Annotated in this window: 214 protein-coding genes, 7 tRNA genes, 1 pseudogene and 1 riboswitch (1 of these 223 cut by a window edge); of the genes and pseudogenes, 123 read left to right on the forward strand and 99 right to left on the reverse strand. The window is 64.3% G+C overall.

The features are described from left to right. Positions 1-45: 45 nt before the first annotated feature. The 6 genes from HMPREF0307_RS05885 to leuA form a co-directional block, all read right to left on the reverse strand. Positions 46-786 carry a type 1 glutamine amidotransferase gene (locus HMPREF0307_RS05885; protein ID WP_066489261.1) on the reverse strand — a complete coding sequence of 247 codons (741 nt, stop codon included), beginning with the start codon at positions 784-786 and terminating at the stop codon, positions 46-48. After that, entirely contained in the window at positions 779-2,053 is a 1,275-nt protein-coding gene (locus HMPREF0307_RS05890; RefSeq protein WP_066489270.1) for a Mur ligase family protein, read from the reverse strand. The genes HMPREF0307_RS05885 and HMPREF0307_RS05890 overlap by 8 nt, the downstream gene beginning before the upstream one ends. Further along, entirely contained in the window at positions 2,054-3,241 is a 1,188-nt protein-coding gene (locus HMPREF0307_RS05895; protein WP_066489276.1) for a hypothetical protein, read from the reverse strand. It lies immediately after the preceding gene. A 58-nt stretch (positions 3,242-3,299) separates the two neighbouring features. Then, positions 3,300-5,864 carry a hypothetical protein gene (locus tag HMPREF0307_RS05900; RefSeq protein ID WP_156435908.1) on the reverse strand — a complete coding sequence of 855 codons (2,565 nt, stop codon included), beginning with the start codon at positions 5,862-5,864 and terminating at the stop codon, positions 3,300-3,302. A 135-nt stretch (positions 5,865-5,999) separates the two neighbouring features. Beyond that, positions 6,000-6,857, reverse strand: coding sequence for a hypothetical protein (locus HMPREF0307_RS05905; protein ID WP_066489286.1), 858 nt, complete (start codon positions 6,855-6,857; stop codon positions 6,000-6,002). Between the two features lie 53 nt (positions 6,858-6,910). Next, entirely contained in the window at positions 6,911-8,728 is a 1,818-nt protein-coding gene (gene leuA / locus HMPREF0307_RS05910; RefSeq protein ID WP_066489290.1) for a 2-isopropylmalate synthase, read from the reverse strand. 216 nt (positions 8,729-8,944) lie between these two features. On the opposite strand from leuA, the gene HMPREF0307_RS05915 reads away from it, so the two are divergent. Continuing rightward, complete coding sequence (locus tag HMPREF0307_RS05915; protein ID WP_231725072.1) at positions 8,945-10,024, forward strand: mannosyltransferase family protein; 1,080 nt, start codon at positions 8,945-8,947, stop codon at positions 10,022-10,024. Here the strand turns inward: HMPREF0307_RS05915 and HMPREF0307_RS05920 are convergent. Continuing rightward, on the reverse strand, positions 10,017-10,877 hold the full coding sequence (locus tag HMPREF0307_RS05920) for a DMT family transporter (RefSeq protein WP_066489294.1): 861 nt from the start codon (positions 10,875-10,877) through the stop codon (positions 10,017-10,019). The two genes, HMPREF0307_RS05915 and HMPREF0307_RS05920, sit on opposite strands and share 8 nt — an antisense overlap. Positions 10,878-11,058: 181 nt before the next feature. Between HMPREF0307_RS05920 and HMPREF0307_RS05925 the strand changes: the two genes are divergently transcribed. Beyond that, positions 11,059-12,324, forward strand: a complete 1,266-nt coding sequence (locus HMPREF0307_RS05925) for an aspartate kinase (RefSeq protein WP_066489297.1) — start codon at positions 11,059-11,061, stop codon at positions 12,322-12,324. A gap of 81 nt (positions 12,325-12,405) precedes the next feature. Further along, a complete protein-coding gene (locus HMPREF0307_RS05930) occupies positions 12,406-13,437 on the forward strand; it encodes an aspartate-semialdehyde dehydrogenase (protein ID WP_066489301.1) in 1,032 nt (343 codons plus the stop codon). Positions 13,438-13,503: 66 nt separating this feature from the next. Here the strand turns inward: HMPREF0307_RS05930 and HMPREF0307_RS05935 are convergent, their stop codons facing one another. Further along, positions 13,504-14,922: a YkvI family membrane protein gene (locus HMPREF0307_RS05935; protein WP_231725073.1), complete on the reverse strand. Its 1,419-nt coding sequence runs from the start codon at positions 14,920-14,922 to the stop codon at positions 13,504-13,506. A gap of 246 nt (positions 14,923-15,168) precedes the next feature. Then, positions 15,169-15,720 (reverse strand): RNA polymerase sigma factor, encoded by a 552-nt coding sequence (locus HMPREF0307_RS05940; RefSeq protein WP_066489307.1) that lies wholly within the window; start codon positions 15,718-15,720, stop codon positions 15,169-15,171. A gap of 151 nt (positions 15,721-15,871) precedes the next feature. Here HMPREF0307_RS05940 and HMPREF0307_RS05945 point away from each other — a divergent pair, with 151 nt between their 5' ends. The 4 genes from HMPREF0307_RS05945 (at position 15,872) to HMPREF0307_RS13315 (ending at position 19,554) form a co-directional block, all read left to right on the forward strand. Then, complete coding sequence (locus HMPREF0307_RS05945) at positions 15,872-17,419, forward strand: catalase (RefSeq protein WP_066489310.1); 1,548 nt, start codon at positions 15,872-15,874, stop codon at positions 17,417-17,419. A 48-nt stretch (positions 17,420-17,467) separates the two neighbouring features. Further along, positions 17,468-18,871 (forward strand): hypothetical protein, encoded by a 1,404-nt coding sequence (locus tag HMPREF0307_RS05950; RefSeq protein WP_066489316.1) that lies wholly within the window; start codon positions 17,468-17,470, stop codon positions 18,869-18,871. A gap of 206 nt (positions 18,872-19,077) precedes the next feature. Further along, complete coding sequence (locus HMPREF0307_RS13310; RefSeq protein ID WP_168164063.1) at positions 19,078-19,239, forward strand: hypothetical protein; 162 nt, start codon at positions 19,078-19,080, stop codon at positions 19,237-19,239. 30 nt (positions 19,240-19,269) lie between these two features. Continuing rightward, positions 19,270-19,554 carry a DUF1801 domain-containing protein gene (locus tag HMPREF0307_RS13315; RefSeq protein ID WP_066489324.1) on the forward strand — a complete coding sequence of 95 codons (285 nt, stop codon included), beginning with the start codon at positions 19,270-19,272 and terminating at the stop codon, positions 19,552-19,554. A gap of 33 nt (positions 19,555-19,587) precedes the next feature. Here HMPREF0307_RS13315 and HMPREF0307_RS05960 read toward each other — a convergent pair. Both HMPREF0307_RS05960 and HMPREF0307_RS05965 read right to left on the reverse strand, forming a co-directional pair. Beyond that, positions 19,588-19,664 (reverse strand) — tRNA-Pro (locus HMPREF0307_RS05960). Between the two features lie 66 nt (positions 19,665-19,730). Next, a complete protein-coding gene (locus tag HMPREF0307_RS05965) occupies positions 19,731-20,627 on the reverse strand; it encodes a metallophosphoesterase (RefSeq protein WP_231725103.1) in 897 nt (298 codons plus the stop codon). A gap of 60 nt (positions 20,628-20,687) precedes the next feature. Here HMPREF0307_RS05965 and HMPREF0307_RS05970 point away from each other — a divergent pair, with 60 nt between their 5' ends. Continuing rightward, a complete protein-coding gene (locus HMPREF0307_RS05970) occupies positions 20,688-21,155 on the forward strand; it encodes a GatB/YqeY domain-containing protein (protein ID WP_066489328.1) in 468 nt (155 codons plus the stop codon). Here the strand turns inward: HMPREF0307_RS05970 and HMPREF0307_RS05975 are convergent. Then, a complete protein-coding gene (locus tag HMPREF0307_RS05975; RefSeq protein ID WP_156435909.1) occupies positions 21,152-21,316 on the reverse strand; it encodes a hypothetical protein in 165 nt (54 codons plus the stop codon). The two genes, HMPREF0307_RS05970 and HMPREF0307_RS05975, sit on opposite strands and share 4 nt — an antisense overlap. Before the next feature lie 90 nt (positions 21,317-21,406). Continuing rightward, positions 21,407-23,833: a transglycosylase domain-containing protein gene (locus HMPREF0307_RS05980; RefSeq protein WP_197418391.1), complete on the reverse strand. Its 2,427-nt coding sequence runs from the start codon at positions 23,831-23,833 to the stop codon at positions 21,407-21,409. A gap of 203 nt (positions 23,834-24,036) precedes the next feature. Here HMPREF0307_RS05980 and HMPREF0307_RS05985 point away from each other — a divergent pair, with 203 nt between their 5' ends. The 4 genes from HMPREF0307_RS05985 to HMPREF0307_RS05995 are packed head-to-tail and all read left to right on the forward strand — an operon-like array spanning position 24,037 to position 25,850. Beyond that, the gene (locus HMPREF0307_RS05985; protein ID WP_066489344.1) at positions 24,037-24,354 is read left to right on the forward strand and encodes a WhiB family transcriptional regulator; all 318 of its coding nucleotides are present in this window, start codon (positions 24,037-24,039) and stop codon (positions 24,352-24,354) included. Between the two features lie 38 nt (positions 24,355-24,392). After that, a complete protein-coding gene (locus HMPREF0307_RS12920) occupies positions 24,393-24,554 on the forward strand; it encodes a DUF4177 domain-containing protein (RefSeq protein ID WP_181734563.1) in 162 nt (53 codons plus the stop codon). Beyond that, positions 24,555-25,013 (forward strand): RidA family protein, encoded by a 459-nt coding sequence (locus HMPREF0307_RS05990; RefSeq protein ID WP_066489347.1) that lies wholly within the window; start codon positions 24,555-24,557, stop codon positions 25,011-25,013. It begins immediately after the preceding gene. A gap of 30 nt (positions 25,014-25,043) precedes the next feature. Next, complete coding sequence (locus tag HMPREF0307_RS05995) at positions 25,044-25,850, forward strand: MBL fold metallo-hydrolase (protein ID WP_066489350.1); 807 nt, start codon at positions 25,044-25,046, stop codon at positions 25,848-25,850. Positions 25,851-26,022: 172 nt separating this feature from the next. On the opposite strand, the gene glxR is transcribed toward HMPREF0307_RS05995, so the two are convergent. After that, positions 26,023-26,706, reverse strand: coding sequence for a CRP-like cAMP-activated global transcriptional regulator GlxR (glxR, locus tag HMPREF0307_RS06000; protein ID WP_066489355.1), 684 nt, complete (start codon positions 26,704-26,706; stop codon positions 26,023-26,025). 373 nt (positions 26,707-27,079) lie between these two features. Between glxR and nth the strand changes: the two genes are divergently transcribed. Genes nth through HMPREF0307_RS06020 form a run of 4 tightly spaced genes read left to right on the forward strand, consistent with a single transcriptional unit; the run spans position 27,080 to position 30,208 of the window. Continuing rightward, positions 27,080-27,736 (forward strand): endonuclease III, encoded by a 657-nt coding sequence (nth, locus tag HMPREF0307_RS06005; protein ID WP_066489361.1) that lies wholly within the window; start codon positions 27,080-27,082, stop codon positions 27,734-27,736. Next, positions 27,729-28,316, forward strand: a complete 588-nt coding sequence (locus HMPREF0307_RS06010; RefSeq protein ID WP_066489371.1) for a TlpA family protein disulfide reductase — start codon at positions 27,729-27,731, stop codon at positions 28,314-28,316. Before nth ends, HMPREF0307_RS06010 begins: the two co-directional genes overlap by 8 nt. Then, the gene (locus HMPREF0307_RS06015) at positions 28,313-28,978 is read left to right on the forward strand and encodes an NUDIX hydrolase (protein ID WP_066489377.1); all 666 of its coding nucleotides are present in this window, start codon (positions 28,313-28,315) and stop codon (positions 28,976-28,978) included. The genes HMPREF0307_RS06010 and HMPREF0307_RS06015 overlap by 4 nt, the downstream gene beginning before the upstream one ends. A gap of 36 nt (positions 28,979-29,014) precedes the next feature. Beyond that, a complete protein-coding gene (locus tag HMPREF0307_RS06020; protein WP_066489382.1) occupies positions 29,015-30,208 on the forward strand; it encodes a MarP family serine protease in 1,194 nt (397 codons plus the stop codon). A 39-nt stretch (positions 30,209-30,247) separates the two neighbouring features. On the opposite strand, the gene HMPREF0307_RS06025 is transcribed toward HMPREF0307_RS06020, so the two are convergent. The 3 genes from HMPREF0307_RS06025 to HMPREF0307_RS06035 all read right to left on the reverse strand — a co-directional run bounded on the left by HMPREF0307_RS06025 (position 30,248) and on the right by HMPREF0307_RS06035 (position 32,697). After that, positions 30,248-31,147: an alpha/beta fold hydrolase gene (locus HMPREF0307_RS06025; protein ID WP_066489387.1), complete on the reverse strand. Its 900-nt coding sequence runs from the start codon at positions 31,145-31,147 to the stop codon at positions 30,248-30,250. Between the two features lie 79 nt (positions 31,148-31,226). Next, positions 31,227-31,727, reverse strand: a complete 501-nt coding sequence (locus tag HMPREF0307_RS06030; protein WP_066489390.1) for a phage holin family protein — start codon at positions 31,725-31,727, stop codon at positions 31,227-31,229. A gap of 133 nt (positions 31,728-31,860) precedes the next feature. Further along, positions 31,861-32,697 (reverse strand): HAD family hydrolase, encoded by an 837-nt coding sequence (locus HMPREF0307_RS06035; protein WP_066489393.1) that lies wholly within the window; start codon positions 32,695-32,697, stop codon positions 31,861-31,863. A 244-nt stretch (positions 32,698-32,941) separates the two neighbouring features. Here HMPREF0307_RS06035 and ssd point away from each other — a divergent pair, with 244 nt between their 5' ends. Genes ssd through HMPREF0307_RS06070 form a run of 7 tightly spaced genes read left to right on the forward strand, consistent with a single transcriptional unit; the run spans position 32,942 to position 37,493 of the window. Then, positions 32,942-34,018 (forward strand): septum site-determining protein Ssd, encoded by a 1,077-nt coding sequence (gene ssd / locus HMPREF0307_RS06040; protein ID WP_066489396.1) that lies wholly within the window; start codon positions 32,942-32,944, stop codon positions 34,016-34,018. A 59-nt stretch (positions 34,019-34,077) separates the two neighbouring features. After that, the gene (locus tag HMPREF0307_RS06045) at positions 34,078-35,241 is read left to right on the forward strand and encodes a TadA family conjugal transfer-associated ATPase (RefSeq protein WP_066490359.1); all 1,164 of its coding nucleotides are present in this window, start codon (positions 34,078-34,080) and stop codon (positions 35,239-35,241) included. Next, positions 35,238-36,014, forward strand: a complete 777-nt coding sequence (locus HMPREF0307_RS06050; protein WP_066489398.1) for a type II secretion system F family protein — start codon at positions 35,238-35,240, stop codon at positions 36,012-36,014. The genes HMPREF0307_RS06045 and HMPREF0307_RS06050 overlap by 4 nt, the downstream gene beginning before the upstream one ends. Then, positions 36,011-36,574, forward strand: coding sequence for a type II secretion system F family protein (locus tag HMPREF0307_RS06055; protein ID WP_070539261.1), 564 nt, complete (start codon positions 36,011-36,013; stop codon positions 36,572-36,574). Before HMPREF0307_RS06050 ends, HMPREF0307_RS06055 begins: the two co-directional genes overlap by 4 nt. A 45-nt stretch (positions 36,575-36,619) precedes the next feature. Beyond that, positions 36,620-36,835, forward strand: coding sequence for a DUF4244 domain-containing protein (locus tag HMPREF0307_RS06060; RefSeq protein WP_066489406.1), 216 nt, complete (start codon positions 36,620-36,622; stop codon positions 36,833-36,835). Next, on the forward strand, positions 36,835-37,167 hold the full coding sequence (locus HMPREF0307_RS06065; RefSeq protein ID WP_066489411.1) for a hypothetical protein: 333 nt from the start codon (positions 36,835-36,837) through the stop codon (positions 37,165-37,167). The genes HMPREF0307_RS06060 and HMPREF0307_RS06065 overlap by 1 nt, the downstream gene beginning before the upstream one ends. Then, positions 37,164-37,493, forward strand: coding sequence for an Rv3654c family TadE-like protein (locus tag HMPREF0307_RS06070; protein WP_066489413.1), 330 nt, complete (start codon positions 37,164-37,166; stop codon positions 37,491-37,493). The genes HMPREF0307_RS06065 and HMPREF0307_RS06070 overlap by 4 nt, the downstream gene beginning before the upstream one ends. Before the next feature lie 15 nt (positions 37,494-37,508). On the opposite strand, the gene HMPREF0307_RS06075 is transcribed toward HMPREF0307_RS06070, so the two are convergent. Beyond that, positions 37,509-39,914 (reverse strand): DEAD/DEAH box helicase, encoded by a 2,406-nt coding sequence (locus HMPREF0307_RS06075; protein ID WP_066489416.1) that lies wholly within the window; start codon positions 39,912-39,914, stop codon positions 37,509-37,511. A gap of 202 nt (positions 39,915-40,116) precedes the next feature. Here HMPREF0307_RS06075 and HMPREF0307_RS06080 point away from each other — a divergent pair, with 202 nt between their 5' ends. After that, a complete protein-coding gene (locus tag HMPREF0307_RS06080) occupies positions 40,117-40,320 on the forward strand; it encodes a transcription antiterminator/RNA stability regulator CspE (RefSeq protein WP_066489419.1) in 204 nt (67 codons plus the stop codon). Between the two features lie 50 nt (positions 40,321-40,370). Here HMPREF0307_RS06080 and HMPREF0307_RS06085 read toward each other — a convergent pair whose 3' ends face one another. After that, positions 40,371-41,000, reverse strand: coding sequence for a DedA family protein (locus tag HMPREF0307_RS06085; RefSeq protein WP_066489423.1), 630 nt, complete (start codon positions 40,998-41,000; stop codon positions 40,371-40,373). Here HMPREF0307_RS06085 and HMPREF0307_RS06090 point away from each other — a divergent pair. The 4 genes from HMPREF0307_RS06090 (at position 40,984) to HMPREF0307_RS12550 (ending at position 45,844) form a co-directional block, all read left to right on the forward strand. Beyond that, entirely contained in the window at positions 40,984-41,472 is a 489-nt protein-coding gene (locus tag HMPREF0307_RS06090) for a trypsin-like serine protease (protein WP_181734564.1), read from the forward strand. The two genes, HMPREF0307_RS06085 and HMPREF0307_RS06090, sit on opposite strands and share 17 nt — an antisense overlap. A gap of 124 nt (positions 41,473-41,596) precedes the next feature. Beyond that, complete coding sequence (gene topA, locus HMPREF0307_RS06095; RefSeq protein ID WP_066489428.1) at positions 41,597-44,569, forward strand: type I DNA topoisomerase; 2,973 nt, start codon at positions 41,597-41,599, stop codon at positions 44,567-44,569. A 33-nt stretch (positions 44,570-44,602) separates the two neighbouring features. After that, a complete protein-coding gene (locus HMPREF0307_RS06100) occupies positions 44,603-44,875 on the forward strand; it encodes a hypothetical protein (RefSeq protein ID WP_197418392.1) in 273 nt (90 codons plus the stop codon). Positions 44,876-45,118: 243 nt separating this feature from the next. Further along, the gene (locus HMPREF0307_RS12550; protein ID WP_082723256.1) at positions 45,119-45,844 is read left to right on the forward strand and encodes a hypothetical protein; all 726 of its coding nucleotides are present in this window, start codon (positions 45,119-45,121) and stop codon (positions 45,842-45,844) included. On the opposite strand, the gene HMPREF0307_RS06105 is transcribed toward HMPREF0307_RS12550, so the two are convergent. Both HMPREF0307_RS06105 and HMPREF0307_RS06110 read right to left on the reverse strand, forming a co-directional pair. After that, positions 45,822-47,054: a DUF418 domain-containing protein gene (locus HMPREF0307_RS06105; protein WP_156435910.1), complete on the reverse strand. Its 1,233-nt coding sequence runs from the start codon at positions 47,052-47,054 to the stop codon at positions 45,822-45,824. The two genes, HMPREF0307_RS12550 and HMPREF0307_RS06105, sit on opposite strands and share 23 nt — an antisense overlap. A 104-nt stretch (positions 47,055-47,158) precedes the next feature. Further along, positions 47,159-48,673: an adenylate/guanylate cyclase domain-containing protein gene (locus tag HMPREF0307_RS06110; protein WP_066489434.1), complete on the reverse strand. Its 1,515-nt coding sequence runs from the start codon at positions 48,671-48,673 to the stop codon at positions 47,159-47,161. A gap of 28 nt (positions 48,674-48,701) precedes the next feature. On the opposite strand from HMPREF0307_RS06110, the gene HMPREF0307_RS06115 reads away from it, so the two are divergent. Together HMPREF0307_RS06115 and HMPREF0307_RS06120 are read left to right on the forward strand one after the other, a co-directional pair. Next, on the forward strand, positions 48,702-49,919 hold the full coding sequence (locus tag HMPREF0307_RS06115) for a DNA polymerase III subunit delta' (RefSeq protein ID WP_231725074.1): 1,218 nt from the start codon (positions 48,702-48,704) through the stop codon (positions 49,917-49,919). A gap of 64 nt (positions 49,920-49,983) precedes the next feature. Continuing rightward, positions 49,984-50,059 (forward strand) — tRNA-Thr (locus HMPREF0307_RS06120). Positions 50,060-50,190: 131 nt separating this feature from the next. Here the strand turns inward: HMPREF0307_RS06120 and HMPREF0307_RS06125 are convergent. After that, a complete protein-coding gene (locus HMPREF0307_RS06125; RefSeq protein ID WP_066489438.1) occupies positions 50,191-51,834 on the reverse strand; it encodes an AMP-binding protein in 1,644 nt (547 codons plus the stop codon). Positions 51,835-52,012: 178 nt separating this feature from the next. Here HMPREF0307_RS06125 and HMPREF0307_RS06130 point away from each other — a divergent pair, with 178 nt between their 5' ends. Then, entirely contained in the window at positions 52,013-52,843 is an 831-nt protein-coding gene (locus HMPREF0307_RS06130; protein ID WP_066489441.1) for a GDSL-type esterase/lipase family protein, read from the forward strand. Between the two features lie 157 nt (positions 52,844-53,000). Here the strand turns inward: HMPREF0307_RS06130 and rfbA are convergent, their stop codons facing one another. Continuing rightward, the gene (rfbA, locus tag HMPREF0307_RS06135) at positions 53,001-53,867 is read right to left on the reverse strand and encodes a glucose-1-phosphate thymidylyltransferase RfbA (protein ID WP_066489445.1); all 867 of its coding nucleotides are present in this window, start codon (positions 53,865-53,867) and stop codon (positions 53,001-53,003) included. A 103-nt stretch (positions 53,868-53,970) separates the two neighbouring features. Here rfbA and HMPREF0307_RS06140 point away from each other — a divergent pair, with 103 nt between their 5' ends. Beyond that, on the forward strand, positions 53,971-55,065 hold the full coding sequence (locus HMPREF0307_RS06140) for an S-(hydroxymethyl)mycothiol dehydrogenase (RefSeq protein WP_066489448.1): 1,095 nt from the start codon (positions 53,971-53,973) through the stop codon (positions 55,063-55,065). A 45-nt stretch (positions 55,066-55,110) separates the two neighbouring features. Continuing rightward, a complete protein-coding gene (locus HMPREF0307_RS06145; protein WP_066489452.1) occupies positions 55,111-55,731 on the forward strand; it encodes an MBL fold metallo-hydrolase in 621 nt (206 codons plus the stop codon). Between the two features lie 298 nt (positions 55,732-56,029). On the opposite strand, the gene rfbD is transcribed toward HMPREF0307_RS06145, so the two are convergent. Both rfbD and rfbB read right to left on the reverse strand, forming a co-directional pair. Then, on the reverse strand, positions 56,030-57,403 hold the full coding sequence (gene rfbD, locus HMPREF0307_RS06150; protein ID WP_066489457.1) for a dTDP-4-dehydrorhamnose reductase: 1,374 nt from the start codon (positions 57,401-57,403) through the stop codon (positions 56,030-56,032). Beyond that, a complete protein-coding gene (gene rfbB, locus HMPREF0307_RS06155) occupies positions 57,404-58,405 on the reverse strand; it encodes a dTDP-glucose 4,6-dehydratase (protein WP_066489466.1) in 1,002 nt (333 codons plus the stop codon). Positions 58,406-58,585: 180 nt separating this feature from the next. On the opposite strand from rfbB, the gene HMPREF0307_RS06160 reads away from it, so the two are divergent. The 3 genes from HMPREF0307_RS06160 (at position 58,586) to HMPREF0307_RS06170 (ending at position 61,200) form a co-directional block, all read left to right on the forward strand. Beyond that, positions 58,586-59,809 carry a glycosyltransferase gene (locus HMPREF0307_RS06160; protein ID WP_066489468.1) on the forward strand — a complete coding sequence of 408 codons (1,224 nt, stop codon included), beginning with the start codon at positions 58,586-58,588 and terminating at the stop codon, positions 59,807-59,809. Between the two features lie 705 nt (positions 59,810-60,514). Next, positions 60,515-60,721, forward strand: coding sequence for a helix-turn-helix transcriptional regulator (locus tag HMPREF0307_RS06165; protein WP_066490372.1), 207 nt, complete (start codon positions 60,515-60,517; stop codon positions 60,719-60,721). Further along, a complete protein-coding gene (locus tag HMPREF0307_RS06170) occupies positions 60,721-61,200 on the forward strand; it encodes a hypothetical protein (RefSeq protein ID WP_066489472.1) in 480 nt (159 codons plus the stop codon). The genes HMPREF0307_RS06165 and HMPREF0307_RS06170 overlap by 1 nt, the downstream gene beginning before the upstream one ends. Before the next feature lie 98 nt (positions 61,201-61,298). Here HMPREF0307_RS06170 and HMPREF0307_RS06175 read toward each other — a convergent pair whose 3' ends face one another. The 4 genes from HMPREF0307_RS06175 to HMPREF0307_RS06190 all read right to left on the reverse strand — a co-directional run bounded on the left by HMPREF0307_RS06175 (position 61,299) and on the right by HMPREF0307_RS06190 (position 67,030). Continuing rightward, on the reverse strand, positions 61,299-62,822 hold the full coding sequence (locus tag HMPREF0307_RS06175) for a cellulase family glycosylhydrolase (protein WP_066489483.1): 1,524 nt from the start codon (positions 62,820-62,822) through the stop codon (positions 61,299-61,301). A gap of 40 nt (positions 62,823-62,862) precedes the next feature. Continuing rightward, positions 62,863-64,215 (reverse strand): M1 family metallopeptidase, encoded by a 1,353-nt coding sequence (locus tag HMPREF0307_RS06180; RefSeq protein ID WP_066489485.1) that lies wholly within the window; start codon positions 64,213-64,215, stop codon positions 62,863-62,865. Positions 64,216-64,277: 62 nt separating this feature from the next. After that, complete coding sequence (locus HMPREF0307_RS06185) at positions 64,278-65,366, reverse strand: alpha/beta hydrolase (RefSeq protein ID WP_066489491.1); 1,089 nt, start codon at positions 65,364-65,366, stop codon at positions 64,278-64,280. Positions 65,367-65,395: 29 nt separating this feature from the next. Next, complete coding sequence (locus HMPREF0307_RS06190) at positions 65,396-67,030, reverse strand: alpha/beta hydrolase (protein ID WP_066489497.1); 1,635 nt, start codon at positions 67,028-67,030, stop codon at positions 65,396-65,398. A gap of 332 nt (positions 67,031-67,362) precedes the next feature. Here HMPREF0307_RS06190 and HMPREF0307_RS12925 point away from each other — a divergent pair, with 332 nt between their 5' ends. Both HMPREF0307_RS12925 and lpdA read left to right on the forward strand, forming a co-directional pair. Continuing rightward, entirely contained in the window at positions 67,363-67,521 is a 159-nt protein-coding gene (locus tag HMPREF0307_RS12925) for a hypothetical protein (RefSeq protein ID WP_154666887.1), read from the forward strand. A 280-nt stretch (positions 67,522-67,801) separates the two neighbouring features. Continuing rightward, positions 67,802-69,214: a dihydrolipoyl dehydrogenase gene (gene lpdA / locus HMPREF0307_RS06195; protein ID WP_066489500.1), complete on the forward strand. Its 1,413-nt coding sequence runs from the start codon at positions 67,802-67,804 to the stop codon at positions 69,212-69,214. A 162-nt stretch (positions 69,215-69,376) separates the two neighbouring features. Here the strand turns inward: lpdA and ramB are convergent, their stop codons facing one another. Further along, the gene (gene ramB / locus HMPREF0307_RS06200; protein WP_066489509.1) at positions 69,377-70,783 is read right to left on the reverse strand and encodes an acetate metabolism transcriptional regulator RamB; all 1,407 of its coding nucleotides are present in this window, start codon (positions 70,781-70,783) and stop codon (positions 69,377-69,379) included. A gap of 369 nt (positions 70,784-71,152) precedes the next feature. Between ramB and HMPREF0307_RS06205 the strand changes: the two genes are divergently transcribed. From HMPREF0307_RS06205 to HMPREF0307_RS06240, 8 genes are all read left to right on the forward strand, one after another. Beyond that, a complete protein-coding gene (locus tag HMPREF0307_RS06205) occupies positions 71,153-71,908 on the forward strand; it encodes a succinate dehydrogenase cytochrome b subunit (protein ID WP_066489516.1) in 756 nt (251 codons plus the stop codon). A gap of 17 nt (positions 71,909-71,925) precedes the next feature. After that, entirely contained in the window at positions 71,926-73,941 is a 2,016-nt protein-coding gene (locus tag HMPREF0307_RS06210) for a fumarate reductase/succinate dehydrogenase flavoprotein subunit (protein WP_066489523.1), read from the forward strand. Continuing rightward, the gene (locus HMPREF0307_RS06215; protein ID WP_066489533.1) at positions 73,941-74,690 is read left to right on the forward strand and encodes a succinate dehydrogenase/fumarate reductase iron-sulfur subunit; all 750 of its coding nucleotides are present in this window, start codon (positions 73,941-73,943) and stop codon (positions 74,688-74,690) included. Before HMPREF0307_RS06210 ends, HMPREF0307_RS06215 begins: the two co-directional genes overlap by 1 nt. Positions 74,691-74,775: 85 nt before the next feature. Further along, on the forward strand, positions 74,776-75,150 hold the full coding sequence (locus tag HMPREF0307_RS06220; protein WP_066489539.1) for a hypothetical protein: 375 nt from the start codon (positions 74,776-74,778) through the stop codon (positions 75,148-75,150). A gap of 129 nt (positions 75,151-75,279) precedes the next feature. Beyond that, positions 75,280-76,587, forward strand: coding sequence for a DUF445 domain-containing protein (locus HMPREF0307_RS06225; protein WP_066489541.1), 1,308 nt, complete (start codon positions 75,280-75,282; stop codon positions 76,585-76,587). An 84-nt stretch (positions 76,588-76,671) separates the two neighbouring features. Then, a complete protein-coding gene (locus HMPREF0307_RS06230; protein ID WP_066489551.1) occupies positions 76,672-77,067 on the forward strand; it encodes a hypothetical protein in 396 nt (131 codons plus the stop codon). Between the two features lie 25 nt (positions 77,068-77,092). Further along, a complete protein-coding gene (locus HMPREF0307_RS06235) occupies positions 77,093-77,404 on the forward strand; it encodes a DUF2516 family protein (RefSeq protein WP_068801377.1) in 312 nt (103 codons plus the stop codon). Then, positions 77,398-77,937: a deoxyribose-phosphate aldolase gene (locus HMPREF0307_RS06240; protein ID WP_141628512.1), complete on the forward strand. Its 540-nt coding sequence runs from the start codon at positions 77,398-77,400 to the stop codon at positions 77,935-77,937. The genes HMPREF0307_RS06235 and HMPREF0307_RS06240 overlap by 7 nt, the downstream gene beginning before the upstream one ends. Here HMPREF0307_RS06240 and HMPREF0307_RS06245 read toward each other — a convergent pair. Genes HMPREF0307_RS06245 through HMPREF0307_RS06255 form a run of 3 tightly spaced genes read right to left on the reverse strand, consistent with a single transcriptional unit; the run spans position 77,934 to position 80,107 of the window. After that, positions 77,934-78,746 (reverse strand): LmeA family phospholipid-binding protein, encoded by an 813-nt coding sequence (locus HMPREF0307_RS06245; RefSeq protein WP_068801376.1) that lies wholly within the window; start codon positions 78,744-78,746, stop codon positions 77,934-77,936. The two genes, HMPREF0307_RS06240 and HMPREF0307_RS06245, sit on opposite strands and share 4 nt — an antisense overlap. Before the next feature lie 20 nt (positions 78,747-78,766). After that, positions 78,767-79,597: a class I SAM-dependent methyltransferase gene (locus HMPREF0307_RS06250; RefSeq protein ID WP_066489554.1), complete on the reverse strand. Its 831-nt coding sequence runs from the start codon at positions 79,595-79,597 to the stop codon at positions 78,767-78,769. A 15-nt stretch (positions 79,598-79,612) separates the two neighbouring features. Further along, entirely contained in the window at positions 79,613-80,107 is a 495-nt protein-coding gene (locus tag HMPREF0307_RS06255; RefSeq protein WP_066489565.1) for a DUF2505 domain-containing protein, read from the reverse strand. A 24-nt stretch (positions 80,108-80,131) separates the two neighbouring features. On the opposite strand from HMPREF0307_RS06255, the gene HMPREF0307_RS06260 reads away from it, so the two are divergent. Further along, positions 80,132-81,247 (forward strand): UDP-N-acetylmuramate dehydrogenase, encoded by a 1,116-nt coding sequence (locus tag HMPREF0307_RS06260; RefSeq protein WP_066489569.1) that lies wholly within the window; start codon positions 80,132-80,134, stop codon positions 81,245-81,247. A 104-nt stretch (positions 81,248-81,351) separates the two neighbouring features. On the opposite strand, the gene HMPREF0307_RS06265 is transcribed toward HMPREF0307_RS06260, so the two are convergent. Together HMPREF0307_RS06265 and HMPREF0307_RS06270 are read right to left on the reverse strand one after the other, a co-directional pair. Next, positions 81,352-81,810: an S-ribosylhomocysteine lyase gene (locus HMPREF0307_RS06265; protein WP_066489573.1), complete on the reverse strand. Its 459-nt coding sequence runs from the start codon at positions 81,808-81,810 to the stop codon at positions 81,352-81,354. Between the two features lie 38 nt (positions 81,811-81,848). Beyond that, on the reverse strand, positions 81,849-82,931 hold the full coding sequence (locus HMPREF0307_RS06270; protein WP_066489576.1) for an alpha/beta hydrolase: 1,083 nt from the start codon (positions 82,929-82,931) through the stop codon (positions 81,849-81,851). Between the two features lie 154 nt (positions 82,932-83,085). Here HMPREF0307_RS06270 and HMPREF0307_RS06275 point away from each other — a divergent pair, with 154 nt between their 5' ends. Then, positions 83,086-84,300, forward strand: coding sequence for an ATP-binding protein (locus tag HMPREF0307_RS06275; protein ID WP_066489584.1), 1,215 nt, complete (start codon positions 83,086-83,088; stop codon positions 84,298-84,300). Here HMPREF0307_RS06275 and HMPREF0307_RS06280 read toward each other — a convergent pair. Both HMPREF0307_RS06280 and HMPREF0307_RS06285 read right to left on the reverse strand, forming a co-directional pair. Further along, a complete protein-coding gene (locus HMPREF0307_RS06280) occupies positions 84,297-87,551 on the reverse strand; it encodes a DEAD/DEAH box helicase (protein ID WP_168166311.1) in 3,255 nt (1,084 codons plus the stop codon). The two genes, HMPREF0307_RS06275 and HMPREF0307_RS06280, sit on opposite strands and share 4 nt — an antisense overlap. Before the next feature lie 55 nt (positions 87,552-87,606). Beyond that, positions 87,607-87,993 (reverse strand): hypothetical protein, encoded by a 387-nt coding sequence (locus HMPREF0307_RS06285; RefSeq protein WP_066489590.1) that lies wholly within the window; start codon positions 87,991-87,993, stop codon positions 87,607-87,609. A gap of 74 nt (positions 87,994-88,067) precedes the next feature. Here HMPREF0307_RS06285 and HMPREF0307_RS06290 point away from each other — a divergent pair, with 74 nt between their 5' ends. Both HMPREF0307_RS06290 and HMPREF0307_RS06295 read left to right on the forward strand, forming a co-directional pair. Then, positions 88,068-88,376, forward strand: coding sequence for an SDR family oxidoreductase (locus HMPREF0307_RS06290; RefSeq protein ID WP_066489599.1), 309 nt, complete (start codon positions 88,068-88,070; stop codon positions 88,374-88,376). Positions 88,377-88,784: 408 nt separating this feature from the next. Further along, on the forward strand, positions 88,785-89,945 hold the full coding sequence (locus tag HMPREF0307_RS06295; protein ID WP_066489601.1) for an RtcB family protein: 1,161 nt from the start codon (positions 88,785-88,787) through the stop codon (positions 89,943-89,945). A gap of 445 nt (positions 89,946-90,390) precedes the next feature. Here HMPREF0307_RS06295 and HMPREF0307_RS06300 read toward each other — a convergent pair whose 3' ends face one another. After that, positions 90,391-99,384 (reverse strand): type I polyketide synthase, encoded by an 8,994-nt coding sequence (locus HMPREF0307_RS06300; RefSeq protein ID WP_066489603.1) that lies wholly within the window; start codon positions 99,382-99,384, stop codon positions 90,391-90,393. Between the two features lie 268 nt (positions 99,385-99,652). Between HMPREF0307_RS06300 and HMPREF0307_RS06305 the strand changes: the two genes are divergently transcribed. After that, positions 99,653-100,192, forward strand: coding sequence for an NADPH-dependent FMN reductase (locus HMPREF0307_RS06305; protein ID WP_066489606.1), 540 nt, complete (start codon positions 99,653-99,655; stop codon positions 100,190-100,192). A gap of 285 nt (positions 100,193-100,477) precedes the next feature. Here the strand turns inward: HMPREF0307_RS06305 and HMPREF0307_RS06310 are convergent, their stop codons facing one another. The 3 genes from HMPREF0307_RS06310 to HMPREF0307_RS06320 all read right to left on the reverse strand — a co-directional run bounded on the left by HMPREF0307_RS06310 (position 100,478) and on the right by HMPREF0307_RS06320 (position 105,740). Then, positions 100,478-101,992, reverse strand: coding sequence for an AMP-binding protein (locus tag HMPREF0307_RS06310; protein ID WP_066489612.1), 1,515 nt, complete (start codon positions 101,990-101,992; stop codon positions 100,478-100,480). A 207-nt stretch (positions 101,993-102,199) separates the two neighbouring features. After that, positions 102,200-103,915, reverse strand: a complete 1,716-nt coding sequence (locus HMPREF0307_RS06315) for a long-chain-fatty-acid--CoA ligase (RefSeq protein WP_066489614.1) — start codon at positions 103,913-103,915, stop codon at positions 102,200-102,202. Positions 103,916-104,030: 115 nt separating this feature from the next. Next, on the reverse strand, positions 104,031-105,740 hold the full coding sequence (locus HMPREF0307_RS06320) for a long-chain-fatty-acid--CoA ligase (RefSeq protein ID WP_066489616.1): 1,710 nt from the start codon (positions 105,738-105,740) through the stop codon (positions 104,031-104,033). An 87-nt stretch (positions 105,741-105,827) separates the two neighbouring features. Here HMPREF0307_RS06320 and mshA point away from each other — a divergent pair, with 87 nt between their 5' ends. Beyond that, positions 105,828-107,093, forward strand: coding sequence for a D-inositol-3-phosphate glycosyltransferase (mshA, locus tag HMPREF0307_RS06325; RefSeq protein ID WP_066489618.1), 1,266 nt, complete (start codon positions 105,828-105,830; stop codon positions 107,091-107,093). 87 nt (positions 107,094-107,180) lie between these two features. On the opposite strand, the gene HMPREF0307_RS06330 is transcribed toward mshA, so the two are convergent. Both HMPREF0307_RS06330 and HMPREF0307_RS13440 read right to left on the reverse strand, forming a co-directional pair. Continuing rightward, positions 107,181-107,567, reverse strand: a complete 387-nt coding sequence (locus HMPREF0307_RS06330) for a hypothetical protein (protein ID WP_066489627.1) — start codon at positions 107,565-107,567, stop codon at positions 107,181-107,183. Between the two features lie 24 nt (positions 107,568-107,591). Next, positions 107,592-107,720 (reverse strand): hypothetical protein, encoded by a 129-nt coding sequence (locus tag HMPREF0307_RS13440; RefSeq protein WP_255356869.1) that lies wholly within the window; start codon positions 107,718-107,720, stop codon positions 107,592-107,594. Positions 107,721-107,822: 102 nt separating this feature from the next. On the opposite strand from HMPREF0307_RS13440, the gene HMPREF0307_RS06335 reads away from it, so the two are divergent. From HMPREF0307_RS06335 to HMPREF0307_RS06345, 3 genes are all read left to right on the forward strand, one after another. Next, positions 107,823-108,569 carry a phosphoglyceromutase gene (locus HMPREF0307_RS06335; RefSeq protein WP_066490385.1) on the forward strand — a complete coding sequence of 249 codons (747 nt, stop codon included), beginning with the start codon at positions 107,823-107,825 and terminating at the stop codon, positions 108,567-108,569. A gap of 110 nt (positions 108,570-108,679) precedes the next feature. Then, a complete protein-coding gene (locus HMPREF0307_RS06340) occupies positions 108,680-109,912 on the forward strand; it encodes a sensor histidine kinase (RefSeq protein WP_369799429.1) in 1,233 nt (410 codons plus the stop codon). A gap of 12 nt (positions 109,913-109,924) precedes the next feature. Continuing rightward, complete coding sequence (locus tag HMPREF0307_RS06345; RefSeq protein WP_066489632.1) at positions 109,925-110,620, forward strand: response regulator transcription factor; 696 nt, start codon at positions 109,925-109,927, stop codon at positions 110,618-110,620. Here the strand turns inward: HMPREF0307_RS06345 and HMPREF0307_RS06350 are convergent. Further along, positions 110,617-111,507, reverse strand: a complete 891-nt coding sequence (locus HMPREF0307_RS06350) for a DUF3109 family protein (RefSeq protein ID WP_141628522.1) — start codon at positions 111,505-111,507, stop codon at positions 110,617-110,619. The two genes, HMPREF0307_RS06345 and HMPREF0307_RS06350, sit on opposite strands and share 4 nt — an antisense overlap. A 33-nt stretch (positions 111,508-111,540) precedes the next feature. Between HMPREF0307_RS06350 and HMPREF0307_RS06355 the strand changes: the two genes are divergently transcribed. The 5 genes from HMPREF0307_RS06355 to HMPREF0307_RS12555 all read left to right on the forward strand — a co-directional run bounded on the left by HMPREF0307_RS06355 (position 111,541) and on the right by HMPREF0307_RS12555 (position 115,125). After that, a complete protein-coding gene (locus HMPREF0307_RS06355; protein WP_077210017.1) occupies positions 111,541-112,494 on the forward strand; it encodes a Ppx/GppA family phosphatase in 954 nt (317 codons plus the stop codon). A 6-nt stretch (positions 112,495-112,500) separates the two neighbouring features. Further along, a complete protein-coding gene (locus tag HMPREF0307_RS06360; protein WP_066489640.1) occupies positions 112,501-113,391 on the forward strand; it encodes a hypothetical protein in 891 nt (296 codons plus the stop codon). An 86-nt stretch (positions 113,392-113,477) separates the two neighbouring features. Then, positions 113,478-114,293, forward strand: a complete 816-nt coding sequence (gene proC, locus HMPREF0307_RS06365; RefSeq protein WP_066489642.1) for a pyrroline-5-carboxylate reductase — start codon at positions 113,478-113,480, stop codon at positions 114,291-114,293. Between the two features lie 220 nt (positions 114,294-114,513). Continuing rightward, a complete protein-coding gene (locus HMPREF0307_RS06370; protein WP_005527601.1) occupies positions 114,514-114,702 on the forward strand; it encodes a helix-turn-helix domain-containing protein in 189 nt (62 codons plus the stop codon). 321 nt (positions 114,703-115,023) lie between these two features. Beyond that, the gene (locus tag HMPREF0307_RS12555; RefSeq protein WP_003855542.1) at positions 115,024-115,125 is read left to right on the forward strand and encodes a 30S ribosomal protein bS22; all 102 of its coding nucleotides are present in this window, start codon (positions 115,024-115,026) and stop codon (positions 115,123-115,125) included. Positions 115,126-115,224: 99 nt separating this feature from the next. Here HMPREF0307_RS12555 and HMPREF0307_RS06375 read toward each other — a convergent pair whose 3' ends face one another. Next, positions 115,225-116,238, reverse strand: coding sequence for an HAD family hydrolase (locus HMPREF0307_RS06375; RefSeq protein ID WP_066489644.1), 1,014 nt, complete (start codon positions 116,236-116,238; stop codon positions 115,225-115,227). 99 nt (positions 116,239-116,337) lie between these two features. Here HMPREF0307_RS06375 and HMPREF0307_RS06380 point away from each other — a divergent pair, with 99 nt between their 5' ends. The 9 genes from HMPREF0307_RS06380 to HMPREF0307_RS06420 all read left to right on the forward strand — a co-directional run bounded on the left by HMPREF0307_RS06380 (position 116,338) and on the right by HMPREF0307_RS06420 (position 125,270). Further along, positions 116,338-116,577, forward strand: coding sequence for a glutaredoxin family protein (locus HMPREF0307_RS06380; RefSeq protein ID WP_066489646.1), 240 nt, complete (start codon positions 116,338-116,340; stop codon positions 116,575-116,577). Between the two features lie 85 nt (positions 116,578-116,662). Then, a complete protein-coding gene (locus HMPREF0307_RS06385) occupies positions 116,663-117,979 on the forward strand; it encodes a glutamyl-tRNA reductase (RefSeq protein ID WP_066489649.1) in 1,317 nt (438 codons plus the stop codon). A gap of 12 nt (positions 117,980-117,991) precedes the next feature. Next, positions 117,992-118,870 carry a hydroxymethylbilane synthase gene (hemC, locus tag HMPREF0307_RS06390; RefSeq protein ID WP_066489653.1) on the forward strand — a complete coding sequence of 293 codons (879 nt, stop codon included), beginning with the start codon at positions 117,992-117,994 and terminating at the stop codon, positions 118,868-118,870. A gap of 139 nt (positions 118,871-119,009) precedes the next feature. Next, on the forward strand, positions 119,010-120,680 hold the full coding sequence (locus tag HMPREF0307_RS06395) for a bifunctional uroporphyrinogen-III C-methyltransferase/uroporphyrinogen-III synthase (RefSeq protein ID WP_231725093.1): 1,671 nt from the start codon (positions 119,010-119,012) through the stop codon (positions 120,678-120,680). 35 nt (positions 120,681-120,715) lie between these two features. After that, positions 120,716-121,702, forward strand: a complete 987-nt coding sequence (gene hemB / locus HMPREF0307_RS06400; protein WP_066489668.1) for a porphobilinogen synthase — start codon at positions 120,716-120,718, stop codon at positions 121,700-121,702. Between the two features lie 4 nt (positions 121,703-121,706). After that, positions 121,707-122,366, forward strand: coding sequence for a hypothetical protein (locus HMPREF0307_RS06405; RefSeq protein WP_066489676.1), 660 nt, complete (start codon positions 121,707-121,709; stop codon positions 122,364-122,366). Next, a complete protein-coding gene (locus HMPREF0307_RS06410; protein WP_066489686.1) occupies positions 122,363-122,839 on the forward strand; it encodes a hypothetical protein in 477 nt (158 codons plus the stop codon). The genes HMPREF0307_RS06405 and HMPREF0307_RS06410 overlap by 4 nt, the downstream gene beginning before the upstream one ends. Positions 122,840-122,867: 28 nt before the next feature. Next, entirely contained in the window at positions 122,868-123,890 is a 1,023-nt protein-coding gene (gene hemE / locus HMPREF0307_RS06415) for a uroporphyrinogen decarboxylase (protein WP_066489692.1), read from the forward strand. Between the two features lie 15 nt (positions 123,891-123,905). Then, positions 123,906-125,270 carry a protoporphyrinogen oxidase gene (locus HMPREF0307_RS06420; protein ID WP_066489696.1) on the forward strand — a complete coding sequence of 455 codons (1,365 nt, stop codon included), beginning with the start codon at positions 123,906-123,908 and terminating at the stop codon, positions 125,268-125,270. Here the strand turns inward: HMPREF0307_RS06420 and HMPREF0307_RS12560 are convergent. Further along, positions 125,227-125,391, reverse strand: coding sequence for a DUF5808 domain-containing protein (locus tag HMPREF0307_RS12560; RefSeq protein WP_196131259.1), 165 nt, complete (start codon positions 125,389-125,391; stop codon positions 125,227-125,229). The genes HMPREF0307_RS06420 and HMPREF0307_RS12560 overlap by 44 nt on opposite strands. Positions 125,392-125,455: 64 nt before the next feature. Further along, the gene (locus HMPREF0307_RS06425) at positions 125,456-126,289 is read right to left on the reverse strand and encodes an NAD(P)-dependent oxidoreductase (protein WP_066489699.1); all 834 of its coding nucleotides are present in this window, start codon (positions 126,287-126,289) and stop codon (positions 125,456-125,458) included. Between the two features lie 25 nt (positions 126,290-126,314). Continuing rightward, positions 126,315-126,381, forward strand: a riboswitch (guanidine-III (ykkC-III) riboswitch). A 9-nt stretch (positions 126,382-126,390) separates the two neighbouring features. On the opposite strand from HMPREF0307_RS06425, the gene HMPREF0307_RS06430 reads away from it, so the two are divergent. Then, positions 126,391-126,705 carry a DMT family transporter gene (locus HMPREF0307_RS06430; protein WP_066489701.1) on the forward strand — a complete coding sequence of 105 codons (315 nt, stop codon included), beginning with the start codon at positions 126,391-126,393 and terminating at the stop codon, positions 126,703-126,705. A 6-nt stretch (positions 126,706-126,711) separates the two neighbouring features. Here HMPREF0307_RS06430 and HMPREF0307_RS06435 read toward each other — a convergent pair whose 3' ends face one another. Then, the gene (locus tag HMPREF0307_RS06435; RefSeq protein ID WP_066489704.1) at positions 126,712-127,950 is read right to left on the reverse strand and encodes an HNH endonuclease signature motif containing protein; all 1,239 of its coding nucleotides are present in this window, start codon (positions 127,948-127,950) and stop codon (positions 126,712-126,714) included. A 713-nt stretch (positions 127,951-128,663) separates the two neighbouring features. On the opposite strand from HMPREF0307_RS06435, the gene hemL reads away from it, so the two are divergent. The 7 genes from hemL (at position 128,664) to HMPREF0307_RS06475 (ending at position 134,976) form a co-directional block, all read left to right on the forward strand. Beyond that, entirely contained in the window at positions 128,664-129,974 is a 1,311-nt protein-coding gene (hemL, locus tag HMPREF0307_RS06445) for a glutamate-1-semialdehyde 2,1-aminomutase (RefSeq protein ID WP_369799430.1), read from the forward strand. A gap of 14 nt (positions 129,975-129,988) precedes the next feature. After that, positions 129,989-130,597 (forward strand): histidine phosphatase family protein, encoded by a 609-nt coding sequence (locus tag HMPREF0307_RS06450; RefSeq protein ID WP_066489722.1) that lies wholly within the window; start codon positions 129,989-129,991, stop codon positions 130,595-130,597. Further along, complete coding sequence (locus HMPREF0307_RS06455) at positions 130,587-131,174, forward strand: TlpA disulfide reductase family protein (protein WP_066489734.1); 588 nt, start codon at positions 130,587-130,589, stop codon at positions 131,172-131,174. Before HMPREF0307_RS06450 ends, HMPREF0307_RS06455 begins: the two co-directional genes overlap by 11 nt. Beyond that, positions 131,175-131,954, forward strand: coding sequence for a cytochrome c biogenesis CcdA family protein (locus HMPREF0307_RS06460; RefSeq protein ID WP_066489737.1), 780 nt, complete (start codon positions 131,175-131,177; stop codon positions 131,952-131,954). 26 nt (positions 131,955-131,980) lie between these two features. Continuing rightward, positions 131,981-133,612, forward strand: coding sequence for a cytochrome c biogenesis protein ResB (locus HMPREF0307_RS06465; protein WP_066489740.1), 1,632 nt, complete (start codon positions 131,981-131,983; stop codon positions 133,610-133,612). 90 nt (positions 133,613-133,702) lie between these two features. Continuing rightward, positions 133,703-134,689, forward strand: a complete 987-nt coding sequence (gene ccsB, locus HMPREF0307_RS06470; RefSeq protein ID WP_066489743.1) for a c-type cytochrome biogenesis protein CcsB — start codon at positions 133,703-133,705, stop codon at positions 134,687-134,689. Positions 134,690-134,712: 23 nt separating this feature from the next. Then, positions 134,713-134,976 carry a helix-turn-helix domain-containing protein gene (locus HMPREF0307_RS06475; RefSeq protein ID WP_066489756.1) on the forward strand — a complete coding sequence of 88 codons (264 nt, stop codon included), beginning with the start codon at positions 134,713-134,715 and terminating at the stop codon, positions 134,974-134,976. 9 nt (positions 134,977-134,985) lie between these two features. On the opposite strand, the gene HMPREF0307_RS06480 is transcribed toward HMPREF0307_RS06475, so the two are convergent. Next, positions 134,986-135,216: a hypothetical protein gene (locus HMPREF0307_RS06480; RefSeq protein WP_066489764.1), complete on the reverse strand. Its 231-nt coding sequence runs from the start codon at positions 135,214-135,216 to the stop codon at positions 134,986-134,988. A 52-nt stretch (positions 135,217-135,268) separates the two neighbouring features. Here HMPREF0307_RS06480 and HMPREF0307_RS06485 point away from each other — a divergent pair, with 52 nt between their 5' ends. Further along, positions 135,269-135,592, forward strand: a complete 324-nt coding sequence (locus HMPREF0307_RS06485) for a DUF4229 domain-containing protein (protein ID WP_066489773.1) — start codon at positions 135,269-135,271, stop codon at positions 135,590-135,592. 135 nt (positions 135,593-135,727) lie between these two features. On the opposite strand, the gene HMPREF0307_RS06490 is transcribed toward HMPREF0307_RS06485, so the two are convergent. Next, positions 135,728-136,627, reverse strand: coding sequence for an AEC family transporter (locus tag HMPREF0307_RS06490; protein WP_066489783.1), 900 nt, complete (start codon positions 136,625-136,627; stop codon positions 135,728-135,730). 3 nt (positions 136,628-136,630) lie between these two features. Then, positions 136,631-137,527, reverse strand: coding sequence for a 1,4-dihydroxy-2-naphthoate polyprenyltransferase (locus HMPREF0307_RS06495; protein WP_066489790.1), 897 nt, complete (start codon positions 137,525-137,527; stop codon positions 136,631-136,633). A 61-nt stretch (positions 137,528-137,588) separates the two neighbouring features. Here HMPREF0307_RS06495 and HMPREF0307_RS06500 point away from each other — a divergent pair, with 61 nt between their 5' ends. Further along, on the forward strand, positions 137,589-138,266 hold the full coding sequence (locus HMPREF0307_RS06500; protein ID WP_066489795.1) for a metal-dependent transcriptional regulator: 678 nt from the start codon (positions 137,589-137,591) through the stop codon (positions 138,264-138,266). 153 nt (positions 138,267-138,419) lie between these two features. After that, the gene (locus tag HMPREF0307_RS06505) at positions 138,420-139,745 is read left to right on the forward strand and encodes a PepSY-associated TM helix domain-containing protein (protein ID WP_255356870.1); all 1,326 of its coding nucleotides are present in this window, start codon (positions 138,420-138,422) and stop codon (positions 139,743-139,745) included. Here HMPREF0307_RS06505 and HMPREF0307_RS06510 read toward each other — a convergent pair. The 12 genes from HMPREF0307_RS06510 to dcuC all read right to left on the reverse strand — a co-directional run bounded on the left by HMPREF0307_RS06510 (position 139,660) and on the right by dcuC (position 149,172). After that, entirely contained in the window at positions 139,660-140,451 is a 792-nt protein-coding gene (locus HMPREF0307_RS06510) for a CE1 family esterase (RefSeq protein ID WP_231725096.1), read from the reverse strand. The genes HMPREF0307_RS06505 and HMPREF0307_RS06510 overlap by 86 nt on opposite strands. Positions 140,452-140,544: 93 nt before the next feature. Next, complete coding sequence (locus HMPREF0307_RS12930; protein ID WP_156435911.1) at positions 140,545-140,700, reverse strand: hypothetical protein; 156 nt, start codon at positions 140,698-140,700, stop codon at positions 140,545-140,547. A 33-nt stretch (positions 140,701-140,733) separates the two neighbouring features. Then, a complete protein-coding gene (gene menE, locus HMPREF0307_RS06515) occupies positions 140,734-141,867 on the reverse strand; it encodes an o-succinylbenzoate--CoA ligase (protein ID WP_066489806.1) in 1,134 nt (377 codons plus the stop codon). Between the two features lie 30 nt (positions 141,868-141,897). Continuing rightward, complete coding sequence (locus HMPREF0307_RS06520; protein ID WP_082723259.1) at positions 141,898-142,341, reverse strand: DoxX family protein; 444 nt, start codon at positions 142,339-142,341, stop codon at positions 141,898-141,900. A gap of 84 nt (positions 142,342-142,425) precedes the next feature. Then, positions 142,426-142,575 (reverse strand): hypothetical protein, encoded by a 150-nt coding sequence (locus tag HMPREF0307_RS13160; RefSeq protein WP_168164068.1) that lies wholly within the window; start codon positions 142,573-142,575, stop codon positions 142,426-142,428. Positions 142,576-142,594: 19 nt separating this feature from the next. Continuing rightward, positions 142,595-143,542 (reverse strand): 1,4-dihydroxy-2-naphthoyl-CoA synthase, encoded by a 948-nt coding sequence (locus HMPREF0307_RS06525; protein ID WP_066489817.1) that lies wholly within the window; start codon positions 143,540-143,542, stop codon positions 142,595-142,597. Continuing rightward, positions 143,484-144,368, reverse strand: a complete 885-nt coding sequence (locus HMPREF0307_RS06530) for a metal ABC transporter permease (RefSeq protein ID WP_066489825.1) — start codon at positions 144,366-144,368, stop codon at positions 143,484-143,486. The genes HMPREF0307_RS06525 and HMPREF0307_RS06530 overlap by 59 nt, the downstream gene beginning before the upstream one ends. Then, entirely contained in the window at positions 144,365-145,228 is an 864-nt protein-coding gene (locus HMPREF0307_RS06535; RefSeq protein WP_066489827.1) for a metal ABC transporter permease, read from the reverse strand. The genes HMPREF0307_RS06530 and HMPREF0307_RS06535 overlap by 4 nt, the downstream gene beginning before the upstream one ends. Next, the gene (locus tag HMPREF0307_RS06540) at positions 145,225-145,905 is read right to left on the reverse strand and encodes a metal ABC transporter ATP-binding protein (protein ID WP_066489834.1); all 681 of its coding nucleotides are present in this window, start codon (positions 145,903-145,905) and stop codon (positions 145,225-145,227) included. Before HMPREF0307_RS06540 ends, HMPREF0307_RS06535 begins: the two co-directional genes overlap by 4 nt. Then, on the reverse strand, positions 145,902-146,828 hold the full coding sequence (locus HMPREF0307_RS06545) for a metal ABC transporter substrate-binding protein (RefSeq protein WP_066489839.1): 927 nt from the start codon (positions 146,826-146,828) through the stop codon (positions 145,902-145,904). The genes HMPREF0307_RS06540 and HMPREF0307_RS06545 overlap by 4 nt, the downstream gene beginning before the upstream one ends. Positions 146,829-147,239: 411 nt before the next feature. Continuing rightward, on the reverse strand, positions 147,240-147,695 hold the full coding sequence (locus tag HMPREF0307_RS06550; protein ID WP_066489845.1) for a DIP1984 family protein: 456 nt from the start codon (positions 147,693-147,695) through the stop codon (positions 147,240-147,242). Positions 147,696-147,756: 61 nt separating this feature from the next. Beyond that, on the reverse strand, positions 147,757-149,172 hold the full coding sequence (gene dcuC / locus HMPREF0307_RS06555; protein WP_066489849.1) for a C4-dicarboxylate transporter DcuC: 1,416 nt from the start codon (positions 149,170-149,172) through the stop codon (positions 147,757-147,759). 171 nt (positions 149,173-149,343) lie between these two features. Here dcuC and HMPREF0307_RS06560 point away from each other — a divergent pair, with 171 nt between their 5' ends. Continuing rightward, on the forward strand, positions 149,344-150,360 hold the full coding sequence (locus HMPREF0307_RS06560) for an o-succinylbenzoate synthase (protein WP_066490401.1): 1,017 nt from the start codon (positions 149,344-149,346) through the stop codon (positions 150,358-150,360). Here the strand turns inward: HMPREF0307_RS06560 and HMPREF0307_RS06565 are convergent. Beyond that, entirely contained in the window at positions 150,357-151,247 is an 891-nt protein-coding gene (locus HMPREF0307_RS06565; protein WP_066489852.1) for a hypothetical protein, read from the reverse strand. The genes HMPREF0307_RS06560 and HMPREF0307_RS06565 overlap by 4 nt on opposite strands. Positions 151,248-151,649: 402 nt before the next feature. Between HMPREF0307_RS06565 and HMPREF0307_RS06570 the strand changes: the two genes are divergently transcribed. The 5 genes from HMPREF0307_RS06570 to HMPREF0307_RS06590 are packed head-to-tail and all read left to right on the forward strand — an operon-like array spanning position 151,650 to position 156,179. Continuing rightward, positions 151,650-152,162, forward strand: a complete 513-nt coding sequence (locus HMPREF0307_RS06570; protein ID WP_066489855.1) for a hypothetical protein — start codon at positions 151,650-151,652, stop codon at positions 152,160-152,162. A gap of 23 nt (positions 152,163-152,185) precedes the next feature. Then, a complete protein-coding gene (menD, locus tag HMPREF0307_RS06575) occupies positions 152,186-153,826 on the forward strand; it encodes a 2-succinyl-5-enolpyruvyl-6-hydroxy-3-cyclohexene-1-carboxylic-acid synthase (RefSeq protein WP_066489877.1) in 1,641 nt (546 codons plus the stop codon). Further along, positions 153,795-154,220 (forward strand): hypothetical protein, encoded by a 426-nt coding sequence (locus HMPREF0307_RS06580; RefSeq protein WP_066489884.1) that lies wholly within the window; start codon positions 153,795-153,797, stop codon positions 154,218-154,220. Before menD ends, HMPREF0307_RS06580 begins: the two co-directional genes overlap by 32 nt. 46 nt (positions 154,221-154,266) lie before the next feature. Next, positions 154,267-155,466: a glycosyltransferase family 4 protein gene (locus tag HMPREF0307_RS06585; protein WP_066489894.1), complete on the forward strand. Its 1,200-nt coding sequence runs from the start codon at positions 154,267-154,269 to the stop codon at positions 155,464-155,466. Positions 155,467-155,477: 11 nt separating this feature from the next. Next, on the forward strand, positions 155,478-156,179 hold the full coding sequence (locus HMPREF0307_RS06590; protein WP_255356871.1) for a demethylmenaquinone methyltransferase: 702 nt from the start codon (positions 155,478-155,480) through the stop codon (positions 156,177-156,179). A gap of 70 nt (positions 156,180-156,249) precedes the next feature. Here the strand turns inward: HMPREF0307_RS06590 and HMPREF0307_RS06595 are convergent, their stop codons facing one another. After that, complete coding sequence (locus tag HMPREF0307_RS06595; protein ID WP_082723270.1) at positions 156,250-157,485, reverse strand: geranylgeranyl reductase family protein; 1,236 nt, start codon at positions 157,483-157,485, stop codon at positions 156,250-156,252. 112 nt (positions 157,486-157,597) lie between these two features. Here HMPREF0307_RS06595 and HMPREF0307_RS06600 point away from each other — a divergent pair, with 112 nt between their 5' ends. Together HMPREF0307_RS06600 and HMPREF0307_RS06605 are read left to right on the forward strand one after the other, a co-directional pair. Continuing rightward, the gene (locus HMPREF0307_RS06600; RefSeq protein WP_066489904.1) at positions 157,598-158,593 is read left to right on the forward strand and encodes a polyprenyl synthetase family protein; all 996 of its coding nucleotides are present in this window, start codon (positions 157,598-157,600) and stop codon (positions 158,591-158,593) included. A gap of 104 nt (positions 158,594-158,697) precedes the next feature. Then, positions 158,698-158,779 (forward strand) — tRNA-Tyr (locus HMPREF0307_RS06605). 53 nt (positions 158,780-158,832) lie between these two features. On the opposite strand, the gene HMPREF0307_RS06610 is transcribed toward HMPREF0307_RS06605, so the two are convergent. The 6 genes from HMPREF0307_RS06610 to HMPREF0307_RS06635 all read right to left on the reverse strand — a co-directional run bounded on the left by HMPREF0307_RS06610 (position 158,833) and on the right by HMPREF0307_RS06635 (position 165,266). After that, positions 158,833-159,534 (reverse strand): DUF1648 domain-containing protein, encoded by a 702-nt coding sequence (locus tag HMPREF0307_RS06610; RefSeq protein WP_082723261.1) that lies wholly within the window; start codon positions 159,532-159,534, stop codon positions 158,833-158,835. Positions 159,535-159,848: 314 nt separating this feature from the next. Continuing rightward, positions 159,849-161,438: a phospho-sugar mutase gene (locus HMPREF0307_RS06615; RefSeq protein WP_066489915.1), complete on the reverse strand. Its 1,590-nt coding sequence runs from the start codon at positions 161,436-161,438 to the stop codon at positions 159,849-159,851. A gap of 1 nt (position 161,439) precedes the next feature. After that, complete coding sequence (gene deoC, locus HMPREF0307_RS06620) at positions 161,440-162,105, reverse strand: deoxyribose-phosphate aldolase (protein ID WP_066489917.1); 666 nt, start codon at positions 162,103-162,105, stop codon at positions 161,440-161,442. Further along, positions 162,098-163,456 (reverse strand): MFS transporter, encoded by a 1,359-nt coding sequence (locus tag HMPREF0307_RS06625; RefSeq protein ID WP_066489918.1) that lies wholly within the window; start codon positions 163,454-163,456, stop codon positions 162,098-162,100. The genes deoC and HMPREF0307_RS06625 overlap by 8 nt, the downstream gene beginning before the upstream one ends. A 23-nt stretch (positions 163,457-163,479) precedes the next feature. After that, entirely contained in the window at positions 163,480-164,217 is a 738-nt protein-coding gene (gene deoD / locus HMPREF0307_RS06630) for a purine-nucleoside phosphorylase (RefSeq protein WP_066489921.1), read from the reverse strand. A gap of 116 nt (positions 164,218-164,333) precedes the next feature. Further along, positions 164,334-165,266: a sugar-binding transcriptional regulator gene (locus HMPREF0307_RS06635; protein ID WP_066489924.1), complete on the reverse strand. Its 933-nt coding sequence runs from the start codon at positions 165,264-165,266 to the stop codon at positions 164,334-164,336. A gap of 154 nt (positions 165,267-165,420) precedes the next feature. Here HMPREF0307_RS06635 and HMPREF0307_RS06640 point away from each other — a divergent pair. The 7 genes from HMPREF0307_RS06640 to rplA all read left to right on the forward strand — a co-directional run bounded on the left by HMPREF0307_RS06640 (position 165,421) and on the right by rplA (position 168,689). After that, positions 165,421-165,496 (forward strand) — tRNA-Thr (locus tag HMPREF0307_RS06640). A 51-nt stretch (positions 165,497-165,547) separates the two neighbouring features. Next, positions 165,548-165,619, forward strand: a tRNA-Met gene (locus HMPREF0307_RS06645). Positions 165,620-165,688: 69 nt separating this feature from the next. After that, positions 165,689-165,761, forward strand: a tRNA-Trp gene (locus HMPREF0307_RS06650). 133 nt (positions 165,762-165,894) lie between these two features. Further along, entirely contained in the window at positions 165,895-166,224 is a 330-nt protein-coding gene (secE, locus tag HMPREF0307_RS06655; protein WP_066489927.1) for a preprotein translocase subunit SecE, read from the forward strand. Between the two features lie 108 nt (positions 166,225-166,332). Further along, positions 166,333-167,229, forward strand: coding sequence for a transcription termination/antitermination protein NusG (nusG, locus tag HMPREF0307_RS06660; protein WP_066489928.1), 897 nt, complete (start codon positions 166,333-166,335; stop codon positions 167,227-167,229). 222 nt (positions 167,230-167,451) lie between these two features. Continuing rightward, positions 167,452-167,904, forward strand: coding sequence for a 50S ribosomal protein L11 (gene rplK, locus HMPREF0307_RS06665; RefSeq protein ID WP_066489931.1), 453 nt, complete (start codon positions 167,452-167,454; stop codon positions 167,902-167,904). Positions 167,905-167,984: 80 nt separating this feature from the next. Next, positions 167,985-168,689, forward strand: a complete 705-nt coding sequence (gene rplA, locus HMPREF0307_RS06670; RefSeq protein ID WP_066489940.1) for a 50S ribosomal protein L1 — start codon at positions 167,985-167,987, stop codon at positions 168,687-168,689. Positions 168,690-168,851: 162 nt separating this feature from the next. Here the strand turns inward: rplA and HMPREF0307_RS06675 are convergent, their stop codons facing one another. Beyond that, positions 168,852-170,624, reverse strand: coding sequence for an RNA-binding domain-containing protein (locus tag HMPREF0307_RS06675; protein WP_066489943.1), 1,773 nt, complete (start codon positions 170,622-170,624; stop codon positions 168,852-168,854). A 476-nt stretch (positions 170,625-171,100) separates the two neighbouring features. Here HMPREF0307_RS06675 and HMPREF0307_RS13545 point away from each other — a divergent pair, with 476 nt between their 5' ends. Together HMPREF0307_RS13545 and HMPREF0307_RS06680 are read left to right on the forward strand one after the other, a co-directional pair. Continuing rightward, complete coding sequence (locus HMPREF0307_RS13545; protein ID WP_353935760.1) at positions 171,101-171,385, forward strand: type I restriction-modification enzyme R subunit C-terminal domain-containing protein; 285 nt, start codon at positions 171,101-171,103, stop codon at positions 171,383-171,385. 80 nt (positions 171,386-171,465) lie between these two features. Beyond that, entirely contained in the window at positions 171,466-171,987 is a 522-nt protein-coding gene (locus HMPREF0307_RS06680) for a DUF1990 domain-containing protein (RefSeq protein WP_230384086.1), read from the forward strand. Between the two features lie 27 nt (positions 171,988-172,014). Here the strand turns inward: HMPREF0307_RS06680 and HMPREF0307_RS12935 are convergent, their stop codons facing one another. From HMPREF0307_RS12935 to HMPREF0307_RS06705, 5 genes are all read right to left on the reverse strand, one after another. Then, positions 172,015-172,353, reverse strand: a complete 339-nt coding sequence (locus HMPREF0307_RS12935) for a hypothetical protein (protein ID WP_141628538.1) — start codon at positions 172,351-172,353, stop codon at positions 172,015-172,017. 12 nt (positions 172,354-172,365) lie between these two features. Next, positions 172,366-172,833, reverse strand: a complete 468-nt coding sequence (locus HMPREF0307_RS06690) for a hypothetical protein (RefSeq protein WP_141628539.1) — start codon at positions 172,831-172,833, stop codon at positions 172,366-172,368. Positions 172,834-172,908: 75 nt separating this feature from the next. After that, positions 172,909-173,154, reverse strand: a complete 246-nt coding sequence (locus HMPREF0307_RS06695; protein ID WP_066489961.1) for a hypothetical protein — start codon at positions 173,152-173,154, stop codon at positions 172,909-172,911. Between the two features lie 28 nt (positions 173,155-173,182). Then, positions 173,183-173,410, reverse strand: a complete 228-nt coding sequence (locus tag HMPREF0307_RS06700) for a YgaP family membrane protein (RefSeq protein WP_231725098.1) — start codon at positions 173,408-173,410, stop codon at positions 173,183-173,185. Positions 173,411-173,587: 177 nt separating this feature from the next. After that, positions 173,588-173,872 carry a hypothetical protein gene (locus HMPREF0307_RS06705; RefSeq protein ID WP_066489964.1) on the reverse strand — a complete coding sequence of 95 codons (285 nt, stop codon included), beginning with the start codon at positions 173,870-173,872 and terminating at the stop codon, positions 173,588-173,590. Positions 173,873-174,247: 375 nt separating this feature from the next. On the opposite strand from HMPREF0307_RS06705, the gene rplJ reads away from it, so the two are divergent. After that, the gene (gene rplJ, locus HMPREF0307_RS06710; protein ID WP_066489965.1) at positions 174,248-174,769 is read left to right on the forward strand and encodes a 50S ribosomal protein L10; all 522 of its coding nucleotides are present in this window, start codon (positions 174,248-174,250) and stop codon (positions 174,767-174,769) included. Between the two features lie 79 nt (positions 174,770-174,848). Further along, complete coding sequence (rplL, locus tag HMPREF0307_RS06715) at positions 174,849-175,235, forward strand: 50S ribosomal protein L7/L12 (RefSeq protein ID WP_066490407.1); 387 nt, start codon at positions 174,849-174,851, stop codon at positions 175,233-175,235. Between the two features lie 249 nt (positions 175,236-175,484). On the opposite strand, the gene HMPREF0307_RS06720 is transcribed toward rplL, so the two are convergent. From HMPREF0307_RS06720 to HMPREF0307_RS06730, 3 genes are read right to left on the reverse strand one after another with little or no spacing between them, the layout of a single operon-like run. Further along, the gene (locus HMPREF0307_RS06720) at positions 175,485-176,027 is read right to left on the reverse strand and encodes a GNAT family N-acetyltransferase (RefSeq protein WP_066489968.1); all 543 of its coding nucleotides are present in this window, start codon (positions 176,025-176,027) and stop codon (positions 175,485-175,487) included. A 4-nt stretch (positions 176,028-176,031) separates the two neighbouring features. Then, positions 176,032-177,345, reverse strand: a complete 1,314-nt coding sequence (locus HMPREF0307_RS06725; protein WP_066489969.1) for a C1 family peptidase — start codon at positions 177,343-177,345, stop codon at positions 176,032-176,034. A gap of 12 nt (positions 177,346-177,357) precedes the next feature. After that, positions 177,358-178,686: a C1 family peptidase gene (locus HMPREF0307_RS06730; protein ID WP_066489972.1), complete on the reverse strand. Its 1,329-nt coding sequence runs from the start codon at positions 178,684-178,686 to the stop codon at positions 177,358-177,360. Between the two features lie 32 nt (positions 178,687-178,718). On the opposite strand from HMPREF0307_RS06730, the gene HMPREF0307_RS06735 reads away from it, so the two are divergent. Next, positions 178,719-179,144, forward strand: coding sequence for an OsmC family protein (locus HMPREF0307_RS06735; protein ID WP_066489974.1), 426 nt, complete (start codon positions 178,719-178,721; stop codon positions 179,142-179,144). A 3-nt stretch (positions 179,145-179,147) separates the two neighbouring features. After that, positions 179,148-180,038 (forward strand): DMT family transporter, encoded by an 891-nt coding sequence (locus HMPREF0307_RS06740; RefSeq protein WP_066489999.1) that lies wholly within the window; start codon positions 179,148-179,150, stop codon positions 180,036-180,038. Between the two features lie 137 nt (positions 180,039-180,175). Here HMPREF0307_RS06740 and HMPREF0307_RS06745 read toward each other — a convergent pair whose 3' ends face one another. Next, positions 180,176-182,272: a PhoX family protein gene (locus tag HMPREF0307_RS06745; RefSeq protein ID WP_066490009.1), complete on the reverse strand. Its 2,097-nt coding sequence runs from the start codon at positions 182,270-182,272 to the stop codon at positions 180,176-180,178. 382 nt (positions 182,273-182,654) lie between these two features. Between HMPREF0307_RS06745 and lysS the strand changes: the two genes are divergently transcribed. The 6 genes and pseudogenes from lysS (at position 182,655) to HMPREF0307_RS06775 (ending at position 191,089) form a co-directional block, all read left to right on the forward strand. Further along, positions 182,655-184,250 (forward strand): lysine--tRNA ligase, encoded by a 1,596-nt coding sequence (gene lysS / locus HMPREF0307_RS06750; protein WP_066490021.1) that lies wholly within the window; start codon positions 182,655-182,657, stop codon positions 184,248-184,250. A 109-nt stretch (positions 184,251-184,359) separates the two neighbouring features. Further along, positions 184,360-184,557: pseudogene (locus HMPREF0307_RS06755) on the forward strand (hypothetical protein); the annotation flags it as partial. Next, positions 184,554-185,450, forward strand: a complete 897-nt coding sequence (locus tag HMPREF0307_RS06760; RefSeq protein ID WP_066490036.1) for a hypothetical protein — start codon at positions 184,554-184,556, stop codon at positions 185,448-185,450. The pseudogene HMPREF0307_RS06755 and the gene HMPREF0307_RS06760, both read left to right, overlap by 4 nt. 371 nt (positions 185,451-185,821) lie before the next feature. Next, positions 185,822-187,228, forward strand: a complete 1,407-nt coding sequence (locus tag HMPREF0307_RS06765; protein WP_066490040.1) for an MDR family MFS transporter — start codon at positions 185,822-185,824, stop codon at positions 187,226-187,228. A gap of 372 nt (positions 187,229-187,600) precedes the next feature. After that, the gene (locus HMPREF0307_RS06770; RefSeq protein ID WP_066490411.1) at positions 187,601-190,306 is read left to right on the forward strand and encodes an ATP-dependent Clp protease ATP-binding subunit; all 2,706 of its coding nucleotides are present in this window, start codon (positions 187,601-187,603) and stop codon (positions 190,304-190,306) included. A 165-nt stretch (positions 190,307-190,471) separates the two neighbouring features. Then, the gene (locus tag HMPREF0307_RS06775; protein WP_066490041.1) at positions 190,472-191,089 is read left to right on the forward strand and encodes a hypothetical protein; all 618 of its coding nucleotides are present in this window, start codon (positions 190,472-190,474) and stop codon (positions 191,087-191,089) included. 54 nt (positions 191,090-191,143) lie between these two features. Here the strand turns inward: HMPREF0307_RS06775 and HMPREF0307_RS12940 are convergent, their stop codons facing one another. The 3 genes from HMPREF0307_RS12940 to HMPREF0307_RS06785 are packed head-to-tail and all read right to left on the reverse strand — an operon-like array spanning position 191,144 to position 193,944. Further along, positions 191,144-191,302: a hypothetical protein gene (locus tag HMPREF0307_RS12940; RefSeq protein WP_154666885.1), complete on the reverse strand. Its 159-nt coding sequence runs from the start codon at positions 191,300-191,302 to the stop codon at positions 191,144-191,146. A 59-nt stretch (positions 191,303-191,361) separates the two neighbouring features. Then, positions 191,362-192,675, reverse strand: coding sequence for a lipase family protein (locus HMPREF0307_RS06780; protein ID WP_066490043.1), 1,314 nt, complete (start codon positions 192,673-192,675; stop codon positions 191,362-191,364). 48 nt (positions 192,676-192,723) lie between these two features. After that, complete coding sequence (locus HMPREF0307_RS06785) at positions 192,724-193,944, reverse strand: lipase family protein (protein ID WP_066490046.1); 1,221 nt, start codon at positions 193,942-193,944, stop codon at positions 192,724-192,726. Between the two features lie 39 nt (positions 193,945-193,983). Between HMPREF0307_RS06785 and HMPREF0307_RS12945 the strand changes: the two genes are divergently transcribed. After that, a complete protein-coding gene (locus HMPREF0307_RS12945) occupies positions 193,984-194,154 on the forward strand; it encodes a DUF4236 domain-containing protein (RefSeq protein ID WP_077210016.1) in 171 nt (56 codons plus the stop codon). A gap of 77 nt (positions 194,155-194,231) precedes the next feature. After that, positions 194,232-195,509: a threonine/serine exporter family protein gene (locus tag HMPREF0307_RS06790; protein ID WP_141759230.1), complete on the forward strand. Its 1,278-nt coding sequence runs from the start codon at positions 194,232-194,234 to the stop codon at positions 195,507-195,509. Here the strand turns inward: HMPREF0307_RS06790 and HMPREF0307_RS06795 are convergent. Further along, complete coding sequence (locus HMPREF0307_RS06795; protein WP_066490417.1) at positions 195,506-196,375, reverse strand: HhH-GPD family protein; 870 nt, start codon at positions 196,373-196,375, stop codon at positions 195,506-195,508. The genes HMPREF0307_RS06790 and HMPREF0307_RS06795 overlap by 4 nt on opposite strands. A gap of 25 nt (positions 196,376-196,400) precedes the next feature. On the opposite strand from HMPREF0307_RS06795, the gene HMPREF0307_RS06800 reads away from it, so the two are divergent. Together HMPREF0307_RS06800 and HMPREF0307_RS06805 are read left to right on the forward strand one after the other, a co-directional pair. Then, positions 196,401-197,027, forward strand: coding sequence for a carbonic anhydrase (locus tag HMPREF0307_RS06800; RefSeq protein WP_066490053.1), 627 nt, complete (start codon positions 196,401-196,403; stop codon positions 197,025-197,027). Positions 197,028-197,081: 54 nt separating this feature from the next. Then, positions 197,082-197,804 carry a hypothetical protein gene (locus HMPREF0307_RS06805; protein ID WP_066490059.1) on the forward strand — a complete coding sequence of 241 codons (723 nt, stop codon included), beginning with the start codon at positions 197,082-197,084 and terminating at the stop codon, positions 197,802-197,804. Between the two features lie 84 nt (positions 197,805-197,888). Here the strand turns inward: HMPREF0307_RS06805 and radA are convergent, their stop codons facing one another. Then, positions 197,889-199,292 carry a DNA repair protein RadA gene (gene radA, locus HMPREF0307_RS06810; RefSeq protein ID WP_066490069.1) on the reverse strand — a complete coding sequence of 468 codons (1,404 nt, stop codon included), beginning with the start codon at positions 199,290-199,292 and terminating at the stop codon, positions 197,889-197,891. Between the two features lie 112 nt (positions 199,293-199,404). Beyond that, positions 199,405-199,998, reverse strand: a complete 594-nt coding sequence (locus HMPREF0307_RS06815; RefSeq protein WP_066490073.1) for a hypothetical protein — start codon at positions 199,996-199,998, stop codon at positions 199,405-199,407. A gap of 247 nt (positions 199,999-200,245) precedes the next feature. Between HMPREF0307_RS06815 and HMPREF0307_RS06820 the strand changes: the two genes are divergently transcribed. The 7 genes from HMPREF0307_RS06820 to HMPREF0307_RS06850 all read left to right on the forward strand — a co-directional run bounded on the left by HMPREF0307_RS06820 (position 200,246) and on the right by HMPREF0307_RS06850 (position 206,060). Further along, positions 200,246-200,836 (forward strand): CarD family transcriptional regulator, encoded by a 591-nt coding sequence (locus tag HMPREF0307_RS06820; RefSeq protein ID WP_066490076.1) that lies wholly within the window; start codon positions 200,246-200,248, stop codon positions 200,834-200,836. Between the two features lie 3 nt (positions 200,837-200,839). Next, positions 200,840-201,616, forward strand: a complete 777-nt coding sequence (ispD, locus tag HMPREF0307_RS06825; RefSeq protein ID WP_066490079.1) for a 2-C-methyl-D-erythritol 4-phosphate cytidylyltransferase — start codon at positions 200,840-200,842, stop codon at positions 201,614-201,616. A gap of 14 nt (positions 201,617-201,630) precedes the next feature. Beyond that, positions 201,631-202,119, forward strand: coding sequence for a 2-C-methyl-D-erythritol 2,4-cyclodiphosphate synthase (gene ispF, locus HMPREF0307_RS06830; protein ID WP_066490082.1), 489 nt, complete (start codon positions 201,631-201,633; stop codon positions 202,117-202,119). A 98-nt stretch (positions 202,120-202,217) separates the two neighbouring features. Then, on the forward strand, positions 202,218-203,678 hold the full coding sequence (cysS, locus tag HMPREF0307_RS06835; RefSeq protein WP_066490085.1) for a cysteine--tRNA ligase: 1,461 nt from the start codon (positions 202,218-202,220) through the stop codon (positions 203,676-203,678). Positions 203,679-203,715: 37 nt separating this feature from the next. Then, positions 203,716-204,666 carry a 23S rRNA (guanosine(2251)-2'-O)-methyltransferase RlmB gene (gene rlmB / locus HMPREF0307_RS06840; protein ID WP_066490093.1) on the forward strand — a complete coding sequence of 317 codons (951 nt, stop codon included), beginning with the start codon at positions 203,716-203,718 and terminating at the stop codon, positions 204,664-204,666. 18 nt (positions 204,667-204,684) lie between these two features. Next, the gene (locus tag HMPREF0307_RS06845) at positions 204,685-205,419 is read left to right on the forward strand and encodes an AAA family ATPase (protein WP_066490103.1); all 735 of its coding nucleotides are present in this window, start codon (positions 204,685-204,687) and stop codon (positions 205,417-205,419) included. Next, on the forward strand, positions 205,416-206,060 hold the full coding sequence (locus HMPREF0307_RS06850) for an AAA family ATPase (RefSeq protein WP_066490112.1): 645 nt from the start codon (positions 205,416-205,418) through the stop codon (positions 206,058-206,060). Before HMPREF0307_RS06845 ends, HMPREF0307_RS06850 begins: the two co-directional genes overlap by 4 nt. Here HMPREF0307_RS06850 and HMPREF0307_RS06855 read toward each other — a convergent pair. Genes HMPREF0307_RS06855 through HMPREF0307_RS06870 form a run of 4 tightly spaced genes read right to left on the reverse strand, consistent with a single transcriptional unit; the run spans position 206,057 to position 209,488 of the window. Continuing rightward, a complete protein-coding gene (locus HMPREF0307_RS06855; RefSeq protein ID WP_066490116.1) occupies positions 206,057-206,893 on the reverse strand; it encodes a CE1 family esterase in 837 nt (278 codons plus the stop codon). The two genes, HMPREF0307_RS06850 and HMPREF0307_RS06855, sit on opposite strands and share 4 nt — an antisense overlap. 9 nt (positions 206,894-206,902) lie before the next feature. Next, positions 206,903-207,850, reverse strand: coding sequence for a metal ABC transporter permease (locus HMPREF0307_RS06860; RefSeq protein ID WP_066490119.1), 948 nt, complete (start codon positions 207,848-207,850; stop codon positions 206,903-206,905). Between the two features lie 14 nt (positions 207,851-207,864). Next, positions 207,865-208,578, reverse strand: coding sequence for a metal ABC transporter ATP-binding protein (locus tag HMPREF0307_RS06865; protein WP_066490127.1), 714 nt, complete (start codon positions 208,576-208,578; stop codon positions 207,865-207,867). Continuing rightward, positions 208,568-209,488 (reverse strand): metal ABC transporter solute-binding protein, Zn/Mn family, encoded by a 921-nt coding sequence (locus HMPREF0307_RS06870; RefSeq protein WP_066490134.1) that lies wholly within the window; start codon positions 209,486-209,488, stop codon positions 208,568-208,570. Before HMPREF0307_RS06870 ends, HMPREF0307_RS06865 begins: the two co-directional genes overlap by 11 nt. Positions 209,489-209,584: 96 nt before the next feature. On the opposite strand from HMPREF0307_RS06870, the gene HMPREF0307_RS06875 reads away from it, so the two are divergent. Further along, positions 209,585-210,676 (forward strand): LacI family DNA-binding transcriptional regulator, encoded by a 1,092-nt coding sequence (locus HMPREF0307_RS06875; protein ID WP_066490138.1) that lies wholly within the window; start codon positions 209,585-209,587, stop codon positions 210,674-210,676. A gap of 74 nt (positions 210,677-210,750) precedes the next feature. Here the strand turns inward: HMPREF0307_RS06875 and otsB are convergent, their stop codons facing one another. The 5 genes from otsB to HMPREF0307_RS06900 form a co-directional block, all read right to left on the reverse strand. Then, positions 210,751-211,521: a trehalose-phosphatase gene (gene otsB / locus HMPREF0307_RS06880; protein WP_066490143.1), complete on the reverse strand. Its 771-nt coding sequence runs from the start codon at positions 211,519-211,521 to the stop codon at positions 210,751-210,753. A 21-nt stretch (positions 211,522-211,542) separates the two neighbouring features. Continuing rightward, a complete protein-coding gene (locus HMPREF0307_RS06885) occupies positions 211,543-212,034 on the reverse strand; it encodes an META domain-containing protein (protein ID WP_066490145.1) in 492 nt (163 codons plus the stop codon). Then, a complete protein-coding gene (locus HMPREF0307_RS06890) occupies positions 212,031-213,446 on the reverse strand; it encodes an alpha,alpha-trehalose-phosphate synthase (UDP-forming) (protein WP_066490148.1) in 1,416 nt (471 codons plus the stop codon). Before HMPREF0307_RS06890 ends, HMPREF0307_RS06885 begins: the two co-directional genes overlap by 4 nt. A gap of 9 nt (positions 213,447-213,455) precedes the next feature. Further along, positions 213,456-213,791 (reverse strand): hypothetical protein, encoded by a 336-nt coding sequence (locus HMPREF0307_RS06895; RefSeq protein WP_066490152.1) that lies wholly within the window; start codon positions 213,789-213,791, stop codon positions 213,456-213,458. A gap of 68 nt (positions 213,792-213,859) precedes the next feature. Next, positions 213,860-215,617 carry a threonine/serine exporter ThrE gene (locus tag HMPREF0307_RS06900; RefSeq protein ID WP_231725105.1) on the reverse strand — a complete coding sequence of 586 codons (1,758 nt, stop codon included), beginning with the start codon at positions 215,615-215,617 and terminating at the stop codon, positions 213,860-213,862. Positions 215,618-215,909: 292 nt separating this feature from the next. On the opposite strand from HMPREF0307_RS06900, the gene HMPREF0307_RS06905 reads away from it, so the two are divergent. Beyond that, positions 215,910-215,985, forward strand: a tRNA-Thr gene (locus tag HMPREF0307_RS06905). A gap of 192 nt (positions 215,986-216,177) precedes the next feature. Here the strand turns inward: HMPREF0307_RS06905 and HMPREF0307_RS06910 are convergent. Continuing rightward, positions 216,178-216,723, reverse strand: coding sequence for a TetR/AcrR family transcriptional regulator (locus tag HMPREF0307_RS06910; protein ID WP_066490155.1), 546 nt, complete (start codon positions 216,721-216,723; stop codon positions 216,178-216,180). Next, a complete protein-coding gene (locus HMPREF0307_RS06915; RefSeq protein WP_255356872.1) occupies positions 216,707-218,275 on the reverse strand; it encodes an MFS transporter in 1,569 nt (522 codons plus the stop codon). Before HMPREF0307_RS06915 ends, HMPREF0307_RS06910 begins: the two co-directional genes overlap by 17 nt. Positions 218,276-218,458: 183 nt before the next feature. Between HMPREF0307_RS06915 and HMPREF0307_RS06920 the strand changes: the two genes are divergently transcribed. Beyond that, the gene (locus HMPREF0307_RS06920) at positions 218,459-220,195 is read left to right on the forward strand and encodes a pyruvate dehydrogenase (protein ID WP_066490158.1); all 1,737 of its coding nucleotides are present in this window, start codon (positions 218,459-218,461) and stop codon (positions 220,193-220,195) included. Positions 220,196-220,233: 38 nt separating this feature from the next. Here the strand turns inward: HMPREF0307_RS06920 and HMPREF0307_RS06925 are convergent, their stop codons facing one another. After that, entirely contained in the window at positions 220,234-221,583 is a 1,350-nt protein-coding gene (locus HMPREF0307_RS06925; RefSeq protein WP_066490165.1) for an MFS transporter, read from the reverse strand. 183 nt (positions 221,584-221,766) lie between these two features. Between HMPREF0307_RS06925 and HMPREF0307_RS06930 the strand changes: the two genes are divergently transcribed. Continuing rightward, the gene (locus HMPREF0307_RS06930; protein ID WP_066490173.1) at positions 221,767-222,477 is read left to right on the forward strand and encodes a response regulator transcription factor; all 711 of its coding nucleotides are present in this window, start codon (positions 221,767-221,769) and stop codon (positions 222,475-222,477) included. A 21-nt stretch (positions 222,478-222,498) separates the two neighbouring features. Continuing rightward, on the forward strand, positions 222,499-223,477 hold the 5' portion of the coding sequence (locus tag HMPREF0307_RS06935) for a sensor histidine kinase (protein ID WP_070593616.1). Its footprint extends 638 nt past the window's final position; only the first 979 of its 1,617 coding nucleotides appear in the window; it begins with the start codon at positions 222,499-222,501; its stop codon lies off the right edge, out of view.

Below are 223,477 nucleotides of genomic sequence, written 5' to 3' on the forward strand. Positions count from 1 at the left end.
ACCACGAAAACCCGCCCCGAGGGGCGGGCGATTCGGCATGCCGTTTTACGCCAGGCGCTCAGAACGCAGGCGATCGACGGCCGGAATGTCGAGTGGGCCGAGCTTCTCGACGGTCGTGTCCATCGCGCGCGCCAAAAGCAGGTCCGCGAGCTGCGGGTTGCGCGCGAGCGCGGGGCCGTGCATGTACGTCGCGATGACGGAGCCCTGGACTGCGCCCTCGGTGCCGACCTGGTCGGCAGAAGCACCGGCGGCGGTTGCCGCGGTGGAGTCCGTGTTACCGTTGCCGCGCGTCACGCGCGCCAGCGGGGTCGCGTCGGGGCCGAGGATGGTCGCGCCGAGGTGATTCTCAAAGCCGGTGAGCGTATCGGTGAGGCCGGGCACGGTGCCGGTGGGCCTCGAGACGACCTCGCCGATGGCGCGCTTGGCCAGGCCGGCGGTGGTGGCATCGATAAGCCCGAGGCCGTCGACCATGCGGCCGGACGCGCGGAAGGAAGTGCCCAGCACCTGCAGGCCCGCGCAGATCGCGAGGATGGGGCGCCCAGCGTTCGCGGCGCGGGTGAGGCCGCCGTCTTTGATGAAGTGCTCTGCCGCGAGAATCTGCGCGGTATCCTCGCCGCCACCGAGCGTGTACACGTCGAGCGTCGACGGGATGGGCTCGCCGAGCAGCACGCGGTGAATCTCTGCGTCGATACCGCGCATGCGGGCGCGCTGGCGCAGGACGAGCGCGTTGCCGTCGTCGCCGTAGGTGCCGAGGACGTCGGGAAGAATGAGTCCGATATTAAGCATTGTTGTCCTCCTGGTTCGCCGCGCGGAGCAAGGCCTTGCGGAGATCACGGAACGCCGTGTAGTTGGCGAGCACCTCCACGCGGCCGGGCGGGCAGGCGCGGATAGCGTCGAGCGGGTCGGGGATGAGTTCGTGCGAGATATCGGCGTAGACGAGGCGCACGGCCAGGTCGGTGCCGCGCTCGCCGGCGGCCTTGACGGCAATCCGGTCGAAGTCCTCGAATTTTACGTCCCATAGCCAGGACAGGTCGACGCCGTCGGCGACTTGGCCGTTGACGGCGATGACCACGCCGTCGGCGGTGCGGTCGACCATGGACAGCGCTTCCTGCCAGCCGGCGGGGTTCTTCGCGAGCAGCAGGCGAATCTCGTGGTCGTCGAGGCGCACGGTGGAGTAGCGGCCGGCGACGTCGTCGACGGTCTCGCACGCGCGGGTAGCGTCAGCCTGCGGGATGTCGAAGGCCTCGACGGCGGCGGCGATGGCCTGCGCCGCGTTACCGCGGTTCGCACGGCCCGGAAGCGCCAGCTCCAGCTTGCCGATGCCCCCGTTCGCCTCCAGGCCCGCGTCCGTCACCGTGTAGCTCGGCGTCGGGCGGCGGAAGTCGCGGCCGTCTTCCAGCTTCTTCACGGCGTACCAGTCGTCCGCGGTGCGCACGACGTGGCCGCCGGTGCGCGGGCAGGTGACGGAATCGCCGAGCCAGCCGGCGCCGGCGGAGACCCAGATGACGTTCTTCGCGTCGTAGGCGACGGAGGTCATGAGGACGTCGTCGCAGTTGGCGATGATGAGCATGTCTGGGTGGGCCTCGACGGCGCCGCGTAGCGCGCGCTCGATCTTATTGATTTCGCCGACGCGGTCGAGCTGGTCGCGTGAGAGGTTGAGCAGCACGAGCGCCTGCGGAGTGATGTTGTCTGCGACGTGGGGGACGTGGAGCTCGTCGACCTCGAGCACGATGTGCGAGGCGTCCGGGCTCGCCAGGAGCGCGGAGATGATGCCGGCGTCCATGTTGTCGCCGCCGTCGTTCGTCGCCACGGTGTAGCGGGTGCGCAAGGCCGCGGCGAGCATGCGGGTCGTCGTAGACTTGCCGTTCGTGCCAGTGACGAGGACGGACGGGCGTCCGCCGGCGAGTTCGCCCATGATGTGCGGGTCGATGGCTCCGGCGATGAGGCCGCCGATCATGCCGCCCGCGCCGCGACCGGTCGCACGCGAGGCGTACGTCGCGGCCTTGGCTGCGGTCTTCGCGACCGCGGTGCGCGCCTTTCCTAGGACACCCATTTAGCTCTCCTTCTTCTGGCTGTCGTTGCCGCCATGGTTCTTATTCCGGTTGTTGCTGCCGCGTCCGCGACGCCGGCGATTGCCACCGCGCGAGCCGCGGCGGCGCTTGCCGCCGGACTTGCCGCCCTGCGCATTGCGGGACCGCGATCGGTTATTCGCATTGGGGATGGGGTGTTGGGACGGCGCTGCGGGCTCGGGGGCATCGGCAGGCTCGGCGACGTCCTGGAGGAGTTCGAGGAACTCCTCGTCCGTGACGAGCTCGATGTCCTTGCGGTGCGCGTGCATGGCCTTGCCCACGAGGTCGTGGCGGCGGTTGCACACGACGAGCGAGGTCTCGCGCGAGAGTTTTTCCACGTAGTTGAGCTCCGCGGTGACGCCGGCGGCGATGAGCTCGTCCGGGTCGATGCGGGTCTCGGGCGCGACGACGAACTCCATGCCCTTGCGGACCTGTTCGCCGCGGCGCCAGAAGCCTGAGTTGTGATGCAGGCGCGGGGCCTGGGCGGCGTCGACGCGGACCTCGGAGCGCTGCAGGCCAAAGCGGTCGGCGCGCAGGTCGTCCGGGGCGTAGCTCGAGTGCTCGTCCTGGGAACGGTAGAGCTCGATGAGCATCTGGGTCGCGGCGCGGGAGGTCTCGGCCTCGGGCTGGGCTGCGCGCTCGGTGGTCGCGGCGGCGTCGTGACCGGCGACGGCGGCGAGACGGATGTCGGTGAAGTCCTGCTCGGCGCGGCGAGCGGTGGCGAGCGTGTCGATGATGCGCTCGGGCGTGGGAACGTGGCCTACGCGCTGGCGGCGGCGGCGATTGCGGCCGCGGGAACGGTTGGCGCGGGCGGCGGCGGTCATGGCGCGGCGGGCCTCGGCGACGAGGAACCCCCACGTGTACGGGGTGTCGTGGACGATGAGGGTGCGTCCGTCGATGAGCCGATCGAGCGGCTTGAGGATTTTGGAGAACTGCTGGCCCTCGGCGTCGGCTTCGAGGCCGTGCTGGTGGCGGGGGCCGCGGTCGGTGTCGGGGTTGAGGACCGCGTGGAAGTCGCGGCCGGTCTCGCCGGCGTCGTTGAAGGTCAGGGCGTCGAGGGTGAGCAGGCGCCCGGTCGACGGATGGATGCCGGTGGTTTGGATGGTCACCGCGACATACGGGTAGTCCGCGATATCAGTGAGCCGGTCGTGCTCGCGCGGGGAATCTGTCATTGTTCCGAGTTTAACGGACGCGGACTCGAATCCCGCGCGCTACTCGCCCAGAGGAGGGTTAGGAGACGGTCTCGGTCGGGGTTTCGACGGCGAGTTCCTGCGGGGTGTCTTCGACTGCGGGCGTCGGTTCGAGCGGCGTCGGTTCGAGCACTGTGGGGGACTTCGTGGCGGGGTCCTCGATGACCTCGAACGTGGTGGCCTCAGCGGTGGGTTCATCCGTGGTGGTTGCCGCGTCGGCGCCGCGGAAGAACGGAATGATGATGCAGTTGACGATGGTGGTGAACCAGAAGCCCGTGCCGCATTCCTTCGTGCCGGCGTTCCTGTCCGCGGTGTCGGCGGCCGTGGTGGTCGTCGTGGCGGGCGTGGTCTCCGTCGTGGGCTGTGCGCTCGTGGCGGGGGCCGTGGTGGACGGCTGCGCACTCGTGGTGGCGGTCGTCTTCGTCGAGGTAGTGGGGTCGTTGTCGCGGAACGAGTAGCTGACGGTCGTCGGGGTCGCCTTTGCCGTGGTGGGCGTGGTGGGTGCAATTGCGGTGACGGTGGTGGTCGGCGTGACGGCCGAGGTCGGGGCGGCGGTGGTCGTGGATTCGACAGGGGACGTCGCGGGGGCGTCCGTCAGCTCGGCTGTCGTCGTAGTCGTGGTTGCCGTCGCGGTGGCCGAGGTGGTCGTGGCAGTCGTGGTTGCCGTCGCGGTGGCCGGCGCAGCACTGGCGGTCGGCGTGACGGCCGAGGTCTGGGCGGCGGTGGTCGTGGCCTCGGCAGGCGACGTCGCGGTAGAGGATGTCGCGGCGGGGGCCGTCGTGGTCGTTGTGGCGTCCGTCGGCTCGGCCACGGTCGTCATCGTGGTTGTCGCGGGCGTGACGACGTCGAAAGCCCACTCGCCGTTGTCGTCGCTGATGATGACGTCGCCGGAGTCGATCGTGGTGTCTTCGATCTGCGCGGTGGAGGTGGGCGTGGGGGCAGCGAGAGCCTTGTCGGTGGGGGCCACAGCGATGGTGCTGGGCAGCGGGGACGCGGTCGTGGGGGCGGAGGCCGCAGTCGTTGTGGTGGTCGGGCTGGCTGCCGCGGTGGTGGACGGGGCGTCCTGGGCGAGGATGAGGTTGCCGTCGCGCGTGAGGCGGCGCAGTTCGTCCAGCGAGATGCCGGAGTTCGTGTCGGGGCGGGCGTCCTGGTTGGACACGCTCGGGTTGACGGCGGCTGGTGCGGTGCCGCGGGGGGCGGTGCCGGTCGTGGTGGTGCCCGTGGCGGTGGCGCCGGTGGCTGAGCGCTGGGCGGTCTCAGCGTCGCCCTGGCGTGAGGCGTCGTTCGCCGCGGCGGAGCGTGCTGCGCGCGTGGTGGCCTCGCGTGTGGAACCCTGGCCTGCGGTGCGATCGCCGTTCGTGCGGGCCGAGGAGTCGGAGTCCGTGAAGTTTGTGCTTGTGGAGTCGGCAGACGAGTCTGCGCGGGAGGACGCGGAGGCCTGTGCGTCGGTGTTTACGTCGCCGTTGGGGTCGCTCGCGGAGCCGGCGGTGGAGGGGCCGGACGCGACGGTGAGGGGGGCATCGGAAGGCTGGTTGCTGACGATGTTGTTCGTCGCGACGCCCAGGCCACCCACGGTGAGGATGGCGGTCGAGGCGGCGGCGATGGCCTGGAGGCTCACGCCCGAGGCGGCGGCCGTGGTCGCGGCGGTCGTCGTGGCAGTTGTCGCGGCTGCGGAGGTGGTGGCGGCGGATGCGCCAGCGGTGGAGGTCGCGGACGTCGAACCCGTGGCGGATGACCCCAGCGAGGTCACGGAAGCAAGCGTGGCGCCGGCGGAGGCACCGGTTGCGGCGGTGCCAGCGCCGCCGGTGAAGAAGCCCGTCATGGGGACGGCGGCCTCGGCGCGCGCGGCAGCGGCGGCGGAGAGAACCATGCCGGTCGTGGCGGCGGTGCCTGCGACGGCGGCGAAGTGCTTGCGGGCGGGCGCCTCTGCGTCGGCGTAGATGGTCAGGGTTGGGTGACCCTCGTTGTACTTGTAGTAGCCGCGCGCGACGGAGACGAGACCGGAGTAGTGGTAGGAAATGATGGTATCGGCAAGCTGGAGTGCGTCCTCGCGCGCGAGGGTGCCGATGAAAGCGCCGTCGACGTAGGCCGACACGGAACGATGGCCGAGGAAGCGGCGGGCGCGCAGCGTGACGAGGAAGTGCTGGGGCTCGCGCGGGTAGGACGCCAGCGACGTGGGAATGCCCTGGACGGGAATGCCGACGCCGCCATCGAGCATGGCCCAGCGCACGGCGGGCGGGTTGTTCGCCGGCACGCACAGACCGGGAGCGGGCAGGACGACGGAGGCGAGCGGCCAGCCGTTGTCGTCGAGAGTCAGGCGCGCGGAGACCTCGGGGGACAGTCCGGCGCCGAGGATCCAGTCGAGTTCGGTGTACTCGGCAGAGTCGTGGGCGTCGATGGTGCCGATCTGGACGCCGTCGTGGCGGACGGTAAGCCCCACGGTGTCATCCGCAGACGCGGAGGGGGTGCCCAAAATAACGGAGATGGTTCGCACGTCTGCGGAGCCGAGAAGATTAGCGAAAACCTCGGCGTCGATGCCGTTGATGGGCAGCGTGCGGGCAGCACCAAAGCCGTGGTCAGGGACCACATACGGAGTATGACTCATAACTAACTGCCTTTGGGTTGGTGCGTAGACGACGCGGGAGAGAGGAACCACATCTTATCTTTTGAGACTTTACGCCAATTTTTGGGTATTTTCTAATCTTTCTCAGGCTTGAAAAGTGGAAAGAACAGCTGGGTGTTATACGTAATACCACGCGACGCCGGCGAAAACCAAGAGCAGTATAAGTGCGGCAACGAGCCACCAGATCCACGTGCGTGACGTGTCCGCGGTGGGAGTACCGAGGTCCGCGTTGCGGGGGCCTTGCGCGGCGAGGAAGGTGGTGGTCTCAAACGAGCTCGCCGCGTCCTGGTGTGGGGAGGCAGGCGAGACGTGCGTGGGGTCGAACTCCGCGGGCGCGGCGTAGAGGGTGAGTGTGCGCTCGTCGCGGCGCGGGGCGTAGTAGGCGCGGGCGACGGCGATGACGCCGTGCTCGCGGTGCGCCACGATGGTGGGGTGTAGGCGCGCGGCCGCTGCAGCGGGCAAGCGCCCCGCGAGGTGATTGCCCAGGTAGACCTCGACGCCGCCATCAGGCAGTGCGCGCAGGCGGGTGAGCAGCTGCAGGCGCGAGCGCTTGTCGATGCCGATATCGTCCGGGAGGTCCATGAGCGTCACGGCGTCCGCAGGCGAGCCGGGTGGCAGGAGCGTCCACGCCTGGGCCGGCGGGTTGTTTGCGGGCAGAAGAAGACCTGGGCGGGGCAAGCGCAACGCGGCGGAAGAGGCGAGGCCGTCGACCGTGATGCGGGCGGTGACCTCCGGGGTAAAGCCCTGTTCCAGGAGCCAATCGAGTTCGGGGTATTCGGCGCGGTCGGCGGCGGGGAGGAGGCCTAAGGGGGCATCGGCAAGCTGGGCTCGGAGCGCGTGGGGCGTGGCGTGGAGGGTGACCGGCAGGTCTTGGGTGCCGGTGAGCCGCGCGAGGGTAGGGCCATGGAGCTCGTGGAGAGCGATGGACCGGATGGCCCCCAGCCCCGTCGCGGGAATTGTGTACGTGTCCGCCATGGCGCCCCTTTCCTTTTATGCCAGGATAACCGGGGCGCTAGGCGGGGCGGAAATTACGCGAGGGCGCGGTTGACGGCGGACGTCATGGCGCGCAGCGACGCGGTGGTAGTGGACCCGGCGATGCCGACGCCCCAGATTTTGGAGCCGTTGACATCGGCGGCGACGTAGCAGGCAGCCTCGGCGTCGTCGCCGGCGGTGCGGGCCTGCTGGGAGTACTCGATGACCTCGAAGTCGATGCCGAGGGACTCCAGCGCGTTCGCGTAGGCGGCGATGGGGCCGTTGCCGGTGCCGGTAATGGACTTCTTCTCACCGTTGTAGATGACGTCGACGTTGAGCGTGGTGTCCGCGTCCGGGGTCTCCGCGTTCTTGATGGAGGCGGAGACCTGCTCGAGCGGGGTGGTGCGATCCAGGTACTCGGTCGCGAAGATGTCCCACATGTTCTTGGAGTTGACCTCGCCGCCCTCGGAATCCGTGACTTCCTGGACGACGGCGGAGAACTCGCCCTGCATGGCGCGCGGCATGTTGATGCCGTGGTCCGTCTTCATGATGTAGGCGACGCCGCCCTTGCCGGACTGGGAGTTGACGCGAATGACGGCCTCGTAGTCGCGGCCCACGTCCTTCGGGTCGATGGGCAGGTACGGGACCTCCCACGTGGTCTCGCGCAGCTCGTCCCAGGAGACCTCGGTGTTGATGGCGCCGGGGCGGACCTCGTTGGCCAGGGCGTCGAGGCCCTTGTTGATGGCGTCCTGGTGGGAGCCGGAGAAGGCGGTGAAGACGAGGTCGCCGCCGTAGGGGTGGCGCTCGGGCACGCGCAGCTGGTTGCAGTACTCGACGGTTTCGCGGATGGTGGGCAGGTCGGAGAAGTCGATCTGCGGGTCGACGCCCTGGGTGAGCATGTTGAGGCCCAGGGTGACCAGATCGACGTTGCCGGTGCGCTCGCCGTTGCCGAACAGGCAGCCTTCGATGCGGTCCGCGCCGGCCAGGTAGGCCAGTTCGGCGGAGGCGACGCCGGTGCCGCGGTCGTTGTGCGGGTGCAGCGAGAGGATGATGGAGTCGCGCTTTTCCAGGTTGCGGTGCATCCACTCGATGGAGTCCGCGTAGATGTTGGGCGTGATCATCTCGACCGTGGACGGCAGGTTGATGATCATGGGGTGCTCGGGCGTGGCGTCCATGATGTCTACGACGGCGTCGCAGACCTCCTTGGCGAAAGACAGCTCGGTGCCGGTGTAGGACTCCGGGGAGTACTCCCAGCGCCAGTTGGTGTCCGGGTAGTCCGCGGCGATGGTCTTAATCAGCGTTGCGGCGTCCGTGGCCAGCTTCTTAATGGCCGCCTTGTCCTTGCGGAAGACGACGCGACGCTGCAGCTTGGACGTCGAATTGTAGAAGTGCACGATGACGTTCTTCGCGCCCGCGCAGGCCTCGAAGGTGCGGCGGATGAGGTGCTCGCGGGCCTGAACGAGGACCTGGATGGTGACGTCGTCCGGAATCTTGTTCTGCTCGATGATCTCGCGCACGAAGTTGAAGTCCGTCTGGGACGCGGACGGGAAGCCGACCTCGATCTCCTTGTAACCCATCTTGAGCAGCAGGTCGAACATGCGGTGCTTGCGCTGCGGGCTCATCGGGTCGATGAGTGCCTGGTTGCCGTCACGCAGGTCGACCGCGCACCACTGCGGGGCGTGGGTGATTTTCTTCGACGGCCAGGTGCGGTCTGGCAGGTCGACGACCTCTACTTCCTGCTCGAAGGGCAGGTAGCGGTGAAACGGCATGGAGGAGCCGCGCTGCTTATTCCAGGCGGGCTGGCCGTCGCGCGCCGGGCCGGCCGGGGTCGTGATTTCGCGGGGTGCAGAGATGTATGCGTCATTCGGGGACATGGCTTAAATCCTATCGGTTGAAAGGTGTGGGGGAGGCCGGCGCGGCGAAATATCCGCGACGGGCGCCGGCCCCACAAGGATTAAGGGCCTAAATCCCGCCGCGGCCGATAAGGAGAAGGCGCGCGATCGTCATGTGACGCAGACTACCCTACGTTTCACGTCGTGGCAAGAAATCTCACGTAGTGAGATGATCGAGAAGCGGGTAAAGTGCCTGGGGTGACGATCGAGGCGACAGGAACCCACGGGGGCATCGGCAAGCGCGGCTGGATGGATGCGGCGGCGCTGGCTGGTGTGCTGACGGTGCTGCGCGTGGCCGTGCTTGCGGTGCTCGCGGCGGCGAATGGCAAGCCGCTGGGGGAGCAGCTCGTGGCGTGGGACGCGCAGCACTACCTGCGGATTGCCTCCGAAGGCTACGCGCAAGAGGAATCCTTCGCCTTCTTCCCGGCGTTCCCGCTGCTGCTGCGGGTGTTGGGTGGCTCGGCGGCGGCGGGCATCGCGCTCAACGTCGTGTTGACGGTGGTGATGACCGCGGGCGTTATGGCGCTCGCGCAACGCAGGGGCGCCGGGCGCGCCGGGCAGCTGGCCGCCGCGGCGGTCGTGACGAGCGCGCCCCTGTCCATCGTGTTCACCATGCCGTATACGGAGGCACTCTTTGGGGCTTTAGCGTTCTGGGCGCTCGCGGCGCTCGTCGACCGGCGGTGGCTGACCGCCGGCGCGATGGTCTGCGCGCTGGGCCTCGTGCGACTCACGGCGGTACCACTCGTGGCGGCGTTCTTCGTCTACGTCGTGTGGGCCGCGCGCCGGGAGTGGCGCGCCTGGGTGGGCGTCGCGGTCTCCCCGTTGGGCCTGCTGGGGTTCCTCATCTGGGCCAACGCGCACCTGCCGCGCGGCTACTTCGCGCTGCAGCGGGAGAATTGGCATTCCGAGTTCGACATGGGGTTGGCCACGGCACGCTGGGTCTGGAACACGCTCACCGCGGGCGAAAACGTGGGCTATCTGCTTGCTACGTGCGTCATTATCGCAGCGCCCGTGTGCCTGGCGCTCGCGTGGCGGCGCCTGGATCCGCCCGTGTGGCTCTTCGCAGCGGCGCTCGAGGCCAATATTGTGCTTTCCGATGGCCTCATGCACTCGCGCCCGCGCCTGCTGCTGCCCGCCGCCCTCGTGCTCATGCCGTGGGCTGTGTGCGCGGTGCGTTCTCTGCGCCCAGCGGTGGCCTGGACTCTGGTGGGTGCGTGGGCACTTCTCGGGGCGTGGGTGAGCGCCTACATGCTGGTGGTTTTCGAGTGGGCTATTTAACTGGGCTCTGAGCTGGCCTAGGCCCGACTGGCACGCGCGCGAGCACGATGGTCGCGAGAATCATCACCGCGAGCGCGGTGGCCATGACGGCCCAGCCCGCGGCGGAGGACACGGAGAATTTCTCGCCGAGCACCCAGTAGCTCATGCCGAAGGCGAGGATGGGCTCCGCGATGGTCATCGCGGGCAGCGAGTGCGTGAGCGGCCCGGCGTGGAAGGAATACTGCTGAACCACCGTGCCGGTGCCCGCGAGCGCGATGAGTGCGTAGAGTTGCCACGAGGTGAGCAGGCTGCCGATGCCCCCGTGGGTGAGCTCGGTTGTCGCCCCCTTCGCCAGCAACGCGACGTAGCCATAGATGATGCCGCAGGCGGTGCCGAAGGCCAGCGCCCGGTATTTGTGCCACTGCACGCCCGCGATGGCTAAGCCGATGAGCAGGACCGCGCCGACGAGGAGGGCTGGCCACCAGTCCGACCACGTGGGATTATCCTCGCCAGCCTGGGGGCGACCGTAGAGGACGAGGATGCCCACGGCGAGGGTGAGTGCCACGCACCAGAAAATCTCGTGGCCCGGCATGCGGCGCTTGGAGTACCACGCGGACAGGGGCAGCGTGAACATGAGGGAGAGCACGAGCACGGGCTGCACGACGAGGAGGGTACCGAACGCGAGCGCGATGAGTTGGAGGGCATAGGCAAGCACGGCAGCGCCGGTGCCTACCCACCACAACGGATTGCCCATGGCGGTGCGCATGACCGCCCCGGAGGCCTCGAGTGCGATACGGTGGCGGATGACGGTGCCCCATGCGACGACGATCGCCGACGCCAAGGCGAAGAATACGGCGATAACGTTGTGTAACACCCGCCCCACGCTACCCGATCCGCAGACCGCGTCCGGTGTGACGCATTTATATGCACGTCATGTTTCTAATCGCGCGGGAAAACGTTAGTCTGGAGAAGTTGACTACTAGGCAACAGGTATTCGTGGCGCTCACGCGCCGCGGACGCGAGGAATTCGAGTTAGGAAGGCGGCAGGAGTTTCAGTGGCCCTGATCGTACAGAAATACGGTGGTTCGTCCCTCGAGAGCGCCGAGCGCATTCGCGCCGTCGCGGAGCGCATCGTGGCGACGAAAAAGCAGGGCCACGACGTCGTCGTGGTCTGCTCCGCCATGGGTGATACCACCGATGACCTGCTGGACCTCGCGGCGCAGGTCAACCCCGTCCCGCCGCAGCGCGAGATGGACATGCTGCTCACTGCCGGCGAGCGCATCTCCAACGCGCTCGTCGCCATGGCCGTCGAGTCTCTCGGCGCGCACGCGCAGTCGTTCACTGGCTCGCAGGCGGGCGTGCTCACCACCGAGCGTCACGGCAACGCGCGCATTGTGGACGTGACGCCGGGCCGTATTACGGAAGCCCTCGAAGCGGGCCAGATCTGCATCGTCGCCGGCTTCCAGGGCGTCAACAAGGACACGCGCGACGTCACGACGCTGGGCCGTGGCGGTTCCGATACCACCGCGGTCGCGCTGGCCGCCGCCCTAAACGCCGACGTCTGCGAGATCTACTCCGACGTCGATGGCGTGTACACGGCCGACCCGCGCATCGTGCCCAACGCCCGCAAGCTGGAGAAGCTCTCCTTCGAGGAGATGCTCGAGATGGCGGCCGTCGGTTCCAAGATTCTCGTCCTGCGCAGCGTCGAGTACGCCCGCGCATTCAACGTTCCCTTGCGAGTTCGCTCGTCTTATTCAAATGACCCCGGCACGCTCATTGCCGGTTCGATGGAGGATATTCCCGTGGAAGAAGCAGTACTGACTGGTGTCGCTACCGATAACTCTGAGGCTAAGGTGACGGTGCTGGGCATCCCGGACCGCCCGGGCGAGGCCGCCAAGGTCTTCCGCGCCGTCGCGGATGCCGAGATCAACATCGACATGGTGCTCCAGAACGTCTCCTCCCTGGAGAACGGCACCACGGACATCACCTTTACCTGCCCACGCGCTGACGGCCCGCGCGCGATGGAGCTGCTTACCAAGCTCAAGGCCGAGGGCGGCTGGACCAACATCCTGTACGACGACCAGGTGGGCAAGGTCTCCCTCGTCGGCGCCGGCATGAAGTCCCACCCGGGTGTCACCGCAGACTTCACCGAGGCCCTGCGCGACGTGGACGTCAACATGGAGCTCATCTCCACCTCGGAGATCCGCATTTCTGTGCTCACCCGCGAGTCCGACCTCGACAAGGCCGCCCAGGCCCTGCACGAGAAGTTCCAGCTCGGCAGCGACGAGGTTGCCACTGTCTACGCCGGTACCGGCCGCTAAAGGACGAATAATTCTCCGGTGCGCGACGTCGTACCGGATACACCCCGGGTCTACGACCCACCTCAAAGGAGACTTTTTACCATGACCACTGTTGCAGTTGTAGGCGCCACCGGCCAGGTCGGCCGCGTCATGCGTTCCATCCTCGAAGAGCGTAATTTCCCGGCAGACAAGGTCCGCTTCTTCGCCTCCTCGCGCTCGGCGGGCCAGGAGCTTGAGTTCCGCGGCGAGAAGATCGTTGTGGAAGACCTCGCCCAGGTGACCGAGAAGTCCGTCGCGGACGTCGACATCGCGCTCTTCTCCGCGGGCGGCGCCACCTCCAAGCAGTGGTCCCCGGTCTTCGCGGCCGCCGGCGCAACTGTCGTGGATAACTCCTCTGCGTTCCGTAAGGATCCGGACGTCCCGCTTATCGTCTCCGAGGTCAACCCGCAGGACGCGCAGAACCCGCCGAAGGGGATTATCGCGAACCCGAACTGCACGACCATGGCTGCCATGCCGGTGCTCAAGGTGCTTGATGATGCCGCCGGGCTGCAGCGCCTGCACATCTCCTCCTACCAGGCAGTCTCCGGTTCCGGACTGGCCGGCGTGGAGACGCTGGCCAAGCAGGTCGCCGAGGTCGGTGACCGCAACGTCGAGCTCGCCCACGACGGCTCCGTGCTCGCCCCGGAGGAGCTCGGCCCCTACGTCGCGCCCATCGCGTACAACGCGCTGCCGTTCGCGGGCAACCTCGTCGATGACGGCTCCGAGGAGACCGACGAGGAGCAGAAGCTGCGCAACGAGTCCCGCAAGATCTTGGGCCATCCGGAGCTGAAGGTCGCGGGCACCTGCGTGCGCATTCCGGTCTTTACCGGCCACACGCTCACCATCCACGCCGAGTTCGACAAGGCGATTACCCCGGACCAGGCTCGCGAGCTGCTTGCCGATGCCCCTGGCGTCAAGGTCGTCGACGTCCCCACCCCGCTCGCTGCCGCCGGCATCGACGAGTCTCTGGTCGGCCGCATTCGCCAGGACCAGTCCGTGGACAACAACAAGGGGCTCGTCCTCGTTGTCGCGGGCGACAACCTGCGCAAGGGCGCTGCACTCAACACGATTCAGATTGCGGAGCTGCTCGTCTAAGCGTGCATATCGAATGGCGAAGGCCGCGGTCCCTGTGGGGACCGCGGCCTTTGCTATAGGGGGTGATTAGTGAGTGGCAGGTTTGTTGCCGTGCGCAGCGCCGAAGTCGAGGTCATCGGACGTGACTGAATTGGAGCTGGCGGTGGAGGGGGCATCGGAAGGCTCGGTGTCGACGGCAACCGGTTTGGTGTGCTGGACGTAGGTGACAGTGGGTTCTGGATCTTCACGGTCGTAATCGAGGTCAGCATCGGCTTCGAGCTCCTCGTGAATCTCGTCTGCGACGACGGCTACGAACTCGGTGGTCTCCATGTTGGAGCCGGCCGCCAGCTTCGACAGCTCGCGCTCATTCTTCTTGGTGAAACGCTTGCGCGGGTCCAGACGACGCTGCACCAGAACGCGCGCGCGGAGGCGGCGCTTGGTTTCCTTGCGCATCGGGCCCAAGTTCTTCAGCCAGTAGGCCGAGAGCACGGCAATCATCAGGATGCCCAAGTAGCCGAGAATCGGGTAGACGAAAGCGACCAAGTCCTTAAAGCCTACAAACGACAGGCCGAAACCGATGATGCAGGAGACGGCATAGACCGGGTAGAAGCGCTTGGGGTTGTTGCGCGTTAGGCGCTTGCCTAACGCGTAGAACATACCGATGGCAGTGTTGAAGACCATGCCGTAGATGATGAACGTCATCACGTAGCCCAAGGCCGGATTGATGGTGTTAATGAGCTCGAGCACCGGCATGTCAGCGTGCATGACCTGCGGGGCAACAATGTAGAGGGCGACGACAAGCAAGGTCATCATGATGAAGAAGACGATGCCGCCGAATGCACCGCCCAAGCCAACGGCGCGGTTATCGAGGAAGTTGCCGCCGATGACGATGGACATGGACACCGCCGTCATAATGGTCAGGCCGGTGTAGTTGAGCGAAGAGATCCACCATGTAGGCAGCGGCGAGGATACGTTGGACGAGGCGAAGTCATTCATTGCGCCGAAATCGATGTCGTTCGTGGCAATGGCGTAGATGGTGGTACCCAGCACGAAGAGGATGATGAACGGGGTAATCGCGCCGATGACCGTCGTGACGCGGTCGACGTCGAGGAGGCCGACGAGAAGCACGAGGACGAGCATGACCACGGCGCCGACCCAGATGGGGACGGCAGGGAACTGCTGCGCAATATTCGAGCCGCCACCGGCGAACATGACAAAGCCGATGGAAAAGAGCGTCACAATGGTCGCCCAGTCGAGGATCTTGGAGATGATCGGGTTCGAGACTTCTTCGAAGACGGCGGTGTGCTCATTGGCCTGGAAATAGGAGCCCAGCTGGAGGGTCGCCACGCCGGTAATCAGCACGAGAAGTGCGGTGAGCGCGACGCCCGCAAGCCCCCAGTTACCGAAAGCAACGAAGTACTGGAGGGCCTCTTGGCCCGAGGCGAAGCCCGCACCAACGATGACACCGATAAACGCCATGGAGATCGCCACTGCGCGTTTGAACATGAGGGAGTTTCTCTCTATCTCATGCGTGCCGGGGCCAGCGTTCTAGTGGTTGCGGCCCCGGGTCGACTATCGATTTTGCACGCATGTCTTCCCTCCACGATACGTGCGTTTTTGTGAACTAGCTCCATTGACATGTGAGCGTTGTAACTAATTCACTCGCGAAATAAGACGCCAGAAATGCGGCTGGCTAGTACAAACGGACGCTAAGTAACTAGTTTGTAACGATTGGTGGGGAGCAGCCGCCCGCTATTTTCCTGCGCCGTCGATGAGATCCTTACGCGCACGCGCCACGCGCGAGCGGATAGTGCCCACGCGCACGCCGGAAATCTTGGCGGCTTCCTCGTAGGTATAGCCCAGGACCTGGGTGAGGATGAGGGCTTCGCGGCGGTCCTCCGGGAGGGCATCGATAAGCGCACGGGCGTCGATCCATTCGGACCACGCGGCGGAGGATTCGCCGGTGGACGCGCCAGCGGCGGCGTCCTCGTATTGGGTGGCGGACTTGCGGGGACGCGCCATGTCGTGCCGGATGTTGTCCACCCATACGCGTCGGGCGAGGGAGAGCAGCCAGGTGCGCGCGGAGGAGCGGGCGGCGAAGCGGGGGAGTGCGCTCATGACTCGCAAATACGTTTCTTGCGTAAGATCGTCAGCGATTTCCGGTCCGCCGAGGTGGGCGATGAGCCGCCACACGTCATCTTGGGTGGCGCGGATGAACTCCGTGAGAGCTGTGCGGTCGCCACGGCCGGCCTTGAGGGCCAGGTCGGTGACGCGTGCGTCATCAGCTTCGGAGTGGTGTTTCACCCGCTTTAATCTACCAGCTGCGGGCAACCTATTAATTACCTGTCATTGGTTGCACCCTCCTATTGACAGCGCTATTCTATGGGTATCCCATGATTAATAATTTCGTCCGAAAGATTTCGGGCGAGTAATCCCAAGGAAGAAGGCAGACACCATGTCCGACCTCGATAAGATCCTCACCCAGGGCGAGCGCCCGGCGGCACAACCCGGCGAGTCCACCACCCGCGCGTCCGGCCAGCCCGTGCCGAGCGAGAACACCTCCATTACCGCTGGCCCGCAGGGCCCGGTTGTGCTCAACGACTCCCACCTCATTGATAAGCTCGCGCACTTTAACCGCGAGCGCGTCCCGGAGCGTACCCCGCACGCCAAGGGTCACGGCGCCTTCGGCGAGCTGCACGTCACCGAGGATGTCTCCCAGTACACCAAGGCCAAGCTCTTCCAGAAGGGCACCGTGACCCCGATGGTGGGCCGTTTCTCCACCGTCGCCGGCGAGCAGGGCTCCCCGGATACCTGGCGCGACGTCCACGGTTTCGCGCTGCGTTTCTACACCGAGGATGGCAACTACGACATCGTGGGTAACAACACCCCGGTGTTCTTCCTCCGCGACGGCATGAAGTTCCCGGACTTCATCCACTCCCAGAAGCGCCTCGGTTCCTCCGGTCTGCGCGACGCGGACATGCAGTGGGACTTCTGGACCCGAAACCCGGAGACCGCCCACCAGGTCACCTACCTCATGACCGACCGTGGTACCCCGAAGACCACCCGTCACCAGGACGGCTTCGGCTCCCACACGTTCCAGTGGATTAACGAAGAGGGCCAGGCATTCTGGGTGAAGTACCACTTCAAGACCCGCCAGGGCTGGGAGAATTTCACGGACGATGAGGCTGCCATGATGGCTGGCCGCAACGCCGACTATCACCGCCAGGACCTCTACGACGCCATTGAGCGCGGCGACTACCCCATCTGGGACGTCAAGGTCCAGATCATGCCCATGGCTGAGGCGGAGGACTACCGCTGGAACCCGTTCGATCTGACCAAGGTCTGGTCCCAGAAGGATTACCCGCTCATTCCGGTGGGCTACTTCGTGCTCAACCGCAACCCGCGCAACTTCTTCGCGCAGATTGAGCAGCTCGCACTCGACCCGTCCAACCTGGTCCCGGGCGTGGGCCTGTCCCCGGACAAGATGCTCCAGGCGCGCGTCTTCGCATACTCGGACCAGCAGCGCTACCGTATCGGCACCAACTACCGTCAGCTGCCGGTGAATCAGCCGCTCAACAAGGTCAACACCTACGAACACGAGGGCTCCATGTCCTTCCTGTTCAACGCGCCGGAGGAGCCCGTGTACTCCCCGAACCGTTTTGATAAGGGCAACGGCTACCTCGATGACGAGGAGGTCAACATCCGCGAGGGTGCGCACGAGGCACAGGATGCCCCGGATATGTACATCAACCCGGATCCGCACGGCGCGGATCTCACCCGCGCGGGTTACGTGAAGCACCGCGACGATGATGACTTCATGCAGCCGGGCATCCTCTACCGCGAGGTCCTCGACGATGAAGGCCGTGAGCACCTCGTCACCAACATCACGAACGCGATGGTGGGCGTCCACCCGGAGACCGAGGAGCGCGTCTACGAGTACTTCACGAACGTCGACCCGGAGCTCGGCCGCCGCGTGCGCGAGGTCTTCGCGACCAAGAAGTAACGGCGCGCCTGACCGGCCGCGTCCCCGCTGGTCGATAGGTTAAAGGGCATGAAACTCCGTGCCCTCCTGTTATCCCTCCTGCTCGTCCTGCCCCTTGCCGTAGGGGCAGGACTGCAGGCATTTTTCGGCTGGCGTGCCGATGCCCCCGCGGCAGCGCCGCAGAGCGCCCCGGGGACGGCTGAGGCAGCGCGGGCGGCATCGGAAGCACGGGCGCAGGCCGGGTTCCTGGAGGCCGGGACAGGACAGCTTACGGATGGCACGGGCAAGCTTGTGGAGGGGGCCAAGCCGCTGGGGGAGGGCGTTGATTCTGCGAAGAAGGGCGCGGATGATTTGGCCGCGGGACTCACTCAGTTGCAGTCCGGCACGGGACAGCTGGGCGATGGCGCGACGAGGATCGCGGACGGCGTGGGTACGGCCGTGGACAACATTGTGGGCGTCAACGCGGTGCGCGGGCAGATTATCGCTGCGATTGACTCGACGCTCGCGGATCTCAAGGGCAATAATTCCGCAGATGCGCGCGCGATCAAGGGGCAGCTTACGGATTTGAAGGCGCAGGCGCAGAACTTTGAACTCGATGCGAACGTGGCAGCACAGCTCACTGAGCTGAAGAAGGGCTCGCGCGACCTCGCCAACCAGTTGGCCGTCTCTGGCTACGATTATCACGACGGCGTGTACACGGCGACGCAGGGCGCGAACGATCTCGCGGCCGGCCTAGGGGAGTTGCAGAAGGGCACGGGCGAGGCGCTCTCGGGCGTGGATGAACTCGACTCGGGCGCCCAGCGCCTGCAGACAATGGCAGAACAGAACTCCGCCAAGATCGACGCCGTGCAGAAAGCCATGCCTGCTCCGGCCGCGCACTCCGCGCCCGCCGTGGCACTCGACCCGCTGCTCGCAGTGCTACTCTCCGCGCTCACGCTGCTGGGCGGCGCGGGCATGGGCGTGTACTGGGCCGCGGCCGCGCGTGCCGGGGCGCGCGTGTGGCACGTCCTTCTACTGGGCACCCTGGGGCTTACGATCACGGCCACGGCGGGTCTGGCACTCTTTGCGCTCCCCGCGCTCGACGGCGCCTCCCTGGCTGCCGCGGCGCCTGCCGTGGGGCTTGCCGCTGGTGTCTTCGTCCTGGCCACCCTGGCTGGCGCCGTCGCCACGCGCGTGCTCATCGCCGCTACCGGGATTGGCTGGGGTCTTAGCCTCGCTGGCGTGGGCGGACTGGCGCAGCTGCTGCTCACCGGCTGGGTCTGGAAGGCCGGTATCACGGGCGCGGCGCTCGTAGCGGCCAATCTCTTTCCGTTGGCCTGGGCGACATCGGGTGTTGCGGTCGCCATCAACGGTGGCGATGCGGCCTTGCAATGGACCGCTGTGGGTGTGCTTGCGGTGATAGTGTGCTGCGGAATCGCTGTGAGCCGCGCCGTGCGACCTGTGCAAACGGCGGTGGTGACGAACGATGAGTAGTTCCTTCTGGACACAAGGAAGCGTGACCTAAAAACGAGTAGGTTTCCCTCCCTAGGAGTGCTACTATTATGGATGCTCACGTAAGCCCGCTTAGGGGGCGGGCGCGCAGTGCTGTGGCGCTGCAAGTGAGTGATAGGGAATAGGGACGACGCGGTAGCTGTAGGGGCGCCGCGTCGTTTCCCCGTTTTCGGCTGTACGGTGGGGCTATGGCTTCTACCCCCTCCACCGGCCGTGGTTCGTGGTCCGTCGGGCATACGGGCGTCAATGCACCCGATATTAAAACCACGCAGGGCACCGCCGCCGAGGTCGCGGTGTTCTTCGCGACGCTCACGCCGCGCCGCCGGGCGCACGGCGAGCTCCTCGCCTAGATCTTTGAAAGCGCTACCGGGGTCACCGGCGTGCTGTGGGGCCCGTCCATGGTGGGCTACGGGGAAGCGCATTACCGCTACGCCACCGGCCGCGAGGGCGATACGTTCCGCGTGGGGTTTGCCCCGCGCAAGGCTAAGCTCAGCCTCTACGGACTCCAGGACGCCCCGCGCTGGGAGGAGCTGTCCGCGCGCCTCGGGAAGTTCACCACTGGTGCGTCGTGCGTCTACGTCAATAAGCCGGAAGACATTGATCTGGAGGCACTTGCTGAGCTCATCGCGGACGCGTGGGTCGCGGGCGTGGCGGGTGAAAAATAAAAATCCGGCTAGTCGAAACTAGCCGGATTGAGATGGTCGGGATAACAGGATTTGAACCTGCGACCTCTTCGTCCCGAACGAAGCGCGCTACCAAACTGCGCCATATCCCGGTCGCCCGCTCTAAGCGGTACTGGGATACCTTATCTCACACCCTGAACAAACAACAAAACGGCAGGTTAATCCACTTCGGTGATGCGAATGAGTGTGGCGGACGGGCGGCAGAAGACGCGGAAGGGCACGAACTTGGACTGGCCCAGGCCGTTGGAGACGTGCATTTTCATTGGCCCGAAATCGTGGAGGCCTTGGACGCGGGCGCGGTCGATGCCGCAATTGGTCACGATGGCGTGCGAGCCCGGCAAGCACAGCTGACCGCCGTGGGTGTGACCGGACAGGGAGAGCTGGTAGCCATCGGCGGCGAAACGCTCGAGGACGCGGGGCTCCGGGGCGTGGAGGAGCGCAAGGGCGAGGTCCGCGTCCTCATTGGGGGTGCCGGCGATTTCTGCGTAGTCGTCGAGGTCATGGTGTGGATCGTCCACGCCGGCGGCGGCGAGGCGTACGTCGCCCACCTTGAATTCGTGGCGTGCCTGGTTGGCGTCGCGCCAGCCGTGCTCGATAAACGCCGCGCGCATGCCCTGCCAGGGCAGATCGACGTAGGAGGGCGTGTTCTTTTTGCCGATGAGGTAATTACACGGGTTAGGCAAGCGCGGCGCCCAGTAATCGTTCGTGCCGAAGCAGAACAGGCCAGGGCGGGCGAGTAGCGGCCCAAGCGCGCGCAGTACGTCAGGCACGGCGCGTTCGTCCGAGAGGTTATCGCCGGTATTGATGACGAGGTCTGGGTCGAGGGCGTCGAGAGCCGAGACCCACGCGATCTTGCGCTCTTGACCCGGAATCATGTGCAGGTCGCTGATGTGCAGCAGCTTGAACTCGCGGGCACCCCGCAGGGTGCCCTTGGGTAGCAACGGCACCGTGATGTCCTTGAGTTCGAAGCGGGAGGTTTCACGGTAGGCGAGCGCCAGCGTGCCCAGTCCGGCAGCGATGGTGGCTGCTGCGGCGGCGGCGAGGGTGCCTGCAATTGCTGAATTCTTCACGGCCTTAACCCTACCTGGCGTCCCCAGACGCGTAGATTGGATGGCATGAGTCAGTTGAAAGAAACCATCCGCGCCGACCTGAAGACCGCCATGAAGGCCCGTGAAAAGGAGCGCACGAGCGCCATCCGCTCGTTGCTCGCCGCCATCCAGGCCGAGGAAACGAATGGTGCCCGCCACGATCTTACCGACGAGGACGTACTCAAGGTCATCGCCCGCGAGATTAAGAAGCGCCGCGAGTCCGCAGAGGTCTACGCCGAGAACGGCCGCCCAGAACTCGCTGAGGCCGAGCTTGTCGATGTCCCCTTCTTCGAGGCTTACCAGCCCGCACAGCTCTCGGACGACGAGGTCACGGCCCTCGTTGACGAGGCCGTCGCCGAGGTCGAGGCCGAGAAGGGCGAGCCTGCCTCCATGAAGCTCATGGGTGGCGTCATGAAGGCTGCCAACGCCAAGGCCGCCGGCCGCGTGGACGGCAAGCGGCTTTCCGATGCCGTCAAGGCACGCCTGCAGGGCTAGTTCTGCAGCGCCAGCTCGCCGCTGGAATGGCTTAAAGCCCGCGGGAGAATTAGAGATTCTCCCGCGGGCTTTGTGTACTTAGCTGCCTCGCCGGAGCTCACCTCCATGGGGCTCACGCTCAGGGAGACGAGCTGGAGCACGGTGATGAGGGCACCGCTCACGAGCCGAAGAGGAAGCGCGCCGAGGATCGCCAACGCCCACCCCGCGGTGGGCGGGACGGGCGTGAAACGAACGGAGCGTGAGAGCCAGCGTTAGAGGCCGAAGGCATTGCGGACGCTGTCCGCGAGGTCGTTGAACTGCTGCTCGAGGTTGGGGACAGCTGGCGCCGCAGGCGCGGCCGGCGCGGCGGGCACGTTGGCCGCGTTCGCAGCCGCCCCGCCGGTTCCCTCGGCGCGCCACGAGCCGCTCGTGGGCGCGGCGGCGCCGGTGCCGTCAGAGACCTGCAGCGTGACTTCGGCGCCCTTCTTCAGGCCGCCGGCGGGCTTGAGCGCGCGCACGACCTGGCCGTAGCCCACGCCCATACCAGGCACTCGATTGACCTTGACGCTGTAGCCCTTGGACTCCAGCGTGCGGCGAGCCTCGGCCTCGGACTTATTCTTCAGTCCATCGAGCGTCGCGTCGCCGGACGTGCCCTTGTCGTAGGCATTGTTGTAACCGGGGAGGGCACCCACGCCAAGCTGGCTTGCGAGCTCGAAGTAGGTCGCGGCCGGTTCCTTGCCGCCAAAGAGATCGCCCCAGCCACACTGGCGGACGGGGCCGGTGCAGAGCGGGGTGGTCGTTGTGCCGTCGTTATAGATGTAGGGTGCCGCGGACCACTTCGAGGTAAAGCCCAAGAAGGCGGAGGACTGGTTGGACTCAGTCGTACCGGTCTTCGCCGCGGTGGTGCCGCTGAAGCCGTAGGCGCGCGCCGAGTCGGCCGCAGTGCCCTTGACGGCGTCTTGGCTGAGCGCATTCGACAGGGCATCGGCCACGTCCTTGTCGATGGCGCGCTCGCACGGGGTGGGGTCGAGGTAGACCTCGTTGCCGTCGCGGTCAGTGATTTTCTCGATGGGGTTTGGCTCGCACCACATGCCGCCGGACGCGATGGTTGCGCCCACGTTGGACAGCTCGAGCGGATTCACGGCCGTGGGGCCCAGCGTGTAGGAGCCCATGGAGGAATCTTTCGCGGTCTGGGCGATGGAGGAGTCCTCGCTAAACGAGCCGTCCTTGATGTAACTGCGCAGGCCCAGCTTGACCGAGGTGTCGACGATGGAGGACACGCCGAGCTGCTCTAGCATCTGCACGAACGTCGTATTCGGCGAGTAAGCGAGTGCGTCCTGCAACGTCATAGACGCCTGGTAGGAACCAGCGTTTTCGACGCAGTACTTGTCAGCCGGGCAATTCTGCGCGCCGCCGTGACCCAGGCCCGAGGCTTCGTAACGCGCCGGGACGGAGAGCTGATCCTTGATGCCGTACCCGGCCTCGAGACCGGCCGCCGCCGTGAAGATCTTGAAGACGGAGCCCGCGCCGTTGCCCACGAGGGAATACGGCTGCGGCAGGATCGTCTCGTAGTTGTCCTGGTCCAGGCCGTAGGTGCGCGAGGACACCATGGCAAGCACGTCGCGGTCATCGGCGGCGGGCTCGACGACGTTCATGACCTCGGCGACGCCAGGAGCGGTGGGCGAGGTCTGATCGCTTACTGCCTTCTTCGCGGCATCCTGTGCCTTCGGGTCGAGCGTCGTGGTGATGGTGTAGCCGCCACGCGCGAGCGAATCTACATCCAGGCCCTTGGCATCCAAGTACTCGAGTACATAGTCACAGAAGAAGCCCCGGTCGCCGGCGCCGATGCAGCCGTTGGTGAGCAGCGACGGCTCGGAATTCACGCCGAGCGGCTGTGCGGCGGCATCGTCAGCCTCGGCCTGCGAGATGTAGCCATTGGCGGCCATGGACTGCAGGACCGTATTGCGGCGCTCCGTGACGGCCTCCTCGTTGGTGTACGGGTTGAGGTACTCCGAGGACTGGACCATGCCGGCGAGCATGGCCGACTGTGGCAGCGTGAGGTCGCTGGCGTTTTCGCCGAAGTAGGTGCGTGCAGCGGCCTCGATGCCGTAGGCGTGGTTGCCGAAGGAGACGAGGTTCAAGTAGTTGGCGAGAATCTGCTCCTTGCTCAGTGTCTTGTCGATTTGCGTAGCCATGCGCATCTCGCGCAGCTTGCGGGCGACGGACTGCTCGGTGGCGGCCTGCTGATCCTCTTCGTCCTCGGCGGTGACGAGCAGCAGGTAATTCTTCACGTACTGCTGATCGAGCGTCGACGCGCCCTGGGACACGCCGCCGGCGAGGACGTTGGTGGCTACCGCACGGAAGTTGCCTTGGATGTCCACGCCTTCGTGGTCGTAGAAGCGGCGGTCCTCGATGGAGACGATGGCGTCCTTCATCGTCTGCGAGATCTTGTCAGGAGCGACGGGGTAGCGACGCTGCGTAAACAGGTACGCCATGTCCTCGCCGGTCGCGTCCTTGATAGTGGTCACGCCGGGCATGTTGGCGGCCTCGAGGTCGTTGATGTCAGACTCCATCGCCTCTTGCGTGCGCGCGATGGCGACGCCGCCCACACCGGCGACGGGCGCCATGGCGAGTGCGCAAAGAAGTCCTACGAGGGCGGTCGCGCAGACCATCTTCAACAGGGCCTTAATATAAGTCACCTTCCATACACTACGTTGCTTTCCTGTGAAGCGAAACGCGTAAGACCCCCCTAAAGTGTGACCTGTTAGACAACGTAAATGCCCTGTGAATACACTTACCTGTGTTAGGTTCCCTGAATTTGTGCGGGTGGTGCCCCGCACGGTCTGCGTCTGGGTGCGCCCGCTCCCAGCGTAGACCCAACGTTGGAAGGAGCGCATCCCCTATGGCTGTCAGCGTGACAACTTCCCAGAATGTATCCGACTACGTCGAGCGCGGAGAGTGGGTTACCCAAGCTAAGTGTCGTAACGGAGATCCGGACGCCCTCTTCGTGCGCGGCGCGGAACAGCGCAAGGCCGCCGTTATCTGCCGCCACTGCCCGGTGCTCACCGAATGCCGCGCCGATGCGCTCGATAACCGCGTCGAGTTCGGCGTGTGGGGTGGCCTCACCGAGCGCCAGCGCCGCGCGCTCCTGCGTAAGAACCCGCACATCACCTCGTGGGCACAGTACCTAGCCGAGGGCGGCGAGCTCGTCGGCATTTAGCCTGCACCGAGCGTGCGGGAAAAGGTAGGATTGGCCCCATGACACAATGGGAATACGCCACCGCACCGGTGCTTACGCACGCCACCAAGCAGATCCTCGACACGTGGGGCGAGGACGGCTGGGAGCTCGTCACGATCACTCCCGGCATGAATCCGGAAAACGTCGTCGCTTACTTCAAGCGTCCGGTTGAGGAGGCTTAAATGAGCCACCTCGCGCGCCTTAAAGAACTCGGCTACTCCCTCCCGCCGGTGGCCAAGCCGCTTGCGTCCTATGTGCCTGCCACCCGCGTGGGCAACCAGGTCTGGACCTCCGGCCAGCTGCCTCTCGTCGACGGCGCCCTGCCCATCACAGGCAAGGTCGGCGGTGCAGTGACGTCCGAGCAGGCTGCCGATGCCGCCCGCACGGCCGTCCTCAATGCCCTTGCGGCCGTGGACGCCGAGGTAGGACTCGATAACGTCACCCGCGTCCTCAAGGTCGTGGGTTTTGTGGCCTCGGACCCGAACTTTGTGGAGCAGCCGGCCGTTATCAACGGCGCCTCGGACTTCATCGGTGAGCTTTTCGGCGAGGCGGGCAACCATGCTCGCTCGGCCGTCGGCGTTGCCGTCCTGCCTAAGGACGCACCGGTGGAAATCGAGCTTATTGTGGAAGTCAGTGCATAAGACGCGCTCGTTTGAGATAGGCTGAAAGACATGGAACATCCTGCATATAGTCAGCTGCGCCCCGTTACCCAATCCGTGGGCGTAGTTTTGTGCGATAACCCTTCATACACTGCTCTCGAGGGCACGAATACTTGGATCGTGCGTGCCCCTGAAGATGACCGCGCCATCGTGGTGGATCCGGGCCCAGAGGACGAGGGTCACCTTAACGTCGTCACCGCCAAGGCCGGCGAGGTAGCGCTCATCCTCATCACCCACCGCCACGACGATCACGCTTCCGGCGCTCAGCGCCTGCGCCAGCTCACCGGCGCCCCGATCCGTTCCTTTGATCCGAGTTACTGCAACGGTGGCGAGGCCCTCGAAGACGGCGAGATCATCGCTTTGGACGATGTCACGCCGCGTCTCGAGGTCGTTCACACTCCGGGCCACACTGCGGATTCGACGAGCTTCTTCGTCTGGTCCGGTGAGCCCAAGGAGTCCCGTCTTGAGGGCATAATTACTGGCGACACGATCGTAGGCCGCCACACCGTGCTGCTGTCCGAGACGGACGGCGACTTGGCTGATTACTTGAAGACGCTCGACGTGCTCGAGGAGCGCGGTAAGGACGTACCGCTGCTGCCGGGCCACGGTCCGGACTTGGATGACGTCTCGCAGGTCGCCCGCAAGTACATCGACCGCCGCCATTTCCGCTTGGATCAGATCAAGGAGATCCGCAGCCGTCTGGGCAACGACGTTGACCTGAAGACGCTGATCGACGAGATGTACGACGATGTGGACCCGGTTTTGCGCCACGCCGCAGAGCAGTCCACGCGCACGGCGCTCAAGTACTTGGACGCTTAAATTTCGCGCTCATTGTGGCCCCTTCGGGGGCCATTTTTTATGCCTGCTGCCGCGAAGTATGAATGAGTGATCGAAAAACCTGGGCTTTTCGGGCGACTCATTCACGTTGTAGGCGGCGGTCGGCTGAAAAATGCGAAACCCCGGCACGCGGCCGGGGAAGAAACGCGCGGGTTTAGCGAGCGCGCTTGGCGAGGTGCTCGGTGTCGACGATGAGCACCGACTTGCCCTCGAGGCGAATCCAGCCGCGGTGGGCGAAGGTGGCGAGCGCCTTGTTGACGGTCTCACGGGACGCGCCGACGAGCTGGGCGATCTCTTCCTGCGTGAGGTCATGGTTGACGCGCAGTGCGCCGCCTTCCTGAACACCGAAGCGGTTGGCGAGCTGGAGGAGCGTCTTGGCGACGCGGCCTGGGACGTCAGTGAAGATGAGGTCCGCGAGGTTGGCGTTCGTGCGGCGCAGGCGGCGGGCGAGCACGCGGAGTAGCTGCTGGGCGATAGCCGGGTGATCGGCGACCCAGTGCTTGAGCATCTCCGAGTTCATGGTCGCGGCCTGGACCTCCGTGACACAGACGGCCGAGGAGGTACGCGGGCCCGGATCGAAGATGGAAAGCTCGCCGAACATATCAGACGGGCCCATGACCGTGAGCAAGTTCTCGCGGCCGTCCGGCGCGTGGCGGGCGAGCTTAATCTTGCCCGAGGTGATGATATACAGGCGATCGCCCGGCTCGCCCTCCTCGAAGATGGTGGTGCCGCGCGGGAAGCGGACCGTTTCCATCTGCTCAATCAGGTTCTGCACTGCAACCGGATCCACACCTTGGAAGATGCCGGCGCGCGAAAGAATTTCCTGTACGCCTTCCACTTATCGCTCCTTGGCTTATCGTGGACCGAGCCGTCGTTTACCCGCGAGCCGGCTAGGGCCGTGTGGGGCCGAAAGCTCGATCCAAAAATCATGTCACGCCGCAGGGTACGACGCGTCACTATGTAACGCGTCTCAGTCTACCGTGGAATTGGTCACGAATGTAAATATCGCGACCGTTAATCACTAAATCTTTCGTGAAGAGTGTGTACAACTCGCTGTCGCGAGTATTCTACAGCGCTTTCTCCTCGAGTCTTTCCATTCCCATGGCGAAGAGAGCGAGGGCGATAGGCACGATCACAACGAGAGAAATCATGCTATCAAGCCTACCCGGTCTCCACCGAGTTGCGCCGTGAGGTCGCTAGGATGGGTGATTATGGCTAGAAACACGGCGGCGGATGCGCAGGAGGTTAATGCGCGGCTCGCGGAGGAATACCCAGACGCGCGCTGCGAGCTCGACTTTGAGAACCCTTTGCAGCTCACTGTCGCCACGTTGCTTTTGGCACAGACGACGGACGAGCGCGTCAACCAGGTCACCCCGGAGCTCTTCCGGCGCTATCCCACCGCGGCGGACTACGCACAGGCGCGCCGCGGCGACGTGGAGGAGATCATCCGGCCGCTCGGCTTCCAGCGTTCTAAGGCGGGGCACCTCATCGGGATGGGGGAGACCCTCGTCGCGCAGTTCGGCGGCGAGGTCCCATGCGCGGTCGAGGACCTCACCCAGCTGCCTGGCGTGGGTCGGAAGACGGCGCTCGTCGTGCGCGGCAACGCCTTCGACCTGCCCGGCATCACCGTCGATACGCACGTCACACGCCTGTCACATCGGCTGGGGCTCAGCGACGCGTCGACGCCGCTGGCCATTGAACGCGACCTCAACGCACAGATCCCCGAGGCCGAGCGCACCCTGTTTTCCCACCGTGTGATCCTCCACGGCCGTCGCGTGTGCACCGCTCGCTCCCCACGCTGTGGCGAGTGCGTCCTTGCCGATATCTGCCCCTCCAGTACGAACCCGAGGACGGATGCTGATGAATAAGACCGTCATTGGCTCGATTGCGGCGATGCTCGTGCTCGGCGTGGGCGTCGTCTTCGCGGCGCGTGGCGCGCTGTCCTCGGGGCCTGCGGACCAGGCCGCAGGCCAGCCGACCGTGAGTACTGCGGCGCCGGAGGACGAGAGGGCATCGGCAAGCGTGACGGGACGCCCGGATTGCCTGAGCGGCACTGTGGCGGGCGTGGACCTGCCGTGCTTGGGTGGCGAGGCGACGGGACCCGCAGCGGACGAGGGAATCACCATCGTCAACGTGTGGGCCTGGTGGTGCGAGCCCTGCCGGACTGAGATGCCGCACCTCATGGAGGTCGCCGCGGCACACCCGGAGTGGAAGATCGTGGGCGTGCATGCGGACACCAACGCGGGCAATGGCGCGGCGTTCCTCGAGGATATCGGGGCGGAGATGCCCAGTTTCCAGGACTCGGACAATAAGTTTGCGGGCGCGCTCGGGCTGCCTGGCGTGATTCCCATTACAGTGGTGCTCAAAGATGGCGAGGTGCAGGGCCGAATCATTAAGGCCATGACGAGCGCCGAGGAAATTGAAACGAGCATCGAGGAGTACCTATGAGCAACGACGCCGCGTGGCTGCGCCCTGCCATGGGGCTGAGTACGCCGCAGATTGACGAGGTACTGGGCAACCGCCTGTTTGTGAAGGACGCGCCGAAGGTGCTCAAGCCTGCGGCGGTGCTCATGCTGTTTTCGGGCACGAGCCTCGACGACGGCGAAGTAGTGCTTACGCACCGCTCGCCGAGCATGCGATCGCATTCGGGGCAGATTGCGTTTCCCGGCGGGCGCTTGGAGGAGGGCGAGACGCCTGTCGATGCCGCGCTGCGCGAGGCGTGGGAGGAGACCGGTCTGGAGGCCGATACGACGACGGTCGTCGAAGAGCTGGATCCCGTGACCATTCGGGTCTCGGGCCACCCGGTGAGCCCGGTGCTCGCGCACTGGCATGCGCCCATGCACTTGTGGCCGGCAAGCCCGGCGGAGACGGATGACGTTTTCACGGCTTCACTGCGCGAGCTGTTGGATCCGGAGAACCGACTCACGATTGGCTGGGGCGATTGGACAGGCCCAGCGTTCTGGGCGAATGGCTACCTCATCTGGGGGTTTACCGGCGGGCTGCTGTCGAGTTTGTTTGCGCATGCCGGGTGGGAGGAAGATTGGGACCGCGAGAATCGCCACGACCTCCGGTCGGTACTTCGATCCTCGCGTAATCGTGAGAAGATGTAATTCTTCCACGAAACCATCTGACCCGAAGGATTGTTTGTGACCGCCGCCCTTACCGTTGATGCCGTCATCGTTCTTGGCGCGCTGGCGGCGTGGTGGAGCGGCTGGCGGCAAGGCGCGTGGAGCTCGATTTTGAGTTTTATCGGCATCGTGTCTGGCCTCGTGCTGGGCATGGTGGCTGCACCCGCCGTCATGGAACTTACGGAGCAGACGGCGCTGCGCTTCCTGCTGGGGCTTGGCGTGGTCATCCTGCTCGTGGGTGTGGGCCAAATCATCGGCGGCATGCTGGGCACGACGCTGCGCGACCGCATGCGGGCGCGCTCCCAGCAGCGCGTCGACTCCATCGTGGGCGCGGTCTTCCAGGTCGTGGCCATGCTGCTCATCACGTGGCTTGTGTCCATCCCGTTGGCCTCTGGGCTGGGCAGTAAGGTTTCCAAGGGAATCTCGGAGTCTGAGATCCTCGGCGCTATGTCACGCGTCGCGCCCTCGCAGCTGTCCAACCTGCCGTCCGGCATCGCGGCCTTGCTCAACGACTCGGGCTTGCCGCCGCTCGTTTCACCGTGGACGGATCAGTCCACCGTTGAGGTCGAAGCCCCGCGCATTGAGGTCGAGGACAGGGAGCTCGTAGAGCGCCTGCGCCCCTCCGTCATCCATGTGCTCGGTGACGCGGAGACGTGTAGCCGCCGCCTCATGGGCTCGGGCTTCGTGGTGGCCGAGGATTACGTGGTGACCAACGCCCACGTCGTGGCGGGCACCAATGTGGTGGCGCTCGATACCACGCTGGGTATGAAGAACGCTGAGGTCGTCTACTACAACCCGGACGTGGATATCGCGGTACTGCACTCGACCGGCCTGGGCATTGCGCCGTTGAGCTGGGCGCCGGAGCAGGCGCAGACGGGCGATGATGCCGTGGTTATGGGCTTCCCGCTCTCCGGCCCCTTCACTGCCTCGCCTGCCCGCGTGCGGGAGGAGCTCACCATCGTGGGGCCTGACATCTATGCAGAGGGCCGTGTGGAGCGCCACGCGTACACCGTGCGCGGCACCATTCGCCAGGGCAATTCCGGTGGCCCGATGATCAACTCGACGGGTGAGGTCTTAGGCGTCGTCTTCGGCGCCTCCGTTGACGACTCGGACACCGGCTACGCGCTCACCGCTGAGGAAGTCCAGTCCCATATCGGGGACGTCACGCAGCTTGTCGATACCGTCGATACCGGGACGTGTGTGTCCAAGTAAACCGCGGCGGCTACATCGCTGTTTCTTAGTGGCTGCCTTTTAGTTGTTGTTTCGGCGATAGCGCCCCAGCCACAACGTGACGGTGCGGGCGAACTTCTCGGGATTCTCGATATGCGGCAAGTTCTTTGTCTTAGGGATATACGCCGTCACGAGTGATTCCGCGCGGCGTCGTGCGCGCCGAATGACAGGCCACCACAGTCTCTGGCTTGCGTGGACGAAGAGCACCGGTGCCTGCGCCTTGGCGTCAAGCCCAGCGCGCGGAATGGGCGCGGTGAGGAGCCTGTGGTTCCATACCGTGCCGCGCAGCGAATGATCGATGGCCATGGCTTGCTCGCGCAGATGCTGGTTTGCTTCTTCTGCAGGCCCCTGGGTGAGGGTATTGAGCTTCGTATCAAGCCCAATGCGCGGGTTCTTCACGAGGACGCGCACGATGGGCAGCGGCAGGCGGAAGACAACCGTGCGCAGGAGGAGCCAACCAAAATCCCAGGGGCGTGCGGCGATGGCGCGGCGCAGGTCCACCGGGTGCGCGCCGGATACCGACACCACGGCATCCACACGCTCAGGGCGCTCGCACGCGACGCACCACGCCAAGGCTGCGCCGGTGTCGTTGCCGATGAGCGTTGCCGAGTCGTGGCCCAGGGCCTGGATGAGCCCCGTGATATCCCCGATGAGCGTGCGCATGTCCTGGCCCGCATCAACCGGCGGCTTATCCGACATGCCATAGCCGCGCAGATCCACTGCGGCGACGTGATGGCCAGCGGCCGCGAGGGGCTCCAACACATCCTTGTAATCGAACCAACCGCCAATCGAGCCGTGAATGCAGACAATGAGCGGATCGTTCGCGCGTCCCAGTGTGGCCGCATGCAAACGAATGCCGCGGGTATGGAGCATCTCGTGGCGCCACGGGCCGTCCAGCTCGACGACGGAGGGTGAGTTCATGTGAGTCCTTTAAAGTGCGAAACCCCGCCCATCGCCGAGACAGTGTAGGGCGATAGACGGGGGAGGGAGTGCAGATTATTTAGGTGTACAGACCCTTAGAGTTCAGCTCCTTGGAGCCACGGGAACCCGGGATGACCTCCGGCAGCTGCTTGGCCGAGGCGATGGTCTTTTCCGGGGCCTTGACCTTCTTCACGTTCTTCAGGCCGATCAGCGCGGTAACACCGGCGATGACCAGCATGATAAGGAAGACGATGAGGAACGCTGCCCAGCGGTCAAGCCACTTGGCGAGGAGCTCCGCGAGGAAGAAGAAAAAGAAGAAAGAGCTAAAACCTGCGACGATGCCTGCAACGCCGAAGAAGCCAGCGCCGATGCCGCCCTTCTTCGCGGATGCAGCGAGCTCAGTCTTGGCAAGCTCCATCTCCGAGCGCACGAGCGAGGAAATCTGCTCCGTCGCGTTGGAGACCAGCTGGCCAATGGAGGCCTCACCAGTCTTCGCGGTGTCGACATCGCTGAGCGGAATAGCGTTCGCGCGCGGGGCGAACTGATTGGAACCGTCAGTGAAGAGTCCGTCGTTACTCACGGTGAAAAACCTGCCTTGTGTTCTTATGAGCTTATTTCTAAAAGTTACGCGACCACCATCCTAGCGAATTCACTGTGAAAATGATCGCGCGACCCTGCATGCCGCCGTTCACCGCGTGCGCGAGCACGCGGAGTCAAGCCGTGTTCTTGGGCGCCGAAAAGAGCCAGAATCCCGCCGCCACGACTGCGGCCACGCCGGCAACGACGCCGGCGCCGATGCCCACCTCGCGGGCGTTGGGCAACGTAAACAGCGGAACTGGGTCCTTAAACGCCCGGATATCCCAGGAATTCTCCAGCGCGTGCTTCTTCAGTGGGCGGTCGGGGTTGACGGCCACGGGGTGCCCCACGAGCTCGAGCATGGGGATATCTGTTGCGGAGTCCGAGTAGGCGAAGCTGTCCTCGAGCGCGATGCCCAGTTCTTCTGCAATCTCGAGGACGGCCTCGGCCTTGGCTGGGCCCTTGCGGTAGTGCAGGATTTCGCCCGTGAACTCGCCGTCGATGACCTCGAGCTCCGTGGCTGCGATGACGTCAACGCCGAGCTCCTCGGCGATGGGGCGCACGAGGGTCTCCGCGGAGGCAGAGATGATGACGACGGTGTGGCCTGCTGCCTTATGAAAGTCGATGAGCTCGCGCGCCTCGGCATAAATGGCCGGGGTGACCACGGTGTGGAGCGTCTCGTGCACGATGTGCTCGACCTCGTCGACCTTCCAGCCGCGCACCATGGCGGTGAGCTGGTCGCGCGAGGAATCCATTTGCTCGCTCGTTTGGCCCATCATCATGTACGTCGCCTTGGCGAGAGAAATCTGCAGCGCGTTAGCTGGCGTGATGAGTCCGTTGTGCATGAACTCTTTGCCGAAGGCGTACGCCGACGAGGTTGCGATGATGGTCTTGTCCAGATCGAAAAACGCCGCGACGAGACGCCGTGCTGGCGTGCGCGTTGCCGGGGTTTCCGGGTGGTTCTGGGCAGTCATGGATTCCGATTGTAGCCCCTAAAGGCCAAGGTTGTCTGTTGTAAATGTGAAAATTGTGATGCGTGTTGTACCAGTGGGTATGCGTGCGTACACCCTTCCTATCGGTATGCCCAGCGAAAAGTTACGGTTCCGTATCCACAGTGCTGACAATTGCACAATTTATTTGGCAAGAAAACAGGGGGTTATCCACAGGCTGACCTGCACACCCTTGTCGAAACTCGGCGCCCTGCGTTGAGTGAAAGGCATGAACGATTTCATCCTCATTGCTGTAACTGACCCCGTCGTCGGACCGGAGGCCACCCACGCGGCGGCAGCGACGGGTCTCGACGTCATCACGTGTGACGACCCGCGCGATATCGCCCGCCACGTACCACGAGCGCGTGCCGTCATTACCGACCGCACAACGGCCAGCCACGTTGCGGCGTGCGGTCGCGCCCGCGACATCTTCTTCGTCGCGGCTGACCCAGGCCCGATCGACTTCGAAGCCGCCTTGCGGGCGCATGCTGCGCAGGCCTTTCTCCTCCCCGCCGAGTCGCGCGACCTTCTCGCGGCACTGAGCACTGCGGGGGAATTGCTTGCACCGGCGTCGGTGAGCGGGAGATGCGTCGCCGTCGTTGGCGCGACGGGCGGCGCAGGAACGTCGACGTTTGCAGCTGGCTTGGCACGCACCCTCGAAGCAACCGTGCTTATCGATGGCGACCCTCGCGCAGGAGGCCTCGACCTGGTCCTCGGCGCTGAAGAAACGCCGGGCGTGCGGTGGCCGGAACTGCACCTAGGCCCAGGGCAACTCGACGCCGCGGATCTGCTTGCGGCTCTGCCCGTCACCGCCGACGGGATTCGCCTTGTCTCGGGAACGCGCAGTGGCGTGAACGATCCCTTTGAGCTGAGCGACGAAACCCTCACGGCAGTTCTGGAGTCGCTGCAGAGTCATCGCGTCGTCCTCGACGGCGGGGCGGGACCCGCCGCCTTCTTTGGGGCAGGGTGGTACGACCATGTCGACCACATCGTCATTGTTGTGCCGGCTGAGGTCCGAGCTGCGGCCGCGGCGGCGCAGATTACGGCGCGATGCGCAGCCCACGGCATCCCCGTGAGTGTCGTCCTCCGGCACCGCGGTTGGTCTTCGCTGGCTACCTCGGACGTGGAGAAGATCATCCATGCCGACATTGTGGCGGAGCTGCCGCACCTGCGTCGCCTCGCCCGCGACATGGAGCTTGGCGGCTTGCCTTTAGAGCTGCCACGGCCACTGCGGCAGGCATGTGAACGCGTCATTGAGGACCTCGGCTGGGTCGAGGATCCCTGGGATGAGCGGGGCGTGGCATGAGTACATGGACCCAGCGCGCGGGGTCGGTCGGAGCGGAGACCGCGAGCGGCCACGGCCAGATAACGACCCCTTCCGAGTTGTCGGAGCGCCTCCAGCACATCCTCGCGGCTGAACCAGACCTTGCGCACGATGCTGCCGCGCTCGCCCGCCGCGTGCGCGCCGAGGCAGGAGTTATCTCGGACGTCGATCTGCTCGATATTCTCCGAACGCTCCGGCACGACACTGCAGGGCTCGGTGTCCTCGAGCCGCTGCTCGCGCAGCCAGCGGTCACTGACGTTGTGGTCAATGGGCCTGAGCGCGTCTTTATCGACCGCGGTTCCGGGTTAGAGCTCAGCTCCGTGCGCTTTTCCGACGAAGAAGAGCTCCGGCGCCTCGCTACGCGGTTGGCCATCGCGGCGGGTGCGCGCCTCGATGATGCACAGCCGTGCGCCGATGGCCGGCTTCCTCGCCCCGACGGCACGATGGTGCGCATCCACGCGTTGCTGTCGCCACCAGCGGTGGGCGGCCCGCATCTGAGCCTGCGCGTTCTACGCCAGGCTCAGGTGAGCCTCGACTCGCTCGTCGAGCGCGGCGCTGTGCCCAGCGACATTGCGGTGCACCTCCGCGAGCTCGTCGCCGCCCGTGTGTCTTTTCTCGTCATCGGCGGCACAGGCTCGGGTAAGACCACGCTGCTTTCCGCGCTGCTCGCACAAGCTCCGGCGACCGAACGCGTGCTCATCATTGAGGACACGACGGAACTTGCGCCGCAGCATCCGCATGTGGTGAGCCTTGTAGCCCGGCGCGCCAACGCGGAAGGGCGCGGTGAAATTTCCATGTCGCTGCTGCTCAGGCAGGCGCTGCGCATGCGACCCGACCGTATCGTGGTCGGTGAGATTCGCGGCGCCGAGGTTGTTGACCTGCTCGCGGCCCTCAACACGGGGCACGATGGCGGCGCCGGCACCTTGCATGCCAACTCGCTCCACGAGGTCCCGGCGCGCATGGAAGCTCTCGCTGCGCTGGGTGGTCTCGACCGCGTGGGCTTGCACTCCCAGCTCGCCGCCGCCGTCCACGTGGTGCTGGCTATGCATCGTCGCGCGGACGGGGTACGGGAGATCGCGCAGATTGGGCTGCTCACCGGCAATCCTGTCACCGCCCAGGTGGTGTGGAGTTCTTCCGAGGGACCGCAGCCGGGCTTCGAGGATTTCCTTCGCCTCGTGGACGGCGCGCACAAGGAGGCGCCATGACTATCGCGTTGTTGTGTGCTGCCGCGGCCGTCGCAGTGGGCGCGCCGGGAACGGCTGAGCGTCCCGGCGCGCACCCTACACGCAGCCTGCGGCTCGTCCTCATTCCGGCGACAGTAGGCATGGTGGGACTGGCTGTGGCACTCGGCCGGCTGAGCATCGTCGCTGCTCTGCTCATGGCCGGTGCGACTACCGCCTGGGTCGTCCGCGATATCGTGCGGACCCGCGCGCAGCGGCGGACGGAAGAGACCATGGCGGGCTACCTGGGCACTGTCACGGCAGAGCTGCGCGCAGGGAGCAGCTTTCCTTTCGCGCTCGTCCACGCAGCAGATCGGTTGCCCGAGACCGCCGGTGCTCTTCGCCGCGTGTTGCGCACCGCAGGCTATGTCGCTGTGCGGGGCGGCACCGTCTCCCAGTCGCTGCGCGCCGGGGAAGACAAGGACGGTCCAGTGACCGAGTTTGCGGATCTCGTCGAGCTGGGGGAGCGCCACGGCATCCCGCTCGCGGAGCTAGCAGAGCGCGCCCAACAACGCCTCGATGCTCGGCGCCGCCATGCTGCTGCGACGACGGCGCAACTCCAGGGACCGCAGTCCACCGCGGTGGTGCTCACGTGTCTGCCGCTCGCGGGCATCGGCATGGGCGTTGTCATGGGTGCCAATCCCTTGGGGTTCCTTCTCGGCGGTGGGCTCGGCGGCATCCTCCTCGTCGTCGGCGTGGCCCTCGTATGTGGCGGCTTTATCTGGTCGCGCACACTCCTGCGGAAGGCGGCGTCATGACGCTGAGCTTTATCCTCCTCGCTGCCGCGGCTTTGGCGCTCACCGTCGAGGATGCCGCGCGGTCTAACCCCAAGCGACCACGAGATGGCCCGGCGTGGATACGGCGCTTCGCTTCGCAACCGACACCTGACCATATCGGGGCGGCCTTCGACATCGAACTCTTCGCGGCGTGCCTGCGCGCCGGGTTGGGCCCAGCCGGGGCCGCGGCTGCGGTCGCCACCGTGGCACACCCTGCCGCGCGATCCGCATGGACAGCGACGGCAGCCCGCCTGGGCCTGGGCGTTCCGGCGGCGCGCGCATGGGAACCGCTGCGTGCCGTCCCGGGGCTCGAGGAGCTGGCGGGGCTCGTGGTCATGTCGCAGAACTCAGGTGCATCCATCGTACCAGGATGCACGCGGCTGGCGGCGGCATTGCGTGCCGATGCCGCCGATGCCGCCACCGCTCGCGCCGAGCGCGCCGGAGTGCTCATCTCCCTCCCGCTCGCGCTGTGTTTCTTACCCGCTTTTATCGTGCTGGGGCTCGTGCCCATCGTGGTGAGTCTCAGCGCGCAGATGCTCTAAACAACCAACCCATCACACACCAACTCATCGAATAAGGAATCCATCATGTTGAACCATCACGTCCGAATCCGTCAGGCAGTACACCGCCGCGTGCGCGCTCTGCTTGGCAACGACCAGGGAATGTCGACCATCGAATATGCCATGGGGTCAGTCGCCGCGGCAGCACTCGCCGGGGTGCTCTACCTCGTCATTAATAATGGCGGGGTGAGCGAGGCGTTCGAATCCATCCTCACCGATGCCCTGAGCAACACCCCCGGCTAATGGCACGCCGTGACCGTGTGAAGATCCGCCTCGCAGCGCTGCTCACGAGTGACCGTGGCTCGGTGAGCGTCGAGGCCGCTCTCGGCATGTCGAGCCTGGTCATCGTGCTCATCGCCCTCGTCGGTGCCATCGCCACGCTGGGCTCGTATCTCGCCGCCGTGGACACCGCTGGCGCAGCCGCGCGTTCGGTGGCCATCGGGCTGGAATTCGAGCCAACGCGGGGCACCATCGCGACCTCGGAAGCGGGTGGATTCATGACAGTCACGGCCACCATCCCGGCGCCGCTGGGCGAGGTGAGCGCCACCGCGGTCTTCCCACAGGAGGCGCCGTGAAGTGGCGCGACATCCTGGCGGACGATCGCGGCTCAGCGAGCGTCGTCACGGCGGGCGTCATCGCGGCGCTCACGGGTCTGCTGCTCACCGTGGCGGGCCTCGCCTCCGTCGTCGTTGCACGTCATGAGGCCCAGGTCGCCGCCGATGTCGCTGCGGTGGCCGGGGCCTTTGCCGTCTATCGCGGCGAGGATGGCTGCGCGGTCGCCGCGGATATCGCCGAGCGCAACGGCGCGAGGATTGCCGTGTGCGCAGTGGAGGGCGCGGACGTCGTGCTCACCGCGACCGTGCGCGGCTCCGAGGCGCGTGCTCGTGCCGGGCCGCTCTAAAACCCGGCCTCGCGGCTAGTCCTCAGGCGGTGCCTCATCGACCGGCTCGGGCTCGACAGGCCCGTTGGCTGTCATGGCGACCAAGGCACCAAGCAGCTCGATGGCGCCCGCCTTATCGAGCGGGTTGTTGCCGTTGCCGCACTTGGGCGACTGGACGCACGAGGGACAGCCGGACTCGCACGGGCAGGAGCGCACGGCCTCGTAGGTGGCCTCGATCCACTCGGGGAAGCGGCGGAAGCCCTCATCCGCGAAGCCCGCGCCGCCGGGGTGGCCGTCGTAGACGAAGACCGTGGGCAGCTGCGTGTCCATGTGCAGTGCCGTGGACACGCCGCCGATGTCCCAGCGGTCGCACGTCGCGATGAGCGGCAGCAGACCAATGGCGGCGTGCTCCGCCGCGTGCAGCGTGCCGGGGATGGCGGCGGCGTTGATACCCAGCTCCGCGAGCACCAGCGGATCGATGGTGTAGGCCACTGCGCGCGTGCGCAGGGTCTGCTCCGGCATGTCGAGCGGGATGTCGTCGCCCACCGTTCCATCGGGGAAACGCACCTGATAGCCGGTCACGGCATCGGTGACCTCGACCTCGAGGTTGGCGACCCACAGGCCAGGTGAGTAATTCACGAGACCATCGGCCTGCGAGAGAATCCGGATATCCGTCGTCGAGCGCGGCTGCGTCGTGTAATTCGGGATCTCCGGATGCACGAGCGCCACGTAATTGCCGAAGTCGAGTTCGTCGACCACGTAGGACTCTCCCAGGTGCAAGTAGACCGCGCCGGGATGGACCTGGCCAGCGGCGCGGGCGGCGTCGATGGTGCCGAGCAACCGGCCCGTGGTGTGGTCGACGATCATGACTTCCTCGCCTGAGCCGCCGCGCAGCGAGACCTGCGCGTGGGCGTTCTCCGGGGTCACCGGCGAGGATCCGGCCGGCAAGGGTACGGCGAACCAGCCGCGCTCGCGGCGGCGAATGAGCCCGTCGGCTTCGAGCGCGCGGACAACGCCCTCTGCGCCCCACGCCTCGATATCCGCGGGTTGGAGAGGCTTTTCGATGGCCGCGCAGTAGACGTGGCCGTAGAGGATATACGGATTCTCAGGATTGAAGACGCTCGCCTCCACGGGGCGTCCGAGCAGCGCCTCTGGGTGGTGGACGAGGTAGGTATCCATCGGCTCATCGCGCGCGACGAGGACCACGAGGGAGCCCTGGCCGCGGCGTCCGGCGCGGCCGGCCTGCTGCCAAAAACTCGCCACCGTGCCCGGGAAGCCCGCGGTGACGACGGCATCGAGGCCGCCCACGTCGATGCCCAACTCGAGCGCCGACGTCGTCGCCACGCCCAGCAGCGAGCCATCGTCGAGGGACTTTTCCAACGCGCGGCGGTCTTCGGCCAGGTAGCCTGCGCGGTAGGCGGCGATGCGCTGTGCGAAGTCCGGCCGGCCCAGGCGTCCGGAGAGTTCCTCCTGCGTGCGCAACGAGACCATCTCCGCGTTGCGTCGCGAGCGCACGAAGGTGAGCGTGCGCGCGCCTTCCGCGATGAGTGTGGCCATGATTCCGGCCGCCTCCGTCGTCGCGGCGCGGCGCACGGGTGCGCCGTTCTGGCCCTCGGCGCCCTCAACGAACCCCGGCTCCCAGAGCGCGACGGTGCGTGCGCCCGTGGGCGCACCGTCCTCGGTGACCTCCACGAAGTCCGCGGCGGGACGCCCCGTAAGGCGCGCGGCGTGGCGCGCCGGGTCCTTCATCGTCGCCGAAGCGAGCAACACGACGGGGTGCGCACCGTAGTGCTCGCACAGTCGCAGCAGACGGCGGAGCACGAGCGCGACATTCGCGCCGAAGACCCCGCGGTAGGAGTGGCATTCGTCGATGACGATGAACTCGAGATGGCGCAGCACGCGCGCCCAGCGTTGGTGCGCGGCGAGCAGGGACATGTGGAGCATGTCCGGGTTCGTAAAGATAAACCGCGAGTGGTCGCGAATGCCAGCGCGGGCCTCCTGCGGGGTATCCCCGTCATAGGGCGCGGGTGCCACGCCGCGCAGCTCCGGGATGCCCTGGACGAGGTTCATCACGGCATGGAGCTGGTCTGAGCCCAGCGCCTTGGTGGGCGTGAGGTAGAGCGCGCAGGTCGTGGAATCCTCCGCTAAGCGCGTCAAGATGGGGAGCTGGTAGCCCAGGGACTTGCCCGAGGATGTGCCAGTGGCGATGACGGCATCGCGGCCGGCCCAGGCGGCATCGGCAAGCTGAGCTTGGTGAGCATACGGTGCGGAAATGGAGGCATCGACAAGCTTTGCTCGGAGCGCCGGAAGGACCCAGCTGGGCCAGGCCGCATGCTGTGATTCTCGCGGCGGCAGAGTTTCGACGTGGGTAGCCTCGGATTCGGGAAAACGTGCTGTGAGCAGGGCCATGAGCTCGTCACCGAGCGGGTTAGAAGCCGTCATGCCACCCCCTTTTGTCCATTAATCTTCCCTTAGCCTATCGCTGTAGCCCATAACCTGGCACACTAGGGCATAAGGCTGACGCCCCTTTAAGTGCAGTGTTGTAATAAGTGCTCGCAGGTAAAAGGCTTCACAAAGGCGAGCACCCGGAATTCGGGAGTTCGGCGTCGACCGGTTTCACCCATTCCGAAAGAAGGAAAATATTATGGCACAGGGAACTGTAAAGTGGTTCAACGCAGAGAAGGGCTTTGGCTTCATCGCGCCGGACGACGGCTCTGCTGACGTCTTCGTCCACTACTCCGAGATCCAGGGCAAGGGCTTCCGCTCCCTCGAAGAGAACCAGAAGGTTGAGTTCGAGGTGGGCGAGGGCCAGAAGGGCCCGCAGGCTCAGAACGTCACCGCGCTCTAAGACTCTTTGACAACAACCGCCTTCCCTTCGGGGAGGGCGGTTGTTGTCGTTTAGGGCGTCTCCGCGAAGCCACGGCGCGTGTCCCACCAGTTGGCGATGGAATTCTGGGCCTTCTGTAGCGCCCAGCCCAAGGCGAAGGCGGCGATGATGGAGATGATCATGGCGATGGCGGGATTGCCTCCGAAGAGGACGCCGCCGAGGTAGCCCACGGCCAGCGCCTGGGCGGCCCAGAGCATGACGCCGATGGTGTCGAAGAAGAAGAACATCGGCCACGAGTAGCGCATGGCGCCGAGGAAGATCGTCATAAACAGGCGGGCCGAGGGGATAAAACGCGCGATGATGATGGCGGCACCGGCACCGCGGCGCATATTGCGCTTAGCCCACTGGAGCGCCTCATAAGGCTTGGAGCCCTTCTGCGCGCGGTTGATGAGTGGCATGAGCCGCCCGCCCAAGGCGTAACAGAGGTTATCGCCCAGCATGGCGCAGCCCACCGCGACGAAGAACATGGTCGGGATGTGCGGCACGCCCTGCGAGCCGGCCCACGCGCCCACCATGTTGAGCGGGACCTCGGAGGGCATGACGGGAATGAAACAGTCGAGGAAGATCATGGAGCCGACGATGGGATAGATCCACTCGGTGAGCATGAGGGTTTCAATCCACCCCATGACTGCGTCGACCATGTCGCTCCTTTACGTCTGCTTCTACGCCGGCCGAGTGCCGCGTGACCTATCCCAGCAGAATACACGCGCCACACGCGCGGGCGTTCTCGCGCAGGTAAGCGCCGTACAGGTAAGCGCCGTGTCGGCAGCCGTGCTGGGTGCCGCGTCGGGGCTTGACGCCCGGGGCGGGGTGAGACATAACGCGCCGGCCATGTACTCGGCCACCTCCCAGGTCCTCCTGGGTGCCACGCGCTACCCGGGGCGCGCGGCGTGCACCGGTTCTCTCCTCAACGATCGGTGGGTGCTCACCGCGCGCCACTGCTTCCAGAACACCGCCACCGGTGCGCACGGCTGGAAATGCTGCGGCACCGAAGCCACCGGCGTCCGCGGTGCCGAGCGGCGGGTTCTCGTTGCTCGGACTCTCCCCCTAGGAGGGGAGCGGGAGCGTCCAGTTGGACAGTGTGGCGCACCCAATAGATACAGTATTGTTTGATCTATTGTTTGCACGGCTATGAAAATGTGTACGCTAAGGAACCATTGACCTTTCTCGGTGGAAACTGTTAAAGATTTTTCATACGGAGAAGGCGGCGCGTCCGAGCGAAAGGGATGAACAACAAGTGGCAACAGGAGCTGGCCAGGGAAAGACCTTGGTGATTGTGGAGTCGGCGACGAAGGCGAAGAAGATTCAGCCTTATCTCGGCGACCACTACATCGTCGAGGCCTCCGTCGGACACATCCGCGATCTTCCCCGCGGTGCCGCCGACGTTCCGGCTGCCTATAAGAAAGAGTCCTGGGCCCGCCTTGGCGTCAACCCCGAGGACAACTTCACGCCGCTCTACGTCATCTCCCCAGACAAGAAGAAGAAGGTCGCGGACCTTAAGTCCAAGCTCAAGCAGTGCGACCAGCTCTACCTCGCAACAGACCCGGACCGCGAGGGCGAGGCCATCGCGTGGCACCTGCTCGAGGTGCTCAAGCCCAAGGTGCCGGTGCGCCGCATGGTCTTCAACGAGATCACCAAGTCCGCCATCCTCGAAGCCGCGGAAAATACCCGTGACCTAGACGTCAACCTCATCGACGCGCAGGAAACCCGCCGTATTCTTGACCGTCTCTACGGCTACGAGGTCTCTCCGGTGCTGTGGAAGAAGGTCATGCCGCGCCTGTCCGCCGGCCGCGTCCAGTCCGTTGCGACCCGCGTCATCGTCGAGCGTGAGCGCGAGCGCATGGCGTTCATCTCCGCCGACTATTGGGACCTGGGCGCCAAGCTCGCCGCGCTGTCCGGCGACACCACGGAGTTCGAGGCACGCCTCACCTCCGTCGAAGGGCGCCGCGTCGCGCTCGGCCGCGACTTCGACGATCGTGGCCAGCTCAAGACGGACGACGTCACCGTCGTGGACAAGGCCCTGGCGGAAAAACTCGCCGCGGGCCTTGAAGGCGGCACCATGAACGTCGCCAACGTCGAGCACAAGCCGTACACCCGCAAGCCGTATGCGCCGTTTATGACCTCGACGCTCCAGCAGGAGGCCGGCCGCCGCCTGCACTTCACCTCGGAGCGCACCATGCGCATCGCACAGCGCCTCTACGAGAACGGTCACATTACCTATATGCGTACCGACTCCACGGCGCTGTCCCAGCAGGGCCTCAACGCCGCACGTTCGGCGGCCTCGAGCATCTACGGCGCTGAGTACGTCGCGGATTCCCCGCGTGTCTACGACCGCAAGGTGAAGAACTCCCAGGAGGCCCACGAGGCCATCCGCCCCGCCGGCGAGAATTTCGCGACCCCGGGCCAGCTCGCGGGCCAGCTCGACGCCGAGGAGTTCAAGCTGTACGACCTCATCTGGAAGCGCACCGTCGCCTGCCAGATGGCCGATGCCAAGGGCACGTCCATGAAGGTCACCATCAGTGGTCTATCGACCACTGGCGAAGAGGTCGAGTTCTCCGCCACCGGCCGCACCATCACCTTCCCGGGCTTCCTCAAGGCGTACGAAGCGCTTGCCGATGCCCCCTCCAAGCCCAAGGATGGCAAGGGCAAGGGCGGCAAGGAGCCTGAGGCTCGCCTCCCGCACTTGAACGAGGGCGACCAGCTCCGTGCCAAGGAAGTCACCGCGGACGGCCACTCCACCAATCCGCCGGCGCGCTACACCGAGGCCAGCCTGGTGAAGAAGATGGAAGAATTGGGCATCGGCCGCCCGTCGACGTATGCGTCGATCATCAAGACCATCCAGGACCGCGGCTACGTGCTCTCGCGCGGCAACGCGCTCGTGCCGTCCTGGGTCGCCTTCGCCGTCATCGGCCTGATGGAAAACAACTTTGGCGAGCTCGTCGACTACGACTTCACGTCCTCCATGGAGGACGAGCTCGACGCCATCGCCGCAGGTAACGAGGATCGCACCGAGTGGCTTAACGGTTTCTACTTCGGTAACGCCGAGGCGAGCAAGGAAAAGGCCGCGTCCATCGCGCGCCACGGCGGCCTCAAGTCGCTTATCGACGTTAACCTTGAGGCCATTGACGCCCGCCAGGTGAACTCGCTCAAGCTCTACACGGACTCTGAGGGTCGCGACGTCTTCGTTCGCGTCGGCCGCTACGGTCCCTATATCGAGCGCGCCGTGGGCACGAACCCGGACGGCACCATCGAGTACCAGCGCGCGAACCTCTCGGAGACCGTCACCCCGGACGAGCTCACCGAGGAATTCGCTGAGAAGCTCTTCGCGACGCCGCAGGGCGGCCGCGAGCTGGGCACCAACCCTGCCAACGGTCGCATGATCGTGGCGAAGGAAGGTCGCTTCGGCCCGTACGTCACCGAGGTTGTCCGCGAGGACGAGCGTGCCATCGCGGAGAAGGAAGCCGAGGAGATCGTCGCCAAAGAGCGCGCTGAGGAGGACGCTCAGCGTGCCGCCGAGGGCAAGCGCGCCAAGAACTGGGAGACGAAGACCGCCGCCAAGCAGAAAGAAAAGCGCGTCGCCGAGTACATCGACGACAAACTCAAGCCGGGCACGGCCTCGCTCTTTAGCTCCATGGAGCCCGCCAGCGTCACCCTCGAGGAAGCCCTCAAGCTGCTCAGCCTGCCGCGCGAGGTGGGCACGGACGACGACGGCGAGGTCATCACCGCGCAGAACGGCCGCTACGGTCCGTACCTGAAGAAGGGCAACGACTCCCGCTCGCTCGCGAACGAGGAGCAGCTGTTTACCATCACCCTCGACGAGGCCCGCCGCATCTACGCCGAGCCCAAGCGTCGTGGCCGCCAAGCCGCGCAGCCGCCACTCAAGCAGCTGGGTAACAACGATGTGTCCGGCAAGCCGATGACCGTCAAGGACGGCCGCTTTGGCCCGTACGTCACCGATGGCACGACGAACGCCTCGCTGCGCCGCGGCGACGATCCGGAAAAGCTCACGGACGCCCGCGCCAACGAGCTACTTTCCGAGCGTCGTGCTAAGGAAGCTGCCGGCGGCACGAAGAAAGCTGGCAAGAAGGCCGGCAAGAAGGCGGCGAAGAAGGGTGCCAAGAAGACCTCCAAGGCTGCGAAGAAGTCGACCAAGAAGACCTCGAAGGCAACCAAAAAGTCGACGAAGAAGACGACCAAGGCTGCCAAGTAAGCCGTCACCTTAGCCGGGGTGGTCTGGGAGGTCATGGAATTACAGGATTTTCTCGCCCACGATGACGCTGGCCGCCCCGTCGCGGCTGGTAGCCCCGAGGCGCAGTTCCAGCACGTCGCGGCGCAAGAGTCGCTGCGCGTGTGCGCGGAACTCAACTCCCGCTCTCACGCGCCCGAGGAGGTTCGCGCCCTCTTTGGCGAGTTCACCGGCCGCCCGGCTCCGGATTCGCTCACCATCTTCCCGCCGACTTTGGCAAGAACATCCATGTGGGCGAGAACGCCGTCATCGCCGCCCGCGCCGTCGTAACCAAGGACGTCCCTGCGAATACCGTCGTGGGCGGCGTGCCCGCGCGTGTCCTTCGCGAGCTCTCATCCTGGCGCTTTGACCTGCGGAATTTCAAAGTATCTAGAAGTATCTAGCACTATCTAAAAAACTAAATTCCTCTAGATACTTCTAGATACTTCTGAATTCTTCGCGCAGCTGGCGTCTTCGACCGGTGCCGCGGTGACCCACTCTCTCATGTCGTGGCTGCGCGGTAGGCTGGCGGTCATGACCGTGAAGAACACCAATTCCTCCGTCCTGGCCGACCTGTGGGCCCGCAACAACGAGGGCGTCGCAGCGCTCATCGCGGCGCTCGAGGAGGCTCTCACCAGCCCCGCTAAGATCGCGGCACTTGCCGCCATCGAGCTGCCCGCGTGGGGCCGCCTCTTTGACTGGCGCTGGACGCGTGCCATCGAGGTCGTCATGCCAGCCGCCGTGGGCGCCGCCTACGGGGACCCGCAGCGCCACCCGGAGATCGTCGCCGCGGGATTGGCCGCGAGCCTCGGCGTTGAAGAAAAGAACCGTTCCCTCGCCCATCCCACGACGTGGGGCGCGGCCGGCGTGGTGAGCAGTCAGCTCGCGTATGCGAACTTTCTGCGCCAGCGCGGCGCGCGCGGGGACGCCGCGAGCTACGTCATGGGTGGCCTCGTTGCTGCAATTGGCTTGTCCAAGGCAGCAGTGAGTGATGGCCCGCTGCGCACCGCCACGGGCGTGGGGGCGCTGTCCACGGCGGTGCTCGTCGCGCTCGCGAATGACGGAATGCTGCGCGCACAAAGCCCGGCCGCCGCGGGGCTGAGCCACGGTGCCAATCTGCTCGCAGCCTCGGAGGCGCTCACTTTCTTGCGTGCGTGGCGCGAGCGGAATGACAAGAAGACCTGGCGCGTGGCGGACGCGGCAGAGGTCGCCACGCGGGGCATTGGAAAGCTGCTGCTTATGCGCGGCCTGGCGCGCTAAGCTCCGCGCGGCCCGTCGGACCGTAGGACAGGCGGCGGTGCAGGTGCTCGAAGGGGCCCTGTTTGTCCAGCGCCTCGAGTACGGCGGCACCCACGAGTGTGGCGGCCCAGATGAAGAAGGCGATGATCGACATGCCAAACGCGTCAAGGTCGAGCCCGAAGAGGAAGGGGCTGGCGACGATGAAGAAGAGGAGGGACTGCACGAGGTAGCCGCTCATGGAGCGCTTGCCCAGCGCTGCGGGGATGGACAACCAGGCGGGTGCGGCGGCGCCGTCCCACACGCGGCGCTGGACGCCGTCGATGAGAAGCGCGAGGGCAGCCAGGATGCCGGGGCCGGTGAAAACGCCCAGTGCATTGTTGAGGAACATAAAGAACGGCTCCATGTCTGCCGGGACGATGCCGAGCGCGCTGAGGCCCCAGGGCAGGCCGATGCCCACAGCGATGACCACGCCCACGCCAGCCCAGATGAGAAGCTCACGGCGGTGCGCGGCGACGTCGCTGAGCGTGCCGCGGCGCGCCCACACGAAGCCGATGATCATCACCGGGAAGAGCTGGATGAGGAAGAACGGGGTGGACAGGGCTTGGAAGGCGAAGTACGACAGGTTGTTGAGGAGCATCGCGGGATAGGTATCCGCAGGCGTATAGGCGCCGCCGCCGAACGTCAGTGCTTCCGGTTCAAAGAACGCGCCGATGGACATGCTCACTCCCATGAGCGTCCAGAAGCACAGCATGCCTAACGCGACCCTCATGAGCACCTTATCGGTCCACGTGAAGATCAAACCGAGCACAATGCCGGCCACACCGTAGAAGAACATGATGTCGCCATGGAAGAGGACGATGCCGTGGAGGGCACCGAAGAGCGCGAGGAAGGCGTAGCGGCGCACGACCACCGCGCGCGTGCGCCCCACGGGAAAGCCGCGGCGCCACAGGCTCATGACGATAAGGCCCACGCCAAAGCCCAACAGCGTGGAGAACATGGGCAGCCCGCGCACGTGAGAAGTCACCGCTGTGAAGAGGACTGCGGCGTCATCCGCGCGAGAGACGGCGCCGCCAAAGTAGTCGGCGCGCTCCGTCGTGTCGTCATCGAGGAACCACGCCGTGGGTGCGTTGGCGAGCGCAATGCCCAGCAAAGCGAGTCCGCGTGCGACGTCGGGGACGAGCATGCGGGGTGGGCGAGTGGGGGCATCGGCAGGCTGGTTATCGGCACTCATGGCCGTTAAGCATACCTAATTAGTGGGGAACTGTCGTGGCATGCGGCTTGCCAAAACGGTAGAAAATGGTCGAGTGCGGCGGGGATTTTGGCAGCTCGTGCGGGCTAGGAACGGTCCGCGAGCGTCGCGCGAATGGGGCGCGCGAGCTGCGTCATGCGGCGGCGGCCACGCAGCTCGATGGACTTCATGAGCGTCCAGCGGGCTTGTTCCGCCTCGTTCGCGGTCTTGAGCGTGGCAGCGTTGGTGAGCACGCGGCCCGGGGTGTCCTTGGCGAGCTCCGTGAGGCGCGCGGCTTCGTTTACCGCGTCGCCGATGACGGTGTACTCAAAGCGGTCCGCGCCGCCGATGTGACCTGCGACCACGTGGCCAGCCACGACGCCGATGCCTGCCTGCAGCTCCAGATCGCGCAGCTCCAGGCGTAGCTCACGCGCGGCCTGCAGTGCCAGCGACGTGGAGTCGTAGACCGTGAGTGGCGCGCCGAAGATGGCCAGGGCCGCGTCGCCCTGAAACTTGTTGATGATGCCCTTGTTACGGTGCACGACAGCCACGACACGCTCAAAGAACTCATTGAGCGCCTCCACGACCTCCTCCGGGGTGTGGTTGACCGCGAAGGTGGTCGAGCCGATGACGTCGACGAAAATGACGGCGACCTTGCGGTCCTCGCCGCCGAGCTGCGGCTTTTCCTCGAGCGCGCGCTGGGCGACTTCGGTGCCGACGTAGCGGCCGAAGATATCGCGCACGCGCTGGCGCTCGGCCAGGCCCTTCATCATCTCGTTGAAGCCGGCCTGCAGCACGCCCAGCTCCGAGCCGTCGTAGATATCGACCTGGACGCCCTTGTCGCCCAGGCGCACGCGCCGGATGGCGTCCTGGAGCTCGAGGATGGGGTCGACGACGGAGTGCATGGAAAAATACGTGCCGGCAAAACCCGTGATGAGTGCGGCGGCGGCGAGGCCCGCGATAAGAATGGAGAGGTCCCCATCAAACCACCCGGCGTAGCGCGCCCTCATGAGCAAGATGATGCCCACGAGCGGCACGCCTGAGGTCATGATCCATGCCGTGATGAGGCGATACTTCACGGGCGGCTCGAGCGTGGAGTCCTCAAAGCGGCGGGCGAGCGCTTCCGCCGCGATGGGACGCACGAGGTTCTCTGCCTGCAGGTACGTGAGTAGGCAGACGAGCATCGCCGCGAGCGCGCCCGAAACCCCGATGATGACCGCAAGCCGCCCGGAATCGGCCGCCGCAATGATGACGGTGAGCATGATGCCTAGGCCCCATACGAGTCCGGCCACGCCCGCTTGATAGATAGGAATGCGCAGCACCAAGCCGCGCACCATGTTGGGATCGTGCGTATCTGGACTGCGTTGCCAATCGAGGACCGGCCGGAAAATAAAGCTCGTCACGACCATGCCCACGAGCACGGCAAAGACAACGTAAGCGACGCCGATAGCCCACAGGCTGTCAAAGCGTTCCGCGAATGCGCGTACTTCCGGCATGGGCAGCGCCACCACAAACAGCATGACGGCGATAGCTCCCGCGATATTGCCGCCCAGCACCAGCGCCGCGTATTTCGGCCACGAGGTGTGCAGGAGCCAGCCGGCTGCGCGCAGGAGTCTGTTCATAACTTCATACTCTACTAGGCTGGAGCGGGTGAGTTCCCCCGAAAATCTCTCTGTCGCCGCCCGGCTTGCCGATGCCCCCTCGGTCCGCGACACCATCCTCGCCGCGGCCGCCGCGGCGCATGGCTTGCCTGGTACCGACCCTCGTGCAATGACGCATTCCTGGCTGTTTACCGGCCCGCCCGGCGCCGGTCGTGCGCTGGCGGCCCAGGCGTTCGCGGCCGCGCTCATGTGTCCTGCGGAGCCCGGTCGCGGTTGCGGCACGTGCGAGACCTGCCGCGGCATTCTTGGGCCGGAACCACGGCACACCGACTTGGTATTCATCCGCCCTGAGGGGCTCACCATTGGCGTCGACGGCGTGCGCGACATGATCCGTGACGCCGCGACGCGTCCCACCGTCGCACCGTGGCGCGTGGTCATCTATGACAAGGCGGATCGTCTCACGGACTCCGCGGCCAACTCCTTGCTCAAAACCGTCGAGGAGCCTTCGTCGACGACGGTACTCATTTTGTGCGCGCCCTCGACGGCGCCGGAGGATTTCTCGCAGACCCTGCGCTCGCGCTGCCGCCACCTCTATATCCCTGCGCCGACCGTGGATCAGATCGTCGAGGATCTCGTTGCGGAAGGAGCCTCGCCTGCCGATGCCCGCCTCGCCGCCGTCACCAGCCTGCGCAACGTCGGCAGGGCACGCCAGCTTGTGCAGAATACGGACGCCCAGCGCCGCCGCACCATGGCCATCAACCTGGCCGAGGACATCTTTCATGGCTCGGGCGCTTTTGTCGCGGCCTCGCGGCTTATCACCAACGTGACCAACGAGGCGAAGACCATCAACGAGGCCAAAAACGCGAAGGAGGACGAGGAAATCGCCATGGCCTTCGGCGCCGGCGCGAAGGGCAAGGGCGCGGCGAAGGTGCAGAGCGAGATTAAGAAAGAGATCAAGAAACGGGAGCCAGCGCGCCGCTCGCGCCAGAAGCGTACGCAATACGACTTGCTCGATACCGCCTTGGTTGACCTCATGGGTATCTACCGCGACGCGCTCATGCTTAAAGTTGGCGCTGCGGTGGAGGCCACGCACCCCGATTTCTCTGGTCTCGCAGGCGATCTCGCCGCGCGCGTGAGCGAGGAAGGCCTCGTCGCGGCGCAGAACGCCATTGTCCTGTGCCGCGAGCGTTTGCTCGTCAACCTCGATCCCACGATGGCGCTCAACGGGCTGGTAGGACGCCTGCGCATAGCCTGCCGCGCCCGTTGACCGGCCCGATTTTTTAACTGGGACGGTTGTCCGCTAAGCTTATGCACGCTGTTACATGCAGCGTGCCGCCTTAGCTCAGTCGGTAGAGCATCTCACTCGTAATGAGAAGGTCGTGAGTTCGATTCTCACAGGCGGCTCCACTAAACCCCCAGCTAGAAAGCCTAGATAGCTTCTCTAGCTGGGGGTTTCGCGGTGTCACGCCGCGCACAAAAACGAGCACACCCCAGTCGCCGAAGCGACTGGGGGTGGTACCGGATGCGGTCCAGAAAGCCTAACCCAGAAGGCGCGGCACGACCTTGCCGGTGGGGTTGCGCGGCAGGCGGTCCAAGAAGTGGACGTCACGCGGGACGGAATGTGACGCCAGGTTCTCCTCGACGAATTCGCGGATGGCGTCTTCGGTGAGTGCCTCGCCCAGCTTGTCCTTCGTGCGGACAACCCAGACTGCCACGCGCTTGAACAGGTCCTCGTCATCGACGCCACCGGAGTAGACCTCATGGACGCCTGGCATGGACTCCAGCACCTCGGAGACGGACTCCGGGTGGACGTTCTCGCCGCCCACGATGATCATGTTGTCGGCGCGACCCACGACGTGGAGGTAACCCTCCTCGTCGATGTAGCCCAAGTCGCCGATGGACACGAGACCCTGCACGCGTTTGACCTCCATGCCGGGCTTCGTGTAGCCCGTGAGCGTCATGGAGTTATGTAGGTAGATCTCGCCTTCCTCGCCGCGCGGCAGCTCGTTGCCATCCTTGTCGAGGATCTTCAGGCGTGTGCCCGTGGCGACGGAACCCGCGAGCGTCGGATCCGAGGCAACCTGCTCGGCATTCGCGGCTGCGGCGAGCGTGAGCTCCGTCGAGCCATAGATGTTGGCGAGGATGGGGCCGAAGCGATCGATGGTTTCCTCGACGAGGGTTGGCGTGAGTGCGTGGCCGGAAGAGCAGATAAAGCGCAGGGAGGACGTGTCATACGTGCCCTCAGGATCGGCCTCGACCATGCGGCGGTAGAACACAGGCGAAGAAATGAGGCCGTCCAACTGGTAGCGCTGGATGTCATCGAGGCACTGGACGGGGTCGAAGACGCGGTGCGTCACGATGGTGTTGCGTGCACCCAGCGCGATGTTGAGGCATGCCCAGCCCCACGTGTGGAAGATCGACGCGGTGAGTTGAATCTTTTGGTCTGCGCGCCACGGCACGTTGCCCATGACGGTGCTGAGCACGAACGGGAACTTCGGCTCGGGGCGGATGATGCCCTTGGGGATGCCCGTCGTACCGGACGACATGAGCACGATATCGCCGTGCTTAGGGAACGCCGGCAGCTTCTCGTCGGCAACGAGCTCCGGGCGGCGGACGATGGAGTCCAGCGTTGTCAGGCCATGGTCGGCTGCGCCGTCGCCCTCGTGGGCGACGATGAGCTCGAGGTCGTGGCTGTAGTTCTTCGGCACGCGCGGCAAGAACTCATCGTCGACGACGAGCACATTGATGCGGTTTTCTTCCATGGAGCCCAGCAGCTGCTCTGCAGAGGAGCCGATGTTGAGCAGGTAGATGGTGGCACCTGCGTAGCCCTTTGCACCAAGCGGCGTGATGATGCCGCGGCCGTTGCGGGCCATGACGCCGAGGCGGATGTCATCGCCGTGGTGGCGACGCAAGTGACGCGTAAACGTGCGTGCATCGTTTCGGAGCTGACGGTAGGTCAAAGCACCGTCATCATCAATGAGAGCAATACGCTCGGGGCACGTGAGGTAGCCCTGCTCGAGCTCGCGTGCGGTGGTGAACCTGTAACGGGCAAGAACTCCCGGCAGCGATGCCATGGCGCGCGGTCCGCCCTCGGGGCTGACGATGCCGCTGCTGACGAGGGTCTTCGCTAAAGCGCCGAAAGCCTTCGCATAGAACGGCACGCTAGAGAGCGAGAGGGTCATGAGGGATCATCCTTTAATTAAAGTTACGGGTGTCAATCAGGGTATATCTAACTATCGCCGTAGGCATAAGCACCGTTGCATTCACCAGATGGAGTGTTGCGCACGTTACTCGTGTGACAATATAGTGTAGTTTTGTTTCGGAACATAGCCGTCCCAGTACCTAGCAGGGAAGTAACTCATGCTCTTTACCAAGAAATCGTTGAAGAAGTCTCTCACGGCGACGCTTGCCGGAGTCCTCGCGACTGTCTCACTCGGTGTTGCTGCCCCGCAGGCCGTCGCCCAGGAGCGCAACCTCGTTGCGTTCGGTGACTCCGTCCTTGCGGATCCGCGCGCCGATGTCTACCTGGGTGCCAAGATGAGCTCCACTAGCCCCCTTGGCACGAATTGCCCGCAGTCCTTTAACTTTGCCAAGCGCGCGGGCGCGAAGCTTGGCCTCCCTGTCCGTGACTTCTCCTGCTCTGGTGCTGTGTCGATGGCCCCGGGCCCGCAGATGTCCACGCAGGTCGACGAAGCCATCCGCACCGGTGCCCTCACTGGCGCCACCTCGCGCGTGATCTACGCGACCGGCTTCAACGACACGTACAACAATCGCTCGTTGAGTATGCAGGATATTCGTAACCGCTGGGTGGCCTACAACGCGCCCATCGTCAATCGTATCCGTGCTGCCGCCCCGAACGCACGCATTCAGATTGTCGGCTACCCGACGATTGGCTCTGGCGACCGTTACTGCTTGTTCCACGTCAACGGTGGCGTCCTTGACGCTACTGCGCTGCCCGAGGTGCGTTCCTGGGAGGACAAGGCTCAGTGGATGCAGGTGGATCTTGCCGCAGCTACGCGCACGGAGTTCCTCGACCTGAAGCCTTCTACGCGTAACAACGGCATGTGCGCCGGCGATAACAACCGCATGTGGGCAGGCCTCATTGATTTCAGCGGTGGCCCGGGCAACCTGCCCATCCACATCAATGCTCGCGGACACGAGCATGTAGCTAACGTCGTCGCTGCGTCTTAAAGACAGGCCTTAAAGAAGGCCACAGCAACATCGCTCAAGGCGGACACCACGTGTGTCCGCCTTGTGTACGTTTGCGGAGTGTTTACCCTATGGCTGTACTAGGGAACCCTATCGGTCGAAGGAAAATGACCACTGGTGGGCTGGGCGCGTTGCGTGGTTAGTCGTCCCGTGCGGAGGCGAGGAGATAGTCCCCGTAGCCGGACTTCTGGAGGGGTGCGGCTAGGGCAGCGAGGGCTTCGCGAGAGATAAAGCCTTCCCTGAATGCGGCGACCTCGGGTGAGCCGATGATGGTGCCGGTGCGCTTTTGGAGGACCTCGACGTAGGACGCGGCCTCACTCATGGAGTCGATGGTGCCGGTGTCGAGCCACACGTCGCCGCGCTGCATGGTTTGGACGTGCAGGCGGCCACGGCGGAGGTATTCCTCATTAATGGCGGTGATTTCGAGCTCCCCGCGGGCACTGGGTGTGATGGAACGGGCGATATCGACAACGGAGTTGTCATAGAAATAGAGTCCCACCACCGCGTAATTGGACTTGGGTGCTGCGGGCTTCTCCTCGATGGACAGAGCGTTGCCCTCGGCATCGAACTCCACGACGCCGTAGCGCTGGGGATCAGAGACCTCGTAGGCGAAGATGGTGCCGCCGTCGGGGTGTTGGCAGTGCGTGAGCGCGGAGGAGAAGCCGTGTCCGTCAAAGATATTGTCGCCGAGGACGAGGGCGACGTCGTCGTCACCGATGAAGTCCTCGCCGATGAGGAAAGCCTGGGCGAGACCTTCGGGGCGGGGCTGGACGGCATAGTCAAGCATGAGGCCCCACTGTGAGCCGTCGCCGAGGAGACGTTGGAACGCGGCCTGGTCTTCGGGCGTGGTGATGATGAGGATCTCGCGGATGCCCGCTTGGATGAGCGTGGTGAGCGGGTAGTAGACCATCGGCTTGTCGTAGATGGGCATGAGCTGCTTCGAGATGCCCTTGGTGATGGGGTAGAGCCGCGTGCCAGACCCGCCGGCGAGGATGATTCCCTTCATGGGGGTTTAGCTTATCCCACGCGTCGCGTCGCACGGCGCGGCACGGGTTCGAGACGAAAACGATTTTCAGCATGTGACCTGGGCCATCAGTAGAGTGGGCCACATGAGTGAAACTGTACAAGGAGTCATCGCCCGTTCGAAGGGCGCCAAAGTGGAAACCGTCTCTGTCGTTATCCCGGGCCCAGGCGCCAACGACGTTATTGTCAAGATCCAGACCTGCGGCGTCTGTCATACGGACTTGGCGTACCGCGACGGCGATATCGAGGACGCGTTCCCGTTCCTGCTCGGCCACGAAGCCGCGGGCATCGTGGAGCGCGTGGGCGACGCGGTAACCCACGTCGAGGTCGGCGATTTCGTTGTCCTCAACTGGCGCGCGGTGTGCGGCGAGTGCCGTGCATGCAAGAAGGGTGAGCCGAAGTACTGCTTTAATACCCATAACGCGTCGAAGAAGATGACGCTCGAAGACGGCACGGAGCTCACCCCGGCGCTGGGAATTGGTGCCTTTGCGGAGAAGACCCTCGTCCACGAGGGGCAGTGCACCAAGGTCGACCCGAGCGCTGACCCGGCCGCGGTAGGCCTGCTTGGCTGCGGCATCATGGCGGGTCTCGGCGCTGCCGTGAACACCGGCGATGTGCAGCTCGGCGAGTCCGTCGCGGTCTTCGGCTGCGGCGGCGTGGGCACGGCCGCGGTGGCCGGTGCGCACCTCGCGGGCGCGGCGAAGATCATCGCGGTGGACCTTGATGACGAAAAGCTCGCCACCGCGAAGGAATTCGGCGCGACCCACACCATCAATTCCAAGGGCAAGTCGGAGCAAGAAGTTATCGATGCCGTCCGTGAGCTCACCGATGGCTTCGGCACCGACGTCGCCATTGACGCGGTGGGCATCCAGCCCACCTGGCGCCAGGCATTTTATTCGCGCGACTTCGCAGGACGCCTCGTTATGGTGGGCGTACCGAACCTCACCGACCATATCGATATCCCGGCCATCGACGTCTACGGCCGCGGCGGCTCCATCCGCCCGGCGTGGTACGGCGACTGCCTGCCTGAGCGCGATTTCCCGGCCTACACGGCACTGTTCCAGGCGGGTAAGTTCCCGCTGGATAAGTTCGTCTCTGAACGCATTGGTCTCGACGACGTCGAGGAAGGTTTCGCGACGATGAAGGCGGGCAAGGTCCTGCGCTCGGTTGTGGAGCTTTAGGTATCCTGCGGGTAAACGACCCAAACTCAGGAAGAAAGGTAGACCATGAAGATCGATTCCTTTGTTACCTCTGGCAAGTTCCGCCTCGACGGCAACGAGTGGGACGTAGACAATAACGTCTACATCCTGGGCGGCAAGGGTGGCTGCTACATCGTGGACCCGGCTCACAACGCCGAGCGCATCTACGACGAGGTCGGCGACCGCCCCGTGCGTGGGATCCTCCTTACCCACGCCCACAACGACCACTGCGAGCTCGCCCCAGAGATTGCGGAGCATTACGGTGTCGAGGTGTACCTCCACCCGGATGATCATCCCTTGTGGGAAGAATCCAACGGCGACGCGCACTACACGCCGCTCGCGGACAACCAGACCTTCACCATCGACGGTGAGGATGTCGTCGTGTTCCACACTCCGGGTCACTCGCCGGGCTGCGTGGTGCTCTACATCAAGAACGAGAACGCGCTGCTCTCTGGCGACACGCTTTTTAATGGCGGCCCGGGCGCCACGGGGCGCAAGTACTCCGACTTCGACCAGATCGTCGAGTCCCTGCGTAACGTCATTTTCCACCTGCCGCCGGCCACGAAGGTGCTGCCGGGCCACGGGGATCAGACGACCGTCGGCGCGGAGGCCGAGCGCATCGACGAATACGTCGAGCGCGGCTACTAACGCCTCTGATCGTGCGACCGGCGCCGGGCCCGCGACTGCGGTGCTCGGCGCCGGTCGTCTTGTGGGAGGGGCCTACGGACGGAACGCGGCGAGGGGGAACGTCACCGTTCCGTCGTCGAGGGTGAGACACGGGCCGGTGCCCGTGATGACGGCACGGAAGGCGGGGCGGGGCCGTCAACGACGCGCGGCCAATATTCGGCAGAACCGTTCATGATTCTGCAATTGACCGGTTACGATCCCTGCAATGCAAGGATCGTAACCGGTATTTTGCAGAATTAAGGGGGAAATCCGCAGGTCGTTAGTCTTCGGGCAAGAGCGCGAGGTAGAGTGCGAGCGCCGCGCGCCAGTTCATGGGTGTGAAGCCGGTGGCCTCGATTTTGGAGAGGTCGAAGGTCGAGTGGGCCGGGCGCGGGGCCTCGGGGCCGGCAATCTCGGCGTACTGCTCCGTGGAGACCGGCGTGACCTCGGAGGGGTCGTGTCCGAGCCCGATGAAGGTGGCCATGGCCATCTCGTCGCGGCCCACGGCGTCGCCCTCGGAGGACAGGTTGTAAATCCCGTAAGGAGCCGCGTCGGGCCCGACGCGAAGAAGGTGGGTGATTCCCTTCGCCAGGTCCTCCGCGAAGGTCGGACGGCCCTTTTGATCATGGATCACGGCGGGCTCGACGCCGCGCCGCGCGAGGTTCGCCATGGTCTTAATGAAGTTGTTGCCGTCGCCAAAGACCCACGACGTGCGCACAATGTAGTGCTTCGGGCTTGCCGATGCCGCCGCCTCGCCCGCTGCCTTCGACGCGCCGTAGGCAGACAGCGGGGAGGGAATCTCGTCTTCCGTGTGTACCTCGTGGGAGCCGTCGAAGACGTAGTCCGTGGAGACGTGGACGAGCGTGAGATTGTGGTCGGCGGCTACGCGGGCGAGCTTGCCCGGGGCCAGGGCGTTGACGGCCCAGGCGCCCGCGCGGTCGGTCTCCGCGCCGTTGACGTCGTTATACGCCGCACAGTTGATAATGGCGGAGTACTGCTCCCAATCGCGCGCCGCGTACGCGGAGTCATCCGTGATATCGAACTCCGCATGGGTGACGAACTCTGCGTTGGGAAGGAGCGGGCGCAGCGCGCGGCCGAGCTGGCCGTTGGCGCCGGTGACGAGGATGCGGCGTGGGGCCATGGAGGGGGCATCGGCAAGCTGGGGATGGGCGCGGTCTTTCTCGGAGATCTCGGTGGGCTCGAGCGGCCAATCAACCATGTCGAGGTTAACCGCGGCGTAGCGCGCGTCCGGCGACCAGTGCGCGGTGACGAGGTAGGTGTACGCCGTGTCGTCCTCGAGGGCCTGGAAGCCGTTGGCGACGCCGCGCGGGACGAAGACGGCTGTGTCGGGGCCGACCTCGGCGGTGACGAGCTGTCCGTAAGTCTCCGAACCTTCGCGCAGGTCGCACCATGCGCAGAACGCACGACCGGTAGTTACGGAGATGAACTTGTCCCAGGGCTCGGCGTGGAGGCCTCGTGTGGCGCCTTTCTTCGCACTCAGCGAGACGTTGTTTTGCACCGGCTTGAAGTCCGGCAGGCCTGCGGCGACCATCTTCTCGCGCTGCCAGTTCTCTTTGAACCACCCCCGGTTATCGCCGTGGACGTCGAGGCGGACGAGGAGCAGGCCGTCGATGGTGGTGTTCTCGATGTGCATTTACTGTCCTCGCTGTGCATAGGTTGCTTCTGTGGCGTCCTTGGCCGGGCGCCACCACTCTTCATTTTCGCGGTACCACGCGATGGTCTGCTCGAGGCCTGCGCGCAGGTCCGTGAAGCGCGGCCGCCAGCCGAGTTCGCGCTTGAGCTTCGTCGCGTCCATGGCGTAGCGCTGGTCGTGGCCCGGGCGGTCGTTCACGTGCTCGTAGCCGTCAGCGGGATCGAGGCCCATGAGCGTGCAGATGAGCTCGATGACCTGCTTGTTGTTGATATCTGGCTGGTCCGCGCCAATGTTGTAGGTCTCGCCGATTATGCCCTTGTCCAGGATGTCGAGCACCGCCCGGTTGTGGTCGTCCACGTGGATCCAGTCGCGGACCTGCTCGCCGGTGCCGTAGAGCTTCGGCGAGCGCCCGTCCACGATATTGGTGATCTGGCGGGGGATGAACTTCTCGATGTGCTGGTACGGCCCGTAGTTATTCGAGCAGTTGGAAATTGTGGCGCGCAGACCAAAGCTGCGCACCCAGGCGCGCACGAGGTGGTCCGAGCCCGCCTTCGACGCGGAGTAGGGGCTGGACGGCGCATACGGCGTGGCCTCGGTGAACTTGGTGTCCGCGCCGATCTCCAGATCGCCGAAGACCTCGTCTGTGGAAACGTGGTGGAAGCGCACGTCGTGCTTGCGAGCGGCCTCGAGGAGCGTGAACGTGCCTACGAGGTTGGTCTGGATGAACGGGGAGGGGTCCTCGAGCGAGTTGTCGTTGTGGGACTCGGCGGCGAAATGGACGATGACGTCATTCTTCTGCGCCAGTTCATCGACGAGGGTGGCGTCCGCGATGTCGCCGTGGACGAACTCGACCCCCTCCAGCCCGGCGAGGTTCGCGCGGTTGCCCGCGTAGGTGAGCTTGTCGAGGACGGTGACCTTGATCTCGTCACGCGTAGCGTTGACGAGGCGGACGAAGTTGGCGCCGATGAAGCCGGCGCCGCCGGTAACGAGCATGCTGTGCATGGTTGTCCATCCTAGTCGCCACGCGGGGACGCTTCTCTGACCACAGTTGCATAGGGAGATGCGTGGCGGGGCGCGCGTTACCTGTGAGAATGCTTCCAAGAAAGTATTCGCATTGACTGATGAAGAAAATCTCAGGAAATGGGGGTTTGCACAAAGTTAACGAATGAAAAGGATTTTCCCGTGGCACGCATTGCCGTTATGACATCGCCGGCGAAGGGGCACCTGTACCCGGTGGTCGATACTCTCTTGGAGCTGCAGTCGCGTGGCCACGAGATTTTCCTCCGCACGATTCCCAACGAGGTCGAGCGCATGAACGCGTTGGGCTTCCACGCGAGCCCGCACGAAGACCGCTCGGATAATAAGGAACTCCATGACTGGGACGCGCCCTCCGGCTTTGCGGCGCTGCAACTCGTCTTCGACCAACTGGCCGAGCGCATTCCCTACGACTGCGACGAGTTCGAGCTCTTCATCGCGGAGACGAAGCCAGACTTCCTGCTCTGCGACGTGACTGTCTTTGGCGCGCAGCTGGCCGCGGAAACGTCCGGCCTGCCGTGGGCCGTGTGGTCGCCGACCTTCTTGCCATATCCTTCCAACGTCGCGCCGCCGTACGGCGTGGGCATGGGCATTCCGCGCACGCGTGCTGAGAAGGCAAAGGCGGCGGTGCTGCGCAGGGCCATCCCGCTGTTGTGGGACACACAGCTGAAGAAGCGCGTCAACGCCGTGCGCGAGGAACATGGTGTGGATCCCCTCGAGCACGTGCTCGATATCCTCGACATTCCGCCGCTCATCATTAGCTACACGGCAGAGCCTTTCGAGTACTCGCACCCGGATTGGCCGAACCACATCGTGGAAGTCGGACCTGGCTTGTGGTCTCCGGAGCCAGGTGAGGGCATCGTCGATCCCACAGAGGGCATTACGGATCCCATCGTGCTCGTCACGTTGTCCACGGAGTTCCAGAACGACACGGCGCTCGCGCAGTCCGCGCTCGACGCGCTCGACGGCACGGGGATGCACGTCGTGGTCACGACGGGTGCCATCGAGCCCAAGCTCTTGCGCCCGAATAGTAATTGCACCATCGTGCGCCTGGGCGACCACGCGAAGATTCTGGACCACGCGGCGCTGCTCATCGGCCACGGCGGCATGGGCGTCACGCAGAAGGCTCTCATGCGCTCCGTCCCTATGGTCATCGTGCCCTTCGGTCGCGACCAGCACGAGGTGGCGCAGCGCGTCCTCGCCTCGGGCGCAGGCCAGGCAATCCCCGGCCGTGATGTCACGCCGGAGAAACTCTACGAGAAGATTGTCGCCGCGCTCACCGTCAGCCACGGCCTGGACGCCATCCTCGAGGGTTGCGAGGCCGCCGGCGGTGCGCCGCGCGCCGCAACGCTCATCGAGGAGCGCTTCTAGCCGCTCTGTTCGCCCCCCTTGCATGTCGCCGTTGAGTGTCATGCGAGGGGATTTATTTTTCTCTGACCTCGCCTTTTCTGCGGTGTCAGGGAACCCTTAGTCATTATGTGTCAACTCCCAGATTGGCTCGTACGAGCAACGCGCGCAACGGGAATCTGTGCTGGCCACGCTATGCCTGGGAAGGCTTCCACGCAATTCCAAAGATCGGTATTTCCGCAGGTCGCGGCTCGTGCCGCGGGATTCTGCTGGAGCGGAAACGGCGCTAGATTGTGAGTCATCGGCAGCGGGCCGTCGGGTCACACCGGTCCACGCTGCCGAGTACATATCCACCACACTTCAGAAGGAGACATCATGTTCCCCCAGAATTTTGCACAGTTCCAGCTTCCGGTTCCCACCCCGGCCTCGCAGCCGGAGCTCCATCTTCCGTTCTAGAACGGTATGCGACCTTCAACGAAGGTCACGGTGTACAGAGTCTTGTCGGTCCCTTTGCGCGGATGTTGTACCTGCGCTGTAAATGAATAGCGGCAATGAAAGCGGCCTGCTTCTCCCCACGTGTACTAGGGAGAAACAGGCCGCTTTTTACTGTATCCCAGTCTCCCCGTCGGTAGGCATTCCGCCAGGAAGCTCAACAAAACCGGGAGTTCCCTTGCCATAATGACAAGTATATTTTACACTTGGTCATGAAAGGTTGATATGGAGGTGACAATGCCAGAGCACGCAAACATGGTGCGCAAGTGGCGCCGGTGGCACGAACTGAGCCAGGCGGAGCTTGCAGACAAGGTCGGTGTCTCACGCCAGACCATCGCCAATATCGAAAGAGGAAACTATTCGCCATCGGTCTACTTGGCTCTCGCAATTTGTCAGGAACTGGGCAAGACCGTCGAGGAGATATTTGGAGGAGACGAAGAATAATGATTAACACGATTGCACGCTATTCATTCAACGAGGTTGACCGCGCGGCCCGCGACGAGTTCGAGCGTGATTCCCTGTACAAGTCCTTCGCCGTGGCTTTCCTGGTTATCCAGGTAATGACCATCGTGACCGGCGCCGTGCTCGCCTGGGTCCTGCCTGGTGCGCATGCCCTGTGGGCGTTGGCCGTCTTTGTGCCTTTGGTGGCAGGAGAGATTATCTCCTCCACGTGGCTGAAGACCCAGATGCCGCGCCCGTCGGTGACACGCCGGTGGTCGTTTATGATTCCGCTGCTCGTCGTCGAGCTCATCATGTTCGTGGGGCTCTACGTACGCCTTATGCAGGCCAATAGCGACTTCGCTGACAATTTCGTGGGTGGTGGGTTTGTGGGCGTGGCCATCGCCTTCCTCGTTGTCCCCGTCTTCCGGCGCTGGCAGCATGGTCGCGACCAACGCCGTTTGGACGCACAGCTGGAGGATTAAGGAGCGAAAACACAGAAGGTGTGTGGCACATGGTGTATTTCATTCCCTGGAGGGTGAAATACACCATGTGCCACACACCTTCTGCGCAGATGAAGCGGCTAGGCCGGGGTAACCGTGACCTTCACGGCGCCGGCGTCGGCGGCGATGCGCAGGTCGACGTCACGGAAGATACCGTCGGCTGGGGCGTTCACGGCGTGGCCGCCTTCGACGTGGACGCGGTAGCCATTGGGTGCCCAGATATTCGGCACCTTAATGGTGGACTCAGCACCGGGCTCGAAGGCGCCGGAGCCGTCCGCGCGAGCGGTGTTCCACGTCGCGGTGAAGGCCCCGTCCGTCTTCCAGCCGGTGGGCGTGCCCGCGACGGCAGAGGGGTACGGGGTAGCCAGCTGCTTGACGTTGGACCAGTTGGTGTTGCCGGGCTCGGTGATGGGGCGCGCCGGATTGATGCCCAAAGCCTGATCCTGCCAGGAGGACGCCGTGGTGGCCGGGTCGTAGCCGCCGTACTGCCAGTGGAAGCGCGACTGCATGTATTCGTCAGACAGGCGAGCCTGGTTGCGCAGCAGGTTCGGGTTCTTCGAGGCACCGAACTCGGCGAGGACCGCCGGCATGTTCTGCGAGTTGGCGTAGGCCCAGGACTGGTTGATGGCCTTGCGGTGATCCGGCTCGCAGACGGCCTCGGGGAATTCGAGCGGGATGGTGCACACCTGCGCATACGAGTTGAACGCGTAGACGGTATTCGCATCCGGCTTCGTGCCCATGTGCGCGGGCGCGCCCATGACGGTGGTGACGTAGCCGGTGAGCCAGATGCCCACCTCCGAGTCGTGGCGGCGGATGACGTCGCGGACCTGCTTATTCAGGTTGCGGAGCTTCTGCAGCGTGGATTCGGAACAGAAGTCGAGCGCGCAGGGGATGGTCTCCGCGCCGGCCGAGGGCTCGTTGATGGGGCCGTAGCCGATGATGCCCGGGGTGTCCGCGAAGTAGGCGGCCGTGTGGTCCCACATGTTCACGTAGTGGTCGCGGATGCCCACGCCGTCCGAGGCTGTGCGGTTATTGAAGAAGTTATCGAAGGCACGCTGGATGGCGGGGGAGAACTGTGCGACGGCCAGGCCCATGTCCGGGTTGTAGAGACCGTCCGTGAATGTCGCCCATTGCGGGGCGCCCTCGCCGCCCAGGGACTCCGTGTAGAAGTCCTGGTGGTACTCGAGGAAGGTGGAGATGCCGTAGGAGTTAAACGTCTCGATGGCCTGCTTGATCTCCGCGAGGTATGCGTCGTTGTACTGGCCCGGCTGCGGCTCGATGGCGGCCCAGCTCAGGCCTAGGCGCACCGAGTTGAATCCCTGCTTGGCGAGGAATGCGGCGTCATCCTCGCCGATGCCGAGTGCCTGCGGGGTCCAGGGCGCGCGCTTGTTCACGATATTCTCGCCGTGGAAGGTGACGACGCGACCAGAGTCATCGACAAGCCAGCGGCCCACGGTGTGGGGACGGTTGACGACATTCTCGGTGGTTGCGGCGGCCATGCCGGAGCCGCTTGCCGATGCCGCCGGTGCGAGGCCGCAGGCAAGCACGACCGAGGCAGCGACGGCGACGGCAGCTTTGGGAAGAGAGAGCAGAGCGTTATTCACCCGTTTAGACTAATAAAACCGGGGGAATTCTCTCAGACCCTTACGCGGGGAAGTGAGGCAGCGCCGTCTCATCGAGCCAGGCCGCGAGCGTCGCGTCGATATCGGCGGGAGCCACACCCGCGTCCTCGGCGACGCTGTGGAGCTCACGGATGAAGTCCTCCGGTGTCACCGTGCCATGCTGGGAGGCTGCGACGTAGGCGCGGACGGCCTGGAAGAAGGGGGCATCGGCAAGCTGGCGGCGCAGTGCGTGGAGGGTGAGCGCCCCGCGCTTATAGACGCGGTCGTCGAACATGGCACGCGTGCCGGGATCGGCAACGAGAATGTCCTCCTTCTTCCGGGCGAGGACGTCGTAGTGGGAACGTGCGGCCTCATGCGCGGTGGGGCCGCCGGAATGCTCGCCCCAGAGCCACTCGGAGTAGCAGGCAAAGCCCTCGTTGAGCCAAATATCGCGCCAGGCGGCAAGGCCTAAGGAATTGCCAAACCACTGGTGGGAGAGCTCGTGGGCGATGAGTCGCTCGTAGCTGCCGTTCGTGTGGTTGGCGCCGAAGATGGACAGGCCCTGGGCCTCCAACGGGATCTCGAGCTCGTCCTCGGTGACGACGACCTGGTAATCGTTGAAGGGATAGTCGCCGTAAGTCTGCGCAAAGAAGTCGAGCATCTCCTGCTGCTGCGCGAAGGCCTCGCGGACCTGAGACTGGAGATCTGCCGGGGTCCAGGCGCGGGTATCCGGCCCAAGCTTCATCTCGGTGAACTCGCCCACCATGACCGTGGCGAGGTACGTCGCCATGGGGTGTGCGGTCCGGTAATGCCAGCGCGTCATAGATCCGAAGCGCTTGCGGGAGACGAGCTTGCCATTGCTCACGACGGTAAACGGGGAGTCCGCCGTGATGATGATGTCGTAGGGCGCTTTCGCGCTGGGCGTGTCATCGCACGGGAACCAGCTGGGCGCGCCGCACGGCTGACTCGCCACGAGGGAGCCCGACTCCGTCTCCTCCCAGCCGATCTCGCCCCATGCTGTGCGCAGCGGGCGCGGGGTACCGCCGTAGCGAATCACAAGATCGAGCTCCGCTCCGGCGGCGAGCTCATCGCCGAAGGAGACACGCAGCTTGCCGTTCGACTGGCGGAACTTCGCGACGTGCGCACCCTTCGCGCTGACGCGCCGGGTGACCATCGCTCCTGCGAGATCTACGGTGAGCTTGTCCAGCGGCTCGTCGCCGACGCGCAGGTGTAACGTGGCCTCGCCTTGGAGACGATTGGGCTCGACGTTATAGGTGAGATCGAGGCGATAATGCTCGACGGTAAAACCCAGGTTGTACTCGACAGAAGTGTACGGATCGCGGGCAGATTCCTTGTGAAAAAAGCCCGCGCGGGCGAGAGAGTCAAGCGTTGTCATAATGCTTGAAACTCTACCGCCCGCGGAGTGCCGACTGTGAGTCGGTGGAGGCTACGCCGGATTTACTTGGCGTAGAACGCGCGCCAGAAGGTGCCCCAGGACGCCTCGAGGTCCTGGCGCCAGCCCGGCCAGGAGTGCGTGCCGGTGGTGCGGAAGTTGTAGTCCGCGCCGATGCCGGACTTGTCCAGCTTGGCCTTGAGGTTGTGCGTGCAGTGGTTGACGGCGGCCTCGATGACGCCACCCTCGACGACGAGCTGGGTGACACCGGCAGCGACGATGGCCGGGTTCATGCCCTGCTTGAGGTAGTACTCCGGAAGGTCAGTCTCGGACGCCAGGCCGGAGGACGCGGAGATGTAGAGCTCCGAACCGCGCAGCTTCTCAGCGTTGAGGAACGCGTCGTTGTAGCGGTTGTAGTCCCCGCCGCGCGGGCCCCACATCTGCTCCGGCTGGCCGCCGCCACGGTTGACGGTGAGGCGCAGGAACTCGTACTGCATGGGCGCGGAGGTCTGCGCGCAGCCAGCGTAGGAGCCGACGGCGTCGTAGAAGCCCTGGTTGTGCTCGGCGAGCAGCAGCGCGGAGGTCGCGGACATAGACATGCCGGCAATCGCGCGCTTGTTATTGGCCTCCAGGCGCTGCTCGAGCGGTCCCGGCAGCTCCTTGGTGAGGAAGGTCTCCCACTTCTGCGGTCCGTTCAAGTACTTGCCGTTCGGGTCCTGGGCCCAGTCCGTGTAGTAGGAGAACGCGCCAGCCTGCGGGATGACGACGTTGACCTTCTTATCGGCGTAGAAGTCCACGACCTGGGACAGGGTGGCCCAGTCAGAGTTCTGCTCGGCGCCACCGGCACCGTTGAGCAGGTAGATGGTCGGGCGGTTCGCCTCACCCGCCGGGATGACGGCGAGCGGGATGGCGCGGCCGTTCATGGCCGGCGAGGTGGCCTGCAGCTTGAGCACGCGCGGGTCGTTGCCGAACTTCTTAAACCACGCTTGGCCGGCGACGGCGTCGGTGACCTGAAGATCGCCCACCTGCGAGACCGGGGTGGCACCGGCGACCTGCTGCGGCGTGAGAACCGCAGCGTTCGCCGGGACGAGAGTGGCGGTAACCAGCGTGGCGGCCACAGACGTTGCCGCGAGGAAGGACGTAAAGCGCTTCATGAGGGTCAATATTCCTTGCAGTGAGAGGTTTAGTTGGTCGCGGCGAGATCGTCAGCGGTGTCGGTGCGGGCAGCGGCCTCGTCGGTCAGAGCGTCGGCTGCGGTGTCGGTGCCGTTGGTGAGGGCGTCTGCGGCGGCCGCGGCAGCGTCGGTGACGTTGTTGAGCGCGCCGGTGTTGCGCTCGGCAGCGTTGGCTTCGTTCTCTTCCTCAGCGGTCGGCGAGAGCTTTTCGACGGTCTCGGCGTTGGCAGCCTGCGGGGCGGCAGAGCGGTCTTCCGATGCCTCCGGAGTTGCGGTCGGCACCTCGGTGGACGCATCTTGGCCGAACGCGGCAGCGTAGGTCGGCCAGGACTTCCAGATATCTTCCTTCCAACCCGGCCAGGAGTGGGTGCCGGTTGCACGGAAGTTCCAGTCAGCGTCGATGCCCTCGCGGTCCATCTTGCGCTTGAGCTGGGTGGTGCAGTCGAACATTGCGGCCTCGATGGCGCCGCCTTCGACGACGAGCGTGGACGAGGACTTGAATGCGGAGGACAGGTCGCCGCCGTTTTTCTCCGCGATCGAGGACAGGTTTTCGTGTTCGCCCGGCAGGCCGGTCGAAGCGGAGACGTAGGTGTGCGTGCCCTTCAGGTTGTTGGAGTTGATGAGCGCGTCGTTGAAGCGGTTGTACTCCCCACCGCGCGGGCCCCACATCTGCTCCGGCGTTGCGTTATTGGCGCGGTTGACGGTGAGACCAACGTAGAAGTTCGTCATCGGCGTGGAGGTCGCGGCGCAACCGGAGTAGGAACCGACGGCGTTGTAGAAGCCCGGGTTGTGCTCGGCGAGGAGCAGCGAGGACGTCGCGGACATGGACATGCCGGCGATGGCGCGCTGGCCGTTGCCGTTGATGTTGGCGTTCACGGTTGCGCCGTCAGTGGCGGTGGACTGATCCTCCGGAGCATCCTTGGCCAGCTCGCCCTCGAGCGGTCCCGGCAGCTCCTTGGTGAGGAAGGTTTCCCAGCGCTGCGGGCCAGGCAGGTACGTGCGGTCCTCTACCGTGTCCGTGGGGTGCGGCGAGTTGTACCAGTCCGTGTAGTAGGAGAAGGCGCCGGCCTCGACCACGACGACGTTGACGTTCTTCGACGTGTAGAAGTCGATGAGGTTGGTCTTACCCTTCTCGCCGTTGGTCATGTAGAGCCAGTCCATACCTTGCTCTGCGCCGCCAGCGCCGTTGAGCAGGTAGATGGTCGGGCGTGCTGCATCGAAGTTGCCGGTCGGCGTGATGACGGCGAGCGGGACCTCGCGGTTGTTCATGGACGGCGAGGTGGCCGTCATGAACTTGACCTTGCCCTTTGAGTTGTTGACGTCAGAAAGCCAGCGCCACTTCTCGTTCTTCGAGGTGACCGTCATCTTGATTTTGCCATCGGTGCCGCGGACGTAGCTGTTGCCGTCCTTGGTGATAAGGCCCTTCTCTGCCATGAACGGCAGGACGTCGTCGTACTGCTTGATGACGGAGAGCTGAGAGCGGTCGACCTGGTCCAAGCTGTCGACGTTCCAGCGGCTAGCAGCGGAGGCGGCCTTCTCGTTCGGGGCCATCTTGTCGTCGGCCTGGGCAAGGGGAGCAGCGGCAAGGCCGAGGGTGAGCGCGACCGCGGCGGAGGTCGTGGTGAGAGTCCTCAAGAACTTCATGTGGTGGCTTCCTGTGTATGTCCTGGCGCGTCCGTGTGGCGCTGGTGGGCGACCTTGACGGGCACGTAGAGATCCATGTGCATCTTCTTGAAACATCGTTGTCTATCCGTCCATCGTTATCAAGCCTTTATGAAATCTCAGGCGCGACCGGGCTTGACGGGGGTGGTGCGCCTGATGGTGGAGCGACGAGATCTGGTGGGCGAGGAGACGTATGGGCTGGCGGCGACCTGGTTGGTGCCGCAGTCCACGCGATTGTGACAAGAGTTTAACAGGTAAAAATTGTTACCCCTGGTACTGAAGTGGCGTTTGTGTCATAATTTCAGGGACCATTTGTGGGTGACATCGCCGTGGCGCGTTCGCGCCAGGAGGTAACGCCCGCGCTGGCGGTAGCGACAAATAAAGATAGAGACCCCGTGTTGCGCGAGGCCGCGTCGCTCTATGTCGGCGAAGAACACCTGACCTTCCAAAGGAAATTTCATCATGTCTTTTGACAGCATCATTCTGGCTATCAACAACGCTCTCGGCCCGTTCGTCCACATGGGCTCCTCCAACCTTTCTATGGCGCTGCTCGACTTCGGCCTCATCTAATTCGGTTTCAGCGCCTGGGGGCTTGAATCCCCGTTTCCGCGCGTCGCGTGCCCCCGTTTCGAGGGGTGGCGACGCGCGTTTGTTGTCTCTTGGTGGTGCCTGTGTGCGGGGACGCGGCGCGGGAGGGGGCGCGTTTGGGGGAAGAAAAGACAAAAGGGGGAGAGGGTAAGTATCCTGTAGTGCGTGACTAATGAACATTATGACGTTGTAGTACTCGGCGCGGGCCCTGGTGGCTACGTTGCCGCCATCCGCGCAGCACAGCTGGGCAAGAAGGTTGCCGTTATCGAGAAGCAGTACTGGGGCGGAGTCTGCCTCAACGTGGGCTGCATCCCGTCCAAGGCGCTGCTCAAGAACGCTGAGGTTGCCCACACCTTCAACTTTGAGGCCAAGGACTTTGGTATCTCGGGTGAGGTGTCCTTCGACTACGGTGTGGCGCATAAGCGCTCCCGCAAGGTTTCTGCAGGCATCGTCAAGGGCGTGCACTTCCTCATGCGCAAGAACAAGATCCAGGAGATTAACGGTCTGGGCTCGTTCAAGGACGCACACACCATCGAGATCACCGAGGGTGACGACAAGGGCAAGACCGTCACGTTCGACGACTGCATTATCGCCACTGGCTCCGTCGTCCGCTCCCTGCCGGGCGTGGAAATCGGCGGCAACATCGTGTCCTTCGAGGAGCAGATCCTCAAGGAAGAGGCTCCGAAGTCCATGGTTATCGTGGGTGCCGGCGCGATCGGCATGGAGTTCGCCTACGTCCTGGCTAACTACGGTGTGGACGTCACCATCGTCGAATTCATGGACCGCGTCCTGCCGAATGAGGACAAGGACGTCTCCAAGGAAATCGCCAAGCAGTACAAGAAGCTTGGCGTTAAGCTGCTCACCGGCTACAAGACCACGTCCATCACGGACAACGGCTCCGACGTTACCGTCGAGGTCGAGTCCAAGGACGGCTCCAAGACGGACTCGCTTACCGTTGAGCGTTGCATGGTCTCCATCGGTTTTGCCCCGCGCGTTGAGGGCTTTGGCTTGGAGAACACTGGCGTCAAGCTCACCGAGCGCGGTGCCATTGAGATCGACGACTACATGCGCACGAACGTCGAGCACATCTACGCTATCGGCGACGTCACGGCCAAGCTGCAGCTGGCACACGTGGCTGAGGCGCAGGGTGTCATCGCCGCCGAGGTTATCGCTGGCGCGGAGACCCAGGTCCTGGGCGATTACATGAACCTGCCGCGCGCGACCTTCTGCAACCCGCAGGTCGCCTCCTTCGGCTACACCGAAGAAGCCGCTCGCGAGAAGTTCCCGGACCGCGAGATCAAGGTCGCTACCTTCCCGTTCTCCGCAAACGGCAAGGCTGCCGGTCTCAACGAGACCGCAGGCTTCGTCAAGCTCATTGCTGATGGCGAGTACGGCGAGCTCATCGGTGGACACATGGTCGGCGCCAACGTCTCCGAGCTGCTTCCGGAGCTCACCCTGGCACAGCGCTTCGACCTCACGGCTGAGGAAATCGGACGCAACGTCCACACCCACCCGACGCTGTCTGAGGCTATGAAGGAAGCTGCCGAGGGCATCGGCGGCCACATGATCAACCTCTAAACTGCGCACGCAGAACAAAAGGCCCTTCCGGGTAGTTTATCTGAACTACCCGGAAGGGCCTTATCTCTGCGCGGGGACTGGCGCCGCGGGGGGATTCCGTCCGGGGTGCGGCGAATCGATCAAGGGGAGTGGAGTGGGAGGGCGCGTGAGCCTGGAAGCGCGCTAGTACGGGGCGATGGTGGAGGAGTGCGCGTCGATGTCGAGCGACTCGTTGATGGCGGGGAAGGCGCGCTGGGCGCAATTGGTGCGCGGGCACGTGCGACATCCGGCGCCGATGGGCGTTGCGGCGGCATCGGAAAGCTCCAGCCCCGCGGCGTAGACCGTGCGATCTGCATGGCGGGACTCGCAGCCGAGGCCAATGGCGAAGAGCTTATTGGTGTCGCTGAAACGGCCCTGGTGGTGGCGGACGGCGCGAGCGACCCAGAGGTAGTTGCGACCATCGGGCATCTGAGCGAGCTGGCGGACGATGACCTCAGGCTGGGCGAAGGACTCGTAGACGCACCAGAGCGGGCAGGTGCCGCCCGAGTTGGCGAAATGCACGCCAGTTGCGGACTGGCGCTTGGACATATTGCCGGCGCGGTCGACGCGAACGAAGGTAAAGGGGATTCCTCGCTTATTGGGACGCTGCAACGTGGAGAGACGGGAGGCGACCGTTTCATAGCCCACGCCGAAGACTTGGCAGAGGTACTCGATGTCGTAGCCGGCTGTCTCAGCCTGGGAATGCATGAGGCCGTAGGGCAGGAGAGTGGCGGCCGCGAAGTAACTGGCGACGCCACGCTTGGCAAGATTCACGGAGGCCTCGGATGTGAAGGGCTCGTGCGACACGAGCTGCGAGATATCCGAGCCGGCCTCGAGGTAGCTGAGCTCCGCGGCCATGCGGAAAGCGCGCTGTCCGGTGCTCAGCCGCGCGGCGAGCTCGAGCGTGCCGGTCTCCGGGTTGAAGCGGTGGAGCGTATCGCCGAGGTTGGGCTGTGTGCGGATCTCAATATTGTGTTTCTCGCGCAGGCGCGTGGCAATGGCCGCCTCGGTGTCGCGGATTCCGAATTCTGCAATGTTCAGGTCGTGGGCGAGACGCTCGGCCTGGTGGTCGAGATCGTCGAGATAGTTCTGCCGGGCATAGAAGAAATCGCGGACCTCGTCATGTGGCATGGACAGCGTTTGCGCACCGGGGCCACTGCGCCGCGTGTCCGTGACCAGCGTGAGCTTGTCGCGTATGGTGCGGTAACGGCGGTGGACGTCGACGAGCGTGCGTGCGACGGACGGGTGGTTATAGACGAGTTCCGACAGTTCCTGAAGCTCGACCGGCGAGGGGGAGATCTCCTGGTCCTGGATAACGTCCTGGATTTCGGCGAGGAGACGGGAATCATCGTCGCGGGAGAAGAACGTGGCGTCGACGCCGAAGACCTCCGTGATCTTCATGAGGACCGGCACGGTGAGTGGACGGACATCATGCTCGATCTGGTTGACGTAGCTGGCGGACAGGCCGAGCGTCGATGCGAGCGAGGCCTGGGAAAGATCGCGTTCGCGGCGGAGCTGGCGGAGGCGGGAGCCGACGTAGGTCTTGGACATGTGAGCTAGGTTACCTGGAACCCCGTGAACGATCCGCAAAATTTGCAAAACTGCTGTGAAGCAAGTTTGCGAGCCGGGCATTCGGGGTTGGATCGTGCGAAAGTTTGATACCTAAAGGGGGAAGACTTTCACGTTTCGCTAATCGGGTGAGGAAAGTCACATCAGTGCACGTAAATACGCAACACAACCGTTTCGTAAATCTAAGTCCCCAAGCGTGTTGCGAGTTTTAACATCTGTGACTTAGGCGATCCATGCCTAATGTATTTAATACGGAAATGGGCATGCGCCGGGATCGCTCATTCTTGACTCAAAATCGAATAGTAACCAGCAGTTAAGCGGGTTAATCTAAGGGGCGACTATGGAGGTGTCATGACTGTAAGAAATCCTGACCGTGAGGCTCTCGCTCACGGCCGCATCACTAATGAAACTGTGCGTACCAAGCCGGGCGTTCCGAGCTGGGTACTCAAGCTGACCATGGCCATCACTGGCCTCATCTTTGCGCTTTTCGTTGTCGGTCACATGGCCGGCAACCTCAAGCTCTACTTGCCGAACCACGACGGCGCCCCGGCGCTCGACGTCTACGGCGAGTACCTGCGCTCCCTGGGTGAGCCGCTGCTCCCGCACGGCGCGTTCCTGTGGATGTTCCGTATTGTGCTGCTCGCCTGCCTGGTGGGCCACGTCTATGGCGCATTCGCTCTTACCGCCCGGTCCAAGCAGTCGCGCGGCAAGTTCAAGCGCACGAATCTCATGGGTGGCCTGGATTCCTTCGCCACGAAGACCATGATCGTCACCGGCGTTGTCCTGCTGCTTTTCGTCATCTTCCACCTGCTGGACCTGACCATTGGCGCAGCCCCGGTCGCATCCGCGGCCTTCGAGCACGGCGCCGTGAAGGCTAACATGCTGGCAACGTTTAGCCGCTGGCCCGTGACCATCGTCTATGTCATCGCGATGTGCTGCCTGTTCCTGCACCTGACCCACGGCATCCGCCTTGCTGCGTCTGACCTGGGTATCACCGGCCGTAAGTGGCGCCAGACCTTCCTGGTTCTGGCCTACATCATCCCGGCGGTCGTCTGCTTGGGCAACATCATCATGCCGCTGTCCGTCGCCTTTGGCTGGGTCTCTTAAAGGAGCGTTGTAAACCCATGACTACTACTGAATTGAAGCGCGAGCACCCGAAGTTCACGCACCCGCAGTCCATCGTTCCGGGCGTGACCGCAGGCACCATTCTGGAATCTCACGAGCCGCACGGCGTGCCGATGCGCGACATGTGGGACCACCAGAAGGACCACATGCAGCTGGTCTCCCCGCTCAACCGCCGCAAGTTTGAGATCCTCGTCGTCGGTACCGGCCTGTCCGCTGGTGCTGCCGCCGCTGCCCTCGGCGAGCTGGGCTACAACGTGAAGGTCTTCACCTACCACGACTCCCCGCGCCGTGCGCACTCCATTGCCGCCCAGGGTGGCGTGAACTCCTCGCGTCACAAGAAGGTCGACAATGACTCCGCGTACCGCCACACCAAGGACACCGTCAAGGGCGGCGACTACCGTTGCCGCGAGTCTGACTGCTGGCGCCTGGCCTACGAGTCCGTGCGCGTCATCGACCACATGAACGCTATTGGCGCTCCGTTCGCTCGTGAGTACGGCGGAACCCTCGCTACCCGTTCCTTCGGTGGTGTTCAGGTCTCTCGTACCTACTACACCCGTGGCCAAACGGGTCAGCAGCTGCAGCTGTCCACGACCTCGGCGCTCTACCGTCAGATCGGTCTGGGCAACGTGGAGCTCTTCGCGCACCACGACATGCAGGACATCATCACCTACAACGACGGTGGTAAGAAGCGCGTGGGCGGCATTGTCACCCGCAACCTGATTACGGGTGAGCTCAAGACCTTCACCGGTCACTCCGTCATCCTGGGCACTGGTGGTTACGGCAACGTCTACCACATGTCCACGCTGGCTAAGAACTCCAACGCAGGCGCCATCATGCGTGCCTACGAGCAGGGCGCGTACTTCGCATCTCCGGCGTTCATCCAGTTCCACCCGACGGGCCTGCCGGTCAACTCCGAGTGGCAGTCCAAGACGATCCTCATGTCTGAGTCTCTCCGTAACGACGGTCGCATTTGGTCGCCGGTGAAGGAAGGCGACGACCGCCCGGCCGACGAGATTCCGGAAGAGGAGCGCGACTACTTCCTCGAGCGTCGCTACCCGGCCTTCGGTAACCTCGTCCCGCGTGACGTTGCGTCCCGTGCCATCTCTCAGCAGATCAACAAGGGCCTGGGTGTTGGACCGCTGCACAACTCGGTGTACCTCGACTTCCGTGACGCCATCGAGCGTCTGGGCAAGGATGTCATCCGTGAGCGCTACTCCAACCTCATCGAGATGTACGAAGAGGCCATCGGTGAGTCCGCGTACGAGACGCCGATGCGTATCGCACCGACCTGCCACTTCACCATGGGTGGCCTGTGGACGGACTTCAACGAGATGACCGCCATCGACGGTCTCTTCGCCGCCGGTGAGTGCTCCTGGACCTACCACGGCGCGAACCGCCTGGGTGCCAACTCCCTGTTGTCCGCTTCCGTCGATGGTTGGTTCACCCTGCCGTTCACCATCCCGAACTACCTGGCTGACCACCTTGGCGAGGCCAAGCTGGCTGAGGATTCCGCTGAGGCTGTCGAGGCTCTGAACCGCGCACAGTCGCGCATCGACCGCCTCATGGGCATTCGCGGCGAGAACCCGCACGGCCCGGCGTACTACCACCGCCAGCTGGGTGAGATCCTCTACTGGGGTTGCGGCGTGTCCCGCAACATCGAGGACCTCAAGGTCGCTATCGAGAAGATCCGCGCCCTGCGCGCTGACTTCTGGGCCAACGTCCGCATCACGGGTGCTGCCAACGACATGAACCAGGTGCTCGAGTACGGCCTGCGCGTGGCCGACTACATCGACCTGGGTGAGCTCATGTGCGTTGACGCTCTCGACCGCGACGAGTCCTGTGGCGCCCACTTCCGCGACGACCACCTCACCGAGGATGGCGAGGCCGAGCGTGACGACGAGAACTGGTGCTTCGTCTCCGCATGGGAGCCCGGTGCGGCTGAGGGCGAGTTCATTCGCCACGCTGAGCCGCTGTACTTCGATTCGATTCCGCTGATGACAAGGAACTACAAGTAATGAAACTTAACCTGAAGATTTGGCGTCAGGCCGGACCGACTGAAGAAGGACACTTTGAGGATGTCCAGGTCGATGACGCAGCAGAGCAGATGTCCATCCTGGAGCTGCTGGACCACGTCAACGAGGGCTACATCGAGCGCGGCGAGGAGCCGTTTGCGTTCGCCTCTGACTGCCGCGAAGGTATTTGCGGTACCTGTGGTCTGCAGGTCAACGGCCGCCCCCACGGCCCGGGCCAGAACACTCCGACCTGCCAGCAGCGTCTGTTCCAATTCAAGGACGGCGACACCCTGAAGATCGAGCCGATGCGCTCCGCCGCATACCCGGTCATCAAGGACATGATCGTCGACCGCGCCGCGCTCGACCACGTCATGGAGCAGGGCGGCTACGTCTCCATCATGGGCGGTACCGCCCCGGATGCGGATACCCTCCACATCAACCACGAGACGTCTGAGTACGCCCTCGACCACGCGGCCTGCATCGGCTGTGGCGCCTGCGTTGCCGCCTGCCCGAACGGCGCAGCCCACCTGTTTACCGGCGCCAAGCTGGTTCACCTCTCCCTCATGCCGCTGGGCAAGGAAGAGCGTGGCCGTCGCGCCCGCAACATGGTCGATGACCTGGAGACCAACTTCGGTCACTGCTCTCTCTACGGCGAGTGCGCCGATGTCTGCCCGGCCGGCGTTCCGCTGACCGCAGTGAGCGCCGTCACTCGTGAGCGCGCTCGCGCGGCTCTGCGTGGCAAGGACGACTAAAAGACGCTGTACCCGTGCGAAAAGCTTTCGCGCGGGTGCTATAGTCTGTTACTGAAGTTAAAAGAAACGAGAGAAAGTGTCAGCCATGAGCGACAATCATGCAGTAGCTGATTACCTGGAGGAGACCTACCCCGACTTCTCCTACAAGATCCAGGACGGCTACATCGAGGGTTATGATCCCGTCTCCTTCGGTGCTCCGCACTCCTCCCTGCTGCGCATTTCTACGTGGATCGGCATGGGCCTTATCCTGGGTATTCTGCCCGCAGTCGGTACCGTCATCTGGGGTCTGTCCTCCGGCATGTTCTGGGGCGGTTCCTCGTCCGAGGGCAACCAGGCTCAGATCACCCTGTACGTCGGTATCGCTGCGACCATCATCGTCTCCGTCGCCGCTGTGGCGCTGGTGCACTTTGGTCGCCGCTTCTACCGCCAGTACCGTCAGGAGACCGGCCGCGTGAACTAATTCCTCACGCACGCATTCACCCCCCGCTGCCCACCCCGGGCGCGGGGGTTTTATGCACCCGAGTCTCGAGATTTTCGCCACTGACAAGGACCCTGCCCCGTGTCCCCGCGAGGGCGCGAAAGGATGACCATGACGCACCGCGCCGCCGAGCCCACCTCTACGTTCGTTCCTTCCCCGAGTAACCAGGAGGCCCGCAGCGCCGAGCTGCGCCGCTGGAAGCGTTACATGCTGCTTCTGCTCGTGCTCGCCGCCGTGGTGTTCCTCAGCTGCTCGTGGTGGCAGAACGCGGCCGGGGGCGCCCCGGGCTGGGTGGGCTACCTGCGCGCCTTCGCGGAGGCCGGCATGGTGGGTGGCCTCGCGGATTGGTTTGCGGTGACTGCGCTCTTCCGGCATCCCATGGGCCTGAAGATTCCGCATACGGCGCTCATCCCGGAAAACAAGGACAAGGTGGGCGACGCGCTGAGCGAGTTTGTCGAGGAGAACTTCCTGACGCCTGATGCATTGAGTGGCAAGATCCACGAGTGGGACGTGCCCCGCAAGGCCGCAGAATGGATCACAGGGGAGGGCAATGCCCATTACGCCTCGGAGATCATCGGTACGCGCCTGGCCTCCGTCATCCGCGACATCGATCCGCAGGATGCGGCGACGATCATCCAATCCCAGATCATCGACCGTGCCATGGAACCGGAGTGGGGACCGCCCGCCGGGCGCGTGCTGGAATCCTTCATCGCCGAAGGCAAGGCCCGTCCGCTCGAGGATGATCTCATCGCCTGGGCTCACGCCAAGATCCTCACCATGGAGGACACGGTGGTCACGACTATCGATGAACGCATGCCGGGCTGGGCCCCGCGCTTTGCTCGCAACCTCGTGGGCGAGAAGGTCTACGCGGAGCTCGTCGGCTTCGCGGACGAGGTCGTCGCGGATTCCAACCATGACGCGCGCCTGGCCATCCGGCGGAACCTCTCCAAGCTCGCGCAGGATCTCCAGTGGGACCCGCAGCTCATCGCCAAGGTCGAGGACATCAAGGCCGACGTTCTCGCCTCCGATCGCATGCAGCGCGCTCCTGAAGCCATCTGGACGTCCGTCTCCGCCACGCTCGTGGAGATGCTCGAGGACGAAACCTCGCTGCTGCGCACGAAGATCGAGACCGAGCTCGACGCGTATGGCCAGCGCCTGCTCGCGGACCCCGAAAAGATGGCGGAGCTGGGCGAGCTCGTGGACAAGGCTGCCCGCTACCTCGCTGAGAAGTTCGCGCCGGACCTTGTGAGCATTATCCCCGAGACCATCAAGAGCTGGGATGCCACGGAAGCCAGCGAGAATATCGAGCTCATGGTGGGCAAGGACCTCCAGTTCATTCGCTTGAACGGCACCCTCGTGGGTGGCTTCGCGGGCTTGGCCATCTACAGCGCGAACCAACTCTTCCTCCTTCTCACTTAAGTCATCTGGGATGGCTTCAATCGTCCTGTCTGCCCGCGTCCCGCCTACACTTGGTACTAAATACCCACAGAGAAAGGACCAGCCATGAGTGTCATGGACAACCTCAAGAAACTGTCCCAGTCTGAAACAGTCAAGGCCGCCGGTGCCTCCGTCGCGGAGGTCGCGAAGACCTTCGGCGAGAACGTCAAGGCAGATCGCGCCGCCCACCCGCAGGAGGCCACGCCGGCCGATGCCTCGCTGACGGACAAGGCCACGGCCGCAGCCAAGGAGTGGGGCGGCGTCCTCCGCCGCAGCGTCGAGGCCACCGCGGGCTCCGAGTCCGTCGCCAAGGCCAAGGACTCCCTCTCCGAGGCCGCCACGGAGGTGCGCACTACCTTCGGCACCAAGGGGGTGCAGCAGCCCAAGCCCAGCGCAGATGACAGCGTGGTCGAGGGCGAAGTAATCTCTAGTGACGATCCCGGGCAGTCCCCGTACGCTTAGACCCCTCTCGCAAAGGAAGCACTGTATGTCCTTTACTTCGGCCGTCCTCAACGGCATGAACCTGCTCTATTACGGCCTCTACGCCGCCGTGGGCATCGCCGGCCTCGTCGGCTTTGTCCTCATCCTTATGACGCGCGCAGACGCCTTTGAGGTCGGCGACCGCCAGCCCAAGGCCGTGTGGGCCGCGCTCGTGGGAGTGTCCGCCTTCGTGTTGCTCATCCCCATGCCGGGCCTGTCCATCTTCACCTGGGTTGGCGCCGTCATCGTCGGTCTGTACTGGTTTGACGTGCGCCCGCAGCTCAAGGACATCATCGGCGGCGCCAACAACGCATGGTAGCCGAGCTTTCCGATGCCGCCTGGCTCGCCGCCCGCACCTACCGCTGGGCGGCAGACGCCCAGGCGAGCTTCGCCTGGGACGCCACCGGCTACCGCGGCATCGTCGTCCCGCCCACGCATATCGCACACGCCCTGCGTGCTGGTGATGAGCGTGTAGTCGCCGTCGCAGGCTATCCCACCGGCCGCCACCACAGCCTCATTAAGGCCTCCGAAGCCCGTCTCGCCATCCAACAAGGTGCGCACGAAGCATGGGTGAGCGTCGACGACACGAACGCCGATCCCAATTCTGTCCTTGCCGATCTCATCGCGGTGCGTGAGGCCTGCCCCCGCCCCGCTGAACTCGGTCTCCTGCTCCCCGCAGAGGGAGCGCTTTCCGCAGCTCAACTCGCCGAGCTCGCCGCGACCGCGGGCTATGAGCGCGTCATCGCGGACGCCCCAGTCGACGCAGCCCTTGAGGTTGTCGCCTGGGCCGCTGACGACGATGCCGCCGTCGCCGCTCTCGGGGCTGGCGCCGCGGCGCTCGTTCGTCCTTAGGTGTTCGCAGGCGCGGTGGCCGGCGCCTCCGTCGGCGCTGCGCCGCCGAATTGCTCGCCCATCTCGTTGAGCTTGACGTTCTCGCCCGAGATATCGATCGTGATGTCGCCGGCGCCAACGTCCACGCGGTCGATGCGCATGGTATCGCCCGCAACCTGGTTCTTCAGGCCCTCGCTCAGGGCATCCGAAATCTGGTTGGTGACCTCTTCCGGCAGATCCCACGCGAGCAACTTGGAGCCGGTGGCCTCGAAGGCGAGCGCGCCGTGGCGGGCCTCCGGCTTGAGGGTGAGCGTGAACAGGCCACCAGCGAACTCGACGTCGACGACGTCTTCCGCGTCATTCGTGGTGAGGTTCGTCATGACGATATCGCCGAGCATGTCCTGGCCGGAGCGGCTCGCGATTTCATTTTGGAGCGTGACGAGCAGGTAGTCCGTGGGCAGCGTCGTGGTCGTCTGCAACGACCGCGCGACCGGATCCTGGCTCATGGTCATGCCCTCCATGTGGATCTTCGTGGCGGGCTGGCCCTCGATGGTCTTCGCTTCCTTGTCGATCGTGAGCGTTGAGGGCGTGTCCATGTTCATCTCGCTAATCTCGCCGCGAGCGAGGCCGAAGAGGAGCGGCGTCGCGCCAAAACTTACGTTGGCGCCTTCTGCGCCTTGTTCGTCGAACTGCTTCGTCATCTGTGAAGACATGAACCAGCGCAGGCCGAACTCCACGAGAAGGGCGAGCACGAGGAGAGCGACGAGCACGATGAGAACAACGCGCCAGACGCGTGCACCCACGGATTTCTTTCCAGACGAAGCAGACATGGTTAACAATGGTGCCCGTGTTACGCCCGTGGCGCAACTGCTGCCCAGTCGATGGTGAGCCAATTGTCGGAGTAACGGCGGCGCTGCGGCACGAGCGGCCAGCCTTCGGCCACGAGCTCCGCATGCGTGTGCCGCCACCGCACCCGTGGCCCGTGCGGCGCCCAGCCCGCGTTATTCGCCCATGCCTGGTCCGCTGCCGCGAGGAACTCGTGGATGGGCTCGCCCGGCACGTTGCGGTGAATGAGTACCTTGGGCAGGCGCTCCGCGACCTCAGACGGCGTCTCGAGCTCGAACGGATCCCAGTCGAGCGTGAGCGTCTGTGGTCCCTCTGCGTTCAACAGAATCCACGCGCACCGCCGCCCCAGCTCGTCGCACGTGCCCTCGACGAAGAACCCGCCGGGCGCTAGGCGCTCGATTACGGTCTCCCACGCCTCGTGGACCTGGTCCACGTCGTACTGACGCAGCACATTAAACGCTCGCACCAGCTGTGGACGATAGCCCGCGAGCTCGAATCCGCCGAGTTCAAACGTCACGCCCTCGCGCGGCGGCAACACACGCTCCGGCGAGATCTCTAGGCCTGTGACCCGCACGTCGGGGCGCACGGTGCGTAGCCACCGTGCCCATTCACATGTCGTTGTATGGGACGCGCCGTAGCCGACATCCAACGCCAAGGGGGCGGCATCGGCGGGCCCAGCAAGCTGTGCCCGGAGTAAAGACGAAATCTGCGGGTGTGCGACCATCCAGCGGTCGCACTTGCGAAGGCGATTCTGGTTGGTGGTACCGCGGGTAATGACGCCAAAAGGCCGACCCGCGCGGGCGGTGGCCCGGAGATTATGCGCGTGGTCGGCCATTCGGGGTACAGATTTTTAGAGGTTTGCTTCGATCCACTGGGAAGTGAGGTCGGCCTCGTTCTGGTAGAGCTCGCCCAGAGCCTCGGCGACCTTGGGCTCGATGGCAGCGCCCATCATCGGGATGTTGACGGAGACCTCGGAGACGTAAGAGGCGACAGTCTTATCCTCGCCTTCTGCCTTGTACGTGATATCGCCCTTGAAGTCGACCGGGGTGCCCTTGACGTCAGCGACGAAGGAGTTGGACAGCTGGTCAGCGGCGACCTCGCCGATGGTGACGGTGCGCTTGACCTTGAGAGCCTGGGACACCATGGCGCGCACGGCCTCCGGCAGGAGGGTAGTGGGCAGAACCTCGAAGAGGACGGCCTGGTTCTCGGTGAACTCGTGGACCTGGCCCGGCTCCGGCGACAGGGTAGCCACGATGTGCTCCCAGTATGCCTTGGTGGTGAAGGCCTGGTGGACCTTCTCGAGCGGCTGATTGATGATTACGGTGTTTTCGCTACGGGTTGACATGGTTTTCAGACTACCTTGGTAGGCGTGCTTGATTCATTTCTGACCCAGCGACTGTCCGCAATTGACGGCGTTTCCTTGGACGATTCTCAGACATTCGCCGATCTCACGACGCTGCGCGTGGGTGGCGCGCCGCAGGTCACGGTGGTCTGTGAGTCCGCCGCAGCCGCCGTGTCCGCCCTGCGCGAACTCGACGCAACGTCCACGCGCTACATGGTCGTGGGTGGCGGATCCAACCTGCTCGTCTCCGATGATCCGCAGGACATCGTCGTCGTGCGCCTTGCCTTCGAGGACATCGACGTCCATGTCGCCTTCGGCCTCGTGCGTGCGGATGCGGGCGCTACCTGGGACGACGTCGTCGCGATGACCGTCGACTGCGGCCTGGGCGGCATCGAGTGCCTCTCCGGTATCCCCGGCGACGCGGGCGCCGTGCCTGTCCAGAATGTCGGGGCGTATGGTGCGGAAACTTCCGACGTCCTCACGCAGATTTACCTCTATGAATCTGCCACCCGCTCCGCGGCCTGGGTTCCTGCCTCGTCTTTGGACTTGTCTTACCGCTACTCGAACCTCAAGTTCACCGGCCGCGGCGTCGTGCTCGCCATCGAGCTGCAGCTCACCACCGACGGCCTGTCCAAGCCCCTGCGCTTTGGCCAACTTACGCAGAACCCCGGCGAGCGTCGCCCCGTTGCTTCCGTGCGCGACGACGTCCTGCGCCTGCGCGCTTCGAAGGGCATGGTCCTCGACCCCGCCGACCACGACACGTGGTCCGCTGGCTCCTTCTTTACCAACCCGATCGTTTCTTCTTCTACGGCTGACGTGATTCAGTCGAAGGTGCGCGTAGCCCGCGGCGACGAGGATGCGGACCGCATGCCCCGCCACGCCGTCCCCGCAGGCTCGGACGGCGAGGAAGTAAAGCTGTCTGCAGCCTGGCTCATCGAGCGCGCCGGGTTCGCGAAGGGCTACCCGGGCTCCGGTCCCGCGACTTTGTCCACGAAGCACACGCTCGCGCTCACGAACCGCGGCGATGCGAAAGCCGCCGATATCGTGGCGTTGGCCCGCGACATCCGGGCTGGCGTCCTCGCCGCTTTCGGTGTCGAGCTCGTGCCGGAGCCCATTTGGTTGGGTGTGTCCATCGACGAGTAGTTTTCAAGCGCTCGCAACGGCATTTCACGACAACGAAGCCTCAGATTTTTCGAAAATCTGAGGCTTCGTTGTTCTGAAATCCGGCTCGGTGTGAAGTCGTGGCGCTACGCCATGACCTCGAGCCACTCGTCCTTCTTCGCGAGGTACGCGCGGGCTGCTTCCTGCGCGCCCTCGAGGGAGTGGCTGGCACCCCAGCCACACTGGCGCTCGTTGGCGGCGGGAACTTCAGTGGCGGTGAGAATATCGTTTAGGCCGTTCTCGAGCGCCATGAGGAGCTCGTCCTGCTCCATGTTGTAGGTGATGGCGTAGAAGCCGGTCTGGCAGCCCATCGGCGCGAAGCCGATGAGCTTATCCGTGTAGTCGCGCATAAAGTTGGCCATCATGTGCTCAATGGAGTGCATCGTAGGCATCTCCAGGTGCTCCTCGTTGGGCTGGCAAAAACGCAGGTCATACTTGATGATCTCCACGTCGTCGCTGAGGCGCTCGCGCTTGGCCACGCGTACGTATGGGGCCTTGACCAGGCGGTGGTCGAGTTCGAAGGATTCCACGTTGCTCTTTGTCATGGTCTCGAGTCTATCGTTCGACTTCCGCGAATCCCGATTTAAAGTCCCAGCGCCGGGGCGATGGCCTGCGACCACGCCTTTGGCAGTTGGTGCTCGAAGAACTCATAGGAGTGCGAGCCGTAGTTCTCGCGTGCGTAGGTGATGTCCACGCCGGCGGCGCGGGCCTTGGCCACGAATTGGTCGGTCATGGGGCGCGAGACTGTCTCCGCGAGCATCTCCTGGAAGTCGTCGACGTCGTACGGATCCTTTGTCATGGGCGTGCCGTTTCCGGTGGTCACCCACACCTTGATGCCGCGCAGGCGCTCCGGGTGTGCGGACGGATCGTTGTCATCCCACGCCGGGTCATCCGGCCAGCCGAAGGCGTTGACGAGGTCGCCGCCCAAGCGTGCGGTCATGACCGTGTTAAACGCGCGGCCGATGACGGACGACGGCGCCGGATACGGGGAGAAGCCCACGGCGGCTGCGAACTTGCCATTGGACTTCGTCGCGATGTTCAACGCAGCCGAACCGGACATGGACAAGCCCGCGATGGCCGAGCGGCCATCGCCGTGGAACTCATGCTCCATGACGTAGGGCAGCTCCTGGGAGTAATACGTGATCCACTTGTTCATGCCCAATCCGGAATCGTTGCGGCGCCAGTCCGCGAACTGCGAGCCACGCCCACCCACGGCGGAGACGACGTTGACCGGTTTGTCGGCGAAGAAGTCTTCGTAGTTGGTTTGCGTGTACCACGTGGAGCCGAACTCGCCGCCCTCGGAGCCCTGCATGAGGTACACCGTGGGACGCGGGGCATCGGTGGTCGGCTTCACGTAGTAGTTGGTGATGGTGCGGTCCATCGACGGCGAGTAGACGTCGATTTCGTAGACGTTCTTCTCTACGTGGCGGGTATCGACCAGCCGTGCACCCGAGCCGTCCGTGGTCGGCGTATTCGAACCTCCAACCTGGGGCAGTACGGTAGAAGAGCCCTGCGGGAAGTGCGAAGGCTCAAATCCCGGGGCGAGTCCAGACAGGATTTCCGAAGGAGCGAAGTTCGAGGACTGCGCGAGCGCCGGAGCGGCAGTCGACGCAGCAAGGAGCGCAGCAGCGCAGGCTACGGCCGCGCGGGAGAAAGTAAGAGACATGCCACGAATGTAGCCGGTGGCGGGGTCCTTTCCTAATGGCAGCACAGCAGCCGAACCAAAGTTAACTTTAAATTCCGTCCGGAATAGGCGGAAAATCAAAGTTAACTTTAAATTGTTGGCGCCATTGGTGAAAATCTGAAGTAAACTTTAAGTCATGACTCGCGCACATGAACTTCGCACCCGCAAGGACTACCTGCAGACATTGGTGGATTGGGACGCGGATCCGGCAACTAACGGCATGGTGAGAGTAATAAGTGGTGTGCGACGTTCGGGAAAGTCGTCTCTACTGGAGCTTTATAAGCAACACGTTGGTTCCGATAAGGTCGTGTCTGTCAACTTTGAGGATTTTTCCACTCTGGGGCTTCGTGAAGCCCAGCGGTTTCACGAGGAAATGACGACACGAATTGCAGCAACGGGGGCGACGCATCTTCATGTGGATGAGGTTCAGGAGCTCGACGATTGGCCACAGGTTATTAACTCGCTGCGGCTTCACGAGAATCTCACCATCACGGTGACAGGTTCGAATGCTTCCATGTTCGTGGGCGAGGGACTTACATACCTAGCTGGGCGCTATATACAGCTGGAGATGTTTCCTCTTTCGCTTCATGAGTACTCCTCTTTCGCTCCGGAAGCTCCTTCTCAGCCTGCGGCTCGTTATGCGGAATGGATGCGGGGTACGCTGCCAGCCGCGGCGCAAGCAGGATCTGCGAAAATCCGACGGGAGATCAACAACGCCATTTTTGACTCTATTTTCGCGCGTGACATTGCACTGCGAGGTGCAATTAAAGATCCTGACATCTTCATGAGGGTTGCGAGCTTCGTATTCGATAATGTGGGATCGCAGCTGTCGTCTCACAAGATTGCCAATTACCTGACATCTGCGGGTGCAAAAACGACGCAACCAACGGTGGAGCGGTACCTCGGTCTTTTGGTCGATGCGCACATGCTCTATCGCTGTGACCGCTTTGATGTCCGTGGGAAAGCACATCTCAAAGGCGGTGCCAAGTATTATTTCGTCGACCCAGGACTGCGTGACGTGTTACTTGGAGCGAACTCGTCGAATACCGGGCACGATCTGGAAAATATGGTCTATCTCGAGCTGCTTCGCCGGGGATTCTCGGTCGCAGTAGGAAATGCGCCGCAGGGAGAAATCGACTTCGTGGTGACGCGGGATAAGGAACGCTATTATGTGCAGGTCGCGCTCACGGCCATGGATGATAAGACGCTGCATCGGGAGCTGTCTTCTTTCCGGGGCCTGCCCGCTGGCAGCCATTGCATTCTCCTCACATTCGATGCAATGCCTCTGAACACTGGAGAGGTAGTACATCTCCATGCCGCTGATTTCCTGGACGGCGCCCCGTTGCGTTAGGCCAGCAGGTTCCTAATCGCCGCCGCATCGAGCGCCGCCCCGCCGGTCGCGGAACCGGTGGGCTCGAGGAAGGCGCTGGACAGCGCGCGCTTGGTGTCCTGGAGGGCGACGACCTTGTCCTCGATGGTGTTCGCGGAGACCAGCCGGTAGACCGTGACGGGCTGCGTCTGGCCAATGCGGTGGGCGCGGTCGATGGCCTGGGCCTCCGCCGCCGGGTTCCACCACGGGTCGGCGACGATAACGTAGTCCGCCTGTGTGAGGTTGAGGCCCACACCGCCGGCCTTCAAGCTAATGAGGAAGACCTGCGTGTTACCTTCTGTGAACGCGCGGATGGCGGTGTCGCGGTCGCGCGTGCCTCCGTCGAGGTAGGAGAAGGAGACACCCTCGGCTTCTAGCCGAGTACGAATCTCTGCGAGGTAGCTCGTGAACTGGCTAAAGATGAGCACACGGTGGTCCTCGGCCAGGATGTCGCGCAGAAGCCCGGTCATTGCGTCGAGCTTGGAGCTGGGTGCGGCGGACTCGGGTTCCACGAGCGTCGGAGAAATCGCGAGCTGGCGCAGACGGGTGAGCGCGGCGAGCACCTCGACGCGGTTGGACTCGGGATCCTCGGTGAGCAGGTGAAGCACGCGCTGGCGCTCGCGGGCCAGGTGCACGTCGTACAATTTGCGGTGCGCGGGCGCGAGCTCCACCGGCACGACCTGCTCTTGGATGGGCGGCAGGTCGAGCGCCACGTCAGCTTTGCGACGACGCAGCAGGAACGGCTCGACGCGGCGGCGCAGCTCCGCCATGCGCGTCTTGGACAGCTCCGTGTCGTTGCCTGCGATGGGCTTTTCGAAACGCTCACGGAACTGCTGGAAGCTCCCCAACAAACCGGGCGCGGCGAGGGAGAACTGGCTCCATGCGTCTTTGAGCGAGTTCTCAATCGGGGTCCCCGTCACCGCGTAGAGCACCGGCGCCTGCAGGTCGCGCACCGCTGCGTAGATCTTGGATGTCGGGTTCTTCACGTTCTGTGCCTCGTCGAGCACCACGCCCGCCACGCCCAACGCCTGGTACTCGGATGCCTCGAGACGCAGAAGCGTATACGAGGTGACGAGCACATCCGCCGACTCCGCCAGAGATTCCAGAGAATCTTGGCGTCGTTTCGACGTCGCGTACACCACCGCCACCCGCAGTGACGGCGCGAATTTCGCGGCCTCGGCCTTCCAGTTGGAAACCACAGACGTCGGCGCCACGACCAACCAGGGACCGGCGCCAGAATCGAGGATCATCGACAAAATCTGGATGGTCTTGCCCAAGCCCATGTCGTCAGCCAACACACCGCCGAATCCACGCCGCCGCAGGCTTGCCAGCCAGCGGAAACCGTCTTCCTGGTACGGGCGCAGCGTCGCGTCCAACGCAGCCGGCACGTCGAACGAGGGCAGCTCCGTGTGCGCCGCTGCCACGACCTTGTCGAGCCACGCGCGCTCATCGACCTGGAGCGCGTCGAGCTCGCCTAGCTGGTCCCACCAGTCCACGCGCGTCTTCGGCACGCGGACGGCGCTGCGGCGGGCATCGGAAAGCCCCTGCGCCTCCTCGAGGAGCTGGGCAAACTTATCGAATTGTGGCGAGTCGAGGTGCGCGTAGTGCCCGTTTACGATGAGGATGCGCGCCTGCGAGCGCAGCGCCCGAATGACCTCCGCGAGCGGCACGCCCTGGCCGTCGACACGGACTTCCATCGACAAGTCGAGCCAGTCCTTGTCCTGCCCCTCGAGCCCCGCGTGGAGCTCGATGGACTCGGCCGCCTCCAGTCCAAGGAGCTCCTGCGCGCCGGGCGATAACCGCGCGTCGACGCCCGCGGCTTCCAGCTGCGGCAGCGTCTCATGCAGGAATTCCATGAGCTCCGCGCCGATCATCTCGCGATCCGTGAGGTCGAAGCCCTCCAGGCCCGCCAGCAGCTCGCTTTCCGATTCCCCGTTGCGCGTCGGGTCCGCGTCCGTCCCCAGCGCGTACGTGCGCCCATCGGAGTAGGCGAAGCAGAACTCGACGGCCCCGCGCAACAGATGGGCCGTGGCCGTGACAAACGCCCGCACCACGGGCGGTGCCGGTGGCGTGGGCACAAACGACTCGTCCGGACTGCTCCACCCGGTTGCACGCAGTCGCGGCAGGAACTTCTCTTCGAATTCGGCGCGGCCCTCCGGCGGCACCGTGATGGGGCGGCGGGCTTCCCGCAGGCGCTGCCATTCCACTGGTGCGCGGTGCCGGAAGCGTCCCAGGTTCAGATACCCGTCATCATCGAACCATGCCGCACCGCGCGCCTCATATCCCAGAATGAGTGGGGGATGGTCGCCGGACTCTACGATCGCGGCGTGCATGCGCAGCCCCTCATCATTTTCGGTGACGTGCACGGTTGGGGTGAGCGGATCTTCATGGAGGATGACGAGCCCTCCGTCTGCCGTGGCGAGCTCGATGCCGTGCCCCTGGGCTTCGTCCAGAAGCGCAAAGAACTCGGGATTGCGGAGACTACGCAATGACTGAGGCTGGCTATGAACGTCGTAAGAACCGGCCTCGGAAAGAATTTCAATGAGCCTGTCGCGGTCGCGTTCTGCCACCGGATGACCGGTGCCGTTCTCCAGCTTGGCCAGCGTCATGTCAGAGCTCACCCACCCGCGTCCGTTTTTACGCGGTCGGCCGCCGGTGACGCTGAGGTTGCGCAGCACCGCATGATCCCCCACAACGTCAAAGTCGGTCTCGAAGACCACCGCGACTGGCGTGGCGGCCGAGGACTCTGCGGATTCCACAGGCAGGTATTCCTCTAACAATTCCTGCCACGTCGGCTCGCGTCGTACAGGCCGGCGGCGCCGTCCCCACCCCAGTACCTCGCTGAGCACCTCCCGTGTTTCGCGGAAGCTGTCCGTGTGCTCCACAAGGTGGTCAACAAACGCGCCGAACGCGCCCAACGGCTCGCGCTTGTCTATCCCGCGATAGTCACGGTGGTGCTTGAGTGCCAGCGCCACCGCGTGCTTGCACCGCTCGCCATATGGGCACGCGCACCACGAGTTAAATGCCGCGACCACCCCGTCGGTGCCCAGCGTGTAGTCGACCGTGACGAAGTACTCGTCCCCACGCGACCCGGTGCAGTAGCCCGACATCTTGGCGCCCTCGCCCCGGGCAGCCTCGACGGACTCGATGCGCGCGGCATCCTGCGTGGCCAGCGCTACCCCGCGCTGGACGACCCGCGGGTCTACGAAGCTATTGAGTGTCTCTGTCCTCACACCGCACATGCTACGGGAGGGTGCCGACACGAGGTCGCTGACGGCGAAAGCGCTGCTAATTCATGGGGCGAGCGATTTGCCTATCTAACGCCAGAGAGAGCTGCGGGTTGCTCAGAATGCACCACCAGCCTGCGGCATAACTGCTCATCATGCCGGCAGTGCTCCAGCGGTCCCGCGAGCTGCTGGGTGCCGAATCCATGCAGCGGATGAGCTGCTCCTCGGCGGGACTCGTGGGATGAATGACCCGATAGCCGGCATTGATATTGATAAACATGGACGCGCCCGCATAGGAGTCGATGACCTCGGTGAGGCTTGTCGAGGACAGTGCAGGCAGCGGTGCAGCTTCTTGAGCGGACGCCGTGGTCGGGGCGAGCGCCGCGAGGGCAAGGAATGAGGCAGCGGCGGCCTGGGCGAGCCGTGCCGAGCAAGTGAGAGCGGACATTCTCTCATCGTACTGGCACCCTTGCTGCGGCGTTGTGGGATTCGAAAGAGGACCTTCAACTGCGTATACGTTACGTGTGCTGCGACGAATTCGAGCATTCCGCATGCGCCGTCAGCGCTGCCGATACCCCCTCGCGTGCCGCCGCCCGAATCGCGCCGGGCATCGTGCGTACTCCACTCATGAAGGGCCTTGCTGAGGAACTCGCAGAAAACGCTGGCAAGCCTGCCGAGTGGGGCTGGGAGCAGTTCACCAAGGACATCTCCTTGGGGCGCCTTTCCGAATCCGAGGATGTCGCCAAGATCATCGGCTTCCTCGCTGGTTCCGACTCTGACTACATCACCGGCCAGACCATCATCGTCGACGGCGGCATGGTCTTCCACTAAACCGCAGTCTCACTAAACCACAGGTCAACGCGCCGCGAGCGCACCGTCAGAAAAACTGACGGTGCGACTCTGAAACCGGCTGGCACCCGAAAGGTCACCAGCCGGGTTCTTTATGCGCGCATTCTGTACACCGATGGTGTAGGCTCACACGCAGCACTAATAGCCCGAAAGAAGAACAAGAAAGCATAAAGGAGGCGAACCGCGATGATGACCTATAACAATCAGCCGCTAGGACGCTTCTTTAAGCAACTCTTCTAACAGGCTGACTTGACCATTTCCCGGGAAAGCGGCCCTGCTTATCCCGGACGTTGGTGCCAGCCGCGCGACCCGCGCGCACTTATAAGTCAGCCGCCCAAGCAGGCCCTTTCTCACGAACTGCGTTACGCAAACGCAGAGAAAGGCTCTCTTATGCGCCTGCACAACTTCGCCTCCATTGTTGAAGACAAGACGGTGGCGCAGGCACAACTCGTCGCTGACCTGCCCTTCGTCTACCCACACGTGGCGCTCATGCCTGATGCCCACTTTGGCAAGGGCTCCTCGGTCGGCACCGTCTTCGGCACGCTGCGCGCCGTCATCCCGGCGGCCGTCGGCGTGGATATCGGCTGCGGCATGATCGCCGTGCGGACCCACCTCACGCACGCGGATATCCAGGACTTCGCTCTCGAGGACCTGCGCGCCGCGGTCGAAGACTCCATTCCGCTCTCGCCCGGAAACTACAACGGTTGGATCATGGACCCGCGCACCGAGGCCCGCACCCGCGAGCTCGCGCAGCTGGCCCAGGACACCGGCGTGGATCTCAGCCATTCGAAGCACTGGCGCCAGCAGCTGGGCAGCTTGGGCGGCGGTAACCACTTCATCGAGCTGTGTCTCGACGAATCCGACCGCGTCTGGCTGTTCCTGCATTCTGGCTCGCGCGGCGTGGGCAACAAGATTGCCCAGAAGCACATCAAGGCCGCGCAGCGTCACTGCGAGAAGCACTGGATCCAGCTCGCGGACAAGGACCTGGCCTACCTCGTCGAGGGCACGCCCGAGTTCGAGTCCTACATTGCGGATCTTCACTGGGCACAGCACTTTGCGCTGCTCAACCGCGATGAGATGATGGACCGCTTCCTCGACTGCGTCGCCACCTGGTCCGGCGCGGACCGGGAGACGCTTGAACTCGAGCGCATCAACTGCCACCACAACTACACCCAGCGCGAGAACCACTACGGCAAAAACGTGTGGCTCACGCGCAAGGGCGCCATCAAGGCGGATGAGGGCGACCGCGGTCTCATCCCCGGCTCGATGGGCACGGCCAGCTACGTCGTAGAAGGCAAGGGCTACGCGCCGGGCCTCAAGTCTGCGCCGCACGGCGCAGGTCGCGTAATGTCGCGCACTCAGGCCAAGGCCCGCTTCACCGAGGCAGACCTTGCCGCACGCATGGAAGGCATCGTCTACCGTCCCGGCGCCGAGTTCGTCGATGAGATTCCGGACGCCTACAAGGACATCGACCGCGTGATGGCCGATGCCGCCCAGCTCGTCGAGGTCAAGCACACCCTGCGCCAGATCCTCAACGTCAAGGGCACCTAACCTGCGCCATGATGGGACCGTCACGTTTAGTGACGGTCCCTTGTGAGCTTTCCGATGGCCCCTCTTGCAGCGTCGCATTACAGCTGACTCATCTCATGCGCTCGACGCATTGGGGATAAGACTTATCCCGGTAGATCGATATCTTAGTTCACCGGGATAGCTGTTATCCCGGTGGACTGCGAGCGCAATGCGCCAGATAACTCTTATCGTGAGTCACTGTTTTGTTAAAGACGCTTGATACGGTCCTTTGCTTCGTATGACACTCGGCCGCTGGATGAGTGGAAAAGATTAACGGAGTTGAGAAGCAAAAGTTGGTCGAGCGTTAGCTGAAACGTAGTGGCCGATTCGGTGGCGGCTACAAAAGCTCAGGCCCGCTTCCCCTTTCAGGAAGCGGGCCTGAGCTCTATCTACTACTGGCTGGTCTGGCCAGCCAGTTAGTTAACGACTACGCACCCGGGAACTCCCCGTTTGCGCCCAGGCGCGCATCGGCGTCGAGGAGCATGGAGATTTCCGCGGCCTTGTCGGCGTCGACGAGGCCGTAGCCGTCAATCATCACCTTGGCGTCGGCGTGCGGCAGGCGGCGGCCGTCGATGACCTCGAAGAGTGGCGCGCGGCCGAGCATGCCGGCCTCGAAGTGCGCGTGGCCTGCGGCCAGGCGTGCCTCGGCGCGCTCGCGCCAGGCGGCGGCATCGGCAGCACCGCGCTGCTGCTTGATGGCCTCTTCGAACACGCCCGGGTGGGCGTAGACAATGAGGGCACCGACGTGGCCGAAGCCCAGCGAGGTGAGTGCCGCGGCCTTGACCGGGCGGCCAGCGGCCCCCAGGTCGAGCGGGGAGCGCAGCCACACGAGGTTCTTCGCCTTCGGCGCGATAAGCGGATCGACGCAGTCCAGGGACACGTTCGCGGGAACGCGGCCGGTGCGGAAGACGTCGATGAGACCGCCGGTCTGGAAGAGCGCGGCACCCGCCTTGGAGTGACCCGTGAGCGTCTTCTGGGAGATGACGAACATCGGCTCATCCGCGTCGCGGCCCACGGCTGGCCACAGGATGGAGTGCAGCTCGGATTCGTTCGGGTCGTTGGCGTTGGTGGAGGTGTCGTGCTTGGACAGGACCGTCACGTCGTTCGGGGTCAGGCCCAGGCCGCGCAGACCCTTGGCCAGCGGGGAGTTCTCGCGGCCACGACCTGCGCCCAGGGCGCCGAGGCCCGGAGCCGGAATGGAGGTGTGGGCGCCGTCGCCGTAGGAAGCGGCGTGGGCGACCACGGCGAGGACCGGAAGGCCCAGGTCCGCGGCGAGCGAGCCACGCACCATGAGAACGGTGCCGCCGCCCTCGCCCTCGAGGAAGCCGCCGCGGCGACGGTCGTTGGCGCGGGAGATGAAGCGGTCATCGATGCCCTTGGCGGTCATCGTGGCCGTTTCAGCGGTGGCGTTCATGTCACCGAAGCCCTGGAGGGATTCGACCTGGACGTCATCGATACCGCCAGCGACCACGAGGTCGGCCTTGCCCAGCGTGATCTTGTCCACGGCCTCCTCGATGGAGACGGCCGCGGTGGCACAGGCACCGATGGGATGAATCATCGAGCCGTAGCCGCCAACGAGGGACTGCATGGTGTGCGCCGCGATGACGTTCGGCAGGGCTTCCTGCAGGATGTCGGACGGACGCTCCTCGCCGAGGAAGCGGGCCACGAAAACCTTGTGGAGGGACTCCATGCCGCCAATTCCGGTGCCCTGCGTCGTGGCAATCTGGCCCGGGTGGATGGATTGGAGCAGCTCCGCGGGTGAGAAGCCCGCCTGCGTGAACGCGTCGACGGCGGTGACGAGGTTCCACACCGCCATGCGGTCGAGCGCGTCGAGCATGTGGTCTGGGATGCCCCACTGAGAAGCGTCGAAGTCGTCCGGCATCTGGGCCGCGACCGTGCGGGTGAGCGTGGCCTTGCGCGGGACCTTGGCGGTCGCACCCTTCAAGCGGGTGACCTCCCACTCGCCGTCGGCCTCGCGGATCTGGGTGAACTCCGGATCCGCCTCGGCGATGTCGTTGGCCTCGGCCTCGGTGGCGACGGTGAATGTGATGTCACGGTCAAGGAAGACCGTGGTGAGGTCGATAGAACCCTGGTCAACGAGGTGGTACTTGTCCGTCAGGGTGCGCACGCCGGCACGGGCGACGACCTCGTCGCGGAAGCGGTCGTAAATCTCTTCCTCGGCGATCTCGGTGCCCTCGGCGTCGAACCAGCCCGGGTGCGGATCCTCGGCCCAGTGGACCAGACCCGTCATCCATGCCAGCTCCAGCACGCCCGCGGCGGTGAGCTCGGCGGAGCCGTCGCGCTGCATGCCAAACTCGGCCTCGAAACGGGTACGGCCGGAGCCCCAGGAGCTCACCTCACCGATACCAGCGATGACGACCACGTCGTCCAGGTCGGTGCTGATGCTGCCGATGCCCTCAAGGCCGCCCGGCTGCACCGGGCTCACCGTGTTGGGCAGGGCCTTAATGACTGGCGTTTCCTCAACCTCCGGCTCGGCGGCCGGAGCCTCAGCCTGGGCCGCGAGCTCCTTGAGGGACACGCCCTCGAGGCCACCGGTGAGGTCGGCTTCGAGCGGGCGCTCGCAAGCTCGCGCCCGGTTTTCAACGGATGCGAGACCCATAATCTCGGAGGAGATTTCCTCCGGCGACCACACGTGGATGCCGGCCTTCTCGGCCGCAGGCACAAGGCCGTCGTTGCCGCCCATGAGGTGCGTGCCCGCGACCCAGCCGATCTTGGCTTGGGCCAGGGTGACGCCAGCGGGCCAACCGGCTTCGGCGTGCCACTTGGCGAGGATGGCGTCGAGCGCGGCCTTGACCTCGCCGTACGCGCCGTCGCCGCCGAACATACCGCGGTTCGGGGAACCCGGCAGCACGATGTGGGTGCGCGCCGCTCCTCCGTCGCGGCGCGACAACTCGGAGAGACCTGCAATGGTGCGCTCGACGGACCAGAGAAGCAGGCGTGCCTGCTGCTCGGTGGACGCACCGGCGTCGGCCAGCGAGCCGGAGACAGACGGTGCGGCGAACGGGAAGGCGAGCGTCGGTGTGAGCGCGGGTTTGAGGATCTTCACCTCGTTGCCCACGGATTCGCGTTGTTCGTTGCCGATCCACTCGATGAGCGCGTCGATGTCGCGGTAGCTCGAGAGGTTGGCCGGAACGAGCCAGAGCGCGGAGCCCGCGGCTCCGTGCGCGGCGTAAAGCTTGCGCGCGAATTCCTTGCGGGCCTGGGAGACGCGAGACGCCGTCATGATGACGGTGGCGCCGCCTTCGAGCAGGCGCTCGACAAGTGCGGTGGCAATCGAGCCCGGCGCCGCGCCGGTGACGAGCGCGACCTCGCCGGCGAATTCGCCCTCGAACTTCGTTTCCGCCTCCTTCGCGATGGCCTTGAGATCGCCCTGGCCGCCGTTGGCCGCCCACCAGGTGGCCTGGGCCGCAATGGTGGCGCCGGTGCCACGGAAGTAGCGCGCCGGGGTGTCTACCTCGCCCAGTGCCACGCGGGTGAGCTGCTCACGCGCGATAGCCCAGGCGTCATCGAAGAGGACGGCCTTGTCCGCGTCGAAGGACGGGGTCACGGACTTGACCCAGCCGGATCCGAGCTCGGCCTCGACGGTGTCGATGACCGTGGTGTCCGGAGCCTCGAAGGCCTCCGGCTCGTCCATGAGACCCAGCTGCGTGAGGACTTGGCGTGCGGCCGTGGCGAGCACGCCGTTTTCGCCGGTGACGGTATCCGCGTAGGCGTCGAGCGCGGCGGAATCGACCACGCCGCCAGCAGCGGAACCGCCGGAGGTGAGCGAAACGCTCACGCCGTTATTCGACGCGACCGCGTGGATGGCGGCGTCGACGAGGTCGTTGGCAGCGGACTTGGAGGTCGCCGCAGACGGAACGGTGCCCAGTGAGCCGCCGCGCACGGAGTCTTCCTCGCGGGAGCCGAGGAGAATCTCAGCCTCGACGTGGGCGGTCCAGGAGGCCGGCAGACCCCACGCGCCGGTGACGCGCTCGCCGACGAAGGCGGGCTTGAGGCCAGCGGCGCCGAGAATCTGGCGCAGGCGTCCCTGCACGGCCTCGCCCAGGACGGAACCGAACGGGGCGTAGCCCGGGGCGGCGGCGGTGACCTTCTCGCGCAGGGATTTCACGTCTGCGTCGGCGGCGCCGTCGATGGCCGGCACGCCCAGCTCCGCAGACATGTCCATGAGCAGCTGGTTACGACGCGAGGACACGCCGTTGGTGAGCTCCTCGATGGTGTCTGAGTTGGTGATCTGGTCGACGCGAATCTTGTTCTGGAACGCGAAGAGCACGTCGATGGCCTGTGCCGGGCCGAAGGGCAGCTCCGGCGCGTCGGCGGCGGAGCCGCCGGCGGAAGGAGCGGGAGCCGGCGCAGCAGCCTGGGGCTCAGGGGCGGCGGGCTCGGGCTCAGCCGAGGGGGCATCGGAAAGCTCAGGCTCCGGGGCCTCCTCGACCGGGGCGGCCTGGACGTCCTGCAGCATGACCTGGTCCTGGTCGCGCTCGACGTTGAAGACGGGCACGTCGACTCCGGCGACGGCCATGGAGCGCTTCGCCATGGTGGCCAGCGTCGGGGAGGCAGCGAGGCCGACCTCGACGATCTGCTCGACGTGGTCGAAGAGGAAGTCCTGCGTCTCGATCCAGCGGACCGGGGAAGCGAACTGCCAAGACAGCAACTCGATGACGAGGAGACGGGCGAGTTTTTGCTCGTCCATGTCCTCGACCTTGAGGCCGTCGAGCTTGCCGGACGGGGCGAGCGGCGCGACCGCGTCGACGAAGTCCTGGGTGAGTTCGAACGGACGGGCCACAAGGTTCGGGATGTAGCGGCCCACGAGCTTCGACAGATCGAATTCCTGCGGGAGCAGCTCGTCGAGCTTCTGAGCGAAGGCCGGAACACCGTCGCGCAGGACGCGGGAGTGGAACGGGACGTCGATGCCCGGGACCATGACGGCGGCGCGCGGCGTGATGGCATTTGCGCGGCGGACCAACTCCTTGAGACCGGCCTTGGTGCCGGCCACAGAGTACTGCTGACCCTTGATGTTGTAGTTGACGATTTCGAGGAATTCGCCGGTCTCTTCGCTGAGCGCGTTGACCCAGGCGTCGACCTCGTCGCCGGAAATGCCCATCATGTTGGGGCGTAGCGCGGCCATGGCGTAGTTGGAGTTACCCTCCGCGTCGCGCTCGACGAGAGAGCCCATGGCGGAGCCGCGGGAGTAGACGACGTCGATAACCCCCTCGAGCTCAAAGATGTTCGCGAGCGAAGCCAAGGCGGTGTACTCGCCCAGGGAGTGGCCCGCGTAGAAACTGGTTGGTGCCAGCGCGTCGTTCTCGCGCAGGCGCTCGGTCTGGGCGTAGGCGACGACGGCGAGGGCCACCTGCGTGAACTGGGTGAGGTGCAACACGCCGTTCGGGTGGCGGAACTCGACGCCCTTGACTTTGACGGTCGTGGGGTTCTCGTCGATGATGCACTGGATGCTGAAGCCAAGGTTGTCGCGGGTGTGACGGTCCGCGCGACGCCAGATTTCGCGGGCGGCCGGGGACGCGTCGCGGTCGCTGCGACCCATGCCGACGGTCTGGATGCCCTGGCCCGGGTAGACGTAGGCGGTCTTCGGTGCTGCGAGCAGCGCCTGGCCGCGAGAGACGACTTCGCCGCCGATGCGGCAGGTGACCTCGAGCGCGGCGTGGATGCCCTTGCGGCCCACGCGCTCGACGGTGATTTCGACCTCGTCATCGAGCTGGACCATGCCGTACATGGAGTAGGTCCAGCCCACGACCTCGCCGTGGCGCGCGGCGAGGTGCTGCGCGGTGGCCGACAGCCACATGCCGTGGACGAGCGGCGCCTGCAGGTTGACCAGCTGCGCCGCGTTGTAGGAGGTGTGAATGGGGTTGTAGTCGCCGGAGACCAGCGCGAACGGAGTCATGTCGTGCGGCGCGGTGACGGTCTCACGATCCACGAAGGAGCGCGGCGTGGACACCACTGCTCGCGCGGCGTACGCCGCGCCGCCGCCCCACTCCGGAGCCGGGACCGGCATCGCGGTGCCAGTGGCGCGGCCGCGGATGGCGAAGCGCTGCATCTGCGTAGCGACGACGTCCTGGGTGTCATGGTCGCGCAGTTCGAGTTCGACGGTGACGATACGGCCGGAGACGGACTCGTCGATGGCGGTGCACTTGGAGGTGACGTCGATGGTGCGACCATCCGCTAATTCGTCAAGCGGCAGCTTGACGTCGACGACGTGGTCGAGGTGCACCGCGTTGAGCAGGCCCTCGATGACCGGGTAGCCATCGGCGAGCTGGCCGGAGCCGAGCGCGGTGTAAATGGCGGGCCAGCATGGGCCGACCAACACATCCGGCGTTCCTACCGGGGACTCGCCGTCGAGAGCGGCGCCAGTGACGTTGGTGTGGGCCTGCAGCAGGGAAGCCGGCAGGGTGAAAGAGTAGTGCGCGACGCCGAAGGGAGCGTCCTCTGAAACAGAGCCTTCTTCGATGACCGGCATCTTCTCAATGGCGTCGCCCTGTTCGGCGGTGGAGCCGACACCAGCGAGACCCTCGAGGAGCTCGAAGACGGCCTTGGGCAGGCGCTCGTCGGAGACGACCGGGGAACCGCCGGTGGACACGTCCGCCGGGAGGTCGAGCGGTACGGAGACGTGTTCGACGTAGAACGGACGATCGTCGGGCTTCAGGTCGTCCCAGTAGGAGTCCGCGTTGATACGGATTTCCCAGTTGCCGTTCTCGTCCTGAATGAGGTCAAAGGCGTCGTTGTCCATTTCGTAGGCTGGGTTGGCCATGAGGTGGCCGTGCCACTGGATGGTCGGCGCATGGAGGATGTAGTCCTCGGCGGTCTTAGCGGCGTGGAGACGAGCGAAGATCTCTTCCGGTTTGTGTTCGGACGAACGCAGTTCGTCCGTGGCAGCCTTTTCGAAGCGACCGAGCAGGTCAGCGACCGGCTCGTTCTTCTTCGTGATGCCGGCCACGGCGACGGGCCCCGGGATGATGCGGACCTGGTCCGCGGTGTAGCGCTCGTCCTGGGCCTGCCACAGGGTGTCCTTGCCGAACCAGACCTTGAGGTCGCCATCGATGGCGGGGACCCACGGCATGGGTTTTACGTGCTTGTAGTGCAGCGAAATCCACCATGCGGCGTCGCGCGGGGAGACTGTCGTCTCGAAAGCGGACGGGTACGCCGCGAGTAGCTTTGCCGCGGCGGCCGGGGCATCCGCGATCTCCTCGATGGAAGGGAAGAGGGTCTCAATCTCGCCGTGGTCGGCGTCGTTGAGGCGGGCCTCGATGCGGTGAAGAAGGTCGAAGAAGCGGTCGTCCCACGTCGGGTCGACGAAGGGGTGCGCCAGCTCGACGAAGCGGTTCAGCCACTGCGCATACGTCATGGTCTCGACGTCGCCGAAGTAGGGCTTGGACGTCTTGTTCAGCGCCGCGATGATGTCGTCGCGACGGGCGTCGTACTCTTCGAGCGGCAGAGACGTGATGAGACGCGATGCCGCGGCGAAGAAGTTGTCCAGGTCGTGGATGTCCGCGAGCAGGTGGGATTGGGAGGAAGCCACACCGTGAGTGCCGGTGCCGCGGCCAACCCAGCCGCCGTTCGTGTCGTAGCCAATGCCCGGGGTGTTGACGAGGAGTTCCTTGACGGAGTCCGTGGCCTTGGCCTCCTTGGTGGCCATGGCGACGGTGCCGATGAAGACGGCATCGACAGGCATGGCGGGCACATCATATTGGGAAGCCCAGGAGCCGGTGAGGTAGGTCGCGGCGCGCTCCGGGGAGTAGATGCCGCCGCCCACGGCGAGGTAGACGTTGGGGTGCAGGCGGACCTCGGCGTAGGTCTCGAGCAGCATGTCGTCGAGGTTGACCCACGAGTGGTGGCCGCCAGCGTGGCCGTCCTCGACCTGGATGATGATCTGATCCTCCGGGTTCGCGGCGGCGATCTTGAGCACGTCGCGAATCTGCTTCGCGGTGCCCGGCTTGAAAGAGATGAAGGGGAAGCCGTCCTCGTGTAGCTGTGCGAGGAGCTCGGTGGCCTCGTCGACCTCCGGGATACCGGCGGACACACACACGCCGTTGAACGGAGCGCCGGCCGCGCGGGCCTTGGGCACGATGCGGGTCTGGCCGAACTGCAGGTTCCACAGGAAGCGGTCGAAGAACATGGTGTTGAACTGGGCGGTGCGGCCCGGCTTGAGTCTCGACTCCATGACTTCACGGTGCTTGGTGAAGACCTCGTCGGAGTACATGCCGCCACCGGCCATCTCCGTCCAGTAACCGGCGTTGGCGGCCGCGGCGACGATCTCGCCGTCGGCAGAGGTCGGCGTCATGCCGCCAAGCATGATGGGGGACAGGCCCGTGAGATCCGAGAAACGGGTCTGCGTATACTCCTGGCCGTCCGGCAGGCGGACGAGGCGGGGAGCGAAGTCGGCGTAGTTCACCGCTTCCGGCAGGGAGTTGCCCGGCGTGGCCAGCGCGTCACGCTGCGCAGGGGACGCAACCTCGACGACGGCGGCGCCGGAGCCGGCGATAAGGGGAGTGGTGAGGCGAGTGAGGGAGGGATCCAGGGAGAGGAAGTAATCCGCGTCGAGGGCGCGGACCTGTGCGGGCCAATCGTGCGGCTCGACGAGGATGGCGCGGGCCAGCGCATGGTCATTGATGCCGCAGTTCTTCGCCCACTCTTCGGTGAGCTTGGCCGCGTCACGCAGGCAGGTGTGGTGGAAGGGCAGTGCTACCGGCAGCTCGTTGAAGGTCGCGACGAGTTCGTCGCCACCCACCGGACGCTCTTCCAAGTTGTCGTTGAAGGCCTGGGCGGCGGCCTCGAGCGCGGACTGCGTTGCTTGGAGGTCCTCCGGCGCGCCAGCGAGCACGAACGCGCGGCGGCCATTGATGACGGCGATGGCGGCATCGCCCGCGATATTGGCTTCGATGAATTCGCGGGACAGGCCCCGCACAGCCAGCATGTGCGAGCGTGCGTCCGAGCCGCCATGGCTTGCCGATGCCGCCGTCCCCATCAGGATGGCAAGAGTCAGGGCTTCCTGCGGATCCTTGAGCGCGAGCACGCCGAGGGAGCCCTGGGAGTGGCCGGCGGCGAGTTCTGGCTTGAGTCCCAGCTGCTCGAGGTGCTCGATGGCTGCAATCTGGCCGAGGACGATGCCGGGAATGGAGTACGCCGGGAAGACGTCCACCGGCTTGACCGTTGCGTCGCCAGCGAGGAGCTCCTCTAGGCGATCGAAAACGCCCGGGCAGGTCGAGGCGATCTGGCGGGCGATGGGAGCGGCGGTGGCGCGGGCGGCAGTGAGAAGCTCGCGCAAGCGCGTGGCAACGTGCGGGGCCGTGGTGGCCTGGGCAAGCGACGCCTGCCATGCGGAACCCTGGCCTGCGAAGAGGAGGGCGGGGCGCTGCATGGAGTTGAGCGGTGTCAACGACGAAAGCGGCATGTAAGGAAACCTCTGTGATTCTCGGGGATCGTGCGCGATAAAAGGATTGTTAGCAACAACAAACAAATCGCAATTACGCTACCGTAGACTACTGCTCCGTAACTTTCTAGCTATGACGGCCCAAAACGTGAGGTTTTACTCAACTTTCAGGAAATCTTTAGAAACTTAGTTGTCGTGTGCGCAACCCGACCATGAGGGGTAGACTTAAGGATTCAAGTTAGAAACTGCGCATTTGTGCAGGTTAAAAGTGCTGAAAGGCTTTAGAAATATGGCAAAGATTGGCATCATCCTGGGGTCCATCCGCGAAGGCCGCTCCGGCGAGGCCATCGCGAACTGGGTCAAGGAGATCGCTGACAAGCGCGAGTCCGGCGTCGAGTACGACCTGCTCGACCTCAAGTCCTTCAACGTCCCGCTGCTCGAGTCCGCCATCGTCCCGGGCATGGCCAACGGTCAGTACGATAACGCCAACGTTCAGGCTTGGGCCGACGCCATCACGTCCTGCGACGGCTTCATCTTCGTCACCCCGGAATACAACCACTCCGTGCCGGGCCCGTTCAAGAACGCCTTCGACTCCATCGCTGAGTGGCAGGGCAAGACCGTCGCCTTCATCGGCTACGGCTTCTCCGGTGGCGTCCGTGCCGTCGAGGCATGGCGCCTAGCCGTCGCGAACTTCTCCATGCACCAGATTCGTGCCCAGGTTGAGGTCAACCTCATCACCGACATGACCGACGGCGAGTTCACCCCGGCCGACTTCAAGTCGGGCCTCGTGGACGGCGTCCTCGCTGAGGTTGAGGCTGCAGTCAAGTAAGCGCCTCCGCTCACCTCTGCATAACCCACCCGTAACTCCCGAAATCTGTCAGATTCTCTGAGTTGTGGGTGGGTTCTGCTGATCCTGGGCACCGTCACTTTTTCTAACGCCCCTGACTCAGTCCTGGGCTGTGACACCTTTGCTCCGGGGCCGTCCGCGAGCTGAAGGCTAGCCCCTCAACGTCGCGCCCAAACCCCACCACAACTCTGGAATCCTGTACACAATTCCGAATTGTGGGTGGGGTTTGGGCGCCGTCAGTTTTCTGACGGTCTTATTTGGGCGGAATCACAGAAAGCGCTCCGCGACGGATCGGCGCCTCAGCTTGCCGAGGGCATCGCGGCCGAGATCGTCGACGCGCACAAAAGATCGCGGCACCTTGTAGCGGGCGAGCATGCTGTGGCACCACGCGCGCAACTCGTCATTGGTGGGCGCGGAATGTGCACCGTCATTTTTAATGATGATGCATGCGACGACGTCTTCGGACCCATCCTCGCGTGCGCGGCCGAGGACGGCGGCATCGGAAAGCGCGGGATGCGCGGTGAGGACGTTCTCGACCTCGGCGGGGTAGACGTTGAACCCGCCGGTAATGATGGTCTCCTTGAGTCGCGCGTGGAGAGTGAGGAAGCCGTCCGCGTCCTGCGTGGCGACGTCGCCCGTGCGTAGCCAGCCGTCCTCGAACGCGGCGCGCGTGGCTTCCTCGTTGTGGAGGTAGCCCGCGAAGACCTGGGGCCCGCGGACGAGGAGTTCGCCGGACTCCGGAGAGATGCGGACCTCGGTATCGGGCATCGGAAGGCCAATGCATCCGGCGCGACGGTGTTCATTGAGGGGATTGCAGGCGATGACGGGTGCGGCCTCGGTGAGCCCGTAGCCTTCGACGAGGATGCCGCCGGTGAGTTCTTCCCATTCGGCGACGGTCGCGGCGGGCAGCGTGGCGGCGCCGGAGATGGCCTGCTTAATGCCGTGTGCCTGCGGCGCCGCGCTAATGACGCGCTGATAGATGGTCGGCACGGCGGGCATCCACGTGGGTGGGTGTGCAGATAGCGCGGAGAGAATGAACTCCATCCGTGGCGCGGGCAACAAGGTGATTGTCGCGCCGGAGAGGATTCCGACGGTGAGTGACATGGTGAGGCCGTAGGAATGGAAGAGCGGCAGGACGGCCAGCGCCTGTGGGTGCTCCTCGGGCAGGCGCCACGCCGCCATCTGGAGGGCATTGGCCGCGAGGTTGCCGTGCGTGAGCATGGCGCCCTTGGGCGTGCCTGTCGTGCCCGAGGTATAGAGGATGAGTGCAACGTCAGTTTTAGTGACGGTGACACGTTCCGGCAGTTCAGTGCCGCGGGAGAGGAACTCATTCCAGTCATCGTCGACGTTGATGACGTGCTCGATCTCATCGAGATCCTGGAAGATGGTCACGGCGGGGCCCGCCGCGATGGCGACACGTGCGCCGTGGTCGGCGACCATGGGGGCGAGCTCATGCGCGGTGAACTGGGGGTTGTGTTCGACTACGGTCGCGCCGAGGCGGAGTACTGCGTAGAAGGCGATGACATGCTCGGGGCGGTTGGGCAGCGCGAGAGCGACGAACGCGCCGGGCTTGACGCCCAGTTGAGCGAGTGCTGCGGCGAGACGATCGATCTCGTGATCCAACGAGGCGTAGGTGACGACCTGGTCTACGTAGCGCAGTGCGATGCGGTCTGGGTGGGTGGCGACGGTCTCGGCGAGCTGGCTTACCAAGGTGGCGTCGCCGTAGTCGAGGGATGCGGGCGTCCACGAACCGTAGAACCGGTGCCAGGGTTGATTTTCCACGCGTCGCCTTTCTTGTTGTCGGACGAAAGTATCCTAACGCGCGGGCAACCTAGAGCAAGATCTTCAAAGACGATTTCAGATATGGCACATGCCGCGCTATCGGAACCGCTCTTTCCGCGGGAGACGTACCTCGGCACACTCACGCGTCCACTCGCCGGCGACAGGGTTCGGATCATCACCGGCGTGCGTCGCGCGGGTAAGTCCACACTACTTCTCGTTCTTCTCCAGCAGCTTGAGCAAGTCGGCTTGGACCTCGCGGCGGCGGATCTTGCCCAGTTGGTCCTTGGCGAGCTCCTCGAAGTGGTAGAAGGTGCGCGGGACTTTGTAGCGGGTGAGACGCGTGCGGGCGAATTCCTTCATGCCCTCAGGGTCGAGTGCGGCGCCGTCGCGGAGGATGACGCAGGCCACGACGTCCTCGGAGCCATCGTCGCGCGGGCGGCCGACCACGGCGACGTCTGTGACGTCGGGGTGGGCGAGCATGGTTTCTTCGACCTCGGCGGGGTAGACGTTGAAGCCGCCGGTGATGATGATCTCCTTGATGCGGCTCACGAGGCGGATGAAGCCGTCTTCTTCCATGATGCCCATGTCGCCGGTGCGGAACCAGTCGCCGTGGAAGGACTCGGCGGTGGCCTCCGGCTTGTTGAGGTAGCCTGTGAAGACCTGCGGACCGCGGACGAGGACCTCGCCGGGCGTGCCGTCGGGCTGTGTTTCGTCGAGGTTATCGGGGTTGCCGATGCGAATCTCGGTATCCGGGAAAGGCAGGCCGATGTAGCCAGGGCGGCGGTTGCTGTTCATAGGGTTACCGACGATGACGGGTGAGGTCTCGGAGAGGCCATAGCCTTCGACGAGGAGACCGCCGGTGAGCTCTTCCCACTCTTTCACGGTCTCCGTGGGCAGGGCGGCCGCACCGGAGAGCGCATTGCGCACGCCGTGGATGCTGATGTTCTTCTCATGCGCGGTGGCGATGATCTTCGAGTACAGCGTGGGCACACCCGGAATCCAGGTGGGCGTGTGCTTCTTCATGATGTCCATGATGAGATCCATCTTCGGCGCCGGGGTGAGCACGAGCTCGCCGCCGATGGCGACCCCGAGTGCCGCGATGAGCGTCATACCGTAGGCATGGAACATGGGCAGCGCCGCGAGCATGCGTTCGCGGTTCTCGCCCAGGCCAGGCACCCAAGCGACACCCATCTTGGTGTTAGCCACGATATTGCCGTGCGTGAGGATCGCGCCCTTGGGCTTGCCTGTCGTGCCGGAGGTGTAGAGGATGATGGCCGGGTCATCCTTGCTTACGTCCTCGGCGTCGATGAAGGCGTGGCCGTCGCCTCCCATTGCGGGGCTGGTCAGGGTGGACCATGGCACGGTATTCGGGGCGGGCGAGGTGAGCTGTGCGCGCTTCTCCGCAATCGGTGGGAGCGGAATGCGCAGCAACAGCGCCTTCATGCGTGGCATGGCGTCCGTCATGTTCACGGAGACGATGGTTTCCAGCTGCGTGGTCTCGCGCAGTTCCTCGAAGACCTCGGAGCGGTTGTCCCACGCGATAACGACGCGGGCTCCGTGATCGATGAAAAGCTCCTCGAGCTCGCGTGCCGTATAGAGCGGGTTGTGCTCGACCACGACAGCGCCGAGTTTGAGGATGGCGTAAAACGCCGCGATGTGCTGCGGGCAGTTGGGCAGCGCGATGGCTACGCGGTCACCCTTGCGGATACCGAGGGCCTTGAGTCCCGCGGCGGCGGCGCGCACCTGCGCGTCGAGCTCGGCATAGGTCTGCGTGCGGCCGAAGAACCAGGTGGCCGGCCACGTGCCGTGGGCCTCGAGGTTCTCGCGGTAGCTGTCGATGAGCGTGGTGTCGTCGTACTCGAGCGTGTGCGGCGTCCAGTCTGCGTAGTACTGCAGCCAGGCCTTGGACTCATAGGCACCCATACCGATCCCCTTTTATTTCTTAAAGTGAACTATCTATTGCGATTAGTATAGCTATGAAAAAAGCCGCCTTTGCGCATTCGGAGCGCTGGGGCGGCCTATTCGTGCAGACTTAGTCCTACTTCTTTTCGGCTTCGAGGCGCTTGATGAGGTCCTCCTGAACCTCACGGCGGCGGATCTTGCCCATCTGATCCTTGGCCAGGGACTCGAAGTGGTAGAAGGTGCGCGGGACCTTGTAGCGGGTGAGGCGTTCACGGCAGAATTCCTTGAGGCCTTCGGGGTCGAGTGCGGCTCCGTCAGCCAGATCGATGCAGGCCACGACGTCCTCGGAACCGTCGGAGCGCGGGCGGCCGACCACGGCGACGTCATCGATGGCCGGGTGGGTGCGCAGGACTTCCTCGACTTCGCCCGGGTAGACGTTGAAGCCGCCGGTGATGATGATTTCCTTGATGCGGCTCACGAGGCGGACGAAGCCATCCTCTTCCATGATGCCGAGGTCGCCGGTGCGGAACCACCCGTCGTGGAAGGCGGCATCGGTAGCCTCAGCATTGTTGAAGTAGCCCTTGAAGACCTGCGGGCCGCGGGCGAGGACCTCGCCCTCCTGGCCGTCCGGCATGGTCTCGTCGAGGTTATCGGGGTTCGCAATGCGGATGTCGGTATCGGGGAAGGGGATGCCCACGTAGCCAGGGCGGCGGTCATCGCTCATGGGGTTGCCCACGATGATCGGCGAGCACTCGGTGAGGCCGTAGCCCTCAACGAGGCGGCCGGCGGTGTACTCCTCCCACTTTTCGACGGTCTGAACCGGCAGAGTAGACGCGCCGGAGAAGGCCGCGCGCACGCCCTTGATCTCCACGGAATCCTTCTCCGCCGCTTCGACGATGCGCTCGTAGAGCGTGGGCACGCCCGGAATCCAGGTGGGGGTGTGCTTCTTCATCAGCCCCATGATGAGCGGGATCTGCGGCTTGGGTAGAAGCACGAGCTCGCCGCCAATGAGTTGAGCGAGGGTCAGGTTCATGGTGAGGCCGTAAGCGTGGAAGAAGGGGAGCGCGGCGAGCATGCGCTCGGGCTGGTCGCCCAGGCCCGGAACCCATGCCTTGCCCTGCAGAATATTGGCGAAGAGGTTGCCATGGCTAAGCTGCGCGCCCTTGGGCTTGCCGGTCGTGCCGGAGGTGTAGAGGATGAGCGCGATGGAGTCCTTGGTGATGGACTCGGGCGACTTCACATCGGAGCCGTCGCCGCCAATGGCGTTGCCGATGAGCGTGTCCCACGGGACGGTATTGGGGGCATCGCCAGTGAGCTGCTCGCGCGTTGACTTGAGGAACGGCGTGCGCAGGGCGAGGCGCTGCACCGTGGGCATGGCGTCGATCATGTTGATGGACACGACCGTCTCCAGCGGGGTGGTGGCGCGCAGCTTCTCCAGCGTGGAGGCCGTCTTATCCCAGGAAATGGCGACGCGGGCGCCGTGATCCTGGAAGAGGCTCTCGAGCTCGTGGGCGGTGTAGAGCGGGTTGTGGAGCACGACCGTGGCGCCCAGCTTGAGGACGGCGTAGAACGCGGCGACGGTCTGCGGGGCGTTGGGGGCGACGATGGCGACGCGGTCGCCCTCGCGGACGCCGAAGGCACGCAGGCCCGCGGCGGCGCGGCGCACCTGACGGTCGAGCTCCGTGTAGGTCTGGGTCTTACCGAAGAAGTAGGTGGCCGGCTTGTCCGCATTGATGGCCAGGTTGTTGTCGTAGATGTCCAACAGCGTTGTGTCGCCGTAGTCGAGGGTATGCGGCGTCCACTCGGGGTAGTACTGGAGCCAGGCTTTGGACTCATAAGCCGACATAAAATGACCTTTCGGTTGCGTAGGTTCTAGCGACCACCCAGTATAACGCGCACGCTCGGCGGACTCGCGGCGCTAGGATGGGCGTCTATGCGTATCGCGATGATCTCCATGCACACCTCGCCCCTGGAACAGCCCGGATCCGGGGATGCGGGCGGCATGAATGTCTACGTCCTCAACACCGCACGCCAACTTGCGCGCCGAGGCATCGAGGTAGACGTCTTTACCCTCGCCACGCGGCCCTCACAGGGCGAGATTGTGGAGGTCGAAGAGGGACTGCATGTCATCAACATCGTGGCGGGTCCCTACGAAGGTTTGAGCAAAGAAGAGCTGCCCACGCAGCTCGCCGCGTTCGCCGGCGGCATGATTACCTTCGCGCGCTGCTTCGACTTGGACTATGACGTTATCCACTCGCACTACTGGCTCTCGGGCCAGGTGGGCTGGCTGCTGCGTGACCTGTGGGAGGTCCCCCTCGTTCATACCGCGCACACGCTTGCCGCAGTGAAGAACGCGCACCGTACGGCAGATGACACGCAGGAGTCCGAGGCCCGCCGCATCTGCGAGCAGCAGATCGTGGATAACGCGGATCTCCTCGTCGTCAATACGGCGCAGGAGACTCAGGACCTTATTGAGCATTACGATGCCCCGCCGGAGCGCATCGTCGTCGTCTCGCCCGGTGCCGACACCGAGCTTTTTACTCCCGGCACGGACCGCAACACGGAGCGCTCGCGCCGCTTATTGGGTATCCCGCTGCACACGAAAGTCGTGGCCTTCGTGGGTCGCCTTCAGAAATTTAAGGGCCCCGAGGTCCTCGTGCGCGCCACGGCGGAACTCATCAAGCGCGACCCGTTCCGCAACGTCCGCGTCATTTTCTGCGGCGGGCCCTCGGGCGCGAACGCGACGCCGGAGACCTACCAGAACCTCGCCCGTGAGCTGGGCGTGGAGCGTTATGTCCGCTTCATTGCGCCGCGCCCGCCGGCCGAGCTCGTCGCCGTGTATCAGGCCGCGGATATCGTGGCGGTGCCCAGCTACAACGAGTCCTTCGGCCTCGTCGCCGTGGAAGCGCAGGCATCCGGCACGCCCGTCATCGCCGCGCGCGTGGGCGGGCTGCCTATTGCCGTGGACGACGGGGAGACGGGCTTGCTCGTGGACAACCACGACCCTGAGGCCTGGGCGGACGCGCTGGAACAGCTCCTCGACAACGATGAGCGACGCATCGCGATGGGCGAGGCCGCCGTCGATCATGCACAGAATTTCAGCTGGGCCGCCGCCGCGACGCAGCTCGAGGCCATCTATGCCGATGCCATGAGCATTCAGATCCCGGACTGTCACGCGCGCCGGGCGACGGGCTACTAGATTCGCTTGAGCTAATTCGTTTCATAGAACTTCAGCACCAAGCCCAGCTTGTTATTGATGGCGAGCATGGGAGCGTTGTCCAGCGCGTTATACGTCGTCACGCGCTCGATGTCGGGATAGCGCTGCGCGACTTCGTCCGCGGGCGCGCCGGTGTGCGACTGTGGGGCCCTGCTCCATCGCGTGGGGATGGTCGGGGTAGACATTCGCCGCGGTGAATGCGACGACGCCGTCCACGTCCGCGATTTTCACGATGTCGAGGAACGAATCGATGAGGTCGCCCAGCGGCATAATTCCGGTGAAGAATTCCGCGCGCAGTCCCTCCGGGACTGCCGGGGTGCCCAGCTTGCCGATGCCCACTTCCGACGCTTGCTCCACCAGCCCCAGGTTGCAGCCTGCCGCGCGCAGGATGCGTGCGCGTGGATGTTCCTCGAGCGAGTTCTCGCTTATCGGTAACTGCGTCCACAGCGAGAGCACCGTGCGGCCCGGCGTGGTCAGTGCTCACCGCAAAGTCATCGTGGCCAGTGGCGCAATGGATTGTGCACGGGTGGCCTCCACGTAGGCGGCAATGGCGGTCGACGGCTGGTCGTTCGTGTCGAGGTGCGCGGAGGAGATGCGGATAAGGGGCATGAAATCCTTTGGGTGTGAGGTGTGTTACAGGATGTCTGGTCGGGTAAAAAGAGTAACCAATCAGACAAGCGCGCCGCAGGAAAACCTGGCATGCTGGACACCATGACTAACGGAAAACTCATTCTTCTTCGTCACGGACAGTCCCAGTGGAACGAATCCAACCAGTTCACTGGTTGGGTCGACGTTGACCTCACCGCCAAGGGCGAGGGCGAGGCCAAGCGCGGCGGCGAGCTGCTGCGCGAGCAGGGCATCCTGCCTGAGGTCGTCTACACCTCCCTGCTGCGCCGTGCTATCCGCACTGCCAACATCGCTCTCAACGCCGCGGACCGTCACTGGATCCCGGTCGTCCGCGACTGGCGTCTCAACGAGCGTCACTACGGCGCTCTCCAGGGCCTGAACAAGGCTGAGACCAAGGACAAGTACGGTGAGGAGCAGTTCATGGCATGGCGCCGCTCCTACGGCACCCCGCCGCCGGAGCTCGAGGACTCCTCGGAGTACTCGCAGGCGAACGACCCGCGTTACGCGGATCTGGACCAGGTTCCGCGTACCGAGTGCCTCAAGGACGTCGTCGAGCGCTTCGTCCCGTACTTCGAGTCGGAAATCCTCCCGCGCGCCAAGAAGGGCGAGACCGTCCTCATCGCCGCACACGGCAACTCCCTGCGCGCGCTGGTCAAGCACCTCGACAACATCTCGGATGATGACATCGCGGGTCTCAATATCCCGACCGGCATCCCGCTGGTCTACGAAATCGCGGAAGACGGCTCCGTCGTCAACCCGGGCGGCACCTACCTCGACCCGGAGGCAGCCGCTGCCGGCGCCGCCGCTGTCGCGGCACAGGGCGGCAAGTAAATAACAGCTCGCGCTGCGAACTATCCCCAGGGGGCCTATACTCCCTGGGGATATATTTGTGTCCCCGGCGTTCAATGCCGGGAGAAGAGAAACGAACTTACACAGTACTAGTGGATATTATTTTTGGCCTGGTCGCAGGCGTGATTTTGACGCTGCTGGCGCAGCTGGTGTGGCGTCTCGTCAACGCACGTCTCATGCGCCAAGGCGTCGTCGACGCCCCGAACCAGATCACCACCATCAGCCAGGTGCTCCACCTTGGCGTGCAGGGATCGCCCACGGGACTTATCGTCGTGGCGCAGGCGGGCGACGTCGTGTTGTCCAATAGCTCGGCGCACAGCATGTCGCTCGTGCACGATCGCGTCCTCAACCCGGACGTGTGGAAGGTGGCTCAGGAGGTCTTCAAGGACGGAGAGGAACGCCGTCTCGACGTTGTCATCCGCAAGCGCCGCACGGGCCACCGCGTCACCCAGGTGCAGGCTGTGGTCAAGCCGCTTACTCCGAGTGATGCTCGCTTTGTCATCATCTACGGCACGGACGAGTCCGAGTCGGTGCGCATGGAGGCAGCGCGCCGCGACTTCGTGGCCAACGTCTCGCATGAGCTGAAGACCCCGGTGGGCGGCATCGGCTTGCTCGCCGAGGCACTCCTGCAGGACCCGGATGATCCGGAGCACGTTAAGTATTTCGGCGAGCGCGTCCAGAAGGAAGCCTCGCGCATGGGCAACATGGTCCAGGAGCTCATCGCGCTGTCCAAGCTGCAGGGCGCCGAGCGTCTGCCCAGAATGGAGCCGGTCCGCGTCGACGACATCGTCTCCGAGGCTATTTCGCGCAACCAGCTCACAGCGGACTCGCATGGCATCGAGCTCCTTCGCGGCGAGGACACCGGCGTGGAGGTACTCGCTGACAAGCCGCTGCTGGTCACGGCCGTAACCAACCTCATCTCCAACGCCATCAACTACTCGCCTGAGGCGGCGCCGGTGTCCGTATCGCAGAAGGTCGTGGGTGGGGACATCGTGCTCATCCGCGTCACGGACCGCGGCGTGGGCATTGCGCCGGAAGACCAAAAGCGCGTGTTCGAGCGCTTCTTCCGTGTCGACAAGGCGCGGTCACGTCAGACCGGCGGCACGGGTCTCGGCCTGTCCATCGTCAAACACGTCGTGGCGAACCACGGCGGCAACATCAAATTGTGGTCGCGCCCGGGAACGGGATCGACTTTTACCATTGAACTGCCCGTTCATCACCCTGTATGCGAGACAGATACGGCCTCGACGGGGGATAATGGACACGGCGTCGCTTCCGCGACGGCCGGAAACGCCGGGCGCGTGAGCGCTCGCCGGAAGGACTAGAGAGTAAAGCACATGACTACCATCCTCATCGTTGAAGACGAAGAATCCCTGGCGGATCCGCTCGCCTTTCTTCTGCGGAAGGAAGGCTTCGAGGCTGTCATCGCCTACGACGGCCCTGAGGCGCTCGCCAAGTTCGAGGCCGAGGACATCGACATCGTGCTCCTCGACCTCATGCTGCCCGGCATGTCTGGCACGGACGTGTGCAAGGAGCTGCGCGCACAGTCCAGCGTGCCCATCATCATGGTCACCGCGCGCGACTCGGAAATCGACAAGGTCGTGGGTCTGGAGCTCGGCGCAGACGACTACGTGACGAAGCCCTACTCCTCCCGCGAGCTCATCGCTCGCATCCGCGCAGTCCTGCGCCGTGGCGACGTCCGCCACCACGAGGACGAGGAAGAATTCGAGGAGCAGATCCTCGAAGGCGGCCGCGTGCGCATGGACGTCGAGCGCCACATCGTGACAGTCGAGGGCGAGCCCGTCAACATGCCGCTCAAAGAGTTTGATCTCCTCGAATACCTGCTCCGCAACGCCGGACGCGTACTCACCCGTGGCCAGCTCATTGACCGCATTTGGGGCGCGGACTACGTGGGCGACACGAAGACGCTCGACGTCCACGTCAAGCGCCTGCGATCCAAGATTGAGGCGACGCCGTCGCGCCCAGAGCACCTCGTCACGGTGCGCGGCCTCGGGTACAAATTCGAGCTTTAAACCCAGCGCTCGCTGGCTGGGTGCACGGAGACGAGCCCGGCGGCCGCGCGTTTGGCACAGTGCTTGGCGAGGATCGCGTAGGCGTCCTCGCCCATGAGGGCTATGAGCTCGTTCTTCTGGGACTTCCACATGGGCTCGGGGTTGTTGTGGCAGGCGGGGTCCGTCGAGCAATACCAGTCGAAGTCCTCGCCGCCGTTGCCCCAGCCGCGGCGGTCGTATTCGCCGATCTGCGTGCGGAGAATCTCCACGCCGTCGGGGCGCTCTTCGTAGTCCTCGTAGCGGCGTAGCGGCAGCTGCCAGCACACTTCCGGCTTGACCACGGTGAGGTCCTCGCCCTCGGCGAGCGCCCATTGGTGGAGGGCGCAACCGGCACCGGTCTCCCAGCCCGCGCGGTTGGCGAAGATGCAGGCGCCCTCGACGACCGGGGTCTTCAACGCGGGCTCCGGCTCGCCATCGTCACCATCGAGTTCGTCCCACATGAGCCACGGCTCCAGCTCGTCGCCCTCGAGCACAATCTCTTCGGAGGGCGTGCGGCCCGTAACCTCCTCGCGACGCTGCCAATATGTGGCGGGCATGCGCGAGACGGCATCGGCAAGCTGGTCGCGGTCCTGCTCGTCTGCCATGTAGGCACCATGCCCGCAGCAGCCGACATCAGGATTGTTGGAGTCGATGCCGGGGCAGCGCTCGGTGCCAAATTGGCACGCGTAATGGGACTCGAGCCACGTGAGATCGATGGAAAAGACGTGCTCAGGATCGTTCGGATCAGTAAATTCAAACCATTCGCGCGGAAAATCCGGGGCTTTTTCGCGACCGGATGCAATCGATATTCCCGCAGGTGAAGTGGCAGGAAAGCCAAGATACACGGGTTTTGTTTTCGGGCGATTCACACTTAACCACGGTAGACCCATTACTCTGTATGTGTGCGATTAGGTGTATTAGACGTGGGAAGCAACACGGTCCATCTCGTGGCGGTCGACGCCAAACTGGGCGGCCGTCCAACTCCGATGAGCGACTGGAAGACCCCTCTGCGCCTCGTGGAGCAGCTCGACAAGCAGGGCAATATCCATGACAAGGGCCTCAAGGCGCTCACGGACTCGGTGGCCGAAGCCTCCGAGCTCGGCAAGAAGCTGGGCTGCGACGAGCTCATTCCATTTGCGACGTCTGCGGTGCGCTCGGCGCCCAATAGCGCCAAAGTTCTCGACCACGTGGAGAAGGAAACCGGCGTCCGCCTGGAGATCCTCTCCGGCAAGGACGAGGCGCGCCTTACTTTCCTTGCCGTGCGCCGTTGGTACGGCTGGTCTGCTGGCCGCATTACCAACCTCGACATCGGCGGCGGCTCGCTGGAGCTGTCCACTGGCACAGACGAGGAGCCGGACATGGCGTTCTCCCTTGATCTGGGTGCTGGCCGCTTGACCCATAACTGGTTTGAGACGGATCCGCCGAGCAAGAAGGACGTCAACGCCTTGCGCGACTACATCGACGCCGAGCTTGCCGAGCCCACCGCGGCAATGAAGACCGTGGGCTCCGCGCGCCTAGCCGTGGGTACCTCGAAGACCTTCCGCAGCTTGGCCCGCCTTACCGGCGCCGCACCGTCCTCAGCTGGGCCTTTCGTCAAGCGAACCCTTACCGCTGCGGGTCTGCGCCAGCTAATTTCCTTCATTTCGCGCATGACAGCTGCGGACCGCGCGGACCTCGAAGGTGTTAGCTCCAACCGCTCGCACCAGATTGTTGCCGGTGCCTTAGTAGCGGAAGCGTCCATGCGCGCTCTAGGCTTGGAACAACTGGAGATTTGTCCCTGGGCTCTGCGCGAGGGTGTTATCCTGAGACGTCTCGACAAAGGTCTCGGCGCAGACCCTCAGAAAGAATTGGTTTAGTAAGACATGGCTGAAGAGAAGCAATTGACTGTTGCGGAGCTCCTTGCCCGCAACAAGCAGGAGCGCACGGGCGGCGACAAGCCGCGCCGTCGCCGCCGCAGCCTGGAAGAAGGCGGCGTTTCCGTCGCCGAGCTCACCGGCTCGCTCAAGAAGGTCGAGGCTACTCCGGCGCAGGCGAAGCACTCGAACGTCGACATTGACGAGACCGCTCCGGTCATCCCGGCGCCCAAGCCTGAGGCCGCGCAGTCCGATGCCGCACAGTCGGACGCTGCGAAGTCTGCTCCGGCGCAGTCCGAAGCTGAGCGCATCGAAGCTCTGAAGAAGGCCGAATTCGCGAAGAAGGCGGAGGAAGCCAAGAAGAAGGCTGCCGAAAAGAAGGCGACCGAGGACAAGGCTGCTGCGTCGTCCATCGACGAGGCACCGCTGGATCCCAAGGTTGAGGAAGACCGCCGCATTCTCGCCGAGAAGCGCGAGCGCGATGCTGTGAAGGCGGCGTCTACGCCGTCGACGGGGGATACCACCGTCATCAAGAAGGTCGAGGACGAGCCGGCGGCGCAGCTCGAGGATGCTGCGACCACCGAAATCGACCGAGTGGATGATGCCGAGGACGCCGATCCTGCCGAGTACGAGGATGCCGAGGACGACGGCAAGCTCAATCCCGTGTCCATCATCCTGCTCGCACTCGTGGGCATCGTGCTGGGCGCCGTGGTCTACAAGGGCTTCGAAATCCTGTGGACCAACTTCAACAAGGGCCTTGTGGCCGCGCTCGCCGTGGCTGTGACCGCCGCGATGGCAGGCGTCGTGCACGCCCTGCGCACGGATCGCGACAAGGCGGCGATTGTCTTGTCCATCATCGTGGGCCTGGTGCTCACGTTCGGCGCGCTGCTCACGGCATAAAGTCACGGCATGAAGCGCCGCCGCGGCTAACCCCCGGGACCGACACGATGTGTACGGCCCCGGGGGTTTCGCTATAGGGTGGCAGCATGACTGAGAACGCATCAACTTCCACTGCCCAGCACACCGTCACCGTCATTGGCGGCGGCCAGATTGGCGAGGCGCTCGTCTCTGGTCTCGCCGCGTCGGGAGAGACTGCCATGACGGTGACTAACCGCCGCGCCGAACGTCGCGCCGAGCTTGCAGACCATTACGGCGTGTCCACGACGGACGACAACGCGGCGGCGGTCAAAGACGCCGACGTAGTCTTCCTGTGCGTGAAGCCCTACGCCATCGTCGACGTCGCCAAGGAGATTGCGGACGCGCTGCCGCAGGACGCTGTTGTGGTGTCGCTGGCGGCGGGCGTGCGTCTGGAGGCCCTTGAGGCCGCCGTCGCCAACCCTGTGGTGCGCGTCATGCCCAATACGCCCATGCTGTTGGGCCGTGGCATGTCCATCGTGACGCCGGGTTCGCGCGTGAGCGACGAGCAGCTGGCCCTCGTGCGCGAACTCATGGATGCGGTGGGGGAGACCGCGATCGTCGAGGAGAAGAACATGGATGCCGCAACGGCGCTGTCGGGCTCCTCGCCCGCCTACTTCTTCCTCGTGGCCGACGCCCTCATTGACGCTGGCGTCGCGCTCGGCGTGCCGAGGGATACGGCGTCGAAGCTCGTCAACTACGCCCTGGCCGGCTCCGGAGAGATGCTCATCAACTCCGGCTCCGAGGCGTCGACGCTGCGCGCCAACGTCACCTCGCCGGGCGGCACGACGGCCGCAGCCGTCCGCGAGCTTGAAGAGTCGGGCCTGCGAGGCGCCTTCTATCGTGCCGCGGAGGCTTGCGCGAACCGAGCGGCCGAATTGGGCTAGTGCAGCCGCGAAGAACAGCCCCCCCGCGTGGGGGTGTAGGGAAGCCTGTGACACATGCGTCTGCCCGGTAAGAAGTTGTCGTGAGAAACTAATGAGAAAAATATCGGCTATTGAGTCGCATTAGTCACAGGTTTCACGCTAGGCTAGAACAAGCACGTGCGTGTACTCCTGCAGGAGGGGAAGCCTTGCAGCGCGCCACGAGCTGAAGGGTTATACAACTATGGCTAATGAAGATAAAGGAACCTTCTTGACCATCGCTGAGGTCGCGGAAATCATGCGCGTCTCGAAGATGACGGTCTACCGTTTGGTTCACGCTGGCGAAATGCCGGCAGTTCGCGTCGGTCGCTCTTTCCGCGTCCACGAGTCTGCCGTCAACGAGTACCTCGAGGCTTCCGTCTACGGAGCCTAGAGTTATTTTTAGTCGCCAGAAGGCGCCCACTGTCTCTCACAGTGGGCGCCTTTGTCATGCGTGCTGGTGCTGAATCTCGCCGTGAGAAAAAGTGACGGTCGCGTCTGCGTTGCCGGTGGTCATTTTTGTTGGACTGGGGCCGGTAGGTAAGATGGTGACCATTCGTGTCGGCATCTGCATGCCTGTGACTTTCGCCTGTGTCTCAAGGACTTCGGTTCTGGTAGCGGGCGGTGGACGCAAAGAGTGCACCTTCGCGGCCCAGTAATCCAGGCGGCGCCGGCAGGTCTAGTACGTACTGATCGTGAAAGTGAGGAAACCGTTATGGGTTCTGTTATCAAGAAGCGCCGCAAGCGCATGTCCAAGAAGAAGCACCGCAAGATGCTGCGCCGCACCCGCGTCCAGCGTCGTAAGCTCGGCAAGTAAATCTTGGTCGACGAAAGGTCCCGGTCACACCTCGGTGTGGCTGGGACCTTTCGCATGCGCTTGCCGATGCCCCCCCCTTTTTAAAGGTTTCCTTAGCGTCTAGCGTTTGAAAGCCTTCCAGCCGCCGTAGGAGAACAGCGCGGTGACCAGTGCAGGCACGCCGTAGGTACGCACGGCCTTGCGGACGCTGCGGTAGTCGCGGATGAGCCATCCGCGAGCCTCCGCGATATCGCGCAGCTTGGCGTCCGGGTTAATCGCCACGGCGGTGCCCATCATGGACAGCATGGGCACGTCATTCGCGGAATCTGAGTAGGCGGTGCAGCGATCCAGGTCGAGCCCCTCCATCGTCGCGAGCGCCGCAACGGCGTGCTTCTTACCGGGGCCGTGCAGGATGTCCCCCACGAGGCGGCCGGTGAACTTGCCATCCTTGACCTCTGCGACGGTGCCGAGCGCGCCAGTAAACCCGAAGCGGTGTGCCAGAATTTGTGCGAGTTGGACCGGGGTCGCGGTGACGAGCCAGACCTGCTGGCCGGCGTCCAAGTGCATTTCTGCGAGCTGGCGTGTGCCGGGGTAGGCCTTGCGCGCGAGCGATTCGTCCACGATTTCCTCGCAGAGCTGCACCATTTCCTCCACGGAGCGGCCCTTGATGAACTCGAGGGCCTGGATGCGCCCGGCGGCGACGTCGTTGGCGTTCTCGCGGCCCAAGAAGCGGAACTTCGCCTGCTTCCACGCGATGGGGGCGATTTCGCGGATGCGGAAATAGCGGCGGCGGAACAGTCCCATGGCGAAGACGATGAGCGAGGAGCCCTGGATGAGCGTGTTATCCACGTCGAAGAAGGCGGCCGCCCCGGCATCCTGCGGGATATCGGGGTCGGGCGGGGTGATGCGGGCGCGTCCGGCCGAAGTGAACGAACCCTCGACCGAGTCCACGCCGGCCGTGTAGTTATCAAGCGTGATGTCGAAGAGATCCGCTGCGGCGGCCGCGGCGGCTTCGCCGGCCGTACGCTGGGCGGCATCGTCAAGCGGGGCGAGCGCCGTGTTCTCAAGGAAATTGCGCAGATTGCCGCGGCTGGCCGTCCAATTCGCGAGGAAGTCGCGGGGTGAGGGCGGCATGGACGGTGGGGTAGGGGTGGCGGACACGAGGCTCCTTGGACTGCGGCGGTATCGTGTACATCTTAGGACGAAACAGCTCAGCGCGAAGGGTGAGGGAAAATGCGACAAGTCGAACTCATGGTGCGCGCCACGTGTGGATCCTGCACGCGCGTCTATGCGCAGATAGAGCCCGTGGTCGCGGCCGCTGGCGCGAGCCTGACCGCGCGCGACGTTGACGAGGACAAAGAGCTGGCGATGGAATATGGCGACCGCGTTCCGGTTGTGGTGATAGATGGCGAAGAATTCGCCTGTTGGGAAGTCGACAACGATGAGCTCGCTGCCGAACTTGCGGTAGACTAAGCCCACCCTTACTACCCCTAGGGTAGGCACAGCTAGTAGTCTTTTGGTTGATTTTTCTCATCCAAAGGGTTGATAAGGAGCGTTCATGAGCGTGCTGGTCGTAGGCATGTCCTACCAGTCGGCGCCGGTTGCGTTACTGGAGCGGCTGAGCATGGCCGATGAGATCCAAAACGACGCATGCGGCAAGCTGGTGGGCCAGGGCTCTCTCAGCGAAGCGATGATCATTTCCACATGCAACCGCATGGAGGTCTACACCGTCACCAATTCCTTCCACACGGGTGTCAAGGATGTCGTCGACGTGCTGGAGAAGCAGTCCGGCGTGACGGCCGATGAGCTGCGCAACTACCTGTATGTCCGCTACGCGGACGCGGCAGCGGAGCACCTCATGAACGTCACCTCGGGCCTGGACTCAATGGTCGTGGGAGAGCAGCAGATCATTGGCCAGGTGCGCACGGCGTACCAGAAGGCCGCGGATCAGGGCACGGTGGGTCCGCGCATTCACGCGCTCGCGCAGTCCGCGCTCCACGCCGGCAAGCGCGTGCACTCGGAAACCGCCATCGATGACGCCGGCGCGTCCATGGTCTCCTTCTCCTTTGACCGTGCGTTGCAGGTCATGGGTACCTCGGATCTCGCAGGCAAGACCGTGCTCATCCTCGGCGCCGGCGCCATGGCTTCGCTCGCCGCGACGCACGCGGGCCGACTGGGCGCGAGCCTCATCATCGCGAACCGCACGCGTGAGCGCGCCGAGCGCGTCGCCGACCACGCCGCTCAGGCTGGCGTGAAGGCTGAGGTCGTCGACTTCGCGGATCGCGCCACTGTCCTTGATCGCGTCGACGTCGCCGTCTCCGCCACGGGCGCGCAGGGGTTTACCATCGCTGCGTCCGACATGCCGGACCGCGAACTCATGCTCATCGATCTCTCGCTTCCGCGCGACATTGATGAGGCCTGCGCTAAGAAGGACGGCATCGAGCTCGTCAATATCGACCGCCTGTCCAACGACCTCACCAGCGGCGAGGTCCACGAGGGGCCGCACTCCCAGGCGCGCGATATCGTGCGTGAGGAGCTGGATTCCTACAGCTCGGCACAGCGCGTACGTGACGTGGCACCTGCGGTCTCCGCACTACGTAAGCATGCCGCGGACCTCGTGCACTGTGAGGCCGCGCGCCTCGAGCAGAAGCACCCAGAACTCACGGAAGCACAGCTCAAGGACGTCAACCGCGCCCTCAAGCGCGTGGTGGACAAGCTGCTCCACGAGCCGACGGTGCGTGCTAAACAGCTCGCCGCGACGTCTGGCACCGTGAGCCATGAGACCGCCTTGCAGCAGCTCTTTGGCCTCAACCTCGAGGACACCGGCTCTGAGGGCGTTGCTGTCAACGCTGCCGAACTGCCCACCGAAATTTAGGAGATAAACACCATGTTCAAAATCGGTACGCGCGGCTCCATGCTCGCCACCACGCAGTCCGGCCACGTGCGCGATTGGCTCGCGGCGGCGGGCTACCCGGTGCAGCTCCACATCGTGACGACGGCGGGTGATACCAACATGGCGCCCGTCGAGCGCATTGGTGTGGGCGTCTTTACTCAGGCGCTGCGCGAGGCACTCGACCGTGGCGAGTGCGATATCGCAGTCCACTCCTTCAAGGATCTTCCCACCGCAGCCGATGAGCGTTTCCGCCTCATCGTGCCGCAGCGTGAAGATAACCGCGAAGCCCTCATCGCTCGCGACGGCCTTAGCCTCGCCGAGCTTCCCGAGGGTGCCACCGTGGGCACCTCCGCCCCGCGCCGCATCTCGCAGCTCAAGGCCCTGCGCCCCGACCTGGACATCCGCCCCCTCCGCGGTAACATCGATACGCGTATGGGCAAGGTGACCTCCGGTGAACTCGACGCCGTCATCCTTGCCTACGCTGGCCTTTCCCGCGCGGGTCGTGCGGACGCGGCAACCCAGGTCTTCGATCCTGACACGTTCATGCCCGCCCCGGCGCAGGGTGCCTTGGCGATTGAGGCCAAGGTGGGAACGGCGGCATCGGAAGCCTTGGATGCCATCGTGGACCCGCGCGCACTCGCCGCAGCTCAGGCCGAGCGCCAGGTGCTCGCGCGCCTTGAGGCCGGCTGCACCGCGCCCGTCGCGGCGACCTCCCACTGGGACGGCGACCAGCTCACGGTCCGCGGCGGCGTCTTCGCGCTCGACGGATCACGCCAGCTCATTTCCGAGGCGACAGGCACAGACGCCAGCGCCTTGGGTCACCGCGTGGCCGAGGATCTCTTCGCTCGCGGCGCGGCAGAGCTCCTGAGCTAATTTCGCTTACTGCAGGTTTTAAATTAAAGTGTGGATACCACATGCCGCGATCTGATCCCGGCATGACCCCCGTGTAAGAGCGTGTCGCCCTGAACTTGAAGCCCGTACATAGAAAAGAACCTTCACATTGAGCAACCCCGTGTCAGCGTCTATTTCTGACTCCCCGGAGCCACTGGGCAAAGTCATCTTCGTCGGCGCTGGTCCAGGCAACCCTGACCTGTTGACCATTCGTGCCCGTGAGGTGCTCGCGCATAACGCGCTTGCCGTCGTCGATCCGGAGGTCACGGGCGGTATTCGCGAGACCATCGCGTCCGCGCTCCCGGTTCCACAAGAGCTTCTTGATGCCGCCGAGGAGGAGTACGCCCGCATCTGCGCCGAGGCAAAGGCCAACGGCGCGCGTCGCAAGCCGCCGCGCCCCGCCGCCCCGACTGCCGCCATCATCGAAGACCCGGCAGAGGATCTCATCGCGCAGTTCCAGTCCGCGCTCGACCAAGGCGGGGACGTCATCCGTCTCGTGGCTGGCAACCCGCTGGGCCGCGAGTCCATTAAGGACGAGATTTCGTCCGTCGCCGCAGCAGGCATGGAATTCCAGGTCGTGCCGGGCATGTCCCTGCCGTCCACCGTGCCCTCCTTTGCTGGTCTCGCGCTCGGCTCGGCCTACACCGAAGCTGATCTCAGCGACGGTGCCGACTGGGACGCCCTGGCCAACGCCACCCAGCCGCTCGTCCTGCAGACCACGCAGGAGCAGCTCGCGGATATCTCGCGCGAGCTGCAGTCCCGCGGCATGCCTGCGGACACGGAGGCCTACGTGACGGTGCATGGCACCACGCGTCTCCAGCGCACCCACGAGACCACGCTTGGCACCCTGGGCAAGCTCTGCGCCGAACTTCCCGGCCCGCTTGTCGTGACCCTGGGCCGTAGCTTCGATGACCGCACGAAATACTCGTGGTGGGAAAACCGCCCGCTCTACGGCTGGCGCGTGCTCGTGCCGCGCACCAAGGAGCAGGCCGCCGCGATGTCCGCGCGTCTCGCCGGCTACGGTGCTATTCCGCAGTCTGTGCCCACTATCTCCGTCGAGCCGCCGCGCAACCCGGCGCAGATGGATCGCGCCATCAAGGGCATTGTCGAAGGCCGCTACAAGTGGATCATTTTCACCTCCGTTAATGCGGTGAAAGCAGTCTGGGACAAGATCTTCGAGCTCGGCCTCGACGCCCGCGATTTCGCCGGCGTTCACCTTGCCGCCGTGGGCCAGAAGACGGCCGACGCCATCCGTGAAAAGGGCATGGTCCCCGAGCTGCTCCCGGATCGCACGAAGCAGAATGCCGAAGGCCTGCTCGAGGTTTTCCCCAATTACGTGGAAGACATCGACGCCGTGGGCCGCATCCTCCTGCCGCGCGCCGATCTTGCTGGCGAGGCCCTGCCCAAGGGCCTCGAGGCCCTCGGTTGGGAAGTCGACGATGTCGTTGCCTACCGCACCGTCCGTGCCGCCCCGCCGTCAGCGGAAATCCGCGACATGATTAAGTCCGGCGCTTTTGACGCTGTGGCGTTCACGTCCGGCTCGACCGTGCGCAACCTCGTGGGCATCGCCGGCAAACCGCACGCCCGCACGATCATCGCCTGCATCGGCCCCTCTACGCAGGCCGCCGCGGAAGAGATGGGCCTGCGCGTCGACGTCGTCCCGGAGGTTGCGGAAGTGCCCGCGCTTATCGATGCCCTCGCGGAGCACGTCGCTGCCCTGCGCGCCGCCGGCAATCTTCCCGCGCCGCGGAAGAAGCGCCGTGCGCGCAAGAAGGCTACTAAAGTCGATTAGGCATTAACTACTTGTGTAAAAGGAGCATTCACGCTGTGAGCACCTTCCCTGTCCGTCGTCCGCGCCGCCTGCGCCAGTCGCCCGCCATGCGGGAGCTCGTTGCCGAGACGCACCTGCACCCGAGCGACCTCATCCTCCCGATGTTCGTCGCGGATGGAATCTCCGAAAAGCGCGAGATTTCCGCCATGCCGGGCGTCTACCAGCACACCATCGACTCGCTCAAGGCCGCCGCCCACGAAGCGCTCGACGCGGGTGTGCCGTGCATCGATCTCTTCGGCGTGCCGCTCGACGAGGACAAGGACGCCACGGGCTCCGTTGCCTGGCAGCCGGACGGCATCTTGAACCGCGGCATTCAGGCCCTGCGCGAGGAATTCGGCGACGACCTGCTCATCATGGCCGATACCTGCCTTGACGAATTTACCGACCATGGACACTGCGGCGTCCTCGACGACCGCGGCCGCGTGGACAACGACGCCACCCTGCAGCTTTACGCCGACATGGCGCGTGCTCAGGCCCGCGCCGGTGCCCACATCGTCTCGCCGTCCGGCATGATGGACGGCCAGATTGGCGTGATCCGCGAAGCTCTTGACGAGGGTGGTCACGAGGACGTCGCCATCATGGCCTACTCCGCTAAGTACGCCTCCGCGTTCTTCGGCCCGTTCCGCGAGGCCGTCGGCTCCTCCCTCCAGGGCGACCGCCGCACCTACCAGCAGGATCCGCGCAACTTCCGCGAGTCCATGCTTGAAGTCGAGCTCGACATCGACGAGGGCGCCGACTTCGTGATGGTCAAGCCCGCCCTGCCGTACCTCGACGTGCTCTCTGCCATCGCCGAGTTCTCCTCCGTGCCTGTCGCCGCGTACCAGGTCTCTGGCGAGTACGCGATGGTCAAGGCGGCCGGCGCCAACGGCTGGATCGACGAGCACGCCGTCATGATGGAGTCGCTTACCGCCATTAAGCGCGCGGGCGCTGACCAAATTTTCACGTACTACGCCGTCGAGGCCGCCCGCGAGCTGAAGGCTTAACACTTTGAGCGAGACTCCAGACCAGACCCCAGACACGACTGCTGCGAAGAAGCAGGAGAAGTCCCCGTGGCCCGAGGCCGCGGTCTACGCCATGGGCGTGTGGGCCGTCGCTCTCGGCGCGGAGGTCGTCCACCAGATCCTGCAGGTCATCCTCGGCATTCTCAACCGTGACGTCATGGTCGCTCAGATGTCGAAGTTCCTGCGCGACGAGGACCCCACCGCGTATTCGGACGGACTCGTGCGGCTCTCGGCGTACCTGTCCATCGGCTTTTCCGCCTTCGTCGCGTTTGTGATCTTGGGAGTGCTCGCCTGGATGCTCACCCTCTTCCGTGCGAAGCACAAGTGGGCGGGAACTGCGCGCCGCCTGTTGTTCATCTTCGGGCTCTACTACGCCTTGCGCGTCGTCTTCGTCTTCGTCACCTCGCCCGCGGGCTCCGATGCCCCCGATTGGCTCTTTGCCATTGACGGCATGATCCAAATCGTCGCTGGCGTCGCCGGTGGTCTCGGCGTCTACTTCGGTTCCCGCGAGCCGGTCATCAAGTACACCGGCGAGTACGAGCAAATCCGCAAGCTCCAGAAGGAGCTCGAGGAGGAGCAGAAGAAGCGCGAGGAAGAAAAGAAGCGCGAAGCCGAAGAGAAAAAGAAAGACGACGCCCCGCGATGACGAACGCCTTTCCCCACGACTACAACCGAGCTGCGCGCGGACAGAAGAAACCCGTCGATCTTGGGATCTGGCCCAACTCACTGAAGTACGCCTACTGGGTATTCGTCGTCGCCGCGGTCTACCTGGCGCTCACCGGACTCGCCGGCTTCTTCGGCCCGGGCGACTCGTCGAATACCGCCTTCTCCCAGTTCCTCGCCGAGAATCGCCATTTCGTGTCGTGGACGAATCTCGCCGCCGCCATCATTATCGCGCTCGTCGCGCCACAGCTCGCCCGCGCAATGAAGCACGCGCGCACCATTCTCGCAGCCGTCGTCGGCTTGTCCTGCTTCTTCAATATCGCGGCTATCGCCATCGGCGCGGGTGGCCTGCTGCTCGTCGCCATCCCGTTCCTCCTCCTCGGCGCGACGGTGCTCATGTACCGCCCCGACGCGAATGAGTTCATTCGCGAAAACAATCGCCCGACGCTTGATTAACTCTCTTCACAACACAAAGGATCCCAGCATGACCACTCGCAATGCCCCGATCATCGAGGCCGCCTATGGCCGCACGCCGTCCCGCCCGCCGGTGTGGTTCATGCGCCAGGCTGGGCGCTCCCTGCCGGAGTACAAGAAGGTGCGCGAGGGCATCGACATGCTCGACTCCTGCTTCATGCCGGAGCTGCTCGCTGAGATCACCCTCCAGCCGGTGCGCCGCCACGACGTGGACGCTGCCATCCTCTTCTCGGACATCGTGGTCCCGCTCAAGGCGGCGGGCGTCGACGTCGAGATCGTCCCCGGCCGCGGCCCTGTCATGGACGCCCCGGTCCGTACCGAGGCCGACATCGCGAACCTGCCCATTCTTGACCACGAGATCACCGAGGTCGCCCAAGGTATCCAGATCATCAACGACGAACTCACCGAGACCCAAGCCCTCATCGGCTTCGTCGGCGCACCGTTTACTCTCGCCAGCTACCTCATCGAGGGCGGCCCCTCCAAGAACCACGAGCGCACCAAGGCGCTCATGCACTCCCAGCCCCAGCTGTGGCATGCGCTCATGGAACGACTCACGCCGACCATCATCGCGTTCCTCGAGCAGCAGATGGCTGCCGGCATCGACGCCATGCAGCTCTTCGATTCCTGGGCGGGCTTCCTCAACGAGGCGGACTACCGCGAGTTTGTCCTGCCCTACTCGACCCGCATTCTCGCTACTGCCGCAGGCCGGATTCCCCGCATTCACTTCGGCGTCGGCACCGGTGAGCTGCTCACGGCCATGTCCGAGGCCGGCTCCGAGGTCATGGGCGTCGACTACCGCGTCTCCATGGACGCTGCTGCGCACAGAGTCAACACCAAGGTCCTCCAAGGCAACCTCGACCCGGCGCTGCTCTTCGCTGGCGACGATGCCGTCCGCAAACAGGTACAAAGGATCAAGAGCGAGGTCGACGCCGCCGGCGTCGGCCACATCTGGAACCTCGGCCACGGGGTTCTGCCCACCACTGACGCCGACGCTATCACTCGCGCCGTCGCCATCATTCACAACGAAGGCTAGAGGAGAAGGCTAATAATGAAGATTGCCATCATCGGAGCCGGCGTCGCCGGGCTTACTGCGGCCTATGAGCTGCGCGACCACGAGGTGTACGTGTTCGAGGCGGCGGGGCGCATCGGCGGCAAGTTGTACACCGTGCCCTTCAACGACGGTCCTATGGACATGGGCGCCGAGGCCTTCATCGCTCGCCGCACGGACGCCGTCGCGTTCTTCGAGGAACTCGGCCTCACTGACTTTGCGCGTCCGAATCGGGAGCTGCGCCCCCGCATCTATTCCGGCGGCGAGCTCCACTTCCTGCCCAAGGGCGGCATGATGGGTATCCCGTCGCAGCCCATTGACCTGGTTTCTGATGAGACCAACGCCCGCATCGAAAACGAGCAGCCCTTCGAGTGGACCCCGGGCCAGGACGTCTCCGTGGGCAAACTCATTCGCCAGCAGTATGGCGATGACGTTGTCGACCACGTGGTCTCGGCGCTGCTTGGCGGCGTGTACTCTTGCACCGCTGATGACCTCGGCGTCCGCGCAACGGTGCCACAGCTTGCCGATGCCCTCGACACCCTCGCCGCCGAGGGCCCCGTCACCCTCTCCGCTGCCATCACGCACATCGAGTCCAACCGTTCGCCGGCCGAGGGCTCTGTCTTCGCCGCGTTCCCGGGTGGCTACGCGACGCTTTACGAGACCCTCGCCGAGAAATCTGGCGCCGAGATCCACCTCGACACCTTCATTTCGGGTGTCACAAAAACTGACGCTGGCTTCAAGGTCGCCGGTGCCCCCGCTGAGCTGGGCGAGTTCGACCGTGTCCTCTTCGCAACCCCGGCTCCCACCACCGCGCGCCTGCTACCGAAGGTCGCCCCCAAGGCTGCCGATGCCCTCAAGTCCGTCAAGCTCGCCAGCTCCGCCGTCGTTGGTTTCAACTTCGCGTCCAACGTCGACCCGGAGGGCAATAAGATTCCGGACGCCACCGGCATCCTCATCGCCGCTGACGAGCCCGACCTGCATGCAAAAGCATTCACCATCTCGTCTAACAAGTGGCCGCACATCGGCGAGCGCCCCGGCTTCATCGTCCGTGCTTCCTTCGGCCGCTATGGCGATGACGCCCTCGTCCGCGCCGAGGAAGACGACCTCGTCGACTACGCGCTCGACGATCTGCAGAAGATTACCGGCTTCGATGGCCGCGCGACCGGAGTGAACGAAATCTACACCCAGCGCTGGTTCGGTGGCCTGCCGCGCTACGACGAGACCCACCTTGCAACGGTCGAGGCCACGCGCGCAGCCATCGCCGAGGTTCCCGGCATCGACGTCACCGGCGCCTGGGCCGGCGGCGTGGGCGTGCCCGCGGTTATTGCTGACTCACGAGCAGCGGCAGCGCGATTGATCCAATAATGAGCACCGCAATGGCGGCCAAGAACGCCTTGGCCTGCCAGCGCGCGTAGTTGAAGTCGATGCCCACCCCGAAACGCTTCTCCACCAGCACGGCTGGGTCGTCTGGGTTGTAGTAGAACATGCCTGCCTTGTAGAGGTGGTCGTTTGAGGTGTCACTTTTTCTGACGGTCGGGCGCGTGTCCTTGTTAATCCTTGTGGACGAAGATGGACGAGAAGTCCTCGTTGCCGTGGCCGAGTTCCTGCTGGTGCTCGAAGCGTGCGATGGCGGCCTCGACGGCGGGCAGCGGCTCGGTGGCCGTGGCGACCATGAGCTTGGAATCCTTGCACAGTGCGTCCACCGTGAAGTCGCCCGGATCGGTCGAACGCTCGCCGCGGATGAACGGGCCCTTCATGGTGGCCATGAAGTTGAGGCCCGTGATGGAGAGCATGTCAAGGACCTGCTCCTCGCTGAAGCCCTCGGCGTCGCCGAGCGCGAGGGCTTCCTTGACGCCCTCGGCCATGACGGAGAGCGCCATGTTGGCGAGCAGCTTGCCGGTCGCGGCGGCCGCGCCGGAGTCGACGGGGATGAGCTTGTCTGGGTGGGCCCAGGGGCGGGCGGTCTCAACGGCGAGATCCCTGATATCGCGATTCGCGCCGCCCACATAGACGCCCAGCTCGCCCGCGCGGGCCGGACCGAGTGAGCCCACGACGGGCGCGTGGACGTACGTGGGCACGGCCTCTGCGAACTCGCGGGCGGCGGCAGGGGAGACAGTCGTCGTGTCGATCCACGGGATACCGGCGGGGATAACGTCAGTTTTAATGACGGCCTCGCGCACATCGTCAGGGCCGAAGAGCGAGGTGATGATGACCTCGGCGTCCTTGACAGCGCCCTGCGGAGTCGCGGCCTGTGTAGCGCCCTCGTCGACGAGCGGCTGCGCGCGCTCGGCGGTGCGGTTCCACACGGTGACCTCGTGGTCCTTCAAAAGATGACGGGCCAATTCAGTGCCCATACGGCCAGTTCCTAAAAATGCGATCTTCATGGAATCGAGTGTGCCAGAATGGTGCGCAGGCGCGCAGAGGTGTGCGCCCCGGACGAGGGAGCCGTACCCGGCCACGCGACAAGACGGCCAGAAGGATAGCTATGTCGTGGCTCGTGTTGGTTATCTCCGGTTTGTTTGAGGCGGTGTGGGCGACGGCGCTCGACCGCTCGGCAGGCATGACGAAGCTCTGGCCCACTGTCATTTTCTTTGCGGGGCTCGCGGTGTCTATGGGCGGGCTCGCGTGGGCGCTTAAGTCGCTTCCGGTGGGAACTGCGTATGCCGTGTGGGTGGGCATCGGCGCGGTGGCGACGCTGGGCTACTCCTTCCTCACGGGTGCTGAGACGATGACCGCGGTGAAACTGCTGTTCGTGGCGATGATTGTGGGCGGAATTATCGGGCTGAAGGTCACCGGCTAGGCGGAACTAGAACGGCGCGGGCTCGTCCGGGTCGGGCTGCGGGGCCTCGTAAATTTCAACAATCTGGCCGTCGAGCTCGATCTTGAGGGCCTGGGCCTCGGCGCGGGAGCTGCGGCGACGGGCCTGGATGTTCTGGGAGACGGACTGGACCCAGTGCTTCTGCTTGGGCGAGAGCGGGCCCGAGGGCTCCGTGATTTCCCAGGTGCCGTCCTCGAAAAGGAAGACAAGATCTCCCGTTTCCGGGTGAGGGATGTAATAGAAACGCCCGTCCGTCTTCATATTGTGGTGGTGCTGGCAGAAGGAGAACAGGTTCGACGGGTGCGTGGGGCCACCGTCAGAAAAATCGACGCAATGATCCTTCTGGCACTTGTGTGCGGGGCGCTTACATCCAGGGAAGCGACACGTGCCGTCGCGGCCCTCGATGAATTTCGCCATGACGTCCGGTGTCTTGTACGAACAAGACTCCTCGACCTGGGACTCGTCGCGAATCACGGTGGGCGTTAGATTTTCTAACGTTGTGCCATAGCCCTCGATGAAGGTGGGCGCGAATTCCACGTCCGTCGCGCGGTACGTGTGGAGGATGACGTGCGCGGTGGGCTTGACGGCGCCAGTAAGCAGCGCCACGGCGGCATCGGCAAGCGGGACGCCGAGCTCCTTGGCCATCTCGCGGACCTGCTGGTCGATGATGGCGCGGGTTTCTTCCTCGACCTCGAGGGACATGAATTCGGAATCGGAGCGGAAGCGGCGCTTCTTGTGCCCCTTGCGCATGGCGATGGTGTCATCGAGCGCCGTGATGATTTCGCGGACCCGGCGCACGATATTGGCGCGCGTGGGCAGATGTTGGTTGGCGCGCCGGGGCGTGAGGTAGTCGATGAGCGCCTGATCGACCTGGTCGTAGAGGAACTGCGGTGCGACGCCGAGGCGGTCGAGCGCCTTGTCAATGCCGATGAGACGATTGAAGTCGAGCAAGAAATACTTTGCCTGGAGGGCAGCCAGCTTGGGCAGCTCGCGCAGGCGGTAGAGGGCGGAGATGTAGTTATTGATTTCGGTGAGATCCTTGCCCGTGATGGCCTGAAGGCGGCGCAGGACGAGATCGATGTCGAGAGAGGGCTCCGGGAGATGCTTTTCCCAGAATGCGAATTCTTCGCGGCGCATGCGGGCGGCTTCGCGGGTCTCGGGGCAGTCGGGGTTGGTGGGAGCGTAGAAACGGGTGGGCGGGGTGGAAGTAGTGGTGGCGGTCGTCATGATTCGGCTCCGGGAGAGATATGAAGGAGGGGAACTAACGTACGAATGCCACTCTAAAATAGGGGGTCAACATGAACGCATGTATATGCGTTGAACAGCGGTTATGTGAAGTTCAGGTGGTCTGGCATGCGGGGGGCAGGAAGCGCAGGGATGTTCGGCATTTGGGGTGGTGGCGGCAGAGTAGGTTGCGGCAGGGTGGGCGGCGCAGGAAGCGGCGGCAGGGTCGGAGCGGGAGGTGGCGGCGGCAAGGTGGGGACGGTGGGCAGAGCAGGAAGTTCGGGCATGCGAGGGAGCGCGGGAGCCTTGGGTCGTGCGGGCTTCGGCGCAGGAGCCGGAGCCGGGGCGGGCGGAGGTGTCGAAAGGGCCGGCGCAGATATGCGGACCGGTGTAGACGTGGATGTGTGCGCGAGGGTGGGAGAGGGGGCATCGGAAAGCGTGGGCGGGGGTGTGGAAGGGCGCGGGCGCAGGGGCGTGGGAGAAAGAGCGGGCGTCCATTCGGCGAAGACGGGCGTGGTGGTGTGGCGCGGTGCGAGCGACGGCGCAGGTGCAGCGCAGGCACACAAGGACAAGGTGAGAGCGGTAATGGCAGAAAAAGTGACGGTGCGTGTGAGCACGATATCCCCCCCGGGTATGTGACAGTGTGTGACCCCAGATTAAGCGAGGTGAGGCGCGGTGGCAATATCAGACTTTTGTATGGCGCTTAAATAGTTACAATGATTCCCATGCCTAATATCTCCCAGTCCCAGCAGTGGTTCGAGCGTTCTTCCCAAGTCATCCCCGGCGGCGTGAATTCGCCGGTCCGCGCGTACGGTTCGGTGGGCGGTCAAGCCCGCGTTATCGCACGGGGCAAGGGCTCGCGCCTGTGGGACGTGGACGGTAACGAGTACGTCGATTTGGTGAGCTCCTACGGCCCCATGATTCACGGCAACGCACACCCGGAGATTATCGAGGCCGTGCAGAAGGCGGCCGTGGATGGCCTGTCCTTCGGCGCGCCCACGGAGGGCGAGGCTCTCCTCGCGGAGGCTATCGTCGAGCGCACCGCTGCGGAGAAGGTCCGTATGGTCAACTCCGGCACGGAGGCCACCATGTCCGCCGTGCGTCTGGCCCGCGGTTTTACGGGCCGTTCTAAAGTCCTCAAGTTTGATGGTTGCTACCACGGCCACGTGGACGCGCTGCTTGCCGCCGCGGGCTCCGGCGTTGCGACGTTCGCGCTCCCGGATTCCCCGGGCGTGACGGGTGCGACGGCGGCGGATACCATCGTCGTGCCCTACAACGATTTGGAGGCCGTGAAGAAGGCTTTTGCTGAGCATCCGGGCGAGATTGCCTGCATCATCGCGGAGGCCGCCGCCGGCAACATGGGCACTGTCGCTCCGGCTGAGGGCTTCAACGCGGCGCTCAAGGAGATTGCGCACGCGGACGGCGCGCTGCTCATCCTCGACGAGGTCATGACCGGTTTCCGTACCTCCTACAAGGGCTGGTATGGCGTGGATGGCGTTGCAGGTGACCTCGTCACCTTCGGAAAGGTCATCTCCGGCGGCCTGCCCGCCGCGGCCTTTGGCGGCCGCGCCGAGATCATGGATTACCTTTCGCCGCTGGGCCCCGTCTACCAGGCGGGCACCCTCTCCGGTAACCCCGTGGCGATGGCCTCTGGCCTCAAGTCGCTGGAGCTTGCCGATGCCCCCCTCTACGACCGCTTGGCTTCCCATGCGGACCGTCTCACCGGCATCCTGTCTGCTGCGTTGTCCGCCGAGGGCGTCGCGCACCATATCCAGCGCGCGTCCACGATGTTCTCCCTGCGCTTCGCGGAGGGCGAGGGTCACAACTTCGAGGAGATGAAGGCCGCGGAGACGTACCGCTTTGCCCCGTTCTTCCACGCGCTGCTGGAGAACGGCGTCTACGCTGCGCCGTCGCCGTTCGAGACGTGGTTTGTATCTGACGCGCTCACCGACGATGATTTTGAGGTAATCGAGAAGGCCGCCAGTGTGGCGGCGAAGGCCGCGGCCGCTGCGCAGCCGGCATCCTAAAAGGAGAACACACTATGTCGACGACCATCGTGCACTTGGTGCGCCACGGCGAGGTGCACAACCCGGAGAAGCTTCTCTACGGGCGCATTCCGGGCTACCATCTGTCCTCGCGCGGCTTCTCCCAGGCTGCGCGTACCGCGCAGTCCTTCCTGGGTCACGACGTGGAGCACTTGGTGGCCTCGCCTCTGCAGCGCACCCAGGAGACCGCGGGTGAGATCGCCAAGGTCGTGGGCCTCGACGTGGAGACGGACAAGGGCCTTATCGAGTCCGGCAACCAGTTTGAGGGCCTGCGCACCAAGGGCTGGAACTCGCAGCTGTGGAACCCCAAGCGCTGGCCGCTCATGCGCAACCCGCTGGAGCCGTCGTGGGGCGAGCACTTCGACGTCATCGCGGATCGCATGATGGCCGCCGTCGAGCGTGGCCGCGTCGCCGCCGAGGGCCACGAAGCCATTCTGGTGTCGCACCAGTTGCCCATCGTCATGGTGCAGCGCACTGTGCTGGGCAAGCGCCTGGCCCATGCCCCCTGGAATCGCGAATGCGAGCTCGCCTCCGTGACCTCGCTCGTGTTTAAGGGCTCCGAAATCACTGACATCTTCTACTCCGCACCGGCACATGAAATTTAAGATCGCTATCGCCGTTGTAGTCGCCGGCCTTACTTTGAGCGCCTGCACCTCGGACAACGCGGACCAAGCCGTCGCCCAGGGGGGAACCTTCGAGTTCATCTCGCCCGGCGGCCAGACCGTCATCGAGTATCCCGCGGAAGAGCGCAAGCCGCTGCAGGACTTCTCGGGCGAGTCCCTCCTGGAAGAAGGGAGGACGATTTCGCTCTCCGATTTCAAAGATGAGATCGTCGTGCTCAACTCGTGGGGCCAGTGGTGCGCGCCGTGCCGCTCCGAGTCGGATGACCTGCAGCGCGTCCAGGAGGAGTTGGACAAGCGTGGCACCGGCACCATCCTGGGCATTAACGTCCGCGACTACAACCCGGACATCTCGCGCGACTTCGTGAAGGATAACGGGATTACCTACCCGTCCATCTACGATCCGCCGTTCAAGACGGCCGCTGCGCTCGGCGGCGTGCCCACGTCCGTCGTGCCCACCACCATCGTGCTCGACAAGCAGCACCGTCCCGCCGCCGTCCTCCTCAAGGAGACGACGGACAAGGAGCTGCTCGAGATCATCGATAAACTGGAGCAGGAATAGATGGGCGAGGCTTTCGCTGATGCCGCGGCGAGCGGCCCACTGCTGCTGGGCCTGCTCGCCGCCGCCGCGGCCGGACTCGTGTCCTTCGCGTCGCCGTGCGTCGTGCCGCTCGTGCCGGGCTATATCTCATACCTCGCCTCCGTCGTCGGCGGCTCGGTGGAGTACGACGCGGCGGGCGTGCGCGTGTCGGGTCGTCGCGGCCGCGTGACGCTCGCGGCAATCCTCTTCGTGCTCGGGTTTACCGTGGTCTTCATGCTCGCGACGGTCTCCGTCTTCGGCGCGATCTCGGCGCTCCGGCTCAATGCTGACTCCTTGATGCGCGTGGGCGGCGTCATCACGATCCTCATGGGCATCGTCTTCATGGGCATCGTGCCGGTCCTGCAGAAGGACACGCGCATGGCGCCCAAGCGCTGGACCACGTGGCTGGGCGCGCCGCTCCTCGGTGGCGTCTTTGCCCTCGGCTGGACCCCGTGCCTGGGGCCGACGCTCGCGGCCATCATTTCGGTGAGCGCTGGCACCGCGGGCATGACGGCGGTGCGGGGCACGTTCCTCATTGTTGCCTACTGCCTGGGCCTGGGACTGCCGTTTGTGCTCGTGGCCTTGGGCTCGGCTAAGGCAGTGCGCTCCGTCGACTGGTTGCGGCGCCATACCCACGCTATCCAGATCTTCGGCGGCGTGCTCATGATCCTCGTCGGCCTCTCCCTCGTGACGGGGCTGTGGGCAGAGTTTATTAACCTCATCCAGCAGTGGACTTTCAACTACGGCGCGACGCTTATCTAGCAGTCGCGTCTATGTAAGGAGACTTCGTGAAATATTTGCGCAAAGCGTGGCACTGGCTCACCAGTATGCGCACGGCACTGGCCCTGCTTTTCTTGCTCGCCGCCGCCGCCATTCCGGGGTCTCTGTTGCCACAGCGCTCGCTCAACGAGACGAACGTCAACGAGTACATTGCCTCCAACGGCAAGGTCGCGGAGATCTACGACAAGCTTCAGCTTTTCGATGTCTTCGAATCCGTGTGGTTCCAAGCCATCTACCTGTTGCTGGCCATTTCGCTTATCGGATGCATCATCCCGCGCTCATGGGATCACTACAAGGCGTGGCGTTCCAAGCCCACGCGTGCCCCGCGCTACCTGGAGAAGATGCCGCTGCATGCGGCCGCGACCTCGGAACGCTCCTTCGACGAGCTGCAGGCCTCCGCAAAGAAGATGCTGGGCAGGTGGCGTTTCACGGAGGTGCAGCCGGACGAGGATCGCGCCGGGGCGTATTCCATTTCCGCCGAGCGCGGCTACGCCCGCGAGCTGTTTAACCTCATCTTCCACATCGGTCTCGTGGCTATCCTTGCCGCGGTGGCGCTGGGCAAGTTCTTCTCCTACGAAGGCATGGTCATCGTCGTGACGCAGTCCGGCTCCTACGAGAACGCGACGAAGGTCGACCAGTCCACGGAGTTCTGCAATACCTCGACCTCGAACTTCGACTCCTTCCGTGCCGGAGCGCTTTTCGACGGCACAGGCCTCAACCCCTTCTGCTTCATCGCGCATGACTTCACCGCGAAGTACCTGTCCAATGGCCAGGCCGAGATGTTCACCTCGAATATCTCGTATGCCGAGGGTCAGGACATCTACAAGGACGAGTCTGAGTGGCAGGACTACCAGCTGCAGGTCAATCACCCGCTGCGCCTGTCCACGGACCGCGTCTACCTGCAGGGGCACGGCTACGCACCAACCGTGACCATCGAATGGCCGAATGGCGAAAAGCGCACGCAGACCATGCAGTTCCAGCCCACGGAGACGACCCGCTTCCTCTCTTCGGGCGCTATGCGCTTCGACCCGCCGGCGGGCATGTACCCGGACCTCTATGAGCGTCGCCAGAACCAGATCGCGCTGCAGGGCCTTTTTGCACCGACGGCCGAGTGGACCGGCGAGAACGGCAAGATGCTCGCCTCGGCATACCCGGCACTGACAGACCCGGCGCTCGCTATTGACATCTACCGCGGCGACGCGGGCCTCGACACAGGTGTCGCGCAGTCCATCTTCTCGCTCGACTCATCGCTCATGCACTCGGGTCAGCTCCAGAAAGTCGACCGCGTCAACCTCACACAGGGCGAGTCGGTCACGCTCGACGACGGCACGAAGCTCACCTTCGACGGCGCCTCCGAGTTCGCGAATTACCAGATTTCTCACAACCCGGCCCAGACACCGCTGCTCATTGCGGCGCTCGCCATGCTGCTCTCGCTCGTGGGCTCGCTCGTCATCAAGCGCCGCCGCGTGTGGGTGCGCCTGCGCCCGAATGATGATGGCACCACCCAAGTCGAGATGGGCGGTCTCGCGCGCACGGACCGCGCTGGCTGGTCCGAAGAATTCGACAAACTCTACCGCATCCTCATGGAGCTGCCGGACGCGGACGAGGTTGAAGAAGACGATATCTGGGTCGACGACTAGCGTCTTACCCCCGTATCCAGGTCATTAGCAGGATATAAAACTCCGTCAAAAGTTGGACTCGGTCGCCGGGGCGGGGTAGCCTGTGTAACCATGCTCGTCGATCAGAACCTGTCCAATTTCTCGGACTTATCGTTTAGGACTGCGCTGGTCCTTTACGTGATTTCTCTGTTCCTGTCCCTCTTTTACTACGTGCGCATCCAAGCCGTCATCGACGCACGGCGCGTCCTGAAGGCGGCGGTGCCCGCCGCAGGTCAGTCGGGCGGCGTTCTCCTTGAGGAACGCCCCAGCAACCTGCAAGAAAATGCGGAGAAGGCCGAGGCTACCGCGAACAAGATTGGTGGCATGCTGCAGTCGCTGCTGTGGATCGGCATTGCCGTCCACGTCGTCGCCATCGTGCTGCGCGGCCTGTCTGCGCACCGCTTCCCGTTCGGCAACCTCTACGAGTACGTCCTCATGGTCACCGCGGGCGTCATGATCGTCTCCTCCATCGCGCTGCAGCGCAAGGAGTGGCGCACCCTGTGGCCGTGGATCCTCGTCCCGGTCCTGGCACTCATGTTCTTCGGCGGCACGAAGCTCTACGCCGAGTCCGCCCCCGTCGTCCCGGCGCTGCGCTCCTACTGGCTGCCGGTGCACGTCACCGTCGTCTCCCTCGGCGCTGCCATCGGCCTCTTTTCTGGTCTGTCCTCGCTGCTGAGCATCCTGCGCAGCTGGCAGCCGAAGGGGAAGGAGCATGGCTTTATTGGGGGCATCGTCAAGCCGTTGCCCACCGCGACGAAGCTGGATACTCTCGCGTACCGTACCGCTGTCATTACGCTGCCCACGCTGGGCCTGGGTATCGTGCTCGGCGCCATCTGGGCCGAGGCCGCCTGGGGCCGCTACTGGGGTTGGGACCCGAAGGAAACCGTCTCCTTTGCGACGTGGGTTCTGTACGCCGCGTACCTCCACGCACGCGCTACTCCATCAATGCGGAAGGCTGCTCCGTGGATAAATATCGTGGCTATGGCTACGATGGTCTTTAACCTGTTCTTTATCAACATGGTCGTCTCCGGCCTGCATTCCTACGCGGGCCTGAACTAGCTTCTGCTTGAGTGAGGTTCCCCGTGTCTGAGGAAAGCCCGTTAAACCGTACGCGCAATAAACAAGGCAAGCCTGCTGGCGATAATCCGGCGTTGCTTGACCTTGGCGCGCAGCTCGCCGCGCGCCGCCGTGAGCTGGGCATTTTGCAGCAACAGCTTGCCGATGCCGCCGGTATCTCCCGCTCCACCCTCCACACCATCGAGCATGGTGGCACGGGCGTGCGCTGGGAAAAAGTCGTGGCCGTTGCAGACGCGCTGGGCCTCGAGATGACCTTCACACAGCGCTAATCTTCAGCGCTATTTTTCGTCTTCGTTCTTCTTCTGCTCCCGTTCGCGTGCGCGGCGCTCCTTGAAGCGCTTCTTGTCGAGCTCCCACAAAAAGTTCTCATCATCGTCCGGCCCCTTGATCTGCGGGGTGGCCGGGCCTTGCACGTTTTTCCGGTTGTTGTTCCACGTGCCGGGGCCAAAGGCCTTCCAGACGAGGATGACGGCAACGACGATGAGGACGAGGAGGAGGATTCTACCCATGGGGGCCATTCTAGCTTTTCGGGTTTCGCGCGGGGCGCGTAGAATCATACGAATGATTGAGGAGAATACGAACCCCGAGCCGCCGGCACCGGATCCGGAGCTGCGTAAGAAGTCGCGTCGCGCCATGGTGAAATACGGCCTGGCCCGCCTGGGACTCTTCCTCGTGCTCACGGTTATCATTCACGGCATCGTGCTGCTCGTGAACGCCCCCGTCATGTTGCTCATCTCGGCGATGCTTGCGCTCTTCCTTGCGCTGCCGCTGTCCATGCTCATGTTCACCAGGTGGCGCGTGGAGGCCACCGAATCGCTCGCCGCGTACTCCGCGCAGCGCAAGGCGCACAAGGCGTGGGTCGAACAGGAGCTCGCGGGCCGTTAAACCTGGCTTCCGCGTGGAACCCAAGCGTGGAGCCCAAGAGGGTGTCATTGAGATGGTGCATTGTGGTCCTTAGAAGATGAATTACACCTTCTCAGGTACACCTTTTACTTTCGCGGGCGCGACCGAACAGAAAAACTAACGTCCGAAGAGTGCGGCGATAATGAGCATGACCGGCAGCGCGCCGAAGGTCGTGATGAAGACGGTGTCGCGCGCGACAGTCTGGCCCGCTTGGAAGGTCGCCGCATAGTTGTAGACCTGCTGCGCCGTCGGTAGCGCGGCGAGGATCGTGGCCGCATAGACCGCGTCAGCGTCGAGGCCAACGAGGGTGGCTACGGCGAAGGCGATGGCGGGCATGCCAGCGAGCTTGAGACCAGAAGAGACGAGCACCTGGGTGCGCACGGTGGCATCGGAAAGCACACCGGAGGTCTTGAGCGAGGCGCCGAAGCTCATGAGGATCATGGGGATGGAGGCGCCGCCCAGCAGATGAATGGGTTCCGTAATGGGTTCGGGGACGTGGATGCCTGTGTAAGCGACGATGAAGCCGAGGATGCTCGCCACGACCATGGGGGAGAGCAGTCCGGTTTTCACCGCGCCGAGGAGCGACTTTCCGCCCAGCGCGCCCAGGATGATGGGCGTGAAGAGCACCATCTGGATAAAGACCATGGGGATGGCGTACGTCGAGTCGCCGAGGACGTAAATGGAGACCGGCAGGCCAATGTTGACCGAGTTGAAGTAGCTCGCGGCGGCGGCGCCGGAGGTGGCGTTGGCGAGGCCCTTGCGCCAGAAGAGCGCAAGGTAGAGCCCGGAGACGATGACGGTCGTCACGATGATAATGAGTGTGACCGGTGTGAAGACATTCGCCGGATCGGAACGCGCGACGGAGTCAAAGAGAAGCGCCGGGGTCGCCGCGTAGAACGCCACGCGGTTGAACATGAGACGCTCTCGGTCGCTGGCAATGATCCCGCGCACGGCGAGGAACCAACCAATGAAGATGACCGCCAGGATGATGGCGAAGCCCGTGAGAACGCCCTGCATGCGCTAGATGAAAGCCACGGCGATTGCGGTGAGCAGTGCCCAGATGAGCATCGCGCGGCCAGCGAGGCCGAGGACCGGGATGAGCTGGGGGCCGCGGGCGCCACGGTTGACGGTGCGCACCGCCTGCAGCGCGAACGGGAAGTAGAGCAGGCCCGCGAGCGCTGCCCAGGAACCGAACGCAATGATGATTGTGTACACGGTGGGCAGGAGCAGCAGCGCGGTAAAGAGCAGGCGAGATTTCTGGTCGCCGAGGCGCACCGCGAGGGTGATCTTGCCGGCCTCGGTGTCCGAGGGGATGTCGCGGATATTGTTCGCCAGGTTTACCGCGGAGCTCATGCCGCCCACACCGATGGCGAGGAGCACGCCGGTCCAGGAGGTGGCGTGAGCCTGCGTGAACTGCGTGCCGAGGACGGCGACGAGGCCGAAGAAGACGAAGACGGCGACCTCGCCCAGTCCCATGTAGCCGTAGGGGTTCTTGCCGCCGGTGTAGAACCACGCGCCCGCGATACACAGGGCGCCGACGAGGATGAACCACCAGGCGTCCGCGGAGATAGACAGCGCGATACCCGCGAGTGCGGCGACGCCGAAGCAGGCGAAGGCCGCGTACTTGACGTGTTGCGGTTTCGCTAATCCGCCACCGGTAAGGCGCTGCGGGCCGGTGCGGTCTTCGTCCGTGCCGCGGATGCCGTCCGAGTAGTCGTTCGCGTAGTTGACACCCACGATAAGAGCCCATGCGACGAGGAGCGCGAGGAGCGCGCGCCCGATGTGGAATCCACCGAGCGCTGCGGCAGCGCCCGTGCCCGCGACGACGGGGGCGAAGGCGTTGGCCCATGTGTGCGGGCGGGCTCCTTCGAGCCAGTCATGAGCGGTCGCGGGATACTTCTGAGCGGGTGTGGTCATGGAACATATTGTGCCACGCGCGGGTGCGGGCTCTGAATGCAGGATCGCTAGACTGTTATTCATGGATGAACACCTTCGGCTGGCGGACTTGCCCGAGCGCACCCAGGATTATCTCAAGGTCCTGTGGGATATTGCGGAGCATACCGGCGGGGACGCGGTGCCGCTGGGCGAACTGGCGCGGCGCACGGGCCAGAAGCTGCCCACGGCCTCGGAGGCGGTGAAGCGTCTGGCGGCGCAGCGGCTCGTCTATCACGAGCGCTACTCGGGCGTGCAGCTCACGGAGGAAGGCCGCCGCCTCGCCATGGGGATGGTGCGCCGCCACCGGCTGCTGGAGACCTTCCTCGTCACGACGCTGGGCTACACGTGGGACGAGGTCCACGAGGACGCGGACCAGCTCGAGCATGCGTGCTCGGATCTCTTCGTTGAGCGTCTCGACGCGCTGCTCGGCTCGCCCGCGCGCGACCCGCATGGCGATCCCATCCCAGATCCGGAGGGTCGCATCGAGGACCTGGGCACAGCCACGCTTGCCGATGCCCCCGTGGGCGCCACCGTCGCCATCGAGCGGGTCCGCGACGAGGACGCCGAGTTGCTGCGCTATCTCCAGGAACATGGGGTGCGCGTGGGCGAGAGCGTGACCGTTGAGGCGGTCGTCGCGGGACTCGTGCGGGTACGGGTCGGAGACGCCGTGATGCCGCTCGCGCTTGACGCGGCACGCGAGGTTACGGTCTCGGGAATGTAGATTTTTTGCGGCTGCACGGTTCCTCGTGTGCCGCTTATACCTGCAGGTTATCTATGCTTGAACCATAGTGTTCATTCCATTGAACTATGCGTCGGGGGTTAATAGAGGAAAATTGTTGGGAACCATTGGGGTTTCCCCGTCGACAACTGACACGTGATTTCAATAATTCATTTGTCGCCGAGGAGCTTCGGCGTTCTCAGAAGGCTCCACACTGTCGTGGGCGTCATCGTTGCGCCCTTTCTCATCGTTGCCGCGCTCACAGGCGTGCTCTATGCGCTCGCGCCGAGCCTGGAGAAGATCGTCTATGCCGACCTCACCCGGCCCTCGGGTGAAGCAGTTGTCTCGCTCGAGGACCAGGTCGAGGCAGCGCGCGAGGTGTATCCGGATCTCGCGCTCAACACCGTCCAGGTCATCCCGGGGGAGAACACTCGCGTGCTGTTTGCGGATGACGCGCTGCCCTCGAAGAGCTACACGCACGCGGTCTTCGTGGACCCGGCGACGGGTGAGGTGCGCGGCGAAAAGGTCCAGTACGGCAGCTCCCGTGCGCTGCCGCTGCGCGCGTGGCTATCCAATGGCCACCGCTCGCTGTGGCTCGGCGAGCCAGGCCGGCTCTACTCGGAGCTCGCCGCGAGCTGGATGGGCGCACTCACCATCGGCGGACTTGTGCTCTGGCTTGGCCGCCGGAAGCGCACTCGCGGCACGCTGCGCACGCATGCGTGGTTGGGTGCCCTGTGCTCTGCTGGATTTCTCTTCCTCACGGTGACGGGACTGACATGGTCCTCCGTGGCCGGCGGGAACATTGGCAAGCTACGCACACTGCTCCACTGGAAGGCGCCGCAGCTCTCGGCCTCGGCCAGCGAGCATGCTGGTCACGGTGCGGGTTCCATGGAGCACATGGACATGGGGCCGGATCTTGCGTCGCTTGATGGCGCCTATGACGTGGCGCGCGAGGCTGGGCTGCGCGGAATCCTCAACCTGCAGCCGAACGGTGCCGCGTGGAATATCACGGAGGCGCGCGCTCCCTTTGTCTTCCATAACGACGCCATCGCCGTGGTGGACGGCCACGTTGTGGAGCGTGTCAATTTCTCTGAGTGGCCGCTCGCGGCGAAGCTCACCGAGTGGCTTATCAATCTCCACATGGGCTTCCTCTTTGGACTGGTCAATCAGATTGTGCTGGCGCTTATCGCGCTCGCGCTGCTCGTCGTGAGCATTCTGGGCCTTGTCATGTGGTTCCGGAGGGGGCGGCGCTTCGCGGGCCCCCAGGGCTTCGGCAAGCTCTCGAAGCCGGCGCTGGTGACGCTCGTGCTGTGCCTGGTCATCTACGCCATTATCGCGCCGCTCTTTGGCATCTCGCTCGTGGTCTTCCTCGTCGTGGACGCCGTGTGGCGGGCTATTAGAGGCGCTGGCGCGACAGGAAGTTCCACACCTCCTGCGACGCGTCCGGCGTCCGATTCCACGTATGATTCTGTGAGTTCGTGATGAGCTGCAGTTCTTCCTTCGCACACGCGTAGACGTGGCGCTGGCCGCCGGGGATGTTCTCGATGCGTGGCGGGAACGCGCAGGCATTGCGCTTGATGTAGCTGCTCATGAGGTGGTCCACGTCGAGGAAGTGCGCGCCGTTGTGGCGGTAGCCGCCGTGATAGAACATCATCGTGTCGCCGGTGCCATGCATGATGAGGAACGGGATGGCCTCGTTCCGGCAATTCATGTTGACGGGGTCGTAGTAAGCGCCGCCCACGGCGGCCACGCCCGCGAAGACGTGGGGCAGGTGGCACGCGACGACCGCGGTCATGCCGCCGCCGTTGGAGTGACCCGTGGCGTAGATGCGCCGGCGGTCTACGTTGTAGGTGCGGTCGAGCTCATCGATGATCTGCGTGATGAACGCGAGGTCCTCGCCGGTTCGCACGACCGCGTAGGGCGCGCCCTCCCAGCCGTGGTTGATGGACTCGGGGTAGATGCGGATGGCCTCGCGCGCTGCACCCGTCTCGTTGAGGCGTGAGTAGCGGCGGAAATTCTCCGGGCTATCGCGCCAGCCGTCGAAGCCGAAGATGACCGGGGCGGGACGCGCCGGGTTATAGTGCGTGGGCATCTCGATGAGGTAGCGCCGCGTGCGGCCGGTGGACTGAGTGAAGACCTGGCCGCCGGTGCCGTTGACGAAGAACGGGGCGGGCTTCGCGTTACCCACGCGCGGGGCCGGCGCGGCGGGAAGCTGCGCCTGGGAACTTCCGGGGATGGCGCCGAGCTGCTCGTTGACCTGCGCGGTGAGGTCGGCGGCGGCTCAGTTGAGCTGGTTTGCCGTTTGGCTGCTCATGTGCCGCAGATCATCGAGGGGCGCGGCAGTGGCGATGGGGGTGGCGATTGGGGCGGCGAGGGAGAGGAGGCCGGTGAAGAGCATGGCTGTCTTCGCGCGGCCCCAGAAGTTAACAAATTTCACTCCCGTAACCTTAGTAAAAGCTGTGGGTCGTGTCTATGCTTTCTGAAAAAGGGCGGTGACGGCGCGGCGGTCGACCTTGCCGGGGCCAGTGAGTGGCATCTCGGGCAGGCGTTTTACGTCCTTCGGCACCTGCCAGCGGGGCAGGTCGTCGAGGGCGATGAGGATGTCTGTACGGGAGGCCCAGCCAGTGTAGGCAGCGACGATCATCTGACCCAGGCGCTTATCGGGGATGCCCACGACGCAGGCGGCGTCGACGCCGGGGATGTGGAGGAGGAGCTGCTCGAGGGCCTCGGGGTGGAGTTTGAGCCCGCCCGAATTGATGATGTTGTCCAGGCGCCCGGTGACGGTGAGGGTGTCGCCGTTGAGGTAGCCAGCGTCGGAGGTGGCGAACCACCCGTCGTGGAAGGCATCGGAATGCACATTGCGGTAACCGTGCGCGATGGTGGGTCCGCCCAAGAGGATGCGACCGTCATCGTCGATCTGGATTTCCGTATCACGAAGTGAGACGCCATCGTAGACGCAGCCACCGGCGGTCTCCGAGGAACCGTAGGTGGTGACGGGACGAATGCGCAGTTTGCGGGCGGATTCGAGGAGCTGAGGGTGCGTGGCGGCGCCGCCGACGAGGATGGCGTCGAATTCGCGCAGCGCGTCGATGCCTTGGAGGGAATCCATGGCCTTGGCGAGCTGCATGGGGGTCAGTCCCGTGTACATGCGGTCGCCTGTGGCGGCGAGCTCGGCTGCGGCCTTCGCGAAGGCGGGGACGTCGAAGCCGTGGCTGAGATCGAGACAGAGCGGCTCGACGCCGGCGACGAGCGAGCGGACGAGGACCTGGATCCCTGCGATGTGGTGGGCGGGCATGGCGAGCAGCCACTGGCCAGGGCCGCCGAGGCGCTCGTGGGTGGCATCGGCGCTCGCGACGAGGTTGGCGGCGGTAAGTTGTGCGCCCTTCGGCGTGCCCGTGGAGCCGGAGGTGGGGACGACGAGGGCGATGTCCTCGGCGATGGGTTCGCCGACTCGCATGTGGTTGCGCAGCAGCTCTGCCTTCGTCTTATCCTCGGCGGGGACGGGTACATAGGAATGTCGCCCCGCTATCGCTGCCTCCAGATCGTCCAGGATGGCGGACGGGTCGTGGAGACTAACGGGTAGCGGGGCGAGAAGATGAGTCACGGTACGTAGGCTACCGCGAGCGGTGAGGATTTAGGCGCGGGCGCGCGCCTTTGCGATGAACTGGTCGGCGGAGTGCGTGCCAGGGCCAGCGGCGATGAGCATGAGGGCTGCGGCAAGAATCATGCCGACGAGCTCCCAGCCGCCGCCGTCGACGAAGATGCCGTTGCCGGCGTGGACGATGGCGAAGGCGCCCAGCATGTCGATGGCGACGAGGCCAGCAACCCAGCGGGTGAGCAGGCCGATGATGAGCAGGATGCCGCCGACGAGCTCGATGATGGCAGCGACCGGAGCGGCGATGCCCGGGGCCGGAACGCCCATGCCCTCGAAGGCGGTGGTGGTGCCCGCGATGGTCCACTCGGTGAACTTCTGCCAGCCGTGGGCAGCGAGGACGATGCCCACGATGAGGCGAGCGGCGAGCATGACAAACGAGCTCGCGAGGTTCATGGTCGATACGGAAATGCCGGAATACTTCATGGGGAGTGACTTTAACCTTGAAGTAAGGGCAACGTCCAATCCTTGTGCGGGATTTTTACTTTAAAGATAAAGTGACTCGTGTCCCTATTGGTAGGGATTTCGCAGCTCATCGTCATGATCGAAAGGGCGCTCGTCCGTGTCGCGGGCGTCGCGCAATCCTTTGATCATCCAGACGCGGGCGCCGATGATGCCGCAGAGGGCAACGACGGCGAAGGCGATGGCGAGATAAACCATGGCAGTCTGTGGAACCTGACTAGTAGTAATACGGGAACTCGTCCCAGTTCGGGTCGCGCTTCTCGAGGAAGGCGTTCTTGCCCTCGACGGCCTCGTCCGTCATGTAGGCCAGGCGGGTGGCCTCGCCGGCGAAGACCTGCTGGCCCATAAGTCCATCGTCGGTGAGGTTGAAGGCGAACTTGAGCATGCGCTGGGCGGTGGGGGACTTCATATTGATCTCGCGGCCCATCTGGATGGCGGCGTCTTCAAGGTCGGCGTGGTCGACGACCTCGTTGACGGCGCCCATCTCGTACATGCGCTGGGCGTCGTAGGTGCGGCCTAAGAAGAAGATCTCGCGGGCGTATTTCTGACCCACCATCTTTGCGAGGTAGGCGGAGCCGTAGCCGGCGTCGAAGGATCCCACGTCCGCGTCGGTTTGCTTGAAGCGGGCCTCCTGGCGCGAGGCGACCGTCATGTCGCAGACGACGTGGAGGGAGTGCCCGCCGCCCGCGGCCCAGCCGTTGACCACGGCGATGACAACCTTGGGCATGGTGCGGATAAGCCGCTGGACCTCCAGGATGTGGAGGCGGCCGCCCTCGACCTTCTCGCGGGCGGTATCGACGGTGTCCGCGGTCTCACCATCCGCGTAGCGGTAGCCCGAGCGGCCGCGAATACGCTGGTCGCCGCCGGAGCAGAAGGCCCAGCCGCCGTCTTTCACGGAGGGGCCGTTGCCGGTGAGCAGAACCGTGCCCACATCGGGGGTGCGGCGCGCGTGGTCGAGGACGTGGTAGAGCTCGTCCACGGTGTGCGGGCGGAAGGCATTGCGCACTTCCGGGCGGTCGAAGGCGATACGGACGATGCCGTCGGCGCGGCTCTCACCGATCAAGCGGTGATACGTGATGTCCGTGAGGTCCTCGAAGCCGGGGACCTTAGTCCACAATTCCGGCTTGAACGGGTTGTCCGTGCTGTAAGTTCTCTGCTCGCTCATGACTGACAAATCTAGTCGTTCGCAGCCGTGAGATCAGGAAAGCGAGGACACCCAGCCCCGCGTTGGTGACGGCCATGCCTGCGGAGGTCGCCGCGTTGAGGTGATAGGCCAACCAGAATCCGCCCAGGGCACCCAGGATGCCAATCCCGCACGCGGTGGCGAGCATGGTCATCACGCGCGTGGTGAGCAGGCGTGCGGCACACGCAGGAATGACCATGAGTGCGATGACGAGCATGGCGCCGGCGGCCTGAAAGGCGGCCGTCGCGGTGAGTGAGACGAGCGCCATGAAGGCGACGTGGAGTCCGCGAGTGCGCAGGCCTGCGCTGTGTGCGAAGGCGGGATCGAAGGTGCTGGTTGTAAGCCGCGGGAGGGCAACGGCACAAAAAGTGACGTTGAGAATCGCGATGATGGCCATGACGAGCGCGTAGCCCGGATGCGTGAGCGCGACGAGGTTGAGATCGCCCACCAGGACCGCATGCACGTCGAGGTGGACGTGGCTCATGCGCGTGGAGATGAGGATGACGCCGGCGGCAAAGAGCGCCGGGAAGATAAGGCCCAGCGGGGCATCGCCCGCAAGCAGGCCGGAGCGTCCCAGCCATTCCGTACCGAGGGCGACGGCTAAGCCTGCCGATGCCGCCGTCACGAGCAGGACTGGCGAGTCAATGTCCGCAGTAAACAGGTAGCCCACGGCGATGCCGGGCAGGACCGCGTGGCCGATGCCGTCGATGACCATGGATTCGCGCTTGAGTACGACGAAGACGCCGGGCAGCGCGCAGGCGAGAGCCGTGGCAACGGCGAGGAGGCAGGCGGCAAGTGCGAGACTCATGCGATCACCGCCCGGCGGCGCGGGGAGACGGCGAGCGACACGGCGACAACGGCCGCCTGCACGAGGACGATGGTGGGGCCGGTGGGAATGGCGAAGTGGATTGACAGTGCAGTTCCTAGGACGGCGCAGGCGGCGCCGAGAAAGGAGGCGAGACCTATGAAGGTGGGGAGGCGGTGGATCCACTGACGGGCCGCGGCGGCGGGGCTCACGACGACGGCGACCATGAGGACGACGCCCACGACCTTGACGCCGAGGACGGTGATGACCGTGATGGCGACGAAGGCGAGTGTGTTGATGATTCTTGTACGCGTGCCGGTGACGCGGGCGAAGGCGGGATCGAAAATCATGACGGAGTGATGGTTGTGCACGACGGCAAGCACGACGAGGATGCCCACGCCGATGACGAGGGAGGTAACGACGTCGGCGCGGGTGAGCGTCGAGGCGTTGCCGAGTAAGAAGTCCTGGATGCCAGCCTTGCCCGGCAACGGCGTGCGCGAGACGTACTGCAGGATGAGCATGCCCACGGAGAAGAACGTGGTGAGCACAGCGGCCATGACGGCATCCTGTTTCAAGGGGGTGACCTGGGGGAGGGTGTGGATGGCGGCGACGGCGAGCAGTCCGGTGGCCACGGCGCCGCACACGAGGACTCCGACAGTGCGGCCGTTCATGCCAAGCGCGGTCGCCGTGACAAAGGCGATGAGGAGGCCGGGCAGGCTGGAGTGGGAGACGGCATCGGCAAGCAAGGATTGCCGGCGCAGATAGACCAGCGGGCCGAGCGCCCCGGCGCACGCACCGATGGTGACGGTGCCCGCGAGTGCCTGCTGGTAGGTGTAGTTGGTGAAGAGCTCGGTGAGGATCATGGCAGACTAAACAACTCGGAGATGGCGGACTCGGTGAGAGTGGTCTCAGTGGGGCCCGCGGCGAGGATTTTGCGGTTCGCCACGAGGACGACGTCATCGCAGAGCTCGGCGACCTCGGCGAGGTCGTGGTGGACGAGGATGATGGTCGTGCCCTGGTTTCGCAGCTCCCGGAGGATTGTTGTGATCGTGGCCTGGCTCTGTTGGTCGACGCCGGCGAAGGGCTCGTCGAGGATGAGGATGTCCGGCTCACATGCGAGGGTGCGCGCAAGCAGCGTGCGCTGGCGCTGGCCCCCGGACAGGGCGCTGATGGGATCGTTGCGTTTGTCAGCTAGGCCGACGCGTTCGAGCATGTGGTCCGCGATCTGCTTGTCGTTGCGGCTCGGCCACTGCCACCAGCGTAGGTGGGGCGTGCGGCCCATGAGCGCGACGTCAATAAGCGTGGCGGGGAAGTCCCAATCGATATCTGCATGTTGCGGCATATAGCCCACGGTGCCGTCTATGTCGATTTGCGCGCCGGGAGCGGGTAGCAGGCCCACCGCCGCCTTGATGAGAGTGGACTTACCAGCGCCATTGGCGCCAATGAGCCCCGTCATCGCTCCAGTGCGAAAGGTAATGGCTACATCCTCGAGCACCGGTGTGTACCCGTAGGCGACGGTGAGACCTGCAAGTCTTATCATTTGGTGAGCGCCTCCGCGACGGCGTGAGCGTTGTGCTCAAAGGCGCCCAAGTAGGTGTCATTCGGGGCGTCGGGGCCCAGCGTGTCCGCGAACAGCTCTTCCGAGGAGACCGTGACGTTCCAGCCGCGGGCGTGCACGGCCTCCTTGAGGGAGGTCACCGCCTGCGGGTTCGCCAGGTTGTCCTGGAAGATGACGGGGATCTTCTTCTCCGCGATGGTATCGGCGAGCTCCGAGATTTCCGTCGGGGACTTCGCAGCCTCGGAGGTCACGAAGTCCGTCGCGTGAATCTCGAAGTCGAAGGTCTTACCGAAGTAGTTGAAGGCGTCGTGGCCGGTGATGAGGACGCGGGGCGTGGCGTTTTCCAGCTCGGCACGCGCCTTGTCCTCGGCGGCCTGAATCTGCTTCTCATAGTCATCCGCGGCCTGGACGTAGGCGGCGGCGTTGTCCTTATCGACCTCGCCGAGCTTGGCGCCCAGCGCGTCGACGACCTGGGTCCACAGCTCCGGGCTGTTCCAGATGTGCGGATCGTAGAGCTTCTCGCCGTCCGCGCTGCGCTCCGGCCAGGGCAGCAGACCCGCCTGGTCCACCTTGTCGCCGACCGCGATCTGCTTGTCGCCCAGCGACTCGAGTTGGTCGATCATCTGTGCCTCGAGGTGCAGGCCGTTCCACACGACGAGGTCCGCGGACTGCATGGCCTCGATGTCTTTCGTCGTGGGTTGGTACGTGTGCGGGTCGCCGCCCGGGCCGACCATCGTGGTGATCTCGGCGTCCGGCGCGATGTTGTGCACGGCGTCAGCCAGGTAGCCCGTCGTGGCAAAAACGGTGAGGTGGTCCTTCGGTTTGTCGGCGCTCGCATCGCTCGAACACGCGCTCAAGGCCAGCGCGGCGGCGCACAGGGTGACGAGCGCAGGAATGCGTTTCACGTGCGTATCTCTCATTTCTCTAAAATTGAAGTAAAGAGTTCAATCTGTTGAACATTGAAAAATGTACATACTCCCGACACTTATTGCAAGTGATTGTGATTTAGACCCCGTGAGTATGCGAAAAGCGGGGACGCGTCATCGCGTCCCCGCTGTTTTGAACGTGTAGTCCCCTTGCCCAACCCTCGTCCACGTTCCCTCATCCCAGCGCGGTGGTGGTGATATGTGAGCGGTGCGCGGGGTTGTTACCCGCTTGTGCTCCTGTGACATGTGCGGCGGACTGCGCAATACGGTGGGAAGACTTGAACTTCCCAGCCTGCTCCGCTACCAGGCTGCCAACAGAATCCTTGGGTTTTCTCGTCCAAGGCCGAGGTGCGCTCGCTGATGTGGGGTGGCGTGGACTACCAACTACGTTTAGACGACTTCGGTGCTCCAGTTCTTCTGCTGAATCTTTGTGTCGAGCTCCCGGTAGGCCTTGGAGACTTCGTCGATCTTCTTTCGCAACGCCGCGACGTCGAGGGTGGAGACGAACTTAATCTCGCTGCGGGAGAACCGGTCTTGGCGCGCGGCGGCGGCTTCGGCGGCATCGGCAAGCAGGCGGCGACGCCGGATGAGTCCGTCGCGGTCCGCGAGCGCCGCGGTGAGGTTGCGCTCAGCGTCGAACGCGGTGGCCGAGTTTGTTGCGTTGATTGCTTTGACCAGCTCGTCGATGCGGTCCACGAGGTGTTCCGCCTCCGCGAGGAGCTCTGCCGGATCCTCGTCCGGGGTATCGCCCTCTTGGACGCGGGCCACGGCGACGATGCGTGAGCGTAGTTCGTCGAGGCGGGCCTGGGCTTCGGCGCGCTCGGCGAGGGCTTCAGCTAACAACATGGTGAGTTCCTTTCCTTTCTCCCTCGCTTGTGGTCTGTGGGGAGCGTATCGTTACACACGATTATCCAATAAACATGAACGCGAAGAGCGTGTTGAGGATGGTCGCGGTGATCATCGGTACAGAAGTGCGCTTGACCAGGCGAATGGGGTTGACCTTGATGGCGCCGGAGACGATGAGGACCGCGGCATTGACCGGGGAGACCTGGCGCATGAGGTTGGAGGTGCCCCAAATCGCGGTGAGCATCTGCGGCGCGTGAATGGACGTCTCGGCTGCGAGGCCAGGGACGACCTCGGAGAAGGCGAAGTACGGAGCGGTGCCGGAGCCGGTGAGCGCGGACATCGCGGCGGTCGCGGCGACGAAGATGAGCACGATAATGACGGCGGCGCCGGACGAACCCTTGGTGGCGTCGATGAGCATGTCGATGACGCCCATTTGGGTAATGCCCTCGACGAGGACTGCGGCGGCCACGAGGAGGGCGACTACGCCGGCTGCGCCTTCGCCCATTCCCTTGAAGAAGGACTTGGTGGAGTCCATGGCGGTCTCGATGGAGCGGCCGCGGATAGCCTCGATGATCATCGCAATGAAGAGGGAGACGACCGTGACAGGCAGGATGTCAGCCTCGAAGGGGATGACGCCGGTGCGATTGAGAATGGCCGAGATGATGATAAGTAGCAGCGGGAGCAGAGGCAGGACAGCGTAGAAACCCGGCAGTCCGGCGGCGCGCTCGATGGCTTCGCGGGCAGTGCGTTCGGATTCGCTCTCCTCGGTGGCTTCTCCGGCGTGTTCTTCCATGTAGTGCTTGCGGTCCGACTTGTCGCAGCGGTGTTGCCACCACATGTGGACGAACGCGGTAATGAGCAGGGTGGGCACGGTGGCGCGGGCGACGGAGCCGTAGACGAATTCGGTGACGGACATGTCCGTGAGATCCGCGCCTTGAATGAGACCAGCCTCGAGCGGCGTCGGCATGATGGTCGAGGAGGTCACGACGATGGCGGCGACGGTGAGCGGCGTGAGCCCTGCGGCGATGAGCGCCGGCAGAAGTGTCGCCACAAGGAGCAGGGAAAGCGCTGCGGCGGACGGGATGACGAGTGAGAGCAGCGAGCCAATGACGAAGCCGACGGGCACCAACCAATAGGAGCCATTAAAGCGCTTGAGCGGCGAGGAGAGCACGACGACGGTCTTCGCGTCCGCGCCGATGTGACGCATGTAGGACACGAAGCCGAAGAGCACCATAATCGCCATGCCGATGCCGCTGAAACGAGCCTTGAACAGGGCGTCGACCACGAGGAGCTGGTCGTAGAAGGCGTTGCCGGTGGCTTCGATTTCGGTGGTGCGCATGTCTGCGCGGCCGGTGAGTGCGGCGAGCATGAGGAGGGCGACGCCTACTCCGAAGATGGCGGCGGCCGCATGAACCTTTTTATAGATGAGCCACACGACGGCCGCGATGGCCGCGAGGGCGATGATGAGATAGAGCACGGTAAGTCAATTCCTTCACTGGTACGAAGAGCTGCCGCCTGGCATGCGCTGCTGGCGGTGGGGCTCCGAGGAGCGATAGAAGGCTAACCGCGGTTGTTATAACCTTTCCTGGTTAGGTTATCACCCTGTGTGGACCAGTCGCACCTCGTGGGGTGCATTATTCTGGGTCGTATGCAGATTAACGTTGACGACGTCCTTGACCGCGCGCGCGTGGTTGCCCTTCCGCTGGCCGTACAATTCCGCGGCGTGACCACCCGCGAGGCTCTCCTCATCGAGGGGCCCGCCGGCTGGGGCGAGTTTGCGCCCTTCCTCGAATACGGCCCCGAAGAGTCCGCGCACTGGCTGGCCGCTGGCCTCGAGGCCGCGTACGAGGGCTTCCCTTCGCCCGTCCGCTCCGAGGTCGAGGTCAACGGAACCATTCCGGCCGTGCCGGCGGAGATGGTGCCCGAGGTCATGCAGCGCTATCCGGGCTGCCGCACCTTCAAAATCAAGGTTGCCGAGCCGGGCCAGACGCTCGCGGACGACGTCGCGCGCGTTCAGGCCGTGCGCGAGGCAGTCCACGACATGGGCCGCGTTCCCGTCCTGCGCGTGGACGCCAACGGCGGCTGGAGCGTCGACGAGGCCATCGAGGCCGCCAAGGCGCTCATGCCGCTTGACTACATGGAGCAGCCCTGCCGCACCGCCGAGGAACTCGCCGAGGTCCGCTCGCGCCTCATGCGCTCTGGGCTTTTTGTGCGCGTTGCTGCCGATGAATCCATTCGCAAGGTCGCAGACCCCTACCGCGTTGCCGAACTTCAAGCTGCCGATGTCGCCGTGGTCAAGGCCGCGCCCCTCGGCGGGGTTAAGCGACTGTTGCAGATCGCCCACGACTTGCGTGCACACCATATGGACATCACGGTGGCCTCGGCGCTCGACACGTCGGTGGGAATCTCCATGGGCCTCGCTGCCGTGGCCGCGCTCCCCAAGATCCTCGACGATGAAGACATCGACGTCACCCCGGCCGCCGCCGGCCTGGCCACCGGCTCGCTCTTTATCGAGGACGTCTGTCCGCCGCGCGAGCTCGTGGACGGCTTCCTGCGCGTGGAGCACCCCGCGCCGTCGGAGGACCGCCTCACTGAGTTGGCCGCCTCTGCTGAGCGTCGCGACTGGTGGTTCAACCGTGTCCGCGAGAGCTGGCAGTATCTCTAGAAGCTTGTGCCAAAACTAATCCCCTCGTGGAATTGCCAGGCCGGACTCTTCAACGTCCCCGGGACCGGCGAGTGCGGGCGCAGTGTGGTGCGGTGTGCAACGGTCTCCTTGATAACGTCGCGCACTAACTCGAAGTGATAGTTCGTGCATGTATCGGTGAATTTCAGAGGCGCCCAGCCGAGCTGCACGGCCTGAATGGATTTCCACAGGCCGATATAAAAGGTGTCATTGTTGTTGTGCGGCAAGTGATAATGCAGCGAATCCCAGTCGATGACGACGCGGGCTGCGGGGAAGGCGAGGTCCCAGTAATAGGCCTCGAGCTTGAAATTGGGCACAGGCTCGAGGCCAGCCTTGCGCAAGTGAAACAGCATTGTGCGTTCCCACTTGGAGGCGGTGCCCACGCCTGCCTTAAACGCAAGTTCTCGAATGGCGCTGGGGCGCTTTAGTTGGGCTAAATCTGCTTCGAGACGCTCACCGCCGCGGACGCCTGTGTAGTGATTGAGCAGGAGATTTCCCGGATTCTCGAGCTTCTCATGGGCGAGCGCGTCAGAGAGGGCTTGCGCGACGTTGACTGTCCTTATGTCGTTGATGGATCTGCTTGGGGCCTCGGAGCGGATGAGGCGGATGTGTGAATTCGCCAATGGCGTTCTGATGTGCGGCACGCGCAGGAAGACGGGGCGAGATTCTTCCGTCAAGTCATGGAGGGCCAGGGCGTTGAGACCGGTGACCGCGCCTTCGGGATACAGACTCGCGATGTCGGCGAGGCTTCCCGTAGTTGAGTAGATACCGGCCTTGAGTTTAATGAGTCGGCCATCGGCTACCGCCTTGTTCTGGCGAGTCTTGGTTGTACCGAGCTCTCGGAGTTGTCGCGTCGTGTAGATCGTCATGACCTATTGGACTGAGCCAGCAGCGTGGAGGTTCCACGCGCATGCCGAAACCCCACCCGAACTCACGGATTCTGTACAGCAATCCACAGTACGGGTGGGGTGTGGTGTGGGGTTGGCGCCCAGAGCCGACCCAAACTCTCGGTACCTGTACGAAATTTCCATGTTTGGGTGGGGTGTGGGCTTTAGCTATCGCGGGGGAGTGGGAGGTCAGCACATCTCTCGGTCCTAGGCTAAGTGGCTAGTTCACACTAGGACGGTCAGTCTGTCAATAACGGAAGACTCGACGCTTTACATATTTATGCATGCTTTTAAGGGGGATGACTTTTCAGCCGACTCACAGGTTGACCGTGTACCTCTTTATACATGCCTACTAACACCCCCAATAATGGCCGGAACGAGCGGATGAGCGACGAGACTCAGCAGTTCGAGCGTCCGCGCCAGGTCTTCCCGGAAGACGAGACGCGTGTGCAGCCAGCGCAGTCGCAGTATCAGAACTATCAGTACCAGCAGCCAGCACCGCAACCGGCACCCCAACCGGCGTCCCAGCAGGCACCACGGCAAGAGCCGCCGCGCTCCTATGACGTGCCGGAGGAGCGCTCCTCGGGAAGTGGCTTGACGGGCATTCTCGTCGGCCTGCTCGTGTTGGCGCTCATCGCGCTCGCGGCGTTGGCCTATATGTATACGCGCGCCGCAAACCAGGAGCCGCCTGCTCCGGAGACCATTACGCAGACGGCCACGGCGACGGTGACGGACACCCCGAGCCCCGTCACGCAGACCCAGACGGAGACCGTCACCGAGACAGTGACGGAGACGCCGGAGCTCACCCGGGAGCTGCCTACCTCGCTGCCCAGGGACTTGGGCGAGGGCGCTGATAACGTCGACGATCTTCTCAACGAGATCTTCGGCGGAAATTAGGGCACGGGCTAGACTGGGCTGCTATGGACCAGACCGCACAGACCGAATCCATTGAGCTGGCGCAGGCCGTCGCCGCGCAGCTCGCGCGCCACTGTACTGACGTTGTCATTTGCCCAGGCTCGCGCAACGCGCCGCTCAACTTGGCGCTGCTCGCCCGCCCGGATCTCAAGGTGCACACGCGCATCGATGAGCGCTCCGCCGCGTTCCTCGCGTTGGGCCTGGCGCGAGTGCAGCGCCGCCACGTCGCGGTCGTCATGACCTCAGGCACGGCCGTGGCCAACGCGTTGCCGGCGCTGGTCGAGGCGCGCCACTCGCACACGCCGCTCGCGGTGGTCTCTGCGGATCGCCCGGAGCGCCTCGTGGGCACGGGTGCCTCGCAAACCATCGAGCAGCAGGGCATCTTTAGCAACTTCGCGGACACGACGCAGGTCGCGTCGCCGGAGGATATTCCGGCGATGGCGCAGCGCTTTACCCAGGACTTTGCGGTGCATATCAATGTCGCGCTCGACGTGCCGCTCGTGGGCACGGAGCTTCCCTCTACGCCGGATGATCGAACCCTGCGCCGCGCGCCGTCCGTCCGCTTCGTGGACCACGGCGAGGTCGAGCTCGACCTCACCCGCAATACGTTGGTCATCGCGGGCGACGAGGCCTGGGACGTCGAGGGCCTTGAAGACGTGCCCACCATCGCAGAGCCCACGGCGCCCGCGCCGTACCATCCGGTGCACCCGCTCGCGGCGAGCATCTTCCGCAAGGACCACGTGAGTGCGAACGACTATGTGGTCAATACGCGTGTCGAGCAGGTCATCGTTGTCGGCCATCCGACGCTGCACCGCGGGGTGCTGGCGCTCCTCAGCGATCCCGCTATCGAGTTCGTGACGCTCTCGCGCACGGCGGACTTCACGAATCCGCGCGGCGAGGCCGCCCGGAAGGGTACCCGCGTCAAGGTGAGCGGCGAGCCCACGCGCGACTGGATGAAGGTCTGCGAGGGCGCGGCCGAGATGGGCGGCGCCGCGGTGCGCGAAGTCCTAGAAAATAAGGACTATGGATTTACCGGCCTGCACGTGGCGGCCGCCGTGGCGGATACACTCGCCGTGGGTGACGCGCTCGTCCTCGGCGCCTCGAATCCGGTGCGCGACGCCAGCTTCGTGGGTCTTCCTTTCGACGGCGTGGAGACCTACTCGCCGCGCGGCGCCGCTGGCATCGACGGCACGGTGGCCCAGTCCATCGGCGTGGCGCTGGCCACCCAGTCCCGCGAGGCCACGGAGATTCGCGCGCCGCGCACCGTCGCGCTCATGGGGGACATCACGTTCCTCCACGACGCTTCTGCTCTGCTCATCTCGCCGGGTGACCCGCGCCCGGAGAACCTCACCATCGTTGTCGCGGACGATAACGGTGGCGGCATCTTCGAGACCCTGGAAATCGGACAGGAATCCCTGCGCCCTGCCTTCGAGCGGGCTTTTGGAACGCCGCAGGAGGTGGGCATCGGCCAGCTGTGCGAGGCCTACGGCGCAGACTACCGTGAGGCGAACTCGGCGCAGGAGCTGCTCGACCTGCTCGCGGAGCTCAAGGAAACTTCGACGGGGATTACCGTTGTGGACGCCCACACGACGCGCGGCACGCGCCGGGCGCTTCATGCCGAGCTCGCCGCGAAGACCAGTGTCTAGGAGGCGCGTACGGCAGGTGCTGCTCGCGGTCTACGCGGTGGCACTCCTGGGAGCCTTTGCCATGGTCGCAGGCCCCTTCATGAATGACCGCTCCATTGCGGTGGAGCCGGGCCGAGCGCTGGCGACGGTGACGAACGTGGGCTGGCTGCGCACCTCGGTCGACTTCCAGGACTCGCAGGGTCTTTACCATTCGCCGCCGACGGGACTCATCTATCCCACGGGCCTGGGCGAGGGCCAAAAGGTCTGGGTGACGTATAAGCTGTCGAATCCGGACCTGGTCAAGGTGGAAGGGCGCGAATGGACGCTGTCTATCATCCCGGCGCTCTCCGTCGCCGTGGTAGCGAGCCTCATTTTTGGGCTAGCCTGGCGGGGAACGAGCCTGAAAAAGAATTAATGTTGAGTTCACCCACTGGTTTCTTCGACGTGTAAAGGTATAACACATGCGTGTCGCCATTGTTGCTGAATCTTTCTTGCCCAACGTCAACGGAGTAACCAACTCTGTGCTGCGCGTCCTGGAGCACCTGCATGCGGAGGGACACGAGGCCATCGTTGTGGCGCCGGGCGCGCGCGAGGGTCAGGAAGAAATCCCGGATTACCTGGGCTTTCCCATCCATCGCGTGCCCACGGTGAAGGTTCCGCTCGTAGATTCCCTGCCGGTGGGCGTGCCCACCTCCGCCGTGGATGGCGCCATTCGTGACTTTCAGCCGGACATCATTCACCTGGCCAGCCCGTTCGTGCTCGGCGCGGCCGGCGCCTTCGTCGCGCGTCAGCAGCGCATCCCGGCCGTGGCGCTCTACCAAACGGACGTGGCCGGCTTCGCCACGAAGTACCACGCCTCCGCACTGGCCCACGGCGTGTGGGAGTGGCTGCGCACCATCCACAATTCCTGCCAGATGACGCTTGCGCCGTCCTCGCCCACCATCGCGGACCTGGAAGAACATAACATCAAGAACGTGCGCCACTGGGGCCGCGGCGTGGACGCGGTGCGTTTCCATCCCTCCAAGCGCTCGGAAGAACTGCGCCGCCAGTGGGATCCCACGGGCTCGAAGAAGATTGTGGGCTTCGTTGGTCGCCTCGCCGCGGAGAAGGGCGTGCACCGCTTGGCCGGGCTCGATGAGCGTTCCGATATTCAGGTCGTCATCGTCGGCGATGGTCCCGAGCGCCCGCTCCTCGAGGCCCAGCTGCCGCACGCTATCTTCCTCGGCGCACTCAGCGGCGAGGAGCTCGCGCATGCGTACGCCTCGCTCGATATCTTCGTTCATGCTGGCGAGTTCGAGACCTTCTGTCAGGCCATCCAGGAGGCGCAGGCCTCGGGCGTGCCCACCATCGGCCCGCGCGCTGGCGGCCCTATTGATTTGATTGAGGAAGGCTACAACGGCCTGCTCCTCGACGTCGACACCTTCGTCGAGGATCTGCCCGGCGCCGTGGACGCGCTGCTTAACCCGGAGATCCACGCGGAACTGCGCAAGAACGCCCGCGCCTCCATTGCGAATAAGACGTGGGACGCGCTGTGCCGCCAGCTCCTGGACTCCTACGAGGAAGTCCTTGAGGACACGCGCCGCGTGCCGCTGACCATCATCGGCCAGCGCCCGGAGCTGCCGCGCTGGGCCGCCCGCGCTCTGGGCGCGCGCGTGGCATAGACTGGTTTTCCGTGGCGAAATTTAACCTCAAGGCAGATCTCGACAAAGACCCCGCAGACGTGGCGAAGATGTTCGATGGCGTGGGCAAGAACTACGACATCACCAACACCGTCCTCTCCTTCGGACAGGACCGCCTGTGGCGTAAGCGCACGCGTGAGCGTCTCGGCCTGCAGCCAGGGGAGAAGGTCCTTGATCTTGCCGCTGGCACCGCTGTGTCTACGGTGGAGCTGGCCAAGTCTGGCGCCTGGTGTATGGCCTGCGATTTCTCGCGCGGCATGCTCGCGGCGGGCAAGGACCGTAACGTGCCCAAGGTCGCGGGCGACGGCATGCAGCTGCCCTTCGCGGACAACACGTTTGACGCCGTGACCATCTCTTATGGACTGCGCAATATTCACGACTTCGAGCTCGGCCTGCGTGAGATGGCTCGCGTAACCAAGCCCGGTGGCCGCCTGGCCGTGGCGGAGTTCTCCAAGCCCGTCATTCCGGTCTTTGGCACGGTGTACAAGGAATACCTTATGCGCCTGCTCCCGCCGGTCGCGCGCCTCGTGTCCTCGAATCCGGACGCGTACGTCTACCTCGCCGAGTCGATCCGCGCTTGGCCGGAACAGAAGGAACTCGCCGCTGCCATTAACCGCAACGGTTGGACGGGTGCCAATTGGCAGAACCTCACCGGCGGCATCGTGGCGTTGCACAGCGCGGTCAAACCGGCGTAGTTCCGGCAGTTCACGACAACGAAGCCCTCAGATCCACGCGGATATGAGGGCTTGTTTGATGTGAAATCCCTTAAGACCACAGTGGGGTGTCACGGCGCGCCCACGCCACGCCGTGACCCGCCAGTTTCCAGGCGCGCGCGATGAGATCGCGGTCCTCGTCCGTGATGAGGTTGCCCATGAGCCGCGCCGCAGCGGGCATGAGCATGCGGCCCACGGGTCCGCGCAGGGCGACAGGGCCCGCGACGGGGAGGAACTGCGGGTACGTGAGCAGCCGTGCGGCGGTGCGGGCGAGCACGAAAGCCTCGCCGTAGGCAGCGCGCAGGCGGTCCGGCCACACGAGCGTGAAGTCCTTTCCTCCCAAAAGGGAGACGGCCATGGCGGCGGTCTCCAGCCCGTAGTCGATGCCCTCGCCGTTGAGTGGGTTGACGCACGCGGCGGCGTCGCCGATGAGCATCCAGTTCGCACCCGCGACGGTGCTTACGGCACCGCCCATGGGCAACGCTGCCGATGCCACCTTTTCTACCGGTCCCAGACCCCACTCGGCGCGCTGTTGCGCGGCGTAGGTCTCCAGGAGCTTCTTGGTGTTGATCTTCGCGGGGCGGGACTTTGTGGACAGCGCGCCTAAGCCGATATTGACTTGGCCGAGCTCCGCGCCCAGCGGGAAGATCCAGCCGTAGCCGGGCTGGACTACGCCGTCGGCGTCCTTGAGCTCGACGTGCGAGTGCATCCAGCCCTCGCTGGCGTGAGGGGAAGAGGAATACGAGCGCGCCGCGATGCCGTACACCTCGTCTTTGTGCCACGTGCGGCCGAGCTGCTTGCCGAAGGTGGAGCGCACGCCGTCGGCGACGATGATCCAGCGGGCTTTCATGGTGTCCGTGGCGCCCGACCCATCAACGACAGAAAAACTGACGATCCGGTTTCCGGCCAGCTCAGGCGCGGTGGCCGTGCCGTGGAGCAGTGTTGCTCCGGCGGCGACGGCCTCACGTACGAGGAGCGCGTCGAACTCGTGACGGGGAAGCGCAGTGCCCTCGTTCGTCGGGTACGTGTCGGGCCAGGGCGCCGTGACGGAGCCGCCGTAGCCGTGGAGCTTGAGGCCGTGGTTGCGGTAGCTCGGGTTGACCTTGATGCCGAGGAGATCCAGTTGATGCATAGCGCGCGGGGTAAGTCCATCGCCGCAGGTCTTATCGCGGGGGAATTCGGCGGAATCGAGGAGCGCCACCGAGTGTCCGGCGCGAGCGGCGTGGATGGCGGCCGCCGCGCCAGCAGGACCGGAGCCGACGATTGCTACATCAAAAAGCTGGGACATGGAACCCATTGTGGCAGAGCGGGCACCTCAACTATGTCTAACCCCTGCGAGTGGACTAGGTTAGTAGGAGATTATTGACGTCAACGACTGCCACAAAAGGACCATTACAGATATGAGCAACGGCGACAACACCGTGGACCTGGGTGACCCGCAGCTTACCGCGCGTGTGGCCGAAGGCGTCGCTGCTGTGGAAGCTCGCCTGTATAAGGAGATCGACCGCGGCGAGAGCTTTGTGAGCGAGAAAGCTCTGCATCTTACCGCCGCTGGCGGCAAGCGTTTCCGTCCCATGATGGCGCTGCTGGCTTCCGAGTATGGCGAGCGTCCGGGGTGCCCGGACGTCATTACTGCGGCGACCTCGGTGGAGATGGTCCACGTGGCAACGCTCTATCACGACGATGTCATGGACGAGGCTGACCGCCGCCGTGGCGTGCAGTCCGCGAACTCCCGGTGGTCGAATTCCGTGGCTATCCTCGCTGGCGACGCGCTGCTCGCGCACGCCTCGCGCCTCATGTCGCAGCTCGACACCCACACGGTGGCGCACTTCGCGGATACCTTCGAGGAACTCGTCACCGGCCAGATGCGTGAGACCATCGGCGCGGGCGAGGCCAATGCCATCGAGCACTACACGGCCGTCATCCGTGAGAAGACCGCCGTTCTTATCGCCTCGGCGGCCTACCTTGGCGCCTACCACTCGGGTGCCACTCTGGAGCATGCCACCGCGCTGCACAAGATCGGCTCGCTCGTGGGCATGATTTTCCAGATCGTCGACGACATCATTGACATCTTCTCCGATCCGAAGGACTCCGGTAAGACCCCGGGCACGGACCTGCGCGAGGGCGTGTTCACCCTGCCGGTGCTCTACGCGCTCGAGGAAGACACCCCGGTGGGTGAGGAGTTGCGTGGTCTGCTTACGGGTCCGCTGACTTCCGATGCCGCCGTGGACCGCGCCCTGGAGCTCCTCCATGCCTCCACAGGACGCCAGCAGGCGCTCGACGCCGTGCAGGGTTACCTCGACGAGGTGGAGCACGAGCTCGACTCGCTGCCGCAGAATTCCGCGACCGCAGCGCTGCGCCAGCTGGCGGAGTACACCGTCAAGCGCGTGGGCTAGGTTGCTGAAAGCGCAGCGGAGACGCATTGAAATGGCAGATACCCTGCCGATTTGGCGAACGTCCCAGCACTTAGTAAAGTTATCTCTCGCACCGCAAGGTGCACGCCAGGTTGCCCGAGCGGCCAAAGGGAGCGGACTGTAAATCCGCCGGCATTGCCTTCAGAAGTTCGAATCTTCTACCTGGCACAGACAAACCCCGCGCTTTCCATCAGGAAGGCGCGGGGTTTCTGCGTGTTCGCTCACGCCGCGACGATGACGAGAACAAGTATGAACGCCGTTGGGGCAAGCAACGCGGCGAGCAGCCACCATGCTTTCTTCTGGGCAAAATTGAGTGAGGACGAACCGTTGGGGTGGGACACCATCGCGTGCGGCTCGGCGGGGTCGTAGTAGAGCATTCCCCACTTCATCTTCCCAGTCATCTGCGCGGTGGGGTAATCGGCATCGAGACGATCGTTGATGGACTTGATATCCCAGAGCAACCATCCGCATAGCGCTACGATCGTGAAGAGCAAGGCTGGCATGCTGAAAGGAGCGCTGCCAATGCCGAAGAGTCCAGCCATGATGGCGGATGTGCATACGGCGGCGAGAGCGAACATCCAGCGCGCTATCACCGGTAAAAGGAGCGCGGTCTGGGTGCGCGTGCGGGCGAGATCGACCGGGTCAGGTTTCGGGTAGGAGTCTTCTGCGGACTGTGCAGCTTGCTGTGTGAGCGCGAGGGCACCTGCGGAGACCACGGTGAGGATGGCGGGCACGAGAACCGCCATGCCTACGGCGTTGCGATAGGTCTTGGCCATCCACGCATCCGGTTCGCCCCTCCCGTTGAAGTGCTGGGGGAGCGGGTCAGGCAGCGCATCCCAGCCTAGGACGATGGCTAGCCCGGCGGCGAGGGCGAAGGCGGCTGTCGCGAGCACCCACGCCCAGGCTGTACGGTGTGAATTCATATTTCCTCCGGGAATGCGACGTCGACGGTGTGGGGTGAGAGCGGGCTGACGAGGGCGGAAACCTGTGGCGTCGAAGCTCAGTCTAATGGGGCATGACTACTTCAACGACAACACATAATGACACCGTATTGACGATCACCTGGGACAGAGTCATACTTTTGTATGACTATGACGACTATCCGCGTTGATACCGAACTCCGTGATGAGCTCAACGCTTTAGTGCTTAGCCGAGGCCCGGCAATGGATTTCGGAGTTGACGAGCGACCTAGACGCATAAAATCCCCGGCGAGAGCCGGGGATTTTATGCGAGGACGTTAGATGCCGAAGTACTCGCGCAGATCTGCGGCGATGGCGTCGAGGCGCTCGCGGTCGGGGGACTCGAGGTAGCACTTGAGCTTGGGCTCGGTGCCGGACGGGCGGACGATGACACGGTCATCGTTCTCCGTGAAGAACTTCGAACCCTGGGCGAACTTCTCGACCTTGGCGATGGGGGAGCCGGCCAGCTCGGTGGGCGGGGTCGTGGAAACCTTCTCCATCGCGGTGGAGATGATGCTGAGATCCTCGACGCGGAAGGTGAGCGGCTGCGTGTAGAGTGCCCCCACGGTCTCGTGAATCTCGGCGAGACGGTCGAGCAACGTGATGCCGGCGGTCTTGCATTCGGCGGCGAGGCTGGCGAGCACGACAGAAGTCGCTATGCCGTCCTTGTCGCGCACGGCCTGCGGGTCGGGGCAGAACCCGATGGCTTCCTCGTAACCGAACGCGAGGCTCGGCGTGCGGGCGATCCACTTGAAGCCCGTGAGAGTTTCCTCGTGGTGGATGCCGTAATGCGCGGCGACACGGCCAAGCAGGCGGGACGACACGAGCGAGTTGGCGAACGAGGCGCCTTCGGGGACGCCGCGGCGGGCGAGGTAATCGCCCAGGAGGGCGCCAGTCTCGTCGCCGGTGAGCTGCCGCCAGCCGCCCTCGGCGGCGGCGTCGGGAACCGCAGCCGCGCAGCGGTCAGCGTCCGGGTCGTAGGCGATGAGGATGTCGGCACCGATCTTCTTCGCGTGTGCCTTGCCCAAGTCGAGGGCGCCGGGCTCCTCGGGGTTCGGGAAGGAGACCGTCGGGAAGTCTGGGTCCGGCTCGGCCTGCTCGGGCACGAGGGAGACAGTGAATCCGCACCGGGTGAGCAGCGCCTCGCCGAGGGTCGCGCCGACGCCGTGCATGGCGGTGAGTGCGATGGTGACATCCGTGTTGGGGCCGACGAGCATGGCGGCACGAGCGAGGTATTCAGCGCGCGTGTCGACGTGCTCGATGTGGGCGTCGTCGCGGGCGACCTCGTCCGCACAGGGCGCCGCGGCGATGGCGGCGGCGATCTCCGTGTCGGCGGGGGAGACGAGCTGGACGCCCTCCGCGTCACCGGTGGCGACGCGGCCACCAAGGTAGACCTTGTAGCCGTTATCCGCTGGCGGGTTGTGCGAGGCGGTGACCATGATGCCGGCGTCGGCGCCGAGCGCCTTGACCGTAAAGGCTGTGAGCGGCGTCGGGTTCTTCGCGGGGAGGACGAGGGCTTGGCCGCCCGCGGCGGAGATGACCTCGGCGGCGTCCTGCTGGAACTGTGCGGAGCCGTGGCGAGCATCGCAGCCGATGACGACCTTAGGAGTGTCGACCTGGTTCTTGAGCCACGTCACGAGGCCGTGGGTCGTGCGGATGACGACGGCGCGGTTCATGCGGGACTCGCCCGCGCCCACGGCGGCGCGCAGGCCGGCGGTGCCGAAGGCGAGGGGACCGGCAAAGGCGGCGGCGAGAGCCTCAGCGTCTTCGGCAGCGATCCACGCGTTGATCTGGTCGCGGGTTTCCGGGTCCGGGTCGTGCTCGGCCCAGGTGCAGGCGGTGGTGAGAAGCTCTTCGGAGATGGGCATTTTATGCCTCCTGTGCGTCCTGTGCTGCGAATTCTGTGAGGATCTTCTTCGACGCGGACAGGCCCAGGCGGGTGGCACCGGCGTTGACCATGGCGAGGGCATCGGCAGCCGTGCGGATACCACCGGAAGCCTTAATACCCAGGCGGCCGCCCACGGTGGCCTGCATGATCTCGATGGCGTGAACGCTGGCACCACCGGCCGGGTGGAAGCCGGTGGAGGTCTTCACGAAGTCGGCCCCTGCGGCCTCGGCGGCGCGGCAAGCGCCCTCAATGGCGGCATCGGAAAGCGCGGCGGTTTCGAGGATGACCTTGAGGACCTTACCGGGGATGGCGTCGCGCACGGCCTGGATATCGGCCTGCAGCTCGTCGAAGCGGCCCTCGACGGCGAGCGGAATGTTGATGACCATGTCGACTTCCTCGGCGCCGTCCTGGACGGCGCGGGCAGCCTCGGCGGCCTTGATCTCGGACTTCACGGCGCCGGACGGGAAGCCGACGACGGTGGCGACGTGGAGGCCCTCGGGGACCTCAACGGGCAGCTGGGAGGGCGAGATGCACACGGAGTAGGTGCCGAGCTCGGCGGCCTCCTTGATGAGGTCCTTGACCTGGTCCGCGGTGGCCTCGGGCTTGAGGAGGGTGTGGTCGATGAGCTGTGCAATCTGGTTAGACATGGAGGGACTCCTTAGATTCGTTTTTAGCCATAGCCTGGTCGCTGAGGACGTAGATGATGGCGCCGAGGGCGGCGACGGCAGAGAGCACCCACAGCGCGGTGGTGTAGCCCTCGGTCGCATCGAGCAGCTTCGCGGTGTACGCGATGCCCAGCGGGATGGCGATGTTGATGGTGAGGTTGTAGAAACCGATGGCGATGCCGGACTTCTGCGCGGTGATGTTGCGCAAAGCCGTGTTGACCAGCGGCGCGTACTGCAGCGCGAAGCCGGAGGCGAACGCGATGGTGGTAACGACGAGGACCGCGATATGGGCGTGGGCGAAAAGAGCATTGATGATGAGCGAGCCGATGATCATGGCCATGCCGGTGTACACCGTGGCGCGCGAGGATATGACGTGGCCGATCTTGCCGGAGAAGATGCCCACGAGGATGGCGCACACGTAGCCCGGGATCATGAGCAGGCTGGCTTCGTCAATGCTCAGACCGTGGTAATCCTGGGCCGCGTAGGGCAGCAGGAAGATGTAACCCATCTGCGTGGAGTAGACGAAGAAGACCATGACGATGGTCCAGATGTAGCGGCCGTTGGTGAAGAACTCCGTGGTTACGACCGGGTAGTGTGCGTGGCGGATGTGGACGGCAAAGAGGACGACGCCCAGCACGGTGGGGATGAGCCACAGGGGCTTGAACGCCTGGGTGAACATGATGAGCGAGGTCGCGAACAGCGCGATGTAGAACAGGCCGAGGGCATCGAGGTGGCCCTCCACGGCCTCGTCCTCCGGAACCATCTTGATGATCGGCGGGATGGTGAGCAGGAGGACGAGCGGGATGAGGAACATCGCGGTCCACGAGATATACGTGGACACGAAGCCGGAGGTCAGCGCGCCGATGAGCAGGCCGGCCTGGAAAGCGGCGGTGGAGAAACCGAGGTAGGTCTTCTGGTCGTCTTCGCTCAGGTGCTTGGTGACGTAGATGACGTAGAGAGTCTCCGCCGCGGCGAGGCCGGTGGTCTGGATGAGGCGGCCGGCAAGGACCATGGGCCACGAGCCGGAGAAGATAAAGCCGATGGCCGAGCCCACGGCGATGAGGATGACGCCGGTGAGCATGAGCTTGCGGATGGAGATGGAGTCCGCGAGCGCCGAGTAGACGACGGCGCCGATGCCGATGATGACGCCGGCGAGCGAGGCCTGGAGGCTCGCGGTGTTATCGGAGATGCCCAGGCCCGCAGCCATGGGCATGGTCATCGTCTTAAAGCCGTTGTCAATGACGAGCGAGAAGACGAAGACAAAGAGCAGGATGGGGACGGCGGCCTTGGGATTGACCCGAGTGCCGTCCGGGGTGGTTTGCACGTTGGACATGGTTTTCCCTTGAAGGCGGAAGGCTAGGAGAGGGCTGCGAGCGGGAGGGCGAGCTTCATCATCGTGTGGAAGGCCGTCTGGCGCTCCTCGGCGGACAGGTGCGTGTCGGAGACGAGGTTGTCCGAGACGGTGAAGAGGCCGAGGGCGTCGACGCCGGCTTCGGCGGCGGTGGCGTAGAGGGCGGCGGATTCCATCTCGACGCCGAGGACACCCATGGCGGCCCAGCGGGCGTTGACGGAGTCGTCAAAGTTGTAGAAAATGTCGGAGCTCAAGATGTTGCCCACGTGGATGCGGGCGTCCTGGCGCTCGGCCTCATCGACGAGGCCCTTGAGCAGGCGCCACGAGGCGGTGGGCGCCCAGGTGCCGGGCAGGTTGTACTGCGACAGGAAGTTGGAATCGGTGGAGGCGGAGGCGGCGACGATGACGTCGTGGAGGTCGATGTTTTCCTGCATGGCGCCGATGGAACCGACGCGGACGAGGTTCTTCACGCCGAAAGTGTGGATGAGTTCCCAGGAGTAAATGCCGATGGAGGGCATGCCCATGCCGGTGCCCATGACGGAGACCGGCGTGCCCTGGTAGGTGCCGGTAAAGCCCAGGATGTTGCGGACCTCGTTGAACTGGACGACGTCTTCGAGGAAGGTGTCTGCGATGAACTTGGCACGGAGGGGATCGCCGGGCAGCAGAATGGTGTCTGCGATGTCGACGCCCTTGGGGTTGATGTGCGGGGTGGAAAGACCTTCGGTGCTGTGCAAAGCGGCCATGATGTGTGTCTCCTTGAGTCGATCACGCGGGGTGAAGTAGAAGTACTGTCACCCTCAAGCCTAGACCGTGGAGAACGAATGTCAATAGCTAAATTGACAGTTGTGCAGCGTGTGCGTCACAGGTCGAGCACCCGCTGCGCCGTCTGATGATCGATGACGAGGTGGGTGGCCAGTCCCATCTCCAAGGCAATGCGGATGGCCTGGGCTTTTTCGGCGCCGCCGGCCACGAGGATGCGGGTGGGCCGGCCCTTGAGATCGGCGAGCGTGATGCCCACGGTGCGTGCGTCGACGTCAGGCGCCGCGATGTTCCCGGTGCGCGTGAAGAAGCGCGAGCACACGTCGCCCACGGCGTGGTCCAAGATCTCCTGCGTCTCCGCGGCAGAGAGATAGCCCAGGTTGAGCGCGAGCGACTCGGGGGCGATGGCGCCGGCGGTAAAGACGGCAAGGTCCACGCTGCGGCCCAGCTCGAGGACGCTCGCGATGTGACGGTCGCGCGTCACCCAGTCCTTGGCTTCTGCGGAGTCGAAGATCACGGGCAGCGGGAGGAGCTCCGTCGTTGCGTTGAAGGCGCGGGCGAAAGCGCGCATGGTCTCCATGTCGCGTGTCGAACGTTCCGAGTGGGAGTGCCCGCCCTTGAGCTGCACCACGCGCACGCCCTGGAGGGGTAGCTGGCGCAAATGCTCCGAGACGGCGCACATCGTCGTGCCCCAGGACAGGCCCACCGTCATGCCGTCGTGGACGAGTTCCTCGAGGAGCGTGGCGCCGGCGCTGCCCAGGTCCGTGAGGAGGGTGCCGCCGGCTGGGGTGGTGACCACGCGGGCATCGGCAAGCTTAAAGCGCGCGGTGAGCTGGGCGACGAGTTCGTCAGAACGCTCGCGGGGATCGTGGATGGTGATGGTGACAAAGCCGCGCTCGAGCGCGTGGCCCAACAGTTTGGAGACGGTGGGGCGGGACAAGCCCAGGCGTGCGGCAACCTCGGCCTGGGAGAGGCCGGAACCGTAATAGAGCTTCGCCGCGTCGATTGATTGCCGGTCTTTGTCATCCAACATAAATCCATTCAAGCACACCGCATACAGGCGGCTAAAAACCGATATTTTCCGTCCTGTACAGCGGATTTGTGTAACGGGAAGAAAGTGGGTTACTCTTTCTAAGTCCGCAACGGAGAGCACGCGAAATATCGCACAGCTTCAACGGCGAGGATGTGCCCCCTTAGCTCAGTCGGCAGAGCGTTTCCATGGTAAGGAAAAGGTCGACAGTTCGATTCTGTCAGGGGGCTCCATTCATGTCTAGGGTTCATCCGGGCCCAGGGCGTGGAGTTCTAAGTGAATATGGCGGTGTAGCTCAGTGGTAGAGCAAGCGACTCATAATCGCTGTGTCGCGAGTTCAATTCTCGCCATCGCTACAGGTTTCTTTCCCCGCACGCGGGGGCAGGGGCCATGGGCTCTGCTAGAGTCAACTTCTACAAGCCCAGAGGGGCGTGGCGCAATTGGTAGCGCAACGGTCTCCAAAACCGTAGGTTGCAGGTTCGAGTCCTGTCGCCCCTGCAGAACGCAAAGAACCCGGCCACGCGCCGGGTTCTTTGCTTTTTATTGACCGCGCGGGAATTATTCACGCTCCTATCAGCTTTGCTAGAGTTGACAAAGTTATAGGTTTTCAATCCAGGAGGACATCTCACCCATGAGTGATGAGCAGCAGCCGCAGTCCGGCGCAGCCCGCCCGACCGGCAAGCGCCAGCTCTCCGGCGCGGCGACGACCACGTCCTCTGCCGCTTATGAGAACAAGCGCGTGGAGCGCGCCGCGGCGGAGAAGGACGAAAAGCCGGGCGGCGGCGTCGCCGCGTTCCCAGGCGAAGTCGTTTCTGAGATGAAGAAAGTCGTGTGGCCCACGGCGAAGGAAATGGTGCAGTACACGCTCATTACCTTCCTCTTCCTCATCGTTCTCACGGCGCTTGTGTGGGGCGTGGATTCGCTCACCGGCCTGGGAGTTGAAGCAGTCCTTGCCCCTTAGGTAGACTGCTTGCATAGTGACTTCATCATCCCGCTGTCCGGTCCGGACGGCGGGATTATTCATTACCCTGGGCAGTACACGCCCGCACGCAGAGGAGAGACTCACCCCATGAGCGAAGAGAACACCACCGACAACACTGCTGAAACCACTACGGAGAGCACGAGCTTCGAAGACGATCTGCAGGCCGCCCAGGCCCAGACCGCCCAGGCCCAGGCCGCCGCTGAGGCAGAAGCTGCCGAGGCCGCTGAAGCTGCAGAGTCCGCAGACGCCGAGACGCCCGCTGAGGCTGCCGATGCCCCCGCTACCGCCGAGGAGGCAGCCGCAGCCGTCGGCGCCGAGGCTGCCGCTGAGGACGACAGCGAGTACAAGACGCGCCTGCGTGCGTTCACCCGCGAGCTGAAAAAGCAGCCGGGCCAGTGGTACATCATCCAGTGCTACTCGGGTTACGAGAACAAGGTGAAGACCAACCTCGACATGCGTGCCCAGACCCTTGAGGTCGAGGACTCCCTCTACGAGGTTGTCGTTCCTATCGAGCAGCGCATGGAGCTCAAGGACGGCAAGAAGAAGATCGTCAAGCACAAGCTGCTGCCGGGTTACGTCCTCGTCCGCATGGATATCAACGACGCTGTTTGGTCCGTCGTTCGCGACACCCCGGGTGTCACCTCTTTCGTGGGCAACGAGGGCAACGCCACCCCGGTCAAGCCGCGCGACGTAGCCAAGTTCCTCATGCCGCAGGTCGCTCCGACTACGACCGGCGAGGCCGCTGCCGCCACCGCCGACGGCGAGCAGGTCATCGCCATGCCGGAGGAGAAGGCTGCGCCGAAGCTCAACCACGACTTCCAGGTGGGCGAGGCCGTCACCATCCTGGCTGGTCCACTGGCTTCGGTTTCCGCGACTATCTCCGAGATCGACCCGGAGACCGGCAAGATGCAGGGCCTCGTGTCCATCTTCGGTCGCGAGACCCCGGTCGAGCTCTCCCCGAACGAAATCGAGCGCATCTCCTAAGCGAGTCCGGAAGCGAGCTCTCGTTTGACTCTCGCCGCGTAAGCGGCGACCTGCGCAAACGCGATTTTGTCCCAGGCGCACGGTGTTCTAAAATGGAACACCGTGCGCTTTTTGCGCGCGTAGTAAATCGTTTATCCCCGGTGGCCTGCGAAAGCAGGCATCCGGACGGTGCCCGTTATTCATCGTGGCGGGTGCCGGTAACACAGGAATTGAGGTAATTCGATGGCTCCGAAGAAGAAGGTTACTGGCTTCATCAAGCTGCAGATCGAAGCTGGCGCCGCTAACCCGGCTCCGCCGGTCGGCCCGGCACTGGGTGCCCACGGCGTCAACATCATGGAATTCTGCAAGGCGTACAACGCTGCAACGGAATCCCAGCGCGGCAACGTGGTCCCGGTTGAGATTACCGTCTACGAGGATCGCTCCTTCGATTTCAAGCTGAAGACCCCGCCGGCAGCCAAGCTGCTGCTCAAGGCCGCAGGCGTGAAGAAGGGCTCCGGCACCCCGCACACCACCAAGGTTGCTTCTGTGACCTGGGATCAGTGCAAGGAGATCGGCCAGACCAAGTTCGAGGACCTCAACGCTCGCGACATCGAGAACGCTGCCCGCATCATCGCCGGTACCGCCCGCTCCATGGGTATTACCGTCGAGGGTGCTCCGGCCGACATGCCGCAGTAAAAACCTCCAACAACTTCATGTGGCAGGGCCAGCTTTCGGCCCGCACAGACCACAACAATCCACGAAAAGGAATTGCTTAAATGAGCACCAACTCTAAGGCTTACAAGGCTGCGGCCGAACTGGTCGACAAGTCCCGCCTGTACTCCCCGCTCGAGGCCGCGAAGCTGGCCAAGGAGACCTCCTCCAAGAACTACGACGCCACCGTTGACGTCGTCTTCCGCCTCGGCGTTGACCCGCGCAAGGCTGACCAGCTCGTTCGCGGCACCGTCTCCCTGCCGAACGGCACCGGTAAGGACGTCCGCGTGGCCGTCTTTGCCGAGGGCCCGAAGGCTGATGAGGCCAAGGCTGCTGGCGCCGACATCGTCGGTACCGCCGAGCTGATCGAGGCCATCAACGAGGGCCACATCGACTTCGATGTCGCCATCGCTACCCCGGACCAGATGGCCAAGGTGGGCCGCGTGGCCCGCGTCCTCGGCCCGCGTGGTCTCATGCCGAACCCGAAGACCGGCACCGTTACCGCTGACGTCACCAAGGCTGTTGCCGACGTCAAGGGCGGCAAGATCTCCTTCCGTGTGGAGAAGGCTTCCAACCTGCACGCCATCATCGGCAAGGCATCCTTCGACGCCGAGAAGCTGGCTGAGAACTACGGCGCTCTCTACGACGAGATCCTGCGTCTGAAGCCGTCCTCCTCCAAGGGCATCTACGTCAAGAAGGTCACCATGACCACGACCTCCGGCCCGGGCATCCCGGTCGACGCGTCCGTCACCAAGGATTACACCGCTTAATTTCTAAGCGCACTTCTTTTAAGCGCCCAGTCACCTCACGGTGGCTGGGCGTTTGTGTATGAGCTTGCCGATGCCCCCGCTAGCCGAAGGCCCGCAACCATGCCATGCAGTCAGGACCTCAAGTGCTTATCGATGACTAGAGGGAAGGCCCAAACTGGTATTCTAAAATTCTCTTGGACCAATGGAGTAAATCTGGGAGCGCGAGTCGGATTTGGATGGCGTCTTACGTATCATTTCTTTCTCGCTCAATTTTGCAATTCTCGGATTGATTTGCCCTCGAGTTAGGCCTGTTTCGCGCTCCAGCTCTTTGCGCGTGAGCCCGTGCTGCGCGGCACGTAACGCTGTCAAGATGCGCTTGTCTTTCTCGGCTGCAGACAGGTATGTGCTGCGCTTGGCATGGTCGTCGGCGGAAGCTGCGGCAGCCTGAGCGGCACCGGAAGCCACGGTTTCGATTAGGGCTTCGTCATTGTCGGATGGGGCCCTGTAGGTGGTGCCACGGCCAGAGCCGGCGGCATCGGCAAGCCCGTATTTCACCAATTGCTGAAGCTCGGCGCGGGCATTAACGGAGTCCATGGGGAAGGCGCTTCGATAGCTGCTATTGGTGATCTCCTCGCCGTGACGCATAGCGATGAGAGCGTGCTTTTGAGCGACGGATAGGGTGTCTGAGCCGGGGAGCTGCCCAAGCCAACGAAGGTCGGTATCGCTGAGAAGTGACGAAGAGGTGAGAATAGCGGTGAACTTAGTAATCTGATCGTCGAAGTGCGGGGCGGGGAGGAAAGCCTCTGCAAGGGCGGCACGAGCTGCAGGAATGCCAGTAGCTTGAGCCTCGATAACGCGGTATCCATTGTCGGTTGTGAGGGCGGCGCACATGGAATAGAGGATCGCGTTACGGGCGCGAGGGGAGGTGTAGCCGAGCTGATTTTTGGTGATGCCCCACAATCCGCCGGGGCTTTCCACAATGAGCTTGGTGGGCTGCTTGATGAGCTGCGTATACATGCCGTAACTTGCAGCGGAAAGATCGCGGTGAACCAGGGCATTGGCGATGATCTCGCGAATGGCGATCGGAGGGAGCTCAGGTACATCGATCCCGTTGCCATCGCGGAAGGTTACTCCGACGCGTAGCTGCGCAGAGACCCATTCCCTTGCCGAGTCAAGGAGGTCCGGTACGGGACCCGTGAATTCGCGACGATCGGTGAGCCGTTGAGCAGTGTCGACCTGGGGATTGATGGCGCGAGCTTTGACCACGAGGTTGGGTAGGAACTGCTGCGGCTGCTCGCCGAAGGCGTAAAGGGCTGCAGTCGTGACGAAACCAGTGTCCGGGTCAATAACGTTGGTGCGGATGTGGAGCGTGCGTTCGTCGAGGTCACGCAGCCGGCGAGAGTCACGCTTTTTCGCGCTGAGGTATTGCTGGAGCAGGTCGTCTACCAAGTCGTGTTGAACCGTGGCCCCCTCGACTGGTGTGCGATCCGCGTGTGGTTGCTGCCGCTCACCGACCAAGAAAAGCTCTTCTTGAGGCGATAAGTCGTAGTCGCCGTCGCCGGAACGAATGTAGGCCTTGCCAAACTTACCGACGCGGAAGGGACGATGCTCTGAAGGCTGGGGAGGAACAATCGCAGCAACGACGGGTTTCCCCTCCACGATGGTCACCTCAACTGCACCGAGTTGCAAGGGCGGCGTGATTCGCTCGCGGGCCTTTGAAGCGATTGCGGACTGTGCGGCTTTCGGATCCCAGACTCCAGTGACATCAAAAGCGCCACCATTTTCAGCGACCCCGAGGATGAGTGTGCCGCCGTCTGGCATATTGGCGAAGGCGCAGAGAGTCTCGTCAATTGATTCGGGAATCTGGTGAGAGGCTTCTTTGGCCTCGACATTCCACGTATCATTTTGCGTATCGCGGAGGAGCGCAATGAGTTCTGGGACGTCGATGATGCTCATGGGGAGCAGTGTACCCAAGTTTGATCGGAAATCGTACTGAAATATGATTGAAATGTGACTGAAATATTGTGCTGAAAATTCAGTACGAATTCAGTACGGTTGTAAATCGAGTTGGATGGTGAAATGGCGTTCTTTTCGCCGGAAAAGACACCATAATGGTTGTAACCAAGCAGTATGAGATGCGGAACTAGTAGAGAGGAACTGGAGCGCCGTGGCGACGATGAGTGGTGGAACACCCCGATCCAGCAACTTCGGCTTTATCGGCGTGGTGTGGCCGAACCTGCTTAACGACTGCCGATTGGTTGAGTGAAATGCACTCACTAATCCGCGCGGTTCCGTGTTCCAAGCGCGCTTCGTGCTCGAATCTGTGGTGGGGCACGTGGCTACGGGGTCAAGTCCATTGATGTGGTGGATTGCCACGTTGACGGCGCTGAGCAACTGAGTGATTTTCATGTCGATGAGTCGATAGGAGGCTTTTGCGCGGAATCGTGGGGATGGATGAACCGGCCGTGCGCGCTGAATGTTCTGCCGTGCCGGCAGATACCACGCTGAATTCTGTGCAGATTCAATTCGTGGATCTGCTGGTGGGTTACATTGCGCGCAATGGTGTTCTTGAGACAGCAGAGCTAACGCGGCCACCGTTTGATGAATATGGCAACGTGGTCGACATTTTCCGGACAATGCGGTGCGCGCGCCATCGGACAGGGAATCCGCCAGCTAACGCGCAGCGCGGAGGCGGTTTCGTAGGTGCGTTGAGTTGATGGATGCGTTTGTACTTTCCTACCGTGTTCGGCACGCCGTAGCTCGAAAGTGTCTAATCTCGTATGGGATACTCGTGGGTATGGCAGCAACATCTTCGATGTCGTATCCGCCTGATCTGCGTCTATCGAGCCTAGCTCTCGCCGACGGCGGGATGCGCGAGGAACTCGGACTTAACGCGTCGTGGCGTGCGGTCGATGAGTCACGCGTCCTGGGAACAGGGGAGGAGTGCTTCCAGCGTGCGAGTGCGAACCTGCTTGAGTTTCGTGCGCACCGATATGCCGGGGTGCGCGTGCGCCGCGATCCTGTGGACCCAGACGTGGTGTGGCTACGCGTGGGTCCGACGCTCTCGCCGTGCCGCATTCTGCATGTCGAGCGCACGCCGCAGCGCACCGCGTTGGTCTACGGGACGCTGCCCGGGCACGTCGAGTGTGGCGAAGAGGCGTTCCTCATCGAGCATCGCGCCGATGGCAGTGTCGTAGGCAGGTGTGTCGCGTTTTCCCGCCCCGAGCGCTGGTTCGCGCGGCTGGCCCCGCACCTCGCGGCAGCCGCTCAGAGCCTCATCACCCGGCGCTATCTCGCGGGCATGGCGAAGCAGGAATAACGAAGGGACAGCGGTTCGAGCCACGCGTCAGCGTGGGAATGAGGACGAGAGTTTCTCCAGTTGTGCCCGGGCTGCGACAATCCCCTCAACAGCAGGCTTGATCGCTGCGGATGAGAGAGGCATGCCTGCCGAGCTTAGCTCTAAAAGGGAAGAACCGCAGGCGTCCTGGTTGCCTTGCATACACGCGGATTGGCGGCTTACTGAGGACAGCATGACTCCGATGAGAGTGCCTCCTGCGGAGAGGATGCCCAGCGTGCCTGTGGCGTTCGAGGAATTCTCAGAGGAGTCGTCGGCCGTGGCCGTGGGGACGGTTAATGCGAGTGCTGTGGCGGTCGCGACCGCGACGAAGCGTGAGGAGTAGTGCATGCGGGGTCCTTTTTAGCGCGCGCCGAGTCCGAGACGCGAGGAGCTGGCAGCGAGCGAGTCAGTGGCCATCGTGGCGAGACCCGAGACGAGGCTATAGCCGCCAAGCAGACTCGAGCCGATGAAGCTGCTGGTGAGCGACCTGATGTCGCACTGGGCATCGGGGTTGCCGGCGTAGCACGTGTTGTAGGCCAGACCGCTAAGCGAGACGTCCATGACAACGAGGCCGAGGAGAACATAACCGATGACGGCACCGGCCTCGGAACTTCCGTCTGAGCTCTCATCCGACTTCTTGCCGTCAGTCTGGGGCGACGTGCCTGCCTCCTGGTGCGCGGCGGTCTGGGCTGCCTCTACGGTGGCGTATGCGTGCGCCTCTACTGCGATGGCTGTCGGAGCCGGAGCTACGACGGTGGTGGTGAGGCTTGCCGTGGCGGTCATTGCAGCTACAAGCAGTGTGATACGGCGGGGGAGATGAAGTGACATGGAAGGTCCTTGAAAGATGCGAGATGGGAGAGACGTGGTCGAGCCAGCTGGGTGAACCGGCTGTAGCGTGAAGATTTACTGAGCGTTGCGAGCGAGCATGGCGTTATTCGCGTGGGCGCCCAAAAAGAGCGCGCCGATGAAAAGAATGGCGGCAACGATACCGATGGCCGTGTCTTTGGCGGCTGAGCTTGCGTCGTTGTCGGCCTTGAGCTCTACGGACTGGATAACAGGGGCAGTCTGTGCATGCGCGAGCGCTGGCGATGAGACCGTGAGTGCAGTGGCCAGCATGGTAGCGGTAAGCGCTTGAGAGATGCGTCGCATGAGAATGAGCCTTTCGTGAGGGGTGGGTTTAACGCTGATTGATGGGGCAGGTGTTGAGGCCAAAGGGCCTGTAAAGCGGGCAGAAGCCCAGTGCTGCGGTGGCACCGAGGATGGTGCCCATGACGATGAGTGCGATTCCTGCTGGGCTCTTGGGCTTGACTGCGAAGAACGCAAGCAAGAAAGCGACAACGGCGCCTGCGCCGCGTACGGAGCGATCAGTGATGGACTCGTTGCGTTGTATGACGAGACCTTTCACAGAAGAAAGAGTTAAAGAATGAAAGAGACGCCGGAATTACATAAACGATGCTGTACAGACAACCTCTTCATCTAGATTAGGCCGCGGGAGGAACGGGCGGAACCACATGAGATGTGATCTTGGCGGTGTCAACCGTCCGCCTGTCGTGCAACGCAGTTGCGCGCAACTTGCGCTGTGTCATGTGCGCAGCGGGAGGATGTTGTGGATGTAGTACCAGAATCCCTGCGGGTTCACGATTGGCAGCGCGCTCAGCGTGAAAGCCTGGCTGGCAGCGGAGCTCGTGTACGTCGCTGCGATGGCATATTGGCCAGTGGTTGCACTCTCATCGCGGTAGCGAATACCCGTCGCGATGAGGTCGTAAGCGGCCAGTCCGCCCACGACGCCGAGCACGATGCCGGCGGTGCTCACGGTAACTGCGCAGGTGACTTTGACGCCGAGGAGTCGGCACGAAGTATGGGCCATGGAGGCTTCTTGATATGAGGTTGTGTAGGGACAATGATCTCCAACGAGCCCAGCGCAGGGCGGGAGCGGCGGTGGAGTAAAGGCGGCATCGGCAGGCTCAGCGGAACGGGATTTTGTTGTTTTGAGCAGCGGGTGTAGTGTAATCCCAGAAGTTTGAACGACCGATTGGTCGAGCTCAAGTTTCACCGAAGACCGTTGGTCGCCTAGAAATAGGCCGAAGGTTCCCGCTTAAAGGGACGGCCCACGCAGGAGACACTTGCGATTACATGGCCTTAAAGCCGTGCGCCTCGTGCTCTTGCACGGGGCTTTTTGTTTGTGCAAAAGGCTCCGGCGGAAAATATTAAGAGATGTTTCGAAAGGAGGCGAGAGAACAAAATGGCAAACCCGAAGAATACCGCTGACCTGGCTACTCTGAAGGAGAAGCTCGAGGGTGCAAACTCCGTCGTGCTCACCGAGTACCGTGGTCTGACCGTTGCTCAGATCCAGGAGCTGCGTAACAATCTCGGCTTTGACGTTGAGTACTCCGTCGCCAAGAACACCCTCTTCAAGATCGCTGCCGCTGAAGCTGGCATCGAAGGTCTTGACGAGCTGCTGACCGGCCCGACCGCTATTGCGTTCATTAAGGGCGAGGCAGTGGATGCCGCTAAGGTTATCAAGAAGTTCGCTGATGATAACAAGGCATTCGTCGTCAAGGGTGGCTACATGGACGGCAACGCACTGTCTGCCGACCAGGTCAACGCCATCGCCGAGCTGGACAACCGCGAGACCACTCTCGCAAAGCTGGCTGGTGCCATGAAGGGTTCTATGGCAAAGGCTGCTGCAGTCTTCAACGCTCCTGCAACCAAGATGGTCCGCACCGCTGCGGCCCTGCAGGACAAGAAGGCTGCCGAGGCTTAAAGTCGCGAATACTCGCGCACACAATTAAAACACACACACTTTGGAACGCACGGCGTTCCGCACAGAAAGGATGGCCATCATGGCTAAGCTCACCAAGGACGAGCTCATTGAAGCTTTCAAGGAAATGACCCTCATCGAGCTCTCCGAGTTCGTCAAGGAATTCGAAGAGGTCTTCGACGTTGAGGCTGCTGCTCCGGTTGCAGTTGCAGCTGCAGGTGCCCCGGCTGCCGGCGGCGCTGCTGAGGAAGAGAAGACCGAGTTCGACGTCGTTCTGACCGACGCTGGCGCAAAGAAGATCGGCGTCATCAAGGTCGTCCGCGAGATCGTCTCCGGTCTGGGCCTGAAGGAAGCCAAGGAGCTCGTTGAGTCCGCTCCGAAGGCTATCCTCGAGGGTGCTTCCAAGGACGACGCTGAGGCCGCTAAGGCTAAGCTCGAAGAGGCTGGCGCTTCCGTCGAGCTCAAGTAATTTCCTTTCGGACTTACTTGTGGCTTAAATGCCACGACCCCCACCGACTTCTGTCGGTTGGGGGTCGTTCCCGTTTTCTTGCCGCCCGTGGGGATGTCCCGTGAGGAGATGGGGCCTTATCGCGCGGCGGGGGAGCGCGACAGTGATGTCACGATGGTGAGCGTTTGGGGAAACTCGGGCAGGGATTGCCGGCAGAGACTGAGTCGAAGCTAGTAATCGAAACGGTTGTCGCTGCCGGGTTGACCTGCGTTAGAACGCGGCGTCAGCGGAGCGCGCGAAGGCCTTGAGCTCGTTGCCGGTGAGACGGTACGTATCCCAGTCATCTTGGACTTCGGCGCCGATGTGCTCGTAGAAGCCGATGGCTGGCTTGTTCCACTTGAGCACGGACCACTCGATGCGGGCGTAGTCCCGCTCGTGGGCGACGCGGGCGAGTGCGCGGAGGAGGTCGCCGCCGATGCCGCGGCCACGGCGATTCTCGCGCACGAAGATGTCTTCGAGGTGGATGCCGTGGACGCCTTCCCACGTGGAGTAGCTAATGAACCACAATGCGAAGCCATCGAGCGAGGTGCCAGTGGAGAAACTGTCGTGCTCGCCGCGGCGTGCGCCGTCCTGATGCACGCCCCGAGGGGTCTCCGCGACATGACAGAAGACCTGCGGGTTCGCGCCGAAGAGGGCGCGCTCCAGGTCAGTGGGCGTGGCGCGCACGGCGCCTGGTTCCATCTCGTAGTCGGCGAGCTCACAGATGAGTTCGTGGATTTCTGGAATGTCCTCGGGACGGGCGGGGCGAATCACAAAATTATGCTAGCGCACCCATGGGGTCCCAAGCAGGCAATGTATTCACGTGCTCGCTGGAGAGCGCCTTCTGGTACTCCTCCGGCAGGCGGGACGGGTGGACGGCAATCTCAAAGATGTACTCGTCGAACCAGTCGTCGCGCATGGTCCAGAAGCCCTTGTCGGCCTTGTCCGTGCCCCAGGAGTTCTCCACGCGCCAGCGGGTGGGTTGGCCGTTCGGGGCATCGACGCCGGTGAGCACCATGGCGTGTGTCATGAGAGACTCGTGCGTGCGCAGGCGGTCAGCCTTGTCGATGTCGAGCTTGATGCCGAAGGCCGACTCATAGTCGTAGAGCTTCGCAGCCCAGATACCGGCGTCGCCGTTGGATTGCTGGTCAGTATCGCAGCCGAACCACACAGCGGCGCCGTCCTGCAGCGAGTCGAATGCGGCCTGGCGGAGGACATCGCTCGGGGCGTTCAGGTACGTGACGTCCTTGCCCACGACGTTGCCCAGGTGGTCCACGGTGTAGAGCTCGCCGTAGGCGTTGCGCGGGTCGTTGACCACGCAGACGTACTCGGAGAGATCCGCAGGCAGCATGCGTGCGGCGAGCTCCTGCGGGGTAAACGTGCCCTCGCGGTGGAACTCATTGTCCTTGTCGCGATAAGCCCACTCGAAGTTCTCCGGCGGGACACCGAGGTTGGTGACGAGGATGCGGTAGCAGTCGCGCAGCGCCTGCTCATGGATGCCGGCGCGCTCTGTCTCGGCGGCCGCACGCAGACGCATCGCGGCGCGGTGGAGGACGGTCTCGAGGTTGCGGTTCATCAGGCGCGTCTGGTTGGAGGAGGCAGTCTCCGGCATGGCGTACTGCGGCACGACGCCGTACTTCTCGACGATGGCAATGAACATGGGCCACTGGCCACCGTCATCGATGGGGGAGTCGAGAAGCTGCTTGATGGTGCGGTCATTGATGTCGCGGTCTGCGAGCTCCTCCATGGCCGTGAGGAAATAGTTGGCCTTCTCCAGCTTGTCAAAGAAGTGGATGTAGGCCTGCGAGAACTCGAAGTCCTTGATCTTGGCGGTATCCATGACAGGGCCACGCAAGGAGTTCAGGCCAGCGAAGATCCAGCAGCGGCCGGATTGCTTCTGGTTGGCGGCGGACCACTTGTCCACCTTGGTCTCCACGGCTGGAGTGAGCTCGGTGGCGAGCGTGTGGTCGAGGAGAACCTGGTCGAGCGACGTGCCAGCGGCAGCGTTGCGCAGCAGCGTGAGCGTCGGGTCCTGGGCCAGTTCCGCGTTGCGAGCGGCAATGGACTGGGGATCTAGTTGTGCGTTGTTCATGAGGGTGGTCTCCTAGATCATCCGGTCGTCGATGGGCAGTTCGATGGGCTGGGTCTTAAGGCCCTTGAGCTGAGCCTCCGTGAGGTATTTCTTGCGCACGATGGCGCTGAAGACGTTATTGTCCACCCAGGCATCCGTGGCGGTGCCGTAGCCCTTGCCGGGGATCTCCTTGTTATCGATGGAGCGGTGCAGTCCGTGAACCTTCGTGCCCCAGGAGTTCTCCACGCGCCAGCGGCCGCGGCCCTCTGCGTCCTCATCGAAGCCGGTGAGCACCATGCCGTGCGTGGGCGTCGAGTCGCCGGAGGCGAGGCGTTCGGCCTTCGTCGTTGAGGTGTCGATGCCATAGAGCAGATCGATAGCGAGAAGGCCCTCATCCCAGACGCCGTCGTTGAACGAGAAGTTGCGGTTGACGTCGCACGCGAACCAGACGGGCTCGTCTGCCTCGAGGCTGCGGCGGGCGGCGGCGCGCAGTTCCGTGACGTCGATATTGAGGTACGTGTAGCCCTCGTCCTCGAGGACGTTGCGGCTAGGGGTGGAGACGTAGAGCTGGTTGTTCTGCGCTTCTTCACGCGGGTCAGCGCCGAGCATGACGTAGTCGTCGAGGTCCGGCAGGAACTTCGCGGCAAACTCGCGCGGGGTCGAGGTCAAGCGGTGGAACTCAGTGTCCTTATCACGGTACGACCACTCGAACTCGGTGGGCGGGAAGCCGAGGTAGACGGCGAGGACGCGCTGGGCGTCCGCGATGGCGGCATCGGCAGCCTGCTGGGCGTCCGCGCCCGCGCGAACCTGGAGGGCGGCGCGGCGCACGATGGTGGCGAGCGTGCGGTTCATCTCGCGGGTATCGCCGGCGGCGTGGGTCTCCGGCATGACCTCGGCGGGCACGGCGCCGTACTTGGCGACGAGGCTGGTAAAGAAGTTCCACCAGCCTCCGTCCGCATTCGCGTCGTCCAGGATGTGGGCGACGACGCGATCGTCGAGGTCAGCGTCCTTGTGCTCGATGAGCTCGTGGAGCACCAGGTTGACGCGCTCGAGCTTGTCAAAGTACTGCAGGTAGATAAAAGAAAACTCGAAGTTCTCGACGTTTAACTCCTTGGCCGCGCGGTGGCGGAAGACGTTGAGCGCCGCGAACATCCAGCAGCGCCCGGAGCGCTTCTGGTTGGTCACCGGCAGGGTGTCGAGCTTAATCTGCGTGGCCTGCTGGACGGCGATGAGCTTGTCATAATCGAGGGCGGCACGGCCGATGCCCACCTGGGTGACGGCATTGCGGGCCGCGCGCAGCTGCGGGTCGTTTACTGCCTGGTGACGCAACTCGGCGAGTAAGTCTGATGTTATGTGGGTCATAGAACCGTTCTAACACACTAGGCTCGATGAGCATGAGTGAACCCAATGTTGTAAAAACCTACGGCGTCGAGGTCGAACGCCTCGCCCAGACGCACTACCGCGCAACCAACCCCGCGGGCGCCTCGCTGGAGTTCGGTGCGGGCGAGGGACTGCTCAGTCCCGTGGAGCTCTTGCTCGCCGCGGTGGCGGGCTGCACCGCTGTAGACGTGGACGTGGTGACCTCGCGCCGGGGTGAGCCTTCGACATTCCGTATTACCGCGGAGGGCGACCGCGTGAACGAGGCCGGGGCGTCCCGGCTTTCCGATGTCCGTCTCGCCTTCGACGTCACCTTCCCCGATACGCCGGAGGGGCGCCAGGCGCAGGCCATGGTGGGACGCTTGGTGCAGGTAAGCCACAACAAGGACTGCACCGTCTCGCGCACGGTGGAGTGCCCCACGAACGTGACGTTTAAGGTTTAGCGCGTGCTGTGGATCCTACTCGGCGTCGTGGCGGGGCTGGTCGTGCCGGTCCAGACTGTCATTAATACGCGCCTGCGTGAGTCGACTGGCACGCCGTTCTCGTCGTCCATGATCTCGTTTGCGGTGGGCACGGCAACGCTGCTTACGGCGGTACTCGTGCTCCAGCGCGGGAACTTTGGGCTCTCGGCCGCGTGGGGTGCCCCGCCGTGGATCTGGGCCGGTGGCCTCCTGGGCGTGGTGTTTCTTACCGGCAATATCCTGCTCTTTCCACGCCTGGGTGCGGTGCAGACCGTCGTGCTGCCCATCGCAGGGCAGATCCTCATGGGCCTGATCATCGACCACTGTGGGCTGTTTAGCTCGCCGGTCGCTCGGCTGACGTGGGTACGCCTGCTGGGCGCGCTCATCGTGCTCGCCGGCGTCATGCTCACCGTGGGGCGCCCGCGCGCCCAAGAGACAGGCTGGGGCCTGCTGCCGTGGCAGATAGCCGGCTTCGTCTTCGGCTGCCTGAACGCGTGCCAGGCCGCCATCAATGGGCATCTGGGGCAGCTGGCAGGCTCGGCCCTGTCCGCGGCGTTCGCGTCCTTTGCTATTGGCACCGCGACGTTGCTGTTCATCAATGCCGTGCTGCGGTGGCGTCCACACTTTGACCGTCCGCACGGGGAGCGTAATCCGTGGTGGATGTGGCTGGGCGGAGTGTTGGGCGCGCTCTTCGTCTTCTCCACGGCCTCGCTCGTGCCGCAGATTGGCACGGGGCTCACGGTCGTCGCCACGCTGTTGGGCTCCATGGTCGGGTCTGTCATTATCGAGCGCGCCCGTGGCGAGACCGTGGCGGTCCGGCAGTGTGTGGGGCTCGCTCTCGTCCTCGCGGGCGTCGTGCTTATTCGGTTGGTCTGAACCGGTCGCTTCGCTGTAGTTGTGTGAACTGTGTGCCCTCCGGCGTGGGGTCATCAGGCCACTAAGTTCAGTACACCGCGCACCCGACGATTCGGGTGCGCGGTTTGTGTTGTGTGTGAGCGGTGTGAGGCGTCGATTTAGGCGTCGGTGCCGATCTTGCCGTCTTCCTTCCAAACGACCACGACGGCCGGGCGCGGGGTGGAGTTGCCGCCGTCGGGCCAGTGGGAGGTGGGGGACTCGAAGGTGGCATCGTCAGCTTCGCCTGGGTGCTGGACGTTGACCATGACGCGGTCGTCGTCGACGATGGGGCCGCAGGTCTCCGCGCCGGCGGGGACGGTGAGGAAGCACTTGAGCTCGCCGCGGGTGTCGCCCTCGGTGGTCACGGCGTAGAGGCCGTCGTTGGTGTCGAGCGCGTTGCCGTCGGTGGAGATCCACAGGTTGCCGTGGTTATCGAAGGCCAGGTTATCTGGGCAGGAGATGGGGGAGACCTTCTCCTTGTCAAAGCCGCCGAAGTAGGTGTTGGCCTCCTTCGGGTCACCGCAGACGAGGAAGAGGTTCCACTTGAGGGATTCGCCGGCGTGGTCGTCGGTCAACTCCATGACGAGGCCGTTCTTGTTTTCTTTGACCGGTGCCCACTCCATGGGCTCTTCCTTGTTCTTCTTGGCGTTCTCGCCCGTCGCGCCGCGGTACGAGTTATTGGTGAGCGCGACGTAGACCTTCTCCGTGTCCGGATGGACCTCCATGTCCTCGGGGCGGTCCATCTTGGTCGCACCGACGGCATCGGCAGCCTCGCGGGTAAAGACCGCAACCTCTTCGGCGGTAAAACCGTCGACGTGGGAGACGAACGTGTTGTTCTCCGTGTCCGAGGTGAGCAGCTTGACCCAGGTGCCCTCGCCGTCGAAGGCGCCGTCCTCGGGCAGGACGCCGGAGCCGTCAATCTCGTCTGCCGGGGAGTTGCCCTCGAGCTTGGCTACGTAGAGGGTGCCGTGGTCGAGGATGGAGAGGTTGTGTTCGATGTTGCCTTCCTCGAATTTCTTGGTGGAGACGAACTTGTAGATGTACTCGAAGCGGGAGTCATCGCCCGAGTAGCACACGACGGTGCCGTCTTTCGTGATATGGATATTGCCGGCCTCGTGCTTGAAGCGGCCCAGCGCAGTGTGCTTAATCGGGGTGGACTGCGGGTCGAGCGGGTTGATTTCTACGACCCAGCCGAAGCGGTTGGGCTCGTTGGGCTCCTTGGCGACATCGAAGCGGTCGTCGAAGCGCTCCCACTTGCGGTCGGTCTCCGGATCCTTGATGCCGAAGCGCTCGAGCGACTTCTTCGCCTTCTCGTCCTTCATATTCTCGTCCGCGGCGAAGTACTGGTCGAAGTTCTCCTCGCCGGAGAGCATGGTGTTCCACGGGGTCACACCACCGGAGCAGTTGTTGAAGGTGCCCTTGACGGTCTCGCCAGCCGGGTCTGCTGTGGTCTTTACCAGGTCGGTGCCCTTGGCGGGACCCACCAGCTTAAATTCCGTCGTGCCCGTGATGCGGCGGTTGAGCGGGCCGAACTCGCGCTTGAGCTCGCCGGTGCCCTCGACCTTGGAGACCTCCAGGATGGTGTGGCCGTGGCCTGCCCAGCCGATCTTGGCCTGTTCCTCTGTCGGGTTGTCTGCGTCGTAGTTCGGGAACATCATCGGCTCGGTCGTGTACTCGTGCGAGCACATGTAGATCATGCGGTTCGGGTCATCCGGGTGCTCGATAAGGCCCGCGAAGTCATTGTTGAAACCGAACTGCTTCTCTGCGGCCTCGGCCGTCTGGTTGTTGACGTCGAACTCCGGCGCGCCTTCGATGACCGGGTCGCCCCAGGCGATGAGGATGGACTGCGCGTAGCCGGCCGGGATGACGACCTCGTCCTTGGTGTTCGGTTGGACGGCCTCGAAGCGCATGCCCTCGGCCGAGGTGAGCTCCACCTTCGCCGTCGTCGTGGAGCCCGAGCCTGCCGATGCCCCCTCCTCTGCCGGGCTGCAGGCCGCCAGGGCCGCGCCGCCGCCCACGGTGACGACGGTGAGACCGCCGGCGCGCAGGGCGGAGCGGCGCGAGAACGGTGTAGTGAACTGGTCGCCGAAGTAGGCGTTGCTCGAGGGGTTCTCACATTCCCCGAAGCAGGCGTTACCGCATTTGTAGGTGCAGGTGAGCGAGGAACGGGAGGACGTAAAACGGTTGCTAAAGAGATTCTTGCCAAGCAGGGCCATGGGTGCGCTCCAAAAATTATTGCCCGCGCGGTGGGGTCGGTGCGCGGGACGTGGGTAGTACGCATCTATTAAAGGAGGGGTGAGTTTCGAGCGCGTGGAAACGAGGTGTCAGATGCGTGAATTTTCCGTAAACCCCGCGTCTTAGTGTTGTGAGTTCTGTTGGTGTTCGCGCCAGAAGAGTTCATCCGCGAGGGCCATGTGCTCGTCCGTGGCGTCTTCGAGCGACAGGTCGGGGTGCTGGCGTGCGGTGGGGAGGGGCGGCGTGCGTCTCGATCCGGGTCGTCGTAACGCTGAGCGTCGTGGGGTACGTTGTGGTTCTCGGACCGTGAGAAGCCTGTCCTCAACACGGTCGCTGCGGCAGCGATGGGTTATCCTTGTCTGCGTGAGTGAGCAGAAGAATACTGAAGTAAATGACGTTCCGGAGCAGCTGCGCATCCGCCGCGAGAAGCGCGAGCGCCTGATCGACTCTGGCGTGGAGGCCTACCCGGTCACCGTGCCGCGTTCTACCTCCCTGGCTGACCTGCGCGCCAAGTACGTCGTGGTCGCCGAGGGCGAGGAAAAGGGTGCCCAGGAAGGCGTGACCTACTTGGCCGCGGGCGACGAGACCGAGGATGTCGTCTCCATTGCCGGCCGCCTGATCTTCATGCGCAACACCGGCAAGCTCTGCTTCGCGACGCTGCAGGATGGCGACGGCACGCAGGTGCAGGCCATGCTTTCCCTCGCCGAGGTCGGCGAGGAGGCGCTGGCCGCGTGGAAGTCTGACGTCGACTTGGGCGACTTCATCTCCGTGACCGGCAAGGTCATTGCCTCGCGTCGCGGTGAGCTCTCCGTCATGGCCACCGAGTGGACGATGGCTGCGAAGTCCCTGCGTCCGCTGCCGGTTGCGTTCGCGGACATGAACGAAGAGACTCGCGTGCGCCAGCGCTACAACGACCTCATCGTGCGCCCGGAGGCCCGCAAGAACGCGATGACCCGCGTCCGAGTCCTGCGCGCGCTGCGCGACTACCTGGAAAGCCAGGACTTCGTGGAAATCGAGACGCCCATGCTGCAGACGTTGCACGGCGGTGCGGCTGCCCGTCCGTTCGTCACGCACTCCAACGCGCTCGACATTGACCTTTACCTGCGCATCGCGCCGGAGCTCTTCCTCAAGCGCGCCGTCGTGGGCGGCATCGACCGCGTCTTTGAGATCAACCGCAACTTCCGCAACGAGGGCGTGGACAAGTCGCACTCGCCGGAGTTCGCCATGCTCGAGACCTACGCCGCGTGGGGCGACTACAACGACTGCGCACGTACCACGCGCGAGTCCATCCAGTACATCGTCCGTGAGCTCAATAAGGCTGAGGGCAAGGATCCGGAGGATCTCACTCGTACGCTTGCCGATGGCACCGTGTATGACTTCGGCGGCGAGTGGAAGGAAATCGAGATGTATCCTTCGCTCAACGAGGCACTTCAGCGCAAGTTCCCGGGCCAGCCGGAGGTCACCATCGACTCCACTGTTGAGGAGCTCAAGGCGATCGCTGACGTCATTGGCCTCGAGGTCCCGAAGGACGGTGGCTGGGGCCACGGCAAGCTCGTCGAGGAAATCTGGGAGGTGCTCTGCGAGGACCAGCTCGAAGGCCCGATCTTCGTGAAGAACTTCCCGGTCGAGACCTCGCCGCTCACCCGTCAGCACCGCTCGCAGCCGCGCGTGACCGAGAAGTGGGACCTCTACGTCCGCGGCTTCGAGCTGGCCACCGGCTACTCCGAGCTCATTGACCCGGTCATCCAGCGCGAGCGCTTCGAGGACCAGGCCCGTCTGGCCGCCAACGGCGATGATGAGGCCATGCGTCTCGACGAGGACTTCCTCGCCGCCATGGAACAGGGCATGCCGCCGACGGCCGGCACCGGCATGGGCATCGACCGCCTGCTCATGGCCGTCACCGGCCTGGGCATCCGCGAGACCGTGCTCTTCCCGCTGGTGAAGCCGGAGGCACGTTAGTCTTCGACGCCGACCCGTCTACGGCCATGTGCCGGGGCGGGTTTCGTGTGTCTTGAGGAAAATAGCCGCAACGTCCGAATAAGGCGCAAGAGAATAAGGCGCAAGAATTGTGACCTTCTTCCACCTCGACGAGGAGCCCGGGCTCGTGCGCTTCCACAATCAATTGGCCGCGCGCGTGGGAGGCAAGGTCGTGGCCCCGGACGTCGACTCGCTCGGTGCGGCGGTCGTGGGGGAGTACCCCCACCGCCGGGTCTACAACGCTGCTTTCCCGTTTATGTCGAGGGCGTGTGCAAAGATGACCGTATGAAATCCCTGCTCTTTCCTAGTGCAGTCATCGGCATGGCGCTCGTTGTGAGCGCCTGCTCGTCCGGAACCAGCGAGCCGGTCACCTCGACCGTCGTCGTCCAGCCGTCCCAGTCCGCTTCCGCGTCCAGCGAGTCCGCGCCGGCACCCAGCTCGACGGCAGAGGCCGCCTCCGCCACGTCCAAGGACAAGTCTGGCCAGCGCTCCGCGGACGAATTCCTCAACGCCCCGCTCGACCACTCGACTATGGATTCCTACGGCGTGACGAACGCTGACGGCTCTTCGGGGTGCATGGTCATCCCGGACAATGACCACGTCTCCTGCCGCCTGGCTTTCAATGACCCGCCGCTCGTCCCCCAGGTGGGCATGCCCATCTGGGAATCCAATGGCTTGAAGTACGAGTCCGACTACGGTTTTAGTCCAGCCGCATTCGTGGGCGGCGAGTACCGCACGGCCGGCGCGCTGCAGCCGGGCGAGTCGGTCGACATCGAGGGCGTGACTTTCGAAGCCCTTGTTGGTGGCGGCCTCAAGGGCACGAAGGACGGCCACGAGTTCACCATCTCGGGCAGCGGCGAGTACCACTCTGATACTTTCCCGCCGAAGCCTGCGGCTGACGGCACTGCGCGTGTGGGCACGGTCTGTGGTCAGGCGAACCCCATGGGCAACCAGGACTTCCTCGTCTACGTCGCCCAGGACGGCACCAACTGTAACGAGGCGATGGCGGCGCTCGACGAGTACAAGGATGCCGAAAAGGGCGGTCAGGCACTTATCGCGCCGGTGAGCAACGGCTGGGGCTGCTCGGTTTCGGCTCTCGACGGCCAGCCTGACACTCCGGAAAATCGCCACTTTACGTGCTCGGCCGATAACGGCCAGCAGCGCGTCGTCCTTATCAAGTAGACGCGGCGCCGCAGCTATCTGCCGATGGCGTCCCTGAAGTCTTTGTAGGCCGCAGGGGCGCCACGGCGTTGGACGACCCAGATGTCGCCCTTGGAGTCATATGCCACGCCAATTCCGATGAAGCGCTTTCACCTCAGGTATCGCTTTCGTGGCTGGTGACCTTACCCAGCGAAGCTCGTGGACCCTGTTAACTCCCGCGGTTATCTGTGGATTTGCTCACAAACTCACATTCTCGAATTACGAGCGGTAGCTGTCGCTGGTTAAGGTAGACGCTTGTCTTTTTAATATGCGTATCTGCGCCTTGTGCGTGGATACGCCCTTTTTAATGCGTGAGAAGAAAGTTGTGACACTTCGTGGCTGAACCACAGACCATGCCGAAGGGCACGGGCATGACGCTGGCCGTGCTCGTCCTCGGCGCGATGATCATGATCCTCAACGAGACCTCGCTGTCCGTTGCCTTGCCTGCCATTATGGCGGACTTCGGCATTCCGGCGACCTCGGCACAGTGGCTCACCACGGGCTTCATGCTCACCATGGCCGTGGTCATCCCCGCGACCGGCTACCTGCTGGAGCGACTGCGCACCCGCCAGATCTTCCTCTTCGCGGTCGTCGCGTTCCTCGTCGGCACCGTCATCGCCGCCACGGCTCCGGTCTTCCCGCTGTTGCTGCTCGGCCGCATTGTTCAGGCCTCCGGCACGGCGCTGATGATGCCGCTGCTCATGACGGTGACCATGACCCTCGTGCCGCCGCAGCGCCGTGGCTCCGTCATGGGCGTTATCTCCATCGTCATCTCCGTGGCACCCGCTCTCGGTCCGACGGTGGGCGGCTTCATTCTTAACTCGCTCACGTGGCACTTCATCTTCTGGGCTATGGTGCCGCTGGTCGTGCTCCTCCTCGTCTTCGGCCTCATTAAGCTGCCCAACGTCGGCGAGCAGCGCACCATCCCGCTCGACGTCCTCTCCGTCGTCCTTTCCGTCCTCGCCTTCGGCGGCCTCGTCTACGGCCTGTCCTCCATCAACGCGATCCTCAAGGGCGAGGGCACCACGGAAATCATCATCACCGTCGTGGGCCTAATCTCGCTCATCATCTTCGTGCGCCGCCAGAACGCCCTCGCGAAGGACAACCAGGCGCTTATGGATCTGCGTCCGTTCCGCGTGCGCAACTACACGTTCGCCATCGCCATCATGCTGCTCTCTTTCGGCATGATGCTCGGCACTGTCACCGTCCTGCCCATCTACCTGCAGACCTCGCTGGGCGCCACCGCGGCGATGACCGGGCTTGTGGTCATGCCCGGCGGCATCCTCCAGGCCCTCATTTCGCCGTTCGTTGGCCGCCTCTTCGACTCTTATGGTCCGCGCCCGCTGCTTATCCCCGGCGTCATCATGCTCACCGCCTCGCTGTGGCTCATGTCCACCCTCGATGAGAATGACGCCATCTGGCACGTCGTCGCCATGCACATTCTGCTTGCTTTCGGCATGGGTCTTATGATGACCCCGCTGATGACCTCGGCGCTGTCCTCCCTGCCGGGCGACCTCTACGGCCACGGCTCCGCCATCATGAACACCCTGCAGCAGCTCGCCGGCGCGGCCGGCACGGCCTTCCTCGTCGTGTTCCTCACCCGCGGCACCGAGTCCAGCATGGCCGCAGGCCAGGCTGCCGATGCCGCCACTGCCCACGGCGCACACTGGGCCTTCCTCTTTGCTGGCGCCGTGGGCATCGTCGCGTGCGTCCTCGCGCCGATGGTCAAGCGCATCCCGACCACGGAGGAAGCCCACTAGGAGTCCTTCGCGCTCGGGCTGCTGCAGCTGAGCGTGCCTAAACACGCCTGTCCCCGCCACGATGGTCATCGCGGCGGGGACACGTGCGTTGAGGGGAGCCGACGCGGCGATCGCAGGGGAGCCGATGAGAGGGGGCATCGGAAAGCGGGGCGGGTTGGTACAGGCGACGCAGAGCCGTGTGGGGCCGCCTTCAGAAGACAACACTGAGGCTTCGAGCAGGGCCAGAAAAGGCCCTGTTCGCTACCGGCGTACACCCCTGTGAGCTGCGGGAACGAGGGTTCGGGGCGAACACGTGGAGGCAGCGGGCAATGTCGGGGAGGAGGTGCGCGTTAGAGTGGGCAAAGAACTATTAGAGCGAAAGAGGTTATGGACATGTTTGAGAGGTTTACGGACCGTGCTCGACGCGTCATCGTGTTGGCGCAAGAGGAAGCACGCATGCTCAACCACAACTACATCGGCACGGAGCACATCCTGCTCGGCCTGATCCACGAGGGTGAGGGTGTCGCCGCCAAGGCGTTGGAGTCCATGGGCATCTCGCTCGAGGATGTCCGCCGTGAGGTGGAAGAGATTATCGGCCACGGCACGCAGCCGACCACGGGCCACATTCCGTTTACCCCGCGCGCCAAGAAGGTGCTCGAGCTGTCCCTGCGCGAGGGCCTGCAGATGGGACACAAGTACATTGGCACCGAGTTCCTGCTTCTCGGCCTCATCCGTGAGGGTGAAGGCGTGGCCGCACAGGTTCTTATTAAGCTCGGCGCCGATCTGCCGCGCGTGCGCCAGCAGGTTATCCAGCTGCTCTCGGGTTACGAGGGCAACCAACAGGAAGGCGGCGAGGGCCAGGGTTCCGGCCCCGTCGGCGCCGGCGCTGCCCCGGGCGGCCGCACCGGCGGCGGCAACGGTGGCGACCGTTCCAACTCGCTCGTGCTTGACCAGTTCGGTCGCAACCTGACCCAGGCTGCCAAGGAAGGCAAGCTCGACCCGGTCGTGGGCCGCGACAAGGAAATCGAGCGCATTATGCAGGTGCTCTCGCGTCGTACCAAGAACAACCCGGTGCTCATTGGTGAGCCGGGCGTTGGTAAGACCGCCGTCGTCGAGGGCCTGGCTCTCGATATCGTCAACGGCAAGGTTCCGGAGACCCTCAAGGACAAGCAGCTCTACTCGCTCGACTTGGGCTCCCTCGTTGCTGGTTCCCGTTACCGTGGTGACTTTGAGGAACGCCTGAAGAAGGTCCTCAAGGAGATTAATCAGCGCGGCGACATCATCCTGTTCATCGACGAGATCCACACTCTCGTCGGCGCGGGCGCTGCAGAAGGCGCTATCGACGCGGCCTCGCTGCTTAAACCGAAGCTGGCCCGTGGCGAGCTGCAGACCATCGGTGCGACCACGCTCGATGAGTACCGCAAGCACATTGAGAAGGACGCCGCCCTGGAACGTCGTTTCCAGCCGGTGAAGGTCGACGAGCCTTCGCTTGAGGACACCGTTCTTATCCTTAAGGGCCTGCGCGACAAGTACGAGGCACACCACCGTGTTTCCTACACGGACGAGGCCCTCAAGGCTGCTGCTCACCTGTCTGACCGCTACATTAATGACCGGTTCCTGCCGGATAAGGCCGTCGACCTCCTCGACGAGGCGGGCGCCCGTATGCGCATTAAGCGCATGACCGCTCCGGAAGGCCTGCGTGAGGTCGATGACCGTATCGCTGAGGTCCGCAAGGAAAAGGAAGCGGCCATCGACGCACAGGACTTCGAGAAGGCTGCTGGCCTGCGCGACAAGGAGCGCAAGCTCGGCGAAGAGCGCGCAGAGAAGGAGAAGCAGTGGCGCTCGGGTGAGCTCGAGGACATCGCCGAGGTCGGCGAGGACCAGATTGCAGAGGTTCTGGCTCACTGGACCGGCATCCCGGTTCTCAAGCTCACGGAGAAGGAATCCTCTCGCCTGCTCAACATGGAAGAGGAGCTCCACAAGCGCATCATTGGCCAGGACGAAGCCGTCAAGGCCGTCTCCCGCGCTATCCGCCGTACGCGCGCAGGCCTCAAGGACCCGCGTCGTCCTTCCGGTTCCTTCATCTTCGCCGGCCCGTCCGGTGTTGGTAAGACGGAGCTGTCCAAGGCCCTGGCGAACTTCCTGTTCGGTTCGGATGATGACCTCATCCAGATCGACATGGGCGAGTTCCACGACCGCTTCACCGCGTCGCGTCTCTTCGGTGCTCCTCCGGGATACGTCGGCTACGAGGAGGGCGGCCAGCTCACCGAGAAGGTGCGCCGCAAGCCGTTCTCCGTCGTCCTCTTCGACGAGATTGAGAAGGCCCACAAGGAGATCTACAACACCCTCCTGCAGGTCCTCGAAGACGGCCGCCTTACCGACGGCCAGGGCCGCGTGGTCGACTTCAAGAACACCGTTCTTATCTTCACCTCGAACCTGGGTACGCAGGACATCTCCAAGGCCGTGGGCCTGGGCTTCTCCGGCTCCGCGTCGCAGGATGCCGACGGCCAATACGAGCGCATGAAGAACAAGGTTCACGACGAGCTGAAGAAGCACTTCCGCCCCGAGTTCCTCAACCGTATCGATGAGATTGTGGTCTTCCACCAGCTCACGCAGGAGCAGATCGTGCAGATGGTCGAGCTGCTCATCGCCCGCGTGGAGAAGCAGCTCACCGAGCGCGACATGGGCATCGAGCTCACGCAGAAGGCCAAGGATCTCCTGGCCAAGCGTGGCTTCGACCCGGTCCTCGGCGCTCGTCCGCTGCGTCGCACCATCCAGCGCGAGATCGAGGATCAGCTCTCCGAGAAGATCCTCTTCGGCGAGATTGGTGCCGGCGACCTCGTGACGGTCGACGTGGAGAACTGGGACGGCGAGTCCAAGGACAACTCGAAGGCGACGTTCACCTTCTCGCCGAGCCCGAAGCCGTTGCCGGCTGGCACCTTCACCGACGAGGAGGCCGACGCCGAGGTGCGTGAGACCGAAGAGGTCGTCACCGCCGACGTGCCGTCCACGTCCTCCGAGCCGGAGCTGCCGTTCGACGACGACTCGAACGACGACGGCAACAACCCGCCGACCGCCGGTGCAGGCCAGGCGCTCTAAGCCCTAGCCCGCTCGAGGTGTAGAGCAACACAACCCGCATGCAGTCATTGCATGCGGGTTCTTTGTATGCCTGCGGAGGTCTATTCCAGATATGCTGCAGTCTTCTAGGCTGAACTCGGTTGCTCTTATAGCCCCGTGTAATCCTCGCTCACCGAAAGGAAAACTATGGTTTCGTCGAAGAAGACAGGATCTGCAACCGCCCGCTCGAGTGAGTCCGGCTGGCCGCTGATCGCTGGGGTTGTCCTATTGGCGGGTATTGTGCTCGCCGCAGTGGGGTTCGTAGCGTGGACCGTGTGGGGTGGCGGAAAGAACAATAATGCGGAGCGCTCGACCGTTGTGGTCACGCAGACCGCGTCGGGGCAGGGCGAGGAGGCGGCGGTGCCGACTGACGAACCCGAGAGCGAGTCCTCGGCGCCATCCGCGACGTCGGTGGTGCCGACCTCAACGGTGGAAGCGTCTGCTGAGACAGGCATGCCGGAGGGACTTACGCAGAGCGGATGGTCGGGGACTACTGCCGTCTGCGGTGATGGCGAGACGCTTGCCTTTGCCGGGCGTGGCCCCGATGGCGCGGCGGTCGTGTGTGCATCTGGCGGCGAGTACATCTATCACAGCGCGCTGTTTGGCGGATCGCTGACAAACACGGCCTATCTGGAAGGCCCAACGTTCTATGTTCCCACGGACGACTCACTCATCACGGTGAGCGACGGCGGCTTCGGCGTGCGCCAGGGCGGTGCCCGTGTGGCGGGCGGAGAATTTACGGAGAGCTGGCGCGCGCAGGGCTAGCGCAGGGGAGATGAGCCCGCGCGGCGTGTACTGAGTGCGCGGGTTACTCCGAGGTTACTTCGACGAGGTGGCGGCGGACTCGGAGCTCAGCGAGCCACTCGAGGAATCATCGTTGTTGCTGGCGGTGATGCCGATGATGGCGCTCACGAGCGTAGCCAGCGCCATGATGAGGGAGAGAAGATCTTGGGTCTTGATATTGCTGAATTTCGGCATGCGTGAAAGCTCCTTGTTCCGGCACACGGCGCGGCTCGCCGCATGTAAGGAGACCGAGTCTAGCCCGCCAACAGAGCCTGCTCCAACCAGTCGAGGGCGGGATCGAACTGCGCGATGAGGCCTGCGGCGTGGCCGCCGGAGACGCGGGACGAGAACGGCGAGCCAGCAACCTCGGTGGTCTCCACCGCCGCGCCGAGCTTCTGCCAGTCCGAGGCCAGCTGCATGGCCTGGTCATGATTGACGATGTCATCGTTGGGAGCGCTGCCCACGAGGACGCGGCCCGTGGGGGCGACGGTGCCCAGCTTCTGCTGGGCGAGGACGGAGGAAACACGCTCGTCCGAGGCGATGAACTCGGCCATGGACATGCCGGTATCCGTGAGCGATGACAGCGGAGTAGCACCCCAGCGCAGCATGGAGTCGATGATGCACGAGCGGGAGTTTTCCGCGAGCCAGTACCGGCCCTTGGAGTTGAGGTAGCCGTTGACAGCGGTGGCAAAGCCTTCGTCGCGCGCAGAGAATCCCGCGATGGCGTAAGCGAGATTCGGGCCTAAGTTCGGCGAACCGCCGAGCATGGCGATGAGGTCAGCCGGGGGAGCGCCCGCATAGGTGGCGCGCAGGTTGAGCTCTGGGGCGTATGCTTCCGCGAGCTCAGCGCCGGCGGCAGCGGCACCGCCGCCCTGGGAGTACCCGAAGAGAGCGACGGGGCGGCCCGAGTCACCGACGACGGCGCGGGCGGCGTCGAGCACCGCGTGGGCCTGCTCGACACGGTTGGCATACGTGTGGACGCCGGGCGTGCCCAGACCGATGTAGTCAGTGAGCACGAGACGCATGCCGCGCGCGCGGAACTTTGCGTAATAGGGCAGCTCATAGTTAATGCCCATGGACGACATGAGCGGGGCGATCTGGCCCCGGAAGCCCGGGCCCTTGGTGGGTGCACAGTGATCCGCGAGGCCGCGGGTGCCCGGTGCCATGACGACGGTGGGGGCGGGCCCTTCACCGTGCCAGGTGCCGGTGGGCTCCAGGACCGCTCCGGAGACGTACGTGGGCGTGCCATCCTCCAGCGTGGAGGAGTAGAGAATGCGGCTGCGGCCCACGCCCACGGTGCTCTCTCGCAGGAGCGTGCCCGCCGGGGCGTAGCCCACGGCCGAGGGCGGCGTCATGTAGAAGTCGTAGTCCTCGCCGGCTGAGCTGGAATCGGTGCTGGAACCGGAGCTGGAACCGGAGCTGGATCCGACGCTCGACAGGGATGAGGCCGACGCGGGGGCCGCGGTGGCGAGAGGGGCAGTGCACAGCGCCGCCGCGGTCAGGGCGGCGAGGGACGAAGCGGCGAGAATACGGCCCGCACGCAGGGGAGAGAGGGAGAGAAGTTTCACGGTGAAAATACTACCGCGTGGCGCCGGCATGGGCGGTGTGACCTGGGTCTATGCGCAGTTGTTCGGGGCGGGCTTATGCGTGAACAGGTCGAAGAGGTAAACCAAGCCCTTCGGTACGGAGGCCATGAGAGGCACCGCGTGGCCGAGGGCCGCGCCGGGGGCGAGTGCCGTGCCGGGTTCCGCCACGAAGTTCACCGTCGCGCCGGCCTGGCAGTAGGCGCCAGCGAGCGCGCGGGCCTGACCGTAGGGGATGAGATCATCCGTGGGGGAGTTCGCGATGTAGATGGGCGCGTTGGGGGTGTGCTGGCCGAGCTTCTGGTGGCGCAGCGTCTCGCCGATAATGGGCTCTTTGAGGGAGAGTTCCTCCAGGGATTCGCCGTGGGCCGTGAGCGTCTGGGTGCGGGTAAAGCCCCATGTCGCAACGGATTCGCCGATGCACGAGGTGGCGGCGTCGCGCAGGAAAGCCTTGCCGCGGTCGTTGAAGTTGGCGAGGATGGCGTCGCGGAATTGCGGGTCGCGCTCCGCGAAGCCGTTGATGGCGTAGCCCAGCACGTGCGCGATGGCGGAGCCGTTGACGGCATGCATGACGCGTTCGAGGTCAGCCGGCGGGGCACCGGCGTAGGTGCCGCGGACGTTGAGGTCGGGGCCATACGCCTCGGCGAATTCGGCAGCTGCGGCCGCCGCGCCGCCGCCCTGGGAGTAGCCGGCGAAGGCGATGGGGGCATCGGCAGGCGCGCCGGAGGCCTGGAGCGCAGCGCGGCCGGCGTCGATGACGGCGTGGGCTTCCTCGATGTTATTGACGTAGGTGTGCGCTCCCGGGGTGCCGAGCCCGATGTAGTCCGGCACGATGACGCGCATGCCGGCCGCGGCGGCAGCCTGGTGGAACTGGTACTCGTAGTTAAAATTCACCGAGCCGGGCCACGCGGAGGACACGCCAAGGAAGGATCGCGAGGGCGCGCACTGGTCGCCCTGACCGCGGGTGCCTGGGGCGAAGACGATGGTGGGACGCGGGCCGCCGTGCGTCCAGGCGGCAGTGGGCTCGTAAAGCGTCGCGGTGGCCGCGACGGGGGAGCCATCTTCGCGCGTCGTGGAGTACGTGAGCACGCGGGCGGAGGAGTTGGCGGGCAGCAGGTGCTGGAAGGGCGCGCTGGCAGTGACGGTGCCGGGAGAGGGAGCACCGGCAGGCGCGGCGACAGCCGTGGCGGGTGGAAGGACAAGGCTTGCGGCAAGGGCAAGCGAGGAGAGAAGAAAGCGGATTTTCACGAACATAGATTACCTGGATTGGGGCGGGACGCTAGACTTTGCTGCATGGGTATTTACTTCCGCAAGCGCAAGAAGACGGGCAAGAATAGCTGGATCAATATCTCCGGCTCGGGTGCTTCGATGTCCACGAAAATCGGTCCCGTGACCCTCAACTCGCGTGGTGGCATGTGGGTCAACCTGCCCGGCGGACTCAACTTCCGCGGTCGCTGGCGCTAAAGCACGCAGCTTTAGTCGAGAAAGATAGGTGAAGGGAGCGACGGCCTATGGGCATGTCGCAAGCAGAATATCGGCAGATGGGCGTCGAGGCCGACGTCGTGCTGCGCTTGGGCATGCTGCTCATGGGCGCGGGCACATCCGGCTACCGCGTCATGCGTGGAATGAAGCGCGCGGCGCGCGCGATGGGTTTTGACCGGCTCGACCTGTCCGTGGGCGTGACGCAGATTGTGTGCACGTTCCACCGCGGTGAGCATTTCCGAACCATCATTGCGCAGCAACATTCGCCGGCGGTGGACGCCTCGCGCATCGAGGCGCTTGAGGACCTCACGCACCACGGGGTGCCATGGGGGACCACGGCGGAAGAACTCACGGCGAAGCTTGATGCGATTGAGCATGGCGTGACGAAGCGCTGGAACGTGTGGATTCTCTCGACTGCTGCGGCCGTGGCGTGCGCGTCCTTTGCGGTGCTCAACTACTTCTCCTGGGTGGCCATCGCGCTCGTGGCCCTGGCTGCTTTCTGCGGGCAGCTCACGCGCCACACCCTAGCCAAGCAACACGTTCACCAGCTGGGCGGCATCGTCGCGGCGGGGCTCGTGTCCTCGCTCGTCTTCTTTGCTACCACGGAATCCCTCGCCGCGGCAGGGCTCGCGGACCCCGCGGGGTTCTCCTCCGGCTATGTTGCTGCGGTGCTCTTCCTCATCCCGGGTTTTCCGCTCTTCTCCGCGCTCATTGATTTAGGCCGCTTCGACTTTGATGCGGGGCTCGCGCGCTTGACGTATGCGCTCACAGTCATCCTTGCGGCGACGTTTACGGTGACGATGGTGAGCTGGTTGACGGATCTCAAGCCGGAGCCGGCGCAGGCGGACTTCACGCCGGGATGGTTCCTGCTCGCGGCCGTGGCAAGTTTCTGCGGCATCGCGGGGTTCGCCTTCCTCTTTAATTCCTCGCGGCGCATGGTGCTCGTCGCCGCGTGCGTGGGCACCGTGGCCAACCTCGTGCGCCTGCTGCTTGTGGAAGCTGGCACCACGGCCTACTTTGCGGCGTTCGTGGGCGGGCTCATCGTGGGCCTACTCGGCGCCGTCGCCTCAAAGCAGGTGCATCTGCCCCGCATTACGACGACGGTCCCGGCCTCCGTCATCATGATTCCCGGCACCGCGATGTTCCGCTCCGTCTACCAGCTCAACGCCGGCGATATGACGCAGGCGCTCACCTTCGCCGCGACGGCGGCCATGGTGGTCATCTCCATCGGCGCGGGGCTCATCCTCGCCCGTCTGCTCACGGATAAGGATTGGGCGTTGGGCCACCTCATCGACTTCTCGCACCACCGCCCGGGCGCGGGGAACCCAGACTTCTAGGAAGGCAACCGGAACCGCCCGTCCGGATCCTGCTCCGCGAGTCCGTCCGCGAGCAACGAGGCCAACGCGCGGGAGCGCTGCGGGGCGTCCTCCCACACGGCGTCGAGCGCCGCCTGTGAGACAGGCTCGGTCGCCCCGCGGAGTACCGCCATGAGCCGCCCGCGCGCTTGGCGGTCCGTGCCCGTGAACTTCTGGACGCGCTTCTTCGCCTTGGCGGTCTCCTCCTCCGAGGGCTCCGGGCACCCGGCGAGCTGCCACGCGCACTCGGCTTTGAGCGGGCACGCCTCGCAGGAGGGATTCTTCGCCGTGCACACCAGGGCGCCTAGCTCCATGAGCGCGGCAGAGACGCGCGGCCCGCGCCCAGCGGGTGCGGCCTCGAGGAGCGAGGCAACATCGGCAAGCTCCCGCTTGCGCGGCGTGGGTGGCAGGAAGGTCCCTGTGATAGCGCGCGCATAGACGCGCCGCACATTCGTATCGACGACGGGCACGTTGAGCCCGTAGTGGAAACACGCCACGGCTCGGGCGGTGTAATCCCCGATGCCAGGCAATTCCAATAAAGCATCGACATCAGAGGGGACGGGTGACGAGCCGAGAGCCTGCGCGCACTCCCAGAGCCGCAGCGCGCGCCGGGGATAGCCTAACGTGCCCCACGCCTTGAGGACGTCCGCGCGGGAGGCTGCCGCGAAGTCCACGTGCGTGGGCCAGCGCACCATCCAGTCCTTCCAGATGGGGGCGACGCGCGCGACGGGAGTTTGCTGGCTCATCACTTCGCTGAGCAGCACGCCCCAGGCAGTGGTACCCGGTCGGCGCCAGGGGAGATCCCGCTCGTTGACGTCAAACCATGCAAGAAGTGCTTCGAAGTTCATCAGGGATAGTTTAAACTTATGTACCGTGGCTAAAAACATTGAGCTCAAGACCCCTCAGGACGTCTGGGACGCCCTGCTGGCTGGAAACCAACGTTACGCCTCTGACCAGGCGGAACATCCTCACTCCGATATTGCTCGCCGCGACGCCCTGCGCACCGGCCAGGCCCCGCGCGTTGCAATTTTTTCTTGCGGCGACTCTCGCGTCCCCGCGGAACTTGTCTTCGACATGGGCTTTGGCGACGCGTTTATCATTCGCAATGCTGGCCATATCGTGGACAACTCCGTGCTCGCCTCCGTGCAGTTTGCCGTCGATGACCTCGATTGCGACCTCCTTGTCGTCATGGGGCACCAGTCCTGCGGTGCTGTGAAGGCGACCTCGGGCTTCCTCAAGGACGACTCCACCATTCCGGCTGGCTTCCAACGCACCATCGTGGAAAGGGTTGCGCTCGCCGCCATCGCCTCCCAGGCCGAGGGCAAGGACACCACGGACGACTTCGAGCGTCGTAACACTGTGGAGACCGTCAAGCAGCTCATGGCGCGCATTCCGCATCTCGCCGATAAGGTTGAAGCGGGGGAGCTCGGCATTGCTGGCATTCGCTACCTCCTTGATGACGGCACGGTCGAACCCCTCGTCCTGCACGGCGTGCAGTAGACACGCGGGCCCGCAGTGGCGCAGGTCGCGCCGGTCACGCCCTAAAATAAGGGCATGTCGACTCCGCGTAAGCCACTGCCTCCCGTGATTTATCAGCGCCGCCGTGCGGCCGCGCTGATTCTTATCCTCGTGGTGGTCGCCGCGCTCATCATCGCCTGGACCGTGGGCCGAGGCGGTAAGGATGATGCGTCGCAACAGGCCGCCGCAACCTCCTCGCTGGCCCAGCCTGCCGATGCCCCCTCCTCCGCACCGTCGGCGGCTCCCACGTCCTCCGCCGCGGAGGCTCCCGCTTCCGACGGCGCCCCGTCCGCTGAGTCCTCTGCAGCCGCGCCGTCCGAATCCGCCGCGCCGTCCGACTCCGCCGCAGCGTCCGAAGCCCCGAAGAATTCCTGCACCGTGGATGATCTCAAGGTGAGCGTGAAAGCCGTGGAGGCGTCCTACAAAGACGGCGACTTGCCTGTCTTCGTCATGGACGTCGAAAACCCTACCGCCGTGGACTGCGATATCGACTTGGACCAGAACAAGCTCCGCTTCGAGGTCTATAAGATGGGCACGAACGCCCGCGTGTGGGCGGACACGGATTGCTACCCCTCCGTCCAGACCGGTCGCACGACCTTCAAGGCCGGTGCCACCCAGCAATTCCAGGCCACGTGGTCGCGCAAGGGTTCCGAGCCTGGGCAATGCTCCGACCGCCCCGTCGCCGAGGCTGGCCACTACTTCGCCCACGGCATCATTGGCGATAACTACTCCGAGGGCTATACGTTCAATCTGAACTAGCCAAGCGCTTACCCCGAGTCGCTCTCGCTTTCCGACCCCGCCAGCACACACGCGCCGCGCGGGGCGTGCGCATTTTTCTCCCCGCTACGCGTCGACGAGTGCGATGGCTTGCCCCAACGTCGCGACTTCTTTGACGCGCATGCCCGCGACCTTCGCGTCCGAGCCCGCCGGCACGATGGCCTGCTTGTAGCCTAGGCGCGCAGCCTCCGCGAGACGCCGTTCCACGCCGGGTACGCGGCGCAGCTCCCCGGCCAAGCCCACCTCGCCGATGACGACGGTCTTCGCGGGCAGCGGCTTCTCATGCAACGAGGACCACGTGGCGAGCGCCACCGCCAGGTCCGTCGCTGTTTCGTTGATGCGCACGCCGCCCACCGTCGCGACGTACGCGTCCTTCTCATTCGACTTCTGGCCCGCGCGCGCCTGGAGCACTGCGAGCACCATGGGCACACGGTTGTTGTCCAGGCCCGTGACCACGCGGCGCGGGTTCTTCGAGACCGGATCCACCGTGAGCGCCTGAACTTCTGCCAAGATGGGCCGCACGCCGTCCATGGCCACCGTCACCGCCGAGCCGTCTGGTGTCGCCCCGCGGTGGGAGAGGAAGAGCCCTGACGGATCTGAGACTTCCCGAATGCCGCCGGCGGTCTGCTCGAAGCAACCCACCTCGTCCGTGGCGCCGAAGCGATTCTTAATACCGCGCAGCATGCGCAAGCTGGACTGCCGGTCGCCCTCAAAGTTGAGGACGACGTCCACGAGGTGTTCGAGCACGCGCGGACCCGCGACATTGCCGTCCTTCGTCACGTGGCCCACGAGCAGGATGGGAATGCCCGTCGTCTTCGCCAGCGTGGTGAGCGCCGCCGTCACCGCGCGCGACTGCGCGACGCCGCCGGCCACGCCCTCGACGCCCGCGGCATGCATGGTCTGCACCGAGTCCACAATCATGAGCGAGGGCTTGAGCTGTTCCACGTGCCCGAACACCACGTCGAGGTTGGACTCCGCTGCTAGATAGAGCGTGTCATGCAGCGCTCCGGTGCGCTCCGCGCGGGCACGTACCTGGCCCGCGGACTCCTCCGCCGTCACATAGAGCGCAGTGCGGTTCAACTGCGCCCATTGCGAGGCTACCTCGAGCAGCAGCGTGGACTTGCCCACGCCCGGCTCGCCCGCCATGAGCACCACGGATCCCGGCACGATGCCGGTGCCCAGCACGCGGTCAAGCTCCCCAATGCCCGTGGGCAGCGTCTTTGTCGCCGACGCCCCAATCTTCGTAATGGGTTGCGCCGGACTCGTGGGAGTAAGCCCCTTGGCCAGCTGGCCGCTTACGGCCGCCTGCGCCGCGGCCCCGCCGCCCAGGCCGCCACCCGACGCGGGCGCGGCGGGCATGGATTCCTGCAGTGTGCCCCACGAACCACACTCGGGGCAGCGCCCCAGCCACTTGGGCGAGACATATCCACACTCGGAGCAGGTGTGGATGGGACGAACTTTCTTAGCCATGCTGCCTACTCTAAACCAGCCCCTCAACACGAAACCCCCGCCGGCGCTGACCAGCAGCGCGGGCGGGGGAATGGCTCGAAGGCGTGTGCGGCAGGGGCGCACACGGAGAGAATTAGTGGTGCTCAGCCTTAGCGGTCTCCGTGGTGTAGCCCTCGGTGGAGGAGGAGTCACGGTTGTACTGGCCGGAGGTCAGCGGGGAGGCGGACACCGGAGCGTCCACGGTGAGCTCACCGTTGTTGAAGGTGAAGGTGACCGGGCGGGTGCCGCCGAAAGCGTAGTCCTCGTTGGTGAGATCCGTGGTGATGTACTGCACGGAATTCGAGGTCTCGTCCTGCGGAACGGCGTCGAGGTTGGCCTTGGAATCACCGATGATGGACTGGCCGCGGCCGATGGGCTGTGCGGAGGAGACGTTGACGGACTGGCCGTCGACGTCGATGGACTGGAGGGTGACCTTGCCGTCGGCGTAGCCGTCGTTGATGACGCTGAACTTGAGCGATGCGGTGCCGTCGTTCGGCTCCAGCTGGATGGTCACGTCACGCACGGCCACGGCGCCGTCTTCGGTCTTGGCGTTGGTGCCATCCACTGCGATGACCTTCTGCGAGGTCTGGGTGATCTGGCCCGCGGAGCAGGCTGCCAGAGAAAGCGCGGACATAGCAGCAACAGAGATGATGGCACCGCGACGTGCGGCAGACTTCAGGGACTTCACTTCGAGCGTCCTCCAATTAAGAGATCAGGCGTTTATCAACGACTTAGCCTAGTCGTTAGCGGCGGGAAGTACACAGTTTTGGGCCCGTTGGGGGCTACGCCACATGCGTAACATGGGGGTATCCGGGGGTAAACCCGGGGTGCAAACGCCGCCCCCGTCCAGCGTGGTAAAATTTCTCACCATATATGCGTGTGTCGCGTCGTGCGATGCGCGCCAACGAACCCGAACGAGGAGTGACTGGACAAACATGGAGTTCAAGGTCGGCGAGGTCGTCGTTTACCCGCACCACGGTGCTGCAGAGATTACTGCCATCGAACAGCGTGAGATGGGCGGGGAGACCTTGGAGTTCCTCGTGCTTCAGATCAAGCACTCGGATCTCGTCGTGCGCGTTCCTTCCAAGAATGCCGAGCATGTTGGCGTCCGTGACGTCGTGGGTAAGGAAGGCCTGGAGAAGGTCTTCTCCGTCTTGCGCGAAACCGACGTCGAAGAGGCTGGCAACTGGTCCCGCCGCTTCAAGGCCAACCAGGAGCGTCTCGCCTCCTCGGATATCAACAAGGTGGCCGAGGTCGTTCGTGACCTGTGGCGCCGCGACCAGGACCGCGGCCTGTCCGCCGGTGAGAAGCGCATGCTCGCCAAGGCCCGCCAGATTCTCGTGGGTGAGCTGGCCCTTGCCACCCCGGTTGATGAGAAGAAGGCTGACGCCCTCGAAGAGGAAATCCAGGCCACCATCGAGCGCCACCGCGCAGCAGGCCTCGTTGAGGACACCACCGTCGTCACTGGCGGTGATGATGAGGATCTCGCAGACCTCAACTTCGACGATTCTGACGACGAAGAGTAAATAATGTCGCGCCGCGTCATTGCGCTCGTGGCTGCGGCCGGCCAAGGCACGCGCCTCGGCGCGCCGATCCCTAAGGCCTACGTCGAACTTGACGGCGTTCCGCTGCTCGCGCGTTCCGTGCGTCTGCTGCTCGACTCCGGCCGCGTTGATGAGGTCATCGTTCTCGTGAGCCCCGACATGCAGGACACCGCTGCGCGGGTCCTTGCAGACGCCCAGCTTGCCGATGCCCCCGTGCGCCTCGTCCACGGCGGCGGCGAGCGCGCCGACTCCGTCTGGGCCGGCCTTCGGGCCGCGGCTGCCGATGCTGCGTCAACTGCCGCGTCGGCTGGCGCGTCGGCTAGCGCCGACGCGAGTCATGAGGATGCCATCGTCCTTGTCCACGATGCCGCCCGCGCGCTCACCCCGCCGGACATGGTCGCGCGCATTGTCGACCGCGTCGCGGCCGGTGCGTCCGCCGTCATCCCGGTGCTGCCCGTCGCCGACACGATCAAAGAAGTCGACGGCGACACCGTTCTCGCGACCCCAGACCGTTCCCGCCTACGCGCCGTCCAGACCCCACAGGGCTTCGACCTCGCGACGCTCATCCGCGCCAACGAGGCCTACTTCGCAAGAAAGCAGGACTTCATCGCGACGGATGACGCAAGCCTCATGGAATGGTTCGGCGTCACCGTCGTGACCGTCCCCGGCGACGCGATGGCGTTCAAGATAACGACCCCGCTCGACCTCACCCTCGCCCGCGCCGTCCTCGCCGCGCAGCCTGCGGCGCGCGACGAGAAATAAATAAGGAGACCATCATGAAACAGCCGATTATTCCGCGCGTGGGCATCGCCACGGATGCCCACCAGATCGAAGAAGGCAAGCCCTGCTGGATCGCGGGTCTCCTCTTCGAGGGCGCGGACGGCTGCGAGGGACACTCGGACGGCGATGTTGTCTCCCACGCCGTCGTCGACGCATTGCTTTCCGCGTCACAGCTGGGTGACCTCGGCTCCTTCGTCGGCGTAGGCCGTAAGGAATACGCCGGCGTCTCCGGAGCGCAGCTGCTCAAAGAATGCCGCGCGTTGCTTGAGGAGAACGGCTTTACTATCGGCAACGCCGCAGCACAGCTCGTAGGCCAGACCCCGAAGATGGGCCCGCGACGCGAGGAAGCCGAGCGCGTGCTCACCGAGATCCTCGGCGCCCCGGTGTCCATCTCCGCGACGACGACCGATCACCTCGGTTTCACCGGTCGCGCGGAAGGCCGCGCCGCCGTCGCGACCGCTGTCGTGTGGAAGGCCACCGCATAAGCCACCGCATTAGCCAGCACCTAAACTCGTGCTCCGCAGGCAGCCGTGCCCTCCACCGATGTCGGTGGGTAGCAAAGAAAAGCCCAGCGTCCCCTAGAATGGGCTGCGTGACTTCCAACGATAAGCAGACCCCGACCACGCAGCTTCACATCTATGACACGGCGGCGCGTACGCAGCGCCCGTTCGAGCCCATCCGGCCCGGTCACGTGTCTATCTATCTGTGTGGCGCGACCCCGCAGGCCCAACCGCACATCGGTCACCTGCGTTCCGGCGTCGCCTTCGATATCCTGCGTCGTTGGCTCATTGCTCAGGGCTTCGACGTTGCCTTCGTCCGCAACGTCACCGACATCGATGACAAGATTCTCACCAAGGCCACGGACAACGGCCGCCCCTGGTGGGAGTGGGTCTCCACGTATGAGCGCGAGTTCACCAAGGCGTACAACACGCTCGGTGTTCTTCCGCCCTCCGTCGAGCCGCGCGCGACCGGCTTCGTCACCCAGATGGTCGACTACATGCAGCGCCTCATGGACCGCGGCTTCGCCTATGCCGTCGGCAAGACCGACGGTGAAGCCGAAGGAGCAGGTTCCGTCTACTTCGACGTCAATGCTTGGGTCGCGGCCGAGGGTTCTGACTACGGATCCCTGTCCGGCAACAAGGTCGAGGAAATGGACCAAGGGGAGGGCGTGGACGCCCTCGACCGTGGCAAGCGCGGCGCCCAAGACTTCGCCCTGTGGAAGGGCGCGAAGCCCGGCGAGCCCTCGTGGCCCACGCCGTGGGGCAAGGGTCGCCCGGGCTGGCACCTGGAGTGCTCGGCGATGTCCACGTACTACCTGGGTTCCGAGTTCGACATTCACTGCGGCGGCCTGGACCTGCAGTTCCCGCACCACGAGAACGAGATTGCCCAGTCCCACGCGGCGGGCGACGGCTTCGCGCATTACTGGATGCACAATCACTGGGTCACCATGGCCGGAGAGAAGATGTCCAAGTCCCTGGGCAACGTGCTCTCCGTGCCCACCATGCTGGAGCTCGTCCGCCCAGTCGAGCTGCGCTACTACCTGGGCTCGGCGCATTACCGTTCCGTGCTCGAGTACTCCGAGGCCGCGCTCACCGAGGCTGCCGCGGGCTACCGGCGCATCGAGGACTTCCTCGCGCGCTTCGACACCGTCGAGGTGGGTGAGTGGACGCAGGGCTTCGAGGACGCGATGAATGACGATATCGCCGTTCCACGCGCCCTGGCAGAAATTCACACCACGGTGCGCGCTGGCAACAAGGCGCTCGCCGAGGGGGACGAAGCCCGCGCGCTGGATCTCGCACAGTCTGTGCGCGCTATGGCTGCGGTGCTGGGCTTCGACCCGATCGAGTGGGCGTCTGGCTCCGCTGCGGATTCGGGTGCGGCCGAGCAGGCACTCGAGGTCCTCGTCGCCGCCGAGCTCGAGGCACGTACCACCGCACGTGCCGAGAAGGACTGGGCCACGGCGGATGCCGTGCGCGACCGACTCGCAGCAGCGGGCATTACCATTACCGATACTCCCGACGGCCCCACCTGGTCGCTGGCTTAAATTACACGTTGCACACGCTCTAGAAGGATAGATTTTTATGGCACGAACTCACGGCCGTGGCGGCGCAGGCGCACGCAAGTCGAATAAGAAGGGTGCGCTCAAGGGCACCGGCGGACAGCGCAAGAAGGGTTTGGAGGGCAAGGGCCCGACCCCGAAGGCGGAGGACCGCGTCTACCACGCCAAGTACAAGGCGAAGCAGATTCGCGAACGTCGCAACTCCGGGCGCCACGTCAAGGAGACCGCAGAGATGGTCGTGGGCCGCAACCCTGTCGTGGAATGCCTCCACGCGAAGGTCCCGGCGACCTCCCTCTACATTGTGCAGGGCACCCGCATGGACGAACGCCTCTCCGAGGCCGTTGCCATCGCGAACTCCCGCAACCTGCCGGTGCTCGAGGTCCAGCGCCACGAGATGGACAACATGACAGGCAACGGCATGCACCAGGGCATTGGCCTGCAGATTCCGCCGTTCAAATACGCGCAGGTTGAGGACCTCGTCGCTGACGTGGCGGCCAAGCCCGAGCCGGGCATGTTCGTCATCCTCGACAACATCACGGACCCGCGTAACCTCGGCGCGGTCATTCGTTCCGTCGCGGCCTTCGGCGGCCACGGCGTCATCATCCCGGAGCGCCGCTCCGCTTCCGTCACTGCCGTGGCATGGCGTACCTCCGCGGGCACCGCAGCGCGCCTGCCCGTGGCGCGTGCGACGAACCTCACGCGCACGGTGCAGTACTTCCAGAAGCACGGCTACCAGGTCGTGGGCCTCGACGCCGGCGGCGAGCACACGCTCGACACCTACGACGGCGGCACGGATCCCGTCGTCATCGTCATCGGCTCCGAGGGCAAGGGCATTTCCCGTCTCGTGCGCGAGAACTGCGACGAGGTCATGTCCATCCCCATGACCCCGTGGGTCGAGTCGCTCAACGCCTCCGTCGCGGCCGGCGCGGTGCTGTCCGAGTTCGCCCGCCAGCGCCGCGTGGCCCAGAAATAGGCTCACGCTTTCGCCGCCATGTTTCTCACGAGCGTGCGTCCCGCCCCGGAGCTTATCGGGGAGGGACTGCCCGATGTGCCGGAACACATGCGCCGCCTGGGCGCGCTCATCGCAGCGCTGCCCGGCGGCGCCTTGCGTTTTCCTACGCCCGTTACCGTCGTCGTGGGGGATAACGGCGCCGGAAAATCCACGCTGCTAGAGGCCATCGCCGTGGGGCTTGGCGTCAATCCCGAGGGCGGTTCGCGCCACGCCCGTTTTGCCACCGGCGACGAGGACTATCCCGAGTGGCTCATCTGCTCGCGGGCGCACAACCCGCGCGACGTGTACTTCTTGCGCGGCGAGACCTTCCTCAACTTGAGCGAGTATCACCACCAGATCCATAGCCCGGAGAATCCCGATCCGCTCAGGGACCTGCCGTTTCTCAGCCACGGCCAGGGTCTGCTCGCCCTCGTCGAGAGACGCTTCCATTCTGACGGAATGATCATTCTCGACGAGCCGGAAGACGGCTTGTCCTATCCCCGGCAGGTCGAGGTTGCCACGCAGCTCGAGCGCCTCACCGCCCAAGGCGCACAGGTCATCCTCGCGACGCACTCACCAGTCTTCCTCAGCATGCAAGGCGCGACCGTCTACGCGTTCGGCGACAATGGGATTGCGCCCGTCGCTCCCGAAGCGACGGAGGCTGTTCACGCCGCGCGCGAGTTCCTCGCCGATCCATTGGGGACCGCCGCGTTTCTAATTGGGGAGGGCGAATGAGGGACTTCTATGTCGACGCCTATGCCGCGGTGGACGGCGGCCACGGACCTGAGTGGGTGTCCTCCGTTCCTGGTTTCGTGGCGCTGCGACGCCAGGGACTGGACCTGCGTGCGCCGGTGACCGTGCTGACCGGGGACAACGGGGTGGGCAAGTCGACGCTCGCCGAGGGCATTGCCTTCGAGTACGGCTTTCCTGAGCGCGGCGGGATATGGGGTGTGCAGCGCTCCGCCGGTCCCATCAATCCCCTCCGGGGGTGGGCGAGCCTGCGCTTGGGTAACGCGGCGAAGGACGGCTACTTCCTGCGCGCGGAGACGCACTACAACGTCGGTTCGACCGCGATGTCGCACGGCGAATCCGTCATGGACGTCGTGCAGCGTTCCTTTGATGGGCGCGGGCTCTATATCCTCGACGAGCCGGAGTCGGGGCTTTCGCTCGTGCGGCAGATGACGCTCATGGCGGAAATCCATCGTGCCGCGGAGGCGGGTGCGCAGTTCATCGTGGTGACGCACTCGCCGATCGTGGCAGCCATCCCCGGTGCGCGGATTGTTGAAATTACAGAAGATGGGTTCTTCTTAGAGATGCGCGACGTGACACAGACGCTGGCGTTTCAGTCCCTCGCCGAAGTGATGCGGCGGGTTTAAAGGCCGAAGAAGTCCTCCACGAGCTCGGCAGCGATGAAGGAATCCGTGTTTTTACCCAGGCGTGGGTCCAGCTCGTTGCCCGACGGGATGACGTGGCCCATGCCCTCGACGCTCACGAGCTCGACCGGTGCGCCGTCGCTATCTGCTGGCTTCCAGTGGTCGACAACGGTGTCGGGGAAAAGCTGGATGCGCGCCGGGCCGGCGGCCTGGTTGAGCTCTGCGAAGCGTGCGGCATTCTCCTGCGCGCCGGAGACGGCACCGCGGGTGCGCTTCGGGTCAATGCCCGCCGTTCCGCCCTTATAGGGCGCGAGCCGGTCGCCCGTGCCGTGGACGAACATGACCGGGGTGGGCTGGTACGCCGAGTCCGGATTGGTGGGCGCATGGTTGGTGCCGGCGCCGAGAGTGGAGGCGAAGACGCAGGCGGCATCGGCAAGCCCGGGCGCGTCGAAGAGCAAGCGGATAACCATCTGCCCGCCGTTGGAGAAGCCGCAGAGGAACACGCGGCCAATCTCCTGCTCCGCGCGCAGCTCGTCGAGGATGGCGCGCGTGAAGGCGACGTCATCGATGCCCAGCTCGCGCGCGGCGACGGGCAGGGTGGCGCGGGCATCGTTAAAGTGCTGTTCCACGCCGGTGGGGTAGACCGCAAGCATGCCGTGGCGGGTGGCAAGGTCATCGAACGTGCCGTTGGTAAAGCGACGGATGACATTCGCGGATTGCAGGGAGCCGTGGAAGAACATGAGGATATCGGGCTTCGCCGCGACGGTGTCGGGGCGGTACACGAGGTACTTGCGGGTGCGGTCTTGTAATTCGAGGCTACGGCGTTCCAAAGTCACGCATCTAGCCTAGTCCTGGTGCGTGCAGCTCTCGTCGTGCGTCGAGGTGTGGTGTGCCTCGGCGTCGGCGCGATCGGTGGCGGCGCCGAAGTGTTTCTGGGAGGTACGGCGGGCGGCGACGTCGTCGCGGACGGCCTTGCGGCTGCGGGCCGCGCCGATACCGCGGCAGACCAGGTAAATAACAAAAGAGATGCTCGTGACGAAGACCGAGACGGGCAGGCCGGGAGCCAGGGAGAGGACTAGGCCGCCCACGGCGGAGACCTCAGCGAAGATAGTGGACCACATAATGGCGCGCACCGGCGAGGACGTGATGTGCACGGCGGCGGCGCCCGGGGTGATGAGCAGCGCCATGACGAGCAGGGAGCCGACGATCTGCACGGACTGTGCGGCAGCGAGGCCGACGAGGATGGCGAAGACGACGGACAGTGCGCGCACGGGCACGCCGGCGGCCTGCGCCATGATGGGGTCCGCGGAGGCGAAGAGCATGGGGCGCCAGAACAGCGCGACAGCGCCGACGATGATGACCATGGTCGCGGCGAGCAGCCAGACGGAGGCGCTCGAGACGCCGACGATCTGGCCGGTTAGCAGCGACATCGCGGAGTTCGAGTTGCCGGGGTAGAGGTGCAAGAAGAGCACGGAGAGACCGAGGCCGAAGCTCATGACGACGCCGATGGCGGAGTCCTGCTGGCCCTTGAAGCCGAGGACGGCGAGCACGATGGCAGCGACGATGGCGCCGGCGACCGCGCCGAAGCCGATGTTGAGGCCGAAGAGGAGCGCGGCCGAGGCGCCCATAAGGGCGAGCTCCGAGGTGGCGTGCACGGAAAACGACATCTGACGCAACACGATGAGCGAGGTCATCACGCCCGAGAGGATGCCGAGCAGGGCGCAGGCGATAAGCGACTGCTGCACGAAGTCGATGCTCAGGAGGTACTGGGTGTCCTCAATATATTTCTGCATGGATGATTCCCCTTCTACGCGACGATCATGCGGCCATCGATTTCGATGACGTTGACACGCGAACCATAGAGCTCAGAGAGCACGTCGCTGCGCATGACCTCGTTGACGGTGCCCATGATGTGGCCATGTGGCGCAATGTAGAGCACGCGGTCGACGACGCCGAGCACCGGGTTGATGCCGTGGGTGACGAAGACGATGGACAGGTCGCGCTCGCGGCGCCAGAAATCGAGCTTGTCCACGGTGGCCTGCTGGCGCGCCGGGTCAAGCGAGAGCAGCGGCTCGTCCGCGAGCAGAAGCTGCGGGTCGGCAGCGAGGGCCTGAGCCTGGCGGATGAGCTGTTGCTGGCCGCCGGAGAGCAGGCCTACGCGGCGGTCCGCGATGCCGGTCGCGCCGACCTCGGTGAGGAGCTCGTCCACTCGAGCGCGCGCGGCGCGGCGGTTCTTCACCACGCCATGGGCGAGGGAGAGGGAGACGAGGTCGCGGGCGCGCATCGGCAGCTCAGGCGGGAACATGCGCTGCTGAGGGATATAGCCCACGCGGCAATTGACGTCTACGCGGCCGTCGGTGAGCTGGCGCGTGCGCAAGATGGTGCCGAGCAGCGTGGACTTGCCCACGCCGTTGGGGCCGAGCACCGCGATGAACTCGCCGGGCTCGATGTCGAAGGACATGTTCGACCACAGCGGATCGACCGCGGCGTCGCAGAAGGAGACGAGCGACTTACTTGGCATTGGACTCCAGCGCGGAGACAACGGACTCGTAGTAATCGAAGAAGTTCTCGCCGTCCACCGGGGTCTCGCCGATTTCGACGACCGGGATGCCGGCGGCCTCCGCAGCATCGTGGATGCGCGTGGTCATATCCGTCTCGGTCTGCGGGTTGTAGATGAGGACGTCGATGTCGCCGTTTTTGATGACGCCGAGGAAGCGCGCGAGGTCAGCTGCGGCCGGCTCGCCCTCGTCGAGGGTGGCGGCGCGGTACTTCTCCGGCGTGTTGTCAGTCCAGGAGTCCGACGGCGCGAGGAGGTAGTCCGCAATCGGCTCGGTCTGCGCGTACTTCTTGGCGGGCAGCGCGGCGATGCGGTCGGCAAAGCCCTTCGTCTTCTCCTCGAGGCCGTCGGCCGAGGCGCCCGCCTCTGGGTCCTTGGCGTTGATGGCGTCCGCGATCTCCTCGGCGACGACGTTGATGGCCTCGACGTCGTACCAGATGTGCTCGTTACCGTCGATGATCGTGACCTTAAGGCCCTCGTCATTCATGTGCTCGTCGAGCGTTCCGTGCTCAATGAGCGGCAGGGCGGTGACGACCTTGTCCTGCTCCTTGACCGTCTCGTAGAGCCATGCGTCGTAGCCGCCGCCACCGACGACGACCATGTCTGCCTCGTTGGCCTGCGCGATATTGGCTGCAGTGGGCTCGAAGTGGTGCGGATCCACGCTCGGGTCCGTAATCACAGAGGAGACCTCGACGTCCGCGTCCGTGGATTCGGCGACGACGTTGGCGACGTCAGCCCAGATCGGCGTGGAGGCGACAATCTTAATGGTCTCGTCGCCAGAGGCCGACGAGTCAGAGGAGCCAGAGGAGCAGGCGGTGGCCGTGAGAGCCAGTGCCGCGACGGACACAAGAGTCAGGGAACGCGAGTACAGCATGCGCTCCAGTTTTCCGTTGTTGCAACTCAATGTCAATTGATAACCAATTGAAAATCAGGGGAGGTCGACGCGGGTGGGTGGGGTAGGGTAGCACTTATGGTAAAACGCACCCCACAACGCAAAACGCTGGCGTCGCTCGCCGCCGAGTTGGGGGTATCTCCCACCACCGTCTCGAACGCCTATAATCGCCCGGATCAGCTCTCCGCAGCTACGCGTCAGCGCATCCTCGCCGCGGCGGCCGCGCGGGGCTACCCGGGGCCCGATCCCACGGCGCGCAGCCTGCGCACCCGCCACGCTGGTTCCGTGGGTGTCCTGCTCACCGAGCATCTCTCCTACGCCTTCGAGGACCAGGCCTCCGTCGACTTCCTGGCGGGCATGGCCGAGGCTTCTGCCGGCGCGGATACGACGCTGACCCTCATCCCCGCCGGCCCCGGCACCAGCTCGCCTGCCGATGGCCCCTCGCTCGTCGCTCGCGCCGCCGTCGACGGCTTCGTCGTCTACTCCGTCGCCGCAGACGACCCGTACCTCGAGGCCGTGCGCGGCCGCGGCCTGCCCGTGGTGGTCTGCGACCAGCCCACAGACGCCGGGCTGCCCTTCGTGGGCATTGATGACGTTGCGGCCATTCAGCCAGCGGCGCGTGCGCTCGTGGAGGCTGGCCACACGCAGATCGGCATCCTCGCTATCCGTCTCTTCCGCGAACCGGTGGACGGTTTCGTTTCGCCGGAGCGCCTGGCCGAGGCTGACATGCACGTGCAGCGCTCGCGCGTGACGGGCGCGCTGCAGGTCTTCCACGAGGCTGGCATTACGGACGTTCCGGTGCTGACGCGCCACCTCAACAATGCGCAGACTACGCACGCGGCAGCTACTGAGCTTCTCGATGCCCACCCCGAGCTCACCGCCGTCCTGTGCACCACGGACTCCATGGCGCTAGGGGTACTCACAGTGGCGCGTGAGCGCGGCATCGACGTCCCAGGCGAGCTCTCTGTCACCGGCTTCGACGGCATTCAGACCGCCCGCCTGCGCGGCCTGTCGACCGTCGTGCAGCCGAATAAGGCGAAAGGCGCGGCCGCGGGCCACATGCTCTCCTCGCTTATCGCGCGCGGCGAGGCCGAAGCGCCCGAGGAGAGCCCGCGCCGCCTGCTGCCCACGACCTTCGAGCGCGGCACGACCATCGCCCCGCCGCGCTAACTACCGAAAATTGTGAAAACCTGCGCGGCGGGCGAGGATTTTTGGTTGTGCGCACAGTGCGGCACTTTTGGCATTTAGCGGCCGAGGAACTCCGCGCGAGCGGCGGCGAGGTCCGTGAGGAAGTCCGCCACGGCGTCGACGCCGGGCACGCGGTGGACGGCGGTGGTCTCGCCCTCGCCTACCTTGATGCCCAGGTCCGGGCCAGCGGGCAACTGGGTGAGCGCGGCGAAGCCGGTCTCGTCCGTGACGTCGTCGCCGAGGAAGACGACGGCCGTGGCGCCCAGGCGCTCGCGCAGGGCCTGAATCCACGAGCCCTTCGTCGCCGAGGAGGCGGAGAATTCCACGACCATCTTGCCTTCGACGCCGGGAAGGTCGAGGGCAAGCGCGGCATCGAGCGCGGCGCGTGCGGCTGCGGGATCCTGGAGATGCAGCTTGAGCACATGGAGCACGCGCTGGAAGGGTTTGTACTCGATCTCGGCGCCTGGGAACTGAGCGAGGATGGGGTGAAGCTGAGCTTCGACGTCGTCGAGGAAGGCCTGCTGTTCGGGCGTGACGGGGGTCGCGCCCGCGGGGCCTGCGGTCTCCGCGCCGTGGGAGCCACCGAAGATGACGGGATCGTGGAGCGGACATACGCGGGCGAGCCCCTCGAGGTGGCGACCGCTGAGCACCGCGGCCCACGTGTCGGGGAGCTGGGCGAGGCGCTCGAGCGCTGCGAGCGAGCGGGGATCGGCCTGGACCGCGTAGGGGTCCGTGGCAAAACCGGCGAGCGTGCCGTCGAAGTCGGAGACGACCGCGAGCCGCGGGGTACGTGCGAGTTCGTTGATGAAAGCAGGCTGGTCGGTCATAAATGCTCCTTTTAAGCGTTTCTAGGCAGCGAGGGACACGAAGCGGATGGCAGGCGAGTCCACGCGGCCGTCGTGCAGGGTGAAGACCATCTGGTTGTTCTCGTCGACGCGGAGGGTGAACTCGTGATTCTGAGCGAGCAGGCGCGTGAGCTGGTTGTGTGCCCACAGGGATTCGCCGGTGCAGTCGGCGCGCGTGTCGTCGAATTGCACGGAGTCGATGCGCACGCCGTCCGCGTCCTCGACGTTGGATTCTTCCTCGCCGTTGAGGTACGTGGCGTCCGCGCGGAACTGGGCGCAGCCCGTCGTACCCACGAGACCCTGCGTGCCGAGCGTGAGGCTGGGCGCGGGGTGGAGAGTCTCAGGGATAGAACTGGGGGCATCGGCAGCCGTGTAGATGCCGACGACCTGCCAGGACTTATTCAAGCGGACCTGGTCGCCGGGCGCGGCGTTGTCCTCCGGCGTGCCGCAGGCCGCGAGCGTGAGAGCGAGGAGAGGAGCGAGGATTTTCTTCATTTTTTCTCCAAGCAGTCGAGGAAGGAATTCGCCCACAGGTCGACGTCGTGCTCCATGACCTGGGCGTGCATGGCATGCATGCGCTCAGCGAGGACCTCCGGCTGATTGTGCAGGCCGACCACTGCGTCGCGCAGGGCCTTCTTAATGGACTCAATGTCGAAAGGATTGCACAGGTAGGCCTGGGTAAGTTCGACGGCGGCGCCGGCGAACTCGGAGAGCACGAGCGCGCCCGAGTCGTCCCCGTGGCAGGCGATGTATTCCTTGGCCACGAGGTTCATGCCGTCCTTGAACGGCGTAACGAGCATGACGTCTGCCATGCGGTAGTAGCGGCGAAGCTCGTCCTTGGGCACGCTCGTGTGGCGGTAGTGGACGACGGGTGCGCCGATTTGTGCGAAGCGTCCGTTGATGCGGCCCACGGCCTCCTCGACCTGGGAGCGGGTCTTGCGGTAGCTCGTAATGCGCTCACGCGAGGGTGTGGCGATCTGCACGAGGCAGACATCTTCCGGGTTGAGCGCGCCGGTGTCGAGGAGTTCCTCGAAGGCCTTGAGACGCTGGAGGATGCCCTTGGTGTAATCGAGACGGTCGACGCCCAGGATGACGGTGCGCTCGTGGCCGAGGTCCGCGTGGAGGCGTTCCGCGCCGCCCAAGTCAGCGGCGGACCATTCGTTCATGGCGGCGGCGTCAATGGAAATGGGGAAGGCGCCCACGCCCACGCGGCGGCCGTTGTTCAGTTCCAGGTGCGCGGTGACCTCGCGCGTGGAGACCTCGCCGGAGACCTCGATGCCAAAGCGGCGGGCCAGCGCCAGGAAGTTGCGGGCGTTGGCCTCGAGGTGGAAGCCCACGAGGTCCGCGCCGAGGAGCCCACGGACGAGCTCCATGCGCCAGGGCAGCTGCGCGAAGAGATCCGGCGCAGGGAAAGGAATGTGGAGGAAGAAGCCGATGGTGAGGTCCGGGCGCAGCTGGCGCAGGATGCCTGGCAGCAGCTGGAGCTGATAGTCCTGAATCCACACGGTCGCGCCCTCGGCGGCGACGGCAGCGACCTCGTCGGCGAAACGGAGGTTGACCTCGCGGTAGACGTGCCACCAGTCGCGGTCATAGACCGGGGTGACGATGAGGTCGTGGTAGAGCGGCCACAACGTGGCATTGGAAAAGCCCTCGTAGAAGCCCTCAAAATCCGCTTGGGAGAGCTTGACGGGGTGGAGTAGCACGCCGCGCTCGGTGCGGAAGGGCTCGGGCGCGTCCCCCACGACGCCCGGCCAGCCGACCCAGCAGCCATTGTGCTTTTCGAGCACGGGGGTGAGCGCAGCGACCAAACCGCCCGGCGACGGGGTCCAGGTCCGGGTTCCGTCGGGGGCGGTGTGGAGGTCGACTGGCAGCCGGTTGGCTACGACGACGAAGTTGTTGTCGCTCATACCTGCGCTTTAAGACTTCTTCGCGGTCTTTTTGGCGGCCTTTTTCGAGGTCTTCTTAGCAGCCTTGGCGGTTTTCTTGGTCGACTTCTTCGTCGCCTTCTTGGTGGCCTTCTTCGTTGCTTTCTTGCGCGTGGCCTTCTTCGGCTGCGCTTCTTCGTGCTCCGCGAGGACCTTGCGGTGGATGAGTCCCTTGGGCTCCACACCGAGCATGGACATCAGGGTGACGCCGTCGAGGAAGTCTTCCGCGTACGTCGCGACAATGCGGCGCGCGGCGCGGGCGGTCTCTTCCTCGAGGACGTGCGAGTTATCCGCACTGGGTTGAACGTCGGTGACCTTGGGTGGCACGAATGTCCTCCTGCTTGACGGGATTGTTCTTAGACCTTGCAATTCTACGCTATTGCGCGACAGGCCGCTCAATCGCCGTGAGGAATCCGGGGCGGGAAATCTGGGTCGTCCGGCGAGGAGGAGCCGTCCGCCAACGGGCTGGAGATGGCCTCCCACGTTTCCGTGGCTGGGTCGAGAGCCTCGAGGAGGTCGAGCACCTCGTGGCTGTTGAGCTGTTTGAGCTGCTCGCGTACCGTCTTGTCCTGCTCCATACGGACCTGTGCCACGCTCGGGCTTTCCGATGCCCCCGTGGTCTCGGCCGGAGCTGGCTGCGGCGCCTGCACGGGCGGCGGCACGGGGCGCTCGACGCGCGGGGCACGTGGGGAAAGCGGCACGCGCGGAATACGCGGGGTGCGGTGGCGCAGCGCGCGGGCTTGGTGCGCGGAGAAGCGCCCCAGGCGCTTGAAGGCTTCGTACGGACGGAAGTACTGCGGGCGGCGCAGGCGGCGTGCGCCGCGCTCGCCGAGCACGACACCCGCGGCCAGCGAGCCCGCTATGGCGATCGCCGTGGCGAGGTTGGTGAAACCGGTGATGACCTGCTCGTTGATCGTGGCGTACATGCCGCGGTAGAGCATGAGACCCGGCAGCATCGGCGTGTAGCCGATGATCATCGTAATGAGCGGCGGGATGTAGTAGCGGCGAGCAAGTAGACCGCCGGCGAGTCCCACCGCGATGGCGGAGATGCCGCAGGCCACGACGGTGCCCACGCCGAAGGGGATGACCACGAAGTAGTAGAAGACCATGCCGGCGCCGGCGGTTAGTCCGGAGACGATAACTTCTTTCCACGCGGCATACAGCGAGTACGCGAATGCGGCAGAGCCGATGGCGCCCATAGTGATAAGCAGTGGGATTTGGTGATAGACCGGCGCTGCCATCGTTTCCAGAGGCGGCAGCGGGAAGCCCAGGGCATCGGCAGTTTGAATCCCTAAGCCGACGCCGCCGATGATCGCGCCGGTCGCCAGCACTGCCTCGAAAAAGCGCGCGGTGGAGGTGACGGGCGCACGGGTGATGCCGTCGACAAGGGACTGCACCAACGTCAGCCCCGCCACGAGGATGATGATCCCCGAACCAATGACCTGTGACGGAACGAGGTGGATGCCGAGCGTCGCCGCCAGGTTATAGGACAACGCGGCAGGGAATACGGCGATGAATCCGCCGGCGATGTTTTGATAAAACGTCGGAACCCGATAACGCGCGAGGAGAGCATTGACTCCCATGATGAGGATGGTGATGATAAACGTCAGCGCCGCGGCCAGCAGCCCGCCGCCGAGGACGACCGAGAAGGCCGCGCCCATGACGCCCCAGCCGACGAGGACGGAGCGGATACCGCGCGGCGGCGGCATCTGATCGATTTCGTTGAGGATGCGCTCGGCCAGCGCGGGCGGCGTGGCGCCGGAGTGGATGGAGCGGATGAGCTTATCCACGGCCGAGAGCTTGGAGAAGTTCACGTCAATGCCCGGTGCCACGCGGAATACCGTGATCGGCCGGCGGTCCGCGCCCGTGCCCACGTTGGTGTGGATGGTGATCGTGTTCATGACGACATCGACGTGGCAGTAGTGCAGGCCATAGGACGCCGCCGCGAGGTAAATCTGGGAGCGCGCGTCCGCGTTCGAGGAACCCGCGCAGATGAGGATTTCGCCGATGCGCGTGGCGATTTCCATCACGCCCGTCACCTGAGCCGGGTCCGTGAGATCGACCGGCGCCAGCGGCGACGGCGGGGGTGCGGCCTGGGCCGCGTCAATCGTGGCGATGCGCGTGCGGGCGTCGCCGAAGAAACCGCCGCCCAGCTTGCCAGCCCAGCCGCGGAACTGATCTATTACATGTGTCACTGTGTCTACGTGTGCCTTGCGTTGAAATGGGGGTCGCGTCCGTGAGCCGGCGCGACCACCGCGTGTGTCGAGAGTCGAATAACTGCGTATGCGTATCTAGCCTGCAACTCTATCCGTAGTGCCCACCGCCGCGCACCCCTGCACCTGCACCCCTGTGTCTGTACCCCTGTGCCGCGCCATGCTCGCGCCGCTTAGGTTCCAGCGGGCGCCATATTGTACGATTTAGCCCTAGTGCGCTTCGCGCGCACAGGCTGGAGTGGCGCAATTGGTAGCGCAACGCACTTGTAATGCGTAGGTTGCGAGTTCAAGTCTCGTCTCCAGCCCCACAGAAGCCCTCTACCTGCACTGATGGGTAGGGGGCTTCAACTTTGGCTTAAGGGACAAATGTCCCTTAAGCCCCAACTTTGTCGCCCGTGGAGCCCGTCTTTGCTGTATTTTCGGGCGCGTTGCGCGCAGTTCTGGCGCGGAAAGAGCTCTAGCGCCCGAAAGTGACGTCGCGACGTGTTCGGGGCGGGCCTTTAGGTGTCCGCGTCGAGGATCCGCAGCACGTGCTCGAGGATCTTCTTTCGATTGCCCGCGGACAGGTGCGTTTCTGAGACGTGGTCGTGAACCCACAAGCCCATGCTAAGCACGGCGACGATGAGCTCCTGTAGTTCGGCCTCGTCGCTCACGTCGCGCGAGGGATCGGGCATCCACTCATCGTCGACCTCTTTCCAGATGGCCTGGAATTCCGGGTGGGACTGCGCATGGATGGACATGAGTAGCTCGACGAGCGGATCGTTCTTCGACAAGGAGAGCACAAGCGCGCGCTGACGCTGCGTGCGCGTGAGCTCTTCGGCGCGCCCGCCGCCGAGCTTTTCTAGTTCGGCCTCCCAGCGCTGCGCACAGAAGCGGTGCATCTCCACGAGCAGGTCGTGGCGAGTGGGGAAGTGGTAGATGAGTCCGGACTTCGTCATCCCGGTCGCCTGCGACAAGGAGTCGTAGGTCACGGCGTTGACGCCAGCGTCCTGGACGATGTCGAGGGCGGCGACGAGCGCCTCGTTCTTTTTACTCGTGCGTGCCACCGTTGCCTCCTGATGTGGGATTATCGCGGAAAGCCCAGCCGGTGTATGCCGCGAAAGCGGCGGCGATGACGCCCAGAATGATGAGTACTGAGACGTAGGCCTGCGCATAGGCCGGCGCCGCGACGGAGGCATGCTCCGCCGAATCCATGATGGCAAGGCCCAGGCTGCGCAGCTCCTCCGGCAAGTAGGCACTGAGGAACATGGGCAGTAGCGAACCGGTGAGCGCGACCGCGATAAGCGTGCCGAACTCGTAGGAGACCTCCTCCACGCCCGCTGCCATGCCCGAGCGGTTAAGCGGGGCGGCGCCGATGATCGCGGTCGAGGACACGGACATCGCCGAGCCCGCGCCCAGACCTACGAGCATCATGCCGGCATACAGCGCCGGCTGCAGACCCGTATGCGTCGCCCATGCGGCAAGCAACACGCCTGCGGTAATGGAGAGGAAGCCGCCGGAGATGAGCGGCAGGAAGCCGACCTTGTGGAGCACCGCGCCACCGATGGCGGACATGGGGATGGCGCACACCGCTGCGATGGCGACCACGAGTCCCGCGTGGAGCGGGGTCCATTCATCGGCGAGCTGCAGTTTTTGCGTCGTGGTGAGCTCCGCGCCCGCGAGAACGAACATGGCGCCGGCTGCGGCAGCAACGCCGCCAGCAAAGATGCGCGAACGGAAGATATCGAAGGTGAGGAGCGGGTCGACCAGCTTGTTTTGGCGGCGGACAAAGACCCAGCCGCCGCATATCGCGACGAGCAGCGCGACGCCCGCGAGCGTCCAGGAGCCGCGCGCAAGTTCCTTGATGGTCATGGTGAATCCGCCCAGCGCGAACAGCGCATAGAGCGAGGAGATAAAGTCCCAGCGCTTGTCCGGGTGCGGGACGTTGGGCGGCGCGATGAGCAGCGTGAGGCCGAGCGCGATGACGCAGATGGGCACGTTAATGAGGAAGACCGAGCCCCAGTAGAAGTGCTCCAGCAGGAAGCCGCCCAGGACAGGACCGGCGGCCGCACCGACGACGGCGACGGAGCCCCAAATGCCAATGGCGGTGTTGCGCTCCCTCTCGTCGGCGAAGGTGAGTCGGATAAGTGCGAGGGTCGCGGGCATCATGACGGCCGCGGCGAAGCCGAGGAACGCACGTGCAGCCACGAGCGCCCACGCGGACGGTGAGAACGCAGCCGCGAGCGAGGCAAGTCCGAAAATCGCGAGGCCCGTGACGAACATGCGTCGGTGGCCCACGCGGTCGCCTAGCGTGCCCGTGCCCAGCAGTAGGCCGGCGAGGACGAGCGGGTAGGCGTTGATGATCCACAGCGACTGAAGCGCGGAGGCATGAAGCACGTGGGTGAGCCGCGGCAGTGCCGTATAGAGGATCGAGTTGTCGAGACCAATCATGAGCAGGCCGAGTGATACCACGGCAAGAAATGTCCAGCGCTGCGCGGGCGTGGAGTCCTCTGCATAGCGCAGGGCGGTGCGGCGATCGTGGCGGCGTGCGGCGCGTTCAGTGCGGGCTACACGGCGCCGTTCGGTAAGCGTCGGGGGCGTCGAGAGTTCTTCGGTCATGACGCATTACTTTAGTGAACGTTCGTTACAGTAATCAACCTGAGCGGTTGCATTGTCTCGTGGATCACGCTGCCCGTTCGGTTGTGAGAAGCGAGCTGATAGTGGCTTTTCCAATCACAGACGGGGACAATCGGGCGTAGGCAAATTTAGGTCTTAAATACGAAGAAAACGAGGATTATTCTTATGGCACGCAATTACGCCGAACAACTCGTCGCCGTGCTCGAAGCCCAGGGCGTCGAGCGCATTTATGGTCTGGTGGGTGACTCGCTCAACCCCATCGTCGACGCGGTTCGTCGCTCACCCATCGAGTGGGTCCACGTCCGCAACGAGGAAGCCGCTGCTTTCGCTGCTGAGGCTGACTCCCTGACCACCGGCAAGCTGGCTGTCTGCGCCGCCTCCTGCGGTCCGGGCAACACGCACCTGGTGCAGGGTCTCTACGACGCACATCGCAACGGTGCCAAGGTGCTCGCCATTGCGTCGCATATCCCGTCGCGCCAGATTGGCTCGAAGTTCTTCCAGGAAACCCACCCGGAGATGCTCTTCAACGAGTGCTCCGGCTACTGCGAGATGGTCAACTCCGCTGAGCAGGGCGGCGTCGTCCTGCACCACGCCATCCAGTCCACGATGGCGGGCAAGGGCGTGTCCGTCCTCGTCCTGCCGGGCGACGTCTCCATGCAGGAGGCTACCGATGACGCCTTCACTCAGTCGAAGATTTCCTCCGGCACCCCGGTGGTCTTCCCGGACCCGGCCGAGGCCGCCGCGCTGACCCAGGCCATCAACGAGGCCAAGACCGTCGCGCTCTTCGTTGGCGCTGGCGTGAAGAACGCCCGCGAGCAGGTCCTCGCCCTCGCCGAAAAGATCAAGGCTCCGATTGGCCACGCCCTCGGCGGCAAGATGTACATCCAGTACGACAACCCGTTTGATGTCGGCATGTCCGGCCTGCTCGGCTACGGCGCCGCGCACGAGGCCACCCACGAGGCTGACCTGCTCATCCTCCTGGGTACTGACTTCCCGTACAACGACTTCCTGCCGCAAGGTAACGTCGCGCAGGTCGATATCGACGGCTCCCACATCGGCCGCCGCACCAAGATCAAGTACCCGGTCACCGGCGACGTCGCAGCGACCATCGAAAACATCCTGCCGCACGTCGAGGAGAAGCAGGATCGCCGCTTCCTCGACCGGATGCTCAAGTCGCACTACAACAAGCTCAACAACGTGGTTGAGGCCTACACCAAGAATGCCGAGAAGATGAAGCCCATCCACCCGGAATTCGTGGCCAACATCATTGACGAAGAGGCCGCGGACGACGCCATCTTCACCGTCGATACCGGCATGTGCAACGTCTGGGGCGCGCGCTACATCACCCCGAACGGTCAGCGTGAGCAGATCGGTTCCTTCCGCCACGGCACCATGGCGAACGCTCTTCCGATGGCCATCGGCGCCCAGGCCGCGAACCCGGGCCGCCAGGTCATCACCTTCTCCGGTGACGGCGGCCTGTCCATGCTCATGGGTGAGCTGCTCACCGTCAAGCTCCACAATCTGCCCGTGAAGATGTTCGTATTCAACAACTCCTCGCTGGGCATGGTCAAGCTTGAGATGCTCGTCCAGGGCCTGCCGGAGCATGAGACGGATCACGACGCCGTCAACTACGCGCAGATCGCCGAGGCCGCTGGCATCAAGCACATCCGCATTGAGGACCCGAAGAAGGCCCGCAAGCAGATTCAGGAAGCCATGGCCTTCAACGGCCCAGTTCTCGTCGATATGGTGACCGACCCGAACGCGCTGTCCATCCCGCCGACGCTGACCTTCGCGCAGCTCGCCGGCTTCTCCAAGGCCGCAACCCGTACCGTCTTCGGCGGCGGCGTGGGCCAGATGATTAACCTGGCGCAGTCCAACCTGCGCAACATCCCGCGCCCTTAAAACCTCGAGCTTGCTCGAGCCCCGCGCCCGCGTGCCGCTCAGGCCGCGGGCGTCGCGCCGTTTTTCGTCGGGTCCTTGACGGGGATAAGAAGCAGCGCGCCCACGGCTAGCACCAGCCCGATGGCGAGAACGCCGCCGCGGTCGCCGTCGCCGAACCAGGAGACGAAGAGACCAAAGAGTAGAGGAGCAAGCCAGCTCACGGCGCGGCCGGTCGTGGCGTAGAGACCGAACATCTGGCCCTCGCGGCCCGGCGGCGCGACGCGGGCGAGGAAGCCGCGGGCCGAGGCCTGCGCCGGACCCACGCACAGGCACAGTATGAGGCCGCAGATCCAGAAGGCGAGCGGGCCCGAGGCGAAGAACATCACGAGTGCCATGGAGGTGAGGATTCCCAAGCACGTGAGGATGATGGCCTTTGGCCCCACGTGGTCATCGAGGAGGCCGCCCAGCACAGCGCCGAGTGCCGCGGCGACGTTGGCGGCGACGCCGAAGATGAGCACGTCGCCGGCGCTCAAGCCATAGACCGAGACACCGAGCACGGCACCGAAGCTGAACACGGCGGAGAGCCCGTCGCGGAAGACCGCGGAAGCGAAGAGGAAGTAGAAGGCGTTGCGGTCCTCGTGCCATAGCTCGCGCAGCGTCGCGAAAAGCGCACGGTAGGACGCGATGATGCCGCCAGTGTCCTCACCGGAGGCGGGAATCTCCGGCACGCGCAGGAGAACGGGGATGGCGCTTACGCCAAACCATAGCGCGGCGAGGAGCGCGACGAGCCGCATGTTCCAGCCACCATCAGTGGGAAGATTGAGCGCGCCTGCCGTCTCCGGGGTGCTGCCAGTGGCGACGAACCCGAAGTAGCAGATGAGCAGGAGCACGATGCCGCCGGTGTACCCCGCGGACCAGCCCAGGCCGGAGACGCGTCCCACGCGCTCCGGGGCGGCGACCTGTTTCAGCTGCGCGAAGTAGTTGACTTCTGCGAACTGCATGGTCACCGAACCCACCGCGAGTCCCGCGAGTCCCAGCCAGAAATAGACGGGGGCGTCGTTGCGTACGAAGAAGAGCAACGCCATAACGGCGAAGGTGGCCGCGGACCAGAACGCGAGCGCCCGGCGGCGGGAGCCGCGCCGGTCCGAGCGCTGGCCCATGATGGGAGTGACGGCGAAGATAACGAGTCCCGCCGCCGTCATGGACCAGGACAGCCATTGGGCTGGGGTGTGCGAAGAATCGATCTGCTTGCCCACGGAATCGGTGAGGTAGACCGAGAAAATGAAGGTGACGAGCACGGCGTTAAACGCGGCGGAACCCCAGTCCCACAGAGCCCACGCAGCGACGGTGAGGCGGTCGGTGCGGCGAGCCGCGGAAGGCACGGGCAAAGAAGCAGCAGGCGCAGTCATAAACCGTAAGCCTAAGGTGCACGGGACAGGCGCGCAGCGCAATGGAACATAAACTACCCCGCGCGGGGGCGCGGAATCCCCGCGGAGTCTCACAGTCGGCTTTCAGGTTTTCGGCAGTACCCTTGAAAACGCGAGTGGCAGACTAATCAGTCGAGCTTAAATTACGAAAGGCACCCTTCCATCATGGACGATAAGCATAATGACAACGTGACCATCCTCGTGGTCGATGACGAACCGAATATCGTCGAACTGCTCACAGTGTCCCTCAAATTCCAGGGCTTCAACGTGCACACCGCGAACTCGGGCACGGAGGCGCTGCGCATCGCGCGCGAGATCAACCCGGACGCGTACATCCTTGATGTCATGATGCCCGGCATGGACGGCTTTGAGCTACTCGGCAAGCTTCGCCAAGAAGGCCTTGACGGCCCGGTGCTTTACCTCACGGCGAAGGACAGCGTCGATCAGCGTATCCACGGCCTCACCATCGGTGCGGACGATTATGTGACGAAGCCTTTCTCCCTCGAAGAAGTCATCACGCGTCTGCGCGTCATTCTGCGCCGCGGCGCCGTCGCGGACGACATGACGTCTGACGCCACTATGACCTACGCTGACCTCACCCTCAATGATGACACGCACGAGGTCACCAAGGGTGGCGAGATCGTCGACCTATCGCCCACGGAGTTCAACCTCCTGCGCTACCTCATGCAGAACAAAGAAGTTGTTCTCTCCAAAGCGAAGATCCTCGACAACGTGTGGCACTACGACTTCGGTGGCGACGGCAACGTCGTCGAGTCCTATATCTCGTACCTGCGCCGCAAGATCGACACGGGCGACACCCCGCTCATCCACACCGTTCGCGGCGTGGGCTACGTTCTGCGCATGCCGCGCTCCTAGGTTGAAGCCGACTGCCGCTTCATGAAGATACAGAAATCTCTTTCCTCCTTCGTCCGCACGGTCTCGCTGCGCACGTTGCTCGTCATCATCGTGGTGGGCGTCTCGTTGGCGGGACTTATCGCGAGTTCCGCTGCGGTTTCTGCGCTCATGCGCGAAGCGATCTACTCGCAGGTCGACAAGGATCTCATCACCGCCGCGCGGGGTTGGGCACGCAACGAAGATCTGTTGGGCGAAAGCGATGACCGCCGTCCGCCGAGCGAATACACCGTCATCTCGTATGGCGCGGACGGTACTGCCAAGTACTTCAATCCGGATCTTGAGGCCATCCCGCGCGTGGAAGATCTCGTGGTGGACGGCACGCCGCAGACGGTGGACACGGTCCGGACAGACAATTCCGGTGCGGTCCGCCGTTCCAGCGAGCAGTGGCGCGCCGTCGCCACGCGCAATGACGGCTCTATTATCGTCGTGGCGAAGAAGATTGCACGTGAAAACGCGCAGATCCAGCAGCTGTCCTTCATGCAGATCGGCATCAGCCTCATCGTCAGCATCATCATTTACTTGATAAGTTTCATCTGCGTGAAGGCGGCGCTCCGTCCGCTGCGCGAGGTGGAACGCACCGCTCGACAGATTGCCGCAGGCGACTTGGACAAGCGTGTCCCGGTCCTGGGAGAAAATACCGAGGTCGGCGAGCTCTCCAAATCGCTCAATATCATGCTGGGCCGGCTCCAAGAATCCATCGAGACCGCGCGCGACAAGGAAAACCAGATGCGCCGTTTCGTGGGAGATGCCTCCCACGAGTTGCGCACGCCGCTTACCAGTTTGCGTGGCTACACGGAGCTCTACCGCTCCGGCGCCACGGATGATGTAGACCTCGTGCTGGGCAAGATCGACGCCGAGTCCAAGCGCATGTCCTTGCTCGTCGAGGATCTCCTTGCACTCACCCGCGCGGAGGGCAATCGCCTCGAGATGCATACCGTCGATCTTCTCGAGCTCTGCATGT

Source organism: Corynebacterium sp. DNF00584, assembly GCF_001552965.1.
In the GTDB taxonomy this organism is placed as follows: Bacteria; Actinomycetota; Actinomycetes; order Mycobacteriales; family Mycobacteriaceae; genus Corynebacterium; species Corynebacterium phoceense.

Excerpts from the sequence above, each read along its gene's own strand:
- HMPREF0307_RS05885 (WP_066489261.1), bottom strand. The coding sequence starts at position 786 with ATGCTTAATATCGGACTCATTCTTCCCGACGTCCTCGGCACCTACGGC.
- HMPREF0307_RS05890 (WP_066489270.1), bottom strand. The coding sequence starts at position 2,053 with ATGGGTGTCCTAGGAAAGGCGCGCACCGCGGTCGCGAAGACCGCAGCC.
- HMPREF0307_RS05895 (WP_066489276.1), bottom strand. The coding sequence starts at position 3,241 with ATGACAGATTCCCCGCGCGAGCACGACCGGCTCACTGATATCGCGGAC.
- HMPREF0307_RS05900 (WP_156435908.1), bottom strand. The coding sequence starts at position 5,864 with ATGAGTCATACTCCGTATGTGGTCCCTGACCACGGCTTTGGTGCTGCC.
- HMPREF0307_RS05905 (WP_066489286.1), bottom strand. The coding sequence starts at position 6,857 with ATGGCGGACACGTACACAATTCCCGCGACGGGGCTGGGGGCCATCCGG.
- leuA (WP_066489290.1), bottom strand. The coding sequence starts at position 8,728 with ATGTCCCCGAATGACGCATACATCTCTGCACCCCGCGAAATCACGACC.
- HMPREF0307_RS05930 (WP_066489301.1), top strand. The coding sequence starts at position 12,406 with ATGACCACTGTTGCAGTTGTAGGCGCCACCGGCCAGGTCGGCCGCGTC.
- HMPREF0307_RS05935 (WP_231725073.1), bottom strand. The coding sequence starts at position 14,922 with ATGTTCAAACGCGCAGTGGCGATCTCCATGGCGTTTATCGGTGTCATC.
- HMPREF0307_RS05945 (WP_066489310.1), top strand. The coding sequence starts at position 15,872 with ATGTCCGACCTCGATAAGATCCTCACCCAGGGCGAGCGCCCGGCGGCA.
- HMPREF0307_RS05950 (WP_066489316.1), top strand. The coding sequence starts at position 17,468 with ATGAAACTCCGTGCCCTCCTGTTATCCCTCCTGCTCGTCCTGCCCCTT.
- HMPREF0307_RS13310 (WP_168164063.1), top strand. The coding sequence starts at position 19,078 with ATGGCTTCTACCCCCTCCACCGGCCGTGGTTCGTGGTCCGTCGGGCAT.
- HMPREF0307_RS05970 (WP_066489328.1), top strand. The coding sequence starts at position 20,688 with ATGAGTCAGTTGAAAGAAACCATCCGCGCCGACCTGAAGACCGCCATG.
- HMPREF0307_RS05985 (WP_066489344.1), top strand. The coding sequence starts at position 24,037 with ATGGCTGTCAGCGTGACAACTTCCCAGAATGTATCCGACTACGTCGAG.
- HMPREF0307_RS12920 (WP_181734563.1), top strand. The coding sequence starts at position 24,393 with ATGACACAATGGGAATACGCCACCGCACCGGTGCTTACGCACGCCACC.
- HMPREF0307_RS05990 (WP_066489347.1), top strand. The coding sequence starts at position 24,555 with ATGAGCCACCTCGCGCGCCTTAAAGAACTCGGCTACTCCCTCCCGCCG.
- HMPREF0307_RS05995 (WP_066489350.1), top strand. The coding sequence starts at position 25,044 with ATGGAACATCCTGCATATAGTCAGCTGCGCCCCGTTACCCAATCCGTG.
- nth (WP_066489361.1), top strand. The coding sequence starts at position 27,080 with ATGGCTAGAAACACGGCGGCGGATGCGCAGGAGGTTAATGCGCGGCTC.
- HMPREF0307_RS06010 (WP_066489371.1), top strand. The coding sequence starts at position 27,729 with ATGAATAAGACCGTCATTGGCTCGATTGCGGCGATGCTCGTGCTCGGC.
- HMPREF0307_RS06015 (WP_066489377.1), top strand. The coding sequence starts at position 28,313 with ATGAGCAACGACGCCGCGTGGCTGCGCCCTGCCATGGGGCTGAGTACG.
- HMPREF0307_RS06025 (WP_066489387.1), bottom strand. The coding sequence starts at position 31,147 with ATGAACTCACCCTCCGTCGTCGAGCTGGACGGCCCGTGGCGCCACGAG.
- HMPREF0307_RS06035 (WP_066489393.1), bottom strand. The coding sequence starts at position 32,697 with ATGACTGCCCAGAACCACCCGGAAACCCCGGCAACGCGCACGCCAGCA.
- ssd (WP_066489396.1), top strand. The coding sequence starts at position 32,942 with ATGAACGATTTCATCCTCATTGCTGTAACTGACCCCGTCGTCGGACCG.
- HMPREF0307_RS06050 (WP_066489398.1), top strand. The coding sequence starts at position 35,238 with ATGACTATCGCGTTGTTGTGTGCTGCCGCGGCCGTCGCAGTGGGCGCG.
- HMPREF0307_RS06055 (WP_070539261.1), top strand. The coding sequence starts at position 36,011 with ATGACGCTGAGCTTTATCCTCCTCGCTGCCGCGGCTTTGGCGCTCACC.
- HMPREF0307_RS06060 (WP_066489406.1), top strand. The coding sequence starts at position 36,620 with ATGTTGAACCATCACGTCCGAATCCGTCAGGCAGTACACCGCCGCGTG.
- HMPREF0307_RS06065 (WP_066489411.1), top strand. The coding sequence starts at position 36,835 with ATGGCACGCCGTGACCGTGTGAAGATCCGCCTCGCAGCGCTGCTCACG.
- HMPREF0307_RS06075 (WP_066489416.1), bottom strand. The coding sequence starts at position 39,914 with ATGACGGCTTCTAACCCGCTCGGTGACGAGCTCATGGCCCTGCTCACA.
- HMPREF0307_RS06080 (WP_066489419.1), top strand. The coding sequence starts at position 40,117 with ATGGCACAGGGAACTGTAAAGTGGTTCAACGCAGAGAAGGGCTTTGGC.
- HMPREF0307_RS06090 (WP_181734564.1), top strand. The coding sequence starts at position 40,984 with ATGACTGCGTCGACCATGTCGCTCCTTTACGTCTGCTTCTACGCCGGC.
- HMPREF0307_RS06085 (WP_066489423.1), bottom strand. The coding sequence starts at position 41,000 with ATGGTCGACGCAGTCATGGGGTGGATTGAAACCCTCATGCTCACCGAG.
- HMPREF0307_RS06100 (WP_197418392.1), top strand. The coding sequence starts at position 44,603 with ATGGAATTACAGGATTTTCTCGCCCACGATGACGCTGGCCGCCCCGTC.
- HMPREF0307_RS12550 (WP_082723256.1), top strand. The coding sequence starts at position 45,119 with ATGACCGTGAAGAACACCAATTCCTCCGTCCTGGCCGACCTGTGGGCC.
- HMPREF0307_RS06105 (WP_156435910.1), bottom strand. The coding sequence starts at position 47,054 with ATGAGTGCCGATAACCAGCCTGCCGATGCCCCCACTCGCCCACCCCGC.
- HMPREF0307_RS06110 (WP_066489434.1), bottom strand. The coding sequence starts at position 48,673 with ATGAACAGACTCCTGCGCGCAGCCGGCTGGCTCCTGCACACCTCGTGG.
- HMPREF0307_RS06125 (WP_066489438.1), bottom strand. The coding sequence starts at position 51,834 with ATGACCCTCTCGCTCTCTAGCGTGCCGTTCTATGCGAAGGCTTTCGGC.
- HMPREF0307_RS06130 (WP_066489441.1), top strand. The coding sequence starts at position 52,013 with ATGCTCTTTACCAAGAAATCGTTGAAGAAGTCTCTCACGGCGACGCTT.
- rfbA (WP_066489445.1), bottom strand. The coding sequence starts at position 53,867 with ATGAAGGGAATCATCCTCGCCGGCGGGTCTGGCACGCGGCTCTACCCC.
- HMPREF0307_RS06140 (WP_066489448.1), top strand. The coding sequence starts at position 53,971 with ATGAGTGAAACTGTACAAGGAGTCATCGCCCGTTCGAAGGGCGCCAAA.
- HMPREF0307_RS06145 (WP_066489452.1), top strand. The coding sequence starts at position 55,111 with ATGAAGATCGATTCCTTTGTTACCTCTGGCAAGTTCCGCCTCGACGGC.
- rfbD (WP_066489457.1), bottom strand. The coding sequence starts at position 57,403 with ATGCACATCGAGAACACCACCATCGACGGCCTGCTCCTCGTCCGCCTC.
- rfbB (WP_066489466.1), bottom strand. The coding sequence starts at position 58,405 with ATGCACAGCATGCTCGTTACCGGCGGCGCCGGCTTCATCGGCGCCAAC.
- HMPREF0307_RS06165 (WP_066490372.1), top strand. The coding sequence starts at position 60,515 with ATGCCAGAGCACGCAAACATGGTGCGCAAGTGGCGCCGGTGGCACGAA.
- HMPREF0307_RS06170 (WP_066489472.1), top strand. The coding sequence starts at position 60,721 with ATGATTAACACGATTGCACGCTATTCATTCAACGAGGTTGACCGCGCG.
- HMPREF0307_RS06180 (WP_066489485.1), bottom strand. The coding sequence starts at position 64,215 with ATGACAACGCTTGACTCTCTCGCCCGCGCGGGCTTTTTTCACAAGGAA.
- HMPREF0307_RS06185 (WP_066489491.1), bottom strand. The coding sequence starts at position 65,366 with ATGAAGCGCTTTACGTCCTTCCTCGCGGCAACGTCTGTGGCCGCCACG.
- HMPREF0307_RS06190 (WP_066489497.1), bottom strand. The coding sequence starts at position 67,030 with ATGAAGTTCTTGAGGACTCTCACCACGACCTCCGCCGCGGTCGCGCTC.
- ramB (WP_066489509.1), bottom strand. The coding sequence starts at position 70,783 with ATGTCCAAGACCTACGTCGGCTCCCGCCTCCGCCAGCTCCGCCGCGAA.
- HMPREF0307_RS06205 (WP_066489516.1), top strand. The coding sequence starts at position 71,153 with ATGACTGTAAGAAATCCTGACCGTGAGGCTCTCGCTCACGGCCGCATC.
- HMPREF0307_RS06210 (WP_066489523.1), top strand. The coding sequence starts at position 71,926 with ATGACTACTACTGAATTGAAGCGCGAGCACCCGAAGTTCACGCACCCG.
- HMPREF0307_RS06215 (WP_066489533.1), top strand. The coding sequence starts at position 73,941 with ATGAAACTTAACCTGAAGATTTGGCGTCAGGCCGGACCGACTGAAGAA.
- HMPREF0307_RS06220 (WP_066489539.1), top strand. The coding sequence starts at position 74,776 with ATGAGCGACAATCATGCAGTAGCTGATTACCTGGAGGAGACCTACCCC.
- HMPREF0307_RS06225 (WP_066489541.1), top strand. The coding sequence starts at position 75,280 with ATGACGCACCGCGCCGCCGAGCCCACCTCTACGTTCGTTCCTTCCCCG.
- HMPREF0307_RS06230 (WP_066489551.1), top strand. The coding sequence starts at position 76,672 with ATGAGTGTCATGGACAACCTCAAGAAACTGTCCCAGTCTGAAACAGTC.
- HMPREF0307_RS06235 (WP_068801377.1), top strand. The coding sequence starts at position 77,093 with ATGTCCTTTACTTCGGCCGTCCTCAACGGCATGAACCTGCTCTATTAC.
- HMPREF0307_RS06240 (WP_141628512.1), top strand. The coding sequence starts at position 77,398 with ATGGTAGCCGAGCTTTCCGATGCCGCCTGGCTCGCCGCCCGCACCTAC.
- HMPREF0307_RS06245 (WP_068801376.1), bottom strand. The coding sequence starts at position 78,746 with ATGTCTGCTTCGTCTGGAAAGAAATCCGTGGGTGCACGCGTCTGGCGC.
- HMPREF0307_RS06250 (WP_066489554.1), bottom strand. The coding sequence starts at position 79,597 with ATGGCCGACCACGCGCATAATCTCCGGGCCACCGCCCGCGCGGGTCGG.
- HMPREF0307_RS06255 (WP_066489565.1), bottom strand. The coding sequence starts at position 80,107 with ATGTCAACCCGTAGCGAAAACACCGTAATCATCAATCAGCCGCTCGAG.
- HMPREF0307_RS06265 (WP_066489573.1), bottom strand. The coding sequence starts at position 81,810 with ATGACAAAGAGCAACGTGGAATCCTTCGAACTCGACCACCGCCTGGTC.
- HMPREF0307_RS06270 (WP_066489576.1), bottom strand. The coding sequence starts at position 82,931 with ATGTCTCTTACTTTCTCCCGCGCGGCCGTAGCCTGCGCTGCTGCGCTC.
- HMPREF0307_RS06275 (WP_066489584.1), top strand. The coding sequence starts at position 83,086 with ATGACTCGCGCACATGAACTTCGCACCCGCAAGGACTACCTGCAGACA.
- HMPREF0307_RS06285 (WP_066489590.1), bottom strand. The coding sequence starts at position 87,993 with ATGTCCGCTCTCACTTGCTCGGCACGGCTCGCCCAGGCCGCCGCTGCC.
- HMPREF0307_RS06295 (WP_066489601.1), top strand. The coding sequence starts at position 88,785 with ATGCGCCTGCACAACTTCGCCTCCATTGTTGAAGACAAGACGGTGGCG.
- HMPREF0307_RS06300 (WP_066489603.1), bottom strand. The coding sequence starts at position 99,384 with ATGCCGCTTTCGTCGTTGACACCGCTCAACTCCATGCAGCGCCCCGCC.
- HMPREF0307_RS06305 (WP_066489606.1), top strand. The coding sequence starts at position 99,653 with ATGGCAAAGATTGGCATCATCCTGGGGTCCATCCGCGAAGGCCGCTCC.
- HMPREF0307_RS06315 (WP_066489614.1), bottom strand. The coding sequence starts at position 103,915 with ATGGGTGCCTATGAGTCCAAGGCCTGGCTGCAGTACTACGCAGACTGG.
- HMPREF0307_RS06320 (WP_066489616.1), bottom strand. The coding sequence starts at position 105,740 with ATGTCGGCTTATGAGTCCAAAGCCTGGCTCCAGTACTACCCCGAGTGG.
- mshA (WP_066489618.1), top strand. The coding sequence starts at position 105,828 with ATGCGTATCGCGATGATCTCCATGCACACCTCGCCCCTGGAACAGCCC.
- HMPREF0307_RS13440 (WP_255356869.1), bottom strand. The coding sequence starts at position 107,720 with ATGCCCCTTATCCGCATCTCCTCCGCGCACCTCGACACGAACGACCAG.
- HMPREF0307_RS06335 (WP_066490385.1), top strand. The coding sequence starts at position 107,823 with ATGACTAACGGAAAACTCATTCTTCTTCGTCACGGACAGTCCCAGTGG.
- HMPREF0307_RS06345 (WP_066489632.1), top strand. The coding sequence starts at position 109,925 with ATGACTACCATCCTCATCGTTGAAGACGAAGAATCCCTGGCGGATCCG.
- HMPREF0307_RS06360 (WP_066489640.1), top strand. The coding sequence starts at position 112,501 with ATGGCTGAAGAGAAGCAATTGACTGTTGCGGAGCTCCTTGCCCGCAAC.
- proC (WP_066489642.1), top strand. The coding sequence starts at position 113,478 with ATGACTGAGAACGCATCAACTTCCACTGCCCAGCACACCGTCACCGTC.
- HMPREF0307_RS06370 (WP_005527601.1), top strand. The coding sequence starts at position 114,514 with ATGGCTAATGAAGATAAAGGAACCTTCTTGACCATCGCTGAGGTCGCG.
- HMPREF0307_RS12555 (WP_003855542.1), top strand. The coding sequence starts at position 115,024 with ATGGGTTCTGTTATCAAGAAGCGCCGCAAGCGCATGTCCAAGAAGAAG.
- HMPREF0307_RS06375 (WP_066489644.1), bottom strand. The coding sequence starts at position 116,238 with ATGCCGCCCTCACCCCGCGACTTCCTCGCGAATTGGACGGCCAGCCGC.
- HMPREF0307_RS06380 (WP_066489646.1), top strand. The coding sequence starts at position 116,338 with ATGCGACAAGTCGAACTCATGGTGCGCGCCACGTGTGGATCCTGCACG.
- HMPREF0307_RS06385 (WP_066489649.1), top strand. The coding sequence starts at position 116,663 with ATGAGCGTGCTGGTCGTAGGCATGTCCTACCAGTCGGCGCCGGTTGCG.
- hemC (WP_066489653.1), top strand. The coding sequence starts at position 117,992 with ATGTTCAAAATCGGTACGCGCGGCTCCATGCTCGCCACCACGCAGTCC.
- HMPREF0307_RS06410 (WP_066489686.1), top strand. The coding sequence starts at position 122,363 with ATGACGAACGCCTTTCCCCACGACTACAACCGAGCTGCGCGCGGACAG.
- hemE (WP_066489692.1), top strand. The coding sequence starts at position 122,868 with ATGACCACTCGCAATGCCCCGATCATCGAGGCCGCCTATGGCCGCACG.
- HMPREF0307_RS06420 (WP_066489696.1), top strand. The coding sequence starts at position 123,906 with ATGAAGATTGCCATCATCGGAGCCGGCGTCGCCGGGCTTACTGCGGCC.
- HMPREF0307_RS12560 (WP_196131259.1), bottom strand. The coding sequence starts at position 125,391 with ATGTTCTACTACAACCCAGACGACCCAGCCGTGCTGGTGGAGAAGCGT.
- HMPREF0307_RS06425 (WP_066489699.1), bottom strand. The coding sequence starts at position 126,289 with ATGAAGATCGCATTTTTAGGAACTGGCCGTATGGGCACTGAATTGGCC.
- HMPREF0307_RS06430 (WP_066489701.1), top strand. The coding sequence starts at position 126,391 with ATGTCGTGGCTCGTGTTGGTTATCTCCGGTTTGTTTGAGGCGGTGTGG.
- HMPREF0307_RS06435 (WP_066489704.1), bottom strand. The coding sequence starts at position 127,950 with ATGACGACCGCCACCACTACTTCCACCCCGCCCACCCGTTTCTACGCT.
- hemL (WP_369799430.1), top strand. The coding sequence starts at position 128,664 with ATGATTCCCATGCCTAATATCTCCCAGTCCCAGCAGTGGTTCGAGCGT.
- HMPREF0307_RS06450 (WP_066489722.1), top strand. The coding sequence starts at position 129,989 with ATGTCGACGACCATCGTGCACTTGGTGCGCCACGGCGAGGTGCACAAC.
- HMPREF0307_RS06455 (WP_066489734.1), top strand. The coding sequence starts at position 130,587 with ATGAAATTTAAGATCGCTATCGCCGTTGTAGTCGCCGGCCTTACTTTG.
- HMPREF0307_RS06460 (WP_066489737.1), top strand. The coding sequence starts at position 131,175 with ATGGGCGAGGCTTTCGCTGATGCCGCGGCGAGCGGCCCACTGCTGCTG.
- ccsB (WP_066489743.1), top strand. The coding sequence starts at position 133,703 with ATGCTCGTCGATCAGAACCTGTCCAATTTCTCGGACTTATCGTTTAGG.
- HMPREF0307_RS06480 (WP_066489764.1), bottom strand. The coding sequence starts at position 135,216 with ATGGGTAGAATCCTCCTCCTCGTCCTCATCGTCGTTGCCGTCATCCTC.
- HMPREF0307_RS06485 (WP_066489773.1), top strand. The coding sequence starts at position 135,269 with ATGATTGAGGAGAATACGAACCCCGAGCCGCCGGCACCGGATCCGGAG.
- HMPREF0307_RS06490 (WP_066489783.1), bottom strand. The coding sequence starts at position 136,627 with ATGCAGGGCGTTCTCACGGGCTTCGCCATCATCCTGGCGGTCATCTTC.
- HMPREF0307_RS06495 (WP_066489790.1), bottom strand. The coding sequence starts at position 137,527 with ATGACCACACCCGCTCAGAAGTATCCCGCGACCGCTCATGACTGGCTC.
- HMPREF0307_RS06500 (WP_066489795.1), top strand. The coding sequence starts at position 137,589 with ATGGATGAACACCTTCGGCTGGCGGACTTGCCCGAGCGCACCCAGGAT.
- HMPREF0307_RS06520 (WP_082723259.1), bottom strand. The coding sequence starts at position 142,341 with ATGAAGTATTCCGGCATTTCCGTATCGACCATGAACCTCGCGAGCTCG.
- HMPREF0307_RS13160 (WP_168164068.1), bottom strand. The coding sequence starts at position 142,575 with ATGGTTTATCTCGCCATCGCCTTCGCCGTCGTTGCCCTCTGCGGCATC.
- HMPREF0307_RS06525 (WP_066489817.1), bottom strand. The coding sequence starts at position 143,542 with ATGAGCGAGCAGAGAACTTACAGCACGGACAACCCGTTCAAGCCGGAA.
- HMPREF0307_RS06530 (WP_066489825.1), bottom strand. The coding sequence starts at position 144,368 with ATGAGTCTCGCACTTGCCGCCTGCCTCCTCGCCGTTGCCACGGCTCTC.
- HMPREF0307_RS06535 (WP_066489827.1), bottom strand. The coding sequence starts at position 145,228 with ATGATCCTCACCGAGCTCTTCACCAACTACACCTACCAGCAGGCACTC.
- HMPREF0307_RS06540 (WP_066489834.1), bottom strand. The coding sequence starts at position 145,905 with ATGATAAGACTTGCAGGTCTCACCGTCGCCTACGGGTACACACCGGTG.
- HMPREF0307_RS06550 (WP_066489845.1), bottom strand. The coding sequence starts at position 147,695 with ATGTTGTTAGCTGAAGCCCTCGCCGAGCGCGCCGAAGCCCAGGCCCGC.
- HMPREF0307_RS06560 (WP_066490401.1), top strand. The coding sequence starts at position 149,344 with ATGCAGATTAACGTTGACGACGTCCTTGACCGCGCGCGCGTGGTTGCC.
- HMPREF0307_RS06565 (WP_066489852.1), bottom strand. The coding sequence starts at position 151,247 with ATGACGATCTACACGACGCGACAACTCCGAGAGCTCGGTACAACCAAG.
- HMPREF0307_RS06570 (WP_066489855.1), top strand. The coding sequence starts at position 151,650 with ATGAGCGACGAGACTCAGCAGTTCGAGCGTCCGCGCCAGGTCTTCCCG.
- menD (WP_066489877.1), top strand. The coding sequence starts at position 152,186 with ATGGACCAGACCGCACAGACCGAATCCATTGAGCTGGCGCAGGCCGTC.
- HMPREF0307_RS06580 (WP_066489884.1), top strand. The coding sequence starts at position 153,795 with ATGCCGAGCTCGCCGCGAAGACCAGTGTCTAGGAGGCGCGTACGGCAG.
- HMPREF0307_RS06585 (WP_066489894.1), top strand. The coding sequence starts at position 154,267 with ATGCGTGTCGCCATTGTTGCTGAATCTTTCTTGCCCAACGTCAACGGA.
- HMPREF0307_RS06595 (WP_082723270.1), bottom strand. The coding sequence starts at position 157,485 with ATGTCCCAGCTTTTTGATGTAGCAATCGTCGGCTCCGGTCCTGCTGGC.
- HMPREF0307_RS06600 (WP_066489904.1), top strand. The coding sequence starts at position 157,598 with ATGAGCAACGGCGACAACACCGTGGACCTGGGTGACCCGCAGCTTACC.
- HMPREF0307_RS06610 (WP_082723261.1), bottom strand. The coding sequence starts at position 159,534 with ATGAATTCACACCGTACAGCCTGGGCGTGGGTGCTCGCGACAGCCGCC.
- HMPREF0307_RS06615 (WP_066489915.1), bottom strand. The coding sequence starts at position 161,438 with ATGCCCATCTCCGAAGAGCTTCTCACCACCGCCTGCACCTGGGCCGAG.
- deoC (WP_066489917.1), bottom strand. The coding sequence starts at position 162,105 with ATGTCTAACCAGATTGCACAGCTCATCGACCACACCCTCCTCAAGCCC.
- HMPREF0307_RS06625 (WP_066489918.1), bottom strand. The coding sequence starts at position 163,456 with ATGTCCAACGTGCAAACCACCCCGGACGGCACTCGGGTCAATCCCAAG.
- deoD (WP_066489921.1), bottom strand. The coding sequence starts at position 164,217 with ATGGCCGCTTTGCACAGCACCGAAGGTCTTTCCACCCCGCACATCAAC.
- HMPREF0307_RS06635 (WP_066489924.1), bottom strand. The coding sequence starts at position 165,266 with ATGTTGGATGACAAAGACCGGCAATCAATCGACGCGGCGAAGCTCTAT.
- secE (WP_066489927.1), top strand. The coding sequence starts at position 165,895 with ATGAGTGATGAGCAGCAGCCGCAGTCCGGCGCAGCCCGCCCGACCGGC.
- nusG (WP_066489928.1), top strand. The coding sequence starts at position 166,333 with ATGAGCGAAGAGAACACCACCGACAACACTGCTGAAACCACTACGGAG.
- rplK (WP_066489931.1), top strand. The coding sequence starts at position 167,452 with ATGGCTCCGAAGAAGAAGGTTACTGGCTTCATCAAGCTGCAGATCGAA.
- rplA (WP_066489940.1), top strand. The coding sequence starts at position 167,985 with ATGAGCACCAACTCTAAGGCTTACAAGGCTGCGGCCGAACTGGTCGAC.
- HMPREF0307_RS06675 (WP_066489943.1), bottom strand. The coding sequence starts at position 170,624 with ATGAGCATCATCGACGTCCCAGAACTCATTGCGCTCCTCCGCGATACG.
- HMPREF0307_RS06680 (WP_230384086.1), top strand. The coding sequence starts at position 171,466 with ATGGCAGCAACATCTTCGATGTCGTATCCGCCTGATCTGCGTCTATCG.
- HMPREF0307_RS12935 (WP_141628538.1), bottom strand. The coding sequence starts at position 172,353 with ATGCACTACTCCTCACGCTTCGTCGCGGTCGCGACCGCCACAGCACTC.
- HMPREF0307_RS06690 (WP_141628539.1), bottom strand. The coding sequence starts at position 172,833 with ATGTCACTTCATCTCCCCCGCCGTATCACACTGCTTGTAGCTGCAATG.
- HMPREF0307_RS06695 (WP_066489961.1), bottom strand. The coding sequence starts at position 173,154 with ATGCGACGCATCTCTCAAGCGCTTACCGCTACCATGCTGGCCACTGCA.
- HMPREF0307_RS06705 (WP_066489964.1), bottom strand. The coding sequence starts at position 173,872 with ATGGCCCATACTTCGTGCCGACTCCTCGGCGTCAAAGTCACCTGCGCA.
- rplJ (WP_066489965.1), top strand. The coding sequence starts at position 174,248 with ATGGCAAACCCGAAGAATACCGCTGACCTGGCTACTCTGAAGGAGAAG.
- rplL (WP_066490407.1), top strand. The coding sequence starts at position 174,849 with ATGGCTAAGCTCACCAAGGACGAGCTCATTGAAGCTTTCAAGGAAATG.
- HMPREF0307_RS06725 (WP_066489969.1), bottom strand. The coding sequence starts at position 177,345 with ATGAACAACGCACAACTAGATCCCCAGTCCATTGCCGCTCGCAACGCG.
- HMPREF0307_RS06730 (WP_066489972.1), bottom strand. The coding sequence starts at position 178,686 with ATGACCCACATAACATCAGACTTACTCGCCGAGTTGCGTCACCAGGCA.
- HMPREF0307_RS06735 (WP_066489974.1), top strand. The coding sequence starts at position 178,719 with ATGAGTGAACCCAATGTTGTAAAAACCTACGGCGTCGAGGTCGAACGC.
- HMPREF0307_RS06745 (WP_066490009.1), bottom strand. The coding sequence starts at position 182,272 with ATGGCCCTGCTTGGCAAGAATCTCTTTAGCAACCGTTTTACGTCCTCC.
- HMPREF0307_RS06760 (WP_066490036.1), top strand. The coding sequence starts at position 184,554 with ATGAAATCCCTGCTCTTTCCTAGTGCAGTCATCGGCATGGCGCTCGTT.
- HMPREF0307_RS06765 (WP_066490040.1), top strand. The coding sequence starts at position 185,822 with ATGCCGAAGGGCACGGGCATGACGCTGGCCGTGCTCGTCCTCGGCGCG.
- HMPREF0307_RS06770 (WP_066490411.1), top strand. The coding sequence starts at position 187,601 with ATGTTTGAGAGGTTTACGGACCGTGCTCGACGCGTCATCGTGTTGGCG.
- HMPREF0307_RS06775 (WP_066490041.1), top strand. The coding sequence starts at position 190,472 with ATGGTTTCGTCGAAGAAGACAGGATCTGCAACCGCCCGCTCGAGTGAG.
- HMPREF0307_RS12940 (WP_154666885.1), bottom strand. The coding sequence starts at position 191,302 with ATGCCGAAATTCAGCAATATCAAGACCCAAGATCTTCTCTCCCTCATC.
- HMPREF0307_RS06785 (WP_066490046.1), bottom strand. The coding sequence starts at position 193,944 with ATGTTCGTGAAAATCCGCTTTCTTCTCTCCTCGCTTGCCCTTGCCGCA.
- HMPREF0307_RS12945 (WP_077210016.1), top strand. The coding sequence starts at position 193,984 with ATGGGTATTTACTTCCGCAAGCGCAAGAAGACGGGCAAGAATAGCTGG.
- HMPREF0307_RS06790 (WP_141759230.1), top strand. The coding sequence starts at position 194,232 with ATGGGCGTCGAGGCCGACGTCGTGCTGCGCTTGGGCATGCTGCTCATG.
- HMPREF0307_RS06795 (WP_066490417.1), bottom strand. The coding sequence starts at position 196,375 with ATGAACTTCGAAGCACTTCTTGCATGGTTTGACGTCAACGAGCGGGAT.
- HMPREF0307_RS06805 (WP_066490059.1), top strand. The coding sequence starts at position 197,082 with ATGTCGACTCCGCGTAAGCCACTGCCTCCCGTGATTTATCAGCGCCGC.
- radA (WP_066490069.1), bottom strand. The coding sequence starts at position 199,292 with ATGGCTAAGAAAGTTCGTCCCATCCACACCTGCTCCGAGTGTGGATAT.
- HMPREF0307_RS06820 (WP_066490076.1), top strand. The coding sequence starts at position 200,246 with ATGGAGTTCAAGGTCGGCGAGGTCGTCGTTTACCCGCACCACGGTGCT.
- ispD (WP_066490079.1), top strand. The coding sequence starts at position 200,840 with ATGTCGCGCCGCGTCATTGCGCTCGTGGCTGCGGCCGGCCAAGGCACG.
- ispF (WP_066490082.1), top strand. The coding sequence starts at position 201,631 with ATGAAACAGCCGATTATTCCGCGCGTGGGCATCGCCACGGATGCCCAC.
- cysS (WP_066490085.1), top strand. The coding sequence starts at position 202,218 with ATGGGCTGCGTGACTTCCAACGATAAGCAGACCCCGACCACGCAGCTT.
- rlmB (WP_066490093.1), top strand. The coding sequence starts at position 203,716 with ATGGCACGAACTCACGGCCGTGGCGGCGCAGGCGCACGCAAGTCGAAT.
- HMPREF0307_RS06845 (WP_066490103.1), top strand. The coding sequence starts at position 204,685 with ATGTTTCTCACGAGCGTGCGTCCCGCCCCGGAGCTTATCGGGGAGGGA.
- HMPREF0307_RS06850 (WP_066490112.1), top strand. The coding sequence starts at position 205,416 with ATGAGGGACTTCTATGTCGACGCCTATGCCGCGGTGGACGGCGGCCAC.
- HMPREF0307_RS06860 (WP_066490119.1), bottom strand. The coding sequence starts at position 207,850 with ATGCAGAAATATATTGAGGACACCCAGTACCTCCTGAGCATCGACTTC.
- HMPREF0307_RS06865 (WP_066490127.1), bottom strand. The coding sequence starts at position 208,578 with ATGCCAAGTAAGTCGCTCGTCTCCTTCTGCGACGCCGCGGTCGATCCG.
- HMPREF0307_RS06870 (WP_066490134.1), bottom strand. The coding sequence starts at position 209,488 with ATGCTGTACTCGCGTTCCCTGACTCTTGTGTCCGTCGCGGCACTGGCT.
- HMPREF0307_RS06875 (WP_066490138.1), top strand. The coding sequence starts at position 209,585 with ATGGTAAAACGCACCCCACAACGCAAAACGCTGGCGTCGCTCGCCGCC.
- otsB (WP_066490143.1), bottom strand. The coding sequence starts at position 211,521 with ATGACCGACCAGCCTGCTTTCATCAACGAACTCGCACGTACCCCGCGG.
- HMPREF0307_RS06885 (WP_066490145.1), bottom strand. The coding sequence starts at position 212,034 with ATGAAGAAAATCCTCGCTCCTCTCCTCGCTCTCACGCTCGCGGCCTGC.
- HMPREF0307_RS06890 (WP_066490148.1), bottom strand. The coding sequence starts at position 213,446 with ATGAGCGACAACAACTTCGTCGTCGTAGCCAACCGGCTGCCAGTCGAC.
- HMPREF0307_RS06915 (WP_255356872.1), bottom strand. The coding sequence starts at position 218,275 with ATGACCGAAGAACTCTCGACGCCCCCGACGCTTACCGAACGGCGCCGT.
- HMPREF0307_RS06920 (WP_066490158.1), top strand. The coding sequence starts at position 218,459 with ATGGCACGCAATTACGCCGAACAACTCGTCGCCGTGCTCGAAGCCCAG.
- HMPREF0307_RS06925 (WP_066490165.1), bottom strand. The coding sequence starts at position 221,583 with ATGACTGCGCCTGCTGCTTCTTTGCCCGTGCCTTCCGCGGCTCGCCGC.
- HMPREF0307_RS06930 (WP_066490173.1), top strand. The coding sequence starts at position 221,767 with ATGGACGATAAGCATAATGACAACGTGACCATCCTCGTGGTCGATGAC.